Source organism: Klebsiella ornithinolytica, assembly GCF_030505655.1.
In the GTDB taxonomy this organism is placed as follows: Bacteria; Pseudomonadota; Gammaproteobacteria; order Enterobacterales; family Enterobacteriaceae; genus Klebsiella; species Klebsiella ornithinolytica.
On the sequence record NZ_CP130153.1, the window covers coordinates 2,957,285 to 3,187,970 of the forward strand.

The window sequence follows — 230,686 nt, forward strand, 5'->3', positions numbered from 1 at the left end:
TCTGTTCGTTTTGGTTGGTTTTAGTGATTTTATTCAGCAAAGAAACCTAAAAAAGCAGCCTCTGCGGGCTGCTTTTTTACGCTTTAATCGCGACGGTTTTATCCGCGCGGGTCTGAGCCTGAAGCTCGGCATTAGCCTTCATATATTCAGGGTCATAGCCAGGCAGCAGATTAACTTTTTCATTATCCCACTCAGCCGCCGTACAGACGGATTCGCTGACCCCCTGCTGTTCACACAGGCTAATACGCCGGGCAGGTAAATTGCCATACAGAATTGCCGTGGCGCAGGCCACTGACAGAAAAAAAGCTATTTTTTTCAAAACAAGATCAACGTCGAAGTAACAAATTATGACAAATGTTCGCATGAGCCAGCCTGTAAAGTCAAACCTCAAGCATCCTTTTACCCCCAGGCCGCCGCGGCCAGACAGCGTTTCTTAGCATTTTTCTACACCATGTAGTGGAACAAAATGTCGCGGAACAAAAAGATGCCTCCGCGGATATCCCTTCATTCTCCCCCTTTCATCTCTGCAGGTTACTGGACAATATGAACAATTTGTCGTCATTTCCTCTATGAAAACAATCTGGTCAGGTGAAATTAAAAAGAAAATAACTGTCTGATACCTTACATGAGGTTCCGAAGAGTTCGATGAATAATAAAAATAGTGTATAAGAACAAACCTAAAAAACATCATAAATTATACGGTAAATTAATGATGGATAATAAAAAAACCTATAGGAAGTTGACTAAAAATGCGGAACAACTTAAACGCCAGCCCAAAAAACCAGCAAGAAAAAACACACCAATACATTGATTAATAACAAATAATTAAATCAACCCTGTCTTTTCAACAGTGACTGACAATGCACTTATCAGTAAATATCATTTGCGTTATCACCCTTTAGAAATTACATTTTAACTGCATATTTTGACCTTTTTTGTTTTTACTCATTTATTTTGGGGTGGTACATGTCTGGAATTATTGTGCTTATTGTGGCACTGCTATTGCTGGTAATTGCAGCGTATAATCTGGTCTCTTACATTCGCGACCGTCGTCAGTCTGGTTTACCGACCAAAAAATCAAAGCGATAGCACGACGCGCGCGTGACAACATCGTGCGAATAGGCCACAAACGTTTTGCTCACTGCAACTTCATGCGCGATAAATAACACTATAGTTTATGCGGGAAATAGATCGTTCCGCCCTCTCTGCGCCCTTCTCTCACCTATTGTGCCGACGTGGTACACAGCAACAAAAAACCCCTGTATTCAGTACAGGGGTTTTATTGTGGATTGCCGCAGCAGCGGATATATCATCTGGATTCGCTCTCTGTCTCTCCACGCTGACAGGCAGGTTACGCGCCCCACCCGGCGCTTATCTCCGGCACTCATTGGCTTAGCTCTTGAAGGGGCGTAAGAATATTCTCATATTTCGCTGTCTCTGTTTTAGCAATTACTGCCATTGTGACTATTAGCAAGCTAATGCACTCGATGAGTGACTATCCCGTCCGTTACAAGCTCGCGATCGCGCCATCAGCGTCACCCGGCCACCGCCTCATACTCACGGCCGACCTCTGAAGGTTGTGCCCGCAGCAGCGGGCATAAAAAAGGCCGCCCCGGCGACCTTTATCTTTCACATCAGCTTGATTCTGACGTCGTATCCGTCAAGACCCGACATGGTTTCATGAGCAACAAACTCAATTTCAGAGACTTCTTGCCCCGTTTTCTTGCGCAGTTCTGCAATCTTTTTGCTAATCAGCGCCGAGATCTCTTCTTCAGCTTTACGAGTCAGCTCTTCGCTTTTCATTGGTCAACTCTCCTTGAATTTCACGATGTCGTATAGCGTAAGGGTTGTCCCGCGTTAGCCGAAAGCCAACCCTAATCCATTATAAACAATAGGTTATCTTCCTTGAAGCTGTTTTTTGCCATCGGTTATTTAGTGATATCAGGCCCTGTATCACAACGCCATTTTTTAAGCATAGTACGCCCATCCTGCAGAGGAAAGGAGATGGTGGCGACGCCATTTTTGCGGTTGAAGAGAACTTCGGATTGGTCCAGGTCTTTGGCATAGATGGTTCCTTCCGCATCGCTAAAATTGTCGGCGCCATAAGCTCTTACATACCAGCCATCTATCTCGATCGATGCAAATTGCTGCCATGTCGTGTCAATTCGCCGCAGCCACCCCGCTGAAAAGCTGCCGATGGCCGGACTATCAGCCAGGATGATGTTTTGATCCACCAACATGCAGTTGAGTCGCCTTTTTTCCGTGTATTCAGCATTGTCCGCGCCTGCGCCTGATGAAAGGATTGGCATAGCCATCACTATGGTCGCGAGTAAAATGCGGTACGCAATATATTTATCTGACATAACCTGTATAAATTAAATTATAAACTGAAAATATAGCATAAAAACAGAATAAATAACCATTATGATGCTATTACACTCTGCCAGCGCCCTACAGAACGACAATGTTTTGCGATGAACAGGGAAACTGATAGCCATTTCCCGACTTTGCTAATGTATTTGCATGTGAAAACAGGCAATATTTAGCGTTAGATTGGCGGCCAGTATTTCATCGGCCCCTTCAGATTGTCACGACAAGGAACAATGAATAATGGCGCGGACCTATTTTCTCGGTTGCCTCCTGCTTCTGGCCGCTTCATCCGCCGATGCGGGATGCTGGGTTATTGAAAACTTGCGGGGTTCTGGCGCCCATGAGTACGATCAATATGCCATTAAAAACGATGGTTTCGCGGGAAAAGTGTTTGTGGTGAACATTGATAAAAAATCCCCTTCCGTCACCGACAGCATCATGAATTACACCGTGGTAAGTCCAACGGCCATGACGGGAACCTATGCCACGGATCTGGGACTGACTATCCAGACATGGCAAATTTCCACCGATGAGACAAAAGCGCTAATGACGCTTAACAGAACCAACAAAAATAACGTCTTACAGGATGCCGTCGCATCTTTTATCGGCGATGTTAAAGCCAGATGTGACCATTAATCTCTTCTCTTGCTGCGCTATATAGACAGTTCAGTTAGCCATAGCGCGACGACAATCTCCGAATGGCACCTTCGCAGTTCACGGTTCAGCGGTTTATCTCCCCATCGCGCGGCGGCAGTAAAAAAACCGCCCGCAGGCGGCTTTTTATCTCTATGCCGGCAACAGGCGCCCGGCTTCTGTCGGCACTTAGTGTTTTATCATCACATGACGCACGACGGTGTAGTCTTCCAGACCATACATCGACATATCCTTCCCATAGCCGGAGAGTTTCTGTCCGCCGTGCGGCATCTCGCTGACCAGCATAAAGTGGGTATTAACCCAGGTACAGCCGTACTGCAGACGCGCGCTCAGACGATGAGCCCTGCCCACATCGCGGGTCCATACCGACGAAGCCAGGCCGTATTGGGAATCATTGGCCCATGCCAGCACCTGATCTTCATCGCTGAACGAGGTCACGCTGACCACCGGACCAAACACCTCACGTTGAACAATATCATCATCTTGCCTGGCGCCCGCCAGCAGCGTCGGTTGATAGAAATATCCCTTGCCAGTCGCCGGGCTTCCTCCGGTCACCACCTGGATATGCGGTAATGCGCGGGCAGCTTCAACGGCTGCGCTGACCCGCTCCAGATGCGCCTGCGAGCTCAGCGGCCCCAGTTCAGTAGCAGGGTCGTCCGGCTGGCCAATTTTCAGCGTAGCCACGGCCGCGCCCAGTTTCTCCACCAGCCGATCGTAGATACCCTGCTGGGCATAAATACGGCAGGCTGCGGTACAATCCTGGCCAGCATTATAAAAACCGAAGGTCCTCACCCCCTCCACGACGGCATCGATATCCGCATCGTCAAACACGATCACCGGCGCTTTGCCGCCCAGTTCCATGTGCGTGCGTTTTATCGACGAGGCCGTATGGCCGATAATATGGGCGCCGGTGGCAATCGAGCCGGTGAGCGACACCATGCGCACCTTCGAATGGCCGGTCAGCGGATCGCCCACGGTTTTACCACGACCAAACAGCACGTTCAGCACGCCGGCAGGGAGAATCTCTCTGGCCAGCTCAGCCAGCTTCAGCGCCGTCAGCGGCGTAATCTCTGACGGTTTGATGACCACGCAGTTGCCGGCTGCCAGCGCCGGCGCCAGCTTCCACGCCGCCATCATTAACGGATAGTTCCACGGTGCGATAGAGGCCACCACGCCAACCGGATCCCGGCGAATCATCGAGGTATGCCCCTCCAGATATTCCCCCGCCGCCATACCCGGCAGACAGCGCGCCGCGCCGGCAAAGAAGCGGAACACATCGGCGACGGCGGGCAGCTCGTCGTTCATCACGCAGTGCAGCGGTTTGCCGCAGTTTAAGGATTCCAGCTTCGCCAGCGCCTCCGCGTGATCGGTAATCGCCTCCGCCAGCTTTAACAGAGAGTCCGCGCGAGTTTTCGGCGTCGTCTGGCTCCAGCTGACAAAGGCCCGATCCGCTGCCTCAACCGCCGCGTTGACCTGGGCCTCCGTGGCTTCTGCAATCTCCAGAATGACCTCACCATTAGCAGGATTGAATACTGGCACCATTTCGCCTTCACCCGCCACTAACTCACCGTTAATCAAAAGGTTATGTTGCATAGCATTATCCTGTAGAAATGAATTATTTACTGTTTTCAGCACTCATGTCGCTATCACGGGTAAGCCACCAGGCCCCCAAAATGGGTATCGTCGTCACCAGCATCACCAGCAGCGCGACCACGTTAGTTACCGGTACATCGCGCGGGCGCCCCAGCTGATTCAACAACCACAGCGGTAAGGTACGCTCATGCCCGGCGGTAAACGTGGTGACGATAATTTCATCAAACGATAAGGCGAACGCCAGCATTCCCCCCGCCAGCAGCGCCGATCCCAGATTCGGCAGCACCACATAGCGAAAGGTCTGCCAGCCCGTGGCGCCTAAATCCATTGATGCCTCCACCAGACTCCACGATGTCCGGCGAAAACGGGCGATGACATTGTTGAACACCACCACCACGCAAAACGTGGCATGTCCCACGACGATAGTGAGCAGGCCAGGTTCCAGACTGACCTCCTTAAAGGCCGTCAGCAGCGCAAGTCCGGTGATAATCCCCGGCAGCGCGATCGGCAACAGCAGCAGTAACGACACCGCGTTTTTGCCAAAAAACGTACTGCGCCATAATGCGCCTGCAGCCAACGTGCCAAGTACCAGCGCAATCGCCGTCGACATTGCGGCGATTTTAAGTGACAACGTCACGGCCTCGATAATATCGCTGCGTCCTGCCGCCTCGCTGAACCAGCGCAGCGTCAGCCCTTGAGGCGGAAAGCTAAAGGCAGCATCTTCGGTATTGAAAGCATACAGCGCGATAATCAGCAGCGGAAAATGGAGGAAAACCACCCCGCCCCAGGTGGCGACTTTGAGGAACAGCGGTGCCCGTTCAGAGTGCATCGAACGCTCCCAGGCGCTTCACGAACGCCAGATAAAGGGCAATCAGCACAATCGGTACCAGGGTAAATGCGGCCGCCATCGGCATGTTGCCGATCGCCCCCTGCTGGGAATAGACCATATTGCCAATAAAGAAGCCGGGCGGCCCCACCAGCTGCGGAACGATAAAGTCCCCCAGCGTCAGGGAGAAAGTAAAAATCGACCCGGCGGCAATGCCGGGGATCGCCAGCGGCAGCACCACGTGGCGGAAGGTCTGCCGCGGGCGGGCGCCAAGATCGGCGGAAGCCTGTAGCAGCGAAGGCGGCAAGCGTTCCAGCGCCGCCTGTACCGGCAGGATCATAAACGGCAGCCAGATATAGACAAACACCAGAAAACGGCCGAGGCCTGAGGTCGACAGCGTATTTCCGCCGACCGCCGGAATCGTCAGCACCAGGTTTAACACCCCCTCCAGCCCAAGATGCCCGAGAAACCATTGCGCCACGCCATCTTTTGCCAGCAGTAACGTCCAGGCGTAGGCCTTCACGATATAGCTCGCCCACATCGGCAGCATGACGGCAATATAGAAGAATGCTTTCATTTTGCCGCGGGTATAGCGAGCCATATACCACGACATCGGCAAAGCCAGCACCGCGCTGGCTATCGTCACCGACAGCGCCATCACCAGCGTGCGGACAATGATGTCGTAGTTCGCCGGATTAAACAGCGCTTTGAGGTTGGCGAGCGTCAGATCCGTGGTGACCGACATGGTGAAATCATCAAAGGTGTAGACGCTTTGCCACAGTAAAGTCAGCAGCGACCCCAGATAGACAATGCCGAACCACATTAACGGCCCCAGCAGGAGCAAGAACAGGCCGAGCGATGGCCTGCGCCAGAAGAGTGCGGACAGACGCCCGGACGGTGCGCGCGGAATGACCATCGTCATCTCAGCCCCCTTGTTCCAAAGGCACCATCGCCGAACGTGACCACGAAGCCAGCACCGTTTGTCCGGTCTGCGGTGCGCTGGATGCCATACCGCCATCGCTGTTCGCCAGGCTGACCAGCAGCTTGTCGCCATTCGCCAGCTTCAGTTCGATACGCGTTGCCGCTCCCTGGTACTGAACCGCCTGCACCACGCCCTGCACCTGAACTTCTCCGCCGCTGTTCAGGCGAATATGTTCCGGCCGCAGTGACCAGACCCCGCGCATCCCGCACAGGCGGGCGGCAAGATCGCTATCAAATACGTTCGCGGTACCGACGAAACCAGCGACAAACGCGGTTTTAGGACGCAGATAGAGGTCGTGCGGGGCATCAACCTGCTCGATACGCCCGTTATTAAAGACCGCCACCCGATCGGACATCGACAGCGCTTCGCCCTGATCGTGGGTGACGAAGATAAAGGTGATCCCCAGCGTCTGCTGGAGTTTTTTCAGTTCGACCTGCATCTGCTCCCGCAGCTTTAAGTCCAGCGCGCCGAGCGGCTCATCAAGCAGCAGCACCCGCGGTTCATTCACCAGCGCACGGGCAATCGCCACCCGCTGCCGCTGTCCGCCGGAGAGCTGTGACGGTTTACGCGTGTACACAAACCCGAGGGCCACCTTTTCCAGCGCCTCCTGCGCGCGAAAGTGGCGCTCCTTTTTGCCGATACCTTTGACCATCAGCCCGTAGGCAACGTTATCGAGGATCGACATATGCGGAAACAGCGCATAGTCCTGAAAGACGGTATTCACGTCACGCTGCCACGGCGGCAGCTCACTGGCCTTGTGACCGTAAATGGAAATCGCCCCGCCGGAGAGCTGCTCAAATCCGGCGATCAGCCGCAGGCAGGTGGTTTTGCCGGAGCCGGACGGCCCCAGCATGGAGAAAAACTCGCCATCACGGATCCCCATGTTGACGCCGTCCACCGCGCGAACGTCACCATAGAAACGTGAAACGTTGTGAAACTCTACCGCGTACGTCATGTTCCGCCTCCGGCCGATTACCGGCCGCCCATAATCGCGATATAGTCCTGTGTCCAGCGGCTGTAAGGCACGTATTTACCCCCTTCGGCCACCGGCGTTTTCCAGAATGCAATTTTAGAGAACTCGTTGTAGCCATTGGTTTCGCAACCTTTGTCACCCAATAGCGCACTCGCCTTACAGCCTTGCGGAACCACCGGCAACGAGCCAAACCACGCCGCCACGTCGCCCTGTACCTTCGGCGTCAGCGACCAGTTCATCCATTTATAGGCGCACACCGGGTGTCTGGCGTCGCTATGTAACATCGTGGTATCCGCCCAGCCGGTCACCCCCTCTTTCGGGAAGACGGTGGCCACCGGCTGGCCGTCGGCTTTTAAGCCGTTGGCCTGGTATGGCCAGGCGCTCGAGGCCACCACGCCTTCATTTTTGAAGTCGCTCATCTGAACGGTGGTGTCATGCCAGTAGCGGTGGATTAACCCATGCTGAGCGCGCAACACCTTCAGCACCGCCTGGTACTGTGCTTCGGTCAGCTGGTAGGGATCGGTAATGCCCAGCTGCGGCTGGGTTGCTTTCACGAACAACGCCGCATCGGCAATATAGATAGGTCCGTCGTAGGCCTGAACGCGCCCTTGATTACTTTTACCATCGGAGAGTTTTTGCTCCACAAAGACCACGTTCCAGCTGTCTGGCGGCGTCGGGAATATTTTCGTGTTGTACATCAGCAGGTTTGGCCCCCACTGGTACGGGGTGCCGTAAACTTTACCGCCGACGTTAAACCAGGCGCCTTTTTCAACGCGCGGGTCGAGGCTAGACCAGTTGGTAATCAGGGCCGTATTAATGGGCTGCACCCGCTTGCCCATAATTAAGCGCAGAGAGGCGTCACCCGAAGCGGTGACCAGATCGTACCCTCCTTTCGCCATCAGGCTGACCATCTCATCGGACGTGGCGGCCGTTTTCACATTCACCTGACATCCGCTCTCTTTTTCAAACTGGGTGACCCAGTCATAATTTTTATCCGTCTGGCCACGCTCGATATAGCCCGGCCAGGCGATAATATCGAGTCGGCCTTCTCCTTTATCCAGCGAAGCGGGCGGCTCAGCGGCCTGCGCAGTCAGGATCGCCATCCCCAGCGCATAGAGGCTGCCACGGGCAATTTTTTTGCTCATCGGGTGTTACTCCTGTCACAATAAAATTAGCGGCAGCCGTGCCGTAAAAATATCTCCCTTTTTAACCATAGACGGCGCACTTACGCCCCCTGGAGAAATTTATTCAGGTTGTGACAAGGGGCGCATTCCACAAAAATCGATGAAGACCTGGCAACAATATGGATTATAGACAAGGAGTTAGGGGCAGGATACGGCTATGCGTATTTCCTATGACCACGGCCGGTAAAATATTAGCCGGCCGGGTTTGATAATAATATTTAGTTATTTCAGCAGCGGCTGTTTAGCGGTATATAAAAAATCAGTTCTTTAGCTCAGCTGCTCGCGAATAAGTTCGCCGAGTCGTTTAACTCCTTGCTCTTCTCTTTCTCCCCAGCCCCACGCGGTATTAAAGCGGAAAAAAGAGGTCCAGCTGGCGGTGGTAGAGAACATTTTCCCGGGGGCAATACTGATATTATCGCGCAATGCCCTGGCGCTCAGCTCACCGGCATCGGCCCCTTCCGGCAGTTCAAGCCACAAAAAGTAGCCGCTGTCGCTGTGATGGATTTTCACCTCGGCGGGCAGATGGCGCAGCAGCGCCTGCCAGGCCTGCTGTTTGCGCTCGGCAAGCTGGCGGCGCAGGCGGCGGAGATGGGCGTCATAGCGCCGGGTAGAGAGGTAATCGACCAGCGCCATCTGCATCGGCGAACTGGTGGAGAGCGTGCTCATTAATTGCAGCTGCTGAATGCGCCGGGCATGTTTACCGGCGGCCACCCAGCCGATACGAAAGCCAGGTACCAGACATTTTGAAAACGAGCTGCAGTGCAAAGTCATCTCCTGGCGGTCCCAGTATTTGGCAGGCAGCGGCTTTTCACGACCAAAATAGAGTTCACTGTAGACATCGTCTTCAATCAGCACCACGTTATAGCGGGCCAGCAGATCCACCAGCTGCGCCTTTTTCGCCGCACTCAGGGTAAAGCCGAGCGGGTTTTGCCCGTTGGTCATCAGCCAGCAGGCCTTGACCGGGTAACTCTGCAACGCCTGCTCCAGCGCGGCTAAATCAATCCCCTCTTTGACATCCGTCGCCACCGACAGCGCTTTCAGCCGCAGCCTTTCCAGCGCCTGCAGCGCGCCGTAAAAACAGGGGTTTTCCACCACCACCCAGTCGCCAGGCTCCGTCACCGCCTGCAGGCTGAGATTCAGCGCCTCCAGGGCACCGGCGGTAATCACGATTTCATCCGGCGAAATGTTCATCCCCTGCAGCGCGTAGCGCCGGGCAATCGCGTGACGCAGCTCATCATTGCCCGGCGGCAGATTCTCAATGACGCTCATGGCGGTCGCAGTTTTGCTCACCTGCGCCAACGAGCGATTAAGCTGCTGGAGCGGAAACAGCCGCGGGTCGGGAAATGCCGAGGCAAAGGGCAGCATCGAAGCCCGGCGGCTGGCCTGCAGCACCTCAAAAATGTAGGTGTTGATATCGACCGATTCATCACGGGTCACCTGCGCAGGCGGTGGCGGCTGGCGTAGTCTGACCGGTTTTGGCGCTACGTAGTAGCCGGACTGCGGGCGGGCAATAATCCGGCCCTGGCTTTCCAGCAGCTGGTAGGCGTGGCTGACGGTCATAAAACTCATCCCGCTGCTGACCACCTGTTCGCGTAACGAAGGCAACCGATCGCCGGGTTGCCAGACGCCGAGCGCAATCTGTTCGGTCAACTGCTGCGCAAGCTGCTGATACTTTTTCATGAGGAGTCTCGCGGTTCAGGTTTGCGCCTATAGTATATCAGCCATGAAAAAATAGCCGTTTATAAAAACTGTTATAGCTCAGCCCGCGCCGACTTCCGCTGCCGACGCTATCGGCGCGGACGATTTTTTTAGATCTAATGATTAACAAATGAGTTACATGTCACAAATTGCGCGTAAAGCTTTCCCGGCACTTTGACACCCGCCGTTCAGCGCTCTAGAGTTCAGCCTACAGATTTTAGATTAGAGACTATCTGTCATTCATTAAGATGGTCTCTCATTGCCTTTCCTGTATGTAGCGGCCTTCTTTCGAGTATTGCAAAGGGGACCGCTATGTCTGTTCATAAAAATACAAGCAAAAAAAATATTCGCGGCATTGACGATATTATTCAGTTTATCGATGCGCAGCCGAATATTGCGGGTAAAGCCGGCATTATCTGGTGGCTGGCACTCGGTGGATTATTTTTAGACGCCTTCTCTAATTCAGCATTAAGCGCCGGGCTCAATCCGATGACCCGGGATTTACAGCTAAGCGCTACGGACGTGGCGATGCTGACCTCTTTTTCTTCATGGATTGCCATTATTTTTAATCCAGTCGGCGGCTGGATCGCCGACCGCTGGGGGCGGGTCATGCCGCTGATTGCGGCAAAAATATGCGCCGTTCTCGGCGCCCTTCTCGTCACTTTCTCTCCTGATTTCAATTTGATACTTACCGGCCGATTCTTTGTGGGCATCGCCTACGGCATGGATTTTGCGGTGGCGATGGCGCTGCTCGCGGAGTTTACCCCGGCGCGCTTTAAAAGCCGGCTCAACACCTGGCAAGGGGTCTGGTATGTCGCCGTCTGCTTAAATCTGGTGCTGGCGTTGTTATTTTATTCATGGCAGGTCGGCGATACTATCTGGCGCTATTCGGTGGCCGCAACGGCGCTCTGTGGAATAATTATTTTACTGCTGCAAATACGTTATCTGGTTGAAAGTCCGGTGTGGTTAGCGCGTAAATCGCGCCTGGCTGACGCGGTCAAAGCGATGCAAAAAATATATGGCGATCGTTTTATTCTCGCCCCCGCCAGCGAACAAAAACCGATAATTGGCCAGGCGCAAAAAGGGATTAAAAACGTTGTGCTTATTTTTCGCGGCGTCTATTTACCGCGGACAATTCTGGCATCAACAGTGCAGATCTGTCAGTCGATTCAATATTTCGGCGTGGGCTGGTATCTCCCGGTCATCAGCGCCAGTCTGTTCGGTAAAAGCTTTGTCTACGCAACGCTTGGCTCACTATTTTTTAACATATTCGGCATTGTCGGCGGTTTTCTGTCACCGTCGATCGGTCGTCGTCTCGGTCTGCGCCGCTCCTCCGCTATCGGCTTCGCCATCGCTTTTCTGGTGCTGCTCACTCTCGGTTTGTTCAGCGACCGCATGCCGCTGTGGGCGTCGCTGATGGTACCGGCTCTGTTTATCCTGTTTCATTCCGGCGGTCCAGGCGCCAACGGTAAGAGTCTCTCTTCTCTCTCCTTTCGCAGCGAATTACGCGCCGGCGCCAACGGCATCGTCGGTGCGTTGGGGGCGATTGGCGCCGCCATCGGTTTGTTTGTCTTCCCCATCTTTCGTGAAATGTACGGATTACAGTCGACCTTTTTGATCATGTCGGCCGTCCCGCTTTTCGCCAGCATCGTCTGCTTCGTTATCTCCTGGGATCCGACGCGCACTGCGATCCAGCCGGATAACGAACCTGGCGCGCCGCAATTTACCCCACTCTCCCGTTCCCCCCTGCAGCCTGTCGCGCAGGAAACCGGCCGAGGCACAAAATGAATTCACCACAAAACGTTATTCTGTCCATTGATGAAGGTACCTCCGGCACCCGCGCGGCGGTCGTCGGCCAGGACGGACAGGTTCACTGTCTGGAATATCACCCGCTTCGGGTCGTCAGCCCCCGTCACGGCGTGGTGGAACAAGATGCCAACGAGATTCTGACTATGACGCTGGCGGTATGTCGCAAGACCATCGCCGAAGCGCAAAGCCGCAACATGCACATTCAGGCACTGGCTATCGCCACCCAGCGATCCACCGCCGTACTCTGGGATCGCCAGAGCGGCCAGGCGCTGGTGCCGGCGATGGTCTGGCAGGATGCTCGCTACGCCCGGACACTGGCGGATAAAGCCGGCGAATGGGACCGACCGCTGCTGAATCACACCGGTCGTCCGGTGGGGATTCGCTCCCCTTACCTGTGGGCCGCCCGCCATATTGCCGATACCCCGGCGATCGCAGCGGCGCACCGGGCCGGACGCCTGATGTTTGGGACCATCGATAGCTGGCTGCTCTGGCATCTCACCGAGGAGCGGCGCTGCCTGTCCACGCCGACCAATGCCACCTCGGCCGGTGCCTATCAGCTGCGGGATCACCGTTACTACGCCCCGTGGCTGGCGGAACTGGCTTTCCCGAGCGGACTGTTACCGACCCTGGTCGATGATGGTGAGATGCTCGGCACCTCGCGAAAATCGGTGCTCGGCATCGCCGTGCCGGTACTGGCCTGCATGGGCGATCAGTTTGCCGGCGCCGTCGGGCTGGGCTGCATCGCCCGCGGTCAATCCTTGTGTATGCACGGCACCGGCAGTTTTGTCGATCTGCTGGTTGGCGACCGGCTCCCGACACTGCACGAGGCCGGTGAAAGCACGCTGGTGATGACCGCCAGGCGCCAGCACGGTAAAGCCCACTATTCCGTCGAAACCTTCGTCCCCACCAGCGGATCCGCCCTTAACTGGGTGTGTGAAAATCTGGGCTGGTTCGACACGCCGGAGCAGATCAGCGACCTGGCAGCGCAAACCGCCAGCGCTGGCGGCGTAAGCTTTATTCCGGCGCTAACCGGGCTTCGCGTTCCGGTGCTGCAACCGCAGGCCCGCGCCTCGCTAAACGGGATTTCCATCTCCACCACCCGCGCGCAGATAGCCCGGGCGATTCTCGAAGGCATCGCCCATTCGGTAGCCGCCTGCATTCGCGCCAACGAACAGGCCACCGGCCTCAGCGTCAGTGAGCTGGTGGTGGGCGGCGGAATGTCCAACAGCGACATCCTGATGCAAATCCAGGCCGACCTGAGCGGCATTCCGGTTCTCAGAATGGCCGAAACGGCGCGCGCCAGCCTGCGAGGAGCCGCGTTTCTCGCCGGATCCGGCGGTCTGCTGTGGGACTCATTACACGAGGCCTGTCAGACCGTGCAGGTCGCCCGTCGATTTATGCCATCCATCGATAGTGAATGCCGTCGGCAGCAGCGAACCCTCTGGGAGAGCCGCATCACCCAGGAGCTGGCCACGGCCGCCACCTCATCCCACAATCAGGAGTAAAGGCGTTGATGAAGTTTTTTCCGTCCCGTAAAGCCAACAAAGCGCGCAGCGAAATGTTCGACACTGCCCCGCTGCGCCTGCAGCGCGAAGAACAGCTGGACCGGCTGGCCAGCGATACCTTTGATATTTTGATTGTCGGCGGCGGCGTCACCGGTGCCTACACCGCGCTGGACGCCAGCCTGCGCGGCTACCGCGTAGCGCTGGTGGAAAAGAACGACTTTGCCTCCGGCACCTCGTCCAAATCATCAAAAATGGTCCACGGCGGCCTGCGCTATATCGAACAGGGGAATTTAGGGCTGGTGCGCCACTCGCTGCTTGAGCGTCAGCGTCTGCGCCGCAATGCCCGCCATCTGGTACAGCGCCTGCCGTTTATGTTTCCGGTGCTGGATAAAAACGGCATTTTCGACAAACGCATGGCCTCCGCCTTTGAGAGCCTGCTGTGGACTTACGATCTGGCCGGCGGCTGGCGAGAAGGCATTCTGCACCAGAAACTCACGCCGGCGGAGGTGCTCTCCCACTGTCCGACGCTGAATGAAGAGCAGCTTTCCGGCGGCTTTATGTACTTTGACGCCAGAGTCGATGACGCCCGGCTGACGCTGGCCCTGGTACGTACCGCCGCATTTCACGGGGCGGCGGTGGTGAACCATGCCCAGGCGATCGACACGACTCGCGATGGTCATGGCAAAGTGAACGGCGCGCGGGTCCGGGCCGACGATCGCGAGATCGCGGTCAAAGCCCGGGTGGTGATCATGGCCACCGGCGTGTGGCTGCGCGACTGGAATGGGCAGAAAAAAGGCGCCCCGTCGGCGCTACAAATCCGCCCGGCAAAAGGCGTCCATGTCGCAATTCCGTGGCTCAAAATTCGCAATGACTGCACGGTTACCATCCCCGTCGCCGGGCGCAAACGCCGCGCGACGATTACCCGCTGGGGCAATGTCTCCTATCTGGGCACCACCGATGAAGATTATCACGGTGATCTGGACGATGTGTGCTGCACCCGGGAAGAGCTGGATTTTCTGCTGGATGGAGCCAATTCCGCGCTCAAAACCCAGCTCACCGCGCAGGATGTGGTCGGCAGTATTGCCGGCTGCCGCCCGCTGATAGGCAGCCCCGGCGGAAAAACCGTGGAGCTGAAACGCAATCACGAAATTGATGTCGCGCCGGATGGCCTGATTACGATTGTCGGCGGCAAACTGACCACATCCCGGCATATGGCGGAACAGACCGTCGATGTGGCCGCGAAACTGCTGGGGCGCAAACGCGCCTGTTCCACCAAAAGCGCCTTTTTACTTGGCGCCGCCGGCTACGATCCGCAGGCAATTCTCGCTTCCGGCGGGCTCTCCGCCCACCTCGGCGAGCGTTATGGCGCCGAAGCCCATTTTGTCAGCGACCTCATCCACGCCAACCCGGCGTTAGAGACGCCGATTATTGCCGGTCTGCCCTACACCGAAGCCGAAGTGATTTACGCCATTCGTCATGAGCTGGCCGGCAGCGTCGACGATATTTTGTCACGTCGTTTACGCGCCCGGCTGATGGCGCGGGATGCCTCGGCGACCGCCGCCGACCGCGTCGGCGAACTCTTACAGCAGGAACTCAACCTGGCCCCGGCAGTCGTTGCGCAGCAAATTGCCGCCTACCGGGCCGCCGTTAAACATGAAAAATCCATCCTTATGGGGAGCGCAGAATGATCAGTAAAGAAGCGATTAAACGTGGTTATAACCGCGGTAATTATCTTGTCGGCGTCCACACGCCACCGGGTTGGGCCGCACAAAGCCAGGCCGAGGGCTGCGGGGACGGCATGCAACGTGACCCTGTCACTGTGAGTGACAGCGTAGTAAACCAGCTGCGCAGCGTAGCCAATGAGGTGCTCACCGCCCGTCATGATGTCGTGAGCTGGACCCGCGACTGGTGGGCCGGCTCGATGATCGCCGAGACCGATGGCAACCCGGCAACCCCCATTGCGGTTATCGTCCGCGTCTCCCGCGTCGAACAGGTTCAGGAGGTGGTCAGCATCGCCCAACGCTACCATCTGCCGCTAACGGTTTCCGCCGGACGCAGCAACGTCACCGGCGCCGCGTTGCCGGTACGCGGCGGCATTGTGCTCGACGTTTGTGATCTCAACCAGCTGCTGAGCTTTGACCCGGACAGCCAGATTGTAGAGGTAGAAGCCGGGATGTTTGGCGATATCTTCGAGCAAACCATTCAGCAGGAGTACGGCATGACGATGGGCCACTGGCCCTCTTCGTTTGGCATCAGCACGGTGGGCGGCTGGGTCGCCTGTCGCGGCGCCGGTCAACTGTCGACCCGCTACGGGAAAATTGAGGATATGGTATACGGCATGGATGTGGTGCTGGCTGACGGGCGCTTAATTACCGTCGGCGGTGCGCCGCGCAGCGCCACCGGACCGGACATTCAGCAGCTGTTTATCGGCTCTGAAGGTACGCTGGGCGTCATTGTGCGCGTACGCCTGAAACTGCATCGCCTGCCGGAGTATGGTCGCGCCATCGCCTGGGGTTTCGCCAGCTTTGCCGACGGCCTCGAAGCCTGCCGACAGATCCTCCAGCATGGCGCAACCCCCGCCGCCCTGCGGCTGTACGATAATCTCGAAAGCGGCGTGCAGTTCTCCTTACCGGAGACCAACGTTCTGTTGATTGCCGATGAGGGTGAAAAGGAGCTGGTGGACGCGGTGTTGGCCATCTCGGCGCGCGTCTGTGAGCAATGCCAGGGACAGCCGCTGGAGAGCGATCCGATATTTGAGCGTTGGCTGGATACCCGCTATCTCACCGGGAAGAGCGCCGAAGGCTTTGCCCGCAGTCCGGGCCTGGTGGCCGATACCCTGGAGATGGTTGGCCGCTGGCGCGATCTGGCCGCTATCTATGAGGAGGTCGTCGCCGCCATTAACGCCGTCCCGGGTACCCTCGCCGGCTCCGCCCATCAGTCTCACGCCTACGTCGATGGCGCCTGTCTCTACTTTTCGCTGCGCGGAGATGTCGCCGTTAAGGAGCGAGCGGCCTGGTATCGCGCTGCCTGGGATGCGGCAAACGCGGTGCTGATTCGCCACAACACGTCTCTCAGCCATCATCATGGAGTAGGTTTATTACGTTCGCCTTATATGCAGGCCGCCTTAGGTGAAACCCTGAAGGTGATGGCGGAGATCAAAGCCGCACTCGATCCACACCGTATTCTCAATCCGGGGAAACTGGGGTTGAGCGATGAATACGTTTCGCGCCCGGCAGGTCAACAATGATCAAAAACCTCGGCACGCAGCTGGCGTGCCACCCGATGATTATGGCGATCTACGGCATCGACCAGTTAAAAGTGGCGCTCACCAGCCGGGCGCAGGTCTGCATTATTGCCAATATCGATCTGATTAAACTTCAGCCGGTGATTACCCTGCTGGCAAAGGCAGACAAGTATGTGATCGTCAATATCGACAGCTGCAACGGCCTGTCGCAGGATAAAGGCGGGATCGACTATATTGCCGAAACCGGCGCCATGGGGCTGCTCTCCACGCGCCTGCAGACCGTGCAGCGGGCCAAAAAAAGCGGGCTGGTGACGATGCAAAAGATCTTTGTCACCGACCGTTCGACCTGGCTGCGCAGTCTGCATGCGCTGGAGCAGAGCGAGCCCGATTATGTGCAGCTGATGCCGGCCCCGATGCTGGCCATGCTGCCGCAGGCCGATCGCCAGCGCCTGCCGCCAATTGTCGCATCCGGATTTGTCAGTAACGAAGCGCAAATCCGCGCGGCGCTTGCCAGCGGCGCGACGGCAGTCTCCAGCAGCGACAGTGCGCTGTGGAATCTGCCCATTTCATCGCAATAACGCGGAGCTCTCTATGGGAAATCAGCAGCTACAGGTCATCGCCCACTACTACACGCGTCCGGATGAGGTTGAGAACGTGGCAACCGCATTGCACGCCCTCGCCGCAGCCACCCGTCAGGAGACGGACAATCTCTCCTATGCCTTCTTTCAGTCCCGGGAAGATCGTCGCCACTTTGTGATCCTCGAGCGCTATCGTCACGCAGGCGGGCTCGATGCGCACCGGGCAACCCCGCATTTTCAGCACCTGGGCCTCGAAGTGATTGCCCCGTTGCTGGATAAAAAAGAGGTGCAGAGCTTTTTAATTCCGCAGACGGACAACGACAGATAAGGAGTCAGTATGCCCCCATCAGGAAAGGCCTTCACCTTCACCACCGTCGGGACCGTACTCGTCGAATGGCAAGGCGCGGCGCGGCTGGGCGATATCGTCCGGCGCTATTTTCAGGCCCGGCGAATCTTACTGGTCACCGATCCCGGGCTGGTGAGCGCCGGCGTGCTGGCACCGGTGGAAGACGCCTTGTGCCGCAGCGGCTATACGCTAACCCGATTCGACCGGGTCGTCGCCGACCCGCCCGCCGATTTGGCCGTGCGCGCGGCGGAACAGGCCCGTGAGGCACGCTGCGATATGGTCATTGGGATCGGCGGCGGCTCCTCGCTGGATGTGGCGAAAATGGCCGCCGTGCTCGCGCCGTCGCAGCAGCCGCTCGACGCGATGTACGGCATGGATAAGGTCGAAGGGACGCGTCTGCCGCTGATGCAAATCCCGACGACCGCCGGAACCGGCTCCGAAGTAACCAACATCGCGATTCTCACCACCGGTGAAAACAGCAAAATGGGCGTGGTGGCCCCGCAGCTGTATTGCGATGTGGTGCTGCTGGATGCCCACCTGACGCTCGGTTTGCCTCCGGTGCATACCGCGGCTGCCGCAATTGACGCCATGGTCCATGCTATCGAAGCCTACACCAGCGCCCATCAAAAAAATCCGCTATCGGATGCGCTGGCCCGCGAAGCGCTGCGGTTGATGACTCGTCATTTGCTCAACGCCTGTCGCCACGGGCAAGATCGCGAGGCGCGCGAGGGAGTGCTGCTCGGGGCGATGCTGGCCGGTCAGGCCTTTGCCAACGCGCCGGTGGCGGCCGTTCATGCGCTCGCTTACCCACTCGGCGGGCGCTATCACGTGCCCCACGGTCTCTCAAACGCCCTGATGCTGATCCCCGTTTTGCATTTCAATGCCCCCGTGGCGGGGGCGCTGTATGCAGAACTTGCGGCGGCTATCGGGCTGCAGACCTGCGGTGATGTGCAACGGGATAGCGCGGCATTCATCGCCGAAATGACCCGTCTTATCGTTGCCAGCGGCGCACCGCAGCGCTTGCGAGATGTCGGGGTAGATCAAGCTCAACTGCCGCTGCTCGCCCGGGATGCCATGCAGCAAACCCGGCTGTTGGTGAATAACCCGGTGACGCTCAACGAGGAGGATGCGCTGCGGCTTTATCAACAGGCCTTTTAAGGCTTTTTGCGCCGCGGATTTGCCCATGCGTAACGCGGCGCGCTTTTATCTCCTGCCTGCGGGCCGACCGACCGCAGCAACAAGCCGCTCGGGGATCATCATCATCGCGTCGACAGGCTGGCTCCCGCGATAAAAGCCATAACAGTCAGGCAACTGTTATCACAAAAAATAGCCTTTCTGCCTCTGCAACCCGAAACTCTCGCCGCCTAGAATTGCGCTGAATCAATTTTCTTGCGGAGTTCTGCATGTTCGGTCTTGATGCATTCCACCTGGCGCGAATTCAATTCGCCTTTACCGTCTCATTTCACATTATCTTTCCTGCCATTACCATCGGCCTGGCCAGCTATCTGGCGGTACTGGAAGGGTTGTGGCTGAAGACAAAAAATCCTGTCTGGCGCTCGCTTTACCACTTCTGGTCAAAGATTTTCGCCGTTAACTTCGGCATGGGCGTCGTCTCCGGTCTGGTGATGGCATACCAGTTCGGCACCAACTGGAGCGGTTTTTCCGAGTTTGCCGGCAGTATTACCGGCCCGCTGCTGACTTATGAAGTCCTGACCGCCTTCTTCCTTGAGGCGGGGTTCCTTGGGGTCATGCTCTTTGGCTGGAACCGCGTCGGTCCCGGCATGCACTTTTTCGCCACCTGTATGGTCGCGCTGGGGACCATCATCTCGACCTTCTGGATCCTCGCCTCCAACAGCTGGATGCAGACGCCGCAGGGGTTCGAAATCGTTAACGGCCAGGTGGTTCCCGTCGACTGGTTCGCGGTTATCTTCAACCCGTCGTTCCCGTATCGTCTGCTTCATATGACGGTGGCGGCTTTTCTCAGCAGCGCGCTGTTCGTCGGGGCCTCGGCAGCGTGGCATCTGCTGCGCGGTCACAACACGCCGGCGATTCGCGCCATGTTTTCAATGGCACTGTGGATGACGCTTATCGTTGCCCCCATCCAGGCGATGATTGGCGATATGCACGGCCTGAACACCCTGAAACATCAGCCGGCAAAAATTGCCGCCATCGAGGGACACTGGGAAAACCGGCCGGGGGAACCGACGCCCCTGCTGCTGTTCGGCTGGCCGGATATGGCGCAGGAGCGCACCCGCTACGGACTTGAAATCCCGGCACTCGGTAGCCTGATCCTGACGCATAGTCTGGACAAACAGGTGCCCGCCCTGAAAGAGTTCGCGCCGCAAGACCGCCCCAACTCGACCATTGTCTTCTGGTCATTTCGCCTGATGGCCGGACTCGGCATGCTGATGATCCTGCTTGGGGCGCTGGCGCTGTGGCTGCGCTACCGCCAGCGTCTGTATCAGTCGAAGCCCTTCCTGCGCTTTGCCCTGTGGATGGGCCCTTCCGGGCTGATTGCCATTCTCGCAGGCTGGGTCACCACCGAAGTCGGCCGTCAGCCCTGGGTGGTGTATGGCGTACAGCGCACTGCTGATGCCGTCTCCGCCCATGGCGACCTGCATATGACTCTCAGTCTGCTGACCTTTTTCGTCGTCTATAGCTCGGTATTTGGCGTCGGCTACAGCTATATGCTGCGCCTGATCCGCAAAGGCCCGCAGACCTTCAATCCACCGCTCTCCGGTACCCCGGCCCGCCCGCTCTCCGCGGCAACGGAAGGTTTTCAGCATAAGGAGTCCCGCTAATGGGGATCGATCTCTCAGTTATCTGGTTCGTCATTATCGTCTTCGCCACCCTGATGTACATCGTGATGGATGGCTTCGATTTAGGGATCGGCATTTTGTTCTCGGCCACCCGCGATGCTGAAGACCGCGACGTCATGGTGAACAGCGTAGCGCCGGTCTGGGACGGCAACGAAACCTGGCTGGTGCTTGGCGGCGCCGGGCTGTTCGGCGCGTTTCCCCTCGCCTACGCGGTGATTATCGATGCGCTGGCGATCCCGCTGACGTTAATGCTAATCGGCCTGATTTTTCGCGGCGTGGCGTTTGAGTTTCGCTTCCAGGCAACGCCGTCACACCGTCCGTTCTGGGATCGCGCATTTCTCGGCGGCTCGCTGCTGGCCACCTTTTCTCAGGGCGTGGTTGTCGGGGCGGTCATCAATGGCTTTTCGGTAAGCGGTCGCGCGTTCAGCGGCGGAATGCTCGACTGGCTGACGCCGTTCACCCTGTTCTGCGGTCTGGGATTGACCATTGCCTATGCGCTGCTGGGCGCCACCTGGCTGGTCATGAAAAGCGAAAATCCGCTGCAGGACAAAATGCGCCATACCTCGCGAACGCTGCTACTGGCGCTGCTGATCGCCATCGCCGTCATTAGCCTGTGGACACCGCTGGCGCAGCCGGCCATTGCCGCCCGTTGGTTCACGCTGCCGAACCTCTTTTTCCTGCTGCCGGTTCCCCTGCTGGTTGTGGCGCTCGGCGCCTGGCTGTGGCGGGATCTGCGCAACCCTGATCGCCATGCGCTGCCCTTTATTCTGACGCTGGGGCTGGTGTTTCTCGGCTTCAGCGGTCTGGGGATCAGTATCTGGCCGCATATTATCCCGCCGGGCATTACGCTGTGGCAGGCCGCCGCGCCGCCGCAGAGCCAGGGTTTCATGCTGGTAGGCGCCCTGCTGATTCTTCCGGTGATCCTCGGCTATACCTTCTGGAGCTATTACGTGTTTCGCGGCAAAGTCCAACATGGCGAGGGGTATCATTGATGAATCAGTCACGACTGAAGCAACTATTATGGATGGTCGCGCTGTGGGGCACCAGCGTGCTGGCGCTGGGGGCAGTCAGTATGCTCTTTCGTTTTTTAATGACCGCGGCCGGGCTGAAAGTTTAATCCCCGGCGCTGCGGATTACGCTGATTAGCAAGAACTCCATTGTCTCTCCATTTTTATTTGCTGAAATCTCAAGGCACATAAAAAAATATAGGATGTAGTAATGAAAAAGAGTGTCTTGTTATCCGCGGCGATGTCGTTTGCGCTCTCTTCCCTGGCGTTTGCCGCCGATAATCCCCCGCCGCCTCCGGGGAAAGCGGTCGCAGGCCAGCAGCATAACGGCCACGATAAGAACCGGCAGCAGCACAGCGGTAAACGGCCAGCACAGGGCGCATCGCATAATGGCAAACAGCCGCCGAAAGGCAAGTCGTCCGCACAGGGCAACAAACAGCCGTCGAAAGACGGCCAGCACAACGGCAATCCGTTGCCGCCGAAAAAATAATCACTCTTCGGCCCGACGCGTGTATCGCGCCGGGCTTTTTTTCGCCTTTCGTCAGGAAAGGCTGACGCAGACTTTGCTCTTCTTTGATAACCCAATAATAAAGCTCAAGAAATTCAGAGCATAGTAGCCCCACTCGTCTGTCACTGGAAATCGATATGCTCAGGAGATGCGTTTCGGCATTCGTGCTGATGTGTGCGTTATTTTCCGGCCATCTGCTGGCCCGCAAACAAGGACATGAATACTTCCCGGTACAAAGCCTCGAACAGCAGCTGCTGCACGAGGCCGACAGTGATGAACTGCGCAGCCAGCGGGACGAGGCCGCCGCCGATCTGCGCGAACGTCACCACTGGCAGAATGCGCGCAAACCGAAAATGCACTTCCGCCAGTAGCGTCTGCCGTCGATCAGACGCCTTTACGCTTCGGCAGGGTTTTCAACAGCTCATCCGGGCTGACCGAAGCAACCACGCTCCCCGGAAGCGGCATTTTCAAAATATGATTTTTCATTTTGCCGATAACGTGCATTTCGCACGGACGGCAGTCGAATTTCAGCGTCAGCACTTCATCCCCGTGAATGAGCTGCATTGGCGTCGCTTTCCAGCTCTTAATCGATCCCTTGGCCTGCTTCGGGCATAAATTGAAGGCAAAACGCAGACAGTGTTTCGTGATCATCACCGGCACGTCGCCCTTCTCTTGATGCGCTTCATAGGCCGCATCGATCAGCTTCACGCCATAGCGCTGGTAAAACGCACGCGCCTTATGGTTATAGACGTTGGCAAGGAACGACAGATGGGTTTCCGGGTAAACCGGCGGCGGGACGGAAACCGCTTTGCGCTGGCCGCGCGGCGCGGCTTTCACCCGCGCATCGTCCAGTCGTTCTACCGTTTCCCGACGCAGCTGGTTCAGCAGGCTATTCGGCACAAACAGCGCGCCGGGGAGATTGATCTGCACATCGCGGGCAAAATAGATCGTCTGCCCCAGCTTCGCCACGCCGTCCCGCAGGTTCGCCAGCGCTTTCTCCGCCTGGGTCGCTTCGGCAAACTCGCCGTCCAGGGTGTGGGTGACGCTGACGCCATCTTCGCAGGTCATCGTCAGCACCAGCTGCTCCTGCCAGCCGCTGAGGTCGATATCCACCGCAATTCGCCGCTCGCTGGAGGTTTTTTGCAAAGCCTGCTGCCAGTTATGGTCGAGGTTACGGTTCAGCACCTGGCGCGGCCGGACTTTATGCAGATCTGCCGGCATCTCGTTCGGCCAGACGCGATAGCGATTTTCGCCGGTTTTTTCCACCGTGTTGGCGCGGAAACCGACGATTTCGCGCTTAATCATCACGTTGAGGCCATCGCCGTTGGTCAGCGCTTCGCTCACTTCAACATCGAGGTGGTCTTTCGCCACTTTCAGCACTTCACCCACCGGCAGGCCGATAAATTTCGGCGAATCAAATGCGCCGATGTCACCTTTGCGCGTATTAACAAAGTAGTCTGTACTGCCGCGATGGAAGGTTTTGTCGGTGGAGGGAACGAAAAAGTGTTCGGTGCGTCCGGCGGACGAACGCATCAGATCGCCGCGATCTTCAATAATCGCGTCGAGCATCTGACGATAGTGCGCGGTAATGTTTTTCACGTAGCTCATATCTTTGTAGCGCCCTTCAATTTTGAAGGAGCGCACGCCGGCATCGATCAACTGGGCCAGGTTGGCGGTCTGATCGTTGTCTTTCATCGACAGGAGGTGTTTCTCATAGGCTACCACGCGACCCTGATCATCTTTCAGGGTATACGGTAAACGGCACGCCTGGGAGCAGTCGCCGCGGTTGGCGCTGCGCCCGGTCTGGGCATGGGAGATATTGCACTGCCCGGAATAGGCCACGCACAGAGCGCCGTGAATAAAGAACTCGATTGTCGCGTCGGTGTTGTCGTAAATCGCTTTAATCTGCTGCAGGTTCAGCTCGCGCGCCAGCACGATTTGGCTGAAACCGACGTCGGAGAGGAATTTTGCCTTCTCGACGCTGCGGATGTCACACTGGGTGCTGGCGTGGAGTTCAATAGGCGGAATATCCAGCTCCATCACCCCCATATCCTGCACGATCAGCGCATCAACGCCGGTTTCATACAGGTCGGTAATCAGTCGCTGCGCCGGTTCCAGCTCATCATCGTGCAGGATCGTATTCAGCGTCACAAAGATTTTCGCGCCGTAGCGATGGGCGAAAGGCACCAGCCCGGCAATATCGCTGAGGCTGTTGCTGGCGTTGTGGCGTGCGCCGAAACCCGGTCCGCCGATATAAACCGCGTCTGCGCCGTGTAAAATCGCTTCACGGGCGATCCCGACATCGCGGGCGGGGCTAAGAAGTTCAAGATGATGGTTGTGCAGGCGCATACGCTCGTCGTTATCCGTTATAGGGGGTCGAAATGGCGGCTATTGTAGTCAGAAGTGGGCAGAGACGAAATCATTTTCCATCACGCGGAAAAGGTGAATTTTCAGTTTCCAGCAAAGCATTGAAGGAAAAGGTATTTCCTTCGAAAAACGTCTACGGTTACAGTCATCACGTATTCCGGATTTTCCTCGTCACGTTGTGAGTGGTTACATTAATCATTTGATTGGCCGCAGGTTAAATACCCGCGGCTTTTTCTTTGGGATAATGAATCAGCGAGTGAAAATGGGCCGTTTGCGCGCCGCTGTTACGATAAGCATGCGCCAGATCGCCGGCAAACCGCCGCCCTTCTCCGCTCGTTAGCGTCTGCCACTCCCCCTGCAGACACAAATCCAGCACGCCGCCGATCACCACCACATGTTCAATTACCCCTTTCTCGTGCGGCGTGGATTCGCTCAGCGCCCCGGGGGCGAGCGTAATCGAGAAGTGGTCAAAACGCAGCTCCGGGTCCCACGGGAAAAGGGGTGTCACCACCATCGCCTGCTGCTGCGGGTCAAAGGCGGTCGGCGCCGTCGATTCATCGGCCACGATAAACGCCGAGAACGGCACGTTCAGACCGGTGGCGATTTTCCACAAGGTCGCTACCGTCGGGCTGGATTCATTTCGCTCAACCTGCCCGAGCATCGCTTTTGACACCCCGGTCTCTTCCGCCAGTCGCGACAGACTCCAGCCCCGCTGTTGACGCAGCGTTTTCAGGGTCGTCGCCAGATGTTGCGCAATATTCATTCCACCTCCTGTATGCTCAGCAGAAATTATACGCGCATTGGTATGATTCTACAGGAAGTTTCGTCGGGAAACGCGCCTGGCGCGTCCGCGACGGCGATGACGACGGCATGAAAGGAGGGAAAAGATCATTGTGCGTTATAGCGCACAATGCTACATTTTGCCGGATGTTATAACGCACAAGAGGTCACTATGCGCTCGTTCTCACTCCCGCTGCCGACGCTACTCGCCGGGTTTATCGCCGTCCTGGTGGGCTACGCCAGCTCGGCCGCCATTATCTGGCAGGCCGCCGCCAGCGCAGGGGCCAGCGCGAGTCAGATCGCTGGCTGGATGACGGCCCTCGGCCTCGGGATGGGGGTCAGTACGCTGGCCCTCACGCTATGGCGCAAAGTGCCGATCCTCACCGCCTGGTCAACCCCCGGCGCGGCGCTACTGGTCAGCGGATTACAGGGGGTGACGTTGAACCAGGCGGTCGGCGTGTTTATCTTTGCGAATGGCCTGATGGTGCTATGCGGGCTGACCGGCCTTTTTGCCCGGCTGATGAAAATTATCCCCCACTCGCTCGCCGCCGCCATGCTGGCAGGGATTTTACTGCGCTTCGGTCTGCAGGCCTTCGCCACCCTTGAAGACCATCTTCTGCTGTGTGGCGGCATGCTGGCAGCCTGGCTGCTGTGTAAAGCGCTGTACCCGCGCTTTGCGGTGGTCGCGGCGCTGCTGGTCGGCGGCGTTATCGCCGTGTTCTCCGGCGACGTCACCGGGAGCCACATCAGCCTCGCTTTTGTCGCCCCGGAATATACCGCGCCGCAGTTTACCCCTTCGCTGCTCCTCAGCGTCGGGGTGCCGTTCTTCCTGGTCACCATGGCTTCGCAAAACGCCCCCGGTTTCGCCACGATGCAGGCTTCCGGCTATCGGGTACCCGTGTCGCCGCTGATTGTCGCCACCGCCGGCCTGGCGCTGATCCTGTCGCCTTTTGGCGTCTACTCCATCTGTATTGCCGCCATTACCGCCGCCATCTGCCAAAGTCCGGAGGCCCATCCCGATCCGCAGCGACGCTGGCTGGCCGCCGCCGCCGCGGGCGGTTTTTATCTGCTGGCCGGCCTGTTCGGCGGTTCGATTACCTCGTTGATGTCTGCCCTGCCGACGGCGTGGATTCAGATGCTGGCCGGGCTGGCGCTGCTCGGGACGCTTGGCGGGAGTCTGTTTCAGGCGCTGAATCAGGAGAATGAACGCGATGCGGCGGGGGTGACGTTTCTGGTCACCGCCAGCGGCGTGACTTTGGCGGGGATCGGCTCGGCCTTCTGGGGGCTGGCGCTCGGCGGCGCGAGTTTCGCCCTGCTGTCAGCGCTGCGCCGCACGTAACTGCGACGGCGTCAGACCGGTGGCGCTTTTCACCCGGTTACTGAAATGGCTGGCGGAGCTGAAACCGCAGGCCATCGCGATATCGGTCAACGGCCGGGCGCTGCGGCAGATGAGCTCCTGCGCCTTAACCATCCGCCGCTGCATCACATACTGGTGCGGCGCCATGTTCATTGACTGCCGGAACATCCGCGCGAAGTGATATTCGCTGAGCGCCGCCTCCTGCGCCAGATCGGCCAGCGTCAGCGGCTGATCCAGATTCTCCTCAACCCACGCCAGCAGATTACGCAGGACGTGCGGCGCCAGGCCGCCGGAGACCGTGGGCAACCGCCACTGAACGTTCGAATAGTGCTGAATAAGATGGGTCAGCAGCAGCGTGCTGGCGGAGCTTAAGGTCAGCTGGTTGGCCTGCTGCTGCCAGTCGTAATCGAGAAGAAACTGGCGATAGACGGCGGTAATTTTATCATCCCGGGAAAAGGTCTGTTCCTGCAGACTGAACGACGCCGGGCTGCGGTCCCAGATCTGCTCGCCAACCCGACGCAAATGGTCATCGGTACAGTACAGATGCACGAACGAGAGGTCGCCGCGAATATCCCAGGTGCTCTCGGCTCCTTTTGGCATCAGGCAAAAACGATCCGGGCCGCCGCCGTTTTTCCAGCCCTGCGGCGTTTTCTGATAACTTTCGTAACCATCGGCAACGTACAGGCTCAGCGTATGATGGTCGCTGCGCACCGTAACCGTATCGCGATTGTTATACCACGCCGCCAGTTGAATACCGGAGTTAAGCTCCACCGTCTCCCGCAGGACGGCTTTTTGTCGGCGTAATGTTTCGAACGTCCCGTAAGCCATGGCCTTCACACATCTGATTTCGTAAACCTCTAGTCTATGAAGAGTCGGCAGCGGATACCAGATCTCTCCAGCCATTCGATAAAAATAAGCGCAAGAATTTGCAAGTCCAACCCGCAAGGATGACAGCGGCGGCGCGCAAAAACCGCCACACTGCCTCCCTGGAGTGTTTATGGGAGAAATATTTTGAACGCAATACTGTACGGGCTGGTGGTCGTTATCTGGGGAACGACATGGATTGCCATCTTTTTACAACAGGGGCCGGTCTCCGCGCCGGTCTCCATTTTCTGGCGGTTTGCGGTAGCCAGCGTCACGATGCTGGCGATTCTGCTGGCAACCCGTCGTCTGCGCCCGCTGGCGCTGCGCGATCATCTGTTCTGTGTACTACAGGGCTGCTGCGTCTTCTGTTTCAACTTCTGGTGCTTTTATACCGCCGCCGCACACATCAACACCGGTCTTGAATCGGTTATTTTTTCCATGGCGGTCCTGTTTAACGCCATCAACGGGTTTATTTTCTTCCGCCAGCAGCCGCCCGCGCGTTTCTGGCTAGCCGCCGCGCTCGGCCTTGTGGGGATTATCACGCTGTTCTGGGACGATCTGCTCAGTAACGGGCTCAACGCATCCTTGCTGTGGGGAATTGGTCTCAGCGCGCTGGGAACCTACGGTTTTTCTCTCGGCAACATGCTCAGTATGCGCCACCAGCGCCGTGGGCTGGAAACCCTGACCACCAACAGCTGGGCGATGCTCTACGGCACTCTGGTGATGGGGGCTATCGCTCTGGTGCGCGGCGATGATTTCCCCCCCCAGTGGACGCTGAGCTATATGGGGGCGCTGCTGTACCTGGCGCTGTTCGGATCGGTGATTGCGTTCGGCGCTTACTTTACGCTGGTTGGCCGGATTGGCGCCGGCAAAGCCGCCTACAGTACCCTGCTGTTCCCGCTGGTGGCCCTGACGATTTCGACCTTTTACGAAGGCTACGTCTGGCACAGTAACGCGGTTATCGGGCTGGCGCTGATTCTGGTGGGGAACCTGGTGATGTTTGCCCGTCCCGAGCAGTGGTTCCTGCGCCGCAGACTGGCTTAATCTCTGCCTGTCGGCATAAAAAAGGTGCCCTCCCGAAGGGCGCCTGAGATTGATGACAGGCCCGTTTTGAACATCGTGCCCACATTATGCCGGGTGGCCGTGGCGGCTGCGCCTGACCCGGCCGACAAAACCCGTCACTTCTAAGGTTTGCACAACCGCTGTAGGCCGCTGTAGGCCCGTACAAGCGCCGCGCCGTCGGGCAATTTAATGTGTCGGCAATCTGAGACGCCCTCCTGAAGGGCGTCTTTCGTTGTTGCGGGCTTATTTCTGCGTCGGGTCAAATTTCACGGCATCGATCGCCATGTCATCAATCACCTGCTTCAGAGTATCAATGGTCATCGGCGTATTTTCGTTAGCCAGTGATTTCCCCTCGCCTTTGCGCACGACTTTGACCACCGGTTTGTTGGTCGCCGGGTCAATCAGTTCACCTTCGAAGTAGAGGTTGGTATCCATTGTACGATGCCCGGTTGCCATCTCTGTACCTGCCACCACCATGGCGACCGGAACCACTTCATAGAACTGCAGGCCTTCTTTGCTGGAATCCACGCCGGTGATGGCGCCGCGGAAAATCAGACTGCGCGGTCCGGGTTTCGCCACCAGCGGTTTACGCTCGGCAATCGCCTGTTTCATCTGCTGGTTGGTGTAATTAAGAATATCGCGCAGCGCCTTTTCCCCGACCTGAGTAGACGGTTTAGGCACCGGATAATAGGTGATCGGGTTATAGACAATACTGTCGTAGTTTTGCGGATTGTAATCCGCAGAGATCCAGCGCAGTTCTGCTTTACCAGACGCTGACGTCGTTTCTTTTAAGTTTGAATAGTCTTTTAAGAAACCAGAATATTTTTCCGGCGCGGCAATTTTTGAGGCGCAGCCCGTAAGAGCCAACATACCAGCAAGTGCTGCCACTTTAAAAATGAAATGAGTACGCATGAGTGAATCCCTGTAAATGCAGTTGTCGGCGCGATTTATAGCAAAATACCAGGATAAGTTTTGTGACAAAAAAAGGGAACGTCAAACCTTTGAGAAAATAAATCCGCCACGACGGGCGGATTTACATTTGCTGTTTATTTTATATCGACCTGATAGAAAATATGCTTGCCAAAAGGATCAATTTCATAGTCAGAAACGTCTTTACGCACCGGTTCAAAAATAGTCGAGTGGGCAATCATCACCGCCGGCATTTGGTCATGCATCATCTGCTGCGCCTGTTTATACAGCGCTTCGCGTTTTGGACGATCGGTAATCGATTTTGCCTCGGCAATAATTTTATCAAACGGCTGATAGCACCATTTCGCCGAGTTCGAACCGCCGTTGGCCGACTGACAGGTAAATAGCGGCCCGAAGAAGTTGTCGGGATCGCCGGTCGCCGTGGTCCAGCCCATCAGCGCCGCCTGATGTTCGCCATCTTTTACCCGCTTCAGATATTCACCCCATTCATAGGTGGTGATTTTAGTCTGCACGCCGATTTTGGCCCAGTCGGCCTGAATCATCTCGGCCATCCGTTTGGCGTTAGGGTTATAAGGACGCTGCACCGGCATCGCCCACAGATCGATCGTTAGCGGACCGCTAATGCCCGCCTCCTGCAGCAGCGCTTTGGCTTTTTGCGGGTCAAAGTCATAATCTTTCAGCTCCGCGTCCGCGCTCCAGACGCCCGGCGGCAGCAGGTTTTTCGCCTGCGTACCGGTACCGTGGAACACCGCTTCAATAATCGCCGGTTTATTAATCGCCATCGCCAGGGCCTGACGTACTTTGACATTGTCCAGCGGGGGTTTTTGCGTATTAAAAGCAAGAAACCCGGTGTTCAATCCGGCCTTATTCAGTAATTGAATGTTTTTATTTTCCTTCATCCTCGGTAAATCGGCCGGATTAGGGAATGGCATCACCTGGCATTCATTCTTTTCCAGTTTGGCATAGCGCACCGAAGCATCCGGGGTAATGCTAAAAACCAGACGGTCGATTTTTGCTTTCCCCTGCCAGTAGTCCGGGAAGGCGGTATAAAGAATACGCGAATCTTTCTGATACTGCGCCAGCTTAAAGGGACCGGTGCCAAGCGGATCGGAATCGACGCGCTGCGGGGTACCGGCCTTCAGCATCGCATCCGCATATTCCGCCGATAAAACAGAGGCGAAATACCACGCCAGGTCTGCCACAAACGGCGCTTCGGCGCGGGCCAAAGTAAAGCGCACCGTATACTCATCAGGCTTATCAATAGCGGTAATTAACTGGCCAAACTCCAGGCTTTCAAAGTTAGAGTAGCTGCCGCCGGAGACGTTGTGATAAGGATGCTGCGGATCTTTTTGCCGCATGAAGGAGAAAATCACATCATCGGCATTAAAGTCGCGGGTGGGGGTGAAATATTTATTACTTTGAAACTTCACCCCTTTGCGTAAATGGAAGGTATACACTTTTCCGTCATCGCTCACCTCCCAGCTTTCCGCGAGACTCGGCTGCAATTCGGTGGTGCCCACCTTAAAATCAACCAGCCGGTTATAAACAGGTACCGCGCTGGCGTCCACGCTGGTGCCTGAGGTGTAGAGCTGAGGATTGAAATTCTCCGGCGATCCTTCGGAGCAGTAAACCAGCGTTTTTGCGCTCACGGCGGAACCGAACGTGAGTGCCGTTATTGTCAGAGCAAGCGTGGTGAGTTTGCGTTGCATAACGTTTTCCTTTTTTAATTTGTCAGCTAATGAATAGCTTGTTGTTTTCCTGCCCATACATAACACTAAAGCCAGATTGCAAACACCTGAAAAAATAAATAAAGAAGGAATCACTATGTCATCTCCACTCGCCAGTCAATTGACCCAGCGTTTCTTCCGCTACCTTGCCATCAGCAGCCAAAGCGATCCGCGCGCCACCACGCTGCCAACCACGCCGGGACAACATGAGATGGCCCGCGAACTTGCCGACGAGTTAAGCCGCCTTGGGCTGGACGATATCGTGATTGATGACCATGCCACCGTCACCGCGGTAAAAAGAGGGAATGTCCCGGGCGCGCCGCGGATTGGCTTTATCACCCATATCGACACCGTGGACGTCGGCCTGTCCCCGGACATTCATCCACAAATTTTGCGTTTTACCGGCGATGATCTGTGCCTGAATAGTGAAAAGCAGATCTGGCTGCGGGTTGCCGAGCACCCGGAGATTCTCGCCTACCCGGACGAAGAGATTATTTTCAGCGATGGCACCAGCGTGCTCGGCGCCGACAACAAATCGGCGGTCACGGTGGTGATGACGGTGCTGGAAAACCTGACGCCGGAACATCGCCACGGCGATATCGTGGTGGCCTTTGTCCCCGATGAAGAGGTGGGCCTGCGGGGGGCAAAAGCGCTGGACCTCAGCCGTTTTGCCGTCGATTTTGCCTGGACTATCGACTGCTGCGAGCTGGGCGAGATCGTGTATGAGAACTTTAATGCCGCGGCGGCGGAGATTCGTTTCACCGGCGTGACCGCCCATCCGATGTCCGCCAAAGGCGTGCTGGTCAACCCGCTGTTGATGGCCGCCGATTACATCAGCCATTTCGACCGGCTGCAGACCCCGGAACACACCGCCGGACGCGAAGGTTATGTCTGGTTTAATGGCATTCAGGGCGATCAAAACAGCACCCTGCTGCAGGCCAGCATTCGCGATTTCGACAGCGAGAGCTTTTTACGCCGTAAACAGCAGATTGGCGACGTCGCTGAAAAAATTGCCGCACAATACCCGACGGCCAGCGTCGAATTTTCGATCGGCGACACCTACAGCAACATCAGCAATGCCATTGGCGACGATCGCCGGGCTATTGACCTGATGTTCGAAGCCATGGAGAGCATTGGCGTAACGCCAAAGCCTACGCCGATGCGCGGCGGTACCGATGGTGCGGCGCTCTCGGCAAAAGGCCTGTTAACGCCCAACTTCTTCACCGGCGCGCACAACTTCCACTCGAAATTTGAGTTTTTGCCGCTGCGCGCCTTTGAAGCGTCGTACCACACCGCGTTCCAGCTCTGCCTGCTGGCGGCCCGTTAAGCCGGTTTTTGCGCCAGCATGGTGGCAAAACGCAGTTTGATACGATTGCCGTTGGCATCGGTGCGGTGCAGCTCGCCCACCTCTTCGTTGTACCTGAGGAACGACCAGCCGGCGTAGTAGCGTCGCAGTTCCTCAGGTTTAAAGGCAAACGGGAAGCCAACGGTGCAGGGATAATCGTCGGTGTCCATTGCCGCAACGATCAGGTTGTAGCCGCCCGGTCTGGTGCAACGCTGCATGTTGGCGATAAGCCCCGGAATAGTTTTCGCTTCAAGGAACATCAGTACTACGGTGGAGAGAATAAAGTCATATTCACCGTCGAAGCTTAAGCTATTCAGATCCTTGACCGCCGCCTGGAGATTGGTCAGTTCTTCCTGCGCACGAATACTCTCCAGATTATTGATGCTCATCGGGTTTTTGTCCCACGCCGTCACATCAAAGCCGTTTGCCGCCAGATAGAGGCTATTGCGTCCGTTGCCACACCCCAGATCCAGCGCTTTTCCCGGCGGCACCTGGGTCGCGGCATAGACCACTTCCGAGTGGGTACGGGTCAGCCCGTATTTATCAGTAAAGTAGTTTTCGTCACGGATAGTCATGATAAGTCCTTATTGTTTAATAATGTGGCCCGGTCGACGCGAATCAGCAATTTCCCCCGCAGCAACAGCAGAAACGTGCGCAGCAACAACAGTCCAATAATCAGATTGGTAAAGATAAACAACGGGATCGATAAGTAATGGAAGAAGCCGTTCGGCTGGCTGTGTCCGAGATGCAATCCGGTGCTGGCCAATGCGGAAATCCCAAACGAAAAGCTCCAGAAGGACACATTGAACGGCTGCCGCAGGTACCACGGCATCAGACGTAACATAAACAGCAGCTGTAAAAGGCCGTAGCCAAACAGCAGTTTGGCAAAGGTATCCGCCTCTGCGCCGTTGACGCTGAGCCAGGCGCTGCACGCTACCAGCGCTGGCGCCAGCTGGATACCCAGCGAGGTCCGCATAGCCGCGGGCAGTTCGCCGTGGCTGCGTAATCGTTGCAGAATCACCGGCTCCAGGCTCAGCCATGAGAAGATCCCGGCGCCGAGAAACACCAGCCCGGCGTCGTTAAAGCCGAGCGCCCCGCAGGCCATCGCGCTGATGAAATTGTTCGCCACGGTTGGTAAATAGAGTCCCGGCGTGGTAGCGTCGCTCGGATGTTTTCCGCGCCACAATCCGGCGCTCTGCCAGGCGGAATAGCTCAGCTGGAGTACCACGCCAATGCCGAACAGCAGCAGCGAGAGCGGACGAAACCACGGCACGAAGCCGATAGCCACCAGCATCGTGGTGGCGGGAAACAGGCTGACAAAACTGCTGGCAACCGGATGGCGCATCTCCTGCAGCACGCTCCACGGAAAGCGAATGGCCCGGGAGATAAACGCTATCGTCAGCAGCGCCCAAATCATCGCCGCCAGCGCCACCAGACCATCGCCGATAGCCCGACTCACCGGCCAGAGGGTGCTGGCATAGCGCCACGCGAACCCCATGCCTATCGTGCCCAGCACCATACCAAAATAGCCCGCAGGTAAATTCAGAACCTGCCGTTCAAGCGGGTTTTTATTCATTTTATTTATTTTTTCAATTTATCTTTAAGTTGCATTTTAAAAGAACCTTATAAAACACGCTACGGAGATTTTTGCTATGTTTATGTTAACCAAAAGTAAAATAAAGCCTTGATAAGAGAAGTCCTGATGAACAAATATCGTCTGAGCGACAAGGTTCGCCTGTTTCACTATGAAGAGGACGGGATTAAACATAGCGTAAATCTGCGGCAAATTGTGGCCCTGCGTGATTTCGCCGATGTGCCGGCCGGCAGCGAAGGCGGCTGGCTGGACGATGAGTCGGCGCTGAGTCAGGCGGGCACCTGCTGGATTTACGACCCCAACAGCGCGGTGTTTGCCGGTGCGCGGATCGAAGGCAATGCGCGGCTGACGGGGACCTGCATCGTCAGCCACTTCGCGATCATCCGCGATGATGCATGGATCGACAGCGGTACCATCAGCCATCACGCCCTCATTTGTGACAATGTCACGCTTCAGGATTCCCGCGTTCGCGGCTTCTGCCGCCTCGCCGACCGGGCGCGCATTCTCCCCCACTGCCTGATTATCGCCGCCCAGGGATTGACCGCCGACCGCGACAAATTTTTGCAAATCTACCAGCGGGCGACGGTCAGCGCCTCACGCATCGTTCATCAGGCGCAGATTTACGGTGATGCCTTCGTGGACCACGCCTTTGTTGAGCATCGGGCGGAGATATTTGACTATGCCCGGCTGGAAGGCAACGAAGAAAACGATGTCTGGGTCTGCGATAACGCCAGAGTCTACGACCATGCGCGGCTGATTGCCGGACGCGCTGAGGATGCGATACCGACGCTACGCTACAGTTCGCAGGTGGCAGAAAACGCCGTGGTTGAGGGCAACTGCGTGCTTAAACATCGGGTAATGGTGGGCGGCCACGCCCGGCTATGCGGCGGCCCGATCCTGCTGGATGACGACGTGCTGGTGCAAGGCCACGCCCACATCAGTGGCGATGTGGTGATCGAGCATCGGGTTGAAATTACCGACAACGCGCGGATTGAGGCGCTGAACGGCGATGCGATTCATCTGCGCGGCCGCAAAGTGATCAACGGCGCGCAGCAGATTACCCGCACGCCGCTGCTGGGATCGCTGTAGCGCGGTATTCCGGCTCAGGCACGACGCCGCACGCCGGGATACCTTATTATCAGGACGCGGGGCTATCGATAATCCGCCCGTAGATATTCTGATCGTCATAAGCGCCGTTCAGGTACTCGGCCTGTTTCAGACAGCCTTCGAGGGTAAAGCCATTGCGCAGCGCCACCTGGTTACTCTTGTGGTTAGCCACCCGACATTTAATCACGAAGCGCCGGACTTCGCCGCGGCGAGCGTAGTAGTGCATAAACGCCTGCAGCGCCTGGGAAAGCAGCCCTTGTCCCTGGTGATGTTCATCAATCCAGTAGCCGATATAACCCGTTTTATTCAGCGGTTCAATCTGGTTGAACGACAGCACACCCACCATCTCATCGCGCAAAAACAGTAAAAACATTTTAGCGTAACCGCGCTGGTGCAGCATGACGTTCCCCTGTACGTGGCGACGGGTTTCATCTTCACTGTCAACCGCGGCGGGCCAGCTGAGCGAATGCTGTAGCCAGTGTTTATTCTTCTCCACCAGCTGGTGTAAGTCGGTAACGTAGCGCTCATCCACCGCGCGCAGCGTCAGTTGCCCGGACACCGGGATTATTTCAGGAACGGGGATCTTTTCTGCGGACATGACTATCTCTCACTGCAGGAAAACCCGTCCACGGCACGCAGACGGGCAACCGCGACGGTTACTTCATGACCCGGTCATCAACGTAGTTGCGTTTATCCGGAGCCGGCGGGAAATACTGATACAGCCAGGTCTCACTGATGGCCTCGCCCTGGCAGCGCAGGAACATGCGCATTTCCACCGGGTCGGTGGAATCGTTGGTCGGGTACCAGTCAAACTGGATGCGATAGCCATCGAACGGCTCAACGTACAGAATCTCGATCTGCTTCGCTTCACCGTTAGACAGGGTAATCACCGGTTCGATGCCTTTTGGCGCAGCGGCCTTCAGGTCGCCACCGACGAAATCAATGGCAAAGCGGCGCGCCCATTTGTCCGGATAGTGTTCGCCCGGCGCCCAGCCTTCCGGGAAACCGCCCATTCCGGTGCGGGTGGCCATCACGCGAGCCAGCGGAGAACGCACCGGCGGCTGTGCGCTCCAGTACAGGCGATAGCTAAAGTCCAGCTCATCACCGGCCTTGATCGCTTTTTCCGGCTGCCAGAAGCAGACGATGTTATCCAGCGTCTCACCGGTGGTGGGGATCTCCATCAGGCTGACGGCCCCTTTGCCCCACTGGTTACGCGGCTCGACCCACAGACTCGGACGCTTGTTGTACCAGCCCATGATGTCCTGGTAATGGCTGAAATCGCGGTCAAGCTGCAGCAGACCAAAGCCGCGCGGGTTCTTGTCCTGGAAGGCGTTGAACTGCAGTTTTTGCGGGTTGTTCAGCGGGCGACAGACCCACTCGCCGTTACCGAGCCACATGGCGAGGCGGTCGGAGTCGTGAATTTGCGGGTGGATGGTGTCGCACATCCGGCGCTCGTTGTTGCCGCAGCTGAACATACTGGTCATCGGCGCGATACCCAGCTGTTTGATATCTTTGCGGGCGTAGATGTGGTTTTCCACATCCATAATCACCTGCGTCTCCTGGCAGTTGATCACAAATTTATAGGCGCCGGTGACGCTCGGGCTGTCGAGCAGCGCGTAAACGGTAAAGACGGTGGCGCCCGGCTTGACGGTTTCAAACCAGAACGAGGTAAAGTCCGGGAACTCTTCCGGGGTGTCGGTAAAGGTATCCACCGCCAGACCGCGGGCGGAGAGCCCGTACTGGTAGGTGCTGTCCACCGCGCGGAAGTAGCTCGCGCCGAGGAACGCCACGATATCGCGACGCGCCAGCTCCGGCGCTTTAAACGCGCGGAAACCGGCAAAACCGAGGTCGGTTTGCCCTACCAGCTGTTTGGTGTCTACGCCGGCGTTATTGTAGTTAAACAGTTCCGGACGGAAGTGAATCTCCCGCGCCTGCTGAGTTTGCGAATCCAGCGAGAACATGCGCACGCGGCGGCGAAAACCCATGCCGACGTGGAAAAACTGGATGTCCAGCTTGCGGTCGTCGATGTTATTCCACAGCGAATGTCCCGCATCGTACTGAATGCTGTTGTAGGCCTGCGGAGTCAGATTGGCCAGCGTGGGCGGCAGGTCGCGCGGGGCGCCGCCCCACGGCTGACGCGACAGATCGTGGGCCATCGATTGCAAAACGGTAAAGTCAAAACGGCGCGTCATCCCATCAGCAATGCCCGATTCCTCGGCAAGCGCGGCGTTAGAAAAAAGTGAAGCGACTCCTGATGTTCCGCATACGGCGGCAACAGCCATGGAAGATTTGAGAAAACGTCTGCGATTCATGCCTGAGAAAGCGTCCTTCTGTTATGCCAATTGGTCGACAACGCGACAAACAGATGCGTCGTGAATTTCGCCCACTCTAGACAAAAACGATTGATAATCCAATTGTTGGCGACAGAAAAAGCGTGAAAAAATTCTCGCCATCGGAGCAGACTGAATCCCTCCGCAGGTTTGCCCTGCGGAGGCAGACGGGTTATTTGACGCTGACGTCGATACCCGGGAAGTATTTGGCCGCCAGACGGGTGATGGTGCCGTCAGCGCGAACCTTGTCGATTGCCGCATCGAGCTGTTTTTTGCTCGCCTCGTCGCCTTTGCGCAGGCCGTAGCCGATCCCGCTGCCGAGAATAGTATCGTCAGCCACCGGTTTGCCGATAAAGCCAAAGCCTTTGCCCTGCGGCTTGCTGAGGAAACCGGCCTGCCCGGCGGCAGACATCACCAGCGAAGCATCGATACGGCCATTCAGCAGATCTGCCCACGCCATATTTTGATCTTTATAGGAGACCACCGTCACGCCATGCTTCTCCCAGTGCTCTTTGGCAAAGGTTTCCTGAATCGAACCTTGCAGCACGCCGATGGTTTTGCCTTTCAGGCCTTCCGGGGTGGTCTCCATGCCGCTATCGGCTTTACCGACCAGCTGCGAGGGAATGCGATAAATCGGCTGGGTGAAATCAATGCTTTTGCGCCGCTGTTCGGTGATATTCATCGCCGAGTTAATGGCGTCGAACTTCTTCGCCACCAGCCCCGGGATCAGCGCATCAAACGAGGTTTCCACCCAGCTGCATTTCAGCTGGGCCGCCTTGCAGATGGCGTTGCCGAGGTCGATATCAAAACCCTCCAGCTCCCCTGCCGTATTGCGACTTTCAAACGGCGGGTATTCCGCTTCTACGCCGTAGCGCAGTTCGCCGGCGGCAAACGCAGAGAAGGTGCACATCATCCCTAAAGCAAGGGTAAGGGCTGTTATTTTCATCTTCATCGTGGGGCTCCTTAACGCGGCTTAACGTGACACAGTGCCTGCGCACCGGCCCGCAATGTGGCTTCATCTTTAGCAAAAGAGAGGCGAATCAGTTTGTTATCAGTACCATCCGTATAAAACGCCGACAGCGGGATCGTCGCTACGCCGTAGTCGGTTATCAGCCGCTTCACCATTTCGCTGTCGCTTTCGTCGCTGAAATGGCTGTAGTCCGCCAGCATGAAGAAAGAGCCGGCGCTCGGCAACAGGCGGAACGGTGAGTCAGCCAGCAGCTGGCGGAGTAAATCCCGCTTCTGCTGGTAGAATGGTGCCAGCGAAAGCCAGGACTGGGGATCGGTCATATGCTCAGCAAAGGCATATTGCATCGGCGTGTCGGCAGAGAACATCAGGAACTGGTGAACCTTGCAGATCTCGTCCATCAGCGCCGCCGGCGCAACGCAGTAGCCCACGCGCCAGCCGGTCACGTGGTAGGTCTTGCCGAACGATGAGATGATGACGCTGCGCTCAGCCAGCTGGGGATGGGTCGCCATCCCATGGTGGTGTTCACCGTCAAAAACCACGTGCTCATACACCTCGTCCGACAAAATCACGATATCGGTATGGCGCGTCAACGCCGCCAGCTGGTCTAAATCTGCACGGGAAAATACCTGGCCGCTGGGGTTATGCGGCGTATTGACAATAATCATCCGCGTCCGCGGGGTGATGGCGGCGCGAACTTCATCCCAGTTAACGTTAAAATCAGGCACCGTCAGCTTAATGGCTACCGGCGTCGCCCCCTGCAAGCGGACAATCGGCGCATAGCTGTCAAAAGAGGGTTCGAAGTAGATAACCTCATCGCCCGGATGCACCAGCCCACCGATAGCCGAGTAGATCCCCTGGCTGGCGCTGGCGGTAATCAGGACTTCGTGGTCTACGTCATAACGCGTACCGTACAGGGCCGCAACTTTCCCGGCAATTCGCTCCTTCAGCGCGGGCAGGCCGGTCATCGGCGCATACTGGTTATGCCCCTCCGCCATCGCCCGCGTGACCCCGGCAACCAGCCGGGCATCGCAGGCAAAATTCGGCGCGCCCTGAGAAAGGTTGATGGCATTATGCTGAGCGGAAAGTTGACCGATCACGGTAAAAATTGTCGTGCCGACATCCGGCAGTTTGGAGCGCGTCGTCACCGGGGAACTGAGACTCATAGTTAATCCTTTCTCATTTTATTTGCATAACCATTCAATCCAATGCGCTACCCGGCGACAACCGAATTGTTATCATAGTAGCCATGCATTCTGATCATGCCTTGAGAAAAGAGACGGCCAGCCCAGGCTGGCCGGAGCGGAAAACTACTTGCGGGTTAAGGTGTTAAAGCTGGTCATCAGATTGCGGTAATCGGGAATATGGTTGGAAAACAGCGTTGCCAGTCCCTCAACATCATTGCGCCAGTCGCGATGTAGCTCACACGCGGCGCCAAACCACGACATCAGCTGCACGCCAGCCTGTGACATGCGATCCCAGGCAGCATCGCGGGTAATCGGGTTAAAGGTGCCGGATGCATCGGTGATCACGAAGACCTCATATCCCTCTTCAATCGCCGACAGCGCCGGAAACGCCACGCAGACCTCGGTCACCACCCCGGCGATAATCAGCTGCTTTTTCCCCGTGGCCTTCACCGCATTGACGAAATCTTCGTTATCCCAGGCATTGATATTTCCCGGACGCGCAATATAGGGCGCGTCCGGGAACTGCGCTTTTAGTTCCGGCACCAGCGGGCCGTTGGGGCCGTTCTCAAAGCTGGTGGTCAGGATGGTCGGCAGGCCGAAATATTTCGCCATATCCCCCAGCGCCAGCACGTTGTTCTTGAATTTATCCGGGTCGATGTCGCGAACCAGAGATAACAGTCCTGCCTGATGATCCACCAGCAGCACCGCCGCCTCGCTCTTATCCAGACGTACGTAGGGTTTTGCCATGCTTGACTCCTCATTTAAACATCAGGTTATCCCCGCCAGCCTTCCCGCACCGGCAGATGTTTACTCTACAGGCAGATCATAGTTTACTCGTGGCCTGAGGATTAGCCGGCAAAAGTGGAACGCAGTGTCCCATTCGCTGAACAAAGTGGGCATACTGTCCATGATCAAAATGCATAGCTGGAGATGAGATGTCGCGAAGCGCCCTGCCTTTTCATGCCGTGGAAACCTTTCTGGTCACCGCCAGACACCTTAACTTAACCCATGCCGCGCGCGAACTCTGCCTGACTCAGGGCGCCGTCAGCCGCCAGATTGCGGCGCTGGAGGCGTGGTTTGGTTTCCCGCTTTTTGCCCGCCACGCGCGCGGACTGCATCTTTCACCGCAGGGCAGCGCCCTCTACCCGGAGCTCCAGTCGGCATTTGGCCGTCTGATCGCGGTGGCCGAGCAGGCTCGTCAGCAGCAGACCGTGGTGCGTCTGAAGGCGCCGACCTGCGCCATTCGCTGGCTGGTTCCCCGGCTGGTGGCTATTGAGCAACGTCACCCGGAACTGCAAATCGCCCTGACCACCACCACGGAACATGGCGTCAATTTCAGGACCGAACCCTATGACGCCGCCATCGTCTTCGGAACTCACCACAGCGTCGGCGATCTGCTGTTTGAAGAGGCGCTGACGCCGGTCTGTAACGGTGCCCTTGCGCGGGACAACATGCTCAATGACGTCACGTTTTTGCACCCGACCCGGGATAAGACCGACTGGTCGCTATGGCTGGCGGCATTCTCACCCGATGCCCCGCTACTGATGCGCAAAAATCAGCACTTCGACACCATGGATCTGGCGATCACCGCCGCCATGCAGGGGCTGGGCGTCGCCATGGCTGACGCCACCCTGGTGGCTGAAGATGTCCGCGCCGGCCGCCTGGTGCGCCCTTTCACCCTCAGCGTGAAAACCGGCGCCAGCTATCGGCTGGTGGTCCGCAGTTCGCAGAGTAAAGCCGACGGTCTGGCGCGGTTTCGGGAGGAGCTGGTTAATCCAGCGTAACGTGGTGGCGCATGACCCGGCGAAACAGCGCCAGCCGGGCGCGCATAAAGCGGTTTTCCAGCTTAAACCCGACCCGTTTATGGAGCCCGATGCGCAGCAGGCGATCGCGCCCGCGCAGGCTGGCGGGCCAGCGTACTGCTCCCGGCAGTTCGCTACAGCGATGCCCGGCAAGGCGGGCGAAGTTCACCCAGTAATCGGCGACCTGGGCGGCAAACGCACGGTCCTCCTCGCCGGCGTAGGTACGCACCGGCTCGGCCAGGGTGAGCGTGTCAAACACATAAGGCACTTCATCGCCGTGCCACGCCCCGTGCGGGCAGGTTTCATCGGCGGCCCGGGGAACGTAGTCAAACCAGTAGCGCCAGCACGGCTGTCCTACCCGCTGCTGGGCCTGCATCACCACATAGCCCAGCGTGGTGAAGGCCATATCGCGGCACACTTCGCGTCCCAGATTCTCATCCCCTTTCACGCCAGGATAGAGCAGTTTGATCAGTCCGAGGCCAAACCGCCGCTCGCGGCGCAGTTTTTGGATCTGCCCGGCGATATCGACGCCGAAGACCGCCATCACGCTGGCCTCGTCGCTGTTAGAGCCAACCATGACCGGCATCGGGTGCTGACGGCCGGCGAAAAAAGCCTCCAGCATCGGCTGCGGTAACACCGCATCGCCGACGATCGGCGCCGGTCCGGTATTCAGCGGTGCGGTCAGCGACCAGAACGCCTCCGCCGGAATCGCCCGCAGCTGTGCGGCGCTGGCCTCCGGCAGCGAGAAGTGTTCCGCCAGCAAACGCCCTTTCTCCAGCGCTTTTTCTCGCGGCAGATCCGGCAGCGTATAGCCGCTCTGGATGATGGCCTTATGGAACAGTCCGCGGGATTTTGGCGATACCATCAGCGAGAGCACGCTGCGCGCCCCGGCCGATTCGCCAAACAGGGTGACGTTGGTGGCGTCGCCGCCAAAGGCGTGAATATTATCCTGCACCCATTGCAGCGCGGCGATTTGGTCAAGGAGGGCGAAATTATAGACCCGTTCGCCGTCTTCCCCTTCCAGCGCCGGATGGGCGAAGAACCCCAGATGCCCCAGCCGATAGTTGACGGTCACCACCACCACGTCGCGGGCCGCCAGCGCTTTGCCATCGTAAGGCGGCAGGCTGCCGGCGCCAATGGTAAACCCGCCGCCGTGCAGCCAGACCATAACCGGCAGCGGCTGAGTACGTCCGGCGGGTGCCCAGACGTTAAGGTAGAGACAATCTTCTGAGAAGCGCCCGGGATCGCCGCCGCCCAGTTCGCGGCAGTACTCAATATCTTGCCAGCTGGCGGCGGAGAAGGTGTCGGCCTGGCGGACGCCCTGCCAGCGCGCGGGCGGTTGCGGCGCGCGCCAGCGGAGCTCGCCGACCGGCGGCGCGGCAAAGGGAATGCCGCGCCAGAGATGAATACCCTGTTCAGTGATGCCGGATAACGTCCCCTGCCGGGTTTTGACCAGTGGGGTAGACGGGTTCTGCATGACCTGCTTCCTTTTACTGACTGTCCTCAATGATTCATGTCAGCAGAGTACCGGTTTCAGAGCAGACCGCAACGACGTTTACTGCGCTCCTCCGCCTGTTGATAGAGAGTAAACTCGTCCAGCACCGGGCAACCCAGCGCCGTTTCAAAGGCGTCACGGCTGGCATTGCCATGGCTGCGGGCCTGAATTTCATTGCCGAGATTTGACTGGAAAATCCCTGCCGCGCTCACCGGTAAAAAATCTTCATAAATAATCGGTTGCGCCACCACCCAGCCGCGTTCGATCAACGGCTGCGGATCGTCGCCGGGGCCAAAGGCATGACGATGGGCTTCCCCGGCGGGGGTCAGACGATAGCGGAACCATGCCAGCCCCTGCTGGCGCAGCAGGAATTCGCTGTCCGGGAACTGGCTGAACACCTCCTGGAGATGACGCTGATGGTTGAGGTTGTCTTTACCCACGCCCGCTTCGTTCAACAAGCGATCGTACAGCGCCCGGCCTTTCGGCGTCAGCGCAATCCCGCGCTGCTCTATCTCGCCAAAACGCGCGCTGTGGGTCCCCTGGTGCTCCCCGGCAAAGACCACCGGTTCTTCGAGGGCCTTAAAACTGGTCTGGCGCAGCAGAATCGGCACCTCGCGGCGCGGCGGCCCTTCAATCAAAGCCTTCGGCACAATCCCGCACTCCGGCATCAGCGCCTGAACCCGGTCGATATCCAGCGTGCGCGGCGTCAGGTGGTTGATATGGCAGCCGGGGAAACAGACCACATCGGCAATCAGCCGGTGCTCATTATGCAGCGCATGATAGGTGTCGGCGTCCACCGTTGCGTGACTGTGCCAACGAAACGTCTCCAGCGCTTCGCGAACAAATTCCCGGGCCTGCGTCGATGAAAAATGCCCCTGTTCTTCGTGCACAGCGATGAGCTCGCGACAGCGGGGAGTAAAAATATCGCGCCGGGCGAGGATCGCCGCCGCACGCTGGCGCAGCTCAACGTTGGCAATCAGTTCCAGACGCAGCAGCGAGGTAAAAATACGAAACGGATTGCGCGCCAGCGCCGCGTCATCAATCGGACGAAACGCGGTGGAGTGCACCGGCACGCCGGCCTGCGACAGGTCGTAATAGCTGACGGGGAACATCCCCATAATGGCAAACATACGCCGCAGCGTCGCCAGTTCTTCCGCCGTGCCAACGCGGATCGCGCCGTGGCGCTCGACATTAAGTCGCGACAGCTCATCGGCATTCGCCAGTTGCTCATGCAGTTTAGGATGATGCTCCAGCACCGCCAGATTAACGTCAGCCACCAGCTCCAGTAACGTCCCGTACTGTGGAACTTCCTGCTGGTACATCGCCGACATTGCCTGCGAAAAGTTTTCCCGAATCTCATCAGCCGTGATGGTGTTCGCCATGATGCCTTACCTCCAGTGAATACTTCCTGGAGTGTAGAAAAGGCCCGTGGCAACGGCGGGAAGAATTTACAAATTGTGATGCGGATAACCTGCCTCTGTCCTCCATGCCATTCTGAGCATAACCGTGGGTTATGCAAAACGACCGTTAATTTCACTTTAAATTAACAAAGCGTTTACACACACTGTTTCTGGCGATATGACAATAAAAAGCCCTCTACCGATAAAAACGGAGCCACTACCCTATGAATGATAAATGGTCACCGCGCGAGGTTGTGCATCGCGACTACAGCAGTCACCCGCCCGCCTATGCCCCGGGCTACAAAACCAGCGTCCTGCGCTCACCGCGCAATGCGCTGATCTCATTACAGAATTCCCTGTCCGAAATTACCGGCCCGGTATTCGGCCACGACGATCTCGGCCCGCTGGATAATGACCTGATCCTTAATTACGCCAAAGAAGGTCTGCCTATTGGCGAGCGTATTATTGTCCACGGCTACGTGCGCGACGGCTTCGGCCGCCCGATGAAAAACACGCTGGTCGAGGTGTGGCAGGCCAACGCCGGCGGCCGCTATCGACATAAAAAGGATCAGTATCTGGCGCCCATCGACCCCAATTTCGGCGGCTGCGGCCGGATACTGACGGATGAAAACGGCTATTACTGCTTCCGCACCATTAAGCCAGGCCCCTATCCGTGGCGTAATCAGGTCAGCGACTGGCGCCCGGCGCATATTCACTTTTCCCTCTCCGGGGATGCGTGGGCGCAGCGCCTGATTACGCAAATGTATTTCGAGGGCGACCCGCTAATTAAACAGTGTCCGATCGTCAAAACCATTAATAACGACGAGGCGGTTCGCACGCTGATTGCCGAACTCGACACCCATGCCGCCGTACCGCTGGATTGCCTCGCCTATCGCTTTGATCTTGTGCTGCGCGGCCATCGCGCCACGCTGTTTGAAAATCGCACCCAGGGGGCCGCCCGATGAAAGACTATTTAGCCGAAACCGCCTCGCAGACCGCCGGCCCCTATGTGCATATCGGCCTCGCACCCGACGCCGCCGGCTTTCATATCTTTGAAAAGAACTTCGGCCCGCAGCTCACTACGCCGGACACCGAAGGTGAACGCATTACGATCGAAGGTCGGGTGATCGATGGTTCCGGAACGCCGGTGCGTGACGTGCTGCTGGAACTCTGGCAGGCCAATGCCGCCGGGCGCTATCACCACCCCGACGATCGTCAGCTACATAAAAAGCTCGATCCGGGCTTTCGCGGCTGGGGTCGCAGCTGTTCGGACTTTACCTCCGGCATCTGGCGCTTTGAGACCATCAAGCCGGGAGCCGTCGTCGGTCGCGATGGCCGGATGATGGCGCCGCACGTCAATTTATGGGTGGTGGCGCGAGGCATCAATATTGGTCTCAACACGCGGATGTACTTTTCCGACGAGCAGGAGGCGAACCAGGCCGATCCGGTGCTGAATCTGATTGAGTGGGAGGTGCGTCGCCAGACGTTGATTGCCCAACGCGAAGTGCGCGGCAGTGAAATTGTCTACCGTTTTGATATTCACCTGCAGGGTGAGAACGAAACCGTCTTCTTTGATATCTGAGTAACTTTCCGTCTGATTTTGCCCCGACCGGGTTCGGGGCGTCTGTTTTTTCATCAAAATAAAAAATTTGTAATACAAGAGAGTGAAATGTTAATAATATTTTGCTATCAGGTTATCAAATTTCAATAACTTCGCTTGTCACCCACTGCGCTCTGTTTTTAACATCAACTATGGAAAAAAATGGTCTTTTTAGTCAGCGCATTCGTTTGCGCCATCTACACACTTTCGTGGCCGTCGCTCAACAGGGAACGCTGGGGCGTGCGGCTGAAACACTTAATCTAAGCCAACCTGCCTTATCAAAAACGCTCAATGAGCTGGAGCAGTTGACTGGTACGCGACTGTTTGAACGCGGGCGGCTGGGCGCTCAGCTGACGCTGGTCGGCGAACAGTTTCTCACCCATGCGGTTAAGGTCCTCGACGCGCTGAATACGGCAGGCCAGGCGCTTAACCGTAAAGAGGGGCTGAATAACGATGTGGTGCGCATCGGCGCACTCCCGACCGCCGCCTTAGGCATTTTACCCACCGTCATCGGCCAGTTTCACAAGCAGCAGAAAGATATCACCCTGCAGGTCGCGACCATGAACAACACCATGCTGCTGGCGGGCTTAAAATCGGGAGAAATCGATATTGGGATCGGCCGCATGTCTGACCCGGAGCTGATGAGTGGCCTCAACTACGAGCTGCTGTTCCTCGAATCTCTGAAGCTGGTGGTACGTCCCGGTCATCCGCTATTGCAGGAAACCGTGACCCTCAGTCGGGTGATGGAGTGGCCGGTCGTCGTCTCCCCTAAAGGCACCATTCCGCGGCAGAATGCGGAAACGCTGCTGCAAAGCCAGGGGTGTAAAATTCCCGCCGGCTGTATCGAAACCCTCTCCGCGTCGCTCTCGCGTCAGCTGACCGTGGATTATGACTACATCTGGTTCGTCCCTTCCGGCGCGGTCAAAGACGACCTGCGCCGCGGGCTGCTGACCGCTCTGCCGGTACCCACCCAGGGTGCGGGCGAACCGATCGGCATTTTGACGCGCGTCGATGCCACATTCTCCTCCGGCGCACAAACTTTACTCAGCGCCATTCGCAAATCCATGCCGGCGTAATGAACGCCGGATACGGCATCTGACGCCCTGTCCGGCCCTTCCCAGCCCCTTCTCACCCGCCCGCCGCCAGGCTTTTGGCCGCCGTAGCCCGGCGGAAAAATCAGCGTGCTAATCAATTAATGCGAAATTGTTTATTAACAATTGCGCAAACTTCATTAACAGATTTATCATTGTCACGATTTCACCAAATGGTTCATTCGAAATCAACGTAACTTGTGAATACCGCCAACATGAAGGCGTATTCCACTTCACTCAAAAGCACCCCTGTATTTTTTGATTCATTTGGTTCGCATCTGAGAACGGATGGTTTAAGGAGACAAAATGGCAACTGGCAACGTGCCGCGAGGATTCCCCCGGATCCTGCAGTGGCTTCTCGCCGGGCTGATGCTCATCATCGGCCTGGCTATCGGTATTCTTGGGGTCAAGCTCGCCACGCTGGGCGGTACCCTCTATTTCGCAATCATGGGTCTGGTGATGGTTATCGCCGCCGTGCTTATCTTCCGCAATCGTCGCGCCGGTATTGTGCTGTATGCCATCGCGTTCATCGCCTCTGTGGTCTGGGCGATCGGCGATGCCGGCTGGACCTACTGGCCGCTGTTCTCGCGCCTGTTCGCGTTCGGCGCGCTGGCGCTGCTCTCGGCGCTGGTCTGGCCCTATCTTTCGGCCCCGCCGGCGAAGAAAGGCCCGGCGTTTGGCCTGGCCGCGGTGCTGGCCGTGGTGCTGGCCGCCAGCTTTGGCTGGATGTTCAAATCACAGCCGCTGGTCAGCGCTACGGAAGCCGTACCGGTAAAACCGGTTGCCCCGGGTGAACAGCAGAAGAACTGGGAGCACTGGGGTAACACCACCCACGGCGACCGCTTCGCCGCCCTCGACCAGATTAACAAACAGAACGTCAACCAGCTGCAGGTTGCCTGGGTCGCCCATACCGGCGATATCCCGCAAAGCAACGGTTCCGGCGCGGAAGACCAGAACACCCCGCTGCAAATCGGCGATACGCTGTATGTCTGTACGCCGTACAGCAAAGTGCTGGCGCTGGATGTCGATAGCGGAAAGGAAAAGTGGCGCTATGATTCAAAAGCCACCGCGCCAAACTGGCAGCGCTGCCGCGGCCTCGGCTATTACGAAGACAGCCAGGCCCAGGCCGCCGCTGCAGGTGACGTTCAGCCTGCCGCCTGTGCCCGCCGTCTGTTCCTGCCGACCACCGATGCCCGTCTGATCGCGATTGACGCCGATACCGGCAAAACCTGTGAGACTTTCGGCGATCGCGGTATCGTCGATCTGAGCGTCGGAATGGGTGAAATCAAACCGGGCTACTATCAGCAAACCTCCACCCCGCTGGTTGCCGGTAACGTCGTCGTTGTCGGCGGCCGCGTGGCGGATAACTTCTCCACCGGCGAGCCTCCCGGCGTGGTCCGCGCCTACGATGTTCACACCGGTAAACTGGCCTGGGCGTGGGATCCGGGTAATCCGGGCCTGACCGGCCTGCCGCCGGAAGGCCAGACCTACACCCGCGGCACGCCAAACGTCTGGTCGGCGATGTCCTATGACGCGAAGCTGAACCTGATCTATCTGCCAACCGGCAACGCCACCCCGGACTTCTTCGGCGGTGAACGAACCGCGCTGGATGACAAATACAGCTCCTCGATCGTCGCCGTTGATGCCACGACCGGCCAGGTACGCTGGCACTACCAGACCACCCACCACGATCTGTGGGACTTCGACCTGCCGTCACAACCGCTGCTGTACGACCTTCCCGACGGGAAAGGCGGCACCACGCCGGTGCTGGTGCAGACCAGCAAGCAGGGGATGATCTTTATGCTCAACCGCGCGACCGGGGAACCGGTAGCGAAAGTGGAAGAGCGTCCGGTTCCGGCCGGGACGATTAAAGGCGAACGTTACTCTCCGACGCAGCCCTACTCCGTGGGTATGCCAATGATTGGCAATGACACGCTGAAAGAGTCGGATATGTGGGGGGCGACGCCGGTGGACCTGCTGATGTGCCGAATCGCCTTCAAAGCCATGCGCCATCAGGGTATCTTCACCCCGCCGGGCGAAGACCGCTCGCTGCAGTATCCGGGCTCGCTGGGCGGCATGAACTGGGGCAGCGTCTCGGTGGATCCGAACAACAGCCTGATGTTCGTCAACGATATGCGCCTTGGCCTGGCAAACTATATGGTTCCGCGTGAAAAAGTCGCCAAAGATGCCAGCGGCATCGAGATGGGGATTGTGCCGATGGAAGGGACGCCGTTCGGCGCAATGCGTGAACGCTTCCTGTCGCCGCTGGGTATTCCGTGCCAGAAACCGCCGTTCGGTACCATGTCCGCGGTGGATCTGAAGAGCGGTAAACTGGTGTGGCAGGTGCCGGTAGGGACCGTTGAAGATACTGGCCCGCTGGGTATTCGCATGCATATGCCTATCCCCATCGGGATGCCGACGCTGGGCGCATCGCTGTCGACCCAGTCCGGTCTGCTGTTCTTCGCCGGGACTCAGGACTTCTACCTGCGCGCGTTTGATACCGCCAACGGTAAGGAGATCTGGAAATCTCGTCTGCCGGTGGGCAGTCAGTCCGGCCCGATGACCTACGTTTCGCCGAAAACCGGCAAACAGTACATTATCATCAACGCCGGCGGCGCTCGTCAGTCTCCGGATCGCGGCGATTACATCATCGCCTACGCGTTACCGGAACAGAAGTAAGCGTCAGGGCCCCAAACGGGGCCCTGATTACTGGCAATGTGCGAGCCTGGGCAATTTGCCCGGCGGCGCTACGCTTGCACGGGCCTACCAGGAACGACGCCTGCACAGGCCTGCCGGAAACAGCGCCTTTGTCGGTCGGGCCAGGCGCCAACTGCCACCCGACGAAACCCGCGCATTCGCTAAACCATTTTATCACCACCCCTCAGGGCCCTGGATGGAGGCATCGCGAACGGCAGCGGTGGCGACACGGGTAGGAAAATCTGCGGTGAGAGTCACCACTCTTTAGCAATAACCCGGGCAAGCCCGGGTTATTTTTGGTCTGAAAATCAATTCTCGCCGAAATGAATGACGGTCCGAATCGATTTCCCCTCATGCATCAAATCAAAAGCTTCGTTAATCTGCTCCAGCGGCAGGCGGTGGGTGATAAACGGATCGAGGTCGATTTTACCGGCCATCGCGTCTTCAACCATACCCGGCAGCTGGGTACGCCCTTTCACTCCACCGAATGCCGAACCGCGCCATACGCGCCCGGTCACCAGCTGGAACGGACGGGTTTTGATCTCCTGGCCCGCACCGGCCACGCCGATAATCACGCTTTCGCCCCAGCCTTTATGGCAGCACTCGAGCGCCGCACGCATCACGTTGACGTTGCCAATACATTCGAAGCTGAAGTCCACGCCGCCATCGGTGAGCTCAACGATCACATCCTGAACCGGCTTATCATAATCATTCGGGTTGATAAAATCGGTCGCCCCCATCTCTTTGGCGAGGGTGAATTTTTCCGGGTTGGTATCAACCGCCAGAATGCGCCCGGCTTTCGCCTGCACCGCCCCCTGGATAACCGCCAGACCAATCCCGCCGAGGCCGAAGACCGCCACGGTATCGCCCTCTTTGACCTTCGCGGTATTGTGAACGGCACCGATACCGGTGGTCACGCCGCAGCCCAGCAGACAGACTTTATCCAGCGGCGCCTGCGGGTTCACCTTCGCCAGTGAAATTTCGGCTACCACGGTGTATTCGCTGAAGGTGCTGGTGCCCATATAGTGGTAAACCGGCTCGCCGTTATAGGAGAAACGGGTGGTGCCATCCGGCATCAGACCTTTCCCCTGGGTGGCACGTACTGCCTGGCAGAGGTTAGTTTTACCGGATTTACAGAATTTGCACTCGCGGCACTCTGCGGTATACAGCGGGATAACGTGATCGCCAGGCTGCAGGCTGGTGACGCCTTCGCCAACTTCGACCACGATACCGCCGCCTTCATGACCCAGCACGGCCGGGAACACCCCTTCCGGATCGTCACCGGAGAGCGTAAACGCATCGGTATGGCAGACGCCGGTGTGGGTAATTTTGACCAGCACCTCGCCTTTTTTCGGCGGAGCAACATCAATTTCAACAATCTTCAGCGGCTGGCCGGGGCCAAACGCGACAGCTGCACGTGATTTCATAACCGTCTCTTCCTTCGTGATGATTTATTTTAAATAAGATCGTAGCAGATGACCGACTTCCGCCATTCTGGCCGCTCGCTGATCCGGGGTTGTTTCGCCGCTGACCAGCTCGTCCTGAAGGTGGATTTCTACCATTTCGCCCATCAGGCCGTTGGTCGCCCCGCGGATGGAGGCAATCTGCTGCAAAATCGACATGCAGGACTCGCCGGACTCCAGCGCCCTTTCCAGGGCTTCAACCTGCCCGCGAATGCGACGTACGCGGCTGAGCGCGCGTTTTTTGTCTTCAGGTGAATGTGGCACGATGACGCCCTCAATATTATATAGGGGGGTATACTATATTTTATTAAGCAAAGTAGCAAACTGAAACGCCGCTTTATACCGTAGCACGGCGGCGAGCCGTGGCGGTTAGCTGAGCCGGAGCGCCATTTCCACGCAGCGTAAATCCGCCTTCGCCAGCTTTGACGGCAGCAGCTTTTCGCGCACGGCGACAAAACCATGGCGCAGATAAAACCCGGTCGCATTCGGCGTCGCTTCCAGCGTCAGGCGCGGGAGATTCCGCCGCCGCGCTTCGGCGATAATGGTCGTCAAAATCATTCCGGCGCAACCTTTTCCGCCCCATTCGGGCAACGTAAAGATGGCTTCCACGCTGGCCGCGCGGAGATCAAGAAAGCCGGTCGCCACCGGGCGCCCGCTCAATTCCTCAACGACAAAAAAGGGATTGTCGCGCACCGCATGGCGATACCCTTCCGGCATCGTATCCGGCGTCCAGGCCTCGAGGACCGCGGCTGCGTAGCTCTCACGACAGCCGTTGCGAATGGCCTGATTGCGGATGTTCCATAGCGCAGGTGCCTCATCCGGCACGGCAAGTCTGACTTTCATGTTGGACTCCTTTTCCTCAGTCCGTATCAGATCTACCACAACCGGCAGCGGAAGGAATAAAAAAACCCCGCTCGGCGGCGGGGTCAGGAGATCGGGAGTGATTAGCGCTTACGTGGCATCATCCGCAGCAGCGTATTATCTTTCCACAGATAGTGGTGCAGCAGCGCGGCCAGCGCGTGCGCGCCGATGATAAAGTAACCGGTATTCGCCAGCAGGCTATGTACGCCCTTCAGCGTATCCACCAGCTCAAACTGACTTTGCGCCGCAAACGGCATGGTCAGGCCGAAGGCAAACCACGGATTGCCACGGTAATACATCATCACCAGTCCAACGATCGGCTGAGCGATAAACAGCAGATAGATAATCAGATGCCCCAGATGGGCAAAACCGGTCATCATCGGTGACGGTTTCGGTACAATCGGCGGCGCCGGGGACTTCAGTCGGACCAGCAGGCGCGCAACCATCAACACGAGAATGGCCACCCCGCAGGAAACGTGAATCATATTAATGAGCGGACGGTCGCTGCGGGGGAAAAAACCGCGAAGCTCCATGGTGGCATAGGCGCCAACCACCAATAAAAAGACCAGCCAGTGGATACCTATTTGCAGGCCAGTGTATTTATCGCGCATGTTAAACCCTTAACAAAACTGTGATGCCGACAACATAACGACCTTTCCTGAAAAATTCATTAACTTTTACGTACTTATAAAAAACAATTGCCGTTAAGCCTCTATTCTCAGTAAAAGCAATGGGTTACTCCTGTTTCCCATGACCTGTTGCAGGCTCTTTGCCGCCATTTAAGCGCGCCAAAACCTGCTCCCACTCCCGCTTTTATCACCTAATCTCACCCATAAATAGCGCGATCTCTTTTTAATTGATTCCGCAACGTATTGATGTGTCGCCAGATTTAGCCGTTTCAGGTCTTGATATTGCAGCCAGGCCCGTCTCGCCTTGCGTGACAACGTCACACACCGCGCCAGCGTCCGGCGGCTGATGTCATGGTTTTTGCTTGTGATGACGGGAGATGAGAGAGCTGTCGGCCCGGCGGCAATCAGGAGATTAAAAACAATGCGGTAGCCAGGCCGGCTTCAGAAATCATCCATACCGGGCAGGGCCGCACATTAAACAGATTAAATTTTAGCCATACGTGGTACACTGAAACACATTCATTGAAAGGTTAATCATCATGTCTTTTCTCGATTACGCAATGAAGTTCATCGGGGGTGCCTCGACCTCCACAATCACCTGCCCCGTCTGTGGCTTATCATCAACCCAGTCCACCTCTAAGATTCGCTTAAAACAGGCCATGCTGTGCCCTGGATGCAAGGCTATTTTTGTCCCGACACGCTAGCCAGCTTCATACACCGACCCACTTAAACCCCGTGTTCTATACTGAATAAAGACCGGCAGCTGTTAAATCCCTGATGCCTCACGCCCATCCTGAGAGAACGTTTCTGAACTGATTTCGCAACTGCTCCTGCGCGTTAATGTCGCATCAGAGCAACGCTATGAAAATGAATCCCCGAGCATGGTTTAGCCGCGCTCATCCCTTTACGAAAATCCCTGGACGGGAACCCTTCCCGGCCAACGACCCGACCGGTGAAAATAGTCTGCGGCCAGAACTGTTTTCGGCCCTCCAGATGGAACGTTACGGCCAGAAACTGGCGCATACTCATAAGCTGTCGCCGGACAAACTGCCTTACTATCTTCTCAAGCGGCTTGGGGACAACGAGGCCGTGATCACGCATAACTGTTATGCGCTCAATGCCGGGAAAAAATCGAGTATCATGCCCGCAGGCGAGTGGCTTCTTGATAATTATTACCTGATTGAGGAGCAAATTCGTATTGTCCGCCAGCACTTGCCGAAAAGCTTTGGCAAAGGTCTCCCCGCCCTGATTTCACCCCACCAGTGCCCGCGCATTTACGATATCGCCTCTGAAGCGATTGCCCACGGAGACGGACGCTGGGACGTAGCCAGCCTCACCAGCTATATCGCCGCCTATCAGCAGGTGACGCCGCTGACGTTAGGCGAGGTCTGGGCTTTACCGGGCATGCTGCGTCTGTCGCTGATCGAAAACCTGCGTCGTGTCAGTATCGAAGTAGTAAAAGCGCAGCAAGAGCGCAGCCTGGCGGACACATGGCTCACGCGGATTTTCGAATGTGCGGAGAATACGCCCGCCGATTTAATCATGGTGGTGGCCGACATGGCGCGCGCCCGCCCGCCGCTCAGCAGTGCGTTTGTCGCAGAACTGGTCCGCCGCCTGCAGGGTCATGGCAATGCGCTGGCGCTGCCGTTGACCTGGATGGACCAGCGCCTTGCTGAACAGGGCGTGACGACCGAGGTTCTCATTCACCGCTTCAATCAACAGCTTGCCGCCAGCCAGCTTTCTGTCAGCAACAGCATCGCAGGTTTACGTTTGCTGAGCGAAACAAACTGGGCCGATTTTGCCGAGACGATCAGCGTTGTGGAACAGACATTGCGTCTTGACCCGGCCGCTACCTATTCCCGGATGCACTTTGATACCCGGGATCATTACCGGCATGTCATCGAGATTCTGGCCAGAGACAGTCGGTTCAGCGAGCCAGAGGTTGCCAGCCGGGTGCTGGCGCTTTCTCTGGAAAACGCGCCCGCCACGCCGGGATATCATGTGGGTTATTATCTGGCAGGTGAAGGCCGCGAGCAGCTGGAAGTGCAACTCTGCGCTGACACCCCTGGACTTATCCGGCTGCGCCACAGTTTCAACAAAATCCCCTTGTTATCATGGCTCGGCAGTCTCAGCCTGTTGACGACAGCCGTTACGGCCGGAATCCTGCACGCCACAGCGCAACAGGGAATGGGCTGGATACTGATACTTTTGGCTTTACCGCTTATTGTGGCGGTCAGCCAGTTAATTAGCGATCTACTAAGCGAAGCGACCACCCGTTTTCGCATTCCCCGCCCTTTGCCACGAATGGATTTTTCAGCGGGGATTCCCGCTGACTGTGCGACGATGGTCGTGATCCCCTGTATGCTGACCAGCCACGCAGGCATCAGTCAGCTCCTCACTAGTCTCGAAGTATGCTGGCTGGGCAATCAGAATGAACACCTCCGCTTCGCTCTTCTCACCGATTTTGCTGATTCAACAGTTGAAAATCCGCCAGAAAACGCCCTGCTGCTCAGGCAGGCCATCTCGGAAACAGAGGCGCTTAACCGACGTTATCCAGCCAGCCGCCCACGCTTTTATCTTCTGCACCGACAGCCTGAATGGGTTCCGGCGCAGGAAACCTGGATGGGGCATGAACGTAAGCGGGGAAAACTGGCATTGTTGAACAACTGGTTGCGCCACCCGGCAACACAGTTTTCCAGTGTCGCCGGGCTGCCCGCGCACCAGCTGCCGGGCCCGATTAAATATGTCATAACCCTGGACAGCGATACGGTTTTGCCACGCGACACCGCACATAAACTGGTGGCCACCATGGCGCACCCGCTGAACCAGCCCGTGTATGATCCGCTGCGACAGAGAGTCGTCAAAGGGTATGGTATTTTGCAGCCCGGACTGGCAGAGGAGATGCCGCGCAACGGACAGGGGCGCTATGCTGCCCTGCGCAGCAGCGTACCGGGTAATAATCCCTATTCAATGATGTCTTCGGACATCTATCAGGATCTCTTCGGCGAAGGGTCGTTCGTTGGCAAAGGGATTTATGACGTCGATATCTTTGTCCAGGCCACAGCCAACGCCTGCCCGGAAAATCTGGTTCTCAGCCATGACTTACTCGAAGGGTGCTATGCCCGGTCCGGGCTACTCAGTGAAGTTTTACTCTACGAACAATACCCAAACAACTATCTGTCAGACGTTGCGCGTCGTATGCGCTGGATCCGTGGCGACTGGCAGCTGCTTAACTGGCTCTACCCGTACGTCAGAAAAGCGGATGGAACGCGGGATAAAAATCCGTTATCCCCGCTCTCCTGGTGGAAGTTATTTGATAATTTACGCCGTAGCCTGGTCGCCCCCTCTTTACTGGTACTTCTTTTTTGTTCCCTGCTCTGGGTTCCCAATCCGCTCTACTGGCTTGGCGCGCTGACGCTGGTGTGGTTATTGCCCGCAGCCCTGAGTATTCTTCACGACCTTCTTCATAAACCCTCTCGTCGCCCGTTGCGGCTACATCTTCCGCTTGTCGCCGCCGGAGCGCTGAAGCGGCTCTCCCGTATTGCACTCAATTTTGTGATACTGCCGCACGAGGCCGGATATTCATGCTATGCCATTGCCGTGACGCTCTGGCGTCTTGCTATCAGTCAGCGCAATCTCATCCAGTGGGCCAGCCACGCGCCGGACAGCCCGCAATCCAACCTTTCGGTGCTGCGTTTTTATCGGGCGATGTGGCTCAATGTGGTCACCGGGGTCGCCCTGACGATGATGACGTATCATTTTACCCCACCGCTGCTGGCTATCGCCCTGCCCGTCACGATTCTGTGGTGTCTGGCGCCGCTGATGATGCGCTGGTTAAGCCGCCAGCCTGCGCGTAGGACGGTATCACTGAATGCGGACCAGAAGCAGCTGCTGCGTCAGACGAGCCGCGAAATCTGGGCCTTCTTTGAGACCTTTGCCACGGCAAAAGAAAACTGGCTTCCCCCGGATAATTATCAGGAAATACCGCAGCCCACCGTCGCACATCGCACCTCCCCCACCAATATCGGGCTCTCCCTGATGGCCAACCTGACCGCCTGGGATTTTGGCTACCTGCCCGGGGGTGAGGTTTTGCAACGCGTGACGCTGACGCTCGACTCGCTGGATAAAATGGAACACTTCCGCGGCCACCTCTTTAACTGGTATGACACCCGCACGCTCGCGCCCCTCAACCCACGCTATGTCTCAAGCGTTGACAGCGGCAATATGGCGGGTCATTTACTGACATTACGCGAAGGCCTGTCCGCGATGCGTTATCAGCCGGTGTTGAACAGCGAGCAGCTGCTGGCGGGGCTGAACGACACGCTGATTATTCTGGAAAAATACTGGGGCCAAAACGCGCCAACCGGTCTGCGACTGCTGCGCAAACACTGCCTTAACGCGGTATCGTTGCCCGCGGGGCAGCTGTTCGGCGAACTGAAGAAAATGCGCGCTCAGTGTAACCATCTGACGACACAGTGTGCTCAGGAAAACCCGCTGGTGGTGCGCTGGACAGCGCACCTTGAACATCAGCTGGTGCAGCTGTGCCATGAATGGTCGCATCTACTGGGCTGGTTACCCCAGGCGTATAACCAACCGCAGCTACCGACGCTGAGCTGGCTCGCCGGCGCGAGCTATCGCGGCGAAGGAACGCCTCCGGCATCGGTTACGGCGCTGGCCCGCATGCGGCTGAAGATTATCACTGAACTTGAACAGCGTCTGAACGATCATGCGAGAATGGATTTTGCGTTTCTGTACAGCGAAGCAACCTGTCTGCTCAGCGTCGGCTATAACTGTGATACCAATACCGCGGATAAAAGCCATTACGATCTGCTGCCCTCTGAAATCCGCCTGACCAGTTTTCTCGCCATCGCGACGAATCAGCTACCGTTAAAAAGCTGGTATGCCCTGGGACGGTTGTTCACCACCATTGATCATGAAACCGCGCTGATGTCATGGAGCGGTTCGATGTTTGAATACCTGATGCCGAATCTGGTGATGCCCACCTGGCCCGGCTCTCTTCTTGATGAGATGAGCCAGTCAGCGGTGAAACGTCAGATACACTGGGGCAAAGAGCGTGGCGTGCCCTGGGGGGTCTCGGAGTCCGGCTATCATGCTTTTGATGTTCAGCACAATTATCAGTACCAGGCATTTGGCGTACCGGGCCTCGGTCTGCGGCGAGGTCTGGCCGATGATATGGTGATCGCCCCGTACGCAACGCTGCTGGCTCTCATGGTCTCCCCACACAAAGCCTGCGACAATTTGCTCAGTCTGGAAAAAAACGGCGCGCGCGGCGAATACGGTTTTTATGAAGCGCTGGACTATACTCCCTCCCGCCTCGCAACCGGGCAACTGTATGCCGTCGTTCAGTCCTGGATGGCGCATCATCAGGGGATGGCATTTCAGGCGCTGGCTCACGTGCTGCTCAACGCCCCGATGACAGAGCGATTCATGTCCAGTACCGCCTTCCGCTCGGCGAGCCTGTTGTTGCAGGAACGCGTCCCGGATGCGGTCGATCTTTACAGCCCGCGCCGTCATTTCGAATCCCATGAAGGGAGGGTCAAACCGGTTCGCTATGAACCGCGTATTTTCAGCGGAGCAGATACCCCGGTCCCTGAAGTGCAGCTGTTGTCCAACGGCCATTACCATCTGATGCTGACCCCTGGCGGCGGCGGTTACAGCCGCTGGAACAATCTTGCCCTCACGCGCTGGCGCAGCGATACGACCCGGGATAACTGGGGAGCATTCTGCTATATCCGCGATGCGCAAACGGACGAAGTCTGGAGCAATACCTGGCATCCTGTCGGCACAGATGCCGATGGCGGCGACGAAGCGATCTTTACCGATGCCGGCGCTGAGTTCCGCCGTACTTTCGGATCGCTGATCGTCAGAACTCAGATTGTGGTCTCTCCGGAAGATGATATTGAACTGCGGCGGCTCACCCTGGTACACAGAGGACGCTTGCCCCGAGAGCTTGAACAGACAACCTATTGCGAAGTGGTGCTGGCCCCTGATGCCAGCGATCGGGCGCATCCGGCATTCAGCAACTTGTTTATTCAGACGGAGATTAACCCCGATCGTGACGCGATCCTGTGTCATCGCCGCCCGCGCTCGCCGGATGAACAAACCCCCTGCATGCTGCACATGGTGGTTGTGCATGGTAACAGCAGTAAGAGTATCTCGTTTGAAACTGACAGAGCCCTGTTTCTGGGTCGCGGCAAAACCCCTTCAGATGCGCAGACCGCCGGGAAAAGTGGCGCACTCAGCAATACCTCAGGCGCGGTACTGGATCCGATTCTGGCGATACGCCACGCGATTACCCTGCTGCCGGGACAACCGGTCACGGTTGATATCGTGTATGGCATCGGCGAAAGCCGCCAGCAAAGTCTGGCGTTACTGGAAAAATATCGAGATCACCCCATTGCTGACCGTATCTTTGAGCTGGCGTGGTCCCATAGCCTGGTGGTATTACGCCAGATGAATGCCAGTGAAGATGATGCCACGCTGTTTAACCGTCTCGCCAGCGCGGTGCTGTATCCCTGTCAGGAACTGCGGGCCGACGGCCAGATTATCAGCCGTAACCGGCGAGGCCAGTCCGGCCTGTGGGGCTGGGCCATTTCAGGCGATCTGCCGATAGTGCTGCTCAGCATCACCAGCGAAGAGAGTATCGCCTCGGTCACCACCCTGGTACAGGCGCACCGATACTGGCGTCAGAAAGGGCTGGAGGTTGATTTGGTGATCCTCAATGAGAGTCCCGGCGGCTATCAGCAGATCCTGCAGAACCAGATAATGGATTTAATTTATGCCCGCTCAGGAGCCAGCCTGCTGGATAAGTCGGGCGGCATTTTTGTCCGTAATGGCGAACATCTCTCCGCCGAAGATAAGCAGCTTCTGATGAGCGTGGCCTGTTTGTATCTTGATGATCGCGCAGGCGGACTCAGTGAACAGCTTAACCAGCGCATTCATACGTTAACCCCGCCGACCCGCTTATTCATTGCCCACGCGGTGGCACAGAAAAACCACCACGTCGACTGGACACCGGATAGCGATAAGTTACGCCACTTCAACGGGTTCGGAGGTTTTTCAGAAGATGGTCGGGAGTATCAGATTGTCCTCAGCGAAAACCAGCCGACGCCAGCGCCGTGGTCAAATGTACTGGCTAATCCCGGTTTTGGCAGCGTTATCTCGGAGGCGGGGCAAGCCTACAGCTGGTATGAGAATGCTCATGAGTACCGGTTAACGCCGTGGGAGAACGATCCGGTAAGCGACCGCAGCGGCGAAGCCTTTTATCTGCGCGATGAAGAGAGCGGCGCATGCTGGTCGCCGACGGTATTGCCGGTTCGCGGGCACGGTGATTACCTCACCCGCCACGGGTTTGGCTACAGCGTGTTTTCCCATCGCGAGAGCGGTATAGACAGTGAGCTGACGGTACTGGTCGCCGAACAGGCTGCGGTTAAACTGGCGATCCTGACGCTCAGCAACAACTCGGGGCGAACACGTAAACTGTCGGTCACCGGCTATGCTGAATGGACGCTCGGAGATTTACGAACCCGCACCGCCTCCCATATCGTGACGTATCCCGTCAACCATTCCGCTGGTTGCGGGGTGATGGCCAATAATTTTTACGGCGCTAACGGCGGCGAGCGCACGGCATTCTTTGCCGTCAGCGGTTCTTACTGCTCGCTGACCGGCGACCGCCGCGAGTTTATTGGACGCAATGGCTCATTGCAAAATCCGCAGGCGATGGCACTGCGCAGGCTCTCGGGTAAAACAGGCGCCGGCCTGGATCCCTGCGCCGCAGTACAATCCGCAGCGACCTTAATTGATGGCGATCAGCGGACGTTTATCTTCGTCCTTGGCGCGGAAGAAAACCATAGCCGGGCTCAGGAGACCCTGGCCCGCTATCTGAATGAAGATACCGTCCGTCAGGAACTGAACCATGTTCACCGCTACTGGCATAACGCGCTCGATAAAATCGTGGTGACGACGCCGGATACCACCGTGAATTTACTGGTCAACGGCTGGCTGCTGTATCAGACGATGGCCTGTCGCCTTATGGCACGTAGCGGCTACTATCAATCCGGCGGCGCATTTGGTTTTCGCGATCAGCTGCAGGATACGCTGGCTCTCAGCCACGCCGCGCCGGAAAAAATGCGTGAACAAATTGTACTCTGCGCCTCCCGGCAGTTTATTGAAGGAGATGTGCAGCACTGGTGGCATCCCCCGCACGGTAACGGCGTACGGACACGTTGTTCTGATGACTACCTCTGGCTCCCGTTTGCCGTCTGTCACTATGTCGAAACGATCGGCGACCCGGAAATACTGGACCTGAATATCCCTTATCTACAGGGGCGCCCGCTCCCCGCTGGCGAAGAGTCGGTCTACGATACCCCGGTCCAGAGCAGTAGCGAAGAGACGCTCTGGTTACACTGCGTCAAAGCCATTGAGCACGGATTACAGTCCGGACAGCACGGTCTCCCGCTGATGGGCGCGGGGGACTGGAATGACGGGATGAACCGGGTTGGCATTGAGGGTAAAGGTGAAAGCGTCTGGCTGGGCTTCTTCCTGTACGATATTTTACAACGCTTCGCTTCCCTTGCCGATCGGCGGCAGGATGACGCTGTCGCGTCCCTGTGTCGTCGCGAGGCGCTGCGTTTGCAAAACAGTCTCGACGCCTCCGCATGGGACGGTGAATGGTACCGACGAGGATATTTTGACGATGGGACCCCCCTGGGGTCAAAAGCTGCGCAGGACTGCCGGATTGATGCCATTGCCCAGAGCTGGTCGGTACTCTCTGGCGCGGTCAGCCGGGCGCACAGCGACCTGGCGATGCAGGCGCTGGATAAGTACCTGGTGGATAACGAGGGTGGATTAATCAAACTCTTAACCCCGCCGTTCGACGGCCACGGCCCTAATCCGGGCTACATTCAGGGCTACCTGCCCGGCGTGCGGGAAAACGGAGGGCAGTATACTCACGGCGCCATATGGGCGGTGATGGCGTTTGCCCGAATGGGGAACGCAGAACGCGCGTGGCAGCTGTGGTCGATGATCAATCCGATAAACCACGCGCTGGATGCCGATGGCGTGGAAAAATATAAGGCGGAGCCCTATGTCATGAGTGCGGATGTCTACAGTGTCGCCCCGCATACCGGCCGGGCCGGGTGGAGCTGGTATACCGGTTCAGCGGGCTGGGCATATCGTCTGCTGACAGAGGAGCTGCTGGGGATAAAACGCGGCGCGACGTCCTTCACCGTTCACGCGCTGCTGCCTGACAGCTGGCCCTCTTTTACCTTGACCTATCAATACCGCGAGAGTCAGTATCGTATTACCGTCTCACGTGGCGTCGGGCCATATCAGGCCACGCTGGATGGCCTCCTCCTCGCGGACGATTCCATTCCGCTGTTGGATGACGGACAGTCCCACACCCTTGATATCATTCAGAACTGACGCCAGTTAACCCGCGCATTAACGCCTGTCGTTAATGCGCGAATTATTTTTGCCCTTATTCATCGCGCGCTGAATCGAGAAATTATCCGGCTGTTATTTGGTTAACCCGGTTAACGGCGGTGAGACAATATGATTTCCTTATAAATTTCTCCCCACCGCGTGTTGCTGTACCAATATGCGTTAACGGCTCGCTTTTACCCTCTGCAGCAGAGAAATATAATAAAAAGAATAATAGTCAACAAAGGCGTATAATAAATAACACCTCCCTCAGAGAATTAATTTATGTCTTACACCAGTGGAATCAGACATTTCAAAGAAAGACCGGTGCATGTCACTTGCCCGGCCTGTTCCTGCATCGCAGACCAGAAGGCCGGTAAATTACGCAAAGATGCGATTCTGCAATGCCCGCAATGCGGATTATTATTCCGCCCCTCAGAGTGTTGGTGTATTGGCGGCTGAGCAGCACACCAGCACTTTAAAGCGCAACTCTTTAAAAACAGCAACATACCTGTTTTATCAGCGTAATAAAGGAAAGGCTTATGAAAACCAGAAAAGATGTTTTTATTGAAGGCGATATTCTTGCCAGCCGTCATCCTGGCGAAGTGAACCAGCCTTTCTGCATCCATAGGGTAAGGTTTAACAATGGTAAATATGCCATTATTCGAGCAGCGACAGGGCTATGTTTCCTTCCAGGAGAAATGATTCAACGGCAGGGGAACGAATGGTTTTACAACCGTGTGAAAATTCGTTTGCTCGGCTTTGAATATCTTGATGAAAAAGAATCCGCCAGGCAATTTATTGAATATTTTTGATATTAATGAAGCCGTTACCAGAAATAACATCTGCGCTGTAAACAGGTGCCATTAAACCGACACTGAGTCCTCCGTTTTTGCCGCCCGGGTTCACCCGGCGCCGCGGCCGTCCCTCGGCCTGACTGAGTGCATAAATTGTCTGAATCACCTTAACACGTTGGTTGAAAGGAGGAATCCTGTTTGTGGCGCTGACTGATGTCCAGAGAGGCAACCTGCGGTGAAGGCCATCCGCAAATGTTTCTTCTGGCCGCGTGATGCGTATAATTCGCCCTCTACGTTCACCGATCGCTGCTGGCTAATGGTATGAATCTCAATCGCTTCTGTTATTTACTCCTCGTCTGCGCGGCGACCGGGAGTCTGTTTACTCCGCATCCTTATATCACGTGGTTCCTGCTGGTCAGCGTACTGACGCTGGTGATTTACGGCATGGATAAAATGGCGGCACGCAAGGCCTGGCGTCGGGTGCCAGAATCTACCTTGCTGGTATTCGGCTTTGTGGGCGGATGGCCTGGCGCGATGGTCGGTCAACAGGTGTTCCGCCATAAAACGCAAAAACAGCCCTTTAAAACTTACTTCATCATCAGCGTGATATTGAGTATTCTCGCGACGCTGGCGGTTTATCAGTTCTCTCCGTTCTCTTCTTCGACCGCTTCCCGTTCGGTTTTCCCCAGTGCGAGTGCCTCGCCTTCAGATTTTGCCCATAATGTCAGGCAGTAAGGATTCGATGGCGCTGATGATGCTTCTGACCCTTTGAGGGATAAAGCGGGCGTCGGGATAGACGGCGTAAAGGAAGCGGTCAGGTAAGCGCCAGGCAGGTAATACCGGCACCAGCCTGCCGGATTGTACCGCCCTGGCTGCCAGCGGGAGCTGCATGCCGCCGATCCCGAGGCCTGACTCAATCGCCTGTCGCAGAGCCTCACTGGTGTTGGCCCGGAAAACGGTATTCACTTTCACATCGACAGCGTCCTGACCCGAGACCAGACGGAGCGGTGCTTCCAGCGGGATAGCGCTGAAGCGCACGTGCGGATGCATCGCCAGCTCGTTGACGGAATGCAGCGGTGTAAAATCAGGTGCGGCAAAGAGCGCCGTTTCAATACGCGCCAGCACGCGCGCCGCATGCGCTTGCGGCGGCTCATGGCTCAGCCGCAGCGCGACGTCTACCCCTTCAGTAACCAGATCGGCGATGCGGTCATCCAGTGACAGCATCAGATGCAAGCCTGGATTCTCTTTCTGCAGCGCCAGCAGGTGTGGCATAAAAATCTGTCCCAGACCGCTCGGCAACTGCACATGTACCCGGCCCTGAAACTGATGATCGCCAGGGTTCAACCGCCTTTCCGCTTCCCGCATGGCCTCGAGCAAAAGCTGCATATCACGGCGGTAGATTTCCCCCTGCCCGGTCAGCGCCATCACCCGCGTAGTACGATGCAGCAATACCACGCCAAGCGACTCTTCAAGGGCCGCAATCTGCTGACTGACAGCAGATTGCTTCATCCCGCTCTGGCGGGCGGCCGCAGAAAAGGAACCCGCTTCGGCTACGCGTAAAAAAGTGGCTATCGCATTGAGCTTATTATTCATTTAATGATTCTGCTTATAAGTGCCATCAGTTTCAGGGGATATGTGGGAAAAAAATAATATATCACACTGTTTCCGTCACCTTCCCTGGAGAATCACGATGAATAAGACACAACAACAGAAAGTCGCGCTGGTCGCCGGCGCCAACGGCATTATCGGCAACCAGCTCGTCAAAACGCTTCTGCGTAATGGGTGGGAGGTCATCGGACTGAGCCGCCATGCCCTCTCCCACCCTGACGGCATTCCGATGGTCGAGGTTGATTTACTCGATGCCGCGGGCAGCGCGCGGGCGCTGCGGCCCCTTAGCGATATCACCCATATTTTTTATAGTGCCTGGGTGAATGCTGCAAACTGGACGGAGATGGTTGCCCCGAACGTCACCATGCTGCGTAATCTGGTCAGTCAAATCGAGCACAGGGCTCCGCTGCAAGCGATCAGTCTGATGCAAGGATACAAGGTCTATGGCGCGCATCTTGGACCGTTTAAAACTCCGGCGCGTGAAAGCGATCCTGGCGTCCCTGGCGCTGAATTTAACGCCGCCCAGCTCGCGTGGCTCAGCCATTTTCAACGAGGTAAAACGTGGCACTGGAATGCCATCAGGCCTGGCGTGGTGGGTAGCGCGGTGCCGGGCAATACCATGAATCTTGTCCTGAGTATCGCCCTGTACGCCTCGCTGTGCCGGGCTCTGAATCTGCCGCTGCGTTTTCCCGGCTCGCCACAGACCTGGCACAGCATCGTCGATTTCACGGATGCCGGATTGTTGGCAGAAGCGACACTGTGGGCAGCCACCTCCCCCGAGGCGCAGAATCAGGCTTTCAACGTCAATAACGGTGACGTCTGGCGCTGGAGCGAACTATGGCCGCTGATCGCACGCTGGTTCGCACTGGAGGTCGCCCCGCCGGTCAGGCTCTCCTTTCAGCAGTTATTTAAGGACTATCGCGCGCAATGGCGCGACCTTGCCGGACAGCGGCTGGTGGAGCCGGAACTTTTACGGTTAAGCGACGGCAATTTTGCCGATTTCGTCTTTAGCTGGAATGACGACATGTTTGGCGATGGCAGTAAGCTGCGCCGGGCGGGCTTCCCTCGGATGCAGGCAACCGACGAAATGTTTTTCAGTCTGTTCACGCAGCTGAGAGAGGCACGTATTATCCCCTGAAAGCGCGTGGCGCTGAAATAAAAACCGCAGCGCGCCGGCCTGTGCCGGAGAACGGTCACCGGGGGAGGTTGCGCGCGATGCTCTCCCGGCACCAGCCGGTGAAGGGGCAGATTACCGGCTTAGTCCCGATGTTTTCCCGGCATCATTCGCAGTATTCAGGGTAAATCCCCTTAAACTCCAGCGCCGCGTAAGTGATTACGATGAGCAGTAATACCAGCCAGTGTAGTGCTATCTGACGACCTGAATATTTTCTCAATTTTATCGCTTAATGGTCATTCAGGCCATGGCCTGACCGGCGAGAGAACCGGCCCCCATGGATAAAGCCATGGCCATTGCGCTCCAGAAAGTGATTCTGATTATTGCCTTCATCGGTGACGCATGGCCCGCAGTCGATGAGATATAGCCAAGAATAACCAGCGAAAAAAGCGTGGAGAGAATAACGAACGGAAAAACCAGCGTTGCCGGCGCTAGCCATGCGATGATGACCGGCAACAGCGCGCCGGCGGAAAAGCTGAACGCTGAAAACATCGCGGCCTGCAGCGGCTGCGCCGAATTTGTCTCCGTCAGCCCCAGCTCTTCCCGGGCATGAGCGTCCAGCGCATCCTTCGCCATAAGCTGTTCCGCGACCCGGTATGCCAGAGCCGACTCCAGTCCGCGCTGCCTGTACAGCGAAGCCAGTTCCTGCACCTCTTCCTCATAATTTGCCGCCAGCTCTCTTTTCTCCTGACTGAGCGCCGCGTGTTCGCTATCCGCCTGCGATGAGACGGAAACATATTCGCCGGTTGCCATCGACATGGCGCCCGCAACCAGCCCAGCCACGCCGGCGAGTAAAATACCCGACGGCGAAGTGCCCGCTGCGGCGACCCCGAGCACCAGACTGGCGGTCGACACGATGCCATCGTTCGCCCCCAGCACTGCCGCTCTTAGCCACCCTACTTTGCCGATACTGTGTCGTTCCAGATGCATAGTGGTTTTCCTTTCGATCGGGAAATGAGTCATCCTGGCATGACAGATATATAAAAACCGCCTCACTCATAACTTATTCTTTTATCATTAACCTTCCATTAAGATTACGCCAGTATAATCCAGTGCCTGAGGTGAATTATTTAAACGGACAGTTTTATGCGAAATGATAATGGGTATCATGAACGTTCAGCCACCGCACAAAAAAGCACATTAATCAGCGCCGCGGTAAATATTATTTTGTCGTTCATGCAAATTCTTAGCGGTATATTTTCTGGCTCTCAGGGTTTAATTGCTGATGGTATTCATTCTCTTTCTGATTTAGTGGCAGATGTGGTGGTGCTGCTGGCAAATAAAAAGAGCCGTAAACCCTCGGACAGCGACCACCATTACGGCCACTGGCGATACGAGAACGGTGCGTCAATGATTCTCGGAATGATGCTGGTCGCCGTGGGCGTCGGTATGCTGTGGTCGGCTGCGGGAAAATTGCTGCACCCTGCATCACTCTCTGAGGTACATGTGACCGCGCTGTGGGTCGCGCTTGCCGCGCTCGCTATTAAGGAAACGCTGTTCCGCTATATGCGCAGGGTAGCCATCCGTCTCCAGTCCTCTCTGCTGATGGCCAATGCATGGCATGCCCGTTCAGATGCCGCTTCATCGGTTGTTGTCGCGATTGGTATTACCGGGACGCTGGCCGGCTACCCCTGGTTTGATCCAGCGGCGGCTTTTGTGGTCGGATTGCTGATACTGCGCATGGGCTACTCCTTCGCCGCTGACGCGATGCACGATCTGATGGACCGCGCGGTGGATACCGACAAGGAACATGCAATCAAAGCGCTTCTTCTGTCAACGCCGGGGGTCGCCGGGCTTCACGATCTGAAAACGCGAAAAGTGGGAGATCTTATCCTCGTCGATGTGCATCTGGAAGTGCCGGAGCATCTCTCCGTCCGGGATGGCCATGACATTGCGGTGGCGGCTCGGGAACGGGTTTTACACAAGCACGGGGTACTGAATGTCATGGTTCATATTGATCCATGTTCAGTCGCAACGTGACATCGCGGGGTGTAGACGCAGGCTCGCTCAGGTCTGCTCCTCGCACCGCCTTTCCGGGGCGTGTGGCGCAGGCTCCTGGGGTATCTGAATCCGCTGCACAGAAATCCCGTCAGCGCCGTTAACTTACCGCTCAGGACTTTTGCTCATCCGGGATTTCATGGCGCGGCATGGGGGTGCCTGGACATTGCTGTCGTTCGCCATTTGCATAAGGATAATCCTCTTGTCGCGAGGCGATCAGCAAGCGCAGGGTCTGTATAGAAATGGCCGCGCCAACTGTAGACAGCGCGCCCGCGATTAATGCGTATAACAAATCGCCCAGACACCAACAGTCCCACGCAATAAAAAAATTAATTGGGACAATAAATATAAACTGAACCACAGCCATTACAAATATAGAAATATGAACACCTGAAATCATAATTCATTATCTGTTTATTATCTTTAATGGTTGACTTAAATAACCGCAGCTCAACCCTACGGACATAGTCAAAAGCCACCATTTAAATTCATAGAGAATAGCAAACAATAATTATTATAATGACAGATTTATTTTTGTGATGACAACCTGTAATTTGCGAAACGACCGTTCGATAAATACGAATCAGAAGACCCGCAGGCAGACCGGGCAATATCTGCCCGATCTGATCACTCAGTGTGATAATGCAAATTCGATGGCCCGACGGACGGTGACTACCTGCGCCCGGGTACACTCCTGCGGAGACGTTTTCGCGCTATCGGGATAGACTTCGGTTGTGGTGGTAAACGGCGCGCCGGTCATGGTCGAGCACAGGTGCCAGGCATTATTGTCATACTCAACAATCCCCTGGCCGATGACCGGATAACCGAGCACGGTCTCGCCGGGCAGCGACGGAGCAATGTGCGTCACCTGCGCAACTGCGGAAATCAACGCGCTCTGGAAATCCAGCCTTGAATTGCGCTCGTCGCTAACCAGATAGAAGCCATCAGGAATATTCTCCGGTTTATACGCCACGCCGTCTCTGGCAGCCCGCGCGGGGCTGAACTCGCTTTCGTCCGTATCGGTCGTTTCATGCAAATCAACGTGAACGGCGAACCGACCTTTCAACGGCGAAATGAGCCTCATCAATGCCAGGGACTCCTCCGCTGCGCCCTCCGGGAAAAATTGCCGGTTAGGATCGACGGCATCGTAGTTCCAACGGGAAATACGCTCATAGGCCCAGGGGCTGACGCAGGGAGCAACCAGTAGATTGATTTTTCCCGCATACTCATCCTGATATTCCGTCAAAAACGTCAGGGCGCCCATCACGCCGCTGGTTTCATAACCGTGGACGCCGCCCGTCACGAGCGCCACCGGCAGAGTATCGTCCCAGTTTTTTGATTTTACCGCTCTCAACGGATAAACATCATCGGCGTAACGCAATTCGCCATACTGAATGACATCGAAGCGGTGCTTCAGGCCATCGAGGACATCTGACACATCGCGCTGATAGCTCCTGGATCGCGTCTGGTTCTGCCGCCACTGCTGTATTTCGTCTGCTGTCCAGGGTTGCCCCGGGGTACCGATTGGATAAAACTGATTCAGGGTCATATTTCACTCAGAGAATAAAAGAGAGTATCGGGTGCGGGAAGAGAAGTATGCAGCGCACCTTCCGGAACCGTCGATGAAAACATCTCGGGCAATCAGGCCGTTGGCTAATTGCGCCATCTCTGAATTAAAGCACAGATCGCCGCAAGGACAACAGCGGCTGAAGGCAGGTCAACAGGCGATTTCCCGCCAAAGCAGGATCAATACGGAGGCGGACGCTGTTCCTGCCGCCCGGAAAGCTGTGGCCTGGGGCAACCCGCCTTCGTATCAACAGCAGGTAAACTAACCGTGGAGCGAGAGCCCTTTGATCACTTTATCCACCCTTTTTTTCGGGCCACGGATCCCCAGCCCGACCAGATCCAGATTCTCCGCATCGGCGGCCATAAATACCTCACGATTGGCCTCATCATACCCGGTAGCAAACATGGCGTGGATGTAGGGAATGATGGTCACCTCCCGCTCAAGCGCTTTGCGATGCACGACCTGCAGTTTTTCCAGCCCGCCCTCAAAGATCAGCATGGGCTGGCCAGACATATTGCCATATTGCCGGCCCAGTGCATCGATATAGGGCTGGCCGAGGATCTCGGGTGCCGCAGAGGCAATCCCCGTCGCCAGAAATGCCACCACGTTCAGTCGCTGCCATGTCGCTAAATCATCGCGCACGATATAGGCAATCTTAGTGTCAAACGTCATCAAAATACTCCTGTCTGTACCGCGAAAAGGCTATCTTCACGCAGGCATGGGGCATCAGGATAGAACGTTTGAGCAGCGGCTCTGAAAGGCAACCGGAGACATCCGGTAGGCGCGTCGGAACCAGCGACCTAAATGGCTTTGATCGGCAAAACCGGTCTCTGCCGCAACCTGCGACACAGCCAGACCTCCAGCCAGCAGTCGTCGCGCGGTGCGCAGGCGCAGCCTGACCAGATACGCATGGGGCGTCTGTCCGAAGGCCGCCTTGAATTGCCGGCTCAGGCGGAACCGGTCGATACCGCTGATCTCGGCCAGCTCATCGAGGCCGGTATTGCAGGCAAGATGGTCGTGCAGATACTCGCGGACCCTGTTCATCCTGACCAGGGAATCGGTCATCGCCGTTGCTGGCTTTACGGCAACGTGCGGCGTCAGATGCGCCACCAGACGATCGAGGCTCTCATCACACGCCAGCCGACCTTCCCCATAATGAATGGCCGCAAACGCCTGCGAGATGGCCACGATCAATTCGCGATCGGCGGTCAGCGTATGGCGAAAAGCGGCCTCCACCAGAGAAATATCGCCCAAGCCGCGCTGATCCAGACTGTCGGACATCCAGCGCTGCGGGATGTAGAGCATGGCATAGGTGAATCCACTGGGCTGCGGGGCATGGCCATCATGCGCTGCGCCCGGCTCAATAAGGATCGCGTTTCCCGGCGTACTGGTATGCACCGCGCGGTGGCAGCTAAAGCGCTGAGAACCCTGTAACGTCACCCCTACCAGCAGCTCCTCGTGGTCATGGCTGTCGTAAGCATGGCCTTTAAAGTGCGCGTTGACGCTTTCAATCCCCGTCGCGGTATCCCGGCGAAAGTCGATCCAATCGCCGGATGTCGCCGGCGGCGTTTTTTCTGACATCATCACACTCTGACAACGTTGGCGAGACAATAAGCTTAACAGGGAACTGCGCGGCGAATTGGCCTAAAATGCGCCACATATTATCGGGGATCGGCGGCGCATCGCACCAGTCAGTCGCTCCCGGACGGGGGCGCCGGCGCCCCGTTTCAATCAATTTATTTGATGCATTATGTTAAACAAACGTGATTTATTCTCCTCAGGGAATACGTAAAGTAGTGATTATGCCCAACGAGAACCGGCAGGCTTATCGAGGCCGGCGCCCGTCTACTGAACATTTCCCCGCAAACCAGGATAAAGACGTCATGAAAAAGATTGGATTTTTGTCATTCGGTCACTGGACGCCATCGCCGCAGTCCGCTACCCGCTCTGCCGCTGACGCGTTGTTGCAATCCATCGATCTGGCGGTGGCCGCTGAAGAGCTGGGCGCTGACGGCGCCTGGTTCAGAGTGCATCACTTTGCCCGTCAGCTCAGCTCGCCGTTTCCCCTGCTGGCGGCGATCGGCGCCAGAACCCGGCGTATTGAGATAGGAACCGGCGTTATCGATATGCGCTATGAAAACCCGCTGTACATGGCCGAAGATGCCGGCGCCGCGGATTTGATCTCCGGCGGACGCCTGCAGCTGGGTATCAGCCGGGGCTCCCCGGAGCAGGTCATCGATGGCTGGCGCTATTTCGGTTACGTCCCTGGCGAAGGGGAAAATGAATCCGATATGGCGCGCCGGCATACTGAGGTGTTGCTGGACGTCCTGCGCGGCGAAGGCTTTGCGAAGCCCAATCCGCAGCCGATGTTCCCGAACCCGCCGGGTCTGCTGCGCCCGGAACCGCATTCCGCGGGTCTGCGCGACCGCATCTGGTGGGGCGCCGGTTCGAATGCGACGGCGGAGTGGGCCGCCAGACTGGGGATGAACCTGCAAAGCTCGACCTTAAAAGACGATGAAACCGGCGAACCGTTCCATATTCAACAGGCAAAACAGATCCGTGCCTATCGCGACGCCTGGGCGCAGGCCGGGCATACGCGGACGCCGCGCGTCTCGGTTAGCCGCAGCATTTTTGCCCTGATGGACGATCGGGACCGGCGCTATTTTGGCTCCAGCCATGACGACAGCGATAAAGTCGGTTTCCTCGATGAGAAGACCCGCGCAATTTTTGGTCGCAGCTACGCCGCCGAACCGGACAAGCTGATTGCCCAGCTGCAGCAGGATGAGGCGATTGCCGAGGCGGATACGCTGATGCTGACCGTGCCGAACCAGCTCGGCGTCGATTACAACGTGCACGTCATCGAGTCCATCCTGCGGCATGTGGCGCCGGCAATGGGCTGGCGCGACAAATAAATTTGCCCTCTCCACGCCCTGCCCGCCGCCGGCTGGCGGGGCACATGGCCCGGTGCAGATCGCCGGGATGAGTTATGGGCGGAGTGGCGGCTGAAGCTGATAGATCCACGCGGTCACGCGCTGCGCCTCTACCGTCGTCACCTCCACCGCCACGCGGTCGTAGCCCGCTTCGAACTCATCCAGCATCGGCCAGTGCGCGGCAAGTTTATCCGATGTAAAGAGATAGCCGTCGACCCGGGGACCGTTTTTATCAAGGACGATACCCGGGAAGTCGGCAGCGGCTCCCCAGCCGCGCGCATAAAACGTGCCGTGCACCCACCCCGGCAGCCACTCGCCGCCGATAGTTTCCAGAATGGGGGCATTTTCCTGGCCCGGACGCAGCGTGCCGTAAACAAATAAGCGTTCCATGATTCCTCGTCGCAAAATCACTCATGCCCGACGGGCGGTGAAAAGGTTCAAAATACGAGGGAACACGGCGCTTAGCAAGATGCGGGAAACGCGGATAATCCGCGGCAGAGAATGCATTAATTTTTCTGTAGTGTTTTTCAACCGCTTAGCGGATGGAGCGACTTTCCGGGTTGCCGATTCACCATCAGTAGAGTATGCCTGGAGTGTCTTATACCCTCAACCTCACTCACCATCCTATCGGAGGCTTTACATGAGCAAACTAGGGATTAATGGCTTTGGTCGTATCGGACGTCTGGTATTACGCCGTTTACTGGAAGTGAACAGCCCGCTTGAAGTGGTGGCGATCAACGATCTGACCTCACCGAAAGTGCTGGCCTATTTGTTAAAACATGATTCTAACTACGGGCCGTTCCCGTGGAGCGTTGATTTTACCGAAGATGCGCTCATCGTGAACGGCAAAAAAATTACCGTCTATGCCGAGAAAGAGGCCCGGCATATTCCGTGGAAAGCGGTGGGTGCAGAACTGATTGTCGAGTGTACCGGCTTCTACACATCAACCGAGAAGGCGCAGGCGCACCTCGATGCCGGGGCGAAAAAAGTCCTGATCTCCGCCCCTGCCGGTGACATGAAAACCATCGTCTATAATGTCAACGACGATACCCTGACCGCCGATGACACCATCATTTCCGTCGCCTCCTGTACCACCAACTGCCTGGCACCGATGGCCAAAGTGCTCAACGACGCCTTCGGCATTAAGCTCGGCACCATGACCACTATTCATGCCTACACCGGCACGCAGTCGCTGGTTGACGGCCCGCGGGGGAAAGATTTACGCGCCTCGCGCGCGGCGGCAGAAAATATCATCCCGCACACCACCGGGGCGGCGAAAGCCATCGGGCTGGTTATTCCTGCGCTCAGCGGCAAGCTGAAGGGTCACGCCCAGCGCGTGCCGACCAAAACCGGCTCAGTCACCGAACTGGTCTCCATCCTGGAGAAAAAAGTCACCGCCGATGAGGTCAACCAGGCGATGAAAAAAGCGGCGGAGAACAACGAATCCTTCGGCTACACCGAAGAAGAGATCGTCTCTTCCGACATTATCGGCAGCCATTTCGGCTCTATTTACGATGCCACCCAGCTTGAAGTCGCCGAAGCCGGCGATGTTCAGCTGGTCAAAACCGTCGCCTGGTACGATAACGAGTACGGTTTTGTCACCCAGCTCATCCGCGTACTGGATAAATTTGCCCACTAGCCATCGCGGCGACGAAAAAAAGCGGATAGCCCGGCTATCCGCTTGTCGCCCGGCCGGAACCGGCGCTGGCGACTACCGCGCTGACGACTGTAAATAGACGACCTGGGTCTGCAGATACTCATTCAGCCCATGACGACCGTCGGCACCGCCGATACCTGATTTTCGCCATCCGGCATGGAAGCCCTGCATCGCTTCAAAGTTCTCGCGGTTAATGTAGGTTTCACCGAACTTCAGCCCCTTTATCGCCTTCATCGCCACATTCAGATCCCGGGTATAGATCGAGGAGGTCAGGCCATAGTCGCTGTCATTGGCCATCGCCAGCGCCTCATCCAGGGTGTCAAACGCCACCACCGGCAGCACCGGGCCAAACGTCTCTTCATGAATGATGTCCATCTCCTGGCGTACGTCCAGCAGCAGCGTCGGCGGATAGAAATAGCCGCGGCCCGCTACCGCATTGCCGCCCAGCGCCAGACGCGCCCCCTGCGCTAACGCTTTGGCGACTTTCTGCTCGACGCGTTCCCGCGCGGCGGCGTTGATCAACGGCCCCATGGCGATATCGTCCCGGGTAGCCGGGTCGCCAAACTGTACCGCCTTTAAAGCTTCGCCCAGGCGATTTACAAACCGATCGTAAATGCCTTTTTGTACGTAGACCCGCTCCACGCAGTTACATACCTGCCCGCTGTTAATGACCCGGGAATCCACCACCGCTTTTACCGCCAGCTCAAGGTCGGCATCATCCATCACGATGGCCGGCGCCTTGCCGCCCAGCTCAAGGCACACTTTAGTGATGTTCTTCGCCGCGGCGGCCATAATCTTCTCGCCCGCGCCGACGCTGCCGGTCATGCTGACCATCGCCACTTTGGGATTGGCCGCCAGCTCGTGACCAACGGTTTCACCGCGGCCCAGCACCAGATTAAATACCCCTTTCGGCAGACCGATGTCATCGACAATCTGCGCAAACGCGACGGCATTGTTGGGGGTAAATTCGCTGGGTTTAATGACGATGGTGTTACCGGTAATTAACGCTGGCGCCAGCTTGCGGGCGATCAGGAAGAACGGGAAGTTCCACGGCAGGATTCCGGTGGTGACGCCCAGCGCGCGTTTGAAGACGAGGATGTTTTCTCCTGGCCGATCGCTCTGGACGATTTCGCCTTCATAGCGACGCGCCCACTCGGCCATATAGTCAAGATAATCGGCGGTAAATGAGACCTCCACCGCCGCCAGCTGCTGGGTTTTGCCCCCTTCCGCCACGATCAGCGCGGCAATCTCCTGCGCGCGCTGGCGAATGCCGGCGGCAATTTTCCGCAGCCAGCCCGCGCGCTCAATCGCCGGCAGCGCCTCCCAGGCAGGCTGCGCGCGCTCTGCCGCCTCAATAGCCCGCCGGGCATCCTCAGCCGTGCCATCGGGAATACGGGAAAGCAGCGCTTCCGTTGCCGGGTTGAGTACATCGATCCAGGCGTCGCCGCGCCCAACCACAAACTGACCATCAATATACATCGGGTGCTGAACGGGTGCTGTCATGGCCTGCTCCTGTAGATTTAGTGTTTTTAACAAGTAACTTATTTGTTAAAAATCTACCCACACGCCGCGCTAAGAGCAGACGGTCAGCATAATTTTGTGAAACAGCTCATGAAAACGCGCCAACATCACGCCGATGAAGTTACATACTGGCAACAAAAATTGCCCGTTTGCGAAAAACGCGCCGCAAACGGGCAACGCTCAGCCGGGCGCGCGGGCGTTCAGCGCTTCACCCAGCAGGTTGTCTTCACTCAAGCGTTGTCCGGCTTCGAGGATCCGGGCGGGGATATCTACATGGACGATAAAATCTTTTCCGCGCGGGCCGTATCCCTGGGGCGCATCCAGCAACCGCGGCAGCTCGCCAAGAATCAGCGACAGGTAGCGTCCGACCGGCCACAGCCCGGCAGCGTCACCGCGAAACGCCAGCCCGTTCGCCGTATTGTCCAGCAGCGGCGCGCAGCCCGGCGTGCTGTACCACTGCGGCACGACCGCCTCGCCCTGCCAGACCCGGGCAAAGGTCGCCATAGTTCGCCGCTGCATCGTCGGATCCTGGAGCACCACGCCAGCGCGGGGAGCGATTCCCGTCGCCGCCAGCATCTCGCGGGTAAAGCGCGCGTTCTCACCGCAGTTGGTGGAACGATCCTCAACCACGATCCTGTCGCGGGGGATATGCCAGAAACGGTGGGCGATATCGGCGAGGATATGCGCCTCCGGGCGCCCGTCGACCGGCAGCGACCGATAGCGCGGATCGTTGCGTACCGCGTCGTAGAGAAAGACCGTGGAGTGGCCAATCCCGCCGCTAATCAGCAGCGGGACCCCGGCGTCAGCCGCCAGCCGACAGGCGGCATCAATGGTCGGGATCACCGCATTGCCCGCCAGCACCACAATATCCACCGCCGGCGTCGGCGCCTGTGCGGTAAAATCATCCAGCGCCAGCCACTGGCCCAGGCGGTTGGCCGCCGCCAGCGTTGCATCCGGCAGGGATGGGAACTGCTCACTCATACTCGCTCCTTTCATGCCATCTCATCCATCAAGGACGTCCGGCCCTATCATAACCCCTCACCCACAGCGTCGGCGAATAAACGGGGAAGGCGTGACTAAAAAGCCCCCATGCTAGCTAAAAACGAATGGCTTGCGCCTGAATCATCACCGCAATGATGCCATTAACGCGCGCAGAGGCTCACGCATCATCATGTTGGCCACCTGAAAATCGATAAAAGGCGCGGAGGACGGCAGCCGATGACCGGGTAGCGGCGTATCGGGCAGGAACGGCGGGCCTGTCAGCCGCCGCCATCTTCTGCGGCGGCTGATGAAACTCGCCAGGTTATGCTTTGCTAAAATGACGCCGACAGCAGACCCGCGGCTGTCGGCATCCGGTCAGGCGTTCAGCCTCTCCAGCTGCGTTTGCCCTTCCCGCTTCTGTTTTATCCTCCAGAACAGCCATAGCGCCACAAACCACAGCGGCGTCGCCATCAGCGCTTTCAGCGTATCCGGATCGAAGATCATGATAAAAATCGAGAAGGCGAAAAACAGCAGGCTGATCCAGCTCATGACAACCCCCGCCGGCATCTTAAAGGTCGATTGTTCATGCAGATCCGGACGCTTGTGGCGATACACCAGATAAGCCACCAGAATCATCCCCCAGCTGAATACCACCATAATCGCCGCCAGCGTCGACACAATGGTGAACAGCGTCATCACGTTCGGCACCAGGAACAGCAGCAGCGTGCCGCTGAGCATGCAGAAGCAGGAGAACAGCAGGCTACGCACCGGAATACGCGTGGTGCGCGACAGAATGCGGAACTGGCCGTGGGCATGTTTCTCTACCGACAGGCCGTACAGCATGCGGGTACTGGAATAGACGCCGCTGTTGGCCGATGACATCGCCGAGGTCAGCGCGACAAAGTTAATCACCGCCGCCGCCGCAGGCAGCCCGGCATTAGCAAACAGCGTGACGAAGGGGCTGGCATCCGGCGAGACGCCAGGCCAGGAAGCCACGGCAATAATCACCACCATCGAGAGCAGATAAAAAATGATAATCCGCAGCGGCAGCGCGTTAATCGCCTTCGGCAAAATCTTCTGCGGATCGCGGGTTTCGGCGGTCATCGTGCCGAGCAGCTCAATTCCGGTAAAGGAGAAGATCGCTATCTGGAAACCGGCAAAGAAGCCGGTGACGCCGTGCGGCATAAACACCGTCGGGTCGGTGATGTGGTGCAACGAAGCTTTCACGCCATCAGGCGAAGTCCAGCCGGTCGCCACCATCCACGCGCCGGTGAGAATCAGCGCAATAATGGTAATGACCTTGATCAGTGCAAACCAGAATTCGGCCTCGCCGAACATTTTGACCGACAGCAAATTGAACAGGAACAGAATGCCGAGGGTGCTGAGCGCCGGCACCCAGGCTGACATCTCCGGAAACCAGTACTGCATATAGCTACCGCACACCACCACATCGGCGATACAGGTCACCACCCAGCTCAGCCAGTAGGTCCAGCCTAAATAGAAGCTGGCCTGCGGACCGAGATAATCGCCGATGAAATCGGCGAAAGAGCGGTAATCAAGCCGGGTGAGCAGCACCTCGCCCATAGCCCGCATCACCATATAGGTAAAAAAACCCACCAGGACATAAATCACGAGGATCGAGGTCCCCGCCACCGCAATATTTCTTCCCGCCCCCATGAACAGGCCGGTGCCGATAGCGCCGCCCAGCGCAATCATCTGAATGTGCCGGGCGCCAAGGCCGCGTTTGAGCTGCGACGGGCACTCCCCGTCGATGGCAGGATTCACCTGCCCCTCGCGTTGATGTTGAGTCATGTCGATTCCTTCAAGCAGGCAAAGAAAGGCATGGCGCGGCTGACTTCAGCAACAAACCGGCGCGTTGCCCGGTTGCCACTCCCGCATTCGGAAATAAGATGTACGGCGCGTGAGCCTGAACAACCCACGTTTTATCCGGCTGGCGGGCAATTTCATACCCGGCAGGCAGCGCGGTGAAGTTGTCAATTTTCGGGTCAAGGTTGAGCGTAAAATCGCTGTCGCTCTTGATGATGCTCTCCTGCACCAGAAAATAGTCCGCCGGCGCTTTGTCCCGCGCAGGCAGCGCAGCGTCGGCAATCAGTGCGCGCACCGCGGCGTCGGTCCCGGCAAACAGACGGAGGTCGTTTTCGCCAAAAGCCATCACTTTGCCCAGCTCCAGGGTGGCACTTTGCGCGCCGAATTTTTCGCTGGTGTAGTGCGTAAAGGTGCCGCCAGGTTCGGTATGACGCACGATGGCATCCATAGCGCTGGCCTGCAGCAGCGCGTAAAACCCGGCGTCATACTCTCCCTCGCGGGCCGGGAGCAGCGCAAACTGGCGGTGGCGCGAACCGCGTATCGCGGTATGCAAATCCAGATGTAGCCGACGCGCGTGGCCCTGGCGATCCGCGGTCGCAAAGAAGGCCGCGACCGCCCCCTCCAGCTCCACCGCGCGCCGGGACTCATTCCCCGGTGCCACGGCGAGATGCCGCCCGCCAAACAGGCGGTTGAGGTCGTTATGCAAATAGCGGCGACCGGCGCGAATGGCCGGCAGATTGCCGAACACCAGCAGCAGCGCATGGCTGAGCGGCTGTTTACCCTCGCTCAGCGCCTGCATGATCTGCAGCAGGATCTCAATCGGCGCGGTTTCGTTGCCATGGATCCCCGCTGACACTACCGTAGCCTGGGTCCATGGCGTCTGCGGCAGCAGTTGCAGCACGCCATCGGCTAACCAGCTTGCCTCCATCGCCGCCGGAAAAGGCCAGCGGCTCAGCTTGCACTGGAGTAAATCATTGACTGTTTTTTCCATTCCCGGTCCCTTAGCGCTGGAAGTCATAGACCGAACCCAGACCTAAAATCTGCGTCAGTTCATCAAGGGCCTGGTAAACCTCGCTCAACAGCTGCGGGTCGCCGAGGTCACGGGCATGCAGACGGTCGCGGTAATGTTTTTCAACCCAGCCGGTCAACTGCTGATAGCGTTCGTCATTCATCAGGCTACGCGGATTCACCGCCGCCAGTTCGTCATGATTCAGCACGACGCGCAGGCGCAGGCACGCCGGGCCGCCGCCGTTACGCATGCTTTCACGCAGATCAAAGACCGCCACCTCGTTGATCGGCGAAGCGCCGCTGCTGACCAGTTCACTCAGGTACTGCCAGACATTACTGCGCTGGCGACACTCTTCCGGCACCACGATCAGCATCGTGCCATCCGCTTTACTGAGCAGCTGACTGTTGAACAGATAGGAGGCCACGGTATCATCGAGACTGACCTGCGCCTGGGGCACTTCGACGCTGGTAAACGGGATATCCAGCCGCGCGGTTTTTTCCCGCAGCGTGTCCAGCACCGCCTGCTGATTTAAAAAAGCATGCTGATGATGGAACAGCACGTGGCGGTTGCTGACCGAAATCACATCGTTATGGAACACCCCGTGGTCGATGGCCGCCGGATCCTGCTGGGCGAATACGGTATATTCCGGGTTCAGCCGATGCAGACGCGCAATCGCCTGGCTGGCTTCGAGGGTCTGACGGGCCGGATATTTCGCCGGCGCCACGCCGCCGCTGGCGCGCTTACCGTAGACAAAAAACTGTACCCCCTGGCGGTCATAGTCGGTGCAAAAGCGGCTATGGTTCGCCGCCCCTTCGTCGCCTAAATCGCCATGCTGCGCCAGCGCGTCGTGGTGGCTAAAACGGGTCTCATCGGCAAAGGTGGCGCGCAGAATCGACGCGGTCGTCGGCGCCTCCTGAGAACGATGCAGCTTGTTGTTCAGGTTGGCGACCGTGAAATGCAGCTTTCCGTCGGCGCTGTCGGCAGAAGGCGATACCGTGGCGGCGTTGGCGGTCCACATCGACGACGCGGAGCTAAATGCGGACAGCAGATGCGGCGCCTCGACGGCGGCCTGCTGAATCACCTGCGCATCGCTCCCCTGAAAGCCCAGTCCGCGCAGAGCGGAAATATTTGGCCGCGGCTGCGGCGGTAAAATGCCCTGAACGAAGCCTTTGTCGGCCAGGGTTTTCATTTTAAACAGCCCCTGCAGCGCCGCTTTCTTCGGGTTGGATAAGCCGTCGCGGTTGTTTTGCGAGGCTTCGTTGCCGACCGAAAGACCGGCGTAATGGTGCGTCGGCCCAACCAGGCCATCAAAATTAGCTTCAAAACCAGACATGGTGTCCTCACAGAATCCGTTATCAGAATGACAGGCCAGGCGAGAGGGTCGCCGGCAGCGTCAGCGTTTCGCTGACCAGGGAGGCCATTGGCCACGCGCAGTAATCGGCGGCATACCACGCCGAAGCGCGATGGTTGCCGGACGCTCCCACGCCGCCAAAAGGCGCTTTACTGGAGGCGCCGGTTAGCGGCTTGTTCCAGTTAACGATTCCGGCGCGTGCCTCGTCGGCAAACTGCTCAAACAGCGCCGGGTCGGCGGAAATGAGCCCCGCGGCCAGCCCATAACGGGTGTGGTTGGCAATGCGGATCGCCTCATCAAAGGTGTCATAGCGGATCACGGTCAACAGCGGACCAAAGTACTCTTCATCGGGAACATCCAGGCCGGTCACATCAATAATACCCGGCGTTAAGAGCGTGGAGCGCGGGTCCGGCTGATGCAGGCGTAGCAGGACGTTGCCGCCCAGTTCTTCCAGTTTGTCCTGCGCCGCCAGCATCCCCTGCGCCGCCTGAAGAGAGATAACCCCTCCCATAAACGGCTGTGGTTCGGCGTCCCATTTTCCGCTGCGGATCCTCGCGCTGGCCTCAACCAGACGCTGCAGCAGCGCATCGCCTTCGGCGCCGCGTTTGACCAGCAGCCGGCGCGCGCAGGTGCAGCGCTGTCCGGCGGAGATAAAGGCGGATTGAATAATCACATTCAGCGCCGCATCGCTGTCGGTCACATCGGCGACAATCAGCGCGTTATTGCCGCCCATCTCCAGCGCCAGCATTTTCTCCGGCTGACCGCTGAGGTAGCGATGGAAATGGAATCCGGTAGAGGCGCTGCCGGTAAACAGCACGCCGTCGATATCCCGGTTTTCCAGCAACGCCTGGCCGGTCTCTTTCCCCCCCTGAATCAGGTTGATAACGCCGTCCGGGATCCCGGCCTGCAGCCACAGCTTCACCGTCAGTTCGGCGGTGGCGGGCGTCAGTTCGCTCGGCTTAAACACCACGGTATTCCCGGCAATCAGCGCCGGAATAATGTGTCCGTTCGGCAGGTGACCGGGAAAATTGTAGGGGCCAAAAACGGCCATCACGCCGTGCGGCTTATGGCGCAGCAGCGCTTTACCGTCCGGCATCGCGGTTTCGCGCTGGCCGGTACGCTCGCTGTAGGCTTCTATCGAGATGCCCGCTTTCCCCATCATCGCCTGCACTTCGGTGCGGGTTTCCCACAGCGGCTTGCTGGTTTCCCGGGAGATAAGCGTCGCCAGCGCCTCTTTTTGCGCTTCCAGCAGGGCGGCAAACCGCTGAACGCAGGCGATGCGCTCCGCCAGCGGTCGGTGGGACCAGGCATAGAATGCGCCGCGCGCTGCCGCGCAGGCGGCCTGCACCTCCGCCGCACCGGCGCTGGGCGCCTGCCACAGGACGGATTGATCTTCCGGAGCCAGTTTGGTCAGCGTTGCGCCGCTCCCCTGCTGCCACTGCCCTGCGATTAACTGTGCATTTATCGCCATGATATTCTTGCCTCCGGATGTAAAGTCACCGCATGAACCCGGTCGGTTTCATTCACCGCCAGTGCGTCCAGCGCGGCCTGATTAAGTTGCGATTGATCGTCCGGCGATATCAATACCGCACGGAACTGTTCGAACTGGTTGTTGGCGACGATAAGCGGCGACGACCGCTCCGTCATCAGCTGCATGGCCGGAATAAACTGGCTCTCGCTGATTGCCCTGATGGCGTCGGTTTCAGCTTCCAGTACCGGGCCGGCATCAAAAATATCGACCGAACCGCGCCAGCTGAATCCCTCTTTCTCCAGAATCGCCCGCGCCGGCGAGGTATTGGCATGCACCTGGCCGATCGCTTCGCGGGCGTCATCCGGCAGCAGCGACACGTAAATCGGGTACGCCGGCATCAGTTCGGCAATAAAGGTTTTCATTCCCGTACCGGTCAGCCGGTCGGCATCGGCAAACGGAATGTCGAAAAAGTGATGGCCCAGCGCGTCCCAGAAGGGGGAATTGCCCTGCTCATCGCTGCGCCCGCGTAATTCTGCAAACAGATGCGGTGAAAACAGCTCTCTGAAGGCGGCGATAAACAGGAAGCGCGCCTTCGACAGAAACAGACCATTACGGTTTTTCTGATATTCCGGGTCCAGGAACAGCGTGCACAGCTCGCTGTGTCCGGTGTGGTCGTAGCTGAGATTCAGCAATTCCTGATTTTTATAGACCCCCAGCTCTTTCGAGGCGCGGACGGTACGCTGCAGGCGAAAATTATAAAAGGGCTCGTCGAGGCCCACGGCGACTTCAATGGCGCTGACCCCCACGACCCGCGCCAGGCGGGTATCTTCCAGCACAAAGAGAAAGCCCTGCTGGCCGCGCGGCAGCTTACCGGCAAAGGTCTCGACGCTGCGCTGGATCCGCGCGGCCAGCCGCGCGGGGTCGTTGGGTAACGAGGTCATACCGACTCCCGCCCGCGACGCGAGGCGGATAATATCGTCGAGGTCATCTTCCCGAACGGGACGAAATAGCATCATAAACCGTCCCCCGATTAGCGCGTCAGGCGGGCGACGGCGCGTTCAAGGCGCACGAAAGCGTCCTCAATGTCCGCCAGCGGAATATTGAGCGCCGGAGCAAAGCGCAGGACATCCGGACCGGCAATCAGCGCAATGACGCCCTCTTCCGCGGCCAGATTGGTCAGGGTTTTAGCCTGGCCGCGCAGATGGCTGGCCAGCTCTGCGCCGATCAACAGCCCCTTACCGCGTACCGCGCTGAAGAGATCGTAGCGAGCGTTCAGCGCGTTCAGCTTCTCGACGATGAGGTCATGACGCCGGGCGACGCCGGCCAGCAGTGGGTCATCCAGCTGGGCCAGAACGGTGTTGGCGACCGTCGCCGCCAGCGGATTGCCGCCGAACGTGGTGCCGTGGGTGCCCGGCTGGAAAACCTGAGCCCAGGCCTCTTTGGCCAGCATCGCCCCAATCGGGAAACCGCCGCCGAGTCCTTTCGCGCTGGTGAGAATATCCGGAACCACGTTGTAGTGCTGGTAGGCATACAGCGTGCCGGTACGTCCGGCACCAGTCTGGACCTCATCAAAAATCAGCGCAGCATCGTGCTGGTCGCACAGTTCGCGCAGCGCCTGCAGGAACGCCGGGTCGGCAGGCATCACGCCGCCTTCGCCGATAATCGGCTCGACGATCACCGCGCAGGTGCGGTCCGATATTGCCGCTTTGACCGCCGCGATATCGTTATAGGGCAGATGGGTAATATCCTGCGGCAGCGGCGCATAATCGCATGAGTATTTCGGCTGCCCGCCGACCGTCACGGTAAACAGCGTGCGGCCGTGGAATGCATTCTGGAAGGCGATAATTTCGCTTTTGTCCGCGCCAGACTTATCGTGGGCATATTTACGCGCCAGTTTCAGCGCCGCTTCATTGGCTTCCGCCCCGGAGTTACAGAAGAACACCTTATCGGCAAAGGTCGATTCCACCAGCGTTTTCGCCAGCTGCAGCACCGGCTCATTGGTATAGCCGTTGCCGATATGCCAGAGGTTATCAAGCTGAGATTTCAGCGCCGCAACCAGCGCCGGATGGGTGTGCCCGAGAGAGTTAACGGCAATGCCGCCCGCTAAATCGATATATTCTTTACCCTGCTGATCCCAGACTTTCGAGCCCGCCGCCTTCACTGGAATAAAGGGCGCAGGGGCAAAACAGGGAACCATGTAAGAATTAAAATCTTCACGAGTCATAGAGCCTGACATAACAATTCTCCGGAACGATTATTGGCATTATTCAGTGGGCCAATCATGGTGAGTCGACATTAACAATTCCCCGATCCCTGTTTTACTGGCGAACGAGCCCGTTGCGATGAAGATATATTCACCACAATAAAACAAAGCCTTTTTATATTTATGGGTATTTGTTAACTCTCGGTTAATACCTTGTGCATTGCGTGCTCTCATGCTGGGCCCTGTCGCGTGACAAAGTCAATACCAGCACCATCATTTTATTCACTTTTTGAAGATCATCAAGATAATGATAAATATGAAAAAATTATTTTACTATTCACCATAGTGCATAAAATATGCATATAAATGCACAGCATGATCCCGTTTTTGGCTGCGTAGTTATGCAATCGAAAAACCAAATTTCTAACAAAAATTTAAAATTCGGAATACCCGTCAAATACCGGTTTATAAAATTGGTGATAACATTCATTGCACAGAGTTTACTGCTGTGTACCCTGAATCATTCGGGTTGCAGGAAGGCGGCGACGCAGGGGATCCCCAGGGCTTACTGAAGTGAATGACTGGGGTGAACGAGGAAAGCCAACGCTCATGCGGCTTGAAGTATGACGGGTAGAAATATTCCACGGTTTCACACGACATAAATAACACTAAGAACAGGACTCTTATGGAAAAGTTATCTTACGCATCTGAAAGTAGTACATCTCCATGGACAACCTACCTGCGCCAGATCGACCGCGTCGCGCCTTACCTGGGCGATCTCGCCTACTGGGTGGAAACTCTGCGTCACCCGAAACGCGCGCTGATTGTCGACATTCCGGTGCAGATGGATGATGGCACTATCCGTCACTTTGAAGGTTACCGCGTACAGCACAATCTATCGCGTGGACCGGGTAAAGGTGGTGTTCGCTACCATCCAGACGTTGACCTGAACGAAGTGATGGCGCTTTCTGCCTGGATGACCATTAAGTGCGCCGCGGTCAATATTCCTTACGGCGGCGCCAAAGGCGGCGTGCGCGTTGACCCGTTCAGCCTGTCAGAAGGCGAGCTGGAGCGTCTGACCCGCCGCTATACCAGCGAAATCGGTCTGATTATCGGGCCGCAGAAAGATATTCCGGCCCCGGACGTCGGCACCAACGGTAAAGTAATGGCGTGGATGATGGATACCTATTCCATGAACCATGGCACCACGATTACCGGCGTGGTGACCGGCAAGCCGATTCACCTCGGCGGTTCGCTGGGACGTGAAAAAGCGACCGGTCGCGGCGTCTTTATTACCGGCCGTGAAGTCGCCGGCCGTTCCGGAATTGAAATTGAAGGCGCGAAAGTGGCGCTGCAAGGTTTTGGTAACGTCGGTAGCGAAGCCGCTCGTCTGTTCGCCGAAGTGGGCGCGCGGATCGTGGTGATTCAGGACCACACCGCCACCCTGTATAACGAAGGGGGCATTGATATGGCCGCCCTGACCGCATGGCAGGCTGAGAAGAAGCAGATTGCCGGTTTCCCGGGCGCCCGTGAAATCGACAAAGATGCCTTCTGGACCACCCAGATGGACATTCTGATCCCCGCCGCGCTGGAAGGCCAGATCACGCGCGAGCGCGCAGAAAAACTGACCTGTAAGCTGGTGCTGGAAGGGGCGAACGGCCCGACCTATCCGGAAGCGGATGATGTCCTTGCCGAACGCGGTGTCGTCGTGGTGCCTGACGTTATCTGTAACGCCGGCGGCGTGACCGTCAGCTACTTTGAATGGGTCCAGGATATGGCGAGCTTCTTCTGGAGCGAAGAAGAGATCAACGCCAAGATGGACCGCATCATGACTGACGCGATCATTCACGTTTGCGAGAAGGCCGCAGACAAAGAGTGCTCTCTGCGTACCGCAGCCTATATCGTCGCCTGTGAACGCATTCTGATGGCGCGTAAAGATCGCGGTATCTACCCAGGCTAAGATGCAGCGCTCCCCGCCCGGGCTATCGCCCGGGCTTTTTTTTGTCCACGCCAGGCCATCCCACCGGTAGCGCCCTTCCCGGTTCGTTCTTCCCCCCTGCACGTCAGCGTGTCAGGTATTCCCCCTGCTAAGCGCACGTAGCGTTAACAACTTTTTAGCATCTGCCCTTGAATTTGGCTTTCCATCAGGAATAGAATCATTAGAGCTCTAATGATTTTGTCATGTACTGATCCGAAGAAGACTATGGATAACCGGCAGCTTACCTTTTCCCATCTGTTGTATCTCACGGCCCACCACTGGCGGCTGGCGGTCAATCGCCGCCTGAAAGACCTCGGTATGAGTCAGGCCAGCTGGGTCGCGGTTGCGGCCATTGCCCGCAACGCCGACCCGCTGTCGCAAATTGAGCTGGCCCAGGAGCTGGGCGTGGAAAGCGCCACCATCGTTCCGCTGGTCAATCGCCTTGTCGGGCTGGGGCTGGTCGAGCGCGTTATCACCGAGCGCGATAAACGCAAACGGCTGCTGGTCGCCACAGAAAAGGGTCTTGAGGTCTATCACCAGGTCAAAACCGTGGCGGACGCCCTGCGCGAAGAGATCCTCAGTTCCATCACCGCCGAGGAGCGCGAGCGCACTCAGCGGGTACTGGAAACCCTGCTGCGCGAGCTGGAGAAAAAATAATGCCGCGCCGCGAGAGTAATCCCTATCGCCCTCATGACTGGGCGCCGCACGAGAAACCCGCGCTGCTCGGCTCGCCGTCAACGCCGATTCACAGCCCTCCGAAACGCATCGCCTATGGCATCGTCGGGCTGCTGGTGTGCCTGACCGGCGCGCTGGGTAATGCGGTGGTGACCGCCAACCTGCAAAACCTGCAGGGGACATTTGCCGCGTGGTCCACGGAGATCGCCTGGCTGCCCGCGGTGTACGTGATGACCAACGTGTCGATTAACATGCTGCTGGTGAAATTCCGCCAGCAGTTCGGCCTGCGCGCCTTTACCGAAGGCTTCCTGGTGCTCTACGTGCTGGTGACCTTTTTCCACCTCTTCGTCAACGATCTCAGCTCGGCGATGATGGTTCGCGCCGCCCACGGCATGGTGGCGGCCGCCCTCAGTTCTTTGGGTATCTATTATCAGGTGCAGGCGTGGCCCGCTCGCCACCGCCTGAAAGCGTTGACGATTGGCATTACCGGCTCCTCGCTGGCGATCCCCATTGCCCGCCTGTTCTCCACCGAACTGTTACAGCTTGACGAATGGCGCGGACTCTACTTCTTCGAACTGGGGCTGGCACTCATATCCCTGGCCTGCGTTATCGTGCTGAAGCTGCCGCCCAGCGATCGGAAAAAGGTGTTCGAGAAAAAGGATTTCATTACCTTCATGTTGCTGGCGCCCGGCATGGCGCTGGTCTGCGCCGTCCTGTCGCTGGGCCGTCTCGACTGGTGGTTTGAAGCCCCGTGGATTGGCTGGTCGCTGGCGGGCGCGGTGGTGTTAATTGTCTCGGCCATTGTTTTTGAGCACAACCGAAGCAACCCGCTGCTCAATACGCAGTGGCTCTCCAGCGGCAGTATCCTGCGTCTGGGGCTGATTATGCTGCTTATTCGCATTGTGCTGGCGGAGCAAAACACCGGGGTTATCGGCTGGCTACAGTACGCGGGGCTGCAAAACGAACAGATGGGCACGCTGGCCTGGTCAATTTTCGCCGGTATCCTCAGCGGGATTATCGCCAGCTGTCTGACCCTCAATCCGCAGCGGCTCTACTGGCCGATCGCCACCGCGCTGACCTGCATCATGCTAGCCTCGCTGCTCGACAGTCAGTCCACCATCCTGACTCGCCCGGAGCAGCTGATGTTCAGCCAGTTTTTACTCGGTTTCGGCAGCGCCTTTTTCCTCGCTCCGGCCATGCTCGCCGGGATCGGCGGGGTCATTGCCGACCCGCGCAACCTGGTGAGTTTTTCGGTGCTGTTTGGGATGAGCCAGAATATCGGCGGCCTGCTGGGTTCGGCTATTCTCGGGACCTTCCAGACCTGGCGGGAGAAGTTCCACTCCAGCCAGCTGGCCGACCAGCTGACCACTCTGAACCCGTTAATTACCGAGCGCCTGCAGCAATACAGCCAGCTGTACCAAAGCCAGATCGGCGACAGTACCCTGCTGAACGTCCAGGCCAGCACGCTGCTGCAAAACGCCTCGACGCTGCAGGCCAATATTCTTGCCTACAATGACACCTATCTTCTGACCGCGGCGATTTCCGCCGGGACGCTGATCTGGGTGTTCTGGCGATTGATAAGACTGCGTATTACCGCCCGTATCGCGTTGCAACGCGCGACGGGCAGCAAATAACACTGATAATTTTTCTCTGGAGTCGTTATGAGTCAGCAGGATGCGGCCAGGCAACAGGCCAACACCCGCAATAATATCCGCGTGGTATCTATTTTTACCGCCGCCGCCATCGGTCTTATCGGCGTGCTGGTGATTTTGTATGCCTGGCAGCTGCCGCCGTTTACCCGCCACAGCCAATTTACCGATAACGCCTATGTTCGCGGGCAGACCACCTTTATCAGTCCGCAGGTCAGCGGCTATGTGACTGCCGTTAATGTCCAGGATTTCGCCTACGTCAAGCCAGGCCAGGTGCTGTTCCAGATTGATGACCGGATCTACAAACAGCGCGTTCATCAGGCGCAGGCGACGCTGGCGATGAAAGAGGCGGCGCTGAAAAATAACCTGCAGCAGCGTAAAAGTGCCGAGGCGGTCATTCAACGCAACGAAGCGGCGCTGCAAAACGCCCGCGCGCAGAACCAGAAAAACCAGGCCGATTTAAAACGCGTGCAGGATTTGACCGCCGACGGTTCACTGTCCATACGCGAACGCGATTCCGCCCGGGCCAGCGCGGCGCAGGGTTCCGCCGATATTGAACAGGCAAAAGCAACGCTGGAAATGTCGCGCCAGGATCTGCAATCAACCATCGTAAACCGCGATGCGCTGGCAGCCGACGTCGCCAGCGCCAGCGCGGCGCTGGAGCTGGCGGAAATCGATCTGAACAACACGCGCATTGTCGCCCCCACCGCCGGTCAGCTCGGACAGATATCCGTGCGCCTCGGCGCCTACGTTAGCGCCGGTACCCACTTAACCTCGCTGGTGCCGCCGCAGCACTGGGTGATCGCCAACCTGAAAGAGACCCAGCTGGCGCAAATTCGTATCGGCCAGCCCGCCACCTTTACCGTCGATGCGCTGAACGGCGAAACATTCAGCGGTACCGTACAAAGCATCTCGCCGGCGACCGGCGTTGAGTTCAGCGCTATCTCCCCGGATAACGCCACCGGCAACTTTGTCAAAATCGCGCAGCGCATTCCGGTGCGCATTGCGGTGAAGGACGGGCAGAAGAACAGTTCGCGACTGCGCCCGGGAATGTCGGTGCAGGTCACCATTGATACCCGCGAGGGAGCACAGCCATGATCCGCCCGCTGACTCTCGCGCTGGCCCTCGTACTGATCGGCTGTCAATCGGCGGACGTTCAGCGTGCCGGGTCGTCATTACAGATCCCGGCCGCCTGGCGTGCCGATGTCGGCCCGGCCAGCCCGGTGGAAGGGGTGTGGTGGCGCCACTTTCACGACAGCCAGCTCAATCGCTATGTCGACCAGGCGCTACGCTACAACAGCGATGTGCTGATCGCCCGCGAGCGCGTCAATGAGTATCAGGCCCGGGCCTACGCCGTCGATAGCAGCCTGTTTCCATCGCTGGATGCCTCATTGACCGGCACCCGCGCGCGGTCGCAGTCCGCAGCAACCGGCCTGCCCGTGCACAGCACGGTCTACAAAGGCGGATTAACCGCCAGCTATGATGTGGATATCTGGGGCGCTAACCGCAGCGCGGCCAGCGCCGCCCAGGCGAGTCTGGAGGCGCAAAAAGCCGCCGCCGCGGCCGCCGACCTCACCGTCGCCACCTCGGTGGCCGCGGGGTATCTGACGCTGCTTTCGCTGGATGAGCAGCTGCGGGTCACCCGGCAGACGCTGAAATCGCGCCAGGACGCGTACAACCTGGCTAAACGTCAGTTTGAGACCGGCTATACATCGCGCCTGGAGCTGATGCAGGCCGATTCTGAACTGCGTTCAACCCGTTCGCAGATCCCGCCGCTTCAGCATCAAATAGCTCAGCAGGAGAACGCCCTGAGCGTCCTGACGGGCAGCAACCCTGGCAGCATTCAGCGCCAGGATTTCAGCCGACTGACGCCGCTCGCGCTGCCGTCCCAGCTGCCCTCCACGCTGCTGAACCGCCGTCCGGATATTGTTCAGGCCCAGCGGCAATTGCTTGCCGCCGATGCCACCCTCGCCTCCTCGCAGGCGCAGCTCCTGCCGTCGATCAATTTGACCGCCACCGGTAGCCTGCAGGATCGGACGTTGCCGGACCTGCTCGATAACCCGCTGCGGTTGTGGAGCCTTGGCGGCAGTATTCTCGCCCCGCTGCTCAACCGTCAGGCGCTCAATGCGCAGGTGGATGTGTCGATGGCGCAACGCAACCAGGCGCTGTACGGTTATGAGAAGACGGTGCGCGGCGCGTTTCAGGAAGTGAATGACAGTCTTGATGCCATCGCCCGCTATGGCGAGCAGTTAAACGAACTCCTCAGCCAGCAAGAGGTGGCGCAGGAAACCTTGCGCATTGCGCAGAATCGCTACCGCAACGGCTACTCCTCCTATCTTGACGTACTGGACGCCCAGCGCACGCTGTTCGCTACGCAGATTAGCGTTGTGCAGGTGAAAAACAATCTGCTACTGGCGCAGGTGGATTTATACCGGTCGCTGGGAGGCGGCTGGTCAGACTCATCAGGGACGTAACGCGGGAAATCGCTTATGCAACAACAATGGTCTGCCGTAGACAGTTATCTGATTGATGCTTTAATTCCCCAGGATCCGCTGCTCAGCCAGGTGCTGGCGAACAATCAGCGCGCCGGGCTGCCGGCTTTTGACGTTGCCGCTAATCAGGGACAGTTTCTGGCGCTGCTGGTGCGCATGGTGCGGGCGCAGCGGGTGCTGGAAATCGGCACGCTCGGCGGATACAGCACCATCTGGATGGCTCGTGAGCTGCCGGGAGATGGCGAGCTGCTGACCCTGGAGGCCGATTCGCGCCATGCCGCGGTGGCGCGGGAAAATCTGCGTCTGGCGGGGGTCGATAAGCAGGTCACGCTACGGGAGGGGCCGGCGCTGCAGACCCTGGAATCCCTCGGCGATCGCCCGCCGTTTGATCTGATTTTTATTGATGCCGATAAACCCAGCAATCCCGACTATTTGCGCTGGGCCTTGCGCTATTCCCGACCAGGAACATTGATTATCGGCGATAACGTGGTGCGCGACGGCGAGGTGGTGAACCCGCGCAGCGAGGACGACCGCGTGCAGGGTGTACGACGCTTTATCGAGATGATGGCCCGCGATCCGCGCCTGACGGTCACGGCGCTGCAAACGGTAGGCAGCAAAGGCTGGGATGGGTTTACGCTGGCGTGGGTCAACGGGTAGCTTTTGTGCGGTTCGATTAGGTTGCGATATTATTGCTGAAAGAATTTTCAGCAATGACTATGCAGGCATGAGGCATCGGGACATGCAGCAGGGGGTTAGACCGGCTAAAAATCGCTGAGGCGCAGGCGGCTGGTCGGGGCCGCCAGCATGGACAAAAACGCCCGGAGCGTTTTTGAACGACGCTGACGTCGGCCCCGAAGGGGTGAGTCCCAGGGATGGGACGAATAACCTGGCGGAGGCAAGCCTTACAGGGAAGTTACCTCTTGCCGTCCCCGAAAAGCCAGACGGCGGAGACGAAGGTATCGCGCAGCGACGATTTTTCTTGCCGGGATGCCGGGTCCCCAGGGCCGGGCAAAACCGGCCCTGGGCCGTTCACCTGTGCCGCAGGAAACAGAAATATACGGAACCGATAGTGAACGCAACATTCCACCGAACATTTCACAGAACAAACTAAGAAAACACGCCTTCGCCCAAACCACCCTAAACACGACCATCAGCCGGTCGATCAGGCGACGATCTGCTCCATCGCCTGCAGCACCCGCTTGTCGGAGATGGGATACGGCGTTCCGAGCTGCTGGGCGAAGAAGCTGACGCGTAGCTCCTCAATCATCCAGCGAATCTCCTGCACATCCGCATCCCCACGACGCCCCGGCGGCAGCTTATTCAGCCACTGCTGCCAGGCCTGCTGGATACTCTCCACTTTAAGCATCTGCGCCCGGTCGCGGTGCGGATCGATGGCCATTTTCTCCAGCCGTTTTTCAATCGCCTGCAGATAGCGCAGAGTATCCCCCAGCCGGCGGAAACCGTTGCCGGTCACGAAGCCGCGATAGACCAACCCGCCCATCTGCGCCTTAATATCCGACAGCCCCAGCGCCATGCTCATGTCGACGCGCCCTTTCAGCCGCTTATTGATGTTAAACACCGCGGTCAGAATCTGTTCGACCTGTTTGGCTATCTCCACCACCGTCTCATTCAGTTCGGCGCGCACCTTATCGTGCAGTCTGGCAAAATCCTCCTCGCGCCACACCGGGCCGCCCGCCTCATCGATAAGTTTATCGACGCCACAGGAGATACAGTCATCAATCAGATCCAGCACTTTGCCGTAAGGGTTAAAATAGAGCCCCAGCTTGGCTTTATTCGGCAGTTTCTCGTGCAGATACTTAATCGGCGACGGGATATTCAGCAGCAGCAGACGGCGCAGCCCCTGCCACATCGCCTGCTGCTGCTCCAGCGGATTATCAAACAGCTTAATCGCCACGCTGTCGCGTTCATCCACCAGCGCCGGCCAGGCTTTCACCTTATAGTTGCCGCGTTTTTGCTCGTAGCTCTCCGGCAGCTGACCGAAACTCCAGATATGCAGCCCGCTCTGCTCAATGCCATCGTCGGCAACGGCAGAAAGCGTCTCCTGCACTTTGCCCTTCAAGGCCTCTTTTAAATCCTGCAGCGAACGCCCTTCCGCCAGCTTTTTGTTCTTGTCATCCACCACCCGGAAGGTGATTTTCAGATGATCGGGCACCTGTTCCCACTGCCAGGCCTCGCGGTCGATGGTCACGCCGCTCATCCGCCGCAGCTCGCGCTCCAGCGAATCGAGCAGCGGCAGCTCCAGCGGCGTCGCGCGGCCTAAAAACGCCTCGGCGTAGTTCGGCGCCGGCACGAAATTACGGCGCACCGGTTTCGGCAGCGATTTAATCAGCGCGATAATCAATTCGCGGCGCAGGCCGGGAATCTGCCACTCGAACCCGGCCTCTTCCACCTGGTTGAGCAACGGCAGCGGAATATGTACCGTCACCCCGTCAGCATCGGCGCCCGGTTCAAACTGATAGGTCAACCGCAGCTTGAGGTTGCCCTGATGCCAGAAGTTCGGATAGTCAAGCTTACTGACCTGTTCCGCCCCCTCTTTGATCAACATACTCTTTTCGAAGTTGAGCAGATCCGGCGTTTCGCGACTGGCCGCTTTCCACCACTTATCGAAGTGGCGCGCGGAGATCACATCGTGGCTGATACGCTGGTCGTAGAAATCGAACAGCGTATCGTCATCCACCAGAATGTCGCGGCGGCGCGATTTATGCTCCAGCTCTTCGATTTCCGTGCGCAGCCTGAGGTTGTCGCGGAAGAAGGCGTGACGCGTCTGCCAGTCCCCCTCCACCAGCGCGTGGCGGATAAACAGCTCGCGGCACAACGCCGGGTCGATCTGGCTATAGTTCACTTTGCGGGCGGCGACGATCGGCAGACCGTAAACGGTCACTTTCTCCGTCGCCATCACCGCCCCCTGCGCCCGCTCCCAGTGCGGTTCGCTGTATGAGCGTTTCAGCAGGTGCTGCGCCACCGGCTCTATCCATTCCGGGTCGATGCGCGCGGCAATCCGTCCCCACAGACGGCTGGTTTCCACCAGTTCGGCAACCATCGTCCACTTCGGCGGTTTCTTGAACAGACCGGAGCCCGGGAAGATAGAGAAACGCGCATTACGCGCGCCGGTAAATTCCTGCTTATCGTTATCTTTCATCCCGATGTGCGACAGCAGACCGGTCAGCAGCGCGGTATGGATTTCGCGATACTCCGCCGGCTCGCTGTTAATCGGCAGCCCCAGCTCTTTCACCACCTGGCGCAGCTGGGTGTAGATATCCTGCCATTCGCGCACCCGCAGATAGTTGAGAAAATCGGTACGGCACTGGCGACGGAACTGGTTCGAGGAGAGCGCTTTTTGCTGCTCGCCAAGGTAGTTCCACAGGTTAACAAACGCCAGGAAGTCGGACTCTTTATCGTGGAAGCGGCGATGTTTCTCATCGGAGGCCTGCTGCTTATCCATCGGGCGTTCGCGCGGGTCCTGAATCGACAGCGCCGAGGTGATGATCATCGCTTCACGCACGCAGCCATGTTTTTGCGCTTCCAGCACCATCCGCGCCAGGCGCGGGTCAACCGGCAGCTGGCTGAGCTGACGGCCCATCGGCGTCAGCTTATAGGCGGTCTGCTGCTCGTCGGTGGTAATCGCCCCCAGCTCCTCAAGCAGACGCACGCCGTCCTGGATATTGCGCTTATCCGGCGCTTCGACGAACGGGAAGGCGGCAATATCTCCGAGGCCCAGCGCGGTCATTTGCAGAATCACCGACGCCAGGTTAGTACGCAGAATTTCCGGGTCGGTAAATTCCGGGCGCGAGAGGAAATCGTCTTCGGAATAGAGACGAATACAGATCCCTTCGGAAACACGGCCGCAGCGCCCTTTACGCTGGTTAGCAGAAGCCTGAGAGACCGGCTCAATCGGCAGACGCTGCACCTTGGTCCGGTAGCTGTAGCGGCTGATGCGCGCGGTGCCCGGATCGATAACATACTTAATGCCCGGCACCGTCAGCGAGGTTTCGGCGACGTTGGTCGCCAGCACAATCCGCCGCCCGCTGTGCGACTGGAAGACGCGGTTCTGCTCGCTGTTCGATAAGCGCGCATAGAGCGGTAGCACTTCGGTATGGCGCAGATTGAGCTTATTGAGCGCATCGGCGGTATCGCGAATTTCGCGCTCTCCGCTCATAAAAATCAGGATATCGCCGGGACTTTCACGTCCCAGTTCATCAACGGCATCGAAGATCGCCTGCAGCTGATCGCGTTCGGTGTCGTCGGCATCTTCAACGATTGGCCGATAGCGCACCTCCACCGGGTAAGTTCGCCCGGATACTTCGATAATCGGCGCGTTGTTAAAGTGGCGTGAAAATCGTTCCGGGTCGATGGTTGCCGAAGTAATGATAATTTTCAGGTCCGGGCGACGCGGCAGCAGCTCCCGTAAATAGCCGAGCAGGAAGTCGATGTTGAGGCTACGTTCGTGCGCTTCATCGATGATGATGGTGTCATACTGCATCAACAGTCGATCCTGCTGGATTTCCGCCAGCAGAATACCGTCGGTCATCAGCTTGACCATGGTGTTATCGCTAACGTGGTCGCTAAAACGGACCTTATAGCCGATGCAGCCGCCCGGCTCGCTTTGCAGCTCTTCGGCAATACGGTTGGCCACGGTGCGCGCCGCCAGACGACGCGGCTGCGTATGGCCAATCAGCCCTTTCACCCCGCGCCCCAGCTCCATGCAGATTTTCGGCAGCTGGGTGGTTTTACCGGAGCCGGTCTCCCCCGCCACGATGACCACCTGATGGTCGCGAACCGCCTGCAAAATCTCATCTTTTTTCTGGCTGACCGGTAGATTTTCCGGGTAAGTAATCGTCGGACGCGACGCTTCACGCAGCAGGACTCTCCCTGCAGCTTGTTCGATCTCTTGCGCCATCTCCTGAAGAATGGCCTGCTGGGCTTCAGGATTTTTAACCTTCTTCACGCCATGCAGGCGACGGGAAAAGCGTGACTTATCACGCAGCATCAGGCCATCAAGCCGTTGGAATAGCTGAGAGAAGGTGAACTTTTGTTGTTCTGTCATAGCGTTATCGGGCAGCGCACTGCCGGGAAAAATCTCTTTTGATGTATTGCTGTATATTACCACATCTGCGAATCGCATGCCTTGTTCAAAAAAATTGAATACAGGGTTCGATTTATTGCGCTTTCTCTGTGGCATGATTGTGAATACAGTGTCAACAAGCACCAGGGCATCGACCCGTCAACCTCATATAAGGAAACACCCATGAGCAAAGTATTAGTACTGAAATCCAGTATTCTGGCAGGGTACTCACAATCCGGTCAGCTGTCCGACTATTTTGTTGAACAATGGCGTGAACAGCACGCTGAAGATGTTATCACCGTGCGTGACCTGGCAGCCAATCCGATTCCGGTACTGGATGGTGAACTGGTTGGTGCTCTGCGTCCGAGCGATGCGCCGCTGACGCCGCGTCAGCAGGAAGCGCTGGCGCTGTCCGACGAGCTGATCGCTGAACTGCAGGCTAATGACGTGATTGTTATCGCCGCGCCGATGTACAACTTCAACATCCCGACTCAGCTGAAAAACTACTTCGACCTGGTGGCTCGCGCCGGTGTGACCTTCCGCTACACCGAAAAAGGACCAGAAGGTCTGGTTACCGGTAAACGTGCGGTCGTGCTGACCAGCCGTGGCGGTATCCATAAAGATACCCCGACCGATCTGGTGACGCCGTACCTGTCTACCTTCCTCGGCTTCATCGGTATCACCGATGTGAACTTTGTCTTCGCAGAAGGCATTGCTTACGGTCCGGAAGTCGCGGCCAAAGCGCAGTCCGATGCCAAAGCGGCCATCGATAGCGTGGTTGCAGCGTAATTTAGATTGTCACTCCCACCGCCCGGTGGGAGTTTCTTCTCCCCGTCACCCACCTTACGAGACGCCTCGTAAAATCAGCAGCCCATTCTGCCTGTAAATCCTCCAACGTATACGATAGCGCTCACGGCCTGCGGCCAGCTGTCTCCGACCTCCGGGCCTGACCTGACAACATGTGAAAAATCATCGATAGGTACCATGTACACGCTCAGGTGTACATATTAGGCCCTCGAAGCCAGGGGCTCTGGTTCAGGATGATGATTTCGGCCGCAGGCTTTCATCAAACTCCAGCCGCTTTCTCTGCGGCTCCACCTCTTTCAGCGGCTCTACCTGATGCAGCGTTTGCTGGCAGCGCTCGACCAGCGCCTGATACTCCCGCGTCCCCTGCTTTTTCCACGCGATCTCCTGTTCGCTCAGGGTGCGAATGGCCTTCGCCGGGCTGCCGACGATCAGATGGTTGGCCGGCATCTCGGCTTTAGCCTTAACGAACGCCGAGGCGCCGACGATGCTGTTTTCGCCAATCGTTGCGCCGTCGATAATCACCGCGCTCATCCCCACCAGCGCGTTGCGGCCGATAACGCAGCCGTGAAGGATCGCCCCGTGACCGATATGCCCGTCCTCTTCGACCACCGTATCCTGGCCGGGAAAGCCGTGCATCACGCAGTTATCCTGAATGTTGGCGCCATCTTTCACCACGATGCGCCCGAAATCACCGCGCAGGCTGGCGTTAGGGCCGACGTAGACGCCTTTCCCGAGGATCACGTCGCCAATCAGCACCGCCGTGGGATGCACATAGCTTTCATCCGGTACAACGGGGGTCATACCGTCAATCTGATAAATCGGCATCAAGCCTCCTTAGGCGCCTGGCAAACCGCCAAAACGCTGATAATAGAGCGGCCCCGGTGCAGGCAGTTCCCCCACCGAGCTTTCCCCTTTTTCGCCGACGAAGGTCAGCGCGCCCGGTGCCACCCGCTGGTAAATATTGATGCACAGCTGGCGCGCGGTTTGGCCGGCCCAGTGCGCAGGCAGGAGCTCCTCCGGTAACAGCGGATCTTTGAGCACCACGCGACGATAGAAATGGATCAGCAGCAGCTGGATCTGAAAGCAACGTTGCGGCGTTAATTCGTCGGCATCCGCATCGCGCAATAGCGGTAGCAGCGGGCGAAACAGAGCAATGAAGGTGTCGTACATCGTGTTCTGCTCGGTCAAATGCCAGCACTCTTCAACCCGGGCGCGCAGCGCCGCCTGGGAGAGCGCCAATGGCGAATGGGCTTCAAAACAGATCACGTTTTCCGCCACGCCCGCTTCGTGCAGCAGCGACTGAACATCCGCCATTTTTTGCGACGGCGAGGCGAGCAGACTCGGTGCCAGAGCGCCAAAGCCTTGCCACAGCAGCTGCTTTTTCACTTCCGCCAGCTGATTTTTCTCCAGCCCTTCCGACAGCAGCAGCAGCCAGGTCCCGTCCCATTCCGGCGCGCTGGCGCGGTAGATTTTATGCTCCGCCCGGCGCGTCAGGCGCAGCCCTTTGTCGCTCAGACGATAGAAACTGCGTCGGCCGATGCGCACCACATCCAGCCACTCCTCTTTGTTCAGCCGGAACAGCGCCGTGCGCACGAACCGTTCGCCAAAACCCAGCCCTTCCAGCAGCGCGGCCACGCTGCCGAGCCACACTTCACCACCGCGTTGTAGCAATGAATCTCCGTACAGCGAGGCAATCAGCGAAGTGCCGCTGACAGGCATCGCTTCGACCGCCTGTTGAATAAAAGTATCGAGTTTACTCATTTGATTCATTCTGTTGTTATTGTTGTCCTTTCTGAATCATAGCACAGGAAAATCCCCGGTAGCGCAGGCTAACCGGGGATCGGGTCTGGATCCCGGGTCGGGCGCAAGCCGCCGCCGGGACGTCGCGGCTTAACCGTTGGCGACGATTTTGCGCAGGTCGGAGACGCGGCAGGCCTTACCTTCCGAACGAGGGATACTGCCGCAGTTGACGATGCTAATATCCGTCGAAATCCCGACCATCGACTTAATACGGTGGCGCAGCTGATGGCAGATCTGGCAGCGCTGTTCATGACTCAACGATAAGCTGCTCTCTTTCAGCTCGACGCGAACAGAAAGTGAATCAAGATGGCCGCGACGATTGACTTCCAGCTGATAGTGCGGCGACAGATGCTCGACTTTAAGGATCTCCTCTTCCAGCTGCGACGGGAAGACGTTTACCCCGCGAATAATCAGCATATCGTCGCTGCGCCCGCTGATGCGATCCATCCGGCGCATGGTGCGTGCGGTGCCCGGCAGCAGACGGGTCAGATCGCGGGTACGGTAACGAATCACCGGCAGCGCCTCTTTGGTCAGCGTGGTAAACAGCAGCTCGCCGTGTTCGCCATCCGCCAGCGGCGTACCGTCGTTGGGGTTAACCACTTCCGGGAAGAAGTGATCTTCCCAGATAGTCGGGCCGTCGGCGGTTTCCAGACACTCCATCGCCACCCCCGGCCCCATCACTTCCGACAAGCCGTAAATATCCAGCGCGGAGATCCCCAGGCGACGCTCAATCTCTCCCCGCATCGCCAGCGTCCACGGCTCGGCGCCGAAGACGCCGACCCGCAGCGAGCAGCCGCTGGCGTCGCCGCCCATCTGGCGTTCCAGCTCTTCAATCAGATTCAGGCAGTAGGACGGTGTCACCATGATCATGTCCGGCTGAAAATCGCGGATCAGCTGCGCCTGCTTTTCCGTCTGGCCGCCGGACATCGGGATCACCGTGGCCCCCAGGCGCTCTGCGCCGTAGTGGGCGCCAAGACCGCCGGTGAACAGCCCGTAGCCGTAGGCGACATGAATTTTATCTTTTGCCGTACCGCCGGCGGCGCGCAGCGAACGGGCAACGATGTTGGCCCAGGTGTCGATATCATTTTGCGTATAGCCCACCACCGTCGGTTTGCCGGTGGTACCGGAAGAGGCATGAATACGCACAATTTGTTCCATCGGTACCGCAAAGGTATCAAACGGATAGTTATCGCGCAGATCCTGTTTGGTGGTACACGGGAACTTGCTCAGGTCGCTCAGTTCGCGAAAATCGTCAGGATGGACGCCCGCCGCATCAAATTTACGCCGGTACATCGGCACATTGTCATAGGCATGTTTCAGCGTCCATTTCAGGCGCTGGGTTTGCAAAGCGTGTAATTCGTCACGAGAAGCAGTTTCAATCGGATCTAATTTTGTATTAGTTATCATTTTAGGGTACTCGCAGGTAAAGTCGCTCACACTCGCTCAAGGATCATGGCAATGCCCTGACCCACGCCAATACACATCGTACACAGCGCATAGCGCCCGTTCCGTCGCTGCAGCTCCAGGCTGGCGCTCAATGCCAGCCGCGCGCCGCTCATGCCCAATGGATGACCTAAGGCGATAGCCCCGCCGTTAGGGTTAACATGCTCAGCATCGTCCGCCAGACCCAGCTGCCTGAGGACGCCCAGGGCCTGTGCAGCAAAGGCTTCGTTCAGTTCGATAACATCCATATCGTTAATATTCAGTCCGGCGCGCTCCAGCACTTTGCGTACCGCCGGCACCGGCCCCAGCCCCATAAACTTTGGCTCCACGCCCGCGGTCGCCATCGCTACAATTCGTGCGCGTGGGGTTAACCCCTGCGCCCGCGCCTGCTGTTCGCTGGCGATAATCAGCGCAGCGGCGCCATCGTTCACCCCGGAGGCGTTTCCGGCGGTGACCACGCCGCCTTTGCGAAAGGGCGTTTTTAATCCCGCCAGCTGTTCAAGGGTGGTCTCGGCACGCGGGTGTTCATCCTCGCGAACCGCGCTCACCGCCCCTTTCTTGCCAATAATCTGTACCGGCACGATTTCCTGCGCCAGAATCCCCGCCCGCTGCGCTTTCGCCGTCAGCTGCTGGCTGCGAAAAGCGAAGGTATCCTGATCGGCCCGGCTGATATTTAACAACTCAGCTACATTCTCTGCCGTTTCCGGCATACTGTCAGTGCCAAATTGCTGCTGCATGAGCGGGTTCACAAAACGCCAGCCGATGGTGGTATCAAACAGCTCGGCCTGACGCTGGAACGGCGCGCTGGCTTTGCCCATCACAAACGGCGCCCGCGACATCGATTCCACGCCGCCGGCAATCATCAGATCCGCATCCCCGGCTTTGATGGCGCGTGCGGCAAAGCCGACCGCATCCAGGCCGGAACCACACAGCCGGTTGATGGTGGTGCCGGAGACGCTCTGCGGGTAGCCCGCCAACAGCGTCGCCATATGCGCCACGTTGCGGTTATCTTCCCCGGCCTGGTTCGCGCAGCCGAAAATCACATCATCGATAGCCGATGGATCGAGACCCGGATTACGGCTCAGCAACTCTCGCAGCGGAATGGCGGCTAAATCATCGGCGCGGACGCTGGCCAGCGCCCCGCCGTAACGACCAATCGGCGTACGAATCCCATCACAGATAAAGGCGTCACGCATCAGACTTCTCCCGTAATTGTGCCGCCGATGCGGTGCGATTTGCCGCGAAACAGGGCCACAATCTTTTGTTGTTGATTAACGATTTCAATGTCGTAGACGCCGGTCAGTTTCCCCTGCTGCTTCACCCGTGCCGTGGCGACCAGCCGGTCGCCGGCAAAGGCCGGACGCAGGAAGTCGATACTGGCGGCAGAAGCCACCGCCGCCAGCCCCTGGCTGTTACAGGCATAGGCAAATGCGGTGTCGGCCAGCGAAAACAGTTGCCCGCCGTGACAGGTCTGATGGCCGTTAAGCATGGCTGACGAGACGGTCATGCTCATCTGCGCATAGCCGTCATCCATTTCAATAATCTCGATGCCCAGGGTTCTGGCGCAGGTATCTTTTTCGTACATCGCGCGCGCGTTGCGCCAGGCCTCATTGCTCATTACGCTTCTCCACAAGCGCCTTCTGGCGCAGTAAGGAACCGGGGCGATAACGCTCTTCGCCATAGTGCTGTTGCAGGTTCTCCAGCAGGCGCAGCACGCGCTGCCAGCCCAGAGATTCGCCCCACGCCAGCGGGCCATGCGGATAGTTGACGCCCAGGCGCATCGCGGTATCGATATCTTCCGGGCTGGCGACCCCTTTTTGCACCGCGTCGAGGGCTTCATTAATCAGCATGGCGAGGGTACGCCAGACCAGCAGACCAGGATAATCGGCAATCAGCAGCACTTTCTTGCCCTGCTGCTGGAAATAGCGCACCGCTTTGTCGGTCGCCGACGCCGGGTTCGTCGCCGCCGTTGCCAGAACCACGGTGTCACCCGCGCAATAGTCATACACCACTACCGGACAGCCATACCGCACGCTCAGCGCCTGGGCGGTTTCACCTTCCGTTTCCAGCAGTCGCACATCGTCCAGCGCGATCGCCACCCTTCCGGTGACACTGTCACCTGTCGTGCAGACGGTTTTGGCCCCGCGAGTCTCAGCCACGGCGGCCAGCGCCGGCACCGATGCGCTCTCAATAGGCCAGCGATAGACGCCCTGTCCACTCTTCTTGCCTAAACGCCCGGCCAGCGCCAGCTCCTGCTGTACCAGCGACGGCAGAAAACGTCGGTCCTGCCAGAACGCGTTAAAGACCGAACAGGTCACGGCGAAGTTGACGTCCTGACCAATCAGGTCGGTCAACGCCAGCGGCCCCATCGGGAAACCGCCGCCGTCGCGCAGCGCGGCATCAATCACCGCCGGGGGAGCCACCTGCTCCTCCAGCGCCCGCCACGCTTCGGCATAGAACGGCCGCGCCACGCGGTTAACGATAAACCCCGGCGTCGAACGGCAGCGTACCGGCTGTTTTCCCCATGCCGTCACGCACCGGCACAGCTGTTCAACCACTTCCGGCGATGTCGCCAGGCCGCTCACCACCTCGACCAGTTTCATCACCGGCGCGGGGTTAAAGAAGTGCAGCCCGGCCACCCGCTCAGGGTGCCTGACATCGGCGGCAATGGCGGTAATCGAGATCGATGAGGTATTGCTGGTCAGCAGCGTTGACGGGGAGCAGATCGCCGCCAGCTGGTTGAAAAGCGCTTTTTTGACATCCGGGCGCTCTGACGCCGCTTCAATCACCAGCCAGGCGTCGGACAGCGCGGCTAACTCGGTGACCGGCACAAGGCGGGCGACAAGCGCATCTGCCTGATCCGCCGTCAGCTTGCCGCGCGCCACGCGGGCGGCCAGACGCTGACGAATACCTTCCACGGCGCGGGTCAGCGCCTCGACGGCGATATCGTAGAGCAGAACCGGATGTCCGGCCGCAGCGGCCACTTCCGCAATGCCGGCCCCCATGGTGCCCGCGCCGATCACGGCGACGGTTTGCAGTGTTTGGCTCATGGTCTATTTCCCGCTGAACTGTGGAGGACGCTTCGCCAGGAAGGCACTGACGCCTTCCCGATAGTCATCGCTGCGTCCGGCCAGACGCTGATAATCGCGCTCAAGATCCAGCTGCGCATCGAGGCCGTTGGTCTCCGAGGCCTGGAGCGCTTTTTTGATAAGCCCCAGACCGAAGGTCGGCTGCGTCGCCAGATGGCGGGCCAGCTGACGACTGGTATCGGCCAGTTCGGCGTCCTCCACCAGTTGCCAGATCATCCCCCACTGAGCGGCCTGTTCGGCGCTGAGCTTCTCACCCAGCAGCGCCAGCCCCATTGCCCGGGCGCGCCCGGCCACCCGCGGCAGGAACCAGCTACCGCCGCAGTCGGGGACCAGCCCCAGCTTGCTGAAGGCCATCACAAAATTCGCCGACCGCGCGGCGAGGACAATATCGCAGCCCAGCGCGAGGGTGGCGCCCGCGCCTGCCGCCACGCCGTTCACCGCGGCAATGACCGGCTTCGGCAGCGCCGCCAGACGGCGCACCAGCGGGTTATAGAAACGCTCAACGGACAGGCCCAGATCCGGCGCCGGGCCGCTGGGGTCGACGTTTCGATCATTTAAATCCTGGCCGGCGCAAAAACCGCGGCCGGCACCGGTAATCAGCAGACAGCGCACGTTCTCATCGCGCTCGGCCTGAGTCAGACAGGCCGTCAGCTGCTGATGCATAAGGTCGTTAAAGCTGTTAAGACGATCCGGGCGGTTAAGGGTAATCGTCATCACACCCTGTTCTACTTCGCTGAGAATAAAAGCGTCCACGATTAGCGTCCTTTAAATTCCGGGGTTCGTTTTTGTAAGAAGGCGGCAATACCTTCGCGGCGATCGTCGGTGGCGCTCAGCAGCGTAAACAGCTGGCGTTCCTGTTGAAGACCGGCCTGAAGGCTCACTTCCTGCGCCTGGCGCAGCGACTGTTTCGCCGCACGCAGCGCCAGCGGCGAATGGCCGGCGATGGTCGCCGCCAGCTTCAGGGCATATTCGTCGGTCAACAGCGCCGGGGCGATCTCGCTCACCAGACCGGCCTGTTGCGCCCGCTGCGCATCAATACTTTCACCGCTCAGCACCATCCGGCTGGCCAGCGCTTTCCCTACGCAGCGGATCAGACGCTGGGTGCCTCCGGCGCCGGGCATAATACCGAGAGTGATTTCCGGCAGGCCGAAGCGCGCGTTATCGCCCGCCACCACCAGGTCGCAGAGCAGCGCCAGCTCGCAGCCCGCGCCAAGGGCGTAGCCGTTGACAGCGGCGATCAGCGGCTTCGGAAAAGCATCAATCCGCGCCCACAGACGTGGGCGAATATCATCCATCGTGGCAGGCAGGTCTTTTTCCGCCATTTCGTTCAGGTCGGCGCCGGCGGCAAAGAAACGGCGGTTGCCGCCGATCACGCAGGCACGGATATCCGGATCAGACGCCGCCGCGTCCAGGGCGTCGGCAATCTGCGTCAGCAGCGCGTTATTCAAGGCATTTCGCGCCTGCGGGCGATTGAGGGTCAGCAGCAGGACCCGCTGGTGACGGGTTATCAGCAGATCGCTCATGCCATTCCCCTTGCGTCAAAGTCCACCACCACATCGCCGCTGGTCGGCAGCGCCTGGCAGCTCAGGACATATCCGGCAGCCAGTTCGTCCGCTTCCAGGCTGTAGTTGGCCGCCATCGCCACTTCACCGCGCAGCACTTTACATTTGCAGGTGGCGCAGACGCCGCCTTTACAGGCGAAGGGCAAATCCGCCCCCTGGCGCAGCGCCGCATCCAGAATGCTGTCATCTTCCGCGGTGAGGGCAATCTGCCGATCGCGGCCGTCCTGACGAATCGTGACGGTGCGGCCTTCAGTCTGCACGCCGGTGGCGCGTTTAACGCTGCTTCGGGGCGTATTAAAGCGCTCGAGATGAATCCGGTTTTCCGCCATCCCCAGCTCGCGCAGCGCCGTTTCGGCTTCATCCATCATCACCGCCGGACCACAAATAAAGGCCTCGTCGAAGCGGCTAAAATCGAGCAGTCTGGCGGAGAGCGCGTGCAGTTTTTCGCCATCAATGCGCCCCTGCAGCAAATCGCTGTCCATCGACTCCTGGCTGAACAGATGCACCACCTGCAGCCGCTGCGGGTAGCGGTCTTTTAAATCCGCCAGCGCCTGACGGAACATCATGCTGCTGCTGCTGCGGTTGCCATAAATCAGGGTGAAGCGACTATTCGCTTCGGTGGCCAGCGTGGCGCCAATAATCGCCATCATCGGCGTGATACCGGATCCGGCGGCAATCGCCAGATAGTCAGCCTCGCGCCCGGCCTGCGGCTGGTAGCCGAAGTGCCCCTGCGGCACCATCACGTCCAGCACCATCCCCTGGCAGATATCGCTCTGCGCATAGCGGGAGAAACGCCCGCCGTCGATGGCTTTGACCGCCACGCTGATTTCTGCCGGCGAGCGGCTGCGACAGATGGAGTAGCAGCGGCGAAGCTCTTCCCCGCCGAGGCGGGCTTTCACGGTCAGGTGCTGGCCCGGGCGGAAGGCATACTCCGCCTGTAGCGCGTCGGGAATCGCAAAGGTAATGGTTACCGCATCGCGGGTTTCCGGCTCCACTTTCGCGACGGTAAGCGAATGAAACGTCGTCATGGCAACCTCAAATACATTTAAAGTAATCAAAGGGTTCACGGCAGCTGTCGCAGCGATAAAGCGCTTTACAGGCCGTCGAACCGAATTCACTGATCGGCGTGGTGTGAACGCTGCCGCAGCGCGGGCATACCACCTCCTGCGGAAGACCGGCATGGCAGGCGTGCCCCTGCGGCGGGCTGATGCCGTACTGGCGCAGACGCTCGCGGGCATCCTGGTTCATCCAGTCGGTGGTCCACGGCGGGTCAAGCTGCAGGACAACATGCACCGGCGTATAGCCGTGGCGAGCCATCGTCGCGCGAATCTCCCCCAGCAGATGCTCGGTCGCCGGGCAGCCCGAGTAGGTCGGCGTAAAGCCAATCACCCAGCCTTCGCCATGTGGCGCAACGCTGCGCACCATGCCAAGATCGGTAATGGTCAGCACCGGCACTTCCGGATCGGGGATCTCACTTAACAGCGCCCAGATAGCATGGACTTCTGCGGGTGCGATATCGGCGAGACGTTGCATAGCCACCTCCTGTTACCACTGCTGACCGGGATAAGCGCGTTGCAGATACTGCATTTCCGCCAGCAACGGCCCGAGATGTTCACTGTGCAGTCCCTGTTTACCGCCGTGGCGAAACGCCGCCTCTTGCGGGATCTGCAGCCCGGCGTCAAGCAGCGCGGTGTGAACCGTACTCTGCCACTCCGCCTGCAGGTCGCGGGGGTCAACGGCGATACCCTGCTCGACAAGGGCAAGCTCCAGCGCGTCGGCGAGGAACAGCTCCCCGGTAAAGCGCCACAGACCATCGACCGCCTGCTGCATTTTCTGCGCCGACACCTCGGTGCCGTTGCCCAGACGCTCCAGCCAGCCGCGGCTGAAGCGCAGGTGGTAGCGCACTTCTTTAAGCCCCTTGGCGGCGATGGCGGCAATTTGCGCATCACGACTGTTAACCAGCCGGGTAAACAGCGCCACGTGCCAGGCATCGATAAAGAACTGACGGGCGATGGTGTCGGCAAAGTTGCCGTTCGGCTGTTCCACCAGCAGGAGATTGCCGTACTGACGTTCATCCCGACCGTAGGCCAGGGTATCTTCATCGCCGCTCCCCGCCAGCTCAGCCGCATAGCTGAGGAAGTTGCGCGCCTGACCCAGCAGATCGAGGCCGATATTGGCCAGCGCGAGGTCAATTTCCAGCTCCGGGGCATGGCCGCACCACGCGCCTAAGCGCTGGGCCAGCACCAGGCCGTTATCGCCGAGACGTAGCGCATAGGTTGCAACGGGATTCAGGTTGTTCATCGTTGCCTCACATATGTTCCATGCCGTCAGGCACGCTGTAGAAAGTCGGATGGCGATAGACTTTGCTCTCCGCCGGATCAAAAAACTCGCCGCGTTCTTCCGGCTGGGATGCGACGATCTGGCTGGCTTTCACCACCCACAGGGAGCAGCCTTCGCTGCGACGGGTGTAGACATCGCGGGCATTTTCTAACGCCATCTGGTCATCGGCGGCATGCAGACTGCCGACGTGACGATGGGATAACCCCTGCTTGCTGCGAACAAATACTTCATATAACGGCCAGTAAACGTTGCTCATCATGCTTCTCCTTATGCCGCGTCGCGGGCGTGTTGTTTTTGCGCATGCGCCAGCGCGGCTTCCCGCACCCATGCCCCCTCTTCCCAGGCTTTACGCTTGGCGGCCAGGCGTTCGTGGTTACAAATGCCGCGCCCGTTAATCACTTCATTCAGTTCCTGCCAGTTGATTGCGCCAAAACGGTAGTGCCCGGTCGTTTCATCCAGCTGCAAATCGGCGTCCGGCACGGTCATGCCGAGGATCGCGACCTGCGGTACGGTGTTATCGACAAAGCGCTGACGCAGTTCGTCGTTGGAGTGCAGTTTGATTTTCCACGCCATACTGCGCGCGCTGTTCGGCGAGTTATCGTCGCTCGGGCCAAACATCATCAGGGCCGGCCACCAGAAGCGGTTAATCGCATCCTGCAACATCTGACGCTGGGCTTCGCTGCCTTCGGCCAGCGCCATGCAGGCTTCGAACCCCTGACGCTGGTGAAAGCTCTCCTCTTTGCAGATTTTGACCATCGCCCGGGCATAGGGGCCGTAAGATGTGCGGCACAGCGCCACCTGGTTGACGATAGCGGCGCCGTCGACCAGCCAGCCAATCACGCCGATATCAGCCCAGCTCAGCGTCGGATAGTTAAAGATCGAGGAGTATTTCATCTGCCCGTCGAGCATCTTCTGATACAGATCTTCCCGGGCGCAGCCGAGCGTCTCCGCCGCGCTATACAGATACAGGCCGTGTCCGGCCTCATCCTGCACCTTCGCCAGCAGAATTGCCTTCCGGCGCAGCGTCGGCGCGCGGGTAATCCAGTTGCCTTCCGGCAGCATGCCGACAATTTCCGAGTGCGCGTGCTGGCCAATCTGACGGATCAGCGTCTTGCGGTAGGCATCCGGCATCCAGTCCTGCGGTTCGATGGCCGTATCCTGCGCGATACGCTGGTCAAAGCGTTGTTCTTCTGTCACGTCATCACCTTTATGATTCCAATAAATTCAACAAATGCGTATTTGTGAATCACTTTGTTTTATAAAAGTTACACTCAGGTTAAATAAAACCACAAATTTTGTTTGTGTTTTTTGTGATGATGACTACAAAAAATCGCCTTGCGACCGCGACAACACAGGCCATCCGCGGCGAGACACGACGCGTCCACGATCACAATGTTAATAAATTATTAAATAGTCGCTTGCATTTCATGATTCATAAAATAACTATTTATAAAGATTTCACGTAACATATTGGAGATTCGCCATGCAGCAGTTAGCCAGCTATTTATCCGGCGTCTGGCAGAGCGGACGGGGTCGCGCCCGCCCGATTCGCCACGCCATCAGCGGTGAGACATTATGGGAAGTCACCAGCGAAGGGCTGGATATGGCACAGGCGCGCCGTTTTGCCATCGACCGCGGCGCTAAGGCGTTACAGGCCATGACCTTTATCGAACGCAGCGCGATGCTGAAAGCGGTGGCGAAACACCTGCTGGCAGAAAAAGATGCGTTTTATGCAATTTCAGCGCAAACCGGGGCGACCCGCGCCGATAGCTGGGTCGATATTGAAGGTGGGATCGGCACGCTGTTCACCTACGCCAGCCTCGGCAGTCGCGAGCTGCCGGACGATACGCTGTGGCCGGAAGATGAACTGATCCCGCTGTCGAAACAGGGAGGCTTTGCCGCCCGCCACGTTCTGACTTCAAAATCCGGCGTCGCGGTGCATATCAACGCCTTTAACTTCCCCTGCTGGGGCATGCTGGAAAAGCTGGCGCCAACCTGGCTTGCCGGCATGCCGGCCATTATCAAGCCGGCCACCGCCACCGCCCAGCTGACTCAGGCGATGGTCAAATCCATCGTCGAGAGCGGGCTGCTACCGGACGGGGCCATCAGCCTGATTTGCGGCGGCGCGGGCGATCTGCTCGATCATCTGGATAGCCAGGATGTGGTGACCTTTACCGGCTCCGCCCATACCGGCCAGCAGCTACGCGTTCACCCTAACCTGGTGGCGAAATCGATCCCCTTCACCATGGAGGCCGATTCGCTGAACTGCTGCGTACTCGGAGAGGACATCACTCCCGAACAGCCGGAATTTGCCCTGTTTATCCGCGAAGTGGTGCGCGAGATGACGACCAAAGCCGGGCAGAAATGTACCGCTATCCGCCGCATCATCGTTCCGCAGGCCCAGGTTCATGCGGTCAGCGAAGCGCTGATTGCCCGTCTGCAAAAAGTGACCGTCGGCGACCCGGCGCAAGAAGGGGTAAAAATGGGCGCGCTGGTCAGCGAGGATCAGCGCCAGGATGTACAGGACAACGTCAACGCGCTGATTCAGGCCGGATGCGAGGTTCTGCTCGGCGGCCAGGCCGATCTTAACGCCGCCGGCGCCTTCTTTCCGCCGACGCTGCTGTTCTGCCCGCAGCCGGATGAAACACCGGCGGTGCATGCCATCGAAGCCTTCGGTCCGGTTGCCACCCTGATGCCGTATCAGCATCGCGAGCACGCGCTGTCGCTGGCGCGCGCCGGTGAAGGGAGTCTGGTCGGCACGCTGGTAACCGCCAGCGGCGAGCTGGCGCGTGAATTTATCCTCGGCGCCGCTCGTTCACATGGCCGTATTCAGATCCTCAACCAGACCTCTTCCGTCGAGTCCACCGGTCACGGATCGCCGCTGCCGCAGCTGGTGCATGGCGGGCCGGGTCGGGCCGGCGGCGGCGAAGAACTCGGCGGTTTGCGCGCGGTAAAACACTATATGCAGCGCACCGCGATTCAGGGCAGCCCGACGATGCTGGCCGCCATCGGTCAGCAGTGGGTTCGCGGCGCCGAAGTCAGCGAGGACCGCATTCATCCGTTCCGTAAATATTTTGAAGAGATCCAGCCTGGCGATAGCCTGCTGACGCCGCGCCGCACGCTGACCGAAGCGGATATCGTCAATTTTGCCTGCCTCAGCGGCGATCACTTCTATGCCCACATGGACAAGATTGCCGCCGCGGACTCCATTTTCGGCGAGCGCGTGGTCCACGGTTACTTCCTGATCTCCGCGGCAGCCGGGCTGTTTGTCGATGCCGGCGTCGGGCCGGTCATCGCTAACTATGGCATGGAAAACCTGCGCTTTATCGAACCGGTGAAGCCGGGCGATACCATTCAGGTTCGCCTGACCTGCAAACGTAAAACGGTGAAGCGCCAGCGTAGCGCCGAGGAGAAAGCCACCGGGGTGGTGGAGTGGGCGGTAGAGATATTCAACCAGCACCAGCAGCCGGTGGCGCTCTATTCCATCCTGACGCTGGTGGCCCGTCAGCACGGCGACTTTGCGGATTAACCAATGCCTGTCCGTCCCCTGCCGCGCCGGCTAACGCCGGACGTGCAGGGTCGGTTTCCGATGCCTCTGCGGAGGCATTTTTTGTGCCCCGCCCGGCCTGTTCCGGGCATAACTGGCAAATCTGACAAACAACCTGGCAAGAGCAAACAAACGCCAACCGGCCAACCGCTGGTAGGTTAAAGCGAGTAAAGCCGGCATTTCGCAGCGGCAAGCGACAACACAACTCGCCGGAATCATTGGCGTTGCAGACAGTCAGCAGGGACGCGTGGTCACCGTAGATGCAACCCAAAGCATGACGGGAATATAAATATAAGATGAGGTCACAATGGCAAATAACTCAATTCGTTCCCCGCGTAAAACAGCCTTAGCTCTGGCCGTTGCGCTGTTTTGTGCCTGGCAATCACCGGTGTTCGCGCACGGCGACGAAGCGCATATGGTCCCGATGGATAAAACGCTGCAGGCGTTTGGCGCCGACGTGCAGTGGGATGATTATGCCCAGATGTTTACCCTGATGAAGGATGGCGCCTACGTCAAAGTGAAGCCCGGCGCCAAAACGGCCATCGTCAACGGCAAGTCGCTGGATTTACAGGTTCCGGTGGTGATGAAAGACGGTAAGGCGTGGGTCTCCGATACCTTTATCAACGATGTCTTCCAGTCCGGTCTTGATCAGACCTTCCAGGTCGAGAAACGCCCGCATCCGCTCAACTCGTTATCCGCGGCAGAAATCAGCGAAGCGGTGACGATTGTCAAAGCCTCGCCGCAATTCCGCCCCAACACCCGTTTTACCGAAATCTCGCTGCACGAGCCGGATAAAGCGGCGGTGTGGGCCTTCGCGCTTAAAGGAACCGCGGTTGATGCGCCGCGCACCGCTGACGTGGTGATGCTCGATGGCAAACACGTCATCGAAAGCGTGGTGGATTTACAGAATAAGAAAATCATCTCCTGGCAGCCAATTAAAGACGCCCACGGCATGGTCCTGCTGGATGATTTCGTCAGCGTGCAGAACATTATTAACGCCAGTGACGAATTCGCCGCAGTACTCAAAAAACACGGCATCACCGACACCAAAAAAGTCATCACCACGCCGCTGACCGTCGGTTACTTTGACGGCAAAGATGGTCTGAAGCAGGATTCACGCCTGCTGAAAGTGGTGAGCTATCTGGATACCGGCGACGGCAACTACTGGGCGCACCCGATCGAAAACCTGGTCGCGGTGGTGGATCTTGAGCAGAAGAAAATCATCAAAATTGAAGAAGGTCCGGTGATCCCGGTGCCGATGGAGTCGCGCCCTTATGATGGCCGCGACCGCGTAGCTGCCGCCGTTAAACCGCTGGATATCACCGAGCCGGAAGGCAAAAACTACACCATTACCGGCGACACGATTCACTGGCAGAACTGGGATTTCCACCTGCGGCTGAACTCTCGCGTCGGGCCGATTCTCTCCACCGTGACCTACAACGACAACGGACAGAAACGTCAGGTGATGTATGAAGGCTCGCTGGGCGGAATGATCGTGCCATATGGTGACCCGGACGTGGGCTGGTACTTCAAAGCCTATCTCGACTCCGGCGACTACGGCATGGGTACCCTGACCTCGCCAATCGTCCGCGGTAAAGATGCGCCGGCGAACTCGGTACTGCTGGATGAAACCATTGCTGATTATACCGGTGCGCCAACCACCATTCCGCACGCGATTGCGATCTTCGAGCGCTATGCCGGCCCGGAATATAAACATCAGGAGATGGGACAACCGAACGTCAGCACCGAGCGCCGCGAGCTGGTGGTGCGCTGGATCAGCACCGTCGGCAACTACGACTATATCTTTGACTGGGTGTTCCACGAGAACGGCACCATCGGCATTGATGCCGGCGCCACCGGAATCGAAGCGGTCAAAGGCGTCATGGCGAAGACCATGCACGATCCGAGCGCCAAAGAGGATACCCGTTACGGGACGCTGATCGACCATAACATCGTCGGCACCACGCACCAGCATATCTACAACTTCCGTCTTGACCTTGACGTTGATGGTGAGAACAACACGCTGGTGGCCATGGACCCGGAAGTGAAGCCCAATACCGCCGGCGGCCCGCGCACCAGCTCCATGCAGATTAACCAGTACACCATCGACAGCGAACAAAAAGCGGCGCAGAAGTTCGATCCGGGTACTATTCGCCTGCTGAGCAATACCACCAAAGAGAACCGGATGGGTAATCCGGTATCGTATCAAATTATCCCGTACGCGGGCGGAACCCACCCGGTGGCGACCGGTGCCAAATTCGCGCCGGATGAGTGGATTTATCACCGTCTGAGCTTTATGGATAAACAGCTGTGGGTTACCCGCTATCACCCGCAGGAGCGTTATCCGGAAGGGAAATACCCGAACCGGTCGATCCATGATACCGGCCTTGGCGCCTATGCGAAGGATAACGAGTCGCTGACCAACCACGATGACGTGGTCTGGATAACCACCGGCACCACCCACGTGGCGCGCGCGGAGGAGTGGCCGATTATGCCGACCGAATGGGCGCATGCGCTGTTGAAACCGTGGAACTTCTTTGACGAAACCCCGACGCTGGGCGAAAAGAAAAAGTAGGTTCTCCCCACAATGACGGCACGGATGCCGTCTGCACGCCGCTTCCGGCTAATCTTCAGCGGTAAAATCGAGCAGCATTTTAGCGTGACCGCCTCCCTGAGCGCTGGCGCTTATCGCCTCTTGCCAGCGGCTCACGGGAATCACCTCCACTGCCGGCAACGACGTTGCCGGCAGTCGCGACCAGATCTCGCGAAATGCCGCCTGCCACGTGGCAGTTGACAGATCCGCCAGCGCCTCGCGCAGATGGAATTTATACACCCGGGGGGTCGTTCGGGTCTGACTCAACGCCTGCCCGGACAATAACCCGTAGGACACCAGCGCCGCATGCTCCGGCAGCACCGACAGCATCGCATTCGCCAGGCCGCCGCCGACGGCATCAAATACCCGATCGGCGTTCTGACTCACCTGCTCCAGCATCAACCGGTCGGTCTCCAGGACAGGATAAACGCCCTGCTGCGCCAGACGGTGAATATGCCGCTCCGAACGGATCACCCCGCTCACTGAACGCGCCCCTTTTTGCAGCGCCCACTGCGCCAGCAGGCTGGCGCAGGAGGAGCCCGCCGCGGTCAGGACGATATTCTGGCCCGCCACCGGCCAGCGCCTGAGCATCAGCAACGCGGTCAACGGATTAATATAGGCCCGGGCGGCCAGGCGATCGTCAATCTCATCAGGGACCGGTACCAGCCAACGTTCGGCGATATCCAGATGGCTCTGCCAGGTGCCTTCTCCGCGCAGAGGCAGCACCCGCTGGCCGGGCACCACGCAGGCGCCGGATGGCGCGTCAACCACCACGCCAACCCCTTCATAACCCGCCGTCGCCGGAAGCCGGGTACGGTGGCGATAGGCGCCGGTAACAGGAATAAGATCGGAAGGGTTGATCGGAGCGTAGCGCATTTTGACACGTACGGCTCCCGCCGCCAGCGGCGGTAAAGGCTCGCGGCGCAGCGCCAGCACCGATGATGGCGGCCCATAGTGGTCATAGCAAAGCGCATGTTTCAGCATATTCGGCGTTCAGGACAGTAAAAGCGAGATAATAGCAGAGTTGGGCCGCCGCTTTATCCCGTCAGCCCGGTCCGTCGCTGGCGGCCGCCAGCAGCGGAACGATAAGATCGCTCAGCGGCGTCGGAATGCCGTGCCGACGTCCGCGGCGCTGTATCACGCCGTTACGAATCTCCCATTCCAGCGGCCGCCCGTTTTCACGGTCAATCTGAATCGAGGTACTGAGATCGGGTGGCGCGCGATGAAATCCGTCGATAATTTCCTGCGCTACGCTGTCGCTCAGCCTTGCGCCTTCCGCGCGCGCGACAAGCAGGCCTTCACGTAAATAGGCCAGCGCGATGTCGCTGATATCGCCACGGGCGAACATACCGGCCCGACGTCCCGTCAGCACCATCAGGCCAGCCACCGCATTTTGCAGCAGCTTGCGCCAGGCTACGGTGGTGAAATCAGCGGCAAGATCGACGGCGCAGCGGGTCCCTTGCAGCGTTTGCTGTACCAGCCGGGCCTGCGGCAGATCCGGCAAGGTCAGCCGGGGCGTCGCGCGCAGCCAGACGGAGGCATCGGGTTGGCGCTGCGCCGGAAACCACACCACCGCAGGTAGCACCGTCGCTCCCGCAACGCGGTCGGCAAACTGCGCCTGCTGTTCGACGCCGTTCTGCAATACGCACACCACCGTTTTTTCATCACACAACGCGGTCAACCACGCGGAAATAGCGGGGTTCTGGGTCGCCTTGACCGCAACGAAAACCAGCGAAAATGGCCGCGCAATGGCCGCCGGGTCGGTCAGCACCGGTCCGGGAAGCGTAATCTCTCCGCCATCGAATCTGAGCAACAGCTGTGCATGAGACGTACGCCCGCATACCGCCGGCGTACGCCCCACTTCATGCAGCGCCGCGGCTATCGTGGTCCCAATCGCGCCTGGCCCAATAAGGGCAACGGCAGGCTCCTCCGACATCATATCCGCCTCCTGATGATAAGCTCCGCCACGATGGCGGGAAGGCATTAACAGTAGCGATAAATATGGTGATTCAGCAAGTCCTGTTCACGGCTAACGATGGGCACGGCGCCCGGCGGCGCTTAGCGGGAAATCGTCAGGGAGACGCTGCCGCGATTGTTATCATACATTTGCCACGCATCGTTGGCGTAGGCGTAAAAATAGCCGCTTTTAGCCGGTGTGAACCGACATCCGCTGCCGATAACAACGATCTCATGCCGCGACTCAGGGGCGTCGGTCGCAGGATCTGCCTGATTGGCAACCACGCCAATCAGCGCAAACCACGGCGCCGTGCCGACGCGTCTGCTCAGCCAAAAGTCCACATCCTGGTTTTTGGTTCCCCCTTTCCACAACGCTTCCAGTTTGTCGGAAACGGAGGCCATAATCTGCGCGGCCTCGCCGGGATAAAACTTACCGTCATCGGTCCCGCCCGCATCGCAGGGCACCGAGCCATCCACCCATTTTCCCGTGGCCATAAAGCGATACTCCACTCCCGCCTCCAGCCAGATCCCCGTGGCATTCCAGCGCTCACGCGCGAAAACGTCAAAGGTCGCCGGGTGTTCAGCCGTCACATCGGTGAGCGGTCGGTAGCGACCGTGGAGAAGCATCGGCTGACTTTGCCGCTGTATCACGCTGGCGTCGACATCGGGACTTCCGGCGACAATCCGCGGTACGCTGCGCGGGCAGGTATGCAGCAGTTTAAAAATGCCGGTGACCGAATCATGCAGCAGTCCATGAGGATCGGGAGCCAGCTGGGCGTCGATACCCGGCAGCAGCGTAAGTCCCAGTCCGGCTGCCTCTGTCATCATCCATTGCAGAGTAATGTCCGATAATCCGCACTGTGCGTAGCCGCCGCCGACATCAGCATGCACGCCGGCAAACCAACGCTGTTTCACCTTCGGGTTATCCGCCACATTGTCCCATAGCGTGGGAATGAAGCTTTGTCGCTGCTCGTCCAGCGCCAGCGCATGGCGGGCATGTTCAACAATCGGGCTGAGTGACGTATCGTGGAAGGCATACTTTTTAGGGTCATCGAGCAGATTGGCTAACGCCATATCATCGGGAATACCCAGCGCCCCCACCGTTTCCCAGACGCCAATAAAATAGACAGGGATGCTCTCCCTGGTCGGATGTCCCGTCGCCACCGAATAAAAAGGTCTACCCACGCTGGCCACGATAGCCGGCGCGCTGCCTGCAGGCTGGCGGTAATAGCTGAAGAGATCGTTGATATCCTCCCAGACTTTATCGTCGCCGGTTCCTGCCTGGCTGGCATTCAATAATCCGCAGCGCGAAATCATCCCGCCAAGACTCCTGACGGTATAAGCTCCGCGGCTAAAGCCAAACAACCATATTTTATCGCCGGGCTGATAGCGGGTCGCCAGCCAGTAATAGGCGCTGATAATATTCTTATCAAGACCTTCGCCGATGCCACCGCCAATATAGCGATCGACCACTCCGCCTTCGGTACCGACGCCGGAGTGGTAATAGACTCGCTGCTGCGTATTTTCCGCTACGGCATTCCTGAGTTTGACCACATTGGTCGGCGCGGGTTTTCCATCATCAAGCTGTTGGGGCGTATTCCAGGTACCGTCGCAAAACACCAGTAAGTTCATAGGAACCTCATCGCAGGCTGCGTGAAAAGCGGTCAGGATTGACAAAGTAAAAATAGCAGACGGCAATCACCTCAGGAGGGCAATCGTCAAACGTGACTGCCGTCGCCGGTGCAGAGACTGGCAGGTAGTCGTCGGCATAGAGGGAGATAATTTTGATTTCTGGGCTGCCCGCGAGGAGACATCGCCAGGCATGATACCGATACCCTTTTTCGGACTCTTTACGAGAAACCGCGGCTGACTCAGACATATAGCAAAGAAGAAAGAGAAGTGGGAGCGCGCCCGGCCCGGTGTTCGAACTCCGGGCGTCAGGCGCTGAGGCGAGAGTTAATAGCGCACGCAGACCGATTTCGTTTCGCACCAGTCGTCCAGCCAGTCCGGGCCGAAGTCGCGCCCGGTTCCGGACTGCTTCATCCCGCCAAACGGCAGGTTGGCATCGATAAGCGTATGGCTGTTGACCCATACCGTCCCGGCCTGCAGACGCTCGGTGTAGCTCAGGGCCTGTGTCAAATCGCCGGTCCAGACGCTGGCGGTCAGACCAAAATCACTGTCGTTAGCAAGGCGCAGCGCCTCTTCACCATCGGCGACGCGTACCAGATTGACCACCGGTCCAAAGACCTCTTCCCGGCTCAGACGCAGCCCGGCATCCGGGTTGATCACCAGCGTTGGCGCAATGTAATAGCCCTGCGAATCCGGCCCGACCTGCCCGGAGATCAGCTCGGCATTTTGCTTACGCGCCTCATCGAGATAAGCCGCCACTTTCTCGCAGTGCCCTTTTGACACCACCGGGTTAATCTGCGTCGTTTCCAGCATCCCCGGTCCCACCTGCAGCGATTTCACCGCCTGTTCAAAACCGCTCACCAGGTTATCGAACAGCGGGGCTTCAATATAGATGCGTGAGCTGGCGGCGCAGACCTGCCCCTGATTGAGGAAACTGCCGGTCATCAGCCCTTCGATTACCCACTCCGGATTGGCGTCTTTCAGCACGATCGCCGGGTTTTTTCCCCCCAGCTCCAGCGTCACGCGGGTCAGACGGTCGGCGGCCACCCTGGCGATATGCTTACCGGTTGCGGTGGAGCCGGTAAAGCTGACCTTCGCCACCTGCGGATGAGAGGTTAACGCCGAGCCGCATCCGGCGCCGCTGCCGGTCACGACGTTAAATACTCCGTCCGGGATCCCAGCCTCGGTGGCCAACTCGGCAACGCGCAGCAGCGTCAGCGGCGTGGTCTCCGATGGTTTGATGACGATAGAGCATCCTGCCGCCAGCGCCGGCATCACTTTCCACATCCCGATCATCAGCGGAAAATTCCACGGCACGATACCGGCGACAACGCCCACCGGCTCTTTGCGCGTCCACGCCTGGTAGCGTGCGCCCTGCGGGAACGGAATCGACACATCGAGCGTGCGCCCGCTGATTTTGGTGGTCAGCCCGGCGGTGTAACGCATCCAGTTCAGCGTACAGCCCACTTCAAATGCGCGAGAAATCTGGATGGATTTCCCCTGCTCCAGCGTCTCCAGCTGCGCCAGTTCTTCGCCGTGCTGCTCGACCAGATCGGCAAAACGCAGCAGGATACGTTCGCGGTCGGCCGGCGTGCGCCCAGCCCAGCTGCGGGCGACGAAGGCGCGCCACGCCGACATTACCGCGCGATCGACATCGGCCGCGTTAGCATCCGCCGTACTGGCGATGGCCTGCCCGGTTGCCGGGTTCCAGACGGTAAGACGCTGTTCGCTCTGCGACGCCTGCTGGGTACCGTCGATATATAAGCCATGCTGGCGGTCTAAAAACTGTTGAACGCTGGCAAGCAGCGCTACCTGTGCTGTGGACATATCGCTTCCTTATTGCTCACGGATCGTGAATTCAGTCTACGACGCGGCTGACGTTCGCGCTTTTTTCTCTGTGACATTCGTTTGTGCCGCTGTGACAGCCGCCGCAATTCAACATATTGCGGACGCAGAAATGTGCCTCAGGTAATAGTTCTTTCATATACTCCGCGCCTCGCTCTTGTATGCCACTGTGTAAATGCAACAATGCAAAAACATTATGTTTACATGAGACAGACTATGGCGACGGCGGAGCACGGACAGGACTACCAGCGCTGGTTGGCGAAAATCAATCAGGTCTGCGGCCATTTTGCCGCTCGTCCGCTGGAAGGTCGCTTTCACGGGGAGATTGACGCCAGCTATGCCGGCACGCTGAAAGTCAGCACCGTCACCGCCAGCGGCGTCAATCTGTTCCGCACCCGCAACGAAATTAAGCGCAGCAATGACGACTGGTTTTATACCGTCTTCCAGCTCTCCGGCCAGGCGGCCATCGAGCAGGACGATCGCCAGGTGGTCCTCGACGCCGGTGACATCACCCTGATTGACGCATCTCGCCCCTGCTCTATTTTCTGGCAGCAGACTTCGCGCCAGGCCTCCCTGCTACTGCCCCGACAGCTGCTGGAGCAACAGCTGCGCGGCAGTGAAATAAGCATTGCCACGCGGCTGGAAAAATCGCTGCCGATGGTCCAGCTCAGTCAGCGGCTGCTGCAGGAGAGCATGTGTAGCCCGGAGCTGTCGGAAAGTGAGAGTGCCGCGGCGCTGGAGGCCATCGTCTGCCTGCTGCGTCCGATGCTGCATCATCACGACCCCCGACCGTCGCGTAGGGAGAAGCAGTTTCAGAAGATTATGGATTTAATTGATGAGTCCATTCAGGCGGAACATCTGCGTCCGGAGTGGCTGGCCAGCGAGACCGGTATGTCGGTTCGGAGTCTGTACCGGTTGTTTGCCGACAAGGGGCTGGTGGTCGCACAATATATTAAGAACCGGCGTCTCGATCTCTGCGCGCAGGCATTGCACAATGCCCGTGATGACGAAAAGCTGGCGGGAATTGGCTATAGCTGGGGATTCAGCGACCACAGCCACTTCTCGACCGCTTTCAAACAGCGTTTTGGCGTATCGCCCGGGGAATACCGCAAGCGCTGCCGCTGATTTTTATACGGCAATGGGCCGCAGACTTCCGGCCTCCCCCCCCCGCCGCTGTCCGGCTGCCGCTTCCAGTCGCAGCGCCTCCTGTTGCCACCGCCGCTTGTTGATTCCTCTGTCCGTTACCGGGTGCCGCGCCTGACGTCCGCTTTGTTCCCCCGCAGGCCTCGTGCCGCGCATTTCGCCCCTGTTCCCGCCCGATCCGGGTCTGGCCGTGAAAAAAACAAAAGCGTATAAAAAATATAAAATGGAATTTTAATTTCATTAATAACTGCATGGATTTAAAAGCGTGACTCGTATCAAAAATTTAACTTTTAATTCAATAGCTTATTTTTGACAACCCCATAAAACCCATCAAATATTATCTTTTAAAATCAATTAGATAAAAACATTATCTTTTCTCATAAAGAGAAATTTGTTTCGCTTCAAACAAAATGAAATGAAATGAAATTTTCAAATTGTGATCTATTTGTGATTTTATTTCATTAGCAGGTGTCATATTACCCTTCGATAGAACGCAATCTGTCCACTCTCGGCGGTACGCAAACCCGCAAGCACGGAGGAGACCATGAAGGACACAGAAAGAAGATTGAACACGTCGGACGGCAGGGAGCGTTGTCATGTCATCGATTACCTATCGGTTACGACGGTTTTTCCACTGAAAGGAACGCCGGTGACAAAGCACAACGAGGCGTCAGCAAGACACCTTGCACCGCAGGTTGGCTTTCATCGCTTCAAGAGCGAGGGCCAGACGCGGTACCGGATTCGCACAGTCTGTTCTGTGCACAAGCGCTGTCGGGTAACCGTGTGAATGTCGACAGCAAGCATCGCAGATGCCACACACAATCCAGAGACACTGATAACACACCGTCAATCAAAAACACGCCTCATCGCCCGTTGCTCCTCAGCATATGGCGATGAAGACGAATAATCGCACCGCCCATCTCGTTTCCCTCCGCCATCGTTCGACAGGATAAAACTGTAGCCGCGAGCGAAGAGAAACAGAATGACCGGTGCTGTTAATGAAAATAAAAGGTATGAAAATGTCAGCTATCATGAAACTGAACGTACAGCAAAGAAAGCGGCTTCACCAAATAACGCTAGTGGCAACATTTGGCGGCCTGCTATTCGGCTATGACACCGGGGTTATTAATGGTGCATTTTCTTCACTGAAGCAATATATGAGCCTGACGCCGACAACGGAAGGTCTGGTCATGAGCGTATTGCTGGTGGGCGCCGCTATTGGCAGCGTTTTTGGTGGAACCCTCGCCGATTATTTTGGCAGACGCAAATATCTGCTCTGCCTGTCCTTTATTTTCCTTGTCGGGGCATTAATGTCAGCCCTCGCCCCGGATATCACCGTCTTGCTGCTATCCCGTTTTCTGCTGGGATATGCCGTCGGTGGCGCTTCCGTCACGGCACCGACGTTCATTTCTGAAGTTGCCCCCACGGAAATGCGCGGTAAACTCACGGGGCTGAATGAGGTCGCCATTGTTATCGGGCAGCTTGCCGCATTCGCCATCAACGCCGTAATTGGTATTATCTGGGGCCACCTTCCCGACGTCTGGCGATATATGTTGATGGTGCAGGCCATCCCGGCTATCTGTTTATTTGTCGGAATGTTGCGTTCTCCGGAAAGCCCGCGCTGGCTGGTGAGCAAAAACCGTCATCAGGAAGCGCTGGAAGTATTAAAGCAGATCCGCTCGCCGGAACGCGCGGCGCAAGAATTTGCCGATATTTCGACCCTCATCAAAGTTGAAGCCGATCGCAAATTCAGTACGCAAAACGCGTTTTTGACCATTCTCAGCACGCCGTGGATTTTTAAATTACTGCTGGTGGGCATCATTTGGGCCGCGTTGCAGCAGACCACCGGGGTCAATGTCATTATGTACTATGGCACCGAAATCCTGAGTACGGCCGGCTTCTCAGAAAGAACCTCCTTAATATGCAACGTGCTCAACGGGGTCTTCTCGGTGGGGGGAATGCTGGTTGGGGTCTTCTTCCTCGTTGATCGCTTTAAACGCAAAACCATCATTATTTATGGCTTTGCCATTATGGCGACGCTGCACCTGATCATTGCCGGCGTCGATTACACGCTGGTTGGCGATATCAAAGCGACGGCGATCTGGCTGCTCGGCGCGTTGTTTGTCGGGGTCATGCAGGGGACAATGGGCTTTATTACCTGGGTGGTGTTGGCCGAACTGTTCCCGCTGAAATTCCGCGGCCTGTCGATGGGGATTTCAGTGTTTTTCATGTGGATCATGAATGCCGTTGTCAGCTACCTGTTTCCGCTGCTCCAGGCCAAACTCGGCCTTGGTCCGGTATTCCTGATTTTCGCGGCCATCAACTATATCGCGATTATCTTTGTGGTCACGGCGCTCCCGGAAACCTCGAACAAATCGCTGGAACAATTAGAAGAAGAGTTATCGTCTAATAAATATGATGCGCGGGTGAATAACGGCGCGGAGGTCGTTCACAATGATCGCTAATATTACGCAAGAGAACCTTCACCTTGGCTACAAGGCGAAAAATAAGGCCGAAGTGTTGACCCTGCTCGGCGAGGAATTTAAAAAGAAAGGCTACGTCAGCGAAAACTGCACCGCTTTTCTTGATGAAAGGGAACGTCAGGTGTCCACTTTTTTAGGCAATGGCATTACGCTTCCGCACCTGCCGAAATCCGCGACCAATATCATTCTGAAAACCGGAATAGAAATATTTCAGTTCCCGGACGGCGTCATCTGGGACAGAAGCAACGTCATGTTTATCGCCATTGGCGTGATTGCCAAAGAGAAAGAGCATATTGATGTTCTGAAGGACATCGCTTCTATTTTCAGCGATGAAATCATTGCAAATGCGCTGTCATTGATCTCCAGTAAACAAGACTTTTTGACGATTTTACAACAACACCGCTAACCCTGACGCTTAATCGCCGTCAGGCCCCGCCGCCGCTGATGAAAGGGAGTCTCATCAGCGGCCGTTCCTGCCAGGCAAAAGCGCCGGCGCGTTATTTCCGCAGCCATTGACCATTCAGTCCCTGAACATACTCCCCCGGCTGTGCCCGCGAGACCAGTTTTTGTCCGGCCATTTTCGCCACCTCATCCACCGGCAGGTTATTATCATCCGCCAGCTGCTGATAGCTTTCACTTCTGGCCGCGTTGATCTGTTTGACCAGCGCCAGCGTTTCCTTATCCTGACGCAGCGGCGCCAGATAGCCATTCAGCGTTTCGCCGACCCGCCCTTGCTCCCGAGCCTCCCCCAGCGTCAGCGCCAGCGCCGATGAGCTGAGAAGGCCAAGCGCCAACGCCGCCGTTAACAGTCGTTTTCTCATCGCCACCTCAGAATAGATCGCTACGCGACTTCAGTAACTCTTCAACATCCTTATCCACTTTGATATGAATCTCATGCTCAATTTTGACATTCATATTGATGGTGATCGGCTCTTTTGACGCCGCGATTTCAATTCGTGGCGTACAGCCCGCCAGCAGCATCGTCATCAGCACCGGCGTTAGCAATTTCATCATTGTTGTTCCTTACACTTTTTACTGTCCGTACAGCTGCGCACGGGGAGCACCGCATTTTGCTCAAACCATGCCTGTAAATTGTCGCCAAAACGTAAACTGCGCCACAGGTCAAAAATATTCTCTTGATGAGAATAGTTTAAATGCACCGTATTACTCTGCTCCCCGACGCGGCTGGTTCCGCTGATGGTCGCCTTCAGCGTCAGCATGCCCAGATTATCGAGATCGATGCGCGTCCATGAACGGGAGATCTCCATATAGCGCAGCCAGTTAATCGCCGCACCGGCGGAAATATTGTCATTGACCATCGCATCCGCCATATCCTTATCAAGACGTAAGGTCATCGGCCCCGGGTTACCCAGCCAGCCGTCTTTAATGATCCATTTGTCATTGTTCAGCCACAGCGGCAGCGCGCCGTTAAATGCGCCGGACATGGCAAATTGCTTGATATTTATCGCGCTCACCAGTTCGCTGCTGGAAATTTGCTGCAGACGCAGTAGCGCCGGGTCGTGCTGCGGCATACGCAGCTGCTGCATGGTCACCTTACCCCCGAGAACATCCACGCTGACGTTGCTCAACTGCAGCGGTTCGCGCTCGCTCCACGGCCAGGAGCCCTGCAGATCCGCCGAGAGGTTTTTCGCCGTCACCTGGTTGACGACTTCGCCAATACGCAGCGACACCGGTCGGCGGGTTCCCAGTTGCCAGGTCCCCTGACTAAAGCGAAAAGGCAGAACAAAATCTACGCCATTAATCTGATTGTCAGGCATCCAGGCGCTGCCGCCTTTTAAGACGCCGTGGCCGCCGGCTTCAAATCCCTGATCTGCCGCCGCGGAGAAGGCTACCTGCGCATACAGCATTCCTTCACGCAGATTCATTTTCCAGTCTGGCGGCACCAGCGGCTGAAACACGGTTAACGACTGTTTTGGCCACCAGGCCTGGCCCCGCAGACGTTCGCCATCCCAACGCCCGGTGACCCGCACGGGACCTATCTTATTGGCGTGGAGCGCCCCGCTAAACTGAAACCAGGTGGGATCCCGTCCGTCGATCTTGAACTTTAACGTGGAGGGGGGTAGTTCGCTGCCGCTGCTAAAGCTGGTTTTACCCGCGTCCAGCGATAGCGCGCCGGTCAGTTTGGGGTGCTGTTCGCCGCGCAGCCAGTGCACCGGTTCATCCAGGGTTAACCGCGGCGTGCTGACCAGCATCGTGCCGTACTGCAGCTTATCGAAGCCCGTCGACAGGCTGTTCAGCACAATCGAATTGTCTATCCACGCCCCCGCCCCTTTGACGTCCCACTTGGCCTGCATCGGCGTGAAGCGGCCCTCGCCCCAGTAACGCCACTGCCAGCGGCCGCTGTCGGGCATAAAGTTGTCGGCCTGACCGTCAAGGTGCAGCGAAAAGTCGCCCATCTGCTGTTCGTGCGCGCGCAGAATAGCCTGCAGACGGCCGTCCACGCCCTGCTGAGTCACCTTCACCCCGGCCAGCGGCAGACGAACTTCGTCAATGTTGAGCGAATCAATGACCCGCCCGCGGGAACGCAGCAGCGCGCCGGGATGGAACACCAGCGACGGCGCGGTCAGCGGGCCAGTCAGGTTCGCCGGCAGCACGGCATAGACAATCAGGTCGCCGAGCTTGGCCTCGCCGGTTAACCGCAACGGCATGTCGCTGTTGTCCATGCTCAGTTTGCCAGGGCCAATCGTCAGTACCGCGTTCCCCTTCCCGGCTTCCCCGTGGGTGAGAACGTTGAGACGACCGCTGACCCGCATCTGCTCGGTGCCCTGTTGCCAGTTGCCAACCGACAAGGCCACGCGGCCGCTCAGCGGATATCCGGCATACTCGGTGCTCCAGCGACCATCGCTGATGGCAATACGTTCCGGGGTGATTTCCCAGGGTAAATCGAGCATCGGCTGCACATCGCCGCGCGGCGTAACCAGCAGCTGCCCACGGTTTTTCTGCCACTCCAGCTCCGCATCAACCAGTCCTGCCGTCTGCGGGAATTCGAGCGTGGCGAGCAGATGACCGTCTACCGGCAAACCGTCCGGCACCAGCGGCATATGAAACTCGCCGACCAGCTTCACCGGCGCCTGTCCTTCAACCAGCTGCGCGGAAAAGTCGCTCACCGTCAGCGCCTGCCCGCGCAGGCGCGCCTGCAGCGTCATCTCTTTACCGCTGTAGCCGATATCCTGCTGCTGCGGCGTCAATGACATGACCAGCCGACCCTGCCACTTTTCCCACGGCGAGAGACGCAGGTTTTCAATCGTCAACCAGCTATAGGGAAGCATGGACTGCCATTCCGCCAGGGTACGCGGGGCGCCGGATGCCGGTTCACTTTCCGGCAGTTTGCTCAGGCAGGCGCTATTGATATCAAGTTCGTCAACCTGCAGCCGCCAGCGGCTGGGATGTGAGAGTCGGGCATTGGTTATGCGGGCCAGTTCGCAATCGCCGACCAGATAGCGTAAATCGGGAATACGCAGCGCAGAACGCGTCAGGCGCGGACTGTCGTGCAGCGAAATGCGGGTTCCCTCTGGCAGCCAGATCCCGGCCAGCGTAGGTACCCAATGGGTAAGCGTCGACAACAAGGCCAGCGGTAGCAGAATAAGTGCTAACAATAGCGCGATGGCGGCTTTATATTTACCCTTCATGGGCAGTTAATATCCTGATTAAACAAAAGTAAAAGCCGAAAGTAGCGCGTATTGTGGCACGTTCGACCAGTGAGTTAAAGTTTCTATCCCGCTTAAGAGCCTATCTCATCCGGGCTATTTTGCTTGTCATTTTGCCCCGGGCAGAGCTCACAACGCGCGATTCTTGCACGCCCTTCAGCGCGGCCCGCAGGGTAAGCGAAGCGATGCAAATCGCCAGCAACTTCCTGTACGCTCCGTTTTCTCCGCGCTGTCCGCGTGCAAACGGCCTGCGCCGATAGCCCAGTCGGGATAGATTCTAAGAATAGTTGCTGCGACATCATCGTTATGGTGAATTGTTGCCATCCGCTTATTTAACCGCCATTTAGCCAGCGCCTGTCACACTCGCGGGAATCGATCTAACAAGTGGGCGGATCCCGTGGAGTTTTTTGTTTCGCTTATTGAGTATGCCCAGCGCCACTATTCATTCCTGCTGCTGCTGGTCTTCCTGCTGACGTTCAGCAAATCCTGTGCCCTGATTTCCCTGCTGGTGCCGGGCACATCCGGGCTGCTGCTGCTCGGCCCGCTCGCCTCCGGCAGCCTGAATCACTTCTTATTTATGTGGCTCAGCGCCAGCCTGGGGGCAATCGGTGGATTCTGGATCTCCTGGTGGCTGGGACGGTACTATCAGCATCGTCTGCTACGACTTCGCTGGCTGCGCGGCGATCGGCTGGCCCGTAGCCTGACCTTTCTCCATCGCCACGGCGAATGGGCGGTGTTTTTCGGGCGTTTTCTCTCGCCGCTTCGCGCCACCCTCCCCCTGGCCAGCGGCGTCAGCGGCACGCCGTTCTGGCGTTTTCAACTGGCCAATGTCAGCTCGGGACTTCTCTGGCCGCTGCTTCTGCTGGCTCCCGGTGCCTTCAGCTTCAGTTTTTGGTAAAATACATTGTGTTTTAAAGAGATACCTCAACTCAGTGATATGCTCTAGAATTATTAGATACCCGCCAGGCCAAACTAATTTTTAATATTTGTACGATTATTTTAAATATGCTACCGTGACGGTATAATCACTGGAGAAAAGTCTTATGAAAATCGCTGTGTATAGTACGAAGCAGTACGATAAAAAGTACCTTCAGCATGTTAATGATACATATGGCTTTGAACTCGAATTTTTCGACTTCCTGTTAACCGAAAAAACCGCGAAAACGGCCAACGGTTGTGAAGCCGTGTGCATTTTTGTCAACGATGACGGAAGCCGTCCGGTACTGGAAGAGCTGAAAGCGCATGGCGTGAAGTACATCGCCCTGCGCTGCGCCGGGTTTAACAACGTCGATCTGGATGCGGCAAAAGAGCTGGGTCTGCGCGTTGTCCGCGTTCCCGCCTATTCGCCGGAGGCCGTGGCTGAACATGCCATCGGCATGATGATGTCGTTGAACCGCCGTATCCACCGCGCCTACCAGCGTACCCGCGATGCTAACTTCTCGCTGGAAGGTTTAACCGGCTTTACCATGCACGGTAAAACCGCCGGGGTGATCGGGACGGGCAAAATCGGCGTCGCCACGCTGCGTATTCTGAAAGGGTTTGGCATGCGCCTGCTGGCGTTCGATCCCTATCCAAGCGCCGCGGCGCTGGATCTTGGCGTCGAGTATGTTGATTTGCCGACGCTGTATGCGCAGTCCGACGTGATCTCCCTGCACTGTCCGCTGACGGAAGAGAACTACCATCTGCTGAATCATGCGGCGTTTGAGCAAATGAAAGACGGCGTGATGGTGATCAATACCAGCCGCGGGGCGCTGATTGATTCTCAGGCGGCGATCGATGCGCTGAAACACCAGAAAATCGGGGCGCTGGGCATGGACGTGTATGAGAATGAACGCGATCTGTTCTTCGAAGATAAGTCCAATGACGTGATTCAGGATGACGTCTTCCGTCGCCTTTCTGCCTGTCATAACGTGTTGTTCACCGGGCACCAGGCTTTCCTGACCGCCGAGGCGCTGATCAGCATTTCACAAACGACCCTCGATAACCTGCGCCAGGTCGATGCTGGCGAAACCTGCCCGAACGCGCTGGTCTGATCGTCCTTTCCCTTTTGTGCCCTCCTTCCACGGGGGGCACTTTCAGATAACCCCCACAGAAATTGCCTGCAGTAAAGTTAAACTGTGCGTATTTAATAGATGTGATAAATGTTTTTGGAGGAAAAATGAACAAGTTTGCTGCACTGCTGGCGGCAGGAATGCTGTTATCTGGCTGTGTCTACAACAGCAAAGTTTCCACCGGCGCGGAGCAACTTCAGCACCATCGTTTCGTCCTGACCAGCGTGAATGGCCAGGCGCTGGCGGCGGGAGCCAAACCGCTGGAGCTGAGTTTTGGCGAAGATATGTATGTTTCAGGAAACATGTGCAACCGCTTTAGCGGTAAAGGCAAAATCAGCGGCGGCGAGCTGAAGGTCAAAACGCTGGCGATGACCCGTATGCTGTGCACCGATTCTCAGCTGAATACGCTGGATAATACGCTGAGCAAAATGCTGCGCGATGGCGCACAGGTTGACCTGACGGAAAATCAGCTGACGCTGGCCACTGCCGATCAGACTCTGGTCTATAAACTCGCCGACCTGGTCAACTAGTAGTTACCGCAGCTTCCACCCGCTAACGCCTGTTCGCTGCAGCGCTTGCCGTTGGGTAACGCGCACATGCCGATCGCCGAACCATCAAGCTGTCGTGCCACGGACAATGAGCCGCCAATCATCGCGCAGTTCGCCTGCCCTGAGCTGCTCATCGCGGCACGCATTCCCGGCGACACGTGTGCCGCGGTTGCCTGCTGAACAGGTTCGCTACTACAGGCCGACAATAATAACGCGGCACACCCTACTAAAAACGCTGCTCGCATCGTCTCTCCCCTCAGAAACTTCCCAAAATAAACAAACCCAAGAATAATAGGCAGCGCAGCGCCTGACGTCGAGAGGCGAAATACGTATTTATGCGCCCCATTAACATTTCTTAGCAAATTTTCCGCCGATCGTTGATCTTGTCAGGGAAAATGACGGGCATGCTGTGGGTCATCCATCCCCGCGATGCACGCCGCTGGCCGCGGTCCTCCAGGCGGGCTGTGGCTATCGCCGTCAAAACGGCTGTACTTGTGATGAGAAAAGAGCGTTTGCTCTCGCGACCAGGATGCCGCCGCCCATAACGATAAAACCCCGCCAGATGGCAGGGTTGTCATGACGCCCTTCTCCCGCCCCTTCTCTACGGAGCTCGGATCGTGCCAGGAAGGTTATCCCGCTCAGCTATTTATCCACCAGCCGGCGACATCATAGCGTTAATGCTATTATCAAATTGCAAGCCAACGACCAGGTCACCTTTTTTCATTAAAGTTCGGCATTTTTAGATATACCCTAAAATATAATCTCAACCAGCCAATGGTCCTTAAAATTAAAATCCCCAGGCAGACCGCCTCCTGATTTTTATACAGGAGGCAAAATCTAATAAAAATATCAATCAGATCTCAGGGGGGAATTTTTACTGCACAACGTTAAGCCCGCTTTTTTCCACTCTTTTTTACGGCAACCGCTGTCTTTATGCTCTGACCAAAGTGGATCAAACCGATCTTTTTGCAGGTCCTGTGATTCAGGCGTCCGTGACCATCGCTTTGTACAAAGGGTTTTTCGGGTAGATTTTTGCATAAAAACTCTCCAGGTTGACTTTTGCTAACCATTCCGTAGTTAATCCAGCAATGTTGAGCTGATATTAACACCCGCAAAAGAGAGTTTATTTCAACCTTTGTTTATCTTTGTAAAGGCAGAATGTAAAAATCACAAATAGCGGAGTTCTCACATTCGCAGTCCGCTAACATCCGCCTACAATATGTCCCATCATTGCCAATGTTAATCGTGAATGGCTATTCCACAACGTCAGGATTAGAAAATCGGGTATCGCGAATTCGCAGATAAATAATGCCCCCTGATTCAGACCCACAGGCAGATTGATACGTCAACGGCGATATCTTCGACAGCACGGCTCTCACCACGGGGAAACCTGCCCGTTACGCCGCCTGTCAACATAAATGCATAATAATCATAAAGATAGATGCGAAGCCGTCGGTATCTTTTGCCCTTCCGGGGAAGAATTCGTGGATCAATTTGTGCACTCGAAAGCCTCACAACTTCAAGGGTATAGATAATGCCCTTATACTAGCCACTATAATTACAAGACCTGTAGCCGTTTGTCAGGTCTCTTCTTTTGCGCAATGTTAGGGTGTCTTCTTATGATTACTATCGACGGTAATGGCGCGGCCGCTTCAGTCGCGTTTCGCACAAGTGAGGTTATCGCCATCTACCCGATTACGCCCAGTTCAACGATGGCGGAACAGGCGGATGCCTGGGCGGGTAACGGGCTTAAAAACGTGTGGGGAGACGTACCTCGCGTCGTCGAAATGCAGTCGGAAGCCGGGGCCATCGGTGCTGTACACGGCGCGCTGCAAACCGGGGCGCTCTCGACCTCCTTTACCTCATCGCAGGGTTTACTGCTGATGATCCCCACGCTGTACAAACTGGCCGGTCAGCTGATGCCGTTTGTCCTGCACGTTGCCGCTCGTACCGTCGCCACCCACGCACTCTCGATCTTCGGCGACCATTCCGACGTCATGGCCGTACGCCAGACCGGCTGCGCCATGCTGTGCGCCAGCAGCGTCCAGGAAGCCCAGGACTTTGCGCTGATTTCCCATATCGCCACGCTTAAGAGCCGGGTGCCGTTTATCCATTTCTTCGACGGCTTCCGCACTTCGCATGAAATCAATAAAATCGCCCCGCTTGCGGATGACACCATTCGCAACCTGCTGCCTCAGGACGAGATTGACGCGCACCGTCTGCGCGCGCTGAATCCGGAACATCCGGTGATCCGCGGCACTTCGGCGAACCCGGATACTTATTTCCAGTCCCGCGAAGCCACGAACCCCTGGTACGACGCGGTCTATGACCACGTTGAAACGGCGATGAACGATTTCGCCGCCGCGACCGGGCGTCAGTACAAACCGTTCGAGTTTTATGGCCATCCGCAGGCAGAACGGGTGATTGTGATTATGGGCTCGGCGATCGGCACCTGTGAAGAGGTCGTTGACGAACTGCTGAGCCGTGGCGAAAAAGTCGGTGTCCTGAAAGTTCGCCTCTATCGCCCCTTCTCAGCCGCCCATCTGCTGGAGGCACTGCCGGAAAGCACCCGCGCTATCGCCGTTCTGGATCGCACCAAAGAACCGGGCGCCCATGCCGAGCCGCTGTACCTGGATATCATGACCGCGCTGGCGGAAGCCTTTAACCGCGGCGAACGTGAAACTCTGCCCCGCACCATCGGCGGCCGCTACGGCCTTTCATCGAAAGAGTTCGGCCCGGAGTGCGTGCTGGCTATCTTCAATGAATTGCGCGAAGCCCGGCCCAAACCGCGATTCACCGTCGGCATTTATGATGATGTGACCAATCTCTCCCTGCCGCTCGGGGAGAACACCCTGCCGTCAGAAGCCAAACTGGAGGCGCTGTTCTACGGCCTCGGCAGCGATGGCAGCGTATCGGCCACTAAAAACAATATCAAAATTATCGGTAACTCCACGCCGTGGTTCTCGCAGGGCTATTTTGTCTATGACTCGAAAAAAGCCGGCGGGTTGACCGTTTCGCATTTACGCGTCAGTGAGAAACCGATTCGCTCCTCCTATTTGATCTCGCAGGCCGATTTCGTTGGCTGCCATCAGCTACAGTTTATCGACAAATATCAAATGGTTGAGCGGTTAAAACCCGGCGGGATTTTCTTGCTCAATACACCTTATGGTGTGGATGACGTCTGGTCGCGCCTGCCGCAGGAAGTGCAGGCAACGCTGAATCAGAAAAAAGCGCGCTTTTATATCGTCAACGCTGCGAAAATTGCCCGAGAATGCAGCCTTGGCGCGCGTATCAATACCGTCATGCAGATGGCATTCTTCCACTTAACGCAAATTCTGCCGGGCGACAGCGCGCTGGCCGAACTGCAGGGCGCCATTGCGAAAAGCTACAGCAGCAAAGGCCAGGATCTGGTTGAGCGCAACTGGCAGGCGCTGGCGCTGGCGCGCGAATCGTTGGCCGAAGTGCCGTTGCGCCCGGTCGATGCCTCCAGCCCGAACCGTCCGCCGGTGGTCTCCGATGCCGCGCCGGATTTTGTGAAAACCGTCACCGCCGCGATGCTGGCCGGTCTCGGCGATGCGCTACCGGTCTCCGCGCTGCCGCCGGATGGCACCTGGCCAATGGGCACCACGCGCTGGGAAAAACGCAATATCGCCGAAGAGATCCCCATCTGGAAGGAGGAGCTGTGCACCCAGTGTAACCACTGCGTCGCCGCCTGCCCGCATTCAGCGATTCGCGCCAAAGTGGTCCCTCCGCAGGCCATGGAGGCGGCCCCGGCCAGTCTGCACTCCCTGGACGTCAAATCGCGCGATATGCGCGGGCAGAAATATGTCCTGCAGGTGGCGCCGGAAGATTGCACCGGCTGTAACCTGTGCGTGGAAGTGTGTCCGGCAAAAGACCGGCAGAATCCTGAAATCAAGGCCATCAACATGATGTCGCGCCTTGAGCATGTGGAAGAAGAGAAAGTGAACTACGACTTCTTCCTCAACCTGCCGGAAATCGACCGCAGCACTCTGGAGCGGATTGATATCCGCACCTCGCAACTGATCAGCCCGCTGTTTGAATATTCCGGGGCCTGTTCCGGCTGCGGCGAAACGCCGTATATCAAACTGCTGACCCAGCTGTACGGGGATCGGATGCTGATCGCTAACGCCACCGGCTGCTCGTCGATTTACGGCGGTAATCTGCCATCCACACCGTATACCACCGACGCCAACGGCCGTGGCCCGGCGTGGGCAAACTCGCTGTTCGAAGACAACGCCGAATTTGGCCTCGGCTTCCGCTTAACCGTCGACCAGCACCGTCAGCGCGTCATGCGCCTGCTGGCAACGTTTGCCGATAAACTGCCGCCAGCATTGTATGAGGCGCTGCAGGCCGACGCCACCCCAGAGGTGCGCCGCGAACAGGTGGCTGAGCTACGCCAGGTTCTGGCTAATGAAGCCGGTGCGAAGGAGCTCTTAACCGATGCCGATGCGCTGGTTGAGAAATCCATCTGGCTTATCGGCGGCGATGGCTGGGCCTATGACATTGGCTTCGGCGGTCTCGACCACGTCCTGAGCCTGACCGAAAACGTCAACATTCTGGTTCTCGATACCCAGTGTTATTCCAATACCGGCGGCCAGGCATCGAAGGCGACTCCGCTCGGCGCGGTCACCAAATTTGGTGAGCATGGCAAGCGCAAGGCGCGTAAGGACCTCGGCGTCAGCATGATGATGTACGGGCATGTTTACGTCGCGCAAATTTCGCTGGGGGCGCAGCTGAATCAGACGGTGAAAGCGATTCAGGAAGCGGAGGCCTACCCTGGCCCGTCGCTGATTATCGCCTACAGCCCCTGCGAAGAGCACGGTTACGATCTGGCGCTCAGCCACGATCAGATGCGTCAGCTGACCGCCACCGGCTTCTGGCCGCTGTACCGCTTCGACCCTCGTCGTGCGGATGAAGGTAAACTGCCGCTGGCGCTGGATTCTCGCCCACCGTCAGACGCGCTGGCCGAAACGCTGCTTAACGAGCAACGTTTCCGTCGCCTCAACTCCCAGCAACCCGAAGTGGCGGAGCAGCTGTGGAAGGATGCGGCGGCGGATTTGCAAAAACGCTATGACTTCCTGGCCCAGATGGCCGGCAAAGCGGAGAAACCGGCAACCGAGAGTTAACCCGCTCTGTTTTTAAGCCTTAGCATAAAAAAAGCCCGAATATTCATTCGGGCTTGTCATTTTTATCGTCAAAATAATATCGTGCGTGAATATGTGACGAACATAATAAAGAAGCTGGCGACAATAGAAGGCAATAACGCACGGATAATAAGCGAATAATCCCGTTCTGTATAATTTTTATTTTGTATATATTCAGTTTATACATTCACCAAACCATTATCATAACAGGTGTATTTTTTTAGCCTACAGGTTCTATTACCGCTCAGATCATTTTTCACCCTTACACCTCTTTGTTATTTATAACACCCTCAGCGCCACTCTAAATTTAAAATAAAAACACTTCAGAAACATCCAATTGAAGTCATCATTATGTATAACGCTTATCAAATACGTTATTCATCGCCTGCAGATTTATAAAGGAATCAACATAATATTGGCCTGATATTTAAAACACATTATATCCGGCATGAGCAATGACCATAAAAAGTCTCGGTCCATATGCGGGTATTGCGACGGTGTATGACTTCAAGCGAGATACTTTGCCGGTGTTTATTCTATAGCCAGTCTATAGGGCAAAGATGACAACGCCTTATCGCATAACGCTCCTCTGGCGCCTGCATCGTCGCACCGGTGCCACTGTATCCGCTGTGATGCAAAGTCCCGCCCACAGCAACGCTGTTTTATCGCGTCGTGCCGGGAACATCAATCAAATCAAAACAATATCCCTGGTGTATTAAAACCGTTACCCGATAAATGATATATTGCCGGTAAAGCCTGCCGTAAAGGACGCCAGCCATGGATCATCAACCCGTAAAATCATCCCGAATCGCCTCCATCGCCTATGACGAAGCCTCTGGCATCCTCGAAATCCGGTTTCACGACGCCACCACGCTCCGCTATGAGAAGGTGCCCGAACGCATCTATCGCCTTTTTTTGCAGGTGGTCTCCAAGGGACGTTTTTATGATGGCGTCATCAAAGGGAAATTTACCGAACACCGGGGTAGCTCACGCTAAAATGTGACCCGTCATGGTACATCATGCCGCCAAATGGCGTACACTTTAAGCGGTTACTTAAACAGGAGGTTTTATGGCCAGAATAATTCTTGTACCTATTGATATATCTGAAAAAGAATTAACTCAACGCGTTGTCTGTCACGTTGAGGCGGAAGCGCGTATTGACGATGCCGAAGTACACTTTCTGACCGTGATTCCATCCCTTCCCTACTACGCCTCGCTGGGGATGGCCTATACCACCGAACTACCGCCGATGGATGAGTTTAAAGCGGAATCGGAAACGCGTCTGAAAGAGTTCGTCGCTCAGTTCGCCATTCCTGAAGACCGGGTGCATTTCCATGTTAAGGAAGGTTCGCCGAAGGATAACATTCTGGAGCTGGCGAAAACGCTGCCGGCCGATCTGGTGATTATCGCCTCTCACCGCCCGGACATAACGACCTATCTGCTCGGCTCCAACGCCGCGGCCGTCGTTCGTCATGCCGACTGTTCCGTACTGGTTGTGCGTTAACCCCTTCAGCCCGCCCTCACGGCGGGCTTTTTATCTCAACATCTGTCAGGTTAAACTACCGGAAATGTGCTGACATCCCCACCGCGAATCCGTACCATACACGCCACAGACTTAGACTGACGTCATTAATTGCGACCACCCGCCGTGCCGTGGGCAGAGTGCGTGTGCCACACCATGAATTGAGCTATTATTAAATGCTGCAAAATCAAGAAATTAGCAAAAAAGAAAAGTACAACCTCGATAAATTGCAAAAGCGCCTGCGCCGTAACGTCGGCGAAGCCATTGCCGATTTCAACATGATCGAAGACGGCGACCGGATTATGGTTTGCCTGTCCGGCGGTAAAGATAGCTACACCATGCTGGAAATCCTGCGCAGCCTGCAGAAAAGCGCGCCGATTTCATTCTCGCTGGTCGCGGTCAACCTCGATCAGAAGCAGCCGGGTTTTCCCGCCCACATTCTGCCGGAATATCTCGAGCAGCTTGGCGTCGAGTACAAAATTGTCGAAGAAAACACCTACGGGATCGTCAAAGAGAAGATTCCTGAAGGCAAAACCACCTGCTCGCTCTGTTCGCGTCTGCGTCGCGGTATCCTGTACCGTACCGCCAGTGAACTGGGCGCGACTAAGATTGCCCTCGGCCATCACCGCGACGATATTTTACAGACGCTGTTCCTGAACATGTTCTACGGCGGCAAAATGAAAGGCATGCCGCCGAAGCTGATGAGCGATGACGGTAAACACATCGTGATTCGCCCGCTGGCATACTGCCGTGAAAAAGACATTGAGCGTTTTTCGCAGGCGAAAGGTTTCCCGATCATTCCGTGCAACCTGTGCGGTTCGCAGCCTAACCTGCAGCGCCAGGTGATCGCCGATATGCTGCGCGACTGGGATAAGCGCTATCCTGGCCGGATAGAAACCATGTTCAGCGCCATGCAGAACGTGGTGCCGTCGCATCTGAGCGACATTAACCTGTTTGACTTTAAAGGGATTAACCACAACTCAGAAGTGGTTGATGGCGGCGATCTGGCGTTTGACCGGGAAGAGATTCCGCTGCAGCCTGCCGGCTGGCAGCCGGAAGACGATGCCGCGCAGCTGGATGAACTGCGCCTGAACGTGGTCGAAGTGAAGTAACCCACCGGCGTCTCAGAGTCACCTCTGAGACGCCTTGTCATCGCTTATTTCAGCAGGCGAACGCGGCAGTTTTTGCCTTTAATCTTACCGTTCTGCAGCTGCTTATAGGCCTTCTGCGCCACGCTCTGGCGAATGGCCACATAGACATGCGCAGGATGGACGTTAATCTTGCCGATGTCGGCGCCGTCAAAGCCCATATCGCCGGTCAACGCGCCGAGCACATCGCCGGCGCGCATTTTCGCTTTCTTCCCGCCATCGATACACAGCGTCGCCATCTCTGCGTGAAGCGGTTTGATATTGCCGTTGGTCGGCGCGCTCACCCAGTTCAGCTTCAGCTGCAGCATCTCTGCCAGGATATTGGCGCGCTGCGCCTCTTCCGGCGCGCAGAGGCTGATAGCCAGACCGCTCTCACCCGCGCGGGCGGTACGCCCGATACGGTGCACGTGAACTTCCGGATCCCAGGCCAGCTCATAGTTAACCACCAGCTCCAGCGATTTAATATCGAGGCCGCGCGCGGCAACGTCGGTGGCGACCAGCACACGAGAACTCCCGTTGGCAAATAGCACCAGCGTCTGATCGCGATCGCGTTGTTCAAGATCGCCGTGCAGCGACAGCGCGCTCTGCCCCGCGGCATTCAGCGAATCGCAAACCGCCTGACAATCTTTTTTGGTGTTGCAAAACACCACGCAAGAGGCCGGCTGATGCTGGCTGAGCAGCGTTTGCAGCAGCGGGATTTTTCCGCGCTGGGAGGTTTCGAAAAACTGCTGCTCGATTGCCGGCAGCGCGTCGACGGAATCGGTCTCAATGGTCAACGGATGGTTTTGTACCCGCCCGCTGATCGCCGCGATCGCTTCCGGCCAGGTGGCGGAGAACAGCAGCGTCTGACGTTCGGCCGGGGCAAAGCGGATCACCTCATCGATGGCCTCGCTGAAGCCCATATCCAGCATCCGATCGGCTTCATCCATCACCAGCGTCTGCAGCGCATCCAGCGACACGGTGCCCTTTTGCAGGTGATCTAACAAACGGCCCGGTGTGGCGACGATGATATGCGGCGCATGCTGCAGCGAATCGCGCTGCGCGCCGAAAGGCTGCCCGCCGCAAAGGGTCAAAATTTTAATATTCGGTAAAAAGCGCGCCAGACGACGCAGCTCACCCGCGACCTGATCGGCCAGTTCGCGGGTCGGGCACAGTACCAGAGATTGTGTCTGGAACAGGGTAGCATCAACATGTTGAAGCAGCCCCAGACCAAATGCCGCTGTTTTACCGCTACCGGTTTTGGCCTGCACGCGCACATCTTTACCCGCCAGAATCGCGGGCAAGGCGGCGGCCTGCACAGGGGTCATCGTGAGATAACCCAGCTCATTGAGATTGGCGAGCTGGGCAGCGGGTAAAACGTTCAGTGTTGAAAAAGCGGTCACAATTTTTTCTCGAATTAACAGGCACACAAAGGGCAGGCGCGTATCCTCGCAGATCTGCGCCTGCGATGCGACAATTTAATCGGCTCATCGTCCGGCGGCGGGTCGGGCAGCGGATGCGGGCGCGGCCGGGGATCGGGCACCGGTATGGGATCGTTAGGTTCTGGCGAGACAGGAATCGATGTCAGGGGCTGATAGCGCATGGTGGTTCTCCCGGGAATGAGCGGGTATACCCATTAAGCGTAGAAGCTGCTAACCAGAGAGCAAAAAAAAGCCGACTTAATCAAGTCGGCGTCGTACGAATCAATTGTGCTATGCAGTAATTCAAAAAAGGAAGTAAGACAATATGGAGCGCAACGCCCATCGCTTGACGTTGCATTCACCTGCGAGAGAGATATTGCCCCGAATGGGTAGACGGTTTATTGATTTCGCTCAAACATTCCCGGATTTTCACGCGATGGACGGCGATGAAAAGCGATTATTTACAGCCATTTACTACGATGTAACCACCATGTAACACCGCCAATGAGAACGACTAACATTATGCAGAAGATAGAAAAGCCTAAATGCCACTCATTGCCGGGGATCCCGCCCAGGTTGACGCCAAACAGACCGGTCAAAAAGGTGCTGGGCAGAAACACCATCGCCATCAGCGACATGGTATAGGTACGACGCGACAGCGCCTCCTGCATAATCTGAGCAATCTCATCGCTCATAATCGCCGTCCGGGAAATACAGCTGTCAATCTCATCGAGGCCCCGCCCCAGCCGGTCGGCGATATCCTGCATTCTGCGGCGGTGATCGTCATTCATCCACGGCAGACGCTCGCTGGCAAGGCGGGAGTAGACATCGCGCTGCGGAGACATATAGCGGCGCATCACGATCAGCTGTTTGCGCAGCAGCGCCAGAAAACCACGCGGCGGCACCTGCTGATCCAGCAGGTTATCTTCGAGGTCGATAATCCGGTCATGCAGCTGCTCGATAAATTCGCTGGCGTGATCGGTCAGCGCATCGCAAATATCCACCAGCCAGCCGCCGCAGTCCACCGGCCCGGTTCCCTCGCGCAGATCGCCGAGCACATCATCCAGCGCCAGCACCCGACGCTGGCGGGTAGAGACGATTAAGCGCTCGTCCATATACAGGCGCATCGCCACCAGCTGGTCAGGCCGCTCATCGGTACTGCCGTTGATGCAGCGCAGCGTAATTAACGTTCCGTCCCCCACCCGGGTGACCCGGGGACGGGTACTTTCCCCGGCTAAGGCATCGCGGACGCTGTTGGGCAACAGCGGAGTGGATGCCAGCCATTCGGCGCTATCGGCGTGGGTATAGTTCAGATGCAACCAACAGGGATGCTCCTTATCGATAGCGTCACTGTCAGTCAGCGGCTTCACGCCGCCCTGCCCGTCGAATTGCCAGGCAAAAACCGCATCCGGCACGTTCAATTCCGATCCCTTAATGGCGTCCACCAGACCTCCGTCAGTCAGTTCTTATTTTTGCTAGTCTAGCCTGACACATCGGTTAATCAAGGGGTAAAGTCAGCAGGGTGCTGAATTCGCTGATGAAAAGCGGACGAGGATAAGCATAAAAAAAGAACCCGCCGACGGCGGGTTATGAGTGCGTTTCATAAGAATATGTCCAGCCCGCTGAATGAACCACCGCCAGAATGAATACCGGCGGGACGGCAGGCTAGCAGGAGCCGTTCATCTTTTCTCTTCTGCGTACTGACGAGCGTTATCGTGCAAATTGGTACACATGTTTTTATCTCCTTCATTGTTATGAGCAGGAGTAAGAGTAGACCGGAGTTGCCGTTTTGCAAACCCGCCCCTTAAAAAAGTCTCGCCCCGCCCCGACGCCCTGATGAAGCGCCGTCGCGGATATATTGACCGGTAACGATGAGCGGTTGGGGGGCCTGCAGAACGTTGCGCCATACCGCCCGATACCTCCTCCGTAGAGCGGGCGGCCACCCTTTCCTCGCCCCATCGCTGCTCCACTCCAGAAGGTGATGCAAGGACGATTTCTTTTCCTGCGAAATGCTGTATTATGCGAGTTATTGCAGCATTTTGCAGGATTTCATCACCATGCATAAAACCGCCAGACAAAAGTACCTGGTCGACCTTATTAGTGAAAACGGGCAAGTCAGTATCAGTGACCTGGTTGAAAAGCTGCAGGTTTCTGCAGACACCCTGCGCCGCGATCTGGCCGATCTTGAAAAGCAGGGGCTGGCGCAGAAGAACCACGGCGGCGCAATCGCGCTCGACATTTCCGCAATGAATCGCCAGGGCCGAAATGCCCTGCTGCCGCAGACTAAACAGCGTTTAGGCCGCCTGGTCGCCAGCAAAATACCCGCCGGTTCGACCCTCTTTTTAGATGCCGGCAGTACCGTTCTGGCCGTCGCGACCCAGATTCAAGGCCCGATGACGGTTATCACCACCTCATTAGATATTGCCTCGCATTTCAGCACCCGCCCGGATATCCAGCTGATCATGCTGGGGGGAACATGGGATGTGCAGCAGCGGCTGTTTGCCGGCAGCGCCACCCTGGCATTGCTGGCGCGCTATCGTGCCGATATCGCCATCCTCGGCGCCTGCGCCATCCATGCGCAACTCGGTTTAAGCGCCAGCCAGGAGGCCGATGCTGAAATCAAACGCGCCATGCTGGCGGCAAGCACCGAGCACTGGCTGGTCGCCGATCATATGAAGTTGAACCACTGCGAGCCGCATCTGGTGGCCGAATTAACAGACATACATCAGTTATTTTTAGACAAGCCCTGGGAAGAGCTCGGGGATACTAGCGCGCTGCAGGTCAACATTGCTGACGCTCAATAACGTGGAGAGGGTAATGAATAAAGTCATCGCTCGTGAAGGTAAAAACATTAATATTGCGCTGATCGGCTATGGGTTCGTCGGCAAAACGTTTCACGCCCCGCTGATTCAGTCGGTGGAAGGCCTCACGCTGGCGGTCGTTGCGTCCGGCGATGAAGAGAAGGTGAAGCGCGATCTGCCGGATGTCACCGTCATCGGCTCGCCAGAACAGGCCGTTCAACACCCGGATATTGACCTGGTAGTGATCGCCTCCCCCAACGCCACGCACGCCCCGTTAGCCAAACTGGCGCTGAATGCCGGGAAACATGTGGTAGTGGATAAGCCCTTTACGCTGGATATGCAGGAAGCCCGCGAGCTGATTGCGCTGGCGGAAGAGAAGCAGCTGCTGCTTTCGGTCTTCCATAACCGCCGCTGGGACAGCGATTTCCTCGGCATTAAACAGGTTATCGAACAAGGACTTATCGGCAATGTTAAGCACTTTGAGTCGCATTTTGACCGTTTCCGCCCGGAAGTTCGCGTGCGCTGGAGAGAACAAAATGTCCCCGGCAGCGGATTATGGTTCGATTTGGGGCCGCACCTGATCGATCAGGCGCTACAGCTGTTCGGCCTGCCGCAGTCGGTGCAGGGCAATATCGCCACCCTGCGCCAGGGCGCGGAGATTAATGACTGGGCGCATGTGGTCTTAAACTACGCGCAGCATAAGGTGATTTTGCACTGCAGCATGCTGGTGGCCGGTGGCGTATCGCGCTTTACCGTCCACGGAGATAAAGGCAGCGTGGTGAAACAGAAAGCCGATCGCCAGGAAAGCCAGCTGCTGGCCGGGGTGGTTCCCGGCAGCGAAAGCTGGGGGCATGACGACGACAGCCTCGTGGTGTTTGATGCCAGCTCGCAGTCGCGCGAGATCCCTACTCCGCAGGGCGACCAGCGCCAGTACTATATTAACGTGCGCGATGCGTTAACCGGCAAGATCGAGAACCCGGTCCAGCCGCTGCAGGCGCTGGCGGTAATGGCGGTATTAGAAGCGGCGGTACAGTCGGCGGAATCAGGTACGGTGCAAAGCGTTGCGCTGACCGCGGATGAGCTGGCGGCATTGCAATAATCAGGGGGCTCCCATGACCTGCGGTTTCCACAGGTCATGCCCCGCCGCACGTGGCTGGTCGCGGTACTCACCGTGCCAGCCCATTCAGCCGATCGCGCAGATTGTCCACCGTTCAGCGACGTTGATACCAGGCGGATATCCTCGCCCGCAGCCAGGTATGGTTTTCGGCTACATTCTTATCGGTTGGCTCCGGCTGACGGCGCGCCCTGAAACCAGCGGTACCTTTTCAGGTAGTTATGCCCTCGCCTGCAGCGCTTAATATTATTAAATAAAATAATGACGAATATAGCGCTGTATTAATCAAAGGGAACTGTTCAACTTAAGCGTGTACGCTTACTTTGTACTAAGATGCTTATCCAACAGATGCGTTAAGATATCGTCTCAGGATCAGGATGGATTGATCAGCATGACCAGAACAGAAAGGCTTCTCGAATTACTACAGATATTAAGGGCGCAAAGATACCCGATCACCGCATCCACTCTCTCGATAAGATTAGGAGTAAGTGTACGCTCCCTTTACAGAGATATAAAAACGCTACAACATCAAGGCGTGTGCATTGAAGGCGGTGCTGGAATTGGTTATATCGTTAAGTCTGACTTTCATTTGCCACCCTTAAACCTTTCTCATGAAGAAATCAATGCTATTACGCTTGGGTTAAATTGGGTATCTCATAATACGGATTATGATTTCAAGAATACCGCAAGGAATGCCCTTGCCAAAATACATGCCGTCATTCCTGGTGAATTAAAAAATCTTATTGAGAGTCAATCCTATCTGATCGGTCCTTCAGAAAATAATGAACTGTTTTTTGAACATATCCGCAATGCTATTAAAAAGCGAAAGAAAATCGAAATAAAGTATTGTGACAAGAAAGATACTTACTCTTCTCGAGTCATATGGCCCATCGGATTGGTATATATGGAGTCATGCTGGCTTTTGGTGGCCTGGTGTGAGATGAGAAATGATTTTCGTCATTTTAGAACTGACAAAATTAAAGAGCTGGTACAACTGGATTCTACATATAGTGAAAGCAGAACGGTTTTATTGAAAAAATGGAGATTCAAAGAAGGGATCTGCGAAGGGAAAGAGTACTGACAAAAACTGTCACAGCTAATTTGTATACTCACCCCGATGAAAGACTCCATTCTACTTCATAGGGGGAATTATGAATTTCCAGAATAAAGTTGCTGTCATAACAGGAAGTACTGCAGGTATCGGTGAGGCAGTTGCAGAGCAATTACACAAATATGGCGCGAAGGTCGTTATTGTATCCCGTTCCTCAGCGCAGGCTAAACAAAAAGCGAAACGATTAACTTCACAGGGACCACAAGCGCTGGGGATCGGCTGTGATGTCTCACAACCGGAACAAGTACAGAAAATGATCGCTCAGGTTATCCAACAGTTCGGCAGACTTGATTACGCTGTAAATAATGCAGGCTTAACCGGTGAACATGGTAAAAACATAACAGAGCAAACGGTTGAAAACTGGGATAAGGTTATTGCCACCTCCTTGAGCGGCGTTTTTTACTGTCTGAAATATGAAATACCTGAGATGATGAAATTTGGTGGTTCTATCGTTAATTTATCTGCAGTAAATGGCCTGGTTGGCATTCCTGGATTAGCACCTTACACCGTGGCTAAACACGGTATAATCGGTTTAACCCAAACCGCAGCGTTAGAATTTGCAAGCCAGGACATTCGAATCAACGCAGTCGCTCCGGGCTATGTCCAAACCCCACGAATGACTGAATTTCCTGAAAATATCGTACGTAGTTTCGCAAATAGCCACCCTATGAAAAGGATGGCAACAATGCAAGAAATAGCAGACTTCATATTGTTTTTGCTTTCAGACAAATCAGCGTTCTGTACCGGAGGCGTTTATCCAATCGATGGTGGTTATTTAGCCGAGTAACATCCCGCGAAAGTTCTTTTAAACTGTAAGAGTTGCTTTAACAAAGTGGCAGGCTCAATGAGAGCGTGCAAATATACAGTTAACGCTTCCGCTGTAGAGCTATTGATAACAATATTTCCCGTATGGATTAACAGGAGTACAGATGATCGACTCTCCAGGGGTTCATACATCATGCCATTAACAACGTCCGCTCCTGGCACTTAGCACTCTGGCCAGAGGCGCCAGGGTGGCGTTAAGTTAGAGGAGACGTTGACTTCACCGCACGTCCGCAAAGTCAACATCACTCATGTGCAGGGCATCAGCACGATGCCCGATACAAAATGGCCGTATGGGCGACCGGCCATTATGGGTTATCCAATGCACTCCCGTCTAAGCCGGTAAGTCGCTATCCGTTGAACGTGTTAGTGTTTCCCATTGCTCGATTTCCTTATCTAATGCAGCGAGTTTTTGCCGCACTAAACTCAATGCATCGCTGCCCAACAATAAATGCGTGGGTGGGTTCTGGCTCTCAATGATTGTCAGTATGGCGCGGGCAGCCATCACGGGATCGCCGGGTTGCTTGCCGCTTTTTTCCATACGCGCCTGCCGAATGGGTTCGAAAAGAGCATCATAGTCCGGGATGCTACGCGCGCTGCGTACCATTGAACGCCCGGCCCAGTCGGTGCGAAACGACCCTGGCGCCACGGCGGTCACGTGTATATTGAACGGGATAAGCTCTTTGCTTAACGTTTCTGATATGCCTTCCAGCGCAAATTTGCTGCCACAGTAATAGCTGATGCCGGGCAGAGTAATAAAACTGCCCATTGAGGTGATATTAATAATATGGCCACGACGGCGCTGGCGCATGCCCGCTAGCACGGCTTTCATCATTGCCACTGCGCCAAACACATTCACCTCAAACTGGTGGCGCATCTCTGCGAGCGAGGCTTCTTCCATGATGCCTTCATGGCCGTAACCGGCATTGTTCACCAGCACATCAACCGGACCGACGGTCGATTCAACCTCCGCTACCACCTCAGCAATACGCCCGGCGTCCGTAACATCCAGCAAGCGGCCGAAAGCCCGCTGTGCATCAAGGGCCTCGAAAGCCTGCTTTGCGTGGTGATTACGCACGGTCCCGATAACCCGATGACCTGCGGTGAGTGCTTCCTGCGCCAGCGCACGACCAAAGCCGCTGCTGACGCCAGTGATTAAAATCGTTTTTACCGATGTCATAAAAAAGAACTCCCATGAACAGTGAAGGTTGCATGGTATTCTCTGTACTGTCCTGTTTTTAGGCCGAATCTTCTCTTTTTATTGCCTGATTTTATGAGGTGCCGTGATGTCCGGGATGATTAGCATGATGAAAACACTGGCCGCGCAGGAGGGGTACAACCTGACCGCGCTGCCTGATGTGCGAATCTTGCGTGCCGACCGGCCGCTTGCCAGAACACCTGTGCTGTACGATCCGGGGATCGTGATTGTCTGCCAGGGCAGCAAACGCGGCTATTTCGGCCAGCAGACCTATTTATATGATGAGCAGCACTACCTGGCGGTTTCGGTGCCGGTGCCGTTTGTGATGGAAACCGACGCCTCGGCAGAACATCCGTTGCTGGCGATTTATATGCATCTGAATTTTCAGCTTGCCGCTGAACTGATGTTACAGATTGAACAGCATGGTGCCCCGCATCCCCCCGCCGTGCCGCAAAGCATGATGTCGAGTCCGATGGATGACGCGGTAAAAACAGCAGTGCTGCGTTTGCTAGAAGTTCTGAACAATCCGCTTGAGGCGGCGATCCTTGGCCCTGCGCGGGTGCGTGAGCTCTATTTCCGGGTTCTGACAGGCGAGCAAGGCAACGCAATGCGCGCCGCGCTGGCCTTGCAAGGGCAATTCGGCAAAATCGGTAAAGTGCTACAGCGCATCCATGCTCTCTACGCTGAGCCGTTCACGCTGACGCAGCTGGCGCTGGAAGCAGGAATGAGTGTGCCGACGTTTCATAGCCATTTCAAAGCGATAACCCGGATGCCGCCGATGCAGTATGTGAAATCGGTCCGCCTGCACCAGGCGCGCATGTTGATGGTGCGCCAGCAGATCACCGCCAGCGCCGCGAGTTACGCCGTAGGCTATGAAAGCCCGTCGCAGTTTAATCGCGAGTTCAAACGCCTGTTTGGCCTGCCACCGGCGGAGGAGATAAAACGTATGCAGCGTAATTTCGCCGTTCCGCCAGCCCAGCAAGCCTCGGTATTTATTTCATCGCATTAAGCTTAATCAGAGGGCAAATAGCGTTTCAATTTCAATCTTGAGATCGGGTGCAAAGAGACGGCTGACTTCCACCAGCGAACTGGCAGGCAAGTGATCGCCGTAATAGCGGTAGAGTACCTCGCGCAGCGCGTTAATCTCGTCAAAAGAGGTAATGAAAATAGTGACTTTAATGAGGGACGAGAAATCAGTACCCTCTGCGGTGACGATTTTACAAATCTGACTGAATATCTCCTCAGCCTGTTCAACGATGCCTGATTGCTGTGCGGGTGTGCCAAATGCGGTAAGCCCCGAGATATAGAGCGTATCGCCATGTCTCACGGAGTGAACGTAGGGGGCCTTTACCTCACCTAACTCAGGATAATTTTTGCGAATCAGCCTGTTCATAATGGGTTCCTTAATGGGACCAGACAGAAATCAATCTTATCATTGTCTTGTTACGGCTCAATATTCATCAGCATAGCGAACACTGCTTACTCCGTTTGCTCAGTTTTGACCATTCAGTTAGTCTTGAAAAATTCAACCTCACTTAGCCTCATTGTAAGTATCCCACCCAGGCGAACCATGCACTTTTAGATATCTAACCTAACGTGTCGTAATGTCCGAGATATCCTCTTGTGGTGCAAAGCACTCTTCGCCAACGGTCAGTGGCCGCTGTGAGCGATCAGCGGACGTTCTCATACCTGTCAAAATGACCAAATCTAGCTATCCACTATAGTTCCACGAAATTCACTAAACCACTACAATAAGGAGTTCCTGGCCTTGTGTCATACGGTTCATGGGTTAAGAAAGGCCCTAGATGCCACTAGGGCTTGGGGAACTTGTAAAGTTTAGCTATTTTTTATCTTCTGCTGCCGAGAGATCTTTTAATTTTTTATCCAACACGCTTTTTGCCAATGGACCGAGTGCCTCTCCCAAGGCTTTCATTTCTGCTTGTGCATGATCTTGTCCAGACAGGGTGCCATTTTCCGTTACCGCAAACTTGACGTATACATTCTCAGGACCACGTCCAACATAAGAAACGGGCTTGGTTGCAGAGGGGGATGATGTGAGCGCGTTACCGATGCTCCAATTATTGATAGGCACTTGGTACAACGTTCCTTTCTCACTGACTGGTACGCTGCCAATACTGAGGGTGGTATTTCCGCCCTCAGTAATTTCTCCAGTGGGCTTCTGGAATGTTTGGGTCAAAGCTATCGAAATGGAGACATGTCCTTGTGCATTGCCAGAGCAATTTGACTCGCACTTTGTGAGCGCCAGGCTTTTGCGTGATAATGCATAGATTGGACTCAACTGGAATGCGTTACTGCCAAAGGGCATCACCCTAAGAAGAATTGCCATTTGAACATCATCCTGTGTGATAGATGGAACTCTCCCATTTGCTGAAATCTTTGCCGTATAACGTATTAAAGCAATGCAATCGGTTTTTCTCATGGCATCAACGGTAGTGATCCAATCGCCTGTCCATGACTTGCTGGCACGCCCTTCAATTTCTTTAACTTTGTCGTTAGCCGCTTGAACGGTTGTGTCGATAACCACCCCACCGATGGCATTCAAGGCAGCAGCCGCTACAACGGGTATACTTGAGGCTCCGGGAGGGGGAGTACTTGATGAAGTTGTCAATTTTCCGCAGAGACTCTGGTCGTACCCTGTTCCAAAAATTGCCGGAGCCTTTTGCTCAAATGGATACGCTACAGTTTTCTCTGCAGTATCGGTGGACGGTTCGACCTTGGGTCCCAAAATTATCCCCATGGAATTACATCCACTGAGTGCAAAAACAGCGACGGTTGCTACTATCAAGTTGCGCATGATTCACTTTTCCTTTTTGTGTTTACCCGATGAGTGAGAATTTTGTAAAAATAAGCACTTATTCCCGGCTGTACGCACAAAACACACCTGAGCGTCTCGTCATTGCTATTCAATGCTTAAAGACAGTGTGAAAAGGGAATTAAACATCTATTTTAGTTTCTTTGGCGGTAGGCCAAGGTTCTGGCGAATTTGAGGGTCGGCTTCAGCGAGAAGCACCTTGAAGGCAGCGTCAAACGGAACCCGGAAATCTACCTCCCGCAGCGGCTCGCTAGTTTTGGCCATTTCTTCGAAGACTGGCGACAGCGCTTTGATTCGGTCAGACGCTGATGGGTGGTTAGCATCGCTGAATGTCCATCTACCGGCTTCTCTGCCGTAGGAGTTGGCTGCATCAAGTACGCGAAATACTATGTGAGGTGCTGCTGCAGATATCATTTCCGCAATCGGATCATCTTGCTGTTCCTCCGACCAGATCATAAGTTTGAAGCCAAGTGCGTCAGCCTGAAACTCCTGCTTACGTGTACGTAACTGTGCTTCCAATGTCGTCGACGGCCCGTCTGCCGGGCTGTTTGGAGTAAGAGATGGGTTCTTCCTCCTTGGTGCTGCGAGCTTCAGCGTGTGCGCCCCCCCTCCTTTGACGTGGCTTCCTGCAAGACGAAACTCGACAGACTGATCGCTAACGTGCCCTAGAATTACATGCGCTTCCTCGTGGGAAATAAGAAATAGGTCCATTGCCGTAACCAACCTTGCGTGTATATGGTTGTGGTTTTCGTCTAAAGTGACCTCTATTGCACCTTTCGAACTACCCTCTAGAACCAACCGTGACATTGCATCCGCGAAATTATTTACAATGTAGGGGTTTTCTTGAAGCCGATTGCGAATGCCCTGTTCTGAATAGTCCAGACTTACAGCTTCGCCCATCGTTATCGGAATAGAGTCGGAAATTGATTTGGAGAGTGCTCCGGTAAAAAAGAAAATATCTCGATTTAAAATTACTAATGGATTTTTGCTACCTGGTGGGAGAATTGCTTGGGCATCAAACGTCCCTGTAGGCAGCGATCCGAACCGGGTTACCGGTGATTTCGGAAAATGGCTTATCCGAACCTTATCTAGTTCGGCGGTATAGGTGTTGATCAACGAGATAAACAGAGGTGCCTCGAAGCGGGTTGCCAATGTCATACATGGAAGCGTCTTCATTAGTTGATCAACTATATCGGGATTAAGTGCACATTGCGTACGCAACGACGGTTCAGGGCATGCCTCGATAGCTCGTTTTTTTAGCTCCGCAAAGTTAGATACGGATCGTGGGTTATTCAATTCTGACAGCGAATAGGGATCGGTAAGACCTCGGTTCTGCGTATAGATCTGACGTTGCTCGTTCTCAAGGTACTCATAAGCATCGTCTGTGTCAGACTTGTATGTAATCTGACCGGCGCACTTACCTGGCGCAGAACTTGTGATGTTAGCGAAGGCCCATGCCGATAGTGTGTTGAGAACACAAAACAGTGCGACACATTTACCCCACTGGATCATTTTTGCTCCTGTTTACCGAGCTGGATGTTCAAAACGGCGAGGGAATGACTTGATAGTTAGATCGATAGAATTGCTTGTCGCCCTCTGATAGCATCGTCGGCCAGTCCTGGCCATGATCGCCACTCGGCTTGCAAACAGACTTGTCTCCTGACTTGTAATAGCTAACTGGAAAAACATATAGCATCACGGAAGACCGATCGGCAGTGGGTGAACTCATAAGCTTGGATTCTAGCGGCCCTGCTTGCTGGGCTAGGATCTTGGCATAGTACTTCGCATCCATATTGAAGCGTGCCTGTTCCTGACTCCAGTTGTTCGGTGGACCCATAAGGTAAGTGATGATGGTGTCCATCTTTAGGTCTGTCTGGCATTGCGGGTTGAAGTGCTCGTGGGACAGGCCGAGAGCGTGGCCGAACTCGTGCAAGACAGTCGTGTGCGCGTATGAAGCTCGCCACTCAGCTGCGTTTTGCCCATGAAAATACTTCTGTAGGTCATATTGAAACCCGTCGAAGTTCATAGTCTGGTCGCCAGGATCGACATTTTGGGCTAACACACCGAGAAGCGACCAATAACCAGTGTTGTCAAAGGCAATTCTGATGTTCGCCATGGGGAATTTGTCATCCCTTGTCCAATGCCGATATTTGCCTGCGTCGTCCTTAAACGAGAAGGACAGTTGTCCCCCTACCGCAGTCCATTCGTTGGCCGCCTGTTCGATCAGCTTGTAGAGTTCGTCGGAGCCGCCATTGAATGCGACCGTAATGATCCTTTTCTTCGTCCATGCTAAGCCCCGGGAACCAACGAGTTTATGGCTCTGAAACATTTTCTGGAACAACTCCGGTGGAATTGAATCCGGCATCCTGTCGACTGATGAGGTCAAAGGTTCGAGTTTCGCCTGAGATGCGGTTGGTAGCTCCATAGCCCCGGCAATAGAAATCGGAGAAATAGTGAAAGCGGTAATCCAGATAGCCCTAATAAGTTTCATAATGCTATTCCTCGTAGTGGATTAACAATCTACTTTTCGTCCAACAATAACTGCTCACGGTTTTAGAGCTTTTCCAAAATAATAGTTCTGATTCATTGGGCGTCAATGGACCGCTAAAAATGGGATGAAAACCGTGACGAACATGAGCAGTGCGAGGAATGTAAGTTTAAGCGGCGATAGTAATATCGGCGTTTATGTTAATGAAGCCGCGTCAAACAGATGTTGTCACCTTTGACTCCCATGTCCGGCAGTACATTGAAGCCAATCTTAGCTGGGGGAAATTACTTGGCAGGGAGATGGCCTGCCAGACCAGGGACAAAAGTGGAGTGGCCGATAAAATTTGGTCACGGCAGAGAGATTTCTAAAACCGCTAAAAGCCTGCTCCTGGCACGAAGCGGACGAACTGACTGAGCGGAAGGTCCACTGTGAGCGAGGAACGAGGCTAACTTATACCTTCGAGACCTAAGACATCGGAAGCAGGGCAATCACATTATTCAGGAATCATTCGTCTCTGCGGCATGAACGCTATTTACCAGAGGAGAGTCGAGACTCGATAGATTATCTGGGCCTGTTGCCTGGACTGATGTTTAAGTGAGGAAGCAGAACGTGAACTTCTGCCAGCCTACTCCCGGTTGCTGATTGCCCGCTTAGTCAGTCACGACGAAACCAGTGAACATGCACAAAAAGAGATAGCCTGAGAAGCCAATAGCAGCGGGCGTCAAATTGACGAAATCGCGTTCTTTCTGCATAAATGGCACAACGAGTCGTGCCTGCTGAGACCCTTTTAAAAAAACCAGCGTGTGGTTACCTCCCTCCTGATTAATAGCCACCCGATGCGGTACCAGCGGACAGAGATGCCAAAGGCGGACAAGAAAGAGCGCTGAACGCGGATTGTCTCTAATCCCGGTGGCATTTCTCTTCGTAGATTACGCGCGACCTCACACCTTTTCGTTTTCGCCTGCCGCTCCAGACAGGCTTGAGGATAAATGCTGATGTTGATGCCCGTCTCTCGGCATACTGCCTGGCAATACGCCCTCTTCCCTAAGCCGTCATTTTATGACCCACCCAGTTGTTTCATCAGGGTCAGGTTATCTTCAAGATGCCAGTTCGCGATGATTTTATTATTCCTGACCTGATAGATATCCGTCGCGATAAAATCAACCTGCTGGCCCTTACCTTTCAGTTTGCCGAAGGTTCCGGTGAAATGTCCGCGGAAATGAAGGTGCGATACGACTCGATCGCCTGCAACGATCATCTGCTCAATCTCGCAACTCAGATCCGGGACGGCGGTACGGAAGGCACGGGAGGCCAGAAGTGCGCCTTCCGGTCCCTGTTTGCGGCCCTCAGGCGGCGTCTTATCGACAAAATTATCGGCCAGCGCCTCACGGGCCAGGGCTTCATCACCTGTATTCCAGAATGTTGCGTAACGTCTCGCGACGGTTTCAAGAGCGGCCTCGCGGGCGGATAACAGGCTATTTTCCGCAATCAATTGATGGGGTTTCACCAGCGCAGGTGGTGCAGAAAAGGCAGCGCTGGCCACGGGTAGCAGCATAAGCGCCGCCAGCCGGGTAGGATAAATCGTCAACTTTTGCATAAAAGGTCCTTTGTGTTGCCTCAAAGAAACAGGTAACCCGGGCGTATTTCAGCCGCTTGCGGGTAAAATGTGAGGATTAGTTAATCAGCGCGCCGCCTTCGATATCCAGCAGGGATCCGGTGACAAAGGGATTGTCCATCACGAACAGATAGCCTTTTGCGATATCCTCTGCCCGCCCGAAAGCTTTTGCCGGTAGAGTTTCAGCGGCAGACGCAAACCATTTTTCGCGGGCAGCAGGATCCATACCGGCGTAAGCCTCGGTATCTGTCAGCCCCGGGCTCACCGCGTTTACCCGCAGCGGAGAAAGCTCCTTCGCCAGAACCTTAACGGCGGACTCCAGGGCCGCGTTCATGGTGGTTTTGACGATAGCGCCCGCGACAGTGCGGCGGGAAACAAAGCCGCTGGTCAGCGTCAGAGTGCCGCGGGCACTAATATTTTTACTCAGATGCCTGGCGACATGGATACTGCCCCAGAATTTGCTGTCGAAAGCCAGCCGGGCCTCGTTCAGATCCAGTGAAGTGAGCGCCCCGCCGGGCGCATGCGATCCCGCCGTCACAATAATGTTATCGACCTCTCCGAGCGTCTGGCTAAGCTGGATCACCTCCTCCTCTTTGCTGATATCAAGGACGACAGTATCCACAGATGCACTTTCCTGACTCAGTAACTGTCTGGCCCGCGCCAGCTTTTCTCCGTCCCGTCCGGCAAGGATCAGGCTTTCTCCCTGTTCAGCCAGAGCGCCAGCCACAGCAAAGCCAATGCCGGAACTCCCGCCGATGATTAATGTTTTTTTCGCCATCACTTTACGCCTCGTCGATTGTGTAGAACGGATAATCGGTATAGCCTGCGCTGCTGCCGCCAAAAAGCGTGGCGGGATTGCTTACCGTCGCTAATGGAAGGCTATTCCTGAGCCGGTACGGCAGGTCAGGGTTGGCAATGAACGGGCGGCCAAAGGCAAACAGGTCGGCCAGCCCCGCCTTAAGGAGCTTGTCCACTTTGTCCTGGGTATAATTGCCGGCGACAATAAGCGTGCCGCTGAAGGTGGCGCGTAATTGTTGACGAAATTCAGCAGGTACCTGCGGGGCATCGTCCCAGTCAGCCTCTGCCAGATGGATATAAGCGATACCTTTCTTTTCACACCATGCAGCCAGCGCGAGGATCGCTTCAATCACCTGCGGGTCGTTCATTCCGCGCTGGGTGATGAATGGGGAAAGGCGTATGCCCGTGCGCGTAGTGCCGATGGCGTCGCTGATAGCCTCCAGCACCTCCTGCGCAAAACGGATCCGGTTAGCCAGGCTACCGCCATACTCATCGGTACGTTTGTTCGATGTCCGGCGAAGAAACTGATCGATCAGATAACCATTACCACCGTGCACCTCAATACCATCAAAACCGGCGTTAATCGCATTTAGTGCGGCCTGCCGGTAATCAGCAATAATCTGCTGAATATCGGCAGGCTCAAGTGCCCGCGGCTCCGGACAATCGACCATATGCCCTTCCCCCTGCTCATCAACAACCCAGACCTGGGCATCGGGCGCGAGCGCAGACGGCGCGACAGGTTTGCCATCTTCCTGGAAACCCGCATATGACATGCGCCCCACATGCCAGAGCTGGGAAAAGATAATTCCCCCCGCGCGGTGAACGGCTTCTGTGCTCAGCCGCCATCCTTCAATCTGTTCAGCGGAGTGCAGACCTGGTGTCCAGGAGTATCCCTGCCCCTGAGGTGAAATCTGCGTGGCTTCTGTAATGATCAACCCCGCGCTGGCGCGCTGCTGGTAGTACGCCGCCATAAGTGCTGAGGGCACGTTTCCCGGCTGTAACGCCCGTGCCCGGGTCATTGGCGCCATCACAATCCGGTTTTTCAGGCTGAGCGCCTTCAGGTAGTAGCTATCAAAAAGCGTACGATTTTCCATTTTCTGTCCCCGTAATGAATTGTTGAAAATACTTTACGGGGTGAGCGATATTTTGATAATGGCATTAAAATATGATTGTCTTTTCAGGATTACTGAATAATGGGAAAGCTTGAAGATATGGCACTGCTGGTTGCCGTGGTGGAGGCCGGCGGGCTTTCAGCCGCCGGTCGCCATATGGGACTCTCGCCGGCCACCATGACCGCCAGGCTGAAGGCGATTGAAGAGCGTTATCAGACCCGTCTGTTCCACCGCTCCACTCGCGCCATTACCATGACGCGTGCCGGTGAGGAGTTCTACCACGCTGCGCTGCGCGTACTGGATGAAATGAACCATGCTGAGTCGCTACTTACGCAAAAAGAAGGGGTGCTCAGCGGTAATATCCGTATTTCGGCCCCCTCCGATTTTGGCCGACAGTATCTCAGCCCGGCGCTGCTCGATTTTTCCCGGCTGCATCCGGCAGTGAAAACCTCGGTATACCTGGGCGAAAGTGTCAAAGATCTGGTCGCCAATCGTCTGGACATGAGCATTCGTTTCGGAAACCTGCCAGACAGCAGCCTGGTCGTCAGAAATATCCGCCCGAATCATCGGGTTCTGGTCGCCTCGGCCAACTATCTTCGGGCGGCAGGCACTCCGGGCGCCATTGAGGATTTACACCACCACCGATGCCTGGCGCTGGAGCTGCGCGGAATGGTCATGAACGAATGGCGTTTTGAGCACGACGGTCAACAGAGCACATTACGCTTTACCCCAGCCATGGTATGCGACGATGGCGCGCTACTCCGCCAGTGGGTGCTGGCTGATGCGGGTATCGCCAGCAAATCATGGTGGGATGTCAAGCGAGATGTGGAACAAGGCAGGCTACAACTGCTGTTTGCTGAAAGTTTTATTGGGTTTAGCCGCTTTGATAAAAAAAATGTCGGGCTGCAATTTGTCTATCCGCAGCGACGGCTGCAGCCGCTACCGGTTACCGCTTTCAGCCGGTTCTTCATTGACTGGCTGGAAAATGAATAGAAATCGATGACCTGTTCCCCGTTTTTTCACTCACCGTTACGTGACCTGGCTCGACGCGCAGAGGAAACCAGGCCATAAAATTCACGGTGAGCGAAAAAACAGACGCTCTGGGTTAAGTAGAGATTCATTATCCCACCGGGACTCTCTGTCGCGATTCCATACCGCCTTACGTTGCTAAAGATATATTGCTCAACTTCTGATGCATAAAATCAATGAGCGCTCTTGTTTTAGCCGGCAAGTAACGCCGATCGGAATAAAGTGCGAACAACTGCAATGGGGCTGGCGATTGTTCAAACTCAATCTCGATTAACCGTCCATCGCTAATATAGGGTTGGCAGGCTTGTTTCGACAGGATGGCAAAACCAACGCCGGCTACCGCAGCGCGCCCTGCCATCTCTCCGCTGTTTACCCGATAATGCCCATTCACCTTAATTGTCTCAAATCCCCCCTTCATAGTGACAAACTGCCAGGGGGCACCTTTCAGGGCGCTTACCGTTGTAATGCAGGGTAATTCTTCAAACTGCCGGATATGAGAAGGGGTGCCGTAGCGCTGAATGACGGAGGGCGCGGCAACAATGGTGCAAGGAATAGTCACCAGATGCCGGGCTATATAGTCACTGTCATCCATCTGACCACGGGTAATAATGATAGCTAAATCCAGATCATCTCTCAGGGATTCGAGACCTGACAAATTAGTCACACAGCTGATCTCCAGATCCGGATACTGACAGGCGAAATCGGCAATAACAGAACCCAGCAATGCAGGACCTATCTCATTGGGAATACAGATGCGTAATGGCCCCTTGAGTTGCATTTGCCGCAACGTTAATTCTGTCTCAGTTTGCTCAAGCGCCTCCAGTAATGGCTTCGCTCGGGTATAGAGTAGATGCCCCGCCTGGGTGAGTTTCATATGTCGGGTGCTGCGCTCAATGAGCTGAAGATTCAGTTTTTCTTCTAACTGAGAAATGCAACGACTCACGTTTGATGTCGGCATTGCAAGAACTTTCGCTGCCCCCACGAAACTTTCTCTTTCAACTACCGCGATGAATACTTTCAGGGCATTAAAATCAAGAGCTGAACGCATCAACTATCCCACATTTGATAATAATAAGTGCCATTTTTACCATCTAATGAACATCATTGATAGTGGTTAAACTCGGATATCTTTCATCCATAGGTTGCTTATTATGCCACTGGTCACACAGACGTTTAATCATAAAACCCTCATGCGGATAGCCATTGTTATGGCTTTTGTCCAGTTCACTAATGCGTTGGAATATATGGCGTTAACGCCTGTTTTTGCTTTTATGGCCGACGGATTTTCGGTTCCTGTATCATTTTCTGGCTATGTCTCCGGTATGTATACGCTGGGTGCGGTACTTTCTGGAATCATGGCCTTTTATTGGATTGACCTGTTTAATAAAAAACAGTTCTTGTTCAAGAATATGGTGCTGCTGGGAGCACTAACATTTTTGTCCACACTCACGACTCATTTTGGCACTCTTCTGGCACTACGATTTTGCGCAGGATTGGTGGGGGGGACGACAATGGGCGTGGGTATGAGTATTTTGATAAATTATGCCCCGGCAAACTTACGTGGAAAAATGCTGGCAACGGTCATTGCATCATTTTCGCTGGTCAGTATCGTCGGCATGCCAGCTATATTATTTTTGTGCACGCACTATGGTTGGCATACTGCGCTATGGTTAATCAGTTCACTTTGTCTGTTATCTTTACCGTTGATAGTATTTATTATCCCCAAGGATACGCTCTCGCCGGGCGTGCAGAGGAAGCTATCTATTGATTCTCCAACCTTACTTTTCGCCTCTTGTACTGCTCTGGTACAATTTAGTCCAATGCTGATCATTCCCATTCTGACCCCATTAATGACGCAGTATATGGGCGCCCAACAAAACCTATTACCTTTATTATTTTTAAGCGGCGGGATAGCTGGTTATCTGACGACAAAAATAACAGGCATGCTGACATCGCGTTTATCTGCTCTGCTGTTGGCGATAATTTCAACGCTACTCTTTGTAGCAAGCTTGCTGATTCCCGCGATGGGTTATCATAATGTATTTCTATTTATAACCTTATTTCTTGGGGCTTCATACAGTCGGCTGGTTTGCGCTTCATCGGTTGTAGTCCCGTTTCCGGAGGATAAACAACGAGCCAGTTTTACTTCCCTACAGACAGCCATGATGTACCTGATAACAACTCTCGCGTTCTTTCTGTCTTCCTTATTACTCCCTGACCAGGAAATAACCACGCAAAATCTAAACACGCTGTTGGTTGTTAGTGCATTAGCCGCATCTGTATTTCCCGTCCTGGTCATAATACTTCAAAAGAAACTGGCTACACGTACTATCCCGTCTGACCCCCTCATCATTGATTAGCATAACGTCCGCTCCTGCCGCGGAGCGGACCGTCAGATTCTGCTCCGTCACTCCCTTACCCGTTCCGGCCCGCTGCACCACCGCTTTGCGCTAAGCCGTGTCACTCCGTAGTGGTATCGCGCGCGTCAACCTTAACGCCGGCGCCATGAATCTGCTGAGAGAGATCGTTTTTTAAGTAACTTGCATTTTGATAGTTACTATGTCAATTTGCTCCCGAAAGCCACCTCTCTATCCAGGCCAACCCATGAAAAATGAACCGCTTTGCCACGCTCCCTGCCCCATCGCCCGTAGCCTTGGTCGCATCGGTGACAGCTGGAGCATAATGATCCTGCGCGACGCCTTCGCGGGCTTTACCCGCTTTGACGAGTTTCAGAAAAGCAGCAACGTCGCGCCCAATATTCTTTCACGCCGCCTGAAGGCGCTGGTAGACGACGGCCTGCTGGAGAAGGTTTGCTACAGCAGCACACCGCCGCGCTACGAATACCACCTCACGCAAAGCGGCCGCGATTTTCGCATGGTACTGCTGGCGCTGGCGGAATGGGGTAACCGCCACTTCTCACCCGAAGGCCGTCAGATGCAATTGGTGGAAAGTGAAACCCAGCGACCGGTGGAGCCGATGCTGGTCGATAAAGCGACCGGCGAAGAGATTATCCCGGGTAAATACACCATGGTGCCGGGACCCGCAGCCTCGCCGATGATGAAATACCGTCACCAATATCTGCTGCGCAAACGCGAGGGCGATAGCGGACAAAAGTTTCAACCCGAGCCCTACAGAGATGCCAGCCATGAATCCGACCAGTAAGAGAAGAGTCCTCGTCCTGGCGACACTCGCCGTCGCCGCGCTGGCGGCAGCGAGCTACGGCGCTTACTGGTGGCATAGCGGGCGCTTTATGCAGACAACCGATGATGCCTATGTTGGCGGCGACATTAGCGCCATCTCCAGCAAAATCTCCGGTTATATCCAGCAGCTGGCGGTGCAGGACAATATGGCGGTGAAAAAAGGCGATCTGCTGATTCGCATTGACGACCGCGATTACCGCGCCGCCCTGGCAAAAGCCGCCGGAGAAGTGGCAGCGCAACAGGCCGCGCTGGCCGATGTCATTGCCACCCGGCAGCTACAGCAGGCGACCATTGCCGGCTCTGCGGCCTCGTTACAGGCCGCCACGGCGGCGGCCGAAAAATTGGCTAACGACAACCGGCGCTATCACGCCCTGGCCGCGTCGAGCGCGATTTCCGCACAAATTCGCGATAACGCCTCCGCCGATTACCGCCGGGCGCACGCCGAGCAGGATAAAGCACAAGCGGATAAAACCGCGGCCGAACGCCAGCTGGCGGTGCTGGATGCCCGCCAGCAACAAACGCTGGCCGCCCTGGCACAGGCCCAGGCTAACCTCGAGATAGCCACGCTGAACCTCAGCTATACCGAAATTCGCGCACCGTTCGATGGGGTAATTGGCAACCGCCGCGCGTGGTCCGGTTCATTTGTCAGCAGCGGCACGCAGCTGCTGTCCCTGGTTCCCGCGCACGGCCTGTGGATTGACGCCAACTTCAAAGAAAACCAGTTGGCGCATATGCGGGCCGGCCAGCCGGTGACCATCGTGGCCGATGTGCTGCCGGCCCATACCTTTAAGGGCCATGTTGCCAGTCTGGCGCCGGCGACCGGCTCACGCTTCAGCATTCTTCCTGCGGAGAACGCGACGGGGAATTTCACTAAAATCGTTCAGCGCGTGCCGGTCCGCATTGCGCTGGAAGGAGAAGGAGCAAAACTTGACGTCCTGCGCCCAGGGCTATCGGTGATCGTCACCGTGAACGAAAAGAGCCGCCGATGAGCACCGCTCAGGCGCTGCCCGCTCCGCAGGGTCTATCGATGCCGATGACGAAGAAGATCTTCGCTTTCGCCAGCATGTGCGTGGGGATGTTTATCGCGCTCATCGATATCCAGATCGTGTCCGCCTCGCTGCGGGATATCGGCGGTGGCCTCTCGGCGGGCGACGATGAAACCGTGTGGGTACAAACCAGCTACCTGATTGCCGAGATCATTATTATCCCGCTTTCCGGCTGGCTGGCACGGGTCATGTCAACGCGCTGGCTGTTTGCCGCTTCCGCGGCGGGCTTCACGCTGATGAGTCTGCTGTGCGGCTGGGCGTGGAACATCCAGAGCATGATCGCCTTTCGCGCCCTGCAGGGACTGGCCGGCGGGTCGATGATCCCGCTGGTTTTCACTACCGCCTTCGCCTTTTTCCAGGGCAAACAGCGGGTCATTGCCGCCGCGACGATCGGCGGCCTGGCCTCCCTGGCTCCCACGCTTGGCCCGACGGTGGGCGGCTGGATCACCGAAAACTTCAGCTGGCACTGGCTGTTTTTTATTAACGTGGTTCCGGGGATTTACATCGCGGTTGCCGTACCGCTGCTGGTGAAAGTGGATACCGCTGACCCCTCGCTGCTGCGCGGCGCGGACTACTTCAGTATTCTGCTGCTGGCGTTGTCTCTCGGTTGCCTGGAATATACCCTGGAAGAAGGCCCGCGCTGGGGCTGGTTTGACGACGCCACCCTGACGACGACCGCCTGGATCGCCCTGCTGTGCGGCGTGGCGTTTATTATCCGCACCCTGCGCCATCCGCAGCCGGTCATGGATCTCCGGGCCCTGCAGGACCGAACCTTTAGCCTCGGCTGCTATTTCTCGTTTATGGCCGGCGTCGGCATCTTCGCCACCATCTATTTAACCCCGCTGTACCTCGGTAGCGTGCGCGGTTTCAGCGCCCTGGAGATTGGCCTGGCGGTATTTTCCACCGGCCTGTTCCAGGTGATGTCGATCCCGTTTTATTCGTGGCTCGCCAACCGCGTCGACCTGCGCTGGCTGCTGATGGCCGGGCTGGTCGGCTTTGCGGTCTCGATGTACAGCTTTGTGCCGATAACCCACGACTGGGGCGCCGACCAGCTGCTGCTACCGCAGGCTTTTCGCGGGCTGGCGCAGCAGTTTGCCGTCGCGCCTACGGTGACCCTGACGCTGGGCAGCCTGCCTCCCGCACGCCTTAAGCTGGCCTCCGGGCTGTTTAATTTAATGCGCAACCTCGGCGGCGCCATCGGCATCGCCCTGTGCGGTACGGTGCTTAACGACAGGACCAATTTGCATTACAGCCGCCTGGCGGATCATCTGAATAACGCCAACCTGGCAATGAGCGATTTTGTTCAACGCAGCGCGGCAAACTTTGTCGCTCAGGGGATCTCGCCGGATGCCGCTCATACGGCTGCGCTAAAGAATCTTTCCGCTCTGACGCTGCGGGAGGCGCGAACACAGGCATTTTCCGATGCTTTTTACCTCATCATGATCGGTTTTTTGATTGCTGCGCTGCTGGTTCCATTGATGAACAAGCCGCCGGCACACTGATATTACAGGAGAGTTGATTATGGGCGTTTCAGCTAAACGCATTGTCGTGACCGGGATGGGGATTGTCAGCCCTCTGGGCTGCGGCGTACAGCACGTCTGGCAGTCGCTGCTGGCAGGCAGGTCAGGTATTACAAAGCTTAGCGAGCAGCTGGTCGAAGACATTCCCTGCAAAGTGGCCGGGCAGGTTCCGTCCATCGAACGCGATCCGCTGCACGGCTTCGATCCGCTGGCAACCATCCCGGCCAGGGAACGTAAAAAGATGGATCGCTTTATCGAGTTTGCGCTGGTCGCCGCACGTGAGGCGCTGACGCAGGCCGGGTGGTCGCCGGCATCACCGGCAGAACAAGATCGTACCGCAACGGTCATTGCCACCGGGATCGGCGGCTTTGGCGAGATCGCCAATGCGGTACATACAACGGATGATCGCGGGCCGCGTCGCCTGTCTCCGTTCACCATCCCCTCTTTTCTTGCCAACCTGGCCGCCGGGCATGTGTCTATCGCCCACGGTTTCCGTGGCCCCATCGGCGCGCCGGTCACCGCCTGCGCGGCAGGCGCGCAGGCCATTGGCGATGCTGCACGGATGATCCGCAGCGGCGAGGCGGATATCGCCCTTTGCGGCGGCGCAGAAGCGGCAATTCATCGCGTCAGCCTTGCCGGATTTGCCGCAGCCAGGGCGCTCTCCAGCGCGTCCAATGAGCAGCCGGAAGCGGCCTCCCGCCCTTTCGACCGCGACCGCGATGGTTTTGTGATGGGAGAAGGCGCCGGGCTTATCGTGATTGAGTCGCTGGAACACGCCCTGGCGCGCGGCGCCACCCCGCTGGCGGAGCTGGTGGGCTATGGCACCAGCGCAGATGCTTATCACCTGACCGCAGGTCCGGAAGACGGGAACGGCGCGCGCCGGGCCATGGAAATGGCCATTCGTCAGGCGGGGGTGACAGCAGAAGAGATTGACCATATCAACGCCCACGCCACCTCGACTCAGGTAGGAGACAAAGGCGAACTGGCGGCGATTAAAAGCCTGTTTGCTACCCATCCCGTCGCCATTACGTCGACGAAATCAGCAACCGGCCATCTGTTAGGCGCAGCCGGCGGGATTGAGGCCATCTTCACCATTCAGGCGCTGCGTGACCAGATAGTGCCGCCGACGCTGAACCTGCATCACCCCGATGAAGACGCGGAAGGCCTGAACCTGGTGGCGCTGGTGGCCCGCCCGCAGAAGATGCGGTATGCGCTGTCGAACGGGTTTGGCTTTGGCGGCGTCAACGCCAGCCTGCTGCTGAAACGCTGGGAATAATTGTTCAGCTCCCCCTCTGGCAAAGGCCGGAGGGGAGTTTCAGCGCCTGGATACTCTCGGTTTATTTCCGCTGGTTGATGCATGAGTTTTCCCCGCGTCCAGGTTCAGCCACCATCCCCCCAACCATCAGAGTAACAAGCGCCAGATATCATCTCATCCGTCTGCTTGCTGTCGGGCTAACCGGGATCTTCGCCGGCATGGCGCTGATGATGGGTCAGCGCGGTTTAACCTTTAGTGTGAATCGCAGCGCGGGGAACACCGTCCGTTTGCGCAGCCTGTCGGTACATAATATCGTGGGTGCCGACGCGGCCGATCGTTTATCTGCCCTGTAGCCAGGTAAAGCCTACATCACTCAGTTGAGGAGCCAGACCATGCCTGATAACCATCCGGACTCACAGCATAGACGCTGGCAACAGGAAATGGCGTCGCGACGTGGTGAGATCAGAGAGAAAATCAGAGCCTATACCGGACGGCGGGAAAATATTCTTTGCCCCTTTCCCGGTATGAGCGTTGTCGAACTACACCGCCCGATGCCGCCCTGTGCCTGTCTCTACCAGCCCAGCGTGTCGCTGATTATTCAGGGGGAGAAGCGCGTCAGTCTGGGCGAAAAAACCTATGCTTATAATGAATCCCACTTTCTTCTGACCGCCGTCAATTTGCCGACCGTCGCCGAAGTGATGCAAGCCAGCGCTGAACAACCGTTTATCTCGCTGCTGCTGCAGCTGGACTTATCTCTCGCCCGGGAAGTGATGATCGACATGAAACAGTACGGAAATGAGGCGGAATACAGCGATGAGGGAATGTCCCTGGGGCCGGCCGACGGCCCGCTGCTTGATGCGCTGCTACGCTATCTGAACGCCAACGAACATCCGCAGGATAAAGGCTACATGGGTAACCTCATTCAGCGCGAAATACTGTATCGTATTCTCACCAGCCCGGCGGGCAGGACCCTGAGGGAAACCGTGTTGACCGGCTCCAGCGGGCAACGGATATCCGTGGCCCTGGACTGGCTACGCGATAACTATGCGCAGCCGTTAAAAGTCGAAGCGCTGGCGCGGATTGCCGGTATGGGTGTCTCCACGCTGCACCACCATTTTCGCCGCATGACGAACATGAGTCCGCTGCAGTACCAGAAGCAGCTACGGCTTCTTGAAGCCAGACGGTTGTTATTGTCGCAAGATGCGGATGCCTCGACGGCGGCGATAAGCGTGGGGTATGAAAGCGTCAGCCAGTTCCACCGTGAGTACAAGCGTCAGTTTGGTATCACGCCGATCGGCGATAAAGCTCTGTCGCTGGCGGCCGGGACCGGGCGCCCCTACTAAAGCTCAGCAAAGGCTGACAGCGGTTCACCGATGTCAGCCGTCCTCATCAGGCCGACAGCGAGGCCATATCAATCACGAAACGGTACTTCACCTCTCCCCGTTCCATGCGTTCAAACGCCTGGTTAATCTGCTGGATCGGGATGATCTCGCACTCCGGGTAAACCCCTTTCTGCGCGCAGAAATTCAGCATTTCCTGGGTTTGCGCAATGCCGCCGGAAGGTGAGCCGGTAATGCGGCGGCGGCCCAGGATGAGCGGTAAGGTGCTGAAACCGTCCATATCGCCCAGATTGCCGACAATCACCAGCGCCCCTTCAATATCCAGCAACTGCACGTACGCAGAGAGATCGTGCCGGGTGGGAATCGTATCAATGATCACGTCGAACGAGGAGCCTGCCCGCTGCATATCCTCTGCTGAGGTCGACAGTAAAACATGTTTCGCCCCCAGCTCATGCGCCTCCTGAGCTTTTGCCGCGCTCCGGGTAATCACGGTGACCGTAGCGCCCAGCGCCTCTGCCAGACGTACGGCAAGATGCCCCAGGCCACCGATGCCAATCACCCCTACGCGTGAGCCCGGTCCCACATTCCAGGTTCGCAGCGGGGAGTAAACGGTAATACCGGCACACAGGAGCGGCGCGGCGCGGGAAGGATCGAGCTCTTCCGGCAGATTTAAGACAAACTCTTCGCGTACCACGATATGCTTCGCATAGCCGCCATAGGTGATCTCGCCCGAAATGCGATCGCGGCCATTGTAGGTCACCGTCGGAAATTCGCGACACATCTGCTCTTCATGGCGGCGGCACTGATCGCACTCCTGGCAGCTGTCGACTATCGTCCCGACGGCCACCATCTGCCCAACCTGATAGCGGCTAACTTCACTGCCAACCTCACTTACCCGGCCAATAATTTCGTGCCCGGGAACGCAGGGATAAACGGTCGCCCCCCACTCTTTCCAGTCATCCCGGGTTTGATGCAGATCGCTGTGGCACACCCCGGACCACAGGATCTCAATCGCCACATCGTTACGACGCAAAGCGCGTCGTTCAAAGCTGAAGGGAACCAGCGGAGTGGTGGCATTAAGTGCGGCATAACCCATCGTTTTCATAGCTGCTCCAGTTGTGCATTAACCTTGCTGAACTGTAGCGGCCAGATGGGCAACCCGGTGAGCCCGATCCTGCCTGATTACTGCCTATTACTCTTGAGCCGTAAATATCGGCACGCGGGAAAATATCGCCGGGTATGCTCCGAGAGGATATGCAGCGACCTGGGTTGAGTATTACCGTTGGACGGCGCGCATGGCGCTTCACGCAAAATATGTGTAGTGGTCAACTAAAACTGGCCACCACTTTAGCGTTCTTCCAGTATCGTTTTCTGATTCGTTAGATGATAGCCCACCGTTATATTCATGCAGCCTGAGCGCGCTGTAATACCCAACGATATCGTGGAAAGACCAACATCCATAGCCTTAGCTGGGTCAGAGACGGTGTAATTTTGATCGACAGGCAACTGAGCGGATTCACGTTTGAATTCAGGACTTTTTCATTGCAGCACCTCTACAGCTTACATTTTTTGATTCGGTTAAACCGCCAATAAAGTGGCAATAGTCTCCAAAGCGCTTTTTAATTGAACCTGATTTTTAGCGGCTGTTAAACTGATTCGAATTGCATTCAACGGGGCCTGTCGTACCGCAAAAACATCGGCCGATACAACATTAATTCCCGCCTGAGAACAGAGTTGGACCAGTTCAGGTGTTTCGAAAGGGGCTGTAAGCCAAACATGTGGGCTTGGGCAGGTCGCATTCAGCATATATTGTCCTACAAGCTTACGCGCCAGGTGCCAGCGTTGTGCAACTTCTCTTCGTTGCCAGTTTAATCTTTTTTCAGCCGTGCCATCCTCAATCCACCGATTCGCTATCATCAGATTTAGCGAAGATACCGCCCAATGCGTTAGCTGAGCATCCGGATCTATCTTGCTTAACAGGGGGACTGGCGCTGCGATATATCCCAGTCGCAAGCCCGCAGCCACCGTTTTCGAAAAACTGCTGATAAGAATGGTTCGCTCCGGTAATAAAACACTCAGCGGTGGCTGTTTAATCAATCCGCCATAGACATCGTCTTCAATCATTATGAGTTGATATTTATTGATAATATCAGCAACCTCACCACGCCGCCGATGTCCCATAACCGTGCCCGTAGGATTCTGCAGAGAAGGGGTTAAAATAACCACTCTTGCACCTGTGGTACGAATCATTCGATCAAACTCATCCGGAATTATGCCCTGTTCATCTGACATAATTCCGTGCAACGGTAAATGTAGTTGCCGCGATGCAGCCTTGATCCCGGGTGCAGTGAGCTCTTCTACCAGAATCGACTCTCCCCTCTGACAAAGAGAAAGCAAAACCGTCATCAGACCTTGCTGCGCTCCGGCACATAATTTTATGTTTTCAGGTAAATAACTTACCTTACGTAATTTAAGCCATTCAGTAGCCCGAATTTTTCCTGATTGAATGGCATCCGGCGTTAAATAGCTTTGCACACCGCCCCACTCAGCTGACATCGTGAGCTCCATGAGCGTTGAAGCCAGGTCGCGATTATCTTGATCGATAGCAGGAAGGTTTGTTGAAAGATCGATACGCTCTTTTAACGGTAGTGGGTTCTTTATCAAAAAAAGTGATGCCTCCTTGCTCCCTGGAAGCACATAAGTCCCGCGTCCCACTTCACCGCTAACCAGATGTCGCCGGGCGGCTTCCCTATAGGCCTGCATGGTCGTACTCGGATTCAGGTTTAACTTCCAGGCCAACTGTCTCTGCGGCGGTAAACGCTCCCCCACTTTGAGTTCACCTTTTTCAATCGCCTCGGCAATAGCTTCCACCAGGAGAATATATTTAGGTTGATTTGTCTCTTTTAATGTTGGGACCCACATTATTGCCTGCCATACAATATAATTATTTACCCATACAATATCGGTTGCTACGCTCTGGAGCAAGACTTACAACCAGAGAGTGTCAACTATGTTTAATATAGATGAACTACGCGCCTCAGCCAGCGCGGTATACCATGTTATGCCAGCTACGCCACAATATACATGGCCTTTATTGAGTAAACGTTTAAATTGCGAAGTATGGGTTAAACATGAAAATCATACACCAACCGGCGCTTTTAAAATAAGAGGCGGGATCATTTTTATTAACTGTTTATTAAAACGGGAACCTAATATTAACGGTATCATTACCGCAACACGAGGGAACCACGGACAAAGCCTGGCTCTGGCGGCAACAAAAGCGGGATTGCCCTGCTACCTGGTTGTACCAAAGGGTAATTCCCGTGAAAAAAATGCCGCCATGCAGGCGCTGGGCGGACAAATCATCGAATACGGTGTTGATTTTGATGAAGCGCGCGCTAAAGCCGCTGAGATAGCGCAACAAAGGGGGCTTTACTTTGTTCCCGCATTTCATAAAGACCTTATCCTTGGCGTTGCAACCTACGCGCTGGAACTCTTTAATGCCGTGGCTGAGTTGGATACCGTTTATGTACCTGTCGGAATGGGTTCAGGCATCTGTGGTTTAATACAAACCCGGGATTTGCTTGGTCTAAAGACAAAAATAGTAGGTATTGTCTCTGACCAGGCTGACGCATTCGCACAAAGCTTTGAACAAGGGAAAATTATCACGACGCTAAGCGCCGATACCATGGCCGATGGCCTTGCCTGTCGTATGCCTCTGGCTGAATCATTTGCCATGATTCAGCGCGGTGCAGAGCGCATTATCAGGGTCACCGATGATGAAGTTTGCCATGCCATTCGCATCTATCATGAAGATACGCATAATATGGCTGAAGGAGCAGGAGCCGCTGGCCTCGCGGGATTAATAAAGGAACGCCGATTACAGAAAAACAAAAAAGTGGCCGTAATACTGAGCGGAGCCAATATTGATCGCCCCCTCTATGCCAGTATTTTGCAGCAGCAGATCCCCACCCCATAGAGGCAGGGATAAGCCCTCGTTCATTCACTATACCTACATGAGCCATCTTGTCAGCTAACCCTGACTTACCCAATATAGGCTGTTTACTGATACAAAATATTCCGGGTAAAACTTTCAGGATCGCTCATGGAAGAGACTTGCAAGTAAAATCTAATTTTGTGGCTTTATCAATAATTAAAAACTGAAGACCAGTCAAAATCAGCAGACTTTTCTAAAGAACTGGGCCAGTTAGATAAATACTCAGGGGTTATTGGATTTTCCACACGATCTAAACTGGGAATGTAAGGTTTAATATCGATAACTGGACTACCATTTTCCGCATCAATCCAGGATACAATGAGCAATCCGGCGTTTAAATCAACATGCAATACCTCTGTTGTTGTAATCGCTATGGGATTCGGTCTTTGCGGCGAGCGAGTGGCAAATACGCCCATTTCATCTTCAGTATAAGGCGTTGATGTAATAATAGTCTGGCGAGACGATTTATCATCGCAACCATCACACCACCATAATAGATTGATATGACTATGCCCTTCTATTCCTTTTAATCCATCCCGGTAAGGAGGATGCAGGATAACATTTACTTTATCATCCATTAAAGTAATTATACCTATTGCGTGCAGATTAATTTCTTGCATATACAATTCCTTAGCGTCAATATTTCCACCATTTTATATTCACAGTAGCCGTCGACGACAAAAACCATCCTGAATTAACTATTAAGTCGATGCAACAGAAAAATCATACTTTAAAGGTAAATGTTATTCATCGAGTGAAACGGGCTGTTCCGTAACTTATCGCGCCTCCGTTTCTGACGCCGGGGTCAAGCTCAAAAGATGCGTGGAACTAAAGCCGGGATGCTTACAGCGCCAATGATGTGATCAGAATACGGTGTGTGATCTGTCATGCTGTGACGGATAAAACGATACAAATATGGCTCACGCGCCCAAACGAGTCGAAACCACAAAAAGTGGGCTTAGCAATTACACTATCTTGCCAGATGTGACCCGATAGTTAGTATTCAATAACAACTCCATGAATTGAGGTGAGGTTTCAGCCCCAGACCAGCAATCGCTGGAGCCAAGACTACGGAATGTTACCCCGGCAGCCAATGCAATCTTGTTCGGTAACCGGCTGTCACTCAACATCTGCGCCAACGCCTCCATCTCTTCTGCCCTACGCGTGATATGGTGCGGATAGGTTGGAACCAGCTTTCGTAAATCAGACAATGTGCTTCCCAGATGATACTCAAGCAGCTCGAACAGAGGATCGGTAACATCAAAAGCATTGGCAGTATTAGCCGTTTCAAACAAGGCAGCAGTAACAGCCTTGTTGAAACCTGCAAAAACCATTTTGAAAATTGATGCCTGGACGATTTCATCGCCAAGTCGAATCACCGGCAATATACCTTTAAATAATTTTTCTATCGGCATTGTGTCTGGACCACTGACATAAATTCGTCCTTCTTCGCCCAAATGTGAGGCGCGCCCGATAATACAAGCATTGCAAAAAGGCAATGAAGCCTGGTCGAAAACCCTGCTCAAGTACTCGGCATCCGCAGGGGTCTTTGCATTCAGATCGATAAATACGGGCATAGCATTCTTTTCTCGGCAGGCACGAATTGCTTGATGTGCCACCTCGACGACAGCCGATGGGGGGACCAGCGACAAAATCAGGTCACTTTCAACAACAGCATCGGCCATGCTGTCGCGCATGCCTATCCCGATCTCCCGTGCCGATTTTTGGGTTTTCTCGCTACGGCAACCCATCGGACTGATCGTTTCATGGCCAGCCGCCCGCAGCAATGCAGCAAAAGCCCTGCCCATTTGGCCCGGATAGAGAATAGCGATCGTCGACATGATATTACCTCCTGTATAGATTTAAGGATTTGGTGTTATTCGTGGGGGTAATACAGGCACCCAGAAGAGCCAGACCACCGAAAACGGCAATCGCCGCGTAAATCTCGAAGGCAAATATATAGCTACCCGTGATATCGAACAGCAGCGCTGCCAATAACGGTCCACCGATACCTGAGATCATGACTAAGGGCGTAACGACCCCCATAATAACGCCTTGATTCTTGCGCCCGAATAACGAAGCGAGAAGAAACGGCATCATCATGATCAGCCCTCCTGCAGATAAACCGCTCAAGACACCATAGCCTAACTGCAGTTGCCAAATATTCCCCGCGGTGATGAAGAGGATGAGACCTATTGCCTGAAATACAGAGAGGCTGAGAACAACCCATTTCGCTGAAACTTGCTCTACAATGAAACCCGTTAATAATTTACCCAGGATCGCAAAAGCGCCATAGGTCAAGATCACACTACCTGCCTCGGCGGTTGTAAAGCCAAGCGATTCTGCCGCCGGAACCTTATGTAACAAGACGCCTTTCAAGACAAAATCGCTGAGATTCCAGCCGACGATAAGACACCAGAAACCAGGCGAGCGAATGGCTTCTGTCAATGTAAGATCAGGACGCTCCCCCCCGCTTTTTTCTTGAGCAAATGCGCTACCCTGCTCTTCGCCGAGCGGCAGAAGGTTCATATCCGCTGGCTCGCGACGTAGAACAAAGAGAGCCAGTGGCACCAGAAAGAGAATGGGCAGAAAACCAAGCAAGAACCAGGTAGAGCGCCAGTCGGAAATAGACAACAGCCAAATGATAACGGGTGACAGCAATATGCCGCCGAGGTTGGCGCCAGATGATACCAGACCGGTCGCACGCCCGCGCTGCGTCGTAAACCATTTGGCAATCAGAGGAAACACTAATGCGTTAGACAGGCCCGCAACTCCGATACCGCCGATTACGCCAAAAATAAGCGCGAACTGCCAGAAAGTTTGTGTGAAAGAGACCACACTGAGGGAGAAGCCAACAAGAATAGCGCCAACCACTATAATAATTCCTGGCCCCCGTCGATCAACTAACCAGCCGACAAGAGGGGCGATAGCGCCTGCGATCAGCTCTCTGAATGCGATGACCCCTGTAATTTGAGTATTGGACCATCCAAGCTCTTCCCGGGCCGGATTTATAATGAAACCCATGGTCTGGAAACCGATTCCGGCACGGATAGACGATATAGCCAAACAGGCAAAAGCAACATACCAGGCATAGTGAACACGCGTTAATCTACACATACACAACATGAACCTTATAAGTTGAATTTCGGCTGGGTCACGAGTGTAGCGATTGATACTACCGCGAGTCCCCTGACCCCGATCCCTTGTTTGTGCTAGCGACGCCCGTTTTCACCTCTATGGGTATCAATAAAAGTAACCATGAAAAATACCAACGATGGCTTAGAAAATCGTTTTATTCTGTGAGTCCTTCACTTTGTATATTGTTACGAAAAAATCCATCTATAAATAAGGTAATAAATGTAGTTAACAATAAAAAACCCTAAACACTATGATGAAAGTGTGAAGATAACGTAAAGTAATACTGTTGTAAGTATCCCGCAGAAGGCAAAACGCCAGCGCCAAAACTCGATCTCCTGTAGTAACACACTGAATTTGGCCACAAGCAGAGGATATACCCCAGCCTGTGCGGCCGGGGGCATCGGAGGCGAACTAAATATGCTTATTGAAGAAGACGTCTAACTTTTGCATGGCCTGGTCAACGTATTTAGGAACCCAATATGTTTCGATATGAGTAGCGCCATCGATCAGGAACAGTTCCTTATCCTGCGTACCGGTCGCTTTCGCGAACGCATCTTCAGTCATATAGAGCGTATCCGCTTTTGAACCGGCAATCATCAGCAGCGGTTTATTGATGAGATTGATATGGTCCGTCACGTCAAAGCTCATCAAATCCAACAGGCTGCTGGTGGTGTATTTAAACGTTGAGTTCGGGTGGGCATGGGTTTTCCAGTAGTACTCGTAGCCCTGTCGATAGAGGGCAAAAGGTAATTTAGCGATCTGTTCATCCGTCAGATTTGCATCGCCGGAGTAAAGCACTTCGCCTCCGGCAGCTTCCTGAGCACGGGCGTCAGAAGCCTGCTGAAGCCGCTGCTGGATAGTATCCAGCTGTGAATTCTGAAAACCATTGCGGCGTACAAGCCCTGAATTAAACATGCTGATGGTTGCAATCGATTTGAATCGTTTATCCGTCTCGGCGGCAGCCAGTGAATACCCGCCACCTCCGCAAATACCCAGCAGACCGAGGCGGGCGGTATCGACCCCAGGATATTGGCTGATGTAATCCGCCATACCGTGGATATCCTCAATACGATTTGCCGGTTTATCCACGCTACGAGGCATCCCGCCGCTAGCGCCCTGATAAGCCGCGTCGGCGGTAATCGTGATGTACCCCTGCTCAGCGAGACGTTGGGCATACAAACCCGCGACCTGCTCTTTTACGCCGCCATTAGGGTGTGCGACCACCACCGCAGGGTATTTTTGGGCGGGATCGTAGTGAGCTGGCGTATAGACATTCGCAGCAATCTGGATGCCGTGCAGATCGTATTTCACCGGATGAATGTTGACCTTACCTTTGATATTTTCAGTAATGGCACCGTCATAAACGAGGGTGAACGGATTTTTCTTGTAATCAGCCGCCTTGACTGAGGTCACTCCGGCGACAGCCGTCAGCAGCATGGCGCTTATAAGCATCAATTTCATGGTCTCTCCCGATGAGTATCAGCCTGGTTATCCAGGCTCGCGGAATTCAATTTGCAGCCTCAGGTTAGGGAGAAAGGGCTGTCAGCAGCGTGACCGAGGAATAACATTTTTGTCAGGAAGCGGACCGGGATGAGAACCTGTTCCTGACAGCGCTGTCAGGTAAGCGTCAGCTTTATGTTGGCTATCAAGGCGCAGAATGGTCTCGGTTAGATGAGATTCATGTTCAATTTTCCGAGCAAAGGAGCGATCGATGAAACGCCAAAACGCCTCAACACGACCAGAGCGACGTAAGCGATTAGTCGCCAGGGCGAGCATTGCCGCCGCCTCGCTGATTCCCCATGTATCGGCAACAAATAAAGACCCTATGCGACAAAATAGAGCGGCGGCCGGCGTATCGCTGACCGCGCTTACCCGCTCACTGGCAACCCTGACTATCCAGGGGCAACGTCTGCCGGATGCCGGACAGATCTATTCAGATATTGAAGCACCGTTGAAAAGCTTAGAGGAAGTCCCGTTATGCGTCTGTTGTTAGTCGAAGATGAAGAAAAAACGTCAACCTATCTCAGCCGTGCGCTGGGTGAGTCCGGATTTACGGTCGATATCTCTGCCGATGGCGCTGAGGGCCTTCATTACGCGCTGGAGTTTGACTACGACGCCATCATCCTGGATGTGATGCTGCCGGGGATGGATGGCTACCGGGTACTCGAGGGGGTACGAGCCGTCAAACAGACGCCGGTGCTGATGCTCTCTGCACGGGGATCGGTCGACGAACGGGTCAAAGGACTTCGCCTTGGCGCTGATGATTATCTCCCCAAGCCCTTTTCACTTATTGAGCTGGTGGCGCGTATTCAGGCCCTGGTGCGGCGCCGCTCTGTGGACGGTGCAGACATCACCCAGCTGCACATTCACGATCTGCATCTCGACTTACTGGCTCGCCGGGTATTTCGCGCCGGAACGCGACTGGAACTGACCGCAAAAGAGTTTTCCCTGCTGAGCCTTCTCTCCCGCCATCAGGGAGAAATTCTGTCCAAGATGATGATTGCTGAGCAGGTATGGGACATGAATTTTGACAGCGATGCCAACGTGGTTGAAGTCGCCATTAAACGTCTGCGCGCCAAAGTGGATGCCCCGTTCGACATCAAGCTACTTCATACCGTTCGTGGTATGGGGTACGTCCTTGAAGTCCGCGCTGAATAAATGAAGGGGATAAGCATGCTTAAGCGCTCCATCTCAGTCCACCTGGCGCTGATGTTCGCCCTATCCGCGCTGCTGATCGTGTCCGTTATCGGTATCCTGCTAAGAAGCTCTCTGCATGACTCTCTGCAAAAGCAGATGCACAACGAGCTGTTATTCCGGGAATCATTGATGAGTCCATGGATCACCGCGCGGACCTCGGCTGACGGCTGGTCGACGCTTACCAGTAAATTTACCCTGTTAACCAATTCTGAAGGTGAGCGCGTTCGCTACTGGATAGTGAGCGACGATCCGCGCTTTAGTATAGGGGGAACGCCGCCGCTGGGAGTCCAGTGGTCTGCTTTACGGGAGGGGTTTAATCAAGTGCCCGGCGCAGCGGAAGGGGCATGTTCACTGTTCCTGTTAGTGAAAACCATCCCCGCCAACGGTGAAAGGCCTGAGCTGCGCTACGTGGTTGCCATCGACTCCACGCCGTATATGGGCACACTGAATGCCTTCACGCGTACGCTGCTGATTATTGCCGCGCTGGGCGTAGCGATCGTCGCCCTGCTGGGATACGTCGTTTCAAGGATTGGTCTGCGTCCGGTGGGAATGCTCAGTAAACAGGCACAACATCTCGCCCCGGTGGACCATGGCCAACGCCTGGATACCCGCGCATTGCCCGAAGAACTACAGCAGTTAGCCTCATCGTTTAACGGCGTATTAGCGCGTCAGGAGGTCGCCTGGCGACAGCTTGAAAGCTTTAACGCCGATGTTGCCCATGAGCTCCGCACACCGCTGACCAACCTGATTGGTCAGACGCAGCTGGGTCTCTCGCGCCGACGCTCGCCTGATGAACTGGAAGAGTTGCTGGGTTCAAATCTCGAGGAGCTGGAGCGCATGACGTCAATTGTGAACGACATGCTGTTCCTGTCCCACGCTCACGCAGGTGAACATGCTTCCCAGCTTACCCGGGTCTCCCTGCGAGAAGAAACCCTGAAAACCGCGGAGTATGTTGAGCCCTCCTTTGCTGAAAAACAGCTTTCTCTGGATGTTGAGGGCGATGTCAGCGCGCACATCGACCGGCGGCTGTTCCACCGCTCACTGGCCAATTTACTGGAAAACAGCGCCCGGCATTCGCCATCGAACAGTGCGGTCACCGTGCGACTCAGCGAAAAGGATAATCAAGCCTGTGTTGAAGTTTCAAACCCAGGCGATCCGATAGCACCGGAGCATTTACATCGGCTTTTTGAACGGTTTTATCGTGTCGACACCTCCCGAGCCAGGAGTGATACCCATCATGGGCTGGGGCTGTCGATCGTGCGTGCCGTCGCCATTATGCACCGGGGAGATGTCTTTGCCCGTAGTGAAGGTGGCATCAATACATTTGGACTGACGTTTGCTAAACAACCCGACGCTATCCGAACAGAGAGACTGATTTCAGAGACAACATCGGGACGTCCGCACGCTAAGCCCTCTGACGAAATTGTCAGAGGGCCGTCAGTCTGATGTCAGGTTGCCTGCGCCAGAATCACCGCTAAGACTAACCACTGCTGATGGAAGGAATGAAACAGTGAGAATAAACAAGGTATTTAGCGGGTTTCTGGCGATAATTTTCACGGGGCTTCTGGGACAGCCCGCGTCCGCATCAGAGAATTCATCTGCTCAGTCCCGCACGCTGATTATCTACTTTTCACAACCCGAGGAGATGAAACCTGATGCCGTGGATGGTTTTTCCGGGGCCAGCGTATTACAAAAAAATGCCCCAGAGACCGGCAGCACGCAGTTTATTGCGCAGCTGGTGCAGAAACAGACTCACGGCGATTTGTTTCGCATTGAAACAACCACCGCCTACCCTCGCCAGCATGACGCGCTGTTACGCGTTGCCGAAAAGGAGCAGCAAACTAAAGCCAGGCCCGCGCTAAAAACGCCGCTCCCCGCACTCAGCGATTACGACACCATTTACGTCGGCTACCCCATCTGGTGGTACACCATGCCCATGGTGATTTATAGCCTTTTTGAGCAAAATGATTTTGCCGGTAAAACGGTCATTCCCTTTACCACCCATGGAGGCAGCCGGTTAGCCGACTCCCTGCGAGAAATTGCCCGCATGCAGCCCCAGGCCAAATTAGTCACTCGCGCGCTCTCGATCTCACGCAACGATATTGCAGATCCTGACGTACCCACGCAAGTTGAGCAATGGGTCAAACAAGTCCAGCCACCGCGTTAAGCCATCGACATGAAGAAAATTTATATTTTCCAGGTCATGCAGGATACGCTCATGACGTTACTTCTGCTGGTGCTGATGGGGTTTCACCTTCAGGGTGAAATCATTCATGAATGGGCGGGTATTATTTTTACGCTGCTCATCATTTTGCATTTATATCTTAACAGGCGGCGCTTGTGGTTATTGTCGATGAAAATTCCGTTATCGATGCGGATAGTTAACAGAGCCATTAATGTGGTGACATTCGTTGTTATTCTGACCGCGATTGTCTCTGGCATGATGCTGTCCCGACATATCCTTCTGGACCTGCCGTTCCACAACCCGGCAAGCTGGGTCAGAAAAATACACATGACGTCGGTCCACTGGGGAATGCTCATTCTGGCACTGCATATTGGGCTGCACTGGAAAATGCTGGCAACGTTTTTCTGCCGGATCCTGAACATCTCCGACGACTCACGCTTTGCCAATGTCATTATGCCGGGGATTTTTTCGATTATTGCGTTACTGGGGTTGTACTGGCTTCTGAATCAGAACTATCTCGACTATTTGCTGATGAAGGTGGATTTCTCCTTTTTCGACTACGACGAATCTACCCTTCTGTTTTATTTGCGCTACCTGGCCATTATTGTTTTATTTGCATTAATGACACGGTTTTTGCTTTGGTGCTTTATTTTCAGGAAGTATAAAGCGGTGTCACCCTAATAGAGCTTAACTGACATCATTGTCAGGGGGGCGTCAGCCTGACGACATGCCACCCTGATTACAATCATTGCAGACCATCCCCCTCATCGTAGATAAGGACGCTTTGCATGATCGGACATTTACGTTACCTCGGGCTGTTATTGCCCCTCTTCACTTTTTCATCCTCGGCAGCGGCACAACATTCCGCTGTCCATATCGCCCCCGCCGGGAGCCAGATCGCGGTATATGGGCCAGCGGAGAACTTTACCGGTCGCGTTCGGGTCGATCCCCTGTTCAAGGCGGATAACGACATCCGGGTTTCCGCGGCTTATGTCACCTTTGAACCTGGTGCCCGCTCCGCCTGGCATACGCATCCGGCAGGTCAGCGGCTGATCGTGACCTCTGGCGTCGGGCTCACCCAGCAAGAAGGCCAGCCGGTGCAGGTCATCCGCACTGGCGATGTTGTCTCTTGTCCGGCGGGCGTCAAACACTGGCACGGAGCTGCCCCCGGCAGTGCAATGACGCATCTGGCGATAACCGGGATTGTGGATGGCAAAAGCGTTAACTGGATGGAGAAAGTGACAGATGAACAATACCACGCCCATTAAGGCATTAACGGCAGCGCTACTGCTGACCTTTGGTTTTGCTCTCACCGCAAATGCTGCCCCCGTCAATACAGGAGCCTCAGAAATGAACCAGCAACAAACCGTTTCAGATACGCTGTCAGCTCGCCAGCAGGCCATCCCGTTGATCGCGGCATCGATGGCCAGCAGTCAGATGGAGAAGCTGAATACGGCCCTGAATCAGGGACTTGACGCTGGGCTCACGGTAAACGAAGCCAAAGAGATTCTCGTCCAGCTTTATGCCTATACGGGCTTCCCCCGTAGCCTGAATGCGCTCAGTGAACTGATGAAGGTCGTCGACGCACGCAAACAACGTGGTATTGAAGACGTTGAGGGCAAAGAACCGGTCGCCACCATCCCAGTCGGGGATGAACTTCGCCGGGTCGGTACCGCAAACCAGACCAAAATCTCAGGCGCTCCCGTCCAGGGGCCGCTGTTTGATTTTGCGCCGGTCATTAATCAATTTCTGCAAACGCATCTGTTCGGCGATATTTTCGCCCGCGATAACCTCGACTGGCAGAGCCGCGAGCTGGCAACGGTTGGCGCATTAGCGGCCACTCCGGGCGTCGAAGCCCAGCTGTTATCGCATACGCGAGCCAGCATGCGGGTCGGCCTGACGGCAGCGCAGCTGCGCCAGCTGGCGCAGGTTCTGCGTGAATATGGCGAAAATGATGCGGCTATGCGAGCTGAAAAGGCGCTGCAACAGGCGCTCGCCAACCATTAGGAGTTGATTATGGAGCATGATCCCACCCGCAGAATGTTGCTTACCGCGCTTGCCGGGCTGACGCTGGCGAACGTCTCGCGGTCATCAGCAGCCACCGGAAATGCAAATGTACAGGGTAAAAGTCGAATTCTGGTGGCGTACTTTTCCCGCAGCGGTAACACACGGGTGATTGCCGGCGTCATTCATCGCAGCCTGAACACCGATCTGTTGGCAATCGAACCGGCAACGCCATATCCGGAAGACTATTTCCAGACCGTTGAACAAGCAAAACATGAGCGTGAGCGGGGAGTCAAACCCGCCTTAAAAAATAGCGTCGCAGATATCTCACGCTATGAGACTGTGTACGTAGGCTTTCCCATCTGGGGGACCAGCGTCCCCCCCGTCGTGCAAACGTTTCTCAGCAGCCATAACCTTGCGGGGAAATTACTCATCCCCTTCATTACTCACGGCGGCTACGGTAAAGGAGACAGCGACGACATCCTTGCCAGTCTGGCGCCCACCGCGCGCCGGGAAAAACCGCTGGTCATTGAATGCGACCAGGAGCGCAGAACCACAGAAACGGTCAACCGCTGGTTAGAAACCATCCGCGGCTAATCGTCCGCATTCATGAAGCTGCCAAATAAGGGCAATCAAGGCTGCTAAATAATTAACGCAGACAACTCAGATATGATTGAACGGTAAACATAACAGAGGATGTAATCTTGAAGACGATTTTAAAAACGCTGGCCATCTGCGTCATGGCGGGTGGCCTGGTGGCTCAGTCGGTATATGCCGAGCCATTGGTCATTCAGGAACAAGGAAGCTTTTCTGCCGGTGGCACCCTCATCACTGCCCCGGGAACCTTCGACGCGAAAAAACCGCTGGATTCTGCTGGTCAAACTTATCATGGCGATCATGCGTCCGTGTTCTACCAAATCCCGGTGAATCCGCATAAATACTCTATTGTCATGCTGCACGGTGCAGGTCAGTTTTCCCGTACCTGGGAAAGCACCCCGGATGGTCGTGAAGGGTTCCAGAACATCTTCCTGCGCCGCGGATTCTCAACCTGGCTTGTCGATCAACCGCGTCGGGGCAGCGCCGGGCGCACGACTGTAGAAGGTACGGTAACGCCAAAACCGGATGAGCAGATGTGGTTTAATCAGTTCCGCGTCGGCGTGTGGCCGGAGTATTTTAAAGGCGTCCAGTTCTCACACGATAAAGAAGCCCTGAATCAGTATTTCCGTCAGATGACCCCCAATACCGGGCCGTTTGATATCAACGTTATCTCCGATGCGATGTCCGCTGTCGTGGATAAATCCGGCCCGGCGATCCTCTTCACCCACTCTCAGGGTGGCGGACCGGGCTGGTACACGGCGATGAAAAACGACAAGGTCAAAGCCATTGTTGCCTTCGAGCCTGGCAGCAGCTTTGTCTTCCCGGAGCAAGAACTCCCTGCCCCGATGCCAAGCGCATTCGACACGCTGAAGGGTGAGCCTGTGCCGCTGAAACAGTTTATGGCGCTGACTAAAATCCCGATTCTGATTATTTACGGCGATAACATCCCGGAGAAACCCGTCGCCATGCCGGCACAGGACTGCTGGCGCGTTCGTCTGGCGATGGCTCGCGAGTGGCGTGACGCGGTGAACAAGCATGGCGGGGATGTCACGGTAACGCATCTGCCTGAGATAGGTATCAAAGGTAATACCCACTTCCCGTTCTCTGATTTAAATAATGTGCAGATTGCTGATTTGGTGAGTCAGTTCCTGAAGGAAAAAGATCTGCAGTAGAAAGAAGTTGTATTGGGCCTTTATTCATGAAGGCTCAATACAAACATCAGAATGAAAAATGGACGACTTTTGGCGGAAAGGTGTTGAACGTGGCGGTCAGCTTTGAGCGAGGAGCTGACTTGCAGATGGTAATTGCACAGCAAATGAGACGTGGGATGATGGCTCCGATGCCCGGCGCTGCCTGCATCTCATCCGCCCAGTTCAGCAATAGCCAACTCAGCAATTTCAACCTGGACTGATATACGATCATTGCATTCGAGCGACCATATCGCTGAGAGCCCGCACCATGCAATTATCCACTGCAGAAGTCGCTCTCTGTTTATTCCCGCTATCTCAGTAACGATCGCAAGTCGCTGTTTAAAAATACTCGGTACTCTTGCAACATAATGCTCAGGATGACCAAGATCCGGATTGGTGAAAATATTAGCAAAGTCGAATCCTCGTTCGCCGAGTAGCCCTTTGGGATCGATGGCCAGCCAACCAGATGATGCGAAATCCAGCACGTTATCGTGATGCAAGTCACCATGTAATACCACGACATCTTGCGCAGAGGAGAGCAGTTGCTGAGCGATCTCGGCGCAATGTGCCAGAATACCTCCATGCTCAAGGGCTGCGGGTTCTAGCGAAGAAAACCAGCGATGTAGCGGTGTAAGTTGTGGCCAGGGTTTATCTGACTTGCTGTGAAGCCTGTTCGCAGTTGCACACAAAATGCGACAGGCTTCCTTGTCTTGACCATTTTTGGACATCGTAGACAGTGATGCAATTCCTGTAGCGCGAGCGAGCAAAATAGCCTCTTTTTCATAAGCCATAACCTGGGCTGCGCCGTTACCTTCCCACCATGCCATCAGTGCGTTTCCGGTTTGCTCATCCGCATCATCAGTCACTTTCAACATAGCTTTAATACCATGCGTTGCTGTTTTTACCGGGAGCAACGTTGATGTATGAGTGATAAATATCTCCCCATCCGGAATAAGTGACCAACGATTTAACCAAAAACTCAACTTATCTGTATCCATAGCGATTCCTTTAAAATCCTTATTACCACCGAGCGGACTGAGGCATACAACCGAACTATTTTAACCTATGACTCCAGATACTCCCTGAAATTGTCCCAGGGATGGAGAACGTCCGCATCTGGTACAAAGCAGGTATCCAGGCAATCTGCCGTATCAGAGTGAGTCGCTCACGCTATATTTATCGCTGCCTGAGTCGCGCAAACCGGTCTTGCGGAATGTCCGCCGTCAGGATGGAGACAAACTGTTAAGGCATAATGGAAACGCTGGCGGATAATCCTGCCACGAGTTCAATTCCCTCCGGTATCTTATCTAACTGGATACGTACAGGTACTCGCTGCGCCAGTCGCACCCAGCTGAAGGTGGGATTGACATCCGGCAGCCCAAGCCCGCCCGTCTGGTCATTACTATCATCGATCCCCCGGCCAATACTCTCCACATGCCCCGTGATGTGCGGGTCGAACCCCATCAGCGAAATTTGTGCGGCGTTCCCGATACGAATATGACGCAGTTTGGTCTCTTCAAAATAGCCCACCACCCAGAAACTGCGGGCATCGACAACGGCGACCTTTGTCTCTCCCACGGTGGCGTAGTCGCCCGGGCGAAGCCGAAGATGCGTGACGTAGCCGGCAACCGGAGCGCGCACGGTAGCATGAGATAAATTAAGCTGCGCCAGTTCCAGCGCCGCCAGCGCCCCCTGATAATTGGCCGCCGCAACGCGTGCTGCGCTGCCTGTTTGCTGGATGTCCTCGCCGGAGATGACCCCTTTGATTAGCGCACGTCGCCTGGCCGCATCCTGGCGCATCAGCATCTCATGACGTTTTGCTTCAAGGTCGGCCTGCGCGCTGAGCACGGCCAGCTTCAGCCAGCGCGGGTCGATAGCATAAAGCACGTCTCCCTGGTTAACCCACTGATTATCGCGGACAGCCACGCTGCTCACCGGCCCGGAAACATCCGGCGCAATCTGCACCACATCTGCCCTAACCCGTCCATCGCGAGTCCAGGGCGTCTGCGCATACTGTTTCCAGAAAATAAACGCCACGAAAGTCGCCACCGCCACTGCGATTAACGTCAGCGCGTAACGACCCAGCAAAGAGAGTAAAGGTTTCATGCGAATAACCCCGGTGTGGTCAGGCCCTGCAAAAGCAGGAAAAAGGTCAGAATATAGGTTGAGACATCAAGCAACGGGCGCAAGGGTAAACGCCGGTAAAGCCTGCTGAAAGAGAAAAGCGGCACGAGTAACAGCGTACAGACCAGAGCGATGAGCGCGGTCAGCAGTAGTCCGGGGATAAAAACACCCCCGATATTGATGTCATTTATCATGGGTGAGTTCCTTGTTCTGTGTCCGTAACGCGCAGTGCAGATCAACCAGCCTGTCGACAAACTGGCTTGATTGTTCATCTGTCGCGGGCAAGCAGAGAGCGGCCATTGCGGCAACGCGCTCGCGTAAGGCTTCGGTTTCCGTTGTGCGGGTAAGATGATAAAGCACCTCGTTGATATCACTGCCTGCGGGCGTATCGCCACGGCGCAGGCGCATCACACAGAGGCCAATGCGCAGAAAGTGTACCAGGCGTTCAAGCGCCCGTGCGGATGACTGCCCGCTGCGCGGCAAGCGTGGCAGCAACAGGGCTGCCCGGTCGATCATCAGATTGGTCCAGTGCGTTTCATCGCCTTTAAACACCCCGTTCACGCTGCGGTGAATATCGCGTTGGCAAAGTTTTAGCAGACGGTTTATCGCCGCGTCCGCCTGCACGGTTTGCAGCAGACTCATGCCGATAACCGCAAAGCCGGTCGCGAAAAACAGGGCGATAGCGGTGTTGACCGCGTCGGCGAAGTCGCCGCTGTAGTGTGCGCCCAGCTCGCACAGCACAGGCAGCGTCAGGGTGATCCCCATCGCCATAAAGGTCGTGGGCGGCCGCGCCTGCAGTGACCCGGCAAACAGATAGACTGGAGCAAGCACCGCCACCAGCACCGGGAAATCGCTGAGCGGAGGAAGCAGCGCGAAGCTATAGATAAGGCTTATCAATACGCCCCAGACGGAGCCGATAATGTATTTAACAATATGCGGGGCCGGCGTATCGAAACCGCCAAACAGCGTGCAGCAAACCCCAAGAATCGAGACCGCCGTGCCGCCATCGGGCCAGGCGGAGTAAATCCATAACAGACAGCCGCCCAGAATGATGACAAAAGCGCCCAGCGCCGTTCGGGCTGCACTCAGGGGATCGCGATGGAAAACATACCCTTTCGCCGCATGATCTTCCGCCTGCATGGGGGCGGGTCTGGCGTGGTGGATGGCATCCGAAAGACGCTCACACTGTTGCAGGAGGGTAATCAACTCAACAAGATAGCGTAACAAATTTACCCGCAGCGCATCCTCAAACGTCAGCGCCTGCGCAGCGTGCCGCTGTGCTAACTGCGCGCTGCGTTGTTGTAGCGCATCGGCTGAGTTTCTGCGTTTCCCGGTATCGTCGCAGGTCAGCCAGGCCTGAACATCATCCAGCAACCTCTGCATATCGGCGGGCATCTCCGCGATCGCCTGTAACCGATCGCACAATTCGCCGTTCACAATGACTAACCGCGCCAGCCTGTCATGGAGCGATTTCCTGGCCTGACGGACCGGAACCGAAAGGGCAAAATCATACGGAATATGGTGGCTGATGCCCTGCAGGAACTGTAGCGCCAGCGCCAGATGCAGAGGCTCTGACCGCGCGTTGGACTTGCCTGCAAGGGTGTCGGCAAGCCGCTGACGCGCGGCCTGCAGCGTCTGCGCTAATTTGCTGTTGAACAGCCCTGATATCCGGGTAGGCAAAATGTAGCGGTGAATCAGCGCGGCGCAGACGATGCCGATGGTGATCTCCTGAACCCGAATGATGGCAATGTTAAACACCGTGCCAGGGTCAGAGACGGCGGGAAAACCAATCAGACTTGCGGTGTAGCCGGCCAGTACAAAGGCATAGGCGCGGGGCGTGCGTTCAAGCAGGGATAAATAGAGGCAGAAGATGATCCAACCTGTCAGAATCACGCTGCATAAAATCGGCATATTCACAAACGTGGGCACAATCAACACCGTGGCCCCCGCGCCGGCCACGGTCCCTGCCAGGCGATACAGGCTCCTGCTCAAGGACGCGCCCACCGAGGTTTGTGAAACGATATAGACGGTGATGATGGCCCATGAGGGTCGTTCAAGGCCAATCGCCAGGGCAATGTAATACGCGAGCATCGCTGCGGCAAAACTCCTGGCGGAATAGAGCAGCGCATGGGAGTCGCTCAGCAGTGCGGGAGAGGCTATACGGCCTGACCAACGGCTTATCGCGTGCAAAACGCGGCGGTGATGGAGAGTTAATTTGCTCATGCCGGGAATTATTCCCGCTTTGCGCCTGCCCTTAAATACTCTATTCTGTCAAAAAATACCTAAATATTGCCAATAAGATGCCGTCCAGACTTGCCCATACCCTGTTTGATCCCGATAGCACGCCGAGCCCTGCCGTCGCACGGCATATTGATTTCGTTGATTATGCGGCAGAAGTGCCGGTTCATACCCACCGCAAGGGGCAACTGATTATTGCCCTGTATGGGGCAGTGATTTGTCGCGCGGAAAACGATATCTGGATAGTGCCGCCAGATTGCGCGGTGTGGATCCCCGGTGGGATCCCCCATAGCGCCAAAGCCACCTGGAATGCGCATCTCAACTATTTATTTATTGAACCCGGCGCCGCCGCACTGCCGGAGAAATGCTGCACGCTGGCGATTTCTCCGCTGATAAAAGCGTTAGTTGACCGCTTAACGAATGAGGACGTTGATTACGCAGCGCAGAGCCATGTCGGCAGGTTGACCAGAGTGACGCTTGATGAACTGGCCGCCATGCCGCAGCAGAAACTGAGTCTGCCGGTTTCGGCACACCCGAAGATCCGCGCCATGGCGGATGCGCTGGTCAGCCACCCTGAGGATCGCAGTACCTTTAAAGCCTGGGCGAAACGGCTGGCGCTCAGCGAGCGTTCATTAGCACGCCTGATGCTGCGCGAAACCGGGCTGACCTTCGGGCGCTGGCGTCAGCAACTGCATTTGATTATTGCCCTTCGGGAGCTGGCAAGTGGAGTATCGGTGCAAAACGTCGCGGCTAATCTGGGGTATGAGTCGGTAAACGCGTTTATTACCATGTTCCGAAAAACGATGGGTAGCACTCCCGCGCACTATTTTGCCGGTCGAAGAACGACAGATGCCTGAATGACGCACAGAGTGGATACGAAGTAAGGTGCTAAATGTCCGCATCGGGGATAACGCAGTCACGGCAACGGCCAGGGACTGCTTTGAGCGAAGAGCAGAAGCTGACACCTTTGCCTAAACTGATCCCACGACAGTAGACAAATCCAACCCTCAGGACGAGGGCTGTTTGAAGGCCCGGGTTGTGTGGATCAGTTTTCTGATGCGCTACTTTTTCAGTGAACTAAAACAAGAGTACCGCTGGCAGCAGCGCGGTACTCTTGTTTTAGCGTAGGTCGCCTCTCTGTTTAGATGCAGCTTATGACGTCAGCCGATAGTGCGACTGTACCAGACCCGATGGGAAGCTGCGGCTTGATAACAGAGTCAAATCTATATCCCTACTCAGGGATCCGAACAACGGTTTTCCCGAACCGAGCAGGACAGGAACGGTCGTGATAACGATATCGGCGACCAGACCTTCGCGCAGGAACGACTGTATTACCTGCCCGCCATCTATATAGACGCGATGTGCGTTCTGCTCCGTCAGGTCAGCAAGCACCTCCCTTGGCGTACGGCATGAGAACTGTACTTTGGCCTTCAACGCCTCGGGCACGGAGGTACCGGTTAGCTGTCGCGAGAGAACCAGCACGGGTCGATCATAAGGCCATTCGTCAAAGGTCAGCGCCTTTTCATAGCTGCCTCGCCCCATAACGATCCAATCTTTGTCCGCAATGAATGCTGCATAGCCATGATCTTCTGTAGGGTCATCGCGCTGCACCAGCCAGTCGATATCGCCATCCTGTCGGGCGATATAACCATCAAGACTGACAGCGATAAAAACATGTGTGGTGACCATCAAGTGCTCCGTATTCAGGTTGCATATATCCCATTGAGTTTAGCGATGTTAACGATATTGATATGTGTTCTGTGGAAAAACATAGCATGAGAGCAGCAATATCCCCTTTGTGGATTAAGACAAAAAAATCGCGTGGTGTTGAATCCAGGATGGAATGAAAATCAATAACCTGCTCCCAATTAAGTAATATATCACAATGTTATCAACGGCCGCTGCTGGCACTTAACTGACCGCTGCCCAGGACTTTTTTGAACGAGGAGCAAAAGTAAGAACATATTCGTCTGACTGGCTACACGGCAAACCAGCCCACAGCATTTGATAATCCAGGGAAGCCTTGGCATGGCGCAATCCACACGTGAGCAAATTACGCCATGCCTGCCACATATGCGCTGCTAAGCTTTTCTCTTGCTCTCGTGATTTGCCAGTTGCCGAATAAACTCTTCAGCCGTACAACCTTGTTGTAACGCTTCAAGCAACAACTGCTGCTGTGTTTTTGGCACCAGGCCACCCAGCGGCGGATCGGTATCAAGATTGGTCGGGAAGGAATAGCCTTCAGCGCTTGCTGCCACAACTGCCTGTAACTGCTCATCGTTTAATGGTTTATCCAGCAAAACGGGATAGATTGCTTCCATGACTTTGACGTGATTCACTTTTTCCATTGTTTTGCCAAATGCGGATGAGACCTGCAGCAAATTAGCCGTACGCACATGGTCCTGCGTCACGTTATTCCCCGCGGCATGGAACAGCGCCGGATTGAAGAACAACCCGTCGCCTTTTTTCAGTGGCAACTGAATGGCATGCTGCTGGAAAAATTCAATAAAACGCGGATCGCGCCATGCCAGGTATCCTTCAGCATATTGTTGCGACCACGGTAAAAGCTGCGTCGGTCCTGACTCTACCGGCATATCGCTGTGCGCGACCGCACCCTGAAGCGTCAGGTATTGCGACAGAATCTGCAGAGGCAGCGGGAAGCGGGCAACCACCTCATTAAGCTGGAATCCGAGATGGTAATCCCGATGCGGCTGTTGCGCTTTACCGCCAGGGCGGACCTGATTCACCTGGGCCGTGATTTCATAGCCGGGGCCAACCCAGGCTTCGCAAATCAGGGCCAGTAAAGGATTGCTGTAGTAGTCGACGAAGGCATCGGCATCACGCTCAGCGACTTTTTGTAGCGCGTTCCAGATACGTCCATTGCTACCGGCTTTGGCAAAGTGATCGCCACCGCCACCGTTTGCCGCTTCACTGACGAGGATATCGTCAAACACCTTATTGCTGCTGTCTATGGCTGAGACATCGCGGTACAAGCCCTGAACCACGAACACGCCTGGTCCGCCAGACAGTGCGTGATGCAGTTCGCCCAGCATGGTTTGACGATCGGCTCTGGCTGCTGCAAGCAGATCATCATGATGATAGATCGGTACGTTTTTATCGGCAGAACGCGCCAGCGGGAAATCGCCCTTACGCAAGGTTTGCGCGCATAGCGTGGCGAACTTATCGAGAGAAATATGGCTGTCATTTATATAGGGCGTATTCATTTTTACCTCACAGCGTCAGGGCATGTGGTGGCTGAAAACCGCCGTTGTCACCGCAACCGACCACGCTTTGATCGAAATCGATCACCGCGCCTGTCATCATTCCCGACTCCTCTGAAAGGAGAAATGCTACGCCACGCGCGACCTCGTCTGGCTTCAGCAATCGGCCAAAAGGCTGGGCCTGCTCAGCACTGGCAAGCCAGTTTTCTTCAGCATCATGATATTGCCGCTGGATGTCGTGTTCATGCGGCGTGTCCATCCAGCCAATGTTCAGGCCGTTTACTCTTATCCGGTTGCGCATAACGCTGAAGGCCACGTTTTTGGTCAGCGTGACCAGGGCGCCTTTCGATGCGGCGTAGGCGGTCAGGAAGCTCTGGCCACCGTGGGAAGTCATGGTAATGATATTAACAATGCTGCCTTCTACGCCCCTGGCAATCATCAGTTTGATCGCCGCCTGCATCAGAAAAAAAGGCGCGCGAGTGTTGACCGCCATGATGGCGTCAAATAATTCCGGAGAGGTATCAAGGATGGTGCCACGGTCCGACATGCCTGCACAGTTCACCAGTCCATGCAGCGTGCCAAACGCCGATTCTGCGGCGCCCACCACTTTTTTGCAGGCTTCAGGCGAACTGATATCCGCCTCGACGAATATCACTTCACATCCGCCATGGCTAAGGGTTTCTGCTTGTTCACGTCCGGCTTTCACGTTACGTCCGCAAATAACGATGCCTCGCGCCCCACGCTCTACCAGCAGACGGGTAACCGCTGCGCCGAGTCCCTGGGTTCCGCCGGTAACGACGAACACTTTGTTGTTAAAACCACTGCCATTAATCATGTCCATTTGTTGTCCTTTCTTATTGAGGAGAGATCGGGTTTGTTCGCTTGCTTACCCTGACCTTAGCAGCTACATTCGATTAACAATATGTACACATAACCTCAAAAAGACCTCAGTTTATGGCAAGGTCATTTTCCATCAAACAAATCGCAGCCCAGTCTGGCGTGAGTAAAGCTACGGTCGACAGGGCGTTGCACCAGCGCGGCAGTGTGAGTCCCCGTACAGCCCGACGCATTGCGCAGGCAATCAGCGATCTGGAATTACAACAGCGCACCAGCCTTGCAAGCGGCCGCACGTTGCCGATCGACCTGGTGATGCACACGCCGGAACGCTTCAGTTCACTGACGGTCGCGGCGCTGCTCAGCCAAATTAAAACCTTTTCACCGTTTCGCCTGACGCTACGCTGCCACATTTTTGAAGAAGTCACGCCTGAGGAGTTGCAACGTGAACTGCGCCGCTGCGGCAATGACAGCTACGGCGTGTTGCTTAAAGCCAGCGATCATCCGTTGCTTGAAAGCGCTATTGCGGAACTGGCGGAGCTTAATGTTCCGGTGGTCACGCTGGTCACTGACCTGCCGCACAGCAGACGTATCCGTTACGTGGGAATGGATAATGCCGGAGCAGGGCGAACAGCAGCATGGCTCCTGTCGCGATGGCTTTTGAAAGAAGCGCAAACGGTCGCAGTCGTGCTCAGTAGTAAGGATTTTCGCGGAGAAGAACAGCGCATGGCAGGCTTTATCCAGGCGCTAACCGATCGGGCACCGTATCTGAAGACCATCGCCGTCAGTGAAGGATATGGTATCGATACGCTGACTTTTACGCAGATGCGTAAAGCGCTGGAACAGGACCCTTCAATCCAGTCTGTTTACAGCGTAGGTGGGGGAAACAGCGCTATTCTACGGGCTTTTGCAGCGATGCAACGAGAGATAAAAGTCTTTATTGGCCACGATCTGGATGAGGAAAACCGCAGTCTGCTGGCTGCTGAAAAAATGGATGCGGTGATTGATCATGACCTGTGTGAAGACGCACGGTCAGCATTTAGCGCCATCCTGCGATTCCATGGTTTTTTGCCGGAAACAGAGAATGAAATAGCGCCCTCGCGTGTCATTGTGGTCACACCTTACAATATTTGAATTAACTTGTTGTTTATAAAGAAATAGATTGTATTTAGTCGATCATGCCAGACCGTTTTAACGTCCCCCAGTGCCGATGAGATTTCGAGAGCGCTTAAATGTGTACGAGTGACAACGTGCATGACAGCTGTGAAGGTCTGCTTTGAGCGAAAATCAGACGCTGGGCTAATTGTGTTTGACGCCTGGTAGCTGCAAAATCGAGTTCGCTGAGGGGGTACCTATTCAAACCTGAACACTTGTGCGATTTGCCGGGCCTGTATATTCTCATTTTAGGCCCGTGCTGCCTGCCGCTCGCTTCCTGTATGGAAATGGTGAAAGCATGTTTGTCCTCAACCTCAATGATTTAACCACTCTTGACGGTCGGGATTGGTAATGCGGGCACCATTGTTTCCTGACGACAGGAGAAATTATGTTATCAATCGAGCAAGCCAAGCAAATGGCTGCGAAGTTAAAAAGCTCTCTCGAAATGCGCGGTCATAAAATTTCTTATTCCGCCGCACTCGAAACTGTTTCACAACAGCTGGGCTACAAGGACTGGAACACAGCATCGGCTGCGTTGCTCCCACCAGTTGTTCCTCAGCCTCAAATTCATTTCATCAAGACTATACCTATCTTACGAATGTTCGATGAGCGAAAAGCGCGAGAGTTCTATCTCGAGTTTCTGTCATTCAGCGTTGAATTTGAACACCGGTTCGAGCCCAACTTACCTTTGTATCTGGGCATTGCTCGAGATGGTTTGCAGTTGCACCTCTCTGAACATCACGGTGACGCCAGCCCGGGGGCAACGATATTTATACCTGTGCAGAATATCGAGTTGTTTAGAGACCAACTACACGCAAAACAATATGGCTATGGTCGCCCGGAAATAGTGAAGCAGGACTGGGGAGATATTCTGGAAGTCTACGACCCATTTGGAAACCGGCTCCGGTTCTGTCAAAGCTGATTTATTTTTCCCGATACGGAGGGTATTGCCATAGGCAATACCCCTTTTTCATACGCACGCAATGTCCGCTTCTGGCACACAGCAGCCGTTCTGACCGAAACTCGTCATTAGAAGGGAGTTATGCGCAAATTTTGTTGACGATGGTGAAGTGACTGGCAAACGGTCGCTATGTTTTGCGAGATGATAAAACCCATCAGGGATGGCTGGAGCCGTATTGTGCGCTGTCACACTGTGAAGTTAAAACCGCGTGACGCCAGCCGTCCATTGAAAACCCGTCACCTCGGGGGATTTGACGGTGTGATATCAGCTTTAAATCTGCGCCATACCGCCGTCAACAAACAGCTCTATGGCATTGATAAAACTGGCGGCATCAGACGCCAGAAACGCAACGGCTTTGCCGACTTCCGCTGGCTCACCAATCCGGCCCAACGGAACCTGCGCTGCCAGTGCATCAAACAGGCCCTGACGCTCTTCCTCGGCAACCAGCCCCCCTAATCCAGGGGTTTTGACCGGACCCGGACTCACGACATTCACCCGAATACCACGCCCCTGCAAGTCCAGCGCCCATGAGCGAGCAAAGTTTCTCACTGCGGCTTTACTGGCACTATACACGCTAAAGTTAGCCGTCCCTTTTACCGAAACGGTGGAAGCGGTGAGGATAATGGATGAACCGGCACCAAGCAGTGGCAGTGCTTTCTGGACGGTGAATAATACTCCGCGAACATTAGTCCCGAAAATCCGGTCAAAATGTTCTTCGGTTATGGCACCCAGCGCCAGCATATCTCCGCCACCAGCGTTAGCAAACAAAATGTCCAGACGCCCCGACTCTTCTGCAATCTGCGCGTAAACCTTATCCAGATCGTCAAGACGGGAGACATCGGCCCGCATCCCCTTAGCAGACGTGCCGATCAACGCGATGGCCGCATCCAGTTCCTGCTGACGACGTCCGGTGATGTAGACTTTTGCCCCCTGCGCAGCCAGTTCCTGCGCACTGGCAAGACCGATTCCTGTGCTGCCGCCCGTGACCAGGGCAATTTTGTCTGAAAGTGGTTTACTCATTATTCATATCCTCGACGTTGTTTCGAATTGGCCGTCATTCAGCCTGTGAACACACTCTAGCCGCAGAGAAATTATTGATAAATTAGTAAAAATAGAAAACACTCTTTCTACAGGTGCATAATCAGATGTCACACGGAGAAACAGAACGTGGATCAGTTAATGGCTATGCGTGCGTTTACACGGGTAGTGGAAACCGGCAATTTTACGCGGGCAGCGGATTCACTGAATCTGCCAAATGCCACATTAAGTAAACTGGTTAAATCACTGGAGGCCCATCTCGGCGTGCGTCTTTTACATCGCACAACCCGGCGCGTCGTCACAACGCCAGAGGGTCAGGACTATTATGAAAAAGCCTCTCGGGTGCTAATTGATATTGAGGAGATAGACACTTCGTTTAGCGCCTCGCAGAGCAGACCTAAAGGGTATCTGCGTATTGATGTCGGCGGCTCTACCGCACGTGAAGTCCTGATCCCGGCGTTACCGGATTTTTTGCAGCGCTATCCGGAAATCAAAATCGATTTAGGCGTGTCCGATAGGCCGGTGGATCTTATTAGCGGAAATGTGGACTGTGTAATCCGTGGTGGCTCTCTCGATGACTCATCGTTGATCGCCCGTCATATTGGTGATGCCCCGATGGTGACCTGCGCTACGCCGGGATACCTGAAAGCCGCTGGCGTACCTGCGTATCCGGATGAATTAAGAAATGGACATAAGCTGGTGAGCTATTTGTCTCCGCTGACGGGCAGAGCCTTTCCTTTTCGCTTTATCGTAGAAGGTGAAATGCGGGAGATGAAGACGCAGCATCACATCGGGGTTAACGAAAGTAATGCGCATTTGGCTGCCGCCGTGGCCGGAATGGGAATTATCCAGACCTTTTGTTATGCGGCGAAAGATGAACTGAACAACGGCACACTTGTTGAGATCCTACAGGCATGGCGTCCCGCGAGTTATCCTTTTTATGTCGTCTATCCGCAGAACAGGCACATGACGCACCGGTTACGAGTGTTTATTGACTGGCTAACTGAGGTATTCCCAGCGGCACTGTGCGATTACCGATAAACATACCTCTGACGATCCAGATGGGTGCAAAAGATACACCAATTGCTCTTCTATTGTGCCCTTCTCTAATGCCCGCCCTCGGCGGTCATCCGCTATGAACGAACAACGGACCTTTGTCATTCTGTCGTAAAATTCGCCGCGCGATCGGGTTAAGCAATACCTCTTTCTGAGGGTTGTCATGAAAAGTCTTGCACGTTTGGTTTTCTAAAGGACCAGCAGACTGCCGGTCCAATGGCGGGATTATTTCAGTTCCAGCGCTCTTATCACCCCGGCAATATCAGCAATATCACCCACCGACAGCGGCTGAAGTGGTCGAGGCAAACAATCCGTATCCGTCAGCCCAAGCACGCCTGCGGCTGCAGCAATAACCCGGAGACTTCCTCTATGTTTACGGAAAAGAGCCCACAGAGGCTCAAGGCGGGTTGTCAAGGTCGTGACGCGCTCACGATCGTTCGCCGCCGCGGCTTCCGTGATTTGTTTCGCCGTCACCGGGAACAAACCGCCGCACACGGAGTACCAGACTTCACAGCCGGCGTTTAATCCCAGCCCGGCATAAGCATCTCCACTAATACCGATTGTTACACCAGGACGCAGATGTTGACGTAACGCATCCACCCGCTCAGCCGCTGCAGCCGGGTTATCCGGGACGCCAGGGATCTTAACCGAATGGATACCCTCCAGCGAGGAGAGAAGGCCATGCAGTTCATCCGTAAAGGTAAAATGCGTGGTGCCTGGATTATCATAGATGCACACCGGTACAGACACGTGCCGGGTAACGGTCTCAAAGAGTGCGAAGACTTCTTCGTCACGGAGCGACTGGTAGCTAACCGCCGGTAGCAGCAAGGCATCTGCGCCTGCGGCTTGCGCATCGTCTGACAGATGCAGGATGGCATCCGTGCTGACAGCACCCACACATACCATGACGGGGATCTCTCCGGCATGCTGTTTTGCCAGAGTCGCGATGCGCCGGCGTTGCTCTCGGGTCAGATACGCATAGCTACCGGTTGACCCGAGGATACCCATAGAATCAACCCGAGCTTCTGTAAGGCGGGAAAGAATATGACTGAAACCCTTTTCGTCCACGCCGCTGGCGGTGATTGGTGTTATTGGGAACGCAGACAAACCGGTAAACATAGTGTTTCTCCTGAATGATATTACTGGCGTTGCTCTTCGATGAGAGCCACATCAAACCACAGACCTGGCATCATTTTTTCAAGACCATCAGTCAGCATTTTTCCGGCGTCGTGAAGCTTTTCCAGCGGCATCTGCGGCAGACTTTCCAGAATAAACCACATTTGTTGAGCTTCCGCGCTTAAGCGGGTTCGGATCCCCTGTCGCCAGTTCCAGCGGCGACAGGTTACGCCTGCGTCATCGCGCCAGATAATTTCGTTTTGTGAAGGATATTCAACGGCGGTTTCCCCCTCTTTTACCGTATCAAAAGGCTCAGTGCCTTCTGCCATAACCAGACGTGGCGACCCCTGATAGGCAGCAATGTTTTCGCCACCAACCGGAATGGCGTAGCGGAGACTCACGGCGTTATAAAGATCAACGATGGGATCGAGTGCTGGCATCGTACCGTCACGTAATACGCGCTTACGTAATGCATCGGCTGAACAAGGGGTGCGTTTGGGTTTGGCGCCAAACTGTTGAAAAACCTCAGCCCATGCGGCCAGATGAGATTCCGCCCATTCAGGCTCACCGGCCAGAACCGCTTCACTTGCTTCTCGCAACGCCGTTTCTCCAGTATCAGGGTTCAGCACCGGGGCAGCTTTTACGTAGATACTGAGTGCCCGAAAACCGGGAGCAATACGATAAATTTCAGGGGCAATTGACGGAGATACTGTAAACACGTGATAATCCTGTAACGACCAATTTATTCCATAATAATGACCGATGACCAAAAAAGTCAATTTAATGACCGACGCAAATTCTATAGTCAGCACCGTGAATGAAGCCGTATCTCAGCGGATCAAGCTGTATCGTAAGCAAAAGAAAATATCACTCGATGAACTGTCCCGTCGGGCGGGCGTCAGCAAGGGGGCGCTGGTTGAGATTGAGGGGTGCCGGGCGAATCCCAGCATTGCCCTGCTATGCCGCCTGGCTGCCGCAATGGGAGTTTCGGTGGCTGACTTTGTGGATGTCAGTTCAAAACCAACGGTTCATCTCATTGCTGAAGATGAGATCCCAGAATTGTGGGAAGGTGAAAAAGGCGGGAGAGCAAGGTTGCTCGCAGGATCTGGTGGCCCTGATATGACAGAGCTCTGGATGTGGGAAATGCAGCCGGGGGAGAAGTTTGCTTCACCCGGGCACACGGAAGGGACGCTTGAATTGTTTTATGTTCAGACGGGCTCGCTGACACTTGGCGTACAGGACCACTTGTATCTGGTGAAGACCGGGTGTTCGGCAACGGCCAGAACGGACGTTCCTCATTTCTATGAAAACCGGGGGGAGAGCCCATTGATTTTCATCATGACAGTACATGAAAAAGCATCCTGAGTGTTTCCCGTTTAACCAGTAAGGCTTGTCTCATCACCAGTCAGTCCAGAAGGAAACGTTCAGTGAATAATCAGCATCTGAGTTTTACCAAAGATAATTTTACTGTAACAACCGATCCCGCTTTTTTTCAGCTGGAAGCCATTCACGATTACCTCTCGCAATCGTCCTGGGCTCCGGGTATTGATGTCGAAACGGTCAGGTTATCCGTCCAGAACAGCCTTTGTTTTGCGCTTCTGGATGGAACAAGACAAATCGGCTTCGCCCGTCTGGTCACAGACTATGCCACTTTTGGTTATCTGTGCGACGTCTACGTGCTGAACGATTATCAGAAAAGTGGTCTTGGCCGGTGGCTGATTGAATGCTGTCACGCCCATCCGGTGCTGTCACGTCTGCGACGGATAATGCTGGTAACCGACAGTGCGCCCTGGCTATACCAGAAGTTGGGGTATAACCCGTTGAACCGGCAAGATTTTGTCTGGCAGATCAATCGACCAGACATTTATCGTAAACACGGGCAACAATAAGAATACGTAGCCGGCAATAGCTGAACGAACATTACGAGCGCCACTTTCAGCACAAAGCCGACCCTCTTATCCTCTCAAAATTAATGAGCAAATCTAATAAACCCTAGCGAATTACCCCATCTAATCGAATAAATCCGTTTGCGTTATGCTTTTCCCACACAACAGCTGAAGGATAACGTCATGCAAACTGTAAAACTGAACAACGGTATTGAAATGCCCCTGCTGGGCTTTGGTGTGTTTCAGATGTCTGATGCCGCTGAATGCGAAAGAGCCGTTATTGATGCCATCGATACGGGATACCGCCTGATCGATACCGCCGCGTCTTACCAGAATGAAACCCAGGTCGGGAATGCGCTGAAACAGACCGGTATCGCACGTCACGAACTCTTTGTCACAACCAAACTGTGGCTGCAGGATACCCACTACGAAGGCGCTAAAGCACAGTTCGAACGTTCCCTGAATCGGCTGCAACTTGACTACGTTGACCTGTACCTGATTCATCAGCCTTACGGTGATGTCCATGGGGCCTGGCGGGCCATGGAGGAATTGCAACAGGCCGGCAAAATTCGCGCCATTGGCGTCAGCAACTTCCATCCTGACCGACTGGCCGACCTTATCGCCTTCAACCACGTTGTCCCGGCGGTAAACCAGATTGAAGTTAACCCCTTCAACCAGCAGCTGCAGGCCGTTCCATGGAATCAAAGCCGTGGCATTCAGCCGGAAGCCTGGGCACCGTTTGCAGAAGGTAAAAATGGCCTGTTCCAGCATCCGGTGTTAACGGCGATTGGTCAGAAGTACGGCAAAAGCGTGGGCCAGGTTGTACTGCGGTGGATCTTCCAGCGAGGCATCGTTTCACTGGCCAAATCGGTGCGAAAAGAGCGCATGGAAGAGAACATCAACATTCTCGATTTTGAACTCAGTGGTGAAGATATGCTGCAGATTGCCGCCCTCGACACCGCCACCAGCGCCTTCTTCTCTCACCGCGATCCGGCGATGGTGGAATGGCTGACCGGTCGCAAACTTGATGTTTAAGGCGCAATAAGAAGAGGTATTCATTCAATGCAAAAACGTTATCTGGGTCAATCCGGACTCGAAGTCTCCGCCCCTGGACTCGGTTGCATGGGCTTAAGCCACGGCTACGGCCCGGCGACCGATACCCGTCAGGCTATCGAGCTCATTCGCGCAGCGGTTGAACGTGGCGTCACGTTCTTTGATACCGCCGAAGTGTATGGCCCATATCTTAATGAAGAGGTTGTCGGTGAAGCCTTAAAACCGTTTCGTGATCGTGTGGTCATCGCCACCAAATTTGGTTTTACCTTCGGTGCGGACAACAAGCAGCAGATTTTAAACAGCCGCCCGGCGCATATCCGTGAAGCGGTTGAAGGATCATTACGCCGTCTTAAGACGGATGTCATTGATCTGCTGTATCAACACCGTGTCGACCCGGATGTCCCCATTGAAGATGTTGCGGGAACGGTGAAAGACCTGATAGCGGAAGGCAAAGTCAAACATTTCGGTTTGTCCGAAGCGGGCGCGCAAACTATCCGTCGTGCGCATGCGGTACAACCGGTCACGGCCCTGCAAAGTGAGTACTCCATGTGGTGGCGCGAACCTGAGCAGGAGATCCTGCCGTTGCTGGAGGAACTGGGTATTGGTTTTGTGCCCTTTAGCCCATTAGGCAAAGGCTTCCTGACGGGATCGATTAAGCCTGGAACCACTTTCGGTAAGGATGATTACCGCAGTACCGTGCCGCGCTTCGCCGAACAAGCCATTGAAGCCAATGAAAAGCTGGTTTCGTTGTTGGGTGAACTGGCAGCCGACAAAGGCGTCACATCTGCGCAAATCGCACTGGCATGGCTGCTGGCACAAAAACCGTGGATTGTTCCCATCCCGGGCACCACCAAACTACACCGGCTGGAGGAAAACCTCGGCGCTGCCAACATCGTTCTTTCACCGGATGACTTGCGGCAGATAACCCAGGCGCTGGAAACGATTAAAATCGTCGGCGAGCGTTACTCTCCTGAGCACCAGGCTCGCGTAGGCCGTTAATCAATACCCGGACGGGTCCCCCGGCGAATGGCGGACCCGTTATTCCGCGTAGCGAAGGGCATCGATCATCAGCGCAAAAGCGGGCGGATGCTGCTTACGACTGGGGTAGTAAAGATAATATCCGGGAAAAGACGGACACCACTCCTGCAGAACCTGAATCAGCTCTCCTGACTTTATATATTCCTGCACTCTGTCTTCAGGTATACAGGCGAGGCCAAAACCGGATAACGCCGCATCAATCCTTTCCGCCTGCAGATTAAACGTTACCTGCCCTTCCACTCTGACCCGTAACGGTTTCCCTTCCCTCTCAAACTCCCAGTGGTAAAGCCCGCCGGCCGTCGGCAGGCGCATATTGATGCAGCGATGATTTTGTAGCTCGTGAGGCGTGTCAGGCACGGGGTTAGCGGCAAAATAGGACGGTGCACCCACCACAGCCATGCGCATATCCGGCCCAATCTTTACGGCGATCATGTCTTTATCCACGCTTTCGCCCAGGCGGATCCCGGCATCAAAACGCCCCTCAACAATATCGACAAAGCCGTTATCGACCACCAGCTCAAGATTAATTTCCGGATATTCCCTGAGGAAAGGTTTTAACTTCGGCCATACCAGACTTCGCGCGGCATGCTCCCCGGCGGATAAACGGATATTACCGGAGGCGGTGCCGTTCAGTTGCACAAGCGCTTCCAGCTCCTGCTCAAGATCGGCAATACGGGGTTCAAGACAGGCAATAATTCGCTCACCGGCTTCCGTAGGGGCAACGCTTCGGGTCGTACGGGTCAGAAGGCGGATATTTAGCCTTTCCTCCAGCGCTTTCATCGCATGACTGAGTGCGGATTGAGAAACACCCAGTTTGCCCGCTGCTTTGGTAAAACTCCGCTCTCTTGCGACCACAAGAAAGATTTGCAGTTCGTTGAAGTTTTCTTTCAGCATTGGCGATTTCCTTATAGAGGCATTCCCTTCGCAGCGCACTCATGAAGGGTGTTCATAGACACAATCATTTGTGCCCCATTACTGACAATAATGATAATTGATATTCTGGCCATATCGAAAATAAATCTGAATTATCAGAAGGTTTATCATGAAAATACTCGTTGCCGGAGCGACAGGAAGTATTGGTCTTCATGTCGTGAATACCGCTATTGAAATGGGCCATCACCCCGTGGCGCTGGTCAGAAATAAGCACAAAGTAAAATGGCTTCCTCGTGGAACGGATGTTTTTTACGGCGATGTTTCCATGCCCGAAACCCTCACCGATTTACCGAAAGATATTGCTGCGGTCATCTTCACGCTCGGTTCCGATGGCCAGGGTCGTATTGGTGCCAGAGCGATAGATTACGGCGGTGTGCGTAACATTTTGCGCATCTTCAAGGATACCCCTGTTCGCATCAGCTTAATGACCACGATTGGCGTGACTGAACGGCTCAGCACCTGGAATCAACGTACTGAGGTTCATGACTGGAAAAGACGAGCCGAACGTCTGGTCAGGGCGAGCGGCCATCCCTACACCATCGTCAGGCCCGGTTGGTTTGATTACAACAAGGATGATGAGCACAGAATCGTTATGCTGCAGGGCGATCGACGCCATACGGGAACGCCGGAAGATGGCGTGATATCCCGAGAGCAAATCGCCCGGGTTCTGGTCAGCGCCCTGAGCAACGATGCGGCAAAAAATAAAACGTTCGAGCTGGTGGCAGAACGAGGGGAAGCGCAGCAGGATCTCACCCCTCTGTTTGCAGCTCTGCGGACGGATCATCGCCAAAAAAATGATGGAATTCTGGATATGGACAATATGCCCCTCAGTGAAGAGCCTGAGTGCATTATTCACGAGCTGAACTGTATTCCAGCTAAGCTAAAAACCTGACAATTTTGTCATATCGCGGTCAGCCTGATGACAGCTTAGATCGGTATATTTAACTATCAAGACGGAGGGCCTTCCTCCTGACAGAAGTCCAGTTTCAACCCTATTATTTAAAAGAGGTATAGAATATGAAAGCACGACTTATTACGCTATTGTTCATGGGATTTATTGCTGTGAATGCCGCATCTGCAGCTCAGGAACTTAATCATGCAGATGGCAAAGAAAAAATAGGTGTGGTCTCAGCCAGCAATGCCCTTACGCTTGATGAGTTATCGACTGCGCTTTCTCGTAAGGCCGATGAGCAAGGTGCCACGTCATTCAAAATCCTGTCCGCGACCGGAAATAACAGGCTACACGGAGTGGCTGAAATCTATAAATGAATCATTAGCATCCTGTAAAGGATGTTTCATAAACCTTTTATTATGAGCATCGATTTATGTTCAGAACAGAAGACATCATCGATGAGATAACCCAATGGATTGATTCAAACTTACACAAACCGCTGAGGATTGAGGATGTTGCTGCGCGGGCAGGATATTCCAGGTGGCATCTTCAGCGGGTTTTTGTACAGGTAAAAGCAGTGAGCCTGGGGAAATATATCAGAGATAAGAAACTCAGTCTGGCGGCAAAAGATCTTATTGAGACAGATGAACCCGTGATCAGCATAGCCTATAAATATGGATTTGACTCACAGCAGACCTTTACACGCATTTTTTCTAAAAATTATAAACTGCCACCATTAAGGTATCGACACGCTAAAAGAATAAAATAATAACAACGGCTTGAACCACGCAAATTTTTTAATATCACGCAAACAGAAATTTATTCCAGCACCAGCAGCTGCAGGCCTTTTTACTCCAGCAGCGTCTTGTTCTGAACGAGGCTCATAACCTATGGTATACGGTTGTCACGCCCGGTGTCTGCGCCTTTAGCCGTTGTACATCGGCAGGAAAACAGACCCGTAGCCGATCGATATCTGAGCCACGTCGCCACATCATCTATCCACGCGAAACATGAGCTTTTAGGTATCTGACGTACCGTTATGTTCACCTTATCGGCTCATGGTACAAAGTGGACATAATATCGTTGCAATAGTCGGCGAGGCTCGTCGCATCACGCGGATAAAATATTGGCTATCGGTGGAAAAGAGATATTACCCGTCATTCAGACTCTTCCCCAATGAGTCCGCAGGAAACTGTGATTTCTGCTAAATCTATAATAATCAGGGTGCCAAAACTACCGGTTTCCACAGTATGAGGAATGCCCGCTTTGGCTACATAAAGCTGGCCAGACGTTACAGAGATTTTTTTACCCTCCACGCTCAGTTCGAGGCATCCGTCAATGACCAGTAACTCCTCGTCATACTCATGTACTTCTTCAGTTGCTGAGCGCTTATCCATACGTAAGACTTTGAGATTCGCAGCGCCAACGCGACCTAAAATATGAGAGTGCCATGCCTCCGGTATAGCATGTGCTTCGGTTCTGAGATCATAAAGCGGCATAAGGTCACTCCCTTTGATGTTCATTTAATACTTATATGCCATATAAGTGACCGGTCGACATATAACAAATATGGCAAAAGAAGTTGAAAAAGAGAATAAATCCCTCCCCGATGCGGCTATTAATGCTGAAATGTAAGATTCAGCCCCCTGAGCAGAACAATAGTTATCAAAAAGTCGATGAGGTAATCACGTCCGTATCTGACACTAAAGGGAAGCGGCTGAATATGCAGTTGGCAACGGGGACGAAAGAAATGAAGTCAGCGGCGTGGCTGTACGCCCGCTCAGGCTTGTTTACTTCATTCCCCCCCCCAGCGTACGCCCCATGGCCGCTGACATTCAGCGCATTATTTTTTTGCCATTAACCTGCACTGGCTCTTGCCGGTGCGCGTGACGGTATTTTACCGATCCGCTCATGCCACTGACAGGCATACATCAGGAACAAATCAACCGTAACAGGCTGGCGCAAGCCTGTATTTGCGCCATTCTTCAGGATCGTGCCCGGGAATAAGTAGCGCATTATGTTGCCGGGTAAGTTGGCGCAACTTTCGTACAGACTGAGCAACGTCACTGGCTGACGTCATCAGACCTGGAAGCGCTCGATCATGATAATGATCGAGGGTATAACACGCATCAATGGCGAGCATAAAGGTTGTACCGCTCGGTAACCTGATAAGAAAAGATTGATGTCCTGGCGAATGCCCGGGCGTGAAAATACATTGTAACGTGCCATCACCGTACAGGTCATGGCGATCATCTGACAGACCGTTTAGAAACAACCAGTCAAGTTCAGGATGGTCAAAATCCTTTCTACAATAGGCGCCAGAGGTAAACCAGTCAGGGGCATAAGCATATTCATACTCACATTTTTGCACTATATGAGTGGCGTTGGGGAAGCGCCCAATCGCGCCAGTATGATCCGAGTGCAAGTGGGACACTAGCACGTAGCGGATTTCCTCAGGGGCAATGCCAATTTTTTTGAGCTGTTCTACGCAACCCTGTTCTGCTGACATCACCGGCTTAAACAGCTCTACCGCACTGCCCCAGTAAGCATGGGGGTCTTTCAATCCTTCGACAGCCAGGCCACCGTCGATCAGAGCAAAGCCATCCGGATGTGTCAGTAAGAACCAGGGGACAGGTATCTCATAGCGCTCTCCTGCGCCTTGATTCATACGGATATGCTGATATTTACATTGCTGTATTCCTGACTGGAACATAAAAAGCTTGATATCTGACATGATAAATCTCCATAAAAATTAATGAATTATATGACTCCACGGTCCAGGGCTGACTCTGGCGTTAAGTTTCCATTATTTCGAAGGAGAGCAGTAGAATCCTGTATCCACTTACATATATCAGTAAAACCAATATAATCGTTGAATGGATATACTCTCAGCAATGCGCATATTCGTCAGGGTGGTTGAGCGGGGCAGCATGTCGGCTGCTGCCCGCGATCTCGGTATTGGGCAACCTGCCGTCAGTGAACGGATTGAAAAACTGGAAACGCACCTTGGTACGCGTTTGCTAAGACGCAATACGCGTAATATGTCTCTGACGCATAGCGGTAATCTGTTTTATGAGCGGAGCAAAACGGCGCTTCAGGCGGCTGATCACGCGCTGTCGGTGAACGAAGAACATCAGGGTTTGCAAGGCAAAATACGTATTGCCACCCCTTACTCCGTTGGAGACAGCGTGCTGATGCCTGCAATATTGCAGCTTCAGAAGGAACATCCCGATCTGCAGATCGATATGATTTTTAACGACCGCGTCATCGATCCTGTCACTGAAGGTGTGGATTTGTCATTGAGACTTGGAGAGGTCACGGAAGGTTTTTTTGTCGCGCGTCCACTCGGTATCGTGCACAGAATGTTACTGGCATCGCCTGCCCTCCTGGCGAAAATGGGTTCGCCACAATCTCCGGAAGAACTGGTCCGTTATCCTTTTGCTGCGGTATCGGGAATTTTCGCCAATAATCGCATTCCATTAATGACCGCTGAAGATCAACACATTAATGCTCCCATTAACGTTAAATTTCGTTCCACGCACTGGCGGAGTGTCTTCACCTATTTATTAGCCGGGCATGGGATCGGTGTTTTGCAATATCCAGTCTGCAAGAACGCCATTGAACAGGGGAGATTAATCCCCCTTTTAAGCCACTACCCGCTACCGCCTTTTAGTGCCTGGTTACTTCATCCACCGGCAGGCATGATGTCAAATGAAACGCGAATTTGTGCGTCGCTGCTAGAGGGTTATCTCAGAGATTCGCTGCCAGGGATGTTGTGAGGTTAATCACCTCCTCCCCTGGCCCACAGCAGACAGCGCCAGGAAACATGCCGTTTTACTGGCGCAAGGAGCGGACCTGCAGGAGAGACTCACGACTTAATCAGGATAAATATTGTGCGGATTGCGCCGCAAATTGCCCATCATGATCTCTTTAGGTGCCAGGGTGATATTCTGTCGTTAAATGAGGGAAGCAAATGATTGTAAGGACCTGGCACGGTTGTGTCCCGCTTAAACACGCAGAAGGTTTTGCGAATCATCTTCAGCGGACAGGCGTGGAACACGCAAGGAGTATCGAGGGGAACAGAGGCGCCTTTGTACGCAGGGAGACTCAGGGCGATCGGGAGCACTTCTTTCTGGCGACTTACTGGCAGGATTTACCGTCGGTGAAAGCATTTGCTGGAGAAAACTATCAGGTCGCAGTTACTTATCCAGATGACGAAGAATTTGAGCTCCTTTCCGACCCCTACGTCTTTCAGCATGTTGTAGAAGCTATTTCACCGCTTTAACGCCATTTCCGGGGCCCCCTTATCGGTCACCCGGAATGGTCGTAACCTTGCAAAAATTCTCCTTCTCAGCGTTCGCTTCTGGCACAAGCTGACAGGTAATGACCGGAGGAGTATCACTTAACCGTGAGCAGGTCGGCATAGCGCGTGGTATATCTCGGCGAAAGCATTTCCCGTTTCATCCGCCACTGCGGCTGGATACCCTGTCCGGCGAAATAAAGCGTTTCGCGCCCCTCTTTCGCATTCAGACGATCCAACACCTCCATCAGCTTCTGGCTGTTGTGTCGCGGCGCATTTTCATCGAACAGGTTAAGCTGCGCCACCCCCTGACTATAAAAGTCACCCAGCATAACCCCCCCTTTCTGATACCGCTGACCATCTTTCCAGATGGCATCCAGGCAGCGCATCGCCGCGCCGATAATATCCCGGCTGTCCTGGGTGGGGGTCAGCAGCTTTACCGATGCGCTGTTGCTGTAATACGGCTCGTTGTGCGCAAATGGCGAGGTTTTAACAAACGCGGAGATAAAGCGGCAATATTGATGCTCGCTACGCAGTTTCTCCGCAGCCCGTGTGGCATAGCTGCAAATAGCCTGCCGCATCTCCTCATATTCCACGATGTAGTGGCTGAAGGACCGGGAGCAGATAATCTCCTGTTTGATCGGAGCAAATTCTTCCAGTTCAAGACATGGCTCGCCGCGGAGTTCACGCACGGTTCTCTCCAGCACAACGTTGAAATGCTTTCTGATAAACCGAATATCGGTGTCTGCCAGCTGCAGGACGGTCCTGATGCCCAGCCCTTCCAGTTTTTTCGCAATCCGCCGACCTACGCCCCAGACGTCACCGACATTTAATGCCGCCATGAGCCTCCGCTGACGCGCAATATTTGACAGATCGACCACCCCTCCGGTCTGCCGTTGCCATTTTTTGGCCGCATAGTTCGCCAGTTTGGCCAGGGTTTTGGTCTGAGCGATCCCCACCCCAACCGTCAGATGCGTACGTTGCAAAACCGTGGCTCTGATTTCGCGCCCAAACTCCGTCAGATCGCGACAGTTGCGCACGCCGGTAAGGTCACAAAAAATCTCATCAATAGAGTATATTTCGCAGCGGGGAGACATCTCCTCGATCGTGGTCATCACCCGATTGGACATATCCGCATAGAGTTCATAGTTGCTACTGAAGCAAACCACCCGGTGACGCCTGAAGAGATCCTTCAGTTTGAAGTACGGTTCACCGGTTTTCACCAGCGATTGCGCTTCGGCAGAACGCGCAATAACGCATCCGTCGTTATTGGATAACACCACCACGGGCCGCCCCTTCAGGTCCGGGCGAAAAACGGTTTCACACGAGGCATAAAACGAATTCACATCGCACAGCGCAAACATGATCAGCTCACAGACTTCACGATGTAGGTCACCACCCCGAAAATATCCAGACGATCTTCGCGGCCAATCACAATCGGTGAATAGGCGCTGTTTTCAGGCTTAAGCATCGCAACGGGATGCAGTTGCAGGCGCTTAACGGTAAATTCGCCATCGACCGCGGCAATAACGATATGGCCATGCTCAGCCTTACGGGAGCTATCCACCACCAGCAAATCCCCTTCGCCAATTCCGGCGTCGATCATTGAATCGCCGGTGGATTTCACAAAATAGGTCGCGCTCGGGTGCTGAATCATCAGTTCATTCAGGTCAATACGCCGCTCGACATAATCCTGTGCCGGACTCGGAAAGCCGCATGGCACAAGATCGCTGAACAAAGGCAACGCCACGATCTGGCGTAGGTCGGCAGGTGTGAAAAACCGCATGATAATCACCATCAAAAATACTGTATACACATACAGTATTATCGATCGATGAAAGAAATCAAGGGCTGCCTGCGTGCTAACGGAGTACTGGCGGCGTATCCCTCTGATTTCATGACGACTCTTTGTGCTTATAAGGCAAGGCTCTGGTCTGCAGGGCAAGGCAGCGAGAAAAGGCGGACGATAAAGCAAAAGCTACGGTCACCGGCCGGCACGATAAGAGATATCACTCGCCAGATGCCCACCATAAACACGATCGCTGGCAGAAGAAGTGACCAGAAAATTGGCAAAGAGTAAGTCGCATCTCTGGAAATTTGCGCCGATTGGGAGGAGGATAGTCTCTGTGCAACCGACCGTTATGGGCCATCGCTATCCCCACCATACCGGCGATGTATCCGACATACTGAACTGGAGATTCTTATGTATTACACGTTAGGAGATACCACCCTCCACTTTTATCGCTATCAGTGCCGATTCTACGTCGCCCATTGGGACGGCGGTAATGTCATGAGCGATAAGTTCAAGCAGTTCATTGAGTTGATTACCGAAAAAACGGGTATTGATTCAAAGCGCGTCGAAGCCGTTGCGCGGGACTACTTCAATAACGTGGATTGACGCCGGTCGGAATCCGCACAGGTTTTTATTTCTCATTCGGGCACAGCAGTCCGGTGAGCGTTTATGGATGAACAGCCCGTCGTTACCCGCTCACGGAGGGCTGTCACGCGCGATCCGCGCGCGTATTGTGCTAAACAGGCCTCTTCAGCAGGTCTCTCGCGAGACCTGCTGCCTCATGTTTCACTAAAACTCCCGCCACGCCGCCCGTTTGCTATTTCCAGTGAGTTATTAATCAGATATCGCCTGCTACCGGCCTCTTTTTTCTGCTTATCTGCCTCACAGGCCAACCGCAGCGTACCCGATGTTTTTGAGCGAAAAATCCATTATCAATAACCATATAATGCTACGCCATCGCGGCATGATTGGCACAAAATCTCGCACTAACGGCATAAACAGAATTAAAAAAACTTTTTTCACATTCCATTAAAATATTTAGTTAGGATTTTTCTTAATCCTGGAGTAGATTCGCTTTCATAAAAGCAAGAATATCCATGAACTTCTCGGGGACTAAACCACATGGCAAACTTATTCTTTTTAGTATTAGCTATAGTACTGCTTCTGGTTGCTGTTTTTTCTCTCGTTTCTTATATCAAGGACAGAAAAAAGCAGCAGTTTACGTTCAAAAAAAGGCGTTAATAACAAACCACCACTGGAGAGGCACGCATCGGTGAACTTTCTAAAATGAATTTATCTTAATGTTCGATAGTCTGACATGGCCCGTTTAACGCGAGATCGCGTCAAAAGGTTGACGTCGCTTTAAACGCACAGGTCATGAGTTTTAGCCATATTACGCATAAGCAAATCCAATTAATAATATTGCATTAATAAGATTTTAATTTCTCGTGGGTTACTCAAGATGGTTATTTAACGATCTTATCAACACCGAAGGGTAATTGATGCTGACAGGCCGTGCCGCGAAATTAAAATGCTGTTTGTCCTCTCGGTGGTCTGCTGCTGGCCACCCGAGTTGACCCGTCGGTGTCATCCCTCCGCATCCTTTCGCCACAAATCGTCTGCGAACGTCAGGTCATCTCATACTCGGTGCCATCAGGGCAATGGTTCCTCTCGCCAGCCATCGAAATCCGTTGATTCTGTATATCGACGATATCACCTGCCCGGAGAATGCGCTGTAGACGTTGAGTGAACTCCTGCACGCCCACAAAAATGCGATAACCAAATATACTTGCAGCCCCTGTCAGTACGCCTACAGGGGTACAGTGAGCGGCCATTTTCCGCTTCAGTCCGCGAAATCATCGCCGCATACGCCACAGAACCAGGAGCGTCTTTGAGCTTCCCGCCCGACGGGAGAGGCTCTGTCGGGTTAAGGGAAAGGAGATGCCTTCCAGCGGCGGGATAGCAAAACAGCGCGGCCAAATTCACTCAGGTCGCTCTGACCTTACCGCAGCGTGGTCAGCCTGAAATGATGCGATTAATCTGTCGATTCTCTCTCCTTTATCATGAGAAAGAGCATGGTACTCGCAACACCATCTGGACGTCATAGAGCATCCCTTTTTTCCAGGCCCCGGCGCGATCAATTCTCCCCTGCTGCATCGAGCGGAGTGGGCTCCGACATATTTATCACCGATGCTATTTCACACTCTGACATCATTGTTACCCGCAGTAATAACCTTCCGTACTGTCTTTACCCATATTGACTAAATAATACTATCGACGCATAAAGATCATGAAATACAGATAATTTACGCTGTGCCTTTATTTATTAAAACAGCGCTATCTCTCTCTTCAACGCCGCTGTGCGACTAGCGGCAGCGATTTTCGTTTAAAATAAAACAAAACAAACTATTACAATGCACTAATTCATTGTTAAATAGGATTTTTCTTAGCAAAGTAAGACTGTATCTCATTTTTGCCACAGCGCTTGCAAAGATAATGGTAGTGAAATATCTTAGCTGCAATGCATGAATAAAAGAAAATTTATAAAAAATATAACATTATCATATTTTGCCCTGACGATTAACTGTGAACACTAAATGACTAGAATCTTACTTAATATAAAAAATATTTACTTCCGATTTGCCATAATGAAATTAATTGAAGATCTCATCATTGAGCATGAAAACATTACTTATGATTTCAACTACAATATAAAAAACATCAGCACTGCCGATATCATCTTTACAGAGATGGTGGTGGGCGAATTTTCTTTATGTCATGACACGCTGAATAACAGAAGCGACGCCGCCATAATTTTCATCATTCACTCCCAAAAGGGCCCTGTGGTAAAAAATCCACTCCCCAACTGCATTAAAGGGTCTGTATTTATCTACGAAAAAGATTTACCTGGCAATATCAAAAAGACCATGGCAAAAGCACTGGATGTCAGCAGCATAAAAACTACGAATGAATCAGCATCATGCGGCCTCAGGAGATGTCTTGACTGCCAGTGCAATTCGGTCACCGCGATACAGTTAAAGATTCTCTATGCCACCAGCATTGGATTAAATACTTCCGATATTGCCAAAAAATTAAGCATGAACTATAAAACGGTGTTTTCACACAAACGGAATGTAATGACTAAATTTAATCTTGCCAACAAACAGGAACTGCAAAAATTTGCTAATCTGTTTGGCCAAAAAAAGAAGTGAATCAAACCGTTACCTGCCACTGCGTTAAGAAAGGTTGACTCAGAAATGTATCGGCCTTTTACATTATGTTAATAAGAATATACGGACCACAGGGTGATAATTAAAAGAAAACAGACGATAAAGATTAAAATAACAGCGACCATACAAAGTATTCCGTAACGGGCAACAATTAGACTGCGTTGACTTTATTATGCAACCATCGGATATTCAAGAACGCAGCATGATTTTCAGTCCACGGATTAAAAACGCAAGAAAAATCTTAAGTCACGATCGTCGATCGGTTTACCTTTTCGGCCACCGCACCTGCAGCGTATTCCTTAATGCCGGCTAAATAAAGTCGTAGTTTTTGGGGCGCAATCACCATATTCCCTGCGCTACGCTAAATGAGCCCTCCGTGCGCTGGCATTTATACTGCGGCCGCGACAAGGATAAAGACGGGCCTGCGCAAAAAGGAAGTTATCCCCCTCTGACATAACGTCAGAACGGACTATCGTAGCCAATAATATTGCCAAAAAATCAGGGCGCGGATAACCGCGCCCTGATGAAATGGTGCTGAGGTAAGCGTTATGGGTGCTTCTCGATATACATCGTACGGCTATAGGCAACATCTTCCGGGTTATTAATCGGATACCCTTTTAGCCACGGCTTAATCAGACGCCCGTTGGTATACTGATAGATCGGGGCAACAGGCGCTTTGCTCATGATGATTTTTTCCGCCGCATTGTAATCATCATTACGCGCTTTATCCGAGGTTTCCTGTGCCGCCTGGCTCAGAATCTTGTCATAGGCCGGGTCGTTGAAACGGGAAATATTCCCGCTGTGGGTCGAGGTCAGCAGCGACAGGAAAGTGGAAGGTTCGTTATAATCCCCTACCCACGAAGCGCGAATCACATCAAAGTTACCGGTGTTGCGGCTATCGATATAGGTTTTCCACTCCTGATTCTGCAGCTTCACATCCACGCCGAGATTTTTCTTCCACATAGAAGCAACCGCAATCGCGATTTTCTGGTGGTTTTCTGAAGTGTTATACAGCAGCGTCAGCTGCAGCGGACGACCGGGACCGTAGCCTGCCGCCTGCAATAGCGCTTTGGCCTGAGCGTTCAGCTCGGCCTGACTCATGCTTTCCATCTGCGACGGCTGCGGTACAAACCCGGCGGTCACGTCCGGCGTAAAATGCCAGGCCGGTTTTTCGCCGGTTCCCAGTACCTTCTCCGCCATCAGACGACGGTCGATAGTCATGCTCAGCGCCAGACGCACGCGCTCATCGGCGGTCGGACCTTTCTGAGTATTAAAGGCGTAGTAATAGGTTCCCAGCTGCGGCGGCGTATACACCTGGCCCGGAATATCCTTCAGCAATTTCTGATACAGATTCTTCGGGAAAGACTCGGTGATATCAATATCGCCGGCCAGATAGCGTTTCGTTGCCGAGGACTCCTGATTGATCGGAACAAACGTCACCTGCTGAATAACCGTTTTCGCATTATCCCAATAGTGGCTGTTCGGCACGACCACCAGTTTCTCGTTAACGACGCGATCTTTTAAAACGTAAGCGCCGTTGCCGATAAGATTGCCCGGACGCGTCCAGTTAGCACCGCTCTCTACGTTAGCTTTCTGTACCGGATAAAAGGCGAAGCTGGCCGTCAGGTTACTGAACCACGGCAGCGGTTTATCCAGCTGCACGCGCAGGGTACGCGCATCAACGGCGGTGACGCCCAGCGTCTGCGGCGCCGCTTTACCATCGATAATATTTTGCGCGTTGCTGATCCCCGCCAGCGCGGCGAACCAGGCAAAAGGCGAGGTGGTTTTCGGGTCAACCAGACGCTGCCAGCTATAGACAAAGTCCTCTGCGGTCACCGGTGAGCCATCGGACCAGCGCGCGTTATCGCGCAGCGTAAATGTCCAGACGCGGTTATCATTACTCTGCCAGCGGGTCGCCACGCCTGGGATAATATTGCCTTTCGCGTCCTGGTTGACTAAACCTTCAAAAAGATCGCGAATCACCTGAATTTCCGGCAGACCAACGGCTTTGGCGGGATCTAATGATGCGGGTTCATCTTTAATATGCCGTACCAGCAGCTGCTTTTCGGCTAATACGGTTCCCTGGGGGACATCCGCTGCCCAGGCAAGAGAAGAAACGCTGGCTAACCACAGCGCGCCGCATGTCAATGTGACAGGATACTTCATGAGATCCCCTTTAAAATAAAAGAACCAGAGCTGGCAGAGCGGTAATTATTTGTTTCATCACCTGAAATTGCAAACGGCTTGTGATAGAAAATTGACATGTCCACTGATTTAGCCGCCCCAGGAAACTATTTGATTCCGGGAGGCTTTTACACAACACTGCAGAAAATAACCTGCTAACAGGATGCCCTATGCCCGTTTCCCGTCCTCGCCCCCTGCGCGGCGCCTTTCCGCCCGGTACGCAGCGCTATGGTCAGTCACATCTTGGCGCGCCGCTGCTCTGGTTCCCAGCCCCGCTGGCGGACAGCCGCAGCGGCCTGATTCTTGCCGGTACCCACGGCGATGAAAACTCATCGATCGTGACGCTCTCCTGTGCGCTGCGTACCCTGAAACCGGAATTACGCCGCCATCACGTCGTGCTGGCGGTGAATCCCGATGGCTGTCAGCTGGGACTACGGGCCAACGCCCGCGGCGTCGATCTGAACCGCAACTTCCCCGCGGCAAACTGGAAAGAAGGGGAAACGGTGTATCGCTGGAATAGCGCGGCAGAACAGCGCGATGTGGTACTGCTGACCGGCGAAAAACCCGGTTCAGAACCGGAAACCCAGGCACTGTGCCAGCTGATCCATCAGATCCACCCGGCGTGGGTCGTCTCCTTCCACGATCCGCTGGCCTGCATTGAAGATCCCGGCCACAGCGAGCTGGGACAGTGGCTGGCCGACGCGTTTGCCCTGCCGCTGGTCGGCAGCGTCGGTTACGAAACCCCCGGCTCTTTTGGCAGCTGGTGTGCCGATATCGGCCTGCCCTGCATCACCGCCGAGTTTCCGCCCATCTCAGCCGACGAAGCGACGGAAAAGCATCTGTCGGCAATGATGGTTCTACTGCGCTGGCACGCTCAGAGATGAAGCACCCCGGTGCTGAAATGCAGCGCCGGCTCAACATCTACCGCCAGCCAGGTCGGGCCATCCAGATCGGCGAAACGCGCCAGCGGCACCAGCGGGAGCGCCGCTGAAATGGCCCGCGACGTGCAGAGCATGCAGCCCAGCATACGTTCAAACCCCAGCTCCCCGGCCTCCTGCGCCAGAAACAGCGCTTCGGTCAAGCCACCGGTTTTATCCAGCTTAATATTCACCATCTCATAACGCCCGCGCAGCTGCGGCAGGCTATCGCGGGTGTGGCAGCTCTCGTCGGCACAGATGGGCAGCGGGTGAATAAAATTTTCCAGCGCGTCGTCGGCGTCCGCTGGAAGCGGCTGTTCGAGCATGGCCACACCGATGTCCGCCAGCAGCTGACAGCGCGCCGCCAGGCCATCGCTGGACCAGGATTCATTGGCATCCACTATCAGCGTCGCCTCTGGCACCACGTTGCGAATGGCAATCAGCCGTTCGCTGATCAGATGATTATCCAGTTTCACCTTCAGTAGTCGGGCCCCCTTCTCCCACAGCGCGGCGGCGCTGGCCGCCATCTGTTCAGGGGTTCCGATCACGACCGTCTGCGCCGTCACCACCCGATTGGGGAGTCCGATACCCAGCAGTTGAGGAATCGTTTTCCCGACGCGACGGGCCTGCAGATCCCACAGCGCACAATCTACGGCGTTGCGCGCGGCCCCTGCCGGCAGCAGATGCTGGAGCTGTTCGCGGGTCATGCCGCTTTCCAGCTGCTCGCCAATGGTGAGGATCTGCGCCATGACCGACGCGAGGCTCTCACCATAGCGCGGGTACGGCGTGCACTCTCCAACGCCTTTTACGCCGTCCTCTTCAATTTCCACCACCACCACCTTCGCCTCGCTGCGACTGCCGCGGGCAATCACAAAGGGCGTATGTAACGGCCAGGCTTCTTCGTACACTCGCAGGTTTCGCATTCCCAGGTTCCTCCAGGGGAAACATTAAATAGGATTTGCCGTGCCGATAACGGATGTCATACACTACCCGTGACGTTAACTATATGTAAACAGGAAGATAAACATGTCACAAACCGTGCATTTCCAGGGCAACCCCGTTTCTGTTCAGGGCACCATTCCGCAGGCTGGCGCTACCGCGCAGCCGTTTACGCTGGTCGCCAAAGATCTCTCTGACGTCGCGCTGAGCCAGTTCGCCGGCAAACGTAAAGTACTGAATATTTTCCCGAGCATCGATACCGGCGTTTGCGCGGCATCGGTTCGTAAATTTAACCAACTGGCCTCCGAGCTGGATAACACCGTTGTGCTGTGCATCTCTGCCGACCTGCCGTTCGCCCAGTCTCGCTTCTGCGGCGCGGAAGGCCTGAACAATGTCGTCACCCTGTCCACGCTGCGCGCTCCGCAGTTCCTGGCCGATTACGGTGTCGCCATTGCAGCCGGTCCGCTGGCCGGTCTGGCCGCGCGTGCGGTGGTCGTTATTGATGAAAATGACCAGGTTGTTTACAGCCAGCTGGTGAACGAAATCACCGAAGAGCCGGACTACGATGCGGCCCTGGCTTCGCTGAAAGGCTAAGACCACAAGCTATCCCGGAAAATGGCGTCACCGCCGGCCTTCCGGCTACGTTAAGCCTCCGTTCTGCGGAGGCTTGTTTATTTCTGCGGCGCATAGCGCGAAATCAAACGCGCAATCATCGGGCCGGTCAGCAAAATGGTAAACAGACGCAGCGTCTGCATCGCCATAATAAACGACATATCCGCCCGCGTACCTGCGGCAATAATCGCCACCGTATCCAGCCCGCCGGGGCTTGTCGCCAGATAAGCGGTCATAAAATCGAGCGGCAGCACCTGGGTCACCCCCAGCGCCAGCAGCGCACAAACCACAATCAGGCCGATAATGGAGGCGATAATCTGCGGCAGCGTTTTCAGGGCCAGCAGGAAGATCTCTTTATTAAACTTTAGTCCAACGCTCCAGCCAATGGCGGCATATGCCAGCGCCAGCAGCCATTCAGGCAGCTCAAGCATCCACCAGCCCTCTCCCTGCACCACCGCGCCCGCCAGCATCGGGAATAGCATCGCACCGGACGGGAAACGCATTCTCAGCCCCAGCCATCCCGCGACCATCGTCAGCAGCAGCGTCCACGGCAGCTGCCACGTCAATGGTGGAAACCAGACGATCTGCTGGGTCATCGCCTGCGCATCGCCGCCCAGGGCAAAACGCACCACCAGCGCCGCCGCGCCCGCGACAAACAGCACCCGCAGATACTGCATCAGGGCCACCAGCCGCACATCGGCGCCATACTCCTGCGCCATCACCACCATAGCCGACGCTCCGCCAGGCGAACTGCCCCACGCACCGGTCGCGCCGGGGAGCGCGCTATAGCGCACCAGCAGCCACCCCGTCAGCGCGCTGACGGCAAGCGTGGAGAAGAGGATAAGCAGCACCAGCGGCCAGTGCCCGATGAGGACGCTAAAAACAGAGGGGGTTAAGGTGCGGGCAATCATGCAGCCAATAATGGCCTGAGCGGCAATAAAAAACGGCCGCGGAACGCGAATGCTCGCCCCGCGCAGACTCAACGTTATCCCGGCGATCATCGGCCCCAGCAGCAATGCCGCAGGCAGGTGCAGCCCGAACAGAACCCCGGAGAGTCCGGCAGAGAGTCCCAGCAGTTTCATCCACTGAAGCAGATGACCCGGCGAAGTTGACATCCGTATTCCTGGAAAAAGATGAAGAAAACTGAGTATATACAGAAGCGGGCGAAAGGTTGAAGCCTCTATGGCGTCAGATTGTCACCGGCCGCCTGAGCCGCCGGTGACAGCGCCTACTCTTCGCCTTTCTTCTGGCTCAGACCGTATTCACGCAGCTTGTTGGCGATCGCGGTATGCGATACGCCGAGGCGCTTCGCCAGCTTACGGGTGCTCGGGAAGCTGCGATAAAGCTGGGTCAGCACCGAGCGTTCAAAGCGACGGGTAATGTCATCCAGCGACCCTTCCATCGCCTCTTCGCCAACCGGTAGCGAGGCCACATCGTGATCCGGCAACAGAATATCCTGCGGACGCATCTCATAGCCTTCGAGCTGGGTCAGCGCGCGGTAAACCGCGTTCTTCAGCTGGCGAACGTTGCCAGGCCAGCTATAGCGGGTCAACACCGTGCTGAGGTCGGCGGAAAGCTTCGGTCGCGGGATCCCCTGTTCGTCGGCAAACCGGGAAACAAACAGCTCCGTCAGCGGAATGATATCCTGCGGACAGTCGCGCAGCGGCGGCAGGTAGAGGGTGAGCACGTTGAGGCGGTAGTAGAGATCCTCGCGGAATAATCCCTTCTGCACCAGCTCCACCAGATTTTTCTGCGTCGCGCAGATGACCCGCACGTCGACGTGAACTTCGTGATCTTCCCCGACGCGCCGGAAGGTGCCGTCATTAAGAAAACGCAGTAGCTTGGTCTGCATACGCGGCGACATTTCGCCGATTTCATCCAGCAGGACCGAACCGCCGTTCGCCTGCTCAAAGAAGCCTTTTTTGCCTTGAATAGCGTCGCCAAACAGCTCGCTTTCCACCGCATCTTCCGGGATGGAGCCACAGTTCAGCGCCAGATAGGGTTTGTTTGCCCGCGGGCTGGCCAGATGGCAGGCGTGGGCGAGTAAATCTTTGCCGGTTCCGGTATCGCCGACGATCAGCAGCGGCGCGCTGAGCATCGCCAGCTTACGAGCCTGTTCGACGACATGGCGCATTTTCGGGCCGACGGCGAGGATTTGACTGAAGGCACTGGTGTCCTGCGTCGTCATGGTTTGCAGCTGACGCCCCATACGAACGGTGGAACGCAGCATCGCCACCGCACCGGTCAGGACCCGTTCGCCGTGTTCGCCTTCAAGGTAGACCGGGGTGATTTCCAGCACGAAGTTCTGGCCGTTAACCACCACATGCTCGCTATGCGACTCCTGCGGGCTGCTCTCCAGCCAGCGCTGGACGTTAAAATCGGTAATTAACTGAGCGACCGGATGATTGCGCAGCCGCTCCGGGCTCTGCGCAAACAGCTGGCAGCTGGCGGGGTTCGCCAGTTCAACCTTGCCTTTGGTGTCCAGCGACAGCACCGGCTCCGGCATCGCCACCAGCAGCGCGCTGAGCGCCAGGTGTTCACGTTCCGACGGCATCCACGGCACGGTACGCACGTCGGTGACGCCGGCAATCCGGCGGATTTCCGCCATCAGGCTGCTGAAGCTGGCAAACTCCAGCTCGGCAAAATTAAGATAAATTCGGCCAATGGGATCAATGTCGATGCCGCGCAGATCGATACCGCGGAGCACCAGCAAATCAAGCAATTCACGAGTCAGACCAAGACGGTCTTCACAAAAGACTTCAAGACGCATGGGAGTATTCACCCTAAAAAGGCCAATGACGGATGAATAATAGGACAGTTATTTGCTGGCGTGAAGATAGCTGTCAACAATTATTGACAGCATGGCGGAAAAACGGCCGTTATGGCGTAAAGATATCCGTTCAAAGCCCCGGGCGCCGGGGGAGATGTCCTAAAACCGCCGGTCGCCCGGCGGTTATCAGAAGGCGATCAGGGCTGCGGACCGCTTTTACTTTTTTGCAGCGTCTCTTTCAGCTGACCAATCAGTTCACGACGGAAATCGCCCAGCCGCGGTTTGTCGTCAGCGATCCACGGTAGCGGCCGACACAGCTCCATGGCCTTAATCCCCAGACGTGCCGTAAGCAGTCCGGCGCCAATCCCCTGCGCCGCACGCGCTGAAAGTCTGGCTGCCAGGTCCTGTGACATCCAGTCCATGCCCACTTCCCGCACCAGTTCGCTGGCGCCGGCAAAGGCGATATTCAGCAGCACCAGGCGGAACAGACGCAGGCGGCTGTAATAACCCAGCTCAATGCCATACAGCGTGGCGATGCGGTTGATCAGACGTAAATTACGCCAGGCGATAAAGGCCATATCCACCAGCGCCAGCGGGCTGACGGCGATCATCAGCGTGGACTCCGCCGCCGAACGGCTGATTTCCCGCCGCGCCTGGGCATCCAGCACCGGCTGCACCAGCTGCGCATACAGGCTGACCACTTCCCGATCGTTTTGCGTTTCATGAATCGCCGCATACCAGCGCTGCAGCGCAGGATGCGCCTGATCAAGCCCGGCCTGCTGCGCCAGTTTCTCGCAAAACGCGCGCCCTTTTCCGACCGCGTGACTGTGCATCAAATCCCGCGCCTCGTCGCGCTCATGGGCCCGCTGGCGCAGACGCCACAGTCGCCGCCATTCGGTCGCGACCGACCCAACACCGGCGCCGACAATCAGCGCTCCCGCCGCACAACCGCCGAGCGCAATCCAGTCCTGGGTTTGCCAGGCGGTCAGGGTCCACTGTACGCCCTGCGCCACAACGCTGACGCCAAAAATAGCCAGACCGGCGCTGACCATGCGGCGCCATAAACTACGTTTTGGCCGCAGAACCGATTCGACCACCGCTTCTGCCGCCCCTTCGTCTTCCTCCAGCGCATCCACTCGCGCCGGGGCAAATTTCGCCGCTTCCGCGCCGTCAAAGGCACGTGCCGATTTCAGCGCCTCCATTTTCTCCGCTTCCAGCGGACCGTCGAAGTCGATACGCGGTTTTAAGGGTTCGCTCATCGCAATTTATCTCCGATCAAAAATTCAAGCGCGGCATCCAGGCGGATATGCGGCAGCGGCTTATCGACGTCCATCACCTGCGGACGGAAATTCTCAAACTGAAACCCCTGCTGCTGCCAGAACGCCTGACCCGGCAGCCGGGCCGGAACCTCTCCGGGGTAGACGGTCAGCGGCTGACCGTCGCTCAGGCGGTTGCCGCGCAGCGCGGGGATCTTCTCGCCGTTAACCTCAATCAACCCGCTCTGCGTCGCCTGAATCGATGCCAGTCCCAGACAATCCATACTGATGCCTTCGAACGCGGCATTCTGCCAGGCGTCCTGAATCAGCTGCTGCAGCAGAGAAACCATATTGCCGTGTTGATCGACGGTGACATGATCGGCTTTGGTCGCGGCAAACAGCAGCTTGTCGATCACCGGGGAAAACAGACGGCGGAACAGGGTTCGCTGACCGTAATGGAAGCTCTGCATCAGCTGAGTCAGCGCCAGGCGCATATCGTTGAAGGCCTGCGGGCCGCTGTTCAGCGGCTGCAGGCAGTCCACCAGCACGATCTGGCGGTCAAAACGCAGGAAGTGGTCTTTGTAAAAGCCCTTAACCACTTTTTCGCAGTAATATTTAAAGCGTTCGCGCAGCATTCCGGCGTTGCTGTGTTTATCCGCCTGGGCCAGCTTCGCTTCACCAATTGCGTCCACATCCGGCCAGGGGAAAAACTGCAGGGCCGGCGCCCCGGCCATATCTCCCGGCAGTACAAAGCGTCCCGGCTGAATAAAGTGCAGACCTTCTCGTTTACAGGCATGCAGATACTCCGTCCACGCGGCGGCAATCTCCGCCAGACGGTTTTCATCCGCCGGTGCCAGCGGATCCAGCCCGTCACAGAGCTGACGCCAGCGGGCTGACCACGCCTCACGCTGCCCTTGCAGCAGGCCGGTCATCTGCCGCGACCAGCTGAGGTAGTCCTGCGCCAGCATCGGTAAATCAAGCAGCCACTCGCCCGGATAATCGACAATCTCCAGGTACAGCGTGGAGGTCTCTTTAAAATGGCGGAACAGCGATTCGCTGGAGCGGTAACGCAGCGCCAGACGAATTTCGCTCACTCCGCGGGTCGGCGTCGGCCAGACCGGCGGCGAACCGTACAGCTGCGCCAGCCCTTCATCATAGGTAAAACGCGGAATGCCGAAATCACGTTGCGGAACCCGTTTGACGCCAAGCAGGCGCTCTTCTCTCACCGCGCTAAGCAGCGGCAGGCGCGCCCCGGAGTGAATATTCAGCAGTTGATTAACCAGCGCGGTGATAAAGGCGGTTTTACCGCTGCGGCTCAGCCCCGTAACCGCCAGACGCAAATGGCGGTCAACGCCGCGGTTCACCAGCGCATTAAATTCAGTTTTGAATCGCTTCATTGCCATCCTGTTATGCTCTGAAGGAAAGTGCTTTGATTATAAGCTATTAGGTGAGGATAAGTAGCAAGATTCCCGCCCGTGATGCCGGAGGCTGAGCGCTGATGGCATTCACCTCAGTGGCTGCGCGCAGGCGCGCCTGCGCGAGTTCACCCCGTCCACCCCGTCGACGTCGGTACGATGCGCCTGACGCATCGCCTCGTTCGATCATTTCATCCCGCGGGCAAAACGATTGGCCAGACGGCTGAGCAACGGTTCCAGCGCCACCGCCAGCAGCATTTTTAATGGCCGACGCGCCACCGATTTCACCGCCCAGCCGGCAACGCCCGCCGGGCCATAACGTAACGCAGTCAGCAGAACCAGCTTACCCGCGATTTTCAGGCCGGGTTTCACTTTTTGCCCCGCCTGCTGCCATTTTATATTCATGCGTGACCTCAGATTTCAGTTAGAGCTGGCGAAAACGGCTGCGTAACGTAAAGGTATCCGACGTGACATAGCGTTCCATTTCGCGCAGGCGGCGTTCGCTGGCCGCCAGTTCTTGATCCGCCGCGGCCAGCAGCTCACCGCTGGTCGGCATTTTCTCGCCGTACAATTCACTTTCCGGCATCGGGTCAAGAGCGAATGTCAGGATGATGTACGCCACCACCACAAAGAAAAACAGGCCAAAGATCATCGCCAGTACGGTAATCAGTCGTACCAGCTTGACCGGCACATCCAGATACTGCGCGATACCGGCGCAGACGCCTTTTACCATGCCGTGCTGCGGCACGCGCCACAGTTTTTTATTCAGATCCAGTCCGCCCATTATTTGTCTCTCCAGTTCGGATGTTCGGCATCAAGAATGTCTTCCAGCGTCTGAATACGTTCGCGCATGCGCTTTGCATCGTCGGTCAGCTGCAGCAAACGCTGCTGTTCATTCTGCGATAAGCTGCCGCTCGCGGTGCGGTTGTTGTAGTGCAGCCAAAGCCAGACCGGTAAAACGAACAGCACAAACAGCGTCAGGGGTATGGCAATAAAAAGCGTACTCATGTGTACTCCTTACAGTGAGTGAACGGCGGCGCATAGCAGCGCCGCAACGCGTTATCCTTCAGAACGTCGGGGCATCGACCCACGACCAGCTTTAGCTGAGGCCGCCAGACCCGGCCTGCCTGTCCCGAAGGCGCTGGCCTATGCCATTAGTTGTTTTGATTCATTTTGCTTTTCAACGCCGCCAGCTGTGCGCTGATTTCATCATCCGCTTTCAGGTCGGCAAACTGCTGATCCAGCGTTTTCTGTTTACCAAAACCGTGGCTTTCCGCTTCGGCTTCCATATGATCGATGCGGCGTTCAAAGGATTCAAAACGCGCCATAGCTTCATCAATTTTACCGCTATCCAGCTGACGACGCACATCGCGGGAAGAGCTGGCCGCCTGATGACGCAGAGTCAGCGCCTGCTGGCGAGCGCGGGTTTCGCTCAGTTTATTCTCCAGCTCACCAATCTCTTTTTTCATGCGCGTCAGCGTTTCATCAACCATCTGCGCTTCATTTTCCAGACTGCCGATAAGGTCGGTCAGCTTTTGCTTTTCGATAAGCGCGGCACGCGCCAAATCTTCTTTGTCCTTACGCAGCGCCAGTTCCGCTTTTTCCTGCCACTCGGCCTGCTGGGCAAGCGCTTGTTCAATTCGGCGGCTCAGCTGTTTCTTTTCCGCCAGCGCGCGTGCCGAAGTCGAACGCACTTCGACCAGCGTATCCTCCATCTCCTGGATCATCAGACGAACCAGCTTCTGCGGATCTTCCGCTTTCTCCAGCAGGGAGTTGATGTTGGCGTTCACGATGTCGGCAAAACGAGAAAAAATACCCATAACGTTGATCCTCATAGTTCTGATTTCAGGCCGGGGCCTGTGATGATACTTACGCTGATTAATACAAATCCTGTGCCAACTTTTTATCTTGTTGATTTTAAAAGGAGTGGTTGTTATCTGCACAGCAGGTTGCTACAGTAACCTGGTGAATCACACGATTAAATGGCGAATTTCATCATGGCGGAATACAAGGATAACCTGCTCGGAGAAGCGAACAGCTTTCTCGAGGTGCTGGAACAAGTGTCGCGGCTGGCGCCGCTGGACAAACCGGTGCTGGTCATTGGTGAACGCGGCACCGGTAAAGAGCTTATCGCCAACCGCCTGCACTTTCTCTCTTCGCGCTGGCAGGGACCGTTCATCTCCCTCAACTGCGCGGCGCTGAATGAAAATCTGCTGGATAGCGAACTGTTTGGCCATGAAGCCGGCGCCTTTACCGGAGCCAGCAAGCGTCATCCGGGACGCTTTGAGCGCGCCGACGGTGGAACCCTGTTCCTGGATGAGCTGGCGACAGCGCCGATGCTGGTACAGGAAAAGCTGCTGCGGGTAATTGAATATGGCGAACTGGAGCGCGTGGGCGGCAGTCAGCCGCTGCAGGTCAACGTGCGTCTGGTGTGTGCGACCAATGCCGATCTGCCGCAGATGGTTGAGGCCGGCCATTTCCGCGCCGACCTCCTCGACCGCCTCGCCTTCGATGTGGTGCAGCTGCCGCCGCTACGCGACAGACAGAGCGACATTATGCTGCTGGCAAACCAGTTCGCTATCCAGATGTGTCGTGAACTGGGTCTGCCGCTGTTTCCCGGCTTCAGCGATCGCGCCCGCGAAACGCTGCTCGGCTATCGCTGGCCGGGGAATATTCGTGAGCTGAAAAACGTGGTGGAGCGCTCGGTCTATCGCCACGGCACCAGCGACAGCGAACTGGATAACATCATCATTAATCCGTTCCATCAACCTCTGCCGCTTCAGTCGCCCCCCGCAGACGTTGCCGCAAATCCCGCCGGGCCAACGCTACCTCTGGATCTGCGGGCCTTCCAGCAGGAACAAGAAAAAAACCTGCTGCAGAAGAGTCTGCAGCAGGCGAAGTACAATCAGAAACAGGCGGCGGCGCTGCTTGGGTTAACCTACCACCAGCTGCGGGCGCTGCTCAAAAAGCATCAGCTGTGAGACCGACGCGGCAGCATCAGGGCGCTGACCACCGTTGCCCCCAGGCACATCGCCGCGTTAAACCACAGCGCATACTGGGCGGCGCTGGCCATACCGAGCGGTAAAAACAGCGCAAAAAGTGACGCTGTCACCGCAATTCCCATCGCCCCACCCAGCGAGCTGCCCATTTTGTAAATCCCCGAGGCGACGCCCACTTTGTTTTCCGGCGCGTTGACTACCGCCGTGTCGGTAGAGGGTGTCGCATAGCACCCCAGCCCGAGGCCAAACAGCACGTTGCTGAGAAAAACGGTGACGATATAGAGCGACTTATCGAGAAAGGTGCAGGAGATAAGCACAATCGCCACGGCGGTCAGGAGCGGCCCGGTCATCATCGGCAGCCTGGCCCCGTAGCGCTGCAGCAGCTTTTCCCCCACGCGGATCATCGCCAGAACGGTCACCAGATAGCCCAGCGTCATGCCGCCGGTCTCCAGCGGGCTCATATTGTGCCCTTTTTGCAGCCAGATACTGGTGATCATCATCGTGCCAATCGCGCCGTTAAGCAGAAAGTTTGACAGCACGGCGGCGCTGTAGGCCCGGTTGCGAAACAGCGCAAAATCAATCAGCGCGGCGTCCCCTTTGCGCAGGCCGCTGCGGATGAAAAACCCTGCCGCCAGCAGCGAACCGGCAAACATCGTCAGCGACAGGCCGCTGCTCCAGCCCCACCCGTGCCCCTTACTGATAAACAGATTCAACAGCACCAGCGACGCGATCAGGCTCAACAGGCCGCTGATATCCAGCTTTTGCTGCTGCGCGCCGGCGCTACGGCTTTCCGGCGTGCCGCGAAGCAGCAGCAGCGCCACCAGCGCAACGGCAATGGAAAAGACGAAGATCCAGCGCCAGCCGAGACCGGTCGCGATGGCGCCGCCGACGAATGAACACAGCCCGCTACCGCCCCACGAACCGATAACCCAGAAGCTCACTGCGCGCTGGCGGGCCTTGCCTTCATACCAAGTTTTGATCAATGCCAGGGTCGCGGGCATGATGCAGGCCGCCGACAGCCCCTGTAAAACGCGCCCGGCGAGAAACAGCCAGGGTCCCTGGGCCAGGATCAGCAGCGCACTACCGGCAATACTCAATCCTAAGCCGATATGGGTCATGCGCATCCGGCCAAATTTATCCGCCAGCCCGCCGCTGGCGACAACAAAGCAGCCGCTGAAAAGTGCGCTGAGGCTGACGGCAAGCGTCAGCGTCTCAAGGGAAATATCCAGACTGTTTTTCATTGCCGGCACGACGTTGATAACCGACTGGGCAAACAGCCAGAAGGTCAGCACGCTCAGCACGATGCCCGCCAGCAGACGATCGGTGCCGACAAACGGTGTGTCGGTCAGAGATACGGAGCTCATCGAGTGCCTCCGGGATACTTCGTCCTTTTAGGACGGCGAGGAAAGGAGCTGGGTTTCCCCCTGACTGCTTTTGATTTGACCATCGTCAATATCCTTCACATTTTTATGCGTATTTTCTGAGGCTATGAGACGCGCCTATAAATACAGGTTTTATCCAACACCCGGGCAAGCTGAGCTTCTGGCTCAAACGTTCGGATGCGTGCGTTTTGTCTATAACTCGATCCTGCGCTGGCGCACCGATGCCTACTACGAACGCCAGGAGAAAATCGGCTATACACAAGCCAGTGCCCGTCTGACAGCACTGAAAAAAGAGCCAGAATTTGTCTGGCTGAATGACGTTTCCTGCGTGCCACTACAGCAAGCCTTGCGCCACCAACAAACGGCGTTTTCGAACTTCTTCGCCGGACGCACCGCATATCCTGCCTTTAAGAGCAAACGCCATAAACAGACGGCAGAGCTGACCGCCAGCGCGTTTAAATACCGTGACGGCAGGTTGTACTGGCAAAATGCAAAGCGCCTTTAGACGTGCGCTGGAGCCGTGAATTACCGTCTGCACCCTCTACCGTCACTATTTCAAAAGATGCCGCCGGACGATATTTCGTCTCCTGCCTTTGCGAGTCTGAACCTGTATCACTGCCGATCGCCGCTTCCACCGTCGGCATTGATGTCGGTTTAAAAGATTTGTTCGTCACCGATACCGGATTTAAACAAAGCAATCCCCGCCATACTGCTAAATACGCAGCACGCCTGGCTCTACTCCAGCGCCGGTTAAGCAAAAAGGCCAGAGGGTCGAAAAACCGCGCCAGGGCTCGCTTAAAAGTTGCCCGACTTTACGAAAAAATTGCCGATTGCCAACTGCCAACTGGATGCCTTGCACAAGGCAACCCGCAAACTGATTAACGATAACCAGGTTGTTTGCGTCGAATCCCTTAAGGTGAACAACATGCTCCGCAACCCGTCACTATCCAAAGCGATAGCAGACGCGAGCTGGAGCGAATTCGTGCGCCAGCTCCGGTATAAAGGCGAATGGGCAGGGCGTAGCGTGGTCGCAATTGACCCGTATTTTCCGTCCTCAAAACGCTGTAGCTGTTGCGGTTTCACCATGCAAAAAATGCCTCTTGATGTTCGTAAATGGCACTGCCCTGAATGCGGCGCAGACCATGACCGTGACATTAACGCGGCCCGGAATATAAAAGCTGCCGGACTGGCAGTGTTAGCTTGTGGAGAGTCTGTAAATCCTAAAACGCTTAGTGCGGCTCAGGTTCGACTCCGCGAAACAAGAATCCCCTTCCTTCAGGGTGGGGAGTGTCAAAATAGGGTCCTCCCGGTCGCGGGTCGTTAGCGCAGATAATGTTCCGTCAGGCCGCACCACAGCGCCGCGCCCTTGAGCAGGATCTCGTCGTTAAAATCATAGCCGGGGTTATGCACCATACAGCGATCGGCTTCATCTCCGGCGCCGATAGTGAAATAACACCCGTTCGGATTATGTTCGAGCATAAAGGCAAAATCTTCGCTGCCCATAAACGGTTTCACCTCCCCGACCTGCGCTTCGCCAAACAGCGACGTCGCCACCTCGCGCACCATCTGATTCGCGGCGGGATCGTTTTTCAGCACCGGACTGCCGTTGACGTGGGTTAAGGTGGCCGTGGCGTTAAAGCTTTCCGCCTGGGCAACGGCAATATCGTGAATGCGCTGCAGGACCGTTTCCCGCACCTGCTCATTCAGCGTGCGGACCGTCAGCTTCATCAGCACCTTATCGTTGATAATGTTTGGCGCATGTCCCGCCTGAATACTGCCGACGGTCACCACCGCCGGTTCAAATGGCGTGATATTGCGCGACACGATGGATTGCAGCGCCAGCGTGATGTGACAGGCAACCAGCGTGGCGTCAACGGTATGCTCCGGTACCGCCCCGTGCCCGCCCACTCCCTTGACCTCAATATGCAGGGTATCGGAGGAGGCCATCATGGCGCCGTCGCGCAGGCCAATGTTACCCACCGCCTGCCCCGGCATATTGTGCAGACCAAAGATCAGGTCGCAGGGGAATTTATCGAACAGGCCGTCTTCCACCATAACCCGCCCGCCGTACAGCAGCTCTTCAGCGGGCTGAAAAATCAGCTGTAGCGTGCCATTAAACTGCCGGGTACGCGCCAGATACTCGGCGGCGTACAGGAGCGTGGTGGTGTGTCCGTCATGACCGCAGCCGTGAAAACGACCATCGACCTGACTGGCCCAGGCTTTACCGCTCGCCTCCTGCATCGGCAGCGCGTCCATGTCGGCGCGCAGGCCGAGGCGACGCTGACCGCTGCCGACGGTCAGGCTCCCGACCACGCCGGTTCCCGCCAGACCACGATGCACCTCATAGCCCCACTCGGTCAGCAGGCGTGCCACTTCATCGCTGGTTTGATGTTCTTCGAAGCCGATCTCCGGCTGCTGATGAAAACGGCGACGCAGGGCGATAAACTGCGCTTCATTAACCTGTAAGGCCTCAATAAGTGGATGTGTCATTTTTGTTATTCCTTCATTGGGTTTGCGCGACACTTCCGAGTTTATGCGGTTAAAAAGTCTACGATGCGCTGTTTTTTGTTTTATATTGACGGATTATTCATGAGTGCTTTTCATACAAATCGGTTATGACAAAAAATAACCTGTTATTTTTTGTCTTTGAGGGGACGTTACGGTGGAACACCATTCAGGCGATTTTAGCGTCGTGGTTCGCGATGTTCGTCAGTACAGTCAACAGGATAGCGATGCCTTAACGTTGCTGTGGGTGCTGGAAGGCCGCGTCGGGCTGCATGACGGCGATCTCCGTCAGCAGCTGGATACTGACGACCTGGCGATAGTGAACCGTCATCAGCGCTGGAGCCTGACCGCCGCCGCCGCCAATGCGGTGATGCTGTTGACCCTGCCTTATGGCTGGCTGACGCGTCTTGACGGTGATTTTTTCGCCGTTGACTACCAGGTCACCGACGCCACCCGCGATGCCGATGATAACCTGCGCCATCTGATGCGCCAGCTGTTGGTCATTGAACTGGTGAATCACCAGTCCCGCTACCGCCTGGAAGCCAATCGCTGGCTCAGTGAAATTGCCCTGCTGCTGGCTACTCGCTACACCCGGCCCGTCATCGCCAGGACACAGCGCGGAGCGGAGAAGTGGAGCCGCCGCATTGCCCGGGTGGTGGCGCGGATCGAGGCCAACTATCAGCAGCGGCTTTCGCTACACGATGTCGCCGCGGCCGAATTTGTCTCCGAAGCCTGGCTATCCAGGCTGTTTCGCAAGGAGGTCGGCGTAAGCTTTGTGCAGTACATTACCGCTCTGCGTCTCAACAAGGCGGCGGAACAGCTCCTCACCACCCGCAAGTCGGTGCAGCAGATTGCCCAGGAGCAGGGGTTCGCCAGCACCCGCATCATGAGCGACCTGTTTAAACGGCTGCATGAACTGACGCCGCGTCAGTTTCGCCAGCAGCATCCGCAGAGCCACCAGGAATCCGTCCGTTCACGGATAGGCCAGGCCGATATCTGGCAGCCGGTAGCCGTGGAGCGCCTCTATGCCCGGCTGAATGAGCCGGAGAAAAACGGCTGGGATAATCCTCCGCCGCGGCTGAATCCGCAGCAGACCCGCCAGATTGATCTGCGTCAGCTACCGGGCCGGGCCACGCCATTACGCCATACCCGAATCGTGGTCACCGTGCGCGAACTGGACGATTTATTACGCGAAGATGTCCGCCGCGAGCTGGAGCGGCTGCACGATACCCTGCCGGTCTATGCGATTGATATTCACGACCCGTTTCTCAGCAGCAGACTGTTCGCCACCGGCTGGGATGACCCGCAGATGGCAGGCTATGCCTGCTGGTACCAGCTGCAGCAAATTTTCAGCTGGCTGGCCAACATGGGCTGGGGGCTGATTTTGCATACCGGGCTGACCACCCGCTGCGATCTGCTACAGCGTTTTTTACGCCTCGCCGCGAATCACTTCCCTCCGGCGACGCTTGCCAGCTGGCGATTTGTCTGGCACTGGTCACCGCAGGCCAGCGAAGAGGCGCGCCAGCACGCCTGGCAACAGCAGCGCGACACGCTGCGGGCGATAGTGCCGCAGTCGCAGCTGGGGATCTGGCATCGCTTCCCGGAGAGCGCCATTGCTGAAGACACTCTGCTCCGTTCGCCGCTGTTGACCGAAGCCAGTTTTCTCGCCTGTCAGGCCGATGCGAACGAACTGCTGGATCTGGCCCAGCTCGATAGCAGCAGGCTGGCCGCCAGCGAAAACTATCCGGTACATAAACTGCGCCAGATCCATAGCGCCCTGCGCCAGCGCCAGCTGTCGCTTCCCGTCTGGCTGCTCTCCTGGAATACGTTGACCGGCAACACCCGCGACACCAACGGCCGTTTCTTTCGCGGCGCGCTGTTGATGGATAACCTGCTGGGGCTGGCGGATCAGGTGTGGCTGGCCGGGTTCTGGCTCAACTCAGGCCTGCAGGGCGAAGCGCGGGCGAACGGCAAGCTGGATACCTCGAGCCTGGCGCTGCACTATCTGCACGGCCTCCCGCGTCCGGTTTACTGGGTGCTGTGGCTGTGGCGCCGCCTGCGTGGGGAGGTGCTGGTGAATGACAAAAATCTGCTGCTGTTACGCCACGGGGAACATTACCAGCTGCTGTTACGTAATACGGTGGTGTTCAATCCCTGGCTCTCCAGCGAAGAGGCTTTTATCCAACGCTTCAGCCAGCCCTATAGCGTACAGCTATTGGGGCTGGAGGGCCGCTGGCGGGTTAAACAGCATCTCTTCGATCGCCATCACGGGGCGTTATTCCCGCTTTTTGACGCCTTCCGCAGCCAGAGCGGGCCGGACGAAGAGGATTATCACTGGATAATGCACAAAGCCCGCCCGGCGCTGAGCGTCTCAGAAGAGCGGCAGGAAAACGGCTGGCATGTCGTCGACTCGCTGGAAAGCAACGCCCTGGTTCTCTACGAATTTACCCCGGTAAGTGACTAACCTCTCCACCATCAGATAACGGCGTTCCCTGTTTTACCCAATCATGGATTTTCACCCGGCTCTCCTCGGTTGCCGGGTTAAATACCATCATGGTGAGGTCCGGGCGGCCATCAACGGTAAAGGTGGAAAACTCCAGCTCAATCATACCAAGCTGCGGATGATGCATGCGCTTAAAGCCTTCGCCCTGCCCGGCCACATCATTGCTGCGCCAGAAGGTGTCAAATTCCGGGCTCTGACGGCAGAGTTCGGCGATGAGCCGTTCGTTTTCCGGCGATGCGCCTACCCGGGCAACATCGGCACGAAAGGCGCTGACGATAAGGCGGGCAACGGACGACCAGTCTTCCAGCGCGCTGCGCGCAGAGCGGTGGGTAAACAGGCGACGGAGAATATTACGTTCGGCGGGCGCCAGCCGGCCGTAGTCGGTCAGGACACGGGCGGCGGCATCATTCCACGCAATCACGTCCCAGGCGACGGTTTTGACGATCGCCGGAACGGGGAAGGCATCCAGCACCCGCTGTAAACGCGGGGTAATGTCGTCGGAGACAATCAGCCGGGTTTCCGGCGGATGGCCAAATGCCAGAATAAACAGGTGTTCACGCTCCGGCGTTGTCAGCCTTAATCCACCGGCAATACGGCCCAGCACTTCCCGGGATGGCGCTCCGCCGCGCCCCTGTTCCAGCCAGGTGTACCAGGTGGGGCTGATATTTGCCAGCTGAGCAACCTCTTCGCGCCGGAGCCCGGGCGTGCGCCGACGGCCTGGCGTGAAGCCAAATGTTGCCGGATCGAGCCGTAAACGCCGCGCCCGCAGAAATTCACCCAATGCATACGTTGAAGAGTCGCTCATACTCAGCCTGTTAGTCTTTATACCCTGATAATGTCTCTACTTTTATCGTATCGCGTTAAGACTACCATAGCCTGGATACTCATTCTGGAGGCAGGTTATGCGAATTTTTCTCACCGGCGCGAGCGGATTTATCGGCTCACGTATTCTCAGCGACCTGCTGGCCGCCGGGCACCAGGTCACCGGCCTGGCGCGTTCAGAAGCCAGCGCCCTCGCGCTGCAGACGGCAGGCGCAGAAGTGCAGTACGGAACCCTGGAAGATCCGGACTCGCTGCTGGCGGCGGTCGCCCGCTGCGATGCGGTGATCCACACCGCTTTCGATCATGATTTCAGCCGCTTTGTGGAAAACTGCGAAAAAGACCACCGCGTTATTCTCGCCATCGGCGCGGCGTTGAAAGGCAGCCGGCGGCCGCTCATCATCACCTCCGGTACCGCCATGGGTGACATCGGTAACGGACTACCCGCCAGTGAAATGCACTTCAACCCCGGGCACCCGAACCCGCGCGTCGCCTCAGAGCGTGCGGGAAACCGGCTGCTGGATGCCGGGGTTGATGTCCGGGTGGTGCGACTGCCTCAGGTGCATGACACCACCCGCCAGGGCTTATTGACCTATTACATCGCGCAGGCGGCAGAAAAAGGGGTCGTGGCCGTGGTCGGCGAGGGGAATAACTGCTGGTCGGCCGCCCACATCAGCGATGTTGCCGCGCTGTATCTGCGGGTACTGGAACAAGGTCTGGCCGGCAGGCGCTATCATGCCGTTGATGAAGAGGCGATCCCCTCTCTGCGCATCGCCGAGGCGGTGGCGGAGAAACTGCACCTGCCGCTGCAGTCCCTGAGCGCCGATCGCGCGGCAGCCCACTTTGGCTGGTTTGCCGCCTTCGCCGGCATGGATTTACGCGCAACCTCGGTCTGGACCCGTCAGCAGCTGAACTGGCGGCCCACCGGCCCGGGCCTGCTGGACGATCTGCGTCGCCTGAATCACGATAAGTGACAATGTCACTAAAACGGCGGCCGTATGCTTAGCGCGCGCTGAGCCGGCGGCCCTTTTATCTCGCCGCCCGAATAAATTTGTCAGACAAAATTGATGGGCCACGCATTTTCTCCGCCGGGAGCGGAATAAGGTAGTTGCGGTACTCCATCGAGGATAAAACCGTGAAAAAATTACTGATATGTTGCCTGTCCGGCGAGACAGCGAACATCTTAGCGAAGAAAATGCAAAAAATAGCGGATGCGCAGGGTCTGAATCTGTTAATTAGCGCCGTAGGCCTGGAGAATGTGTTTAGCGTTGCCCCGGCCTACAACGCTGTATTAGTGGCGCCGCATATTCAATATAAAAGGGATGAGATCGCTAACGTGCTGCAAGACCAACAGGAGATTGCGGTTATTGAGAGCCTGCCCTACGCCGCATTCAACGGCGACAGCGTGCTTAAATTTGCGCTGGCCAATCTGTCGCAATCGCTCACTTGACAGAGTATGAAGCAATGCGGGTAAGTCGCAGACGGCCGGCCCGCATTATCCCGCATCGTCGGTATTGAATGACCCCCGGCGCTCCCGCCCTCCGAGTTAATTATTTGTAACTGGTAAGATGTGCCAATGTGAATTATAGTCTGCGCATCATCGTTCAATGGACTGAAAACGCACATGATTCCGGTTAATATTCATACTCTTAGTCGCTATGCGGCCCATGTCAGCCTGACCCACACGATGAAAAACCATCGTTCGCCCGCCCTCTCCGTAATGATGATCTTCTCCGATTTATGTATCCGTTCAACCCTGGATTCCTACAGCGAACAGGGCTGGGAAATTAGCGAGAAGTGCAGCGGACTGGTTCTGCGCAGCTTTGTTGCCACCCATCGGGGTGGGATGGCGATCGAAATCACGCCAAAGGATTATATCGGTCGATATAACCGCTTACTTCCGCTGTAAGCGTCGGTGAATTAACAGCTAACTGGAGAAAGTGGCAATAAAAAGATACCATGTTTCATTATCCGCCATACACCGCATGAATATGCTGAGAAGCGCCTAAAAGAGCACCATACCCTCAGGTTTTTGATGAATATCAATCCACAGCTCCCTTTGCAGCATCACGATCGGCGCAACCCGTGCTCTCGTACGCTTTGTCCGTTTATTCAGGGAGATGGAGGATAAAAACGCCTGGTGGTTTTACGAGGTATACTCGAAGTAGCGGTGTGGTATGCATTCGAACCTGCGGAACAGCACGGCGGCGCAGCCGTCGTGATATTGTCCCTGTGAGCGTTGAAGGTGATGGAATATGTCATTCAATATTAATAAGATAGAGCACAGCTCTATCATCATAAAAACATTATGCGCCTGAAAATATCTTCTCTCCTGGCGGTAGCATCGCTGCTGTGCGGGCAGGCTGTTGCCGCGCCCACGCTGCCTGCGAATGCCGATATTCGCGATAGCGGCTTTGTTTACTGCGTCAGCGGTCAGGTTAATACCTTTAACCCGCAGAAAGTCAGCAGCGGTCTGATTGTCGACACGTTAGCCGCCCAGCTGTACGATCGCCTGCTGGATGTCGA

208 protein-coding genes and 2 pseudogenes (2 of these 210 cut by a window edge) are annotated in these 230,686 nt (G+C 55.9%); 100 read left to right on the forward strand and 110 right to left on the reverse strand.

Going from position 1 to position 230,686, the window contains the following annotated elements:
- Positions 1-24, forward strand: the 3' portion of a protein-coding gene (gene yncL / locus Q1L34_RS14190; protein WP_004861562.1) for a stress response membrane protein YncL. The gene continues 69 nt to the left of window position 1, outside the view; the window shows 24 of its 93 coding nt (coding positions 70-93); its start codon lies off the left edge, out of view; the stop codon is at positions 22-24.
- A 52-nt stretch (positions 25-76) separates the two neighbouring features.
- Here the strand turns inward: yncL and Q1L34_RS14195 are convergent, their stop codons facing one another.
- Positions 77-319: a hypothetical protein gene (locus Q1L34_RS14195; RefSeq protein ID WP_032717568.1), complete on the reverse strand. Its 243-nt coding sequence runs from the start codon at positions 317-319 to the stop codon at positions 77-79.
- A gap of 647 nt (positions 320-966) precedes the next feature.
- Between Q1L34_RS14195 and Q1L34_RS14200 the strand changes: the two genes are divergently transcribed.
- Positions 967-1,089, forward strand: coding sequence for a small membrane protein (locus tag Q1L34_RS14200; RefSeq protein ID WP_086816685.1), 123 nt, complete (start codon positions 967-969; stop codon positions 1,087-1,089).
- A 540-nt stretch (positions 1,090-1,629) separates the two neighbouring features.
- Here the strand turns inward: Q1L34_RS14200 and Q1L34_RS14205 are convergent.
- Together Q1L34_RS14205 and Q1L34_RS14210 are read right to left on the reverse strand one after the other, a co-directional pair.
- Positions 1,630-1,803 carry a GnsA/GnsB family addiction module toxin gene (locus Q1L34_RS14205; RefSeq protein ID WP_004861555.1) on the reverse strand — a complete coding sequence of 58 codons (174 nt, stop codon included), beginning with the start codon at positions 1,801-1,803 and terminating at the stop codon, positions 1,630-1,632.
- Positions 1,804-1,928: 125 nt separating this feature from the next.
- Positions 1,929-2,363, reverse strand: a complete 435-nt coding sequence (locus tag Q1L34_RS14210; RefSeq protein ID WP_044023531.1) for a hypothetical protein — start codon at positions 2,361-2,363, stop codon at positions 1,929-1,931.
- Positions 2,364-2,610: 247 nt separating this feature from the next.
- Here Q1L34_RS14210 and Q1L34_RS14215 point away from each other — a divergent pair, with 247 nt between their 5' ends.
- The gene (locus Q1L34_RS14215; protein ID WP_044346615.1) at positions 2,611-3,006 is read left to right on the forward strand and encodes a hypothetical protein; all 396 of its coding nucleotides are present in this window, start codon (positions 2,611-2,613) and stop codon (positions 3,004-3,006) included.
- A 186-nt stretch (positions 3,007-3,192) separates the two neighbouring features.
- Here Q1L34_RS14215 and patD read toward each other — a convergent pair whose 3' ends face one another.
- The 6 genes from patD to Q1L34_RS14245 form a co-directional block, all read right to left on the reverse strand.
- Positions 3,193-4,617, reverse strand: a complete 1,425-nt coding sequence (gene patD / locus Q1L34_RS14220) for an aminobutyraldehyde dehydrogenase (protein WP_015584419.1) — start codon at positions 4,615-4,617, stop codon at positions 3,193-3,195.
- A 22-nt stretch (positions 4,618-4,639) separates the two neighbouring features.
- Entirely contained in the window at positions 4,640-5,446 is an 807-nt protein-coding gene (locus Q1L34_RS14225) for an ABC transporter permease (RefSeq protein WP_065906467.1), read from the reverse strand.
- Positions 5,436-6,365, reverse strand: a complete 930-nt coding sequence (locus Q1L34_RS14230; protein WP_004861543.1) for an ABC transporter permease — start codon at positions 6,363-6,365, stop codon at positions 5,436-5,438. Before Q1L34_RS14230 ends, Q1L34_RS14225 begins: the two co-directional genes overlap by 11 nt.
- Position 6,366: 1 nt before the next feature.
- Positions 6,367-7,380 (reverse strand): ABC transporter ATP-binding protein, encoded by a 1,014-nt coding sequence (locus Q1L34_RS14235; protein WP_004861541.1) that lies wholly within the window; start codon positions 7,378-7,380, stop codon positions 6,367-6,369.
- Positions 7,381-7,397: 17 nt separating this feature from the next.
- Complete coding sequence (gene ydcS, locus Q1L34_RS14240) at positions 7,398-8,543, reverse strand: putative ABC transporter substrate-binding protein YdcS (protein WP_004861538.1); 1,146 nt, start codon at positions 8,541-8,543, stop codon at positions 7,398-7,400.
- 306 nt (positions 8,544-8,849) lie between these two features.
- Positions 8,850-10,262: an aminotransferase-like domain-containing protein gene (locus Q1L34_RS14245; RefSeq protein WP_044346620.1), complete on the reverse strand. Its 1,413-nt coding sequence runs from the start codon at positions 10,260-10,262 to the stop codon at positions 8,850-8,852.
- Between the two features lie 330 nt (positions 10,263-10,592).
- Between Q1L34_RS14245 and Q1L34_RS14250 the strand changes: the two genes are divergently transcribed.
- The 12 genes from Q1L34_RS14250 to Q1L34_RS14305 all read left to right on the forward strand — a co-directional run bounded on the left by Q1L34_RS14250 (position 10,593) and on the right by Q1L34_RS14305 (position 22,467).
- Positions 10,593-12,068: an MFS transporter gene (locus Q1L34_RS14250; RefSeq protein ID WP_123629103.1), complete on the forward strand. Its 1,476-nt coding sequence runs from the start codon at positions 10,593-10,595 to the stop codon at positions 12,066-12,068.
- Positions 12,065-13,594, forward strand: coding sequence for an FGGY family carbohydrate kinase (locus Q1L34_RS14255; protein WP_032717388.1), 1,530 nt, complete (start codon positions 12,065-12,067; stop codon positions 13,592-13,594). Before Q1L34_RS14250 ends, Q1L34_RS14255 begins: the two co-directional genes overlap by 4 nt.
- 8 nt (positions 13,595-13,602) lie before the next feature.
- Positions 13,603-15,282, forward strand: coding sequence for a glycerol-3-phosphate dehydrogenase/oxidase (locus Q1L34_RS14260; RefSeq protein ID WP_004861523.1), 1,680 nt, complete (start codon positions 13,603-13,605; stop codon positions 15,280-15,282).
- Entirely contained in the window at positions 15,279-16,841 is a 1,563-nt protein-coding gene (locus tag Q1L34_RS14265) for an FAD-binding oxidoreductase (RefSeq protein WP_327204119.1), read from the forward strand. The genes Q1L34_RS14260 and Q1L34_RS14265 overlap by 4 nt, the downstream gene beginning before the upstream one ends.
- Positions 16,838-17,416 carry a glycerol-3-phosphate responsive antiterminator gene (locus Q1L34_RS14270; protein WP_065906462.1) on the forward strand — a complete coding sequence of 193 codons (579 nt, stop codon included), beginning with the start codon at positions 16,838-16,840 and terminating at the stop codon, positions 17,414-17,416. Before Q1L34_RS14265 ends, Q1L34_RS14270 begins: the two co-directional genes overlap by 4 nt.
- A 13-nt stretch (positions 17,417-17,429) precedes the next feature.
- Complete coding sequence (locus Q1L34_RS14275) at positions 17,430-17,744, forward strand: putative quinol monooxygenase (RefSeq protein WP_064357098.1); 315 nt, start codon at positions 17,430-17,432, stop codon at positions 17,742-17,744.
- A gap of 9 nt (positions 17,745-17,753) precedes the next feature.
- On the forward strand, positions 17,754-18,920 hold the full coding sequence (locus Q1L34_RS14280) for an iron-containing alcohol dehydrogenase (RefSeq protein WP_048024297.1): 1,167 nt from the start codon (positions 17,754-17,756) through the stop codon (positions 18,918-18,920).
- 245 nt (positions 18,921-19,165) lie between these two features.
- Positions 19,166-20,563, forward strand: a complete 1,398-nt coding sequence (locus Q1L34_RS14285; protein WP_015584425.1) for a cytochrome ubiquinol oxidase subunit I — start codon at positions 19,166-19,168, stop codon at positions 20,561-20,563.
- Positions 20,563-21,573: a cytochrome d ubiquinol oxidase subunit II gene (gene cydB, locus Q1L34_RS14290; RefSeq protein ID WP_004861507.1), complete on the forward strand. Its 1,011-nt coding sequence runs from the start codon at positions 20,563-20,565 to the stop codon at positions 21,571-21,573. The genes Q1L34_RS14285 and cydB overlap by 1 nt, the downstream gene beginning before the upstream one ends.
- The gene (locus Q1L34_RS14295; protein WP_004861503.1) at positions 21,573-21,698 is read left to right on the forward strand and encodes a DUF2474 domain-containing protein; all 126 of its coding nucleotides are present in this window, start codon (positions 21,573-21,575) and stop codon (positions 21,696-21,698) included. The genes cydB and Q1L34_RS14295 overlap by 1 nt, the downstream gene beginning before the upstream one ends.
- A 101-nt stretch (positions 21,699-21,799) precedes the next feature.
- Positions 21,800-22,078 carry a hypothetical protein gene (locus tag Q1L34_RS14300; RefSeq protein WP_064357100.1) on the forward strand — a complete coding sequence of 93 codons (279 nt, stop codon included), beginning with the start codon at positions 21,800-21,802 and terminating at the stop codon, positions 22,076-22,078.
- A 155-nt stretch (positions 22,079-22,233) separates the two neighbouring features.
- Positions 22,234-22,467 (forward strand): DUF2554 family protein, encoded by a 234-nt coding sequence (locus Q1L34_RS14305; protein WP_004861498.1) that lies wholly within the window; start codon positions 22,234-22,236, stop codon positions 22,465-22,467.
- A 13-nt stretch (positions 22,468-22,480) separates the two neighbouring features.
- Here the strand turns inward: Q1L34_RS14305 and Q1L34_RS14310 are convergent, their stop codons facing one another.
- Positions 22,481-24,445 (reverse strand): peptidase U32 family protein, encoded by a 1,965-nt coding sequence (locus Q1L34_RS14310; RefSeq protein WP_327204120.1) that lies wholly within the window; start codon positions 24,443-24,445, stop codon positions 22,481-22,483.
- 232 nt (positions 24,446-24,677) lie between these two features.
- Positions 24,678-25,226, reverse strand: a complete 549-nt coding sequence (locus Q1L34_RS14315) for a helix-turn-helix domain-containing protein (RefSeq protein ID WP_004861492.1) — start codon at positions 25,224-25,226, stop codon at positions 24,678-24,680.
- 189 nt (positions 25,227-25,415) lie between these two features.
- Here Q1L34_RS14315 and Q1L34_RS14320 point away from each other — a divergent pair, with 189 nt between their 5' ends.
- Positions 25,416-26,582 carry a benzoate/H(+) symporter BenE family transporter gene (locus tag Q1L34_RS14320; protein ID WP_004861489.1) on the forward strand — a complete coding sequence of 389 codons (1,167 nt, stop codon included), beginning with the start codon at positions 25,416-25,418 and terminating at the stop codon, positions 26,580-26,582.
- Here the strand turns inward: Q1L34_RS14320 and Q1L34_RS14325 are convergent.
- Positions 26,562-27,428: an AraC family transcriptional regulator gene (locus Q1L34_RS14325; protein WP_015584429.1), complete on the reverse strand. Its 867-nt coding sequence runs from the start codon at positions 27,426-27,428 to the stop codon at positions 26,562-26,564. The two genes, Q1L34_RS14320 and Q1L34_RS14325, sit on opposite strands and share 21 nt — an antisense overlap.
- A gap of 183 nt (positions 27,429-27,611) precedes the next feature.
- Here Q1L34_RS14325 and Q1L34_RS14330 point away from each other — a divergent pair, with 183 nt between their 5' ends.
- Positions 27,612-28,508: a DMT family transporter gene (locus tag Q1L34_RS14330; RefSeq protein WP_065906459.1), complete on the forward strand. Its 897-nt coding sequence runs from the start codon at positions 27,612-27,614 to the stop codon at positions 28,506-28,508.
- A 261-nt stretch (positions 28,509-28,769) separates the two neighbouring features.
- Here Q1L34_RS14330 and Q1L34_RS14335 read toward each other — a convergent pair whose 3' ends face one another.
- Both Q1L34_RS14335 and Q1L34_RS14340 read right to left on the reverse strand, forming a co-directional pair.
- Entirely contained in the window at positions 28,770-29,438 is a 669-nt protein-coding gene (locus tag Q1L34_RS14335; RefSeq protein ID WP_065906457.1) for a DUF3313 domain-containing protein, read from the reverse strand.
- Positions 29,439-29,572: 134 nt separating this feature from the next.
- The gene (locus tag Q1L34_RS14340; RefSeq protein ID WP_015584430.1) at positions 29,573-31,165 is read right to left on the reverse strand and encodes an ABC transporter substrate-binding protein; all 1,593 of its coding nucleotides are present in this window, start codon (positions 31,163-31,165) and stop codon (positions 29,573-29,575) included.
- A gap of 115 nt (positions 31,166-31,280) precedes the next feature.
- Between Q1L34_RS14340 and pepT the strand changes: the two genes are divergently transcribed.
- The gene (pepT, locus tag Q1L34_RS14345) at positions 31,281-32,510 is read left to right on the forward strand and encodes a peptidase T (RefSeq protein ID WP_004861474.1); all 1,230 of its coding nucleotides are present in this window, start codon (positions 31,281-31,283) and stop codon (positions 32,508-32,510) included.
- Here the strand turns inward: pepT and tehB are convergent.
- A complete protein-coding gene (gene tehB / locus Q1L34_RS14350; protein ID WP_004861472.1) occupies positions 32,507-33,103 on the reverse strand; it encodes a tellurite resistance methyltransferase TehB in 597 nt (198 codons plus the stop codon). The genes pepT and tehB overlap by 4 nt on opposite strands.
- Positions 33,100-34,104 carry a dicarboxylate transporter/tellurite-resistance protein TehA gene (tehA, locus tag Q1L34_RS14355; protein WP_319795181.1) on the reverse strand — a complete coding sequence of 335 codons (1,005 nt, stop codon included), beginning with the start codon at positions 34,102-34,104 and terminating at the stop codon, positions 33,100-33,102. Before tehA ends, tehB begins: the two co-directional genes overlap by 4 nt.
- Before the next feature lie 126 nt (positions 34,105-34,230).
- Between tehA and ydcK the strand changes: the two genes are divergently transcribed.
- Positions 34,231-35,211, forward strand: coding sequence for a YdcK family protein (gene ydcK, locus Q1L34_RS14360; RefSeq protein WP_088884001.1), 981 nt, complete (start codon positions 34,231-34,233; stop codon positions 35,209-35,211).
- A gap of 49 nt (positions 35,212-35,260) precedes the next feature.
- Here ydcK and rimL read toward each other — a convergent pair whose 3' ends face one another.
- The 5 genes from rimL to ycaC form a co-directional block, all read right to left on the reverse strand.
- Complete coding sequence (gene rimL / locus Q1L34_RS14365) at positions 35,261-35,827, reverse strand: 50S ribosomal protein L7/L12-serine acetyltransferase (protein WP_004861460.1); 567 nt, start codon at positions 35,825-35,827, stop codon at positions 35,261-35,263.
- 58 nt (positions 35,828-35,885) lie between these two features.
- Complete coding sequence (locus tag Q1L34_RS14370) at positions 35,886-37,541, reverse strand: glucan biosynthesis protein D (RefSeq protein WP_004861457.1); 1,656 nt, start codon at positions 37,539-37,541, stop codon at positions 35,886-35,888.
- A 190-nt stretch (positions 37,542-37,731) separates the two neighbouring features.
- Complete coding sequence (locus tag Q1L34_RS14375; RefSeq protein ID WP_015584434.1) at positions 37,732-38,505, reverse strand: transporter substrate-binding domain-containing protein; 774 nt, start codon at positions 38,503-38,505, stop codon at positions 37,732-37,734.
- Between the two features lie 17 nt (positions 38,506-38,522).
- Complete coding sequence (locus Q1L34_RS14380; protein ID WP_004861451.1) at positions 38,523-39,692, reverse strand: pyridoxal phosphate-dependent aminotransferase; 1,170 nt, start codon at positions 39,690-39,692, stop codon at positions 38,523-38,525.
- A 144-nt stretch (positions 39,693-39,836) separates the two neighbouring features.
- Positions 39,837-40,460: an isochorismate family cysteine hydrolase YcaC gene (gene ycaC / locus Q1L34_RS14385; RefSeq protein ID WP_004861448.1), complete on the reverse strand. Its 624-nt coding sequence runs from the start codon at positions 40,458-40,460 to the stop codon at positions 39,837-39,839.
- Between the two features lie 188 nt (positions 40,461-40,648).
- Here ycaC and Q1L34_RS14390 point away from each other — a divergent pair, with 188 nt between their 5' ends.
- Positions 40,649-41,497: a LysR family transcriptional regulator gene (locus Q1L34_RS14390; protein WP_004861445.1), complete on the forward strand. Its 849-nt coding sequence runs from the start codon at positions 40,649-40,651 to the stop codon at positions 41,495-41,497.
- Here Q1L34_RS14390 and Q1L34_RS14395 read toward each other — a convergent pair.
- Together Q1L34_RS14395 and hglS are read right to left on the reverse strand one after the other, a co-directional pair.
- Entirely contained in the window at positions 41,484-42,992 is a 1,509-nt protein-coding gene (locus Q1L34_RS14395; RefSeq protein WP_064357105.1) for a carboxylesterase/lipase family protein, read from the reverse strand. The two genes, Q1L34_RS14390 and Q1L34_RS14395, sit on opposite strands and share 14 nt — an antisense overlap.
- A 56-nt stretch (positions 42,993-43,048) precedes the next feature.
- Entirely contained in the window at positions 43,049-44,392 is a 1,344-nt protein-coding gene (gene hglS, locus Q1L34_RS14400) for a 2-oxoadipate dioxygenase/decarboxylase HglS (RefSeq protein ID WP_004861438.1), read from the reverse strand.
- Positions 44,393-44,634: 242 nt separating this feature from the next.
- Here hglS and pcaH point away from each other — a divergent pair, with 242 nt between their 5' ends.
- The 4 genes from pcaH to Q1L34_RS14420 all read left to right on the forward strand — a co-directional run bounded on the left by pcaH (position 44,635) and on the right by Q1L34_RS14420 (position 49,780).
- Positions 44,635-45,375, forward strand: coding sequence for a protocatechuate 3,4-dioxygenase subunit beta (gene pcaH / locus Q1L34_RS14405; RefSeq protein WP_004861436.1), 741 nt, complete (start codon positions 44,635-44,637; stop codon positions 45,373-45,375).
- Positions 45,372-45,992 (forward strand): protocatechuate 3,4-dioxygenase subunit alpha, encoded by a 621-nt coding sequence (pcaG, locus tag Q1L34_RS14410; RefSeq protein ID WP_015584437.1) that lies wholly within the window; start codon positions 45,372-45,374, stop codon positions 45,990-45,992. Before pcaH ends, pcaG begins: the two co-directional genes overlap by 4 nt.
- A gap of 170 nt (positions 45,993-46,162) precedes the next feature.
- Entirely contained in the window at positions 46,163-47,086 is a 924-nt protein-coding gene (locus Q1L34_RS14415; RefSeq protein WP_004861430.1) for a LysR substrate-binding domain-containing protein, read from the forward strand.
- Between the two features lie 321 nt (positions 47,087-47,407).
- Positions 47,408-49,780 (forward strand): membrane-bound PQQ-dependent dehydrogenase, glucose/quinate/shikimate family, encoded by a 2,373-nt coding sequence (locus Q1L34_RS14420; RefSeq protein WP_032717379.1) that lies wholly within the window; start codon positions 47,408-47,410, stop codon positions 49,778-49,780.
- A gap of 326 nt (positions 49,781-50,106) precedes the next feature.
- Here the strand turns inward: Q1L34_RS14420 and Q1L34_RS14425 are convergent, their stop codons facing one another.
- From Q1L34_RS14425 to cybB, 4 genes are all read right to left on the reverse strand, one after another.
- Positions 50,107-51,225 (reverse strand): S-(hydroxymethyl)glutathione dehydrogenase/class III alcohol dehydrogenase, encoded by a 1,119-nt coding sequence (locus tag Q1L34_RS14425; RefSeq protein WP_015584439.1) that lies wholly within the window; start codon positions 51,223-51,225, stop codon positions 50,107-50,109.
- A gap of 24 nt (positions 51,226-51,249) precedes the next feature.
- On the reverse strand, positions 51,250-51,525 hold the full coding sequence (locus tag Q1L34_RS14430) for a metal/formaldehyde-sensitive transcriptional repressor (protein WP_004861424.1): 276 nt from the start codon (positions 51,523-51,525) through the stop codon (positions 51,250-51,252).
- Positions 51,526-51,630: 105 nt separating this feature from the next.
- Positions 51,631-52,104 (reverse strand): GNAT family N-acetyltransferase, encoded by a 474-nt coding sequence (locus Q1L34_RS14435; protein WP_180862241.1) that lies wholly within the window; start codon positions 52,102-52,104, stop codon positions 51,631-51,633.
- A 101-nt stretch (positions 52,105-52,205) separates the two neighbouring features.
- Complete coding sequence (gene cybB, locus Q1L34_RS14440; protein WP_004861420.1) at positions 52,206-52,733, reverse strand: cytochrome b561; 528 nt, start codon at positions 52,731-52,733, stop codon at positions 52,206-52,208.
- A 578-nt stretch (positions 52,734-53,311) separates the two neighbouring features.
- On the opposite strand from cybB, the gene Q1L34_RS14445 reads away from it, so the two are divergent.
- The 5 genes and pseudogenes from Q1L34_RS14445 to Q1L34_RS14465 all read left to right on the forward strand — a co-directional run.
- Positions 53,312-53,455 (forward strand): YnfU family zinc-binding protein, encoded by a 144-nt coding sequence (locus tag Q1L34_RS14445; protein WP_230132545.1) that lies wholly within the window; start codon positions 53,312-53,314, stop codon positions 53,453-53,455.
- A 157-nt stretch (positions 53,456-53,612) separates the two neighbouring features.
- Positions 53,613-62,195: a glycoside hydrolase family 94 protein gene (locus tag Q1L34_RS14450; protein WP_327204121.1), complete on the forward strand. Its 8,583-nt coding sequence runs from the start codon at positions 53,613-53,615 to the stop codon at positions 62,193-62,195.
- Between the two features lie 282 nt (positions 62,196-62,477).
- A complete protein-coding gene (locus Q1L34_RS28425) occupies positions 62,478-62,654 on the forward strand; it encodes a YnfU family zinc-binding protein (protein WP_213894586.1) in 177 nt (58 codons plus the stop codon).
- A gap of 80 nt (positions 62,655-62,734) precedes the next feature.
- Positions 62,735-63,007 carry a hypothetical protein gene (locus tag Q1L34_RS14460; protein WP_032717374.1) on the forward strand — a complete coding sequence of 91 codons (273 nt, stop codon included), beginning with the start codon at positions 62,735-62,737 and terminating at the stop codon, positions 63,005-63,007.
- 303 nt (positions 63,008-63,310) lie between these two features.
- Positions 63,311-63,649: pseudogene (locus Q1L34_RS14465) on the forward strand (DUF1294 domain-containing protein); the annotation flags it as partial.
- A gap of 45 nt (positions 63,650-63,694) precedes the next feature.
- Here the strand turns inward: Q1L34_RS14465 and Q1L34_RS14470 are convergent.
- On the reverse strand, positions 63,695-64,582 hold the full coding sequence (locus tag Q1L34_RS14470; RefSeq protein ID WP_015584444.1) for a LysR family transcriptional regulator: 888 nt from the start codon (positions 64,580-64,582) through the stop codon (positions 63,695-63,697).
- Positions 64,583-64,679: 97 nt separating this feature from the next.
- On the opposite strand from Q1L34_RS14470, the gene Q1L34_RS14475 reads away from it, so the two are divergent.
- Positions 64,680-65,735, forward strand: a complete 1,056-nt coding sequence (locus Q1L34_RS14475) for an SDR family oxidoreductase (protein WP_305840724.1) — start codon at positions 64,680-64,682, stop codon at positions 65,733-65,735.
- A 276-nt stretch (positions 65,736-66,011) separates the two neighbouring features.
- Here Q1L34_RS14475 and Q1L34_RS14485 read toward each other — a convergent pair whose 3' ends face one another.
- Positions 66,012-66,701, reverse strand: coding sequence for a VIT1/CCC1 transporter family protein (locus Q1L34_RS14485; protein WP_004861411.1), 690 nt, complete (start codon positions 66,699-66,701; stop codon positions 66,012-66,014).
- A gap of 156 nt (positions 66,702-66,857) precedes the next feature.
- Between Q1L34_RS14485 and Q1L34_RS14490 the strand changes: the two genes are divergently transcribed.
- Positions 66,858-67,751, forward strand: a complete 894-nt coding sequence (locus Q1L34_RS14490) for a cation diffusion facilitator family transporter (RefSeq protein ID WP_015584446.1) — start codon at positions 66,858-66,860, stop codon at positions 67,749-67,751.
- Positions 67,752-67,881: 130 nt separating this feature from the next.
- On the opposite strand, the gene Q1L34_RS14495 is transcribed toward Q1L34_RS14490, so the two are convergent.
- The 4 genes from Q1L34_RS14495 to Q1L34_RS14510 form a co-directional block, all read right to left on the reverse strand.
- Complete coding sequence (locus tag Q1L34_RS14495; RefSeq protein WP_224050026.1) at positions 67,882-68,169, reverse strand: hypothetical protein; 288 nt, start codon at positions 68,167-68,169, stop codon at positions 67,882-67,884.
- Between the two features lie 231 nt (positions 68,170-68,400).
- A complete protein-coding gene (locus Q1L34_RS14500; RefSeq protein WP_004861401.1) occupies positions 68,401-69,318 on the reverse strand; it encodes a M14 family metallopeptidase in 918 nt (305 codons plus the stop codon).
- 279 nt (positions 69,319-69,597) lie between these two features.
- Positions 69,598-70,008 (reverse strand): DUF2000 domain-containing protein, encoded by a 411-nt coding sequence (locus tag Q1L34_RS14505; protein ID WP_004861398.1) that lies wholly within the window; start codon positions 70,006-70,008, stop codon positions 69,598-69,600.
- A gap of 54 nt (positions 70,009-70,062) precedes the next feature.
- On the reverse strand, positions 70,063-70,917 hold the full coding sequence (locus Q1L34_RS14510) for an AraC family transcriptional regulator (RefSeq protein ID WP_104895357.1): 855 nt from the start codon (positions 70,915-70,917) through the stop codon (positions 70,063-70,065).
- A 302-nt stretch (positions 70,918-71,219) separates the two neighbouring features.
- On the opposite strand from Q1L34_RS14510, the gene Q1L34_RS14515 reads away from it, so the two are divergent.
- Entirely contained in the window at positions 71,220-72,248 is a 1,029-nt protein-coding gene (locus tag Q1L34_RS14515; protein WP_004861392.1) for an LLM class flavin-dependent oxidoreductase, read from the forward strand.
- A gap of 72 nt (positions 72,249-72,320) precedes the next feature.
- Here the strand turns inward: Q1L34_RS14515 and Q1L34_RS14520 are convergent, their stop codons facing one another.
- Positions 72,321-72,656, reverse strand: a complete 336-nt coding sequence (locus Q1L34_RS14520; RefSeq protein WP_015584451.1) for a gamma-glutamylcyclotransferase family protein — start codon at positions 72,654-72,656, stop codon at positions 72,321-72,323.
- 250 nt (positions 72,657-72,906) lie between these two features.
- Here Q1L34_RS14520 and gap point away from each other — a divergent pair, with 250 nt between their 5' ends.
- Complete coding sequence (gene gap, locus Q1L34_RS14525) at positions 72,907-73,905, forward strand: type I glyceraldehyde-3-phosphate dehydrogenase (RefSeq protein ID WP_044352203.1); 999 nt, start codon at positions 72,907-72,909, stop codon at positions 73,903-73,905.
- Between the two features lie 72 nt (positions 73,906-73,977).
- Here gap and aldA read toward each other — a convergent pair whose 3' ends face one another.
- From aldA to Q1L34_RS14565, 8 genes are all read right to left on the reverse strand, one after another.
- Positions 73,978-75,426, reverse strand: a complete 1,449-nt coding sequence (aldA, locus tag Q1L34_RS14530) for an aldehyde dehydrogenase (RefSeq protein ID WP_065906444.1) — start codon at positions 75,424-75,426, stop codon at positions 73,978-73,980.
- 198 nt (positions 75,427-75,624) lie between these two features.
- Positions 75,625-76,425 (reverse strand): YdcF family protein, encoded by an 801-nt coding sequence (locus Q1L34_RS14535; RefSeq protein WP_128318858.1) that lies wholly within the window; start codon positions 76,423-76,425, stop codon positions 75,625-75,627.
- Between the two features lie 375 nt (positions 76,426-76,800).
- Positions 76,801-78,237, reverse strand: a complete 1,437-nt coding sequence (locus Q1L34_RS14540; RefSeq protein ID WP_327204122.1) for an amino acid permease — start codon at positions 78,235-78,237, stop codon at positions 76,801-76,803.
- A gap of 10 nt (positions 78,238-78,247) precedes the next feature.
- Positions 78,248-79,243, reverse strand: a complete 996-nt coding sequence (gene astE / locus Q1L34_RS14545; protein WP_327204123.1) for a succinylglutamate desuccinylase — start codon at positions 79,241-79,243, stop codon at positions 78,248-78,250.
- A 10-nt stretch (positions 79,244-79,253) separates the two neighbouring features.
- Positions 79,254-80,594 (reverse strand): N-succinylarginine dihydrolase, encoded by a 1,341-nt coding sequence (gene astB, locus Q1L34_RS14550; RefSeq protein ID WP_064359905.1) that lies wholly within the window; start codon positions 80,592-80,594, stop codon positions 79,254-79,256.
- A gap of 22 nt (positions 80,595-80,616) precedes the next feature.
- Entirely contained in the window at positions 80,617-82,083 is a 1,467-nt protein-coding gene (gene astD, locus Q1L34_RS14555) for a succinylglutamate-semialdehyde dehydrogenase (protein ID WP_004861363.1), read from the reverse strand.
- Positions 82,074-83,096 carry an arginine N-succinyltransferase gene (astA, locus tag Q1L34_RS14560; RefSeq protein ID WP_160873162.1) on the reverse strand — a complete coding sequence of 341 codons (1,023 nt, stop codon included), beginning with the start codon at positions 83,094-83,096 and terminating at the stop codon, positions 82,074-82,076. Before astA ends, astD begins: the two co-directional genes overlap by 10 nt.
- Before the next feature lie 17 nt (positions 83,097-83,113).
- Entirely contained in the window at positions 83,114-84,319 is a 1,206-nt protein-coding gene (locus Q1L34_RS14565; RefSeq protein WP_004861358.1) for a bifunctional succinylornithine transaminase/acetylornithine transaminase, read from the reverse strand.
- Positions 84,320-84,971: 652 nt separating this feature from the next.
- Between Q1L34_RS14565 and Q1L34_RS14570 the strand changes: the two genes are divergently transcribed.
- The 6 genes from Q1L34_RS14570 (at position 84,972) to Q1L34_RS14595 (ending at position 91,737) form a co-directional block, all read left to right on the forward strand.
- A complete protein-coding gene (locus tag Q1L34_RS14570) occupies positions 84,972-86,246 on the forward strand; it encodes a Glu/Leu/Phe/Val family dehydrogenase (RefSeq protein WP_004861355.1) in 1,275 nt (424 codons plus the stop codon).
- 243 nt (positions 86,247-86,489) lie between these two features.
- Positions 86,490-86,921, forward strand: a complete 432-nt coding sequence (locus Q1L34_RS14575) for a MarR family winged helix-turn-helix transcriptional regulator (RefSeq protein WP_015584457.1) — start codon at positions 86,490-86,492, stop codon at positions 86,919-86,921.
- Positions 86,921-88,573, forward strand: a complete 1,653-nt coding sequence (locus Q1L34_RS14580) for an MFS transporter (RefSeq protein ID WP_327204124.1) — start codon at positions 86,921-86,923, stop codon at positions 88,571-88,573. The genes Q1L34_RS14575 and Q1L34_RS14580 overlap by 1 nt, the downstream gene beginning before the upstream one ends.
- 27 nt (positions 88,574-88,600) lie before the next feature.
- The gene (locus Q1L34_RS14585; protein WP_325989830.1) at positions 88,601-89,686 is read left to right on the forward strand and encodes an HlyD family secretion protein; all 1,086 of its coding nucleotides are present in this window, start codon (positions 88,601-88,603) and stop codon (positions 89,684-89,686) included.
- Entirely contained in the window at positions 89,683-91,062 is a 1,380-nt protein-coding gene (locus Q1L34_RS14590) for an efflux transporter outer membrane subunit (protein WP_204111734.1), read from the forward strand. Before Q1L34_RS14585 ends, Q1L34_RS14590 begins: the two co-directional genes overlap by 4 nt.
- Positions 91,063-91,077: 15 nt before the next feature.
- Positions 91,078-91,737: an O-methyltransferase gene (locus Q1L34_RS14595; protein ID WP_325989833.1), complete on the forward strand. Its 660-nt coding sequence runs from the start codon at positions 91,078-91,080 to the stop codon at positions 91,735-91,737.
- A 505-nt stretch (positions 91,738-92,242) separates the two neighbouring features.
- On the opposite strand, the gene hrpA is transcribed toward Q1L34_RS14595, so the two are convergent.
- A complete protein-coding gene (gene hrpA, locus Q1L34_RS14600) occupies positions 92,243-96,088 on the reverse strand; it encodes an ATP-dependent RNA helicase HrpA (protein ID WP_233429564.1) in 3,846 nt (1,281 codons plus the stop codon).
- Between the two features lie 258 nt (positions 96,089-96,346).
- Between hrpA and azoR the strand changes: the two genes are divergently transcribed.
- Positions 96,347-96,952, forward strand: a complete 606-nt coding sequence (azoR, locus tag Q1L34_RS14605) for an FMN-dependent NADH-azoreductase (RefSeq protein WP_004861333.1) — start codon at positions 96,347-96,349, stop codon at positions 96,950-96,952.
- Positions 96,953-97,198: 246 nt separating this feature from the next.
- Here the strand turns inward: azoR and paaY are convergent, their stop codons facing one another.
- The 13 genes from paaY to paaA all read right to left on the reverse strand — a co-directional run bounded on the left by paaY (position 97,199) and on the right by paaA (position 108,401).
- Positions 97,199-97,795: a phenylacetic acid degradation protein PaaY gene (paaY, locus tag Q1L34_RS14610; protein ID WP_004861325.1), complete on the reverse strand. Its 597-nt coding sequence runs from the start codon at positions 97,793-97,795 to the stop codon at positions 97,199-97,201.
- Between the two features lie 9 nt (positions 97,796-97,804).
- Positions 97,805-98,731, reverse strand: a complete 927-nt coding sequence (paaX, locus tag Q1L34_RS14615; RefSeq protein WP_004861322.1) for a phenylacetic acid degradation operon negative regulatory protein PaaX — start codon at positions 98,729-98,731, stop codon at positions 97,805-97,807.
- 129 nt (positions 98,732-98,860) lie between these two features.
- Positions 98,861-100,177, reverse strand: a complete 1,317-nt coding sequence (gene paaK / locus Q1L34_RS14620; RefSeq protein ID WP_004861319.1) for a phenylacetate--CoA ligase PaaK — start codon at positions 100,175-100,177, stop codon at positions 98,861-98,863.
- A gap of 26 nt (positions 100,178-100,203) precedes the next feature.
- Entirely contained in the window at positions 100,204-101,409 is a 1,206-nt protein-coding gene (gene pcaF, locus Q1L34_RS14625) for a 3-oxoadipyl-CoA thiolase (protein WP_152308634.1), read from the reverse strand.
- Positions 101,409-101,831, reverse strand: coding sequence for a hydroxyphenylacetyl-CoA thioesterase PaaI (gene paaI / locus Q1L34_RS14630; protein ID WP_004861316.1), 423 nt, complete (start codon positions 101,829-101,831; stop codon positions 101,409-101,411). Before paaI ends, pcaF begins: the two co-directional genes overlap by 1 nt.
- Complete coding sequence (gene paaH, locus Q1L34_RS14635) at positions 101,821-103,263, reverse strand: 3-hydroxyacyl-CoA dehydrogenase PaaH (protein ID WP_086816707.1); 1,443 nt, start codon at positions 103,261-103,263, stop codon at positions 101,821-101,823. The genes paaI and paaH overlap by 11 nt, the downstream gene beginning before the upstream one ends.
- Positions 103,264-103,266: 3 nt before the next feature.
- Entirely contained in the window at positions 103,267-104,055 is a 789-nt protein-coding gene (gene paaG, locus Q1L34_RS14640) for a 2-(1,2-epoxy-1,2-dihydrophenyl)acetyl-CoA isomerase PaaG (protein WP_327204125.1), read from the reverse strand.
- A gap of 2 nt (positions 104,056-104,057) precedes the next feature.
- Positions 104,058-104,825 (reverse strand): 2,3-dehydroadipyl-CoA hydratase PaaF, encoded by a 768-nt coding sequence (gene paaF, locus Q1L34_RS14645; protein WP_004861307.1) that lies wholly within the window; start codon positions 104,823-104,825, stop codon positions 104,058-104,060.
- A complete protein-coding gene (gene paaE / locus Q1L34_RS14650) occupies positions 104,822-105,892 on the reverse strand; it encodes a 1,2-phenylacetyl-CoA epoxidase subunit PaaE (protein WP_327204126.1) in 1,071 nt (356 codons plus the stop codon). Before paaE ends, paaF begins: the two co-directional genes overlap by 4 nt.
- Positions 105,893-105,899: 7 nt before the next feature.
- Positions 105,900-106,397, reverse strand: coding sequence for a 1,2-phenylacetyl-CoA epoxidase subunit PaaD (gene paaD / locus Q1L34_RS14655; protein WP_004861301.1), 498 nt, complete (start codon positions 106,395-106,397; stop codon positions 105,900-105,902).
- 12 nt (positions 106,398-106,409) lie between these two features.
- Positions 106,410-107,165, reverse strand: coding sequence for a 1,2-phenylacetyl-CoA epoxidase subunit PaaC (gene paaC, locus Q1L34_RS14660; RefSeq protein ID WP_032717349.1), 756 nt, complete (start codon positions 107,163-107,165; stop codon positions 106,410-106,412).
- A 7-nt stretch (positions 107,166-107,172) separates the two neighbouring features.
- Positions 107,173-107,460, reverse strand: coding sequence for a 1,2-phenylacetyl-CoA epoxidase subunit PaaB (gene paaB / locus Q1L34_RS14665; RefSeq protein WP_004861295.1), 288 nt, complete (start codon positions 107,458-107,460; stop codon positions 107,173-107,175).
- A gap of 11 nt (positions 107,461-107,471) precedes the next feature.
- On the reverse strand, positions 107,472-108,401 hold the full coding sequence (gene paaA / locus Q1L34_RS14670) for a 1,2-phenylacetyl-CoA epoxidase subunit PaaA (protein WP_004861291.1): 930 nt from the start codon (positions 108,399-108,401) through the stop codon (positions 107,472-107,474).
- 286 nt (positions 108,402-108,687) lie between these two features.
- Here paaA and paaZ point away from each other — a divergent pair, with 286 nt between their 5' ends.
- Positions 108,688-110,733: a phenylacetic acid degradation bifunctional protein PaaZ gene (gene paaZ / locus Q1L34_RS14675; protein WP_327204127.1), complete on the forward strand. Its 2,046-nt coding sequence runs from the start codon at positions 108,688-108,690 to the stop codon at positions 110,731-110,733.
- A gap of 325 nt (positions 110,734-111,058) precedes the next feature.
- Entirely contained in the window at positions 111,059-113,326 is a 2,268-nt protein-coding gene (gene tynA / locus Q1L34_RS14680; protein ID WP_004861284.1) for a primary-amine oxidase, read from the forward strand.
- A 48-nt stretch (positions 113,327-113,374) separates the two neighbouring features.
- On the opposite strand, the gene Q1L34_RS14685 is transcribed toward tynA, so the two are convergent.
- The 4 genes from Q1L34_RS14685 to Q1L34_RS14700 form a co-directional block, all read right to left on the reverse strand.
- On the reverse strand, positions 113,375-114,328 hold the full coding sequence (locus Q1L34_RS14685) for a zinc-dependent alcohol dehydrogenase family protein (protein ID WP_004861281.1): 954 nt from the start codon (positions 114,326-114,328) through the stop codon (positions 113,375-113,377).
- 61 nt (positions 114,329-114,389) lie between these two features.
- Positions 114,390-115,280, reverse strand: a complete 891-nt coding sequence (locus Q1L34_RS14690; protein ID WP_327204583.1) for an oxidoreductase — start codon at positions 115,278-115,280, stop codon at positions 114,390-114,392.
- 122 nt (positions 115,281-115,402) lie between these two features.
- Positions 115,403-116,932, reverse strand: a complete 1,530-nt coding sequence (locus tag Q1L34_RS14695; protein WP_032717348.1) for a T6SS phospholipase effector Tle1-like catalytic domain-containing protein — start codon at positions 116,930-116,932, stop codon at positions 115,403-115,405.
- 324 nt (positions 116,933-117,256) lie between these two features.
- Positions 117,257-118,756: an aldehyde dehydrogenase family protein gene (locus Q1L34_RS14700; RefSeq protein WP_004861276.1), complete on the reverse strand. Its 1,500-nt coding sequence runs from the start codon at positions 118,754-118,756 to the stop codon at positions 117,257-117,259.
- 234 nt (positions 118,757-118,990) lie between these two features.
- Here Q1L34_RS14700 and feaR point away from each other — a divergent pair, with 234 nt between their 5' ends.
- The 3 genes from feaR (at position 118,991) to Q1L34_RS14715 (ending at position 122,806) form a co-directional block, all read left to right on the forward strand.
- On the forward strand, positions 118,991-119,899 hold the full coding sequence (feaR, locus tag Q1L34_RS14705; protein ID WP_004861269.1) for a transcriptional regulator FeaR: 909 nt from the start codon (positions 118,991-118,993) through the stop codon (positions 119,897-119,899).
- 1,037 nt (positions 119,900-120,936) lie between these two features.
- Positions 120,937-122,382 (forward strand): sugar porter family MFS transporter, encoded by a 1,446-nt coding sequence (locus tag Q1L34_RS14710; protein ID WP_260990113.1) that lies wholly within the window; start codon positions 120,937-120,939, stop codon positions 122,380-122,382.
- On the forward strand, positions 122,372-122,806 hold the full coding sequence (locus Q1L34_RS14715) for a PTS mannitol transporter subunit IIA (protein ID WP_004861262.1): 435 nt from the start codon (positions 122,372-122,374) through the stop codon (positions 122,804-122,806). Before Q1L34_RS14710 ends, Q1L34_RS14715 begins: the two co-directional genes overlap by 11 nt.
- Before the next feature lie 91 nt (positions 122,807-122,897).
- Here the strand turns inward: Q1L34_RS14715 and Q1L34_RS14720 are convergent, their stop codons facing one another.
- The 3 genes from Q1L34_RS14720 to Q1L34_RS14730 are packed head-to-tail and all read right to left on the reverse strand — an operon-like array spanning position 122,898 to position 126,050.
- A complete protein-coding gene (locus Q1L34_RS14720) occupies positions 122,898-123,221 on the reverse strand; it encodes a YdbL family probable chaperone protein (RefSeq protein WP_004861259.1) in 324 nt (107 codons plus the stop codon).
- A 7-nt stretch (positions 123,222-123,228) separates the two neighbouring features.
- Entirely contained in the window at positions 123,229-123,414 is a 186-nt protein-coding gene (locus Q1L34_RS14725; RefSeq protein ID WP_004861256.1) for a YnbE family lipoprotein, read from the reverse strand.
- Positions 123,411-126,050: a YdbH family protein gene (locus tag Q1L34_RS14730; protein WP_327204128.1), complete on the reverse strand. Its 2,640-nt coding sequence runs from the start codon at positions 126,048-126,050 to the stop codon at positions 123,411-123,413. The genes Q1L34_RS14725 and Q1L34_RS14730 overlap by 4 nt, the downstream gene beginning before the upstream one ends.
- 415 nt (positions 126,051-126,465) lie before the next feature.
- On the opposite strand from Q1L34_RS14730, the gene Q1L34_RS14735 reads away from it, so the two are divergent.
- The 3 genes from Q1L34_RS14735 to hslJ all read left to right on the forward strand — a co-directional run bounded on the left by Q1L34_RS14735 (position 126,466) and on the right by hslJ (position 128,649).
- On the forward strand, positions 126,466-126,966 hold the full coding sequence (locus Q1L34_RS14735; RefSeq protein WP_015584476.1) for a DedA family protein: 501 nt from the start codon (positions 126,466-126,468) through the stop codon (positions 126,964-126,966).
- A 145-nt stretch (positions 126,967-127,111) separates the two neighbouring features.
- On the forward strand, positions 127,112-128,101 hold the full coding sequence (locus Q1L34_RS14740; protein WP_004861243.1) for a 2-hydroxyacid dehydrogenase: 990 nt from the start codon (positions 127,112-127,114) through the stop codon (positions 128,099-128,101).
- 125 nt (positions 128,102-128,226) lie between these two features.
- Positions 128,227-128,649 carry a heat shock protein HslJ gene (gene hslJ / locus Q1L34_RS14745; protein ID WP_004861241.1) on the forward strand — a complete coding sequence of 141 codons (423 nt, stop codon included), beginning with the start codon at positions 128,227-128,229 and terminating at the stop codon, positions 128,647-128,649.
- Here the strand turns inward: hslJ and Q1L34_RS14750 are convergent.
- The gene (locus Q1L34_RS14750) at positions 128,646-128,912 is read right to left on the reverse strand and encodes a putative hemolysin (RefSeq protein ID WP_004861238.1); all 267 of its coding nucleotides are present in this window, start codon (positions 128,910-128,912) and stop codon (positions 128,646-128,648) included. The genes hslJ and Q1L34_RS14750 overlap by 4 nt on opposite strands.
- Positions 128,913-130,286: 1,374 nt before the next feature.
- Between Q1L34_RS14750 and nifJ the strand changes: the two genes are divergently transcribed.
- The 4 genes from nifJ (at position 130,287) to ttcA (ending at position 136,466) form a co-directional block, all read left to right on the forward strand.
- The gene (gene nifJ / locus Q1L34_RS14755; RefSeq protein ID WP_048024342.1) at positions 130,287-133,814 is read left to right on the forward strand and encodes a pyruvate:ferredoxin (flavodoxin) oxidoreductase; all 3,528 of its coding nucleotides are present in this window, start codon (positions 130,287-130,289) and stop codon (positions 133,812-133,814) included.
- Between the two features lie 795 nt (positions 133,815-134,609).
- On the forward strand, positions 134,610-134,828 hold the full coding sequence (locus tag Q1L34_RS14760; protein ID WP_004861230.1) for a KTSC domain-containing protein: 219 nt from the start codon (positions 134,610-134,612) through the stop codon (positions 134,826-134,828).
- A 73-nt stretch (positions 134,829-134,901) separates the two neighbouring features.
- Entirely contained in the window at positions 134,902-135,336 is a 435-nt protein-coding gene (gene uspF / locus Q1L34_RS14765; RefSeq protein ID WP_004861228.1) for a universal stress protein UspF, read from the forward strand.
- Positions 135,337-135,530: 194 nt separating this feature from the next.
- Complete coding sequence (gene ttcA, locus Q1L34_RS14770; protein ID WP_004861225.1) at positions 135,531-136,466, forward strand: tRNA 2-thiocytidine(32) synthetase TtcA; 936 nt, start codon at positions 135,531-135,533, stop codon at positions 136,464-136,466.
- A gap of 44 nt (positions 136,467-136,510) precedes the next feature.
- On the opposite strand, the gene dbpA is transcribed toward ttcA, so the two are convergent.
- From dbpA to zntB, 3 genes are all read right to left on the reverse strand, one after another.
- Positions 136,511-137,884 (reverse strand): ATP-dependent RNA helicase DbpA, encoded by a 1,374-nt coding sequence (gene dbpA / locus Q1L34_RS14775; RefSeq protein WP_327204129.1) that lies wholly within the window; start codon positions 137,882-137,884, stop codon positions 136,511-136,513.
- 14 nt (positions 137,885-137,898) lie between these two features.
- Positions 137,899-138,084 (reverse strand): proline-rich small protein YnaL, encoded by a 186-nt coding sequence (gene ynaL / locus Q1L34_RS14780; RefSeq protein WP_071824622.1) that lies wholly within the window; start codon positions 138,082-138,084, stop codon positions 137,899-137,901.
- 279 nt (positions 138,085-138,363) lie between these two features.
- The gene (gene zntB / locus Q1L34_RS14785; protein WP_004861213.1) at positions 138,364-139,347 is read right to left on the reverse strand and encodes a zinc transporter ZntB; all 984 of its coding nucleotides are present in this window, start codon (positions 139,345-139,347) and stop codon (positions 138,364-138,366) included.
- A gap of 612 nt (positions 139,348-139,959) precedes the next feature.
- Here zntB and Q1L34_RS14790 point away from each other — a divergent pair.
- The 4 genes from Q1L34_RS14790 to Q1L34_RS14805 all read left to right on the forward strand — a co-directional run bounded on the left by Q1L34_RS14790 (position 139,960) and on the right by Q1L34_RS14805 (position 143,715).
- Complete coding sequence (locus tag Q1L34_RS14790; protein WP_004861208.1) at positions 139,960-140,706, forward strand: DeoR/GlpR family DNA-binding transcription regulator; 747 nt, start codon at positions 139,960-139,962, stop codon at positions 140,704-140,706.
- Positions 140,707-140,719: 13 nt separating this feature from the next.
- On the forward strand, positions 140,720-141,802 hold the full coding sequence (locus tag Q1L34_RS14795; protein ID WP_015584479.1) for an oxidoreductase: 1,083 nt from the start codon (positions 140,720-140,722) through the stop codon (positions 141,800-141,802).
- Between the two features lie 406 nt (positions 141,803-142,208).
- A complete protein-coding gene (locus tag Q1L34_RS14800; RefSeq protein ID WP_123629293.1) occupies positions 142,209-142,898 on the forward strand; it encodes a helix-turn-helix transcriptional regulator in 690 nt (229 codons plus the stop codon).
- Between the two features lie 70 nt (positions 142,899-142,968).
- Positions 142,969-143,715, forward strand: a complete 747-nt coding sequence (locus Q1L34_RS14805; protein WP_004861200.1) for an SDR family NAD(P)-dependent oxidoreductase — start codon at positions 142,969-142,971, stop codon at positions 143,713-143,715.
- 369 nt (positions 143,716-144,084) lie between these two features.
- Here Q1L34_RS14805 and Q1L34_RS14810 read toward each other — a convergent pair whose 3' ends face one another.
- Positions 144,085-144,930 carry an oxidoreductase gene (locus tag Q1L34_RS14810; protein WP_054828862.1) on the reverse strand — a complete coding sequence of 282 codons (846 nt, stop codon included), beginning with the start codon at positions 144,928-144,930 and terminating at the stop codon, positions 144,085-144,087.
- A 106-nt stretch (positions 144,931-145,036) separates the two neighbouring features.
- Here Q1L34_RS14810 and Q1L34_RS14815 point away from each other — a divergent pair, with 106 nt between their 5' ends.
- Positions 145,037-145,957 carry an AraC family transcriptional regulator gene (locus Q1L34_RS14815; protein ID WP_004861194.1) on the forward strand — a complete coding sequence of 307 codons (921 nt, stop codon included), beginning with the start codon at positions 145,037-145,039 and terminating at the stop codon, positions 145,955-145,957.
- 6 nt (positions 145,958-145,963) lie between these two features.
- Here Q1L34_RS14815 and Q1L34_RS14820 read toward each other — a convergent pair whose 3' ends face one another.
- The 4 genes from Q1L34_RS14820 to Q1L34_RS14835 all read right to left on the reverse strand — a co-directional run bounded on the left by Q1L34_RS14820 (position 145,964) and on the right by Q1L34_RS14835 (position 150,272).
- Entirely contained in the window at positions 145,964-146,341 is a 378-nt protein-coding gene (locus Q1L34_RS14820; protein WP_048024344.1) for a RidA family protein, read from the reverse strand.
- 447 nt (positions 146,342-146,788) lie between these two features.
- The gene (locus Q1L34_RS14825) at positions 146,789-147,763 is read right to left on the reverse strand and encodes a hypothetical protein (RefSeq protein ID WP_048024346.1); all 975 of its coding nucleotides are present in this window, start codon (positions 147,761-147,763) and stop codon (positions 146,789-146,791) included.
- 147 nt (positions 147,764-147,910) lie between these two features.
- Positions 147,911-149,293 (reverse strand): M48 family metalloprotease, encoded by a 1,383-nt coding sequence (locus Q1L34_RS14830; RefSeq protein WP_048024348.1) that lies wholly within the window; start codon positions 149,291-149,293, stop codon positions 147,911-147,913.
- Positions 149,294-149,321: 28 nt separating this feature from the next.
- A complete protein-coding gene (locus Q1L34_RS14835) occupies positions 149,322-150,272 on the reverse strand; it encodes a zinc metalloprotease (protein ID WP_143722644.1) in 951 nt (316 codons plus the stop codon).
- 632 nt (positions 150,273-150,904) lie between these two features.
- On the opposite strand from Q1L34_RS14835, the gene Q1L34_RS28430 reads away from it, so the two are divergent.
- Positions 150,905-150,970 carry a hypothetical protein gene (locus Q1L34_RS28430; protein WP_350340429.1) on the forward strand — a complete coding sequence of 22 codons (66 nt, stop codon included), beginning with the start codon at positions 150,905-150,907 and terminating at the stop codon, positions 150,968-150,970.
- A 356-nt stretch (positions 150,971-151,326) separates the two neighbouring features.
- Here Q1L34_RS28430 and Q1L34_RS14840 read toward each other — a convergent pair whose 3' ends face one another.
- From Q1L34_RS14840 to Q1L34_RS14850, 3 genes are all read right to left on the reverse strand, one after another.
- Positions 151,327-151,866, reverse strand: a complete 540-nt coding sequence (locus Q1L34_RS14840) for an ester cyclase (protein WP_054828860.1) — start codon at positions 151,864-151,866, stop codon at positions 151,327-151,329.
- Positions 151,867-151,942: 76 nt separating this feature from the next.
- Complete coding sequence (locus tag Q1L34_RS14845) at positions 151,943-152,662, reverse strand: SDR family oxidoreductase (RefSeq protein WP_237184214.1); 720 nt, start codon at positions 152,660-152,662, stop codon at positions 151,943-151,945.
- A 4-nt stretch (positions 152,663-152,666) separates the two neighbouring features.
- A complete protein-coding gene (locus Q1L34_RS14850; protein ID WP_327204130.1) occupies positions 152,667-153,776 on the reverse strand; it encodes an alkene reductase in 1,110 nt (369 codons plus the stop codon).
- A gap of 99 nt (positions 153,777-153,875) precedes the next feature.
- Here Q1L34_RS14850 and Q1L34_RS14855 point away from each other — a divergent pair, with 99 nt between their 5' ends.
- Positions 153,876-154,787, forward strand: coding sequence for a LysR family transcriptional regulator (locus Q1L34_RS14855; protein WP_327204131.1), 912 nt, complete (start codon positions 153,876-153,878; stop codon positions 154,785-154,787).
- Positions 154,788-154,953: 166 nt separating this feature from the next.
- Here the strand turns inward: Q1L34_RS14855 and Q1L34_RS14860 are convergent, their stop codons facing one another.
- Complete coding sequence (locus Q1L34_RS14860) at positions 154,954-155,871, reverse strand: LysR family transcriptional regulator (protein ID WP_015584489.1); 918 nt, start codon at positions 155,869-155,871, stop codon at positions 154,954-154,956.
- A gap of 103 nt (positions 155,872-155,974) precedes the next feature.
- On the opposite strand from Q1L34_RS14860, the gene Q1L34_RS14865 reads away from it, so the two are divergent.
- The 6 genes from Q1L34_RS14865 to Q1L34_RS14890 all read left to right on the forward strand — a co-directional run bounded on the left by Q1L34_RS14865 (position 155,975) and on the right by Q1L34_RS14890 (position 163,187).
- Positions 155,975-157,183 (forward strand): MFS transporter, encoded by a 1,209-nt coding sequence (locus Q1L34_RS14865; RefSeq protein ID WP_048757104.1) that lies wholly within the window; start codon positions 155,975-155,977, stop codon positions 157,181-157,183.
- Between the two features lie 244 nt (positions 157,184-157,427).
- Positions 157,428-157,985: a winged helix-turn-helix transcriptional regulator gene (locus Q1L34_RS14870; protein ID WP_044023533.1), complete on the forward strand. Its 558-nt coding sequence runs from the start codon at positions 157,428-157,430 to the stop codon at positions 157,983-157,985.
- Positions 157,969-159,012: an HlyD family secretion protein gene (locus tag Q1L34_RS14875; protein ID WP_015584492.1), complete on the forward strand. Its 1,044-nt coding sequence runs from the start codon at positions 157,969-157,971 to the stop codon at positions 159,010-159,012. The genes Q1L34_RS14870 and Q1L34_RS14875 overlap by 17 nt, the downstream gene beginning before the upstream one ends.
- A complete protein-coding gene (locus Q1L34_RS14880) occupies positions 159,009-160,571 on the forward strand; it encodes a DHA2 family efflux MFS transporter permease subunit (protein ID WP_015584493.1) in 1,563 nt (520 codons plus the stop codon). Before Q1L34_RS14875 ends, Q1L34_RS14880 begins: the two co-directional genes overlap by 4 nt.
- 19 nt (positions 160,572-160,590) lie before the next feature.
- On the forward strand, positions 160,591-161,865 hold the full coding sequence (gene fabF / locus Q1L34_RS14885) for a beta-ketoacyl-ACP synthase II (RefSeq protein WP_064359504.1): 1,275 nt from the start codon (positions 160,591-160,593) through the stop codon (positions 161,863-161,865).
- 371 nt (positions 161,866-162,236) lie between these two features.
- The gene (locus tag Q1L34_RS14890; RefSeq protein ID WP_015584495.1) at positions 162,237-163,187 is read left to right on the forward strand and encodes an AraC family transcriptional regulator; all 951 of its coding nucleotides are present in this window, start codon (positions 162,237-162,239) and stop codon (positions 163,185-163,187) included.
- A 46-nt stretch (positions 163,188-163,233) separates the two neighbouring features.
- Here the strand turns inward: Q1L34_RS14890 and Q1L34_RS14895 are convergent, their stop codons facing one another.
- Together Q1L34_RS14895 and Q1L34_RS14905 are read right to left on the reverse strand one after the other, a co-directional pair.
- Positions 163,234-164,289, reverse strand: a complete 1,056-nt coding sequence (locus tag Q1L34_RS14895; RefSeq protein WP_015584496.1) for an NAD(P)-dependent alcohol dehydrogenase — start codon at positions 164,287-164,289, stop codon at positions 163,234-163,236.
- Between the two features lie 473 nt (positions 164,290-164,762).
- Positions 164,763-166,169 (reverse strand): aminotransferase-like domain-containing protein, encoded by a 1,407-nt coding sequence (locus tag Q1L34_RS14905; RefSeq protein ID WP_227540849.1) that lies wholly within the window; start codon positions 166,167-166,169, stop codon positions 164,763-164,765.
- Positions 166,170-166,194: 25 nt separating this feature from the next.
- Between Q1L34_RS14905 and Q1L34_RS14910 the strand changes: the two genes are divergently transcribed.
- On the forward strand, positions 166,195-167,163 hold the full coding sequence (locus Q1L34_RS14910) for a threonine dehydratase (protein WP_032717329.1): 969 nt from the start codon (positions 166,195-166,197) through the stop codon (positions 167,161-167,163).
- A 167-nt stretch (positions 167,164-167,330) separates the two neighbouring features.
- Here the strand turns inward: Q1L34_RS14910 and tsaA are convergent, their stop codons facing one another.
- The 4 genes from tsaA to Q1L34_RS14930 all read right to left on the reverse strand — a co-directional run bounded on the left by tsaA (position 167,331) and on the right by Q1L34_RS14930 (position 171,780).
- Positions 167,331-167,801, reverse strand: a complete 471-nt coding sequence (tsaA, locus tag Q1L34_RS14915; RefSeq protein ID WP_327204132.1) for a tRNA (N6-threonylcarbamoyladenosine(37)-N6)-methyltransferase TrmO — start codon at positions 167,799-167,801, stop codon at positions 167,331-167,333.
- Positions 167,802-168,146: 345 nt separating this feature from the next.
- Positions 168,147-169,022: a DUF1932 domain-containing protein gene (locus Q1L34_RS14920; RefSeq protein WP_015584500.1), complete on the reverse strand. Its 876-nt coding sequence runs from the start codon at positions 169,020-169,022 to the stop codon at positions 168,147-168,149.
- A gap of 4 nt (positions 169,023-169,026) precedes the next feature.
- Complete coding sequence (locus Q1L34_RS14925) at positions 169,027-170,298, reverse strand: MFS transporter (RefSeq protein WP_071824623.1); 1,272 nt, start codon at positions 170,296-170,298, stop codon at positions 169,027-169,029.
- Positions 170,299-170,730: 432 nt separating this feature from the next.
- Positions 170,731-171,780 (reverse strand): alpha/beta hydrolase, encoded by a 1,050-nt coding sequence (locus tag Q1L34_RS14930; protein WP_015584502.1) that lies wholly within the window; start codon positions 171,778-171,780, stop codon positions 170,731-170,733.
- A 250-nt stretch (positions 171,781-172,030) separates the two neighbouring features.
- Between Q1L34_RS14930 and Q1L34_RS14935 the strand changes: the two genes are divergently transcribed.
- The 9 genes from Q1L34_RS14935 (at position 172,031) to Q1L34_RS14975 (ending at position 178,974) form a co-directional block, all read left to right on the forward strand.
- On the forward strand, positions 172,031-172,312 hold the full coding sequence (locus Q1L34_RS14935; RefSeq protein WP_233445818.1) for a hypothetical protein: 282 nt from the start codon (positions 172,031-172,033) through the stop codon (positions 172,310-172,312).
- Complete coding sequence (locus Q1L34_RS14940) at positions 172,297-172,977, forward strand: heavy metal response regulator transcription factor (protein ID WP_015584504.1); 681 nt, start codon at positions 172,297-172,299, stop codon at positions 172,975-172,977. Before Q1L34_RS14935 ends, Q1L34_RS14940 begins: the two co-directional genes overlap by 16 nt.
- 15 nt (positions 172,978-172,992) lie before the next feature.
- Positions 172,993-174,462, forward strand: a complete 1,470-nt coding sequence (locus Q1L34_RS14945) for a heavy metal sensor histidine kinase (RefSeq protein ID WP_015584505.1) — start codon at positions 172,993-172,995, stop codon at positions 174,460-174,462.
- A 64-nt stretch (positions 174,463-174,526) separates the two neighbouring features.
- Complete coding sequence (locus Q1L34_RS14950) at positions 174,527-175,183, forward strand: flavodoxin (protein WP_411830509.1); 657 nt, start codon at positions 174,527-174,529, stop codon at positions 175,181-175,183.
- Between the two features lie 9 nt (positions 175,184-175,192).
- Positions 175,193-175,882, forward strand: a complete 690-nt coding sequence (locus tag Q1L34_RS14955; RefSeq protein ID WP_015584507.1) for a DUF4405 domain-containing protein — start codon at positions 175,193-175,195, stop codon at positions 175,880-175,882.
- A gap of 107 nt (positions 175,883-175,989) precedes the next feature.
- Positions 175,990-176,469: a (R)-mandelonitrile lyase gene (locus tag Q1L34_RS14960; RefSeq protein WP_015584508.1), complete on the forward strand. Its 480-nt coding sequence runs from the start codon at positions 175,990-175,992 to the stop codon at positions 176,467-176,469.
- Positions 176,447-177,208 (forward strand): carboxymuconolactone decarboxylase family protein, encoded by a 762-nt coding sequence (locus Q1L34_RS14965; protein ID WP_044023536.1) that lies wholly within the window; start codon positions 176,447-176,449, stop codon positions 177,206-177,208. Before Q1L34_RS14960 ends, Q1L34_RS14965 begins: the two co-directional genes overlap by 23 nt.
- A 9-nt stretch (positions 177,209-177,217) precedes the next feature.
- A complete protein-coding gene (locus tag Q1L34_RS14970; RefSeq protein WP_032717325.1) occupies positions 177,218-177,802 on the forward strand; it encodes a flavodoxin in 585 nt (194 codons plus the stop codon).
- 107 nt (positions 177,803-177,909) lie between these two features.
- Positions 177,910-178,974 carry an alpha/beta hydrolase gene (locus Q1L34_RS14975; protein ID WP_327204133.1) on the forward strand — a complete coding sequence of 355 codons (1,065 nt, stop codon included), beginning with the start codon at positions 177,910-177,912 and terminating at the stop codon, positions 178,972-178,974.
- A 188-nt stretch (positions 178,975-179,162) separates the two neighbouring features.
- Here the strand turns inward: Q1L34_RS14975 and Q1L34_RS14980 are convergent, their stop codons facing one another.
- The 4 genes from Q1L34_RS14980 to Q1L34_RS14995 form a co-directional block, all read right to left on the reverse strand.
- On the reverse strand, positions 179,163-179,990 hold the full coding sequence (locus Q1L34_RS14980; RefSeq protein WP_032717323.1) for an aminoglycoside phosphotransferase family protein: 828 nt from the start codon (positions 179,988-179,990) through the stop codon (positions 179,163-179,165).
- Positions 179,991-180,234: 244 nt separating this feature from the next.
- Complete coding sequence (locus Q1L34_RS14985; protein ID WP_128319154.1) at positions 180,235-181,098, reverse strand: efflux RND transporter periplasmic adaptor subunit; 864 nt, start codon at positions 181,096-181,098, stop codon at positions 180,235-180,237.
- The gene (locus tag Q1L34_RS14990) at positions 181,095-181,310 is read right to left on the reverse strand and encodes a DUF1656 domain-containing protein (RefSeq protein ID WP_015584513.1); all 216 of its coding nucleotides are present in this window, start codon (positions 181,308-181,310) and stop codon (positions 181,095-181,097) included. Before Q1L34_RS14990 ends, Q1L34_RS14985 begins: the two co-directional genes overlap by 4 nt.
- Entirely contained in the window at positions 181,300-183,339 is a 2,040-nt protein-coding gene (locus Q1L34_RS14995) for an FUSC family protein (protein WP_327204134.1), read from the reverse strand. The genes Q1L34_RS14990 and Q1L34_RS14995 overlap by 11 nt, the downstream gene beginning before the upstream one ends.
- A 77-nt stretch (positions 183,340-183,416) precedes the next feature.
- On the opposite strand from Q1L34_RS14995, the gene Q1L34_RS15000 reads away from it, so the two are divergent.
- The gene (locus tag Q1L34_RS15000) at positions 183,417-184,211 is read left to right on the forward strand and encodes an AraC family transcriptional regulator (RefSeq protein WP_048757131.1); all 795 of its coding nucleotides are present in this window, start codon (positions 183,417-183,419) and stop codon (positions 184,209-184,211) included.
- Positions 184,212-184,506: 295 nt separating this feature from the next.
- Here Q1L34_RS15000 and Q1L34_RS15005 read toward each other — a convergent pair whose 3' ends face one another.
- From Q1L34_RS15005 to Q1L34_RS15015, 3 genes are all read right to left on the reverse strand, one after another.
- On the reverse strand, positions 184,507-185,043 hold the full coding sequence (locus Q1L34_RS15005; RefSeq protein WP_015584516.1) for a dihydrofolate reductase family protein: 537 nt from the start codon (positions 185,041-185,043) through the stop codon (positions 184,507-184,509).
- A gap of 392 nt (positions 185,044-185,435) precedes the next feature.
- Complete coding sequence (locus Q1L34_RS15010) at positions 185,436-186,578, reverse strand: phytanoyl-CoA dioxygenase family protein (RefSeq protein ID WP_097357644.1); 1,143 nt, start codon at positions 186,576-186,578, stop codon at positions 185,436-185,438.
- Positions 186,579-186,585: 7 nt separating this feature from the next.
- Positions 186,586-187,416: an SDR family oxidoreductase gene (locus Q1L34_RS15015; RefSeq protein ID WP_015584518.1), complete on the reverse strand. Its 831-nt coding sequence runs from the start codon at positions 187,414-187,416 to the stop codon at positions 186,586-186,588.
- Between the two features lie 113 nt (positions 187,417-187,529).
- Between Q1L34_RS15015 and Q1L34_RS15020 the strand changes: the two genes are divergently transcribed.
- Positions 187,530-188,543 carry a LacI family DNA-binding transcriptional regulator gene (locus Q1L34_RS15020; protein ID WP_099144058.1) on the forward strand — a complete coding sequence of 338 codons (1,014 nt, stop codon included), beginning with the start codon at positions 187,530-187,532 and terminating at the stop codon, positions 188,541-188,543.
- A gap of 409 nt (positions 188,544-188,952) precedes the next feature.
- On the forward strand, positions 188,953-189,486 hold the full coding sequence (locus Q1L34_RS15025) for a glyoxalase superfamily protein (protein WP_032717318.1): 534 nt from the start codon (positions 188,953-188,955) through the stop codon (positions 189,484-189,486).
- A 309-nt stretch (positions 189,487-189,795) separates the two neighbouring features.
- On the opposite strand, the gene Q1L34_RS15030 is transcribed toward Q1L34_RS15025, so the two are convergent.
- The gene (locus Q1L34_RS15030) at positions 189,796-190,545 is read right to left on the reverse strand and encodes an SDR family NAD(P)-dependent oxidoreductase (protein ID WP_163980049.1); all 750 of its coding nucleotides are present in this window, start codon (positions 190,543-190,545) and stop codon (positions 189,796-189,798) included.
- Positions 190,546-190,692: 147 nt separating this feature from the next.
- Between Q1L34_RS15030 and Q1L34_RS15035 the strand changes: the two genes are divergently transcribed.
- A complete protein-coding gene (locus tag Q1L34_RS15035) occupies positions 190,693-191,604 on the forward strand; it encodes a LysR family transcriptional regulator (protein ID WP_044351748.1) in 912 nt (303 codons plus the stop codon).
- A gap of 240 nt (positions 191,605-191,844) precedes the next feature.
- Here Q1L34_RS15035 and Q1L34_RS15040 read toward each other — a convergent pair whose 3' ends face one another.
- Positions 191,845-192,738: a dihydrodipicolinate synthase family protein gene (locus Q1L34_RS15040; RefSeq protein WP_015584523.1), complete on the reverse strand. Its 894-nt coding sequence runs from the start codon at positions 192,736-192,738 to the stop codon at positions 191,845-191,847.
- Positions 192,739-192,758: 20 nt separating this feature from the next.
- The gene (locus Q1L34_RS15045) at positions 192,759-193,454 is read right to left on the reverse strand and encodes a B3/B4 domain-containing protein (RefSeq protein ID WP_015584524.1); all 696 of its coding nucleotides are present in this window, start codon (positions 193,452-193,454) and stop codon (positions 192,759-192,761) included.
- Between the two features lie 43 nt (positions 193,455-193,497).
- On the opposite strand from Q1L34_RS15045, the gene Q1L34_RS15050 reads away from it, so the two are divergent.
- From Q1L34_RS15050 to Q1L34_RS15065, 4 genes are all read left to right on the forward strand, one after another.
- The gene (locus Q1L34_RS15050; RefSeq protein ID WP_015584525.1) at positions 193,498-194,100 is read left to right on the forward strand and encodes a helix-turn-helix domain-containing protein; all 603 of its coding nucleotides are present in this window, start codon (positions 193,498-193,500) and stop codon (positions 194,098-194,100) included.
- A gap of 62 nt (positions 194,101-194,162) precedes the next feature.
- A complete protein-coding gene (locus tag Q1L34_RS15055; protein WP_327204135.1) occupies positions 194,163-194,624 on the forward strand; it encodes a GNAT family N-acetyltransferase in 462 nt (153 codons plus the stop codon).
- A gap of 180 nt (positions 194,625-194,804) precedes the next feature.
- Positions 194,805-195,656: an aldo/keto reductase gene (locus Q1L34_RS15060; protein WP_015584527.1), complete on the forward strand. Its 852-nt coding sequence runs from the start codon at positions 194,805-194,807 to the stop codon at positions 195,654-195,656.
- A gap of 27 nt (positions 195,657-195,683) precedes the next feature.
- Entirely contained in the window at positions 195,684-196,673 is a 990-nt protein-coding gene (locus tag Q1L34_RS15065; RefSeq protein ID WP_327204136.1) for an aldo/keto reductase, read from the forward strand.
- A 39-nt stretch (positions 196,674-196,712) separates the two neighbouring features.
- Here the strand turns inward: Q1L34_RS15065 and Q1L34_RS15070 are convergent, their stop codons facing one another.
- The gene (locus Q1L34_RS15070) at positions 196,713-197,606 is read right to left on the reverse strand and encodes a LysR family transcriptional regulator (protein WP_015584529.1); all 894 of its coding nucleotides are present in this window, start codon (positions 197,604-197,606) and stop codon (positions 196,713-196,715) included.
- 148 nt (positions 197,607-197,754) lie between these two features.
- Here Q1L34_RS15070 and Q1L34_RS15075 point away from each other — a divergent pair, with 148 nt between their 5' ends.
- The 3 genes from Q1L34_RS15075 (at position 197,755) to Q1L34_RS15085 (ending at position 199,306) form a co-directional block, all read left to right on the forward strand.
- On the forward strand, positions 197,755-198,537 hold the full coding sequence (locus Q1L34_RS15075; RefSeq protein ID WP_032717314.1) for an SDR family oxidoreductase: 783 nt from the start codon (positions 197,755-197,757) through the stop codon (positions 198,535-198,537).
- A 125-nt stretch (positions 198,538-198,662) separates the two neighbouring features.
- A complete protein-coding gene (locus tag Q1L34_RS15080) occupies positions 198,663-198,914 on the forward strand; it encodes a YdgH/BhsA/McbA family protein (RefSeq protein WP_015584531.1) in 252 nt (83 codons plus the stop codon).
- 56 nt (positions 198,915-198,970) lie between these two features.
- Positions 198,971-199,306, forward strand: coding sequence for a helix-turn-helix domain-containing protein (locus Q1L34_RS15085; protein ID WP_015584532.1), 336 nt, complete (start codon positions 198,971-198,973; stop codon positions 199,304-199,306).
- Positions 199,307-199,694: 388 nt separating this feature from the next.
- On the opposite strand, the gene Q1L34_RS15090 is transcribed toward Q1L34_RS15085, so the two are convergent.
- Positions 199,695-200,036 carry a cupin domain-containing protein gene (locus tag Q1L34_RS15090; RefSeq protein WP_327204137.1) on the reverse strand — a complete coding sequence of 114 codons (342 nt, stop codon included), beginning with the start codon at positions 200,034-200,036 and terminating at the stop codon, positions 199,695-199,697.
- A gap of 443 nt (positions 200,037-200,479) precedes the next feature.
- On the reverse strand, positions 200,480-201,274 hold the full coding sequence (gene attM / locus Q1L34_RS15095; RefSeq protein ID WP_163980129.1) for an AttM family quorum-quenching N-acyl homoserine lactonase: 795 nt from the start codon (positions 201,272-201,274) through the stop codon (positions 200,480-200,482).
- 157 nt (positions 201,275-201,431) lie between these two features.
- On the opposite strand from attM, the gene Q1L34_RS15100 reads away from it, so the two are divergent.
- Together Q1L34_RS15100 and Q1L34_RS15105 are read left to right on the forward strand one after the other, a co-directional pair.
- Positions 201,432-202,316 carry a LysR family transcriptional regulator gene (locus tag Q1L34_RS15100; protein WP_071359343.1) on the forward strand — a complete coding sequence of 295 codons (885 nt, stop codon included), beginning with the start codon at positions 201,432-201,434 and terminating at the stop codon, positions 202,314-202,316.
- A gap of 194 nt (positions 202,317-202,510) precedes the next feature.
- Positions 202,511-202,822: a hypothetical protein gene (locus Q1L34_RS15105; protein WP_015584544.1), complete on the forward strand. Its 312-nt coding sequence runs from the start codon at positions 202,511-202,513 to the stop codon at positions 202,820-202,822.
- Between the two features lie 113 nt (positions 202,823-202,935).
- Here the strand turns inward: Q1L34_RS15105 and Q1L34_RS15110 are convergent, their stop codons facing one another.
- Together Q1L34_RS15110 and Q1L34_RS15115 are read right to left on the reverse strand one after the other, a co-directional pair.
- Positions 202,936-204,201: a Y-family DNA polymerase gene (locus Q1L34_RS15110; RefSeq protein ID WP_032717305.1), complete on the reverse strand. Its 1,266-nt coding sequence runs from the start codon at positions 204,199-204,201 to the stop codon at positions 202,936-202,938.
- Between the two features lie 2 nt (positions 204,202-204,203).
- Positions 204,204-204,623, reverse strand: coding sequence for a translesion error-prone DNA polymerase V autoproteolytic subunit (locus Q1L34_RS15115; protein ID WP_015584546.1), 420 nt, complete (start codon positions 204,621-204,623; stop codon positions 204,204-204,206).
- A gap of 417 nt (positions 204,624-205,040) precedes the next feature.
- On the opposite strand from Q1L34_RS15115, the gene Q1L34_RS15120 reads away from it, so the two are divergent.
- From Q1L34_RS15120 to Q1L34_RS15130, 3 genes are all read left to right on the forward strand, one after another.
- Entirely contained in the window at positions 205,041-205,235 is a 195-nt protein-coding gene (locus Q1L34_RS15120) for a hypothetical protein (RefSeq protein WP_015584548.1), read from the forward strand.
- Positions 205,236-205,751: 516 nt separating this feature from the next.
- Positions 205,752-205,871 carry a small membrane protein gene (locus Q1L34_RS15125; protein WP_137056547.1) on the forward strand — a complete coding sequence of 40 codons (120 nt, stop codon included), beginning with the start codon at positions 205,752-205,754 and terminating at the stop codon, positions 205,869-205,871.
- Between the two features lie 1,406 nt (positions 205,872-207,277).
- Positions 207,278-207,841, forward strand: coding sequence for a helix-turn-helix transcriptional regulator (locus tag Q1L34_RS15130; RefSeq protein WP_327204138.1), 564 nt, complete (start codon positions 207,278-207,280; stop codon positions 207,839-207,841).
- A gap of 564 nt (positions 207,842-208,405) precedes the next feature.
- On the opposite strand, the gene Q1L34_RS15135 is transcribed toward Q1L34_RS15130, so the two are convergent.
- On the reverse strand, positions 208,406-210,025 hold the full coding sequence (locus Q1L34_RS15135; protein ID WP_004861189.1) for a peptide ABC transporter substrate-binding protein: 1,620 nt from the start codon (positions 210,023-210,025) through the stop codon (positions 208,406-208,408).
- Between the two features lie 188 nt (positions 210,026-210,213).
- Between Q1L34_RS15135 and mpaA the strand changes: the two genes are divergently transcribed.
- The gene (mpaA, locus tag Q1L34_RS15145; protein ID WP_327204139.1) at positions 210,214-210,927 is read left to right on the forward strand and encodes a murein tripeptide amidase MpaA; all 714 of its coding nucleotides are present in this window, start codon (positions 210,214-210,216) and stop codon (positions 210,925-210,927) included.
- Here the strand turns inward: mpaA and ycjG are convergent.
- Positions 210,918-211,883, reverse strand: a complete 966-nt coding sequence (gene ycjG / locus Q1L34_RS15150; protein ID WP_004861183.1) for an L-Ala-D/L-Glu epimerase — start codon at positions 211,881-211,883, stop codon at positions 210,918-210,920. The genes mpaA and ycjG overlap by 10 nt on opposite strands.
- A 103-nt stretch (positions 211,884-211,986) precedes the next feature.
- Between ycjG and tpx the strand changes: the two genes are divergently transcribed.
- Entirely contained in the window at positions 211,987-212,493 is a 507-nt protein-coding gene (tpx, locus tag Q1L34_RS15155; protein ID WP_004861181.1) for a thiol peroxidase, read from the forward strand.
- A 77-nt stretch (positions 212,494-212,570) separates the two neighbouring features.
- On the opposite strand, the gene Q1L34_RS15160 is transcribed toward tpx, so the two are convergent.
- From Q1L34_RS15160 to pspA, 8 genes are all read right to left on the reverse strand, one after another.
- Entirely contained in the window at positions 212,571-213,626 is a 1,056-nt protein-coding gene (locus tag Q1L34_RS15160) for an AbrB family transcriptional regulator (RefSeq protein WP_004861179.1), read from the reverse strand.
- A 113-nt stretch (positions 213,627-213,739) separates the two neighbouring features.
- Positions 213,740-215,281, reverse strand: a complete 1,542-nt coding sequence (tyrR, locus tag Q1L34_RS15165) for a transcriptional regulator TyrR (RefSeq protein ID WP_004861176.1) — start codon at positions 215,279-215,281, stop codon at positions 213,740-213,742.
- Positions 215,282-215,478: 197 nt separating this feature from the next.
- On the reverse strand, positions 215,479-216,540 hold the full coding sequence (locus Q1L34_RS15170) for a YcjF family protein (RefSeq protein ID WP_004861173.1): 1,062 nt from the start codon (positions 216,538-216,540) through the stop codon (positions 215,479-215,481).
- Positions 216,537-217,934 (reverse strand): YcjX family GTP-binding protein, encoded by a 1,398-nt coding sequence (locus Q1L34_RS15175; RefSeq protein ID WP_004861170.1) that lies wholly within the window; start codon positions 217,932-217,934, stop codon positions 216,537-216,539. Before Q1L34_RS15175 ends, Q1L34_RS15170 begins: the two co-directional genes overlap by 4 nt.
- A gap of 204 nt (positions 217,935-218,138) precedes the next feature.
- The gene (gene pspD / locus Q1L34_RS15180; RefSeq protein WP_004861166.1) at positions 218,139-218,357 is read right to left on the reverse strand and encodes a phage shock protein PspD; all 219 of its coding nucleotides are present in this window, start codon (positions 218,355-218,357) and stop codon (positions 218,139-218,141) included.
- Between the two features lie 19 nt (positions 218,358-218,376).
- Complete coding sequence (gene pspC / locus Q1L34_RS15185; protein WP_004861164.1) at positions 218,377-218,736, reverse strand: envelope stress response membrane protein PspC; 360 nt, start codon at positions 218,734-218,736, stop codon at positions 218,377-218,379.
- Positions 218,736-218,960, reverse strand: coding sequence for an envelope stress response membrane protein PspB (gene pspB, locus Q1L34_RS15190; RefSeq protein ID WP_004861160.1), 225 nt, complete (start codon positions 218,958-218,960; stop codon positions 218,736-218,738). The genes pspC and pspB overlap by 1 nt, the downstream gene beginning before the upstream one ends.
- A gap of 146 nt (positions 218,961-219,106) precedes the next feature.
- On the reverse strand, positions 219,107-219,772 hold the full coding sequence (gene pspA / locus Q1L34_RS15195) for a phage shock protein PspA (protein WP_004861156.1): 666 nt from the start codon (positions 219,770-219,772) through the stop codon (positions 219,107-219,109).
- A 162-nt stretch (positions 219,773-219,934) separates the two neighbouring features.
- Between pspA and pspF the strand changes: the two genes are divergently transcribed.
- On the forward strand, positions 219,935-220,933 hold the full coding sequence (pspF, locus tag Q1L34_RS15200; RefSeq protein WP_181147490.1) for a phage shock protein operon transcriptional activator: 999 nt from the start codon (positions 219,935-219,937) through the stop codon (positions 220,931-220,933).
- On the opposite strand, the gene Q1L34_RS15205 is transcribed toward pspF, so the two are convergent.
- Positions 220,924-222,315 (reverse strand): MFS transporter, encoded by a 1,392-nt coding sequence (locus Q1L34_RS15205; protein ID WP_004861147.1) that lies wholly within the window; start codon positions 222,313-222,315, stop codon positions 220,924-220,926. The genes pspF and Q1L34_RS15205 overlap by 10 nt on opposite strands.
- A 124-nt stretch (positions 222,316-222,439) precedes the next feature.
- On the opposite strand from Q1L34_RS15205, the pseudogene Q1L34_RS15210 reads away from it, so the two are divergent.
- Positions 222,440-223,657 (forward strand): annotated as a pseudogene (locus Q1L34_RS15210) (RNA-guided endonuclease InsQ/TnpB family protein).
- On the opposite strand, the gene Q1L34_RS15215 reads toward Q1L34_RS15210, so the two are convergent.
- Positions 223,654-224,823 (reverse strand): M20 aminoacylase family protein, encoded by a 1,170-nt coding sequence (locus tag Q1L34_RS15215; protein WP_004861141.1) that lies wholly within the window; start codon positions 224,821-224,823, stop codon positions 223,654-223,656. The pseudogene Q1L34_RS15210 and the gene Q1L34_RS15215 overlap by 4 nt on opposite strands.
- A 172-nt stretch (positions 224,824-224,995) precedes the next feature.
- Here Q1L34_RS15215 and Q1L34_RS15220 point away from each other — a divergent pair, with 172 nt between their 5' ends.
- Entirely contained in the window at positions 224,996-227,302 is a 2,307-nt protein-coding gene (locus Q1L34_RS15220; protein ID WP_004861138.1) for a helix-turn-helix domain-containing protein, read from the forward strand.
- Here Q1L34_RS15220 and Q1L34_RS15225 read toward each other — a convergent pair.
- Complete coding sequence (locus Q1L34_RS15225) at positions 227,283-228,146, reverse strand: helix-turn-helix transcriptional regulator (RefSeq protein WP_004861134.1); 864 nt, start codon at positions 228,144-228,146, stop codon at positions 227,283-227,285. The genes Q1L34_RS15220 and Q1L34_RS15225 overlap by 20 nt on opposite strands.
- Before the next feature lie 97 nt (positions 228,147-228,243).
- Here Q1L34_RS15225 and Q1L34_RS15230 point away from each other — a divergent pair, with 97 nt between their 5' ends.
- The 4 genes from Q1L34_RS15230 to sapA all read left to right on the forward strand — a co-directional run.
- Positions 228,244-229,134: an SDR family oxidoreductase gene (locus Q1L34_RS15230; RefSeq protein ID WP_032724698.1), complete on the forward strand. Its 891-nt coding sequence runs from the start codon at positions 228,244-228,246 to the stop codon at positions 229,132-229,134.
- Positions 229,135-229,295: 161 nt separating this feature from the next.
- A complete protein-coding gene (locus Q1L34_RS15235) occupies positions 229,296-229,610 on the forward strand; it encodes a PTS sugar transporter subunit IIB (RefSeq protein WP_004861127.1) in 315 nt (104 codons plus the stop codon).
- A gap of 174 nt (positions 229,611-229,784) precedes the next feature.
- Positions 229,785-230,069: a hypothetical protein gene (locus tag Q1L34_RS15240; RefSeq protein WP_004861126.1), complete on the forward strand. Its 285-nt coding sequence runs from the start codon at positions 229,785-229,787 to the stop codon at positions 230,067-230,069.
- Positions 230,070-230,468: 399 nt separating this feature from the next.
- On the forward strand, positions 230,469-230,686 hold the start of the coding sequence (sapA, locus tag Q1L34_RS15245) for an ABC transporter substrate-binding protein SapA (protein ID WP_004861123.1). Its footprint extends 1,426 nt past the window's final position; the window shows 218 of its 1,644 coding nt (coding positions 1-218); its start codon is at positions 230,469-230,471; the stop codon falls past the right edge of the window.

Excerpts from the sequence above, each read along its gene's own strand:
- Q1L34_RS14715 (WP_004861262.1), top strand. The coding sequence starts at position 122,372 with ATGATCGCTAATATTACGCAAGAGAACCTTCACCTTGGCTACAAGGCG.
- Q1L34_RS15100 (WP_071359343.1), top strand. The coding sequence starts at position 201,432 with ATGCGCATATTCGTCAGGGTGGTTGAGCGGGGCAGCATGTCGGCTGCT.
- Q1L34_RS14805 (WP_004861200.1), top strand. The coding sequence starts at position 142,969 with ATGAATTTCCAGAATAAAGTTGCTGTCATAACAGGAAGTACTGCAGGT.
- Q1L34_RS14200 (WP_086816685.1), top strand. The coding sequence starts at position 967 with ATGTCTGGAATTATTGTGCTTATTGTGGCACTGCTATTGCTGGTAATT.
- Q1L34_RS14870 (WP_044023533.1), top strand. The coding sequence starts at position 157,428 with ATGAAAAATGAACCGCTTTGCCACGCTCCCTGCCCCATCGCCCGTAGC.
- Q1L34_RS15175 (WP_004861170.1), bottom strand. The coding sequence starts at position 217,934 with ATGAAGCGATTCAAAACTGAATTTAATGCGCTGGTGAACCGCGGCGTT.
- Q1L34_RS14695 (WP_032717348.1), bottom strand. The coding sequence starts at position 116,932 with ATGAACTTACTGGTGTTTTGCGACGGTACCTGGAATACGCCCCAACAG.
- hglS (WP_004861438.1), bottom strand. The coding sequence starts at position 44,392 with ATGGCGAACACCATCACGGCTGATGAGATTCGGGAAAACTTTTCGCAG.
- Q1L34_RS14860 (WP_015584489.1), bottom strand. The coding sequence starts at position 155,871 with ATGCGTTCAGCTCTTGATTTTAATGCCCTGAAAGTATTCATCGCGGTA.
- Q1L34_RS14710 (WP_260990113.1), top strand. The coding sequence starts at position 120,937 with ATGTCAGCTATCATGAAACTGAACGTACAGCAAAGAAAGCGGCTTCAC.
- hrpA (WP_233429564.1), bottom strand. The coding sequence starts at position 96,088 with ATGCTGCGTGATAAGTCACGCTTTTCCCGTCGCCTGCATGGCGTGAAG.
- tehA (WP_319795181.1), bottom strand. The coding sequence starts at position 34,104 with ATGAATAAAAACCCGCTTGAACGGCAGGTTCTGAATTTACCTGCGGGC.
- Q1L34_RS15080 (WP_015584531.1), top strand. The coding sequence starts at position 198,663 with ATGAAAGCACGACTTATTACGCTATTGTTCATGGGATTTATTGCTGTG.
- Q1L34_RS14535 (WP_128318858.1), bottom strand. The coding sequence starts at position 76,425 with ATGAGTGAGCAGTTCCCATCCCTGCCGGATGCAACGCTGGCGGCGGCC.
- Q1L34_RS15085 (WP_015584532.1), top strand. The coding sequence starts at position 198,971 with ATGTTCAGAACAGAAGACATCATCGATGAGATAACCCAATGGATTGAT.
- paaD (WP_004861301.1), bottom strand. The coding sequence starts at position 106,397 with ATGCAACGTCTCGCCGATATCGCACCCGCAGAAGTCCATGCTATCTGG.
- Q1L34_RS14880 (WP_015584493.1), top strand. The coding sequence starts at position 159,009 with ATGAGCACCGCTCAGGCGCTGCCCGCTCCGCAGGGTCTATCGATGCCG.
- Q1L34_RS14920 (WP_015584500.1), bottom strand. The coding sequence starts at position 169,022 with ATGTCGACGATCGCTATTCTCTATCCGGGCCAAATGGGCAGGGCTTTT.
- Q1L34_RS14725 (WP_004861256.1), bottom strand. The coding sequence starts at position 123,414 with ATGATGAAATTGCTAACGCCGGTGCTGATGACGATGCTGCTGGCGGGC.
- Q1L34_RS14500 (WP_004861401.1), bottom strand. The coding sequence starts at position 69,318 with ATGACCCTGAATCAGTTTTATCCAATCGGTACCCCGGGGCAACCCTGG.
- pspB (WP_004861160.1), bottom strand. The coding sequence starts at position 218,960 with ATGAGTACGCTTTTTATTGCCATACCCCTGACGCTGTTTGTGCTGTTC.
- Q1L34_RS14460 (WP_032717374.1), top strand. The coding sequence starts at position 62,735 with ATGAAAACCAGAAAAGATGTTTTTATTGAAGGCGATATTCTTGCCAGC.
- Q1L34_RS14995 (WP_327204134.1), bottom strand. The coding sequence starts at position 183,339 with ATGAGCAAATTAACTCTCCATCACCGCCGCGTTTTGCACGCGATAAGC.
- Q1L34_RS14820 (WP_048024344.1), bottom strand. The coding sequence starts at position 146,341 with ATGAACAGGCTGATTCGCAAAAATTATCCTGAGTTAGGTGAGGTAAAG.
- Q1L34_RS15050 (WP_015584525.1), top strand. The coding sequence starts at position 193,498 with ATGACCAAAAAAGTCAATTTAATGACCGACGCAAATTCTATAGTCAGC.
- pspA (WP_004861156.1), bottom strand. The coding sequence starts at position 219,772 with ATGGGTATTTTTTCTCGTTTTGCCGACATCGTGAACGCCAACATCAAC.
- Q1L34_RS14320 (WP_004861489.1), top strand. The coding sequence starts at position 25,416 with ATGCGCTCGTTCTCACTCCCGCTGCCGACGCTACTCGCCGGGTTTATC.
- Q1L34_RS14895 (WP_015584496.1), bottom strand. The coding sequence starts at position 164,289 with ATGAAAACGATGGGTTATGCCGCACTTAATGCCACCACTCCGCTGGTT.
- ydcK (WP_088884001.1), top strand. The coding sequence starts at position 34,231 with ATGAACAAATATCGTCTGAGCGACAAGGTTCGCCTGTTTCACTATGAA.
- Q1L34_RS14230 (WP_004861543.1), bottom strand. The coding sequence starts at position 6,365 with ATGACGATGGTCATTCCGCGCGCACCGTCCGGGCGTCTGTCCGCACTC.
- Q1L34_RS14375 (WP_015584434.1), bottom strand. The coding sequence starts at position 38,505 with ATGAAAATAACAGCCCTTACCCTTGCTTTAGGGATGATGTGCACCTTC.
- Q1L34_RS14295 (WP_004861503.1), top strand. The coding sequence starts at position 21,573 with ATGAATCAGTCACGACTGAAGCAACTATTATGGATGGTCGCGCTGTGG.
- tyrR (WP_004861176.1), bottom strand. The coding sequence starts at position 215,281 with ATGCGTCTTGAAGTCTTTTGTGAAGACCGTCTTGGTCTGACTCGTGAA.
- Q1L34_RS14580 (WP_327204124.1), top strand. The coding sequence starts at position 86,921 with ATGCCGCGCCGCGAGAGTAATCCCTATCGCCCTCATGACTGGGCGCCG.
- Q1L34_RS14835 (WP_143722644.1), bottom strand. The coding sequence starts at position 150,272 with ATGAAACTTATTAGGGCTATCTGGATTACCGCTTTCACTATTTCTCCG.
- Q1L34_RS14485 (WP_004861411.1), bottom strand. The coding sequence starts at position 66,701 with ATGCATCTGGAACGACACAGTATCGGCAAAGTAGGGTGGCTAAGAGCG.
- Q1L34_RS14380 (WP_004861451.1), bottom strand. The coding sequence starts at position 39,692 with ATGAGTCTCAGTTCCCCGGTGACGACGCGCTCCAAACTGCCGGATGTC.
- Q1L34_RS14585 (WP_325989830.1), top strand. The coding sequence starts at position 88,601 with ATGAGTCAGCAGGATGCGGCCAGGCAACAGGCCAACACCCGCAATAAT.
- Q1L34_RS15075 (WP_032717314.1), top strand. The coding sequence starts at position 197,755 with ATGAAAATACTCGTTGCCGGAGCGACAGGAAGTATTGGTCTTCATGTC.
- Q1L34_RS15015 (WP_015584518.1), bottom strand. The coding sequence starts at position 187,416 with ATGGACATGATTAATGGCAGTGGTTTTAACAACAAAGTGTTCGTCGTT.
- pcaG (WP_015584437.1), top strand. The coding sequence starts at position 45,372 with ATGAAAGACTATTTAGCCGAAACCGCCTCGCAGACCGCCGGCCCCTAT.
- Q1L34_RS14565 (WP_004861358.1), bottom strand. The coding sequence starts at position 84,319 with ATGTCAGGCTCTATGACTCGTGAAGATTTTAATTCTTACATGGTTCCC.
- feaR (WP_004861269.1), top strand. The coding sequence starts at position 118,991 with ATGGCGACGGCGGAGCACGGACAGGACTACCAGCGCTGGTTGGCGAAA.
- Q1L34_RS14260 (WP_004861523.1), top strand. The coding sequence starts at position 13,603 with ATGAAGTTTTTTCCGTCCCGTAAAGCCAACAAAGCGCGCAGCGAAATG.
- pcaH (WP_004861436.1), top strand. The coding sequence starts at position 44,635 with ATGAATGATAAATGGTCACCGCGCGAGGTTGTGCATCGCGACTACAGC.
- Q1L34_RS15240 (WP_004861126.1), top strand. The coding sequence starts at position 229,785 with ATGATTCCGGTTAATATTCATACTCTTAGTCGCTATGCGGCCCATGTC.
- Q1L34_RS15160 (WP_004861179.1), bottom strand. The coding sequence starts at position 213,626 with ATGTCAACTTCGCCGGGTCATCTGCTTCAGTGGATGAAACTGCTGGGA.
- Q1L34_RS14245 (WP_044346620.1), bottom strand. The coding sequence starts at position 10,262 with ATGAAAAAGTATCAGCAGCTTGCGCAGCAGTTGACCGAACAGATTGCG.
- Q1L34_RS15030 (WP_163980049.1), bottom strand. The coding sequence starts at position 190,545 with ATGAGTAAACCACTTTCAGACAAAATTGCCCTGGTCACGGGCGGCAGC.
- Q1L34_RS15120 (WP_015584548.1), top strand. The coding sequence starts at position 205,041 with ATGTATTACACGTTAGGAGATACCACCCTCCACTTTTATCGCTATCAG.
- Q1L34_RS15005 (WP_015584516.1), bottom strand. The coding sequence starts at position 185,043 with ATGGTCACCACACATGTTTTTATCGCTGTCAGTCTTGATGGTTATATC.
- Q1L34_RS14335 (WP_065906457.1), bottom strand. The coding sequence starts at position 29,438 with ATGCGTACTCATTTCATTTTTAAAGTGGCAGCACTTGCTGGTATGTTG.
- Q1L34_RS14305 (WP_004861498.1), top strand. The coding sequence starts at position 22,234 with ATGCTCAGGAGATGCGTTTCGGCATTCGTGCTGATGTGTGCGTTATTT.
- Q1L34_RS14540 (WP_327204122.1), bottom strand. The coding sequence starts at position 78,237 with ATGACTCAACATCAACGCGAGGGGCAGGTGAATCCTGCCATCGACGGG.
- Q1L34_RS15115 (WP_015584546.1), bottom strand. The coding sequence starts at position 204,623 with ATGCGGTTTTTCACACCTGCCGACCTACGCCAGATCGTGGCGTTGCCT.
- Q1L34_RS14575 (WP_015584457.1), top strand. The coding sequence starts at position 86,490 with ATGGATAACCGGCAGCTTACCTTTTCCCATCTGTTGTATCTCACGGCC.
- Q1L34_RS14425 (WP_015584439.1), bottom strand. The coding sequence starts at position 51,225 with ATGAAATCACGTGCAGCTGTCGCGTTTGGCCCCGGCCAGCCGCTGAAG.
- Q1L34_RS14750 (WP_004861238.1), bottom strand. The coding sequence starts at position 128,912 with ATGCGAGCAGCGTTTTTAGTAGGGTGTGCCGCGTTATTATTGTCGGCC.
- Q1L34_RS14325 (WP_015584429.1), bottom strand. The coding sequence starts at position 27,428 with ATGGCTTACGGGACGTTCGAAACATTACGCCGACAAAAAGCCGTCCTG.
- Q1L34_RS14955 (WP_015584507.1), top strand. The coding sequence starts at position 175,193 with ATGAAGAAAATTTATATTTTCCAGGTCATGCAGGATACGCTCATGACG.
- pspF (WP_181147490.1), top strand. The coding sequence starts at position 219,935 with ATGGCGAATTTCATCATGGCGGAATACAAGGATAACCTGCTCGGAGAA.
- tsaA (WP_327204132.1), bottom strand. The coding sequence starts at position 167,801 with ATGCAAGAAATTAATCTGCACGCAATAGGTATAATTACTTTAATGGAT.
- cydB (WP_004861507.1), top strand. The coding sequence starts at position 20,563 with ATGGGGATCGATCTCTCAGTTATCTGGTTCGTCATTATCGTCTTCGCC.
- Q1L34_RS15215 (WP_004861141.1), bottom strand. The coding sequence starts at position 224,823 with ATGACACATCCACTTATTGAGGCCTTACAGGTTAATGAAGCGCAGTTT.
- Q1L34_RS14265 (WP_327204119.1), top strand. The coding sequence starts at position 15,279 with ATGATCAGTAAAGAAGCGATTAAACGTGGTTATAACCGCGGTAATTAT.
- Q1L34_RS15090 (WP_327204137.1), bottom strand. The coding sequence starts at position 200,036 with ATGCCGCTTTATGATCTCAGAACCGAAGCACATGCTATACCGGAGGCA.
- Q1L34_RS14370 (WP_004861457.1), bottom strand. The coding sequence starts at position 37,541 with ATGAATCGCAGACGTTTTCTCAAATCTTCCATGGCTGTTGCCGCCGTA.
- pepT (WP_004861474.1), top strand. The coding sequence starts at position 31,281 with ATGTCATCTCCACTCGCCAGTCAATTGACCCAGCGTTTCTTCCGCTAC.
- paaC (WP_032717349.1), bottom strand. The coding sequence starts at position 107,165 with ATGAACAACCTGAATCCCGTTGCAACCTATGCGCTACGTCTCGGCGAT.
- Q1L34_RS14970 (WP_032717325.1), top strand. The coding sequence starts at position 177,218 with ATGGAGCATGATCCCACCCGCAGAATGTTGCTTACCGCGCTTGCCGGG.
- Q1L34_RS14980 (WP_032717323.1), bottom strand. The coding sequence starts at position 179,990 with ATGGATACAGATAAGTTGAGTTTTTGGTTAAATCGTTGGTCACTTATT.
- Q1L34_RS14590 (WP_204111734.1), top strand. The coding sequence starts at position 89,683 with ATGATCCGCCCGCTGACTCTCGCGCTGGCCCTCGTACTGATCGGCTGT.
- paaK (WP_004861319.1), bottom strand. The coding sequence starts at position 100,177 with ATGATAACTAATACAAAATTAGATCCGATTGAAACTGCTTCTCGTGAC.
- Q1L34_RS14235 (WP_004861541.1), bottom strand. The coding sequence starts at position 7,380 with ATGACGTACGCGGTAGAGTTTCACAACGTTTCACGTTTCTATGGTGAC.
- paaX (WP_004861322.1), bottom strand. The coding sequence starts at position 98,731 with ATGAGTAAACTCGATACTTTTATTCAACAGGCGGTCGAAGCGATGCCT.
- Q1L34_RS14930 (WP_015584502.1), bottom strand. The coding sequence starts at position 171,780 with ATGAAATTGATGCTTATAAGCGCCATGCTGCTGACGGCTGTCGCCGGA.
- Q1L34_RS15205 (WP_004861147.1), bottom strand. The coding sequence starts at position 222,315 with ATGAGCTCCGTATCTCTGACCGACACACCGTTTGTCGGCACCGATCGT.
- Q1L34_RS14740 (WP_004861243.1), top strand. The coding sequence starts at position 127,112 with ATGAAAATCGCTGTGTATAGTACGAAGCAGTACGATAAAAAGTACCTT.
- rimL (WP_004861460.1), bottom strand. The coding sequence starts at position 35,827 with ATGTCCGCAGAAAAGATCCCCGTTCCTGAAATAATCCCGGTGTCCGGG.
- Q1L34_RS14315 (WP_004861492.1), bottom strand. The coding sequence starts at position 25,226 with ATGAATATTGCGCAACATCTGGCGACGACCCTGAAAACGCTGCGTCAA.
- ydcS (WP_004861538.1), bottom strand. The coding sequence starts at position 8,543 with ATGAGCAAAAAAATTGCCCGTGGCAGCCTCTATGCGCTGGGGATGGCG.
- Q1L34_RS14960 (WP_015584508.1), top strand. The coding sequence starts at position 175,990 with ATGATCGGACATTTACGTTACCTCGGGCTGTTATTGCCCCTCTTCACT.
- Q1L34_RS14595 (WP_325989833.1), top strand. The coding sequence starts at position 91,078 with ATGCAACAACAATGGTCTGCCGTAGACAGTTATCTGATTGATGCTTTA.
- Q1L34_RS14965 (WP_044023536.1), top strand. The coding sequence starts at position 176,447 with ATGAACAATACCACGCCCATTAAGGCATTAACGGCAGCGCTACTGCTG.
- Q1L34_RS14760 (WP_004861230.1), top strand. The coding sequence starts at position 134,610 with ATGGATCATCAACCCGTAAAATCATCCCGAATCGCCTCCATCGCCTAT.
- azoR (WP_004861333.1), top strand. The coding sequence starts at position 96,347 with ATGAGCAAAGTATTAGTACTGAAATCCAGTATTCTGGCAGGGTACTCA.
- astA (WP_160873162.1), bottom strand. The coding sequence starts at position 83,096 with ATGCTATTTCGTCCCGTTCGGGAAGATGACCTCGACGATATTATCCGC.
- Q1L34_RS14255 (WP_032717388.1), top strand. The coding sequence starts at position 12,065 with ATGAATTCACCACAAAACGTTATTCTGTCCATTGATGAAGGTACCTCC.
- Q1L34_RS14490 (WP_015584446.1), top strand. The coding sequence starts at position 66,858 with ATGCGAAATGATAATGGGTATCATGAACGTTCAGCCACCGCACAAAAA.
- Q1L34_RS14795 (WP_015584479.1), top strand. The coding sequence starts at position 140,720 with ATGAATAAAGTCATCGCTCGTGAAGGTAAAAACATTAATATTGCGCTG.
- Q1L34_RS14925 (WP_071824623.1), bottom strand. The coding sequence starts at position 170,298 with ATGTGTAGATTAACGCGTGTTCACTATGCCTGGTATGTTGCTTTTGCC.
- Q1L34_RS15130 (WP_327204138.1), top strand. The coding sequence starts at position 207,278 with ATGAAATTAATTGAAGATCTCATCATTGAGCATGAAAACATTACTTAT.
- Q1L34_RS15000 (WP_048757131.1), top strand. The coding sequence starts at position 183,417 with ATGCCGTCCAGACTTGCCCATACCCTGTTTGATCCCGATAGCACGCCG.
- ynaL (WP_071824622.1), bottom strand. The coding sequence starts at position 138,084 with ATGCGCTATCAGCCCCTGACATCGATTCCTGTCTCGCCAGAACCTAAC.
- Q1L34_RS15135 (WP_004861189.1), bottom strand. The coding sequence starts at position 210,025 with ATGAAGTATCCTGTCACATTGACATGCGGCGCGCTGTGGTTAGCCAGC.
- paaI (WP_004861316.1), bottom strand. The coding sequence starts at position 101,831 with ATGAGCAATGAGGCCTGGCGCAACGCGCGCGCGATGTACGAAAAAGAT.
- Q1L34_RS14215 (WP_044346615.1), top strand. The coding sequence starts at position 2,611 with ATGGCGCGGACCTATTTTCTCGGTTGCCTCCTGCTTCTGGCCGCTTCA.
- Q1L34_RS14985 (WP_128319154.1), bottom strand. The coding sequence starts at position 181,098 with ATGAAACCTTTACTCTCTTTGCTGGGTCGTTACGCGCTGACGTTAATC.
- astD (WP_004861363.1), bottom strand. The coding sequence starts at position 82,083 with ATGGCGATAAATGCACAGTTAATCGCAGGGCAGTGGCAGCAGGGGAGC.
- pcaF (WP_152308634.1), bottom strand. The coding sequence starts at position 101,409 with ATGCGTGACGCCTTTATCTGTGATGGGATTCGTACGCCGATTGGTCGT.
- Q1L34_RS14340 (WP_015584430.1), bottom strand. The coding sequence starts at position 31,165 with ATGCAACGCAAACTCACCACGCTTGCTCTGACAATAACGGCACTCACG.
- Q1L34_RS14280 (WP_048024297.1), top strand. The coding sequence starts at position 17,754 with ATGCCCCCATCAGGAAAGGCCTTCACCTTCACCACCGTCGGGACCGTA.
- Q1L34_RS14495 (WP_224050026.1), bottom strand. The coding sequence starts at position 68,169 with ATGATTTCAGGTGTTCATATTTCTATATTTGTAATGGCTGTGGTTCAG.
- paaZ (WP_327204127.1), top strand. The coding sequence starts at position 108,688 with ATGCAGCAGTTAGCCAGCTATTTATCCGGCGTCTGGCAGAGCGGACGG.
- paaY (WP_004861325.1), bottom strand. The coding sequence starts at position 97,795 with ATGCCGATTTATCAGATTGACGGTATGACCCCCGTTGTACCGGATGAA.
- nifJ (WP_048024342.1), top strand. The coding sequence starts at position 130,287 with ATGATTACTATCGACGGTAATGGCGCGGCCGCTTCAGTCGCGTTTCGC.
- Q1L34_RS15025 (WP_032717318.1), top strand. The coding sequence starts at position 188,953 with ATGTTATCAATCGAGCAAGCCAAGCAAATGGCTGCGAAGTTAAAAAGC.
- tynA (WP_004861284.1), top strand. The coding sequence starts at position 111,059 with ATGGCAAATAACTCAATTCGTTCCCCGCGTAAAACAGCCTTAGCTCTG.
- aldA (WP_065906444.1), bottom strand. The coding sequence starts at position 75,426 with ATGACAGCACCCGTTCAGCACCCGATGTATATTGATGGTCAGTTTGTG.
- Q1L34_RS14865 (WP_048757104.1), top strand. The coding sequence starts at position 155,975 with ATGCCACTGGTCACACAGACGTTTAATCATAAAACCCTCATGCGGATA.
- Q1L34_RS14205 (WP_004861555.1), bottom strand. The coding sequence starts at position 1,803 with ATGAAAAGCGAAGAGCTGACTCGTAAAGCTGAAGAAGAGATCTCGGCG.
- Q1L34_RS14415 (WP_004861430.1), top strand. The coding sequence starts at position 46,163 with ATGGAAAAAAATGGTCTTTTTAGTCAGCGCATTCGTTTGCGCCATCTA.
- patD (WP_015584419.1), bottom strand. The coding sequence starts at position 4,617 with ATGCAACATAACCTTTTGATTAACGGTGAGTTAGTGGCGGGTGAAGGC.
- Q1L34_RS14855 (WP_327204131.1), top strand. The coding sequence starts at position 153,876 with ATGGGAAAGCTTGAAGATATGGCACTGCTGGTTGCCGTGGTGGAGGCC.
- Q1L34_RS14890 (WP_015584495.1), top strand. The coding sequence starts at position 162,237 with ATGCCTGATAACCATCCGGACTCACAGCATAGACGCTGGCAACAGGAA.
- Q1L34_RS14850 (WP_327204130.1), bottom strand. The coding sequence starts at position 153,776 with ATGGAAAATCGTACGCTTTTTGATAGCTACTACCTGAAGGCGCTCAGC.
- Q1L34_RS14475 (WP_305840724.1), top strand. The coding sequence starts at position 64,680 with ATGAATAAGACACAACAACAGAAAGTCGCGCTGGTCGCCGGCGCCAAC.
- Q1L34_RS14450 (WP_327204121.1), top strand. The coding sequence starts at position 53,613 with ATGAAAATGAATCCCCGAGCATGGTTTAGCCGCGCTCATCCCTTTACG.
- tpx (WP_004861181.1), top strand. The coding sequence starts at position 211,987 with ATGTCACAAACCGTGCATTTCCAGGGCAACCCCGTTTCTGTTCAGGGC.
- Q1L34_RS14730 (WP_327204128.1), bottom strand. The coding sequence starts at position 126,050 with ATGAAGGGTAAATATAAAGCCGCCATCGCGCTATTGTTAGCACTTATT.
- ttcA (WP_004861225.1), top strand. The coding sequence starts at position 135,531 with ATGCTGCAAAATCAAGAAATTAGCAAAAAAGAAAAGTACAACCTCGAT.
- paaE (WP_327204126.1), bottom strand. The coding sequence starts at position 105,892 with ATGACGACGTTTCATTCGCTTACCGTCGCGAAAGTGGAGCCGGAAACC.
- Q1L34_RS15105 (WP_015584544.1), top strand. The coding sequence starts at position 202,511 with ATGATTGTAAGGACCTGGCACGGTTGTGTCCCGCTTAAACACGCAGAA.
- pspD (WP_004861166.1), bottom strand. The coding sequence starts at position 218,357 with ATGAATATAAAATGGCAGCAGGCGGGGCAAAAAGTGAAACCCGGCCTG.
- hslJ (WP_004861241.1), top strand. The coding sequence starts at position 128,227 with ATGAACAAGTTTGCTGCACTGCTGGCGGCAGGAATGCTGTTATCTGGC.
- Q1L34_RS15040 (WP_015584523.1), bottom strand. The coding sequence starts at position 192,738 with ATGTTTACCGGTTTGTCTGCGTTCCCAATAACACCAATCACCGCCAGC.
- Q1L34_RS14520 (WP_015584451.1), bottom strand. The coding sequence starts at position 72,656 with ATGGAACGCTTATTTGTTTACGGCACGCTGCGTCCGGGCCAGGAAAAT.
- tehB (WP_004861472.1), bottom strand. The coding sequence starts at position 33,103 with ATGACTATCCGTGACGAAAACTACTTTACTGATAAATACGGGCTGACC.
- cybB (WP_004861420.1), bottom strand. The coding sequence starts at position 52,733 with ATGCGCGATAAATACACTGGCCTGCAAATAGGTATCCACTGGCTGGTC.
- Q1L34_RS14570 (WP_004861355.1), top strand. The coding sequence starts at position 84,972 with ATGGAAAAGTTATCTTACGCATCTGAAAGTAGTACATCTCCATGGACA.
- ycjG (WP_004861183.1), bottom strand. The coding sequence starts at position 211,883 with ATGCGAAACCTGCGAGTGTACGAAGAAGCCTGGCCGTTACATACGCCC.
- Q1L34_RS14800 (WP_123629293.1), top strand. The coding sequence starts at position 142,209 with ATGACCAGAACAGAAAGGCTTCTCGAATTACTACAGATATTAAGGGCG.
- Q1L34_RS14810 (WP_054828862.1), bottom strand. The coding sequence starts at position 144,930 with ATGACATCGGTAAAAACGATTTTAATCACTGGCGTCAGCAGCGGCTTT.
- Q1L34_RS14250 (WP_123629103.1), top strand. The coding sequence starts at position 10,593 with ATGTCTGTTCATAAAAATACAAGCAAAAAAAATATTCGCGGCATTGAC.
- Q1L34_RS14310 (WP_327204120.1), bottom strand. The coding sequence starts at position 24,445 with ATGCGCCTGCACAACCATCATCTTGAACTTCTTAGCCCCGCCCGCGAT.
- paaF (WP_004861307.1), bottom strand. The coding sequence starts at position 104,825 with ATGAGCGATCTGCTGATAACCCGTCACCAGCGGGTCCTGCTGCTGACC.
- Q1L34_RS15225 (WP_004861134.1), bottom strand. The coding sequence starts at position 228,146 with ATGAGCGACTCTTCAACGTATGCATTGGGTGAATTTCTGCGGGCGCGG.
- astE (WP_327204123.1), bottom strand. The coding sequence starts at position 79,243 with ATGGAAAAAACAGTCAATGATTTACTCCAGTGCAAGCTGAGCCGCTGG.
- ycaC (WP_004861448.1), bottom strand. The coding sequence starts at position 40,460 with ATGGCAAAACCCTACGTACGTCTGGATAAGAGCGAGGCGGCGGTGCTG.
- Q1L34_RS14875 (WP_015584492.1), top strand. The coding sequence starts at position 157,969 with ATGAATCCGACCAGTAAGAGAAGAGTCCTCGTCCTGGCGACACTCGCC.
- uspF (WP_004861228.1), top strand. The coding sequence starts at position 134,902 with ATGGCCAGAATAATTCTTGTACCTATTGATATATCTGAAAAAGAATTA.
- Q1L34_RS14825 (WP_048024346.1), bottom strand. The coding sequence starts at position 147,763 with ATGCGCAACTTGATAGTAGCAACCGTCGCTGTTTTTGCACTCAGTGGA.
- Q1L34_RS14390 (WP_004861445.1), top strand. The coding sequence starts at position 40,649 with ATGTCGCGAAGCGCCCTGCCTTTTCATGCCGTGGAAACCTTTCTGGTC.
- Q1L34_RS14445 (WP_230132545.1), top strand. The coding sequence starts at position 53,312 with ATGAAGTTCATCGGGGGTGCCTCGACCTCCACAATCACCTGCCCCGTC.
- Q1L34_RS14815 (WP_004861194.1), top strand. The coding sequence starts at position 145,037 with ATGTCCGGGATGATTAGCATGATGAAAACACTGGCCGCGCAGGAGGGG.
- Q1L34_RS15230 (WP_032724698.1), top strand. The coding sequence starts at position 228,244 with ATGCGAATTTTTCTCACCGGCGCGAGCGGATTTATCGGCTCACGTATT.
- Q1L34_RS14790 (WP_004861208.1), top strand. The coding sequence starts at position 139,960 with ATGCATAAAACCGCCAGACAAAAGTACCTGGTCGACCTTATTAGTGAA.
- Q1L34_RS14510 (WP_104895357.1), bottom strand. The coding sequence starts at position 70,917 with ATGTCAGAAAAAACGCCGCCGGCGACATCCGGCGATTGGATCGACTTT.
- Q1L34_RS15110 (WP_032717305.1), bottom strand. The coding sequence starts at position 204,201 with ATGTTTGCGCTGTGCGATGTGAATTCGTTTTATGCCTCGTGTGAAACC.
- Q1L34_RS14270 (WP_065906462.1), top strand. The coding sequence starts at position 16,838 with ATGATCAAAAACCTCGGCACGCAGCTGGCGTGCCACCCGATGATTATG.
- Q1L34_RS15020 (WP_099144058.1), top strand. The coding sequence starts at position 187,530 with ATGGCAAGGTCATTTTCCATCAAACAAATCGCAGCCCAGTCTGGCGTG.
- astB (WP_064359905.1), bottom strand. The coding sequence starts at position 80,594 with ATGTCTGGTTTTGAAGCTAATTTTGATGGCCTGGTTGGGCCGACGCAC.
- Q1L34_RS14945 (WP_015584505.1), top strand. The coding sequence starts at position 172,993 with ATGCTTAAGCGCTCCATCTCAGTCCACCTGGCGCTGATGTTCGCCCTA.
- Q1L34_RS14690 (WP_327204583.1), bottom strand. The coding sequence starts at position 115,280 with ATGTCGGAGGAGCCTGCCGTTGCCCTTATTGGGCCAGGCGCGATTGGG.
- Q1L34_RS14700 (WP_004861276.1), bottom strand. The coding sequence starts at position 118,756 with ATGTCCACAGCACAGGTAGCGCTGCTTGCCAGCGTTCAACAGTTTTTA.
- Q1L34_RS15060 (WP_015584527.1), top strand. The coding sequence starts at position 194,805 with ATGCAAACTGTAAAACTGAACAACGGTATTGAAATGCCCCTGCTGGGC.
- Q1L34_RS14845 (WP_237184214.1), bottom strand. The coding sequence starts at position 152,662 with ATGGCGAAAAAAACATTAATCATCGGCGGGAGTTCCGGCATTGGCTTT.
- Q1L34_RS28425 (WP_213894586.1), top strand. The coding sequence starts at position 62,478 with ATGTCTTACACCAGTGGAATCAGACATTTCAAAGAAAGACCGGTGCAT.
- Q1L34_RS14275 (WP_064357098.1), top strand. The coding sequence starts at position 17,430 with ATGGGAAATCAGCAGCTACAGGTCATCGCCCACTACTACACGCGTCCG.
- Q1L34_RS14420 (WP_032717379.1), top strand. The coding sequence starts at position 47,408 with ATGGCAACTGGCAACGTGCCGCGAGGATTCCCCCGGATCCTGCAGTGG.
- Q1L34_RS14840 (WP_054828860.1), bottom strand. The coding sequence starts at position 151,866 with ATGCAAAAGTTGACGATTTATCCTACCCGGCTGGCGGCGCTTATGCTG.
- Q1L34_RS15070 (WP_015584529.1), bottom strand. The coding sequence starts at position 197,606 with ATGCTGAAAGAAAACTTCAACGAACTGCAAATCTTTCTTGTGGTCGCA.
- Q1L34_RS14505 (WP_004861398.1), bottom strand. The coding sequence starts at position 70,008 with ATGACGTTTGACACTAAGATTGCCTATATCGTGCGCGATGATTTAGCG.
- Q1L34_RS14935 (WP_233445818.1), top strand. The coding sequence starts at position 172,031 with ATGAAACGCCAAAACGCCTCAACACGACCAGAGCGACGTAAGCGATTA.
- Q1L34_RS15065 (WP_327204136.1), top strand. The coding sequence starts at position 195,684 with ATGCAAAAACGTTATCTGGGTCAATCCGGACTCGAAGTCTCCGCCCCT.
- Q1L34_RS14210 (WP_044023531.1), bottom strand. The coding sequence starts at position 2,363 with ATGTCAGATAAATATATTGCGTACCGCATTTTACTCGCGACCATAGTG.
- Q1L34_RS14830 (WP_048024348.1), bottom strand. The coding sequence starts at position 149,293 with ATGATCCAGTGGGGTAAATGTGTCGCACTGTTTTGTGTTCTCAACACA.
- Q1L34_RS14300 (WP_064357100.1), top strand. The coding sequence starts at position 21,800 with ATGAAAAAGAGTGTCTTGTTATCCGCGGCGATGTCGTTTGCGCTCTCT.
- Q1L34_RS14285 (WP_015584425.1), top strand. The coding sequence starts at position 19,166 with ATGTTCGGTCTTGATGCATTCCACCTGGCGCGAATTCAATTCGCCTTT.
- paaB (WP_004861295.1), bottom strand. The coding sequence starts at position 107,460 with ATGAGCAACGTTTACTGGCCGTTATATGAAGTATTTGTTCGCAGCAAG.
- Q1L34_RS14470 (WP_015584444.1), bottom strand. The coding sequence starts at position 64,582 with ATGAATAATAAGCTCAATGCGATAGCCACTTTTTTACGCGTAGCCGAA.
- Q1L34_RS14225 (WP_065906467.1), bottom strand. The coding sequence starts at position 5,446 with ATGCACTCTGAACGGGCACCGCTGTTCCTCAAAGTCGCCACCTGGGGC.
- Q1L34_RS14720 (WP_004861259.1), bottom strand. The coding sequence starts at position 123,221 with ATGAGAAAACGACTGTTAACGGCGGCGTTGGCGCTTGGCCTTCTCAGC.
- Q1L34_RS15125 (WP_137056547.1), top strand. The coding sequence starts at position 205,752 with ATGGCAAACTTATTCTTTTTAGTATTAGCTATAGTACTGCTTCTGGTT.
- Q1L34_RS14395 (WP_064357105.1), bottom strand. The coding sequence starts at position 42,992 with ATGCAGAACCCGTCTACCCCACTGGTCAAAACCCGGCAGGGGACGTTA.
- Q1L34_RS14685 (WP_004861281.1), bottom strand. The coding sequence starts at position 114,328 with ATGCTGAAACATGCGCTTTGCTATGACCACTATGGGCCGCCATCATCG.
- fabF (WP_064359504.1), top strand. The coding sequence starts at position 160,591 with ATGGGCGTTTCAGCTAAACGCATTGTCGTGACCGGGATGGGGATTGTC.
- Q1L34_RS14515 (WP_004861392.1), top strand. The coding sequence starts at position 71,220 with ATGAAAAAGATTGGATTTTTGTCATTCGGTCACTGGACGCCATCGCCG.
- Q1L34_RS14990 (WP_015584513.1), bottom strand. The coding sequence starts at position 181,310 with ATGATAAATGACATCAATATCGGGGGTGTTTTTATCCCCGGACTACTG.
- Q1L34_RS14910 (WP_032717329.1), top strand. The coding sequence starts at position 166,195 with ATGTTTAATATAGATGAACTACGCGCCTCAGCCAGCGCGGTATACCAT.
- Q1L34_RS14435 (WP_180862241.1), bottom strand. The coding sequence starts at position 52,104 with ATGAAAGTCAGACTTGCCGTGCCGGATGAGGCACCTGCGCTATGGAAC.
- gap (WP_044352203.1), top strand. The coding sequence starts at position 72,907 with ATGAGCAAACTAGGGATTAATGGCTTTGGTCGTATCGGACGTCTGGTA.
- pspC (WP_004861164.1), bottom strand. The coding sequence starts at position 218,736 with ATGGGCGGACTGGATCTGAATAAAAAACTGTGGCGCGTGCCGCAGCAC.
- Q1L34_RS15170 (WP_004861173.1), bottom strand. The coding sequence starts at position 216,540 with ATGAGCGAACCCTTAAAACCGCGTATCGACTTCGACGGTCCGCTGGAA.
- paaH (WP_086816707.1), bottom strand. The coding sequence starts at position 103,263 with ATGAGCCAAACACTGCAAACCGTCGCCGTGATCGGCGCGGGCACCATG.
- mpaA (WP_327204139.1), top strand. The coding sequence starts at position 210,214 with ATGCCCGTTTCCCGTCCTCGCCCCCTGCGCGGCGCCTTTCCGCCCGGT.
- Q1L34_RS14940 (WP_015584504.1), top strand. The coding sequence starts at position 172,297 with ATGCGTCTGTTGTTAGTCGAAGATGAAGAAAAAACGTCAACCTATCTC.
- Q1L34_RS15010 (WP_097357644.1), bottom strand. The coding sequence starts at position 186,578 with ATGAATACGCCCTATATAAATGACAGCCATATTTCTCTCGATAAGTTC.